The sequence below is a fragment of the Nibribacter koreensis genome, from assembly GCF_039541795.1.
Lineage (GTDB): Bacteria > Bacteroidota > Bacteroidia > Cytophagales > Hymenobacteraceae > Nibribacter > Nibribacter koreensis.
On record NZ_BAABGX010000001.1, the window covers coordinates 1,492,736 to 1,673,133 of the forward strand.

Genomic DNA, 180,398 nt, shown 5'->3' on the forward strand with positions numbered 1-180,398 from the left:
ATGCGCGTGATTTCAGCAACGGGAGCCATGGGTGCGCCTTTGACCGGCTTGCCAGAAGTAGTGGCAGGTGGGCAGGCTGGCTTATTGGATGTGGCGCTTAGTCCTACGTTTGCCACAGACAGAACCATTTACTGGAGCTTTTCAGAACCGCGCGCCAACGGTAACGGCACCGCGGTAGCCCGGGGCGTTTTGTCACAGGACAATAAAAGCCTGAGCCAGGTTAAAGTGATTCTCAGCACCCAGCCCAGCTATACCAACACCATGCACTTCGGGTCAAGGTTAGCCTTTGGGCAGGACGGCATGTTGTATGTGACCATGGGCGAGCGTTCTGATCTTAAAACCCGTCCGCAGGCGCAGGAAATGAACAGCCACTTGGGCAAGATTCTGCGCATTACCAAAGACGGTGCGCCTGCCCCGGGAAATCCGTTCATTGGCCAAGCCGGTGCCTTGCCAGAAATATGGAGCGTAGGCCACAGAAACGTGCAGTCCTCAGCGTTTGACACGCAAGGCAGATTGTGGGTGGTTGAAATGGGACCACAGGGCGGTGATGAGCTGAACCTGATTGAGAAAGGCAAAAATTACGGCTGGCCGTTGGTGACTTTCGGGGAGGAATATTCTGGCCAGCCTGTGCCCAATGCCGTGACCGTTAAAGAAGGATATGAGTCGCCGGTGTATTATTGGGACCCTGTGATTGCCCCGTCTGGCGCGCAGTTTTACACAGGAAGCGCCTTCCCAGAATGGCAGGGCAACCTGTTTGTGGGCAACATGAAAGACAAGCGCCTGGTACGCCTCAAAATTGAAAACGGCAAAGTAACCGGCGAGGAGCACCTTCTCAAAGAACAGAACCAGCGCGTGCGTGACGTGAAACAAGGACCAGACGGTGCTTTGTACATTGTCACCGACCAAAGCAACGGCGAACTTTGGAAAGTCTCTCCAAAGCGGTAAACCGTTTTTGGCCTATTTTACAGATAACTGGCCAAAAACGGCTTTTCAGGAACACTATTGAGCCCTTCAACCTAAATAAACCTACAAGCGCCTCTACCTAGAGGCGCTTGTAGGTTCTACCCATCACATTCACTTATTCTGCTTTGTCTTTCCGGATTTGAAAAACGCGGGAGATGTTAAACCCGAAGTAGATGTCACCCTGGCTCCAGCTGCCCGCGTTTCTGGGAATGAACAAGGGCTCAATCATGCCTTGTGCGTTAGTGGCCATTAATTGAAAGACGTGTCCGCCGGTGTCAATGTCTACGCCCAAAGACAAGGTATTTTTGAATTGGTCTGCGGTTTCGCCGGGCAATAGGTAAAAGTACTCGGCGTTAAAGGTGGTGCGCTTGCTAAGCTTAACCCTGCCGCCTGCGCCAAGGGCGTACACATTGTTTTCATCACTTGCCAGAGGCACCAGATTCCTGTGGATTAGAGTAGGCGCTACTTGTAGTGAAATATGCTCAGAAATTTTTCTGGCCAATAAAGCCTGGTATGTGTAGGTCAATCGGTATTTGAACTGCTCTTCTACGGTTGGCTCAATCCATTTCAAGGTTTTAATGGCGGCGCTGGTAAACAAGGTGAGGGTAAGCGGCATGCCCGTTTCCTTCTGTCTAAGCAGTTTGTATTTCAGGAATCCGTCATAGGTTTTCTCCAGAGAGCTTCGGCCAATGCCCGCGGTGAACCGGTCCGTGAAGCCATACTCCAGCCCCAACCGTATGGTTGCCTGGTCCAAGCCCCACAACTCATAAGCCCCGCTGTTCAAGGTGCCAAACCTGTGCGAAATCAAAAACAGCAACTCTCCCGCCCTATTAGTTTCTATGGTATGCCCATTTAGCAGACGCACCGCTTTAAACGTGGCGCTCGTGTAGTCCGCTTGAGTACTGTCCTGGGTTTCGGCTAGCTTTAATAAATCCTCCTGGGCCAGGCAATTGTAGGTGAACGCCCCCCACAATAAACTAAGAAGTATGATGCGTTTGGCCATGGTCATAGGGGTTTTTCTTGGTAGGGTTTGTACAACATCTGCACGCTTATGTCAATGCGCTTGGCAATGTTCTCCCGCACCAGGGCGGGTATCTCAATGTTGAATTCCTGCGGCGTGACCGAGAAATTGGCCCTTCCCTGAAGTTGATCTCCGTTTACCTGTAAAGTGGCAGTGGTCCTGAGCAGCCTTTCCACTCCATGGATGGTCAAAACGCCTTCCAGTTGCAGATTGTACAGCCTGTCTTGCGTAAAATCTACTTCTGATAGGTTGAGTATCTTGCCTCTAAAAGAGGCTTTTGGGTACTTGTGAGACTCCACGTAATTCTCATTGAAATGCTCCTGCATGAGTGCTTTCTTGAATTGAAACGCCTTCATGGGCACCGAAAAAGCCAGCTCGCCGGTTTTGGCATCCAGAAAGGAAACCACTTGCCGGTTGTGCGCTTCAATGTCCTCTAATGGCGCCTTGGAGTAAAAGGAGATGTAGCCAGTCTTTGTGTAAAACTTGCCCTGTGCCTGTATGACATGGCCCAGACAAAGCAAGCAAACCATAGCAAACAAACCACTCACTAAACGCTTTACAATCAAGTTCATGGCCTTAGTTGTTGGGGGCACCGTCATCTACCCATTTCTTTATTTTGGCAATGTTGCAGTCAGACAGCTTGGCCCCGCCGCTAGGCATAGCCGAAAAACCAGCTGCGTGCGTAATCACGCCCATCAGCTTACCGGTGCTGGCCTGTGCCCTTACGCCAGCGTAGGTATCTAGCACCACACCATCTGTAGCCAGGGACGAGTTGTGACAACTGTTGCAGTTGGCGCTCATCAAGCTCACAATGGTATTGGCATAGGTGACGCCCGCCGTGACGCATTGCTGATCTTGCGGATCTGGCTTGGGCTGCGGGTCTGTGTCTTCTGCACTGTCACTAGAGCAAGAGAAAGCCAATCCAGCAGCTAGTACTGCCAGCAAAAGGAATAAAAGATGGGTAAGATTCTTCATAGTTGTTTAAAGGTTAAGACGAAGTAAGATGCTATCTGAGAGGGAGAGCGTTTGTCTGTCCTCCCCCTCAGGTAGATTAAAAAAGGTTTAGTAGCCAGTAGTGCCGCCGGTGGTAGTACTAGTGGTGGAGCCTGCGTTGCCAGTGGTGGTACCCGTAGAGCCGGCCATTTTAATCTGAGCGCGTATCTCGCCGCCCGGATAAGTGGTGGTGTGCACGTTTACGTACCATAGACCGGCCATCAAATCAGCTGCCTGCGCATCTGTGAGCACTACTTCTTTAGTAATAGGGCTAGAGAAAGTCGTTTCGCTGATGTTGACTACCGGCGGGCCAGAGACACCCACTGCTCCCTTGTGGAAGTGTGCCATGGTGGTGGCCGAGGTTAGCCCGGAGAAAGTAAGCGTGTAAGACAAGACCTTGGTGTCTTTGTTGTAAGAACCCATGATGGTGCCAGTACCCGACGAAGAATTAGCAGGCACTTCCTCAGTTCCGGAGAGAGTGGCCATTTGCATTTCTACTTTGTTCTCTTGGGGCTTGTCCATGTCATCGTCATCATCATCACTGCAACCATTCATGGAAAAGGCGGCCACCACCAGTAGGCTAAACAGCAGATGGAAAAGATATTTTGAGGTTTTCATAGTATTGGGTTTAATTGGTTTTTAGAAATCAGAAGGATTAGTTAACACCGCAACCAACTATCAATCAATCTTATAAATAAAAATAAGAGAAGCGGTAACGATGTAAAGACCCAACATTTAGGGCAACGAAGAGCCGGTCTCCCCTTATGGAGGGAAGCGAAAACAGCGAACAGAAAGTCTTTTTAAGGTTTTAAGTGGAACGTATAACTAGTAGAGAAAAAGACGCCGGCACTGGTCAGGTTTACCTTTCCTTCGCCTATGCCAGACAGCGGAATTTTCACGAATGGCTCCACCCCCAGCGAAATACCTGAGGGAAACGTGCGTGCGTAGCTCACTGAAAGGTTCTGAACCTGAAACCAGTGTCGGTTTTCATTGTCCACCTCCCAGGCCTTGGTGTACTTCTTAGGTGGGTTTCCGTACCCGTAGGTCGCGGTGTAACTGTACGTGTACTTTTCACTCAGCATAATGTAACTGGATAATCCCGCCTGCACCGCCAACCGGTTTTGACCCTTTTGCCACACCTGGTAGCTCAGGTTTACTGGAATATCTATCACGTGGCAGACGGCATCAAGGTAGCTGTCATAGGCCGGCCCGCTTGTACCAGATGGCATGGTGTACTCATCTAGCGGGGCAGCATATATTTTCTTGGCCCAGACGGCCCCTGTCACCAAACTTAACCGCTTGGTAAGGGGCACGGCCACCAATAGCCCGGCGTTGGGAGACACCTTTCCAGCCTCTTTAAATTTAACGGTGGTCAAGTCAGGCGCCACAGCCACACCTACCTGCACATATTTTAAAAACTGGCCACCTTTGGCTACAGGTTCTTCCGCTTCTGGCAGACTGTCAAGGTTACCGGTCTGCACGGGGGCCATAACAGGCTGGTTATTCTGGCTTAAAGAATCAACATTAAGTAAGGATGAAGGCTGCGGTTTATTAGATTCAGTTACTATGTTTTGACTATTGTCACTAGCTACACCTTCTTCAAACTGGGTCTGCTTTTGTTCAGGCAAAGCCACTTGAAAAACCTCATTCTGGGCCTTGCCTTCCTGGCTTGACCTTGTAATTTGCATACTTGGCTTAGGTCGCTTTTTGCCCACCAACACAGAAGCCCTAACTATCAGTTGCTTACTAAGTAACCGTTTTTGGCTTGTTTTGGGGAAATCAGGCAAAAAATGCGACATTTTCTCTTGTCTTATAGGTGCAGGAGGTGGCACATTTTCCATCTCGCTCCGCTTTGCCTGCAATGGTTCTAAGAGTAGGTTGCCATCTACAGGCGTGCTGAGTGCTGCAGATTTTTCTGGTTGATCTTGATCTACCAAAGCTTTGCCTTGTTCACTTGGTTGTAAAGCAACGGGTTGTTGGTTGTATCTAGTATACAGGGTAGGAATGGTGAGCATGCCCAGGAACAGCAATAGAAGCAGGGCCGAAAAATACCACGTGCCTCTTCCCTTGCCAGCCTGGTAGGCATCCAGTTTCTTGTCCATGTCTGCCCAGGCGGACGGGTTAAAGGGAGGTTCATACCCTTCTGCCGACTCCCGGAACAGCTGATCTAGCTCTTCGTCAGACATATTGCTTGTACTCATCTACCCTGTTTTTTTTTAGCATTTCACGCAGATTGGCTCTGGCCTTGAACAGATTGGACTTGGAGGCTCCTGCGGTTATTCCTAAACTATCGGCTATCTCTTCATGGGTGTAGCCGTCAATCACATACATATTAAACACCGTTCTATAGGCCGGCGAAAGTTGTTGTACCAGGCCAATGAGGTATTCATAATTGATTTGTTGCAAGACGTCATAAGCGTCTGCGGTGGGGGCCGCAGACTCAAGGTCCATGGTATGGTAGTGCTTGAGGTTATGGCGGTAATTGTCCAGCGCCGTGTTGATCATGATGCGGCGCACCCACCCTTTAAAGGGCTTGGCCGGGTCATATTGCTTAAGCCTGGTGAACACTTTCATAAAACCGTCATTCAAAACCTCTTTTGCTTCTTCTGCATCTTTAGTGTAGCGCACACAAATACTCATGGCGTAGCCATAGAAGAGCTGGTAAAGCTCTCGCTGTGCCTCTCGGTTTTCAGCCAGGCACCCTTGCAGTACTGCGTCTATCTCCTTGCTTACCGTTTCGCTCACTGTTTCAGATTTAGCGCTCCCATCACGGAAGGAATTTAAAAAGGGTTGCCACCGGTTAAAAAAAAATTTATAGACGGCTTTATGGGGATGTAAATGCTGCCATGAAACGCTAAACCGTTCACAGCCAGAAGAGAGTGTCCTTGTTGATGCCTGGAGCAACATACAAGAATTTATCATTTTTTACGAAATAGCCTGCCTTTTCATCTAGGTTAGCGCTGCACAGCAGTCATTTTTTACTGCGTTGAGGATAAACGGCAGGTCTAGCTCTAAAAAACGTGTCCCTGGAGCACAAAAAAAAGCGGGAAGACCTGCAAAGGCTTCCCGCTCAAAAAATTAATCTGTTCTACTGTCTAGCTTACGTGTTTAATGCACACTTTAAAGGAAGAGCCTTGGCCCACGGTGCTTTCAACGGTGACGTAGCCGCCCAAGGCCTCTGCCTGGGTTTTAACCAGGTACAGCCCCAGACCCTTTCCTGAAACGTGAAAATGGAAGCGCTTGTAAAGACCAAACAGGTTGTTCTGCTCTTTTTGCAGGTTAATGCCCAACCCATTGTCTGTGACCGTGAAACAGAACATATCCTCACATTGCTCTGCGGTGATGGCAATTTTTAAGCTGCGTTCTGGTGACTTGTACTTGACCGCGTTTGACACCAGATTAGACAGGATGCTGCTCACGTAACTGCGCGCCGACCGGATCTCCTCAATGCCATTTAAGTTTACTTGCACATTGGGTTTAGTGGTGTTAGGCAGAACCTGCAACACCTGCTCCACCAGGTCGCGCAGGTTTATGACTTCGCGGGCGTCGTGCACTTCGCCCTGCAGGCTCAATAAATCATTCAAGTCTCTAATGATAGTGTCCAGATTTTGGGCCGTCTGCTTTAAACGGTCCATTAACGCTAGCTGGCTTTCTGGGTCCTGATCATACTTGAACAGCGCTGTAAGCCCAAGGATGTTGGCCACCGGTGAGCGTAGGTTATGCGACACAATGTAGGTGAACTGCTCTAAGTTACGGTTGCGGCGCAACAGCTCTTCTGTTAACTGAATACGTTCTTGCTCAGCCTTCTTTTGGTCTGTGATGACGGTCTCAATCACAATGAATTTCTTGCCGCCCCCCTGCTCGTCCAGTATAGGCGTTACGTCTAGTTTAGACCAGTACAGCTCACCCTGCTTGTTTCTATTTTGCACCTCTTGGACAAACGGCTCCTCAAACTGCAGTTTATCCCGTATCTCACGCACCTGGTCTGGAGCGGTTTCAGGGCCAGCCAACAGGTCTCCGGGGCGTTGGCCTTTCATCTCTTCCAGGGTATAGCCGGTGATGCGGGTAAAGCCGTCGTTCACCCATTCAATGCGGGCCTGTTCATCTGTGATGTAGACAGAGTTCACGGTTTTGCTGGCCACCCAAGACAATTTCTTCAGTTCAGCCTCGGCGTTCTTACGGTCTGTGATTTCCTTAAAGTAAATGGACAAGCCTTCTTCAGAGGGGTAGACGCTCACGTCTAACCAACTCTGCACAGAAGAAGCAAACTGCTCAAAATGCTGCGGCTTTTGCGTGTCTATGGCCTGCTGGAAGTTGTCATAGAAGTTTTTGTTCTCGGGTTCACGTTCATCATACAGATCAATGATGCGGCGCCCAATCCATTTGCGGGTGTCCACGGCCATGATTTTGTCAAACTCTTGGTTGATGTAAGTAAACCGCCAGTCCTTGTCAATGGTGAAAAACGCGTCTTTGATACTCTCTAGGATGGTGTTGAGGCGCTTGGCTGTGGCTTCTTGCAGCAGCTGTTGCTTTTTAGGGGCCGTAATATCCTTGGCAATGCCATGCACACCCACTACCTCGCCGTTAATGATGATTGGAATCTCTGTAAAGCTCAAATACAGATCCTCATTGTCAGCTCCTTTCATAGATGCCTCAGAAGAAACCGGATGACCGCTTAACACCTTGTTGAAATCGGCTTTGGCAGACTCCAGGATGTCTGGGGTGGCAAAATCAAACATATGCTTCTCCAGCAATTCTTTCTGGGTTAACCCAAATAACTTTAGCGCCACCTCATTGGCAGACGTGTAATATCCATGCGCGTCCATGGAATACACGGCGTCTGGGTTGTAGTCAAACAGGGCCTTGTATCGCTGATTGCTTTCCTCTAATTCCAGCTCTGCTTTGCGCCGCTCAGAAATGTCTCTGCTGTTGACGATAATGCCTTGAATGGACGGCATGTCTGCGCAGTTGGTGGCATGCGACTCTAGCCAACGCCATTCACCGTGACCGTCCTTGAACAAGAAAGGCGTAGTGTCTACTATCTCGCCCTGCAGCACTTTTTGCAAGCACTCCATGACCGGTTGGTGGAAATCTGGGTGAATAAACTCAAAGGCGTTTCTGCCAATGAATCCTTCTGGCGTAATCCCTAAGATCCTGGTACTGTTAGAGCTGGCAAAGGTATAATTCCCTTCCAGCGTTAAGACGGCGATCATGTCTGACCCTTGGTGCAACAAAGCCTGCAGACGCTCCTCGCTCTCCTGCTGCACTTTGTTTAACTGCATGACTTCGGTTACGTCACGGGCTATGCAGTACACCCGGCCTGCGGCCTCAGACAAAGAGGATGACCAGGAAAGATGCACCAGACTGCCATCCTTTCTTCGATAGCGGTTTCTAAAGTTGTTGGTGATTTTTTGGCTGGTAACGGCGGCCGTGTCTTTCTGGGTAATCTCAATATCCTCTTCAAAAATGAAGGCCGAATAGTGTTGGTTGATGACCTCTTCCTGGGTATAGCCCAAAATGGTCTCGCAGGCTTTGTTTATCTGTAATATATTGCCATTCAGGTCAAAAGTGCAGATTAAATCCGCAGAGTGGTCCAACACCAGCTGCAGATCCTGGAGAGACGCTTCGGTGGCCAAGGTACGCTCCCGCAGCAGTTGCTGGGCAACATAATACTCAGATTTATCCCGCACATGCACACTTACCAATGTCTGCTGCTGGTCACCTGCAAAGGTTCTGGCATGGATTTCTACTGGTATTCTGGTGCCGTCCTGGTGCATCATAAACAGCTCCCGCTTGGAGAAGCCGCTGGCTTGGCGCTCATGAATGGCAAGCCACCATCTAGGGTCTTCTAAGTCTCTCACCCCTTCCCGGCCAATCTGGAGAAGGGTGTCTTTGTCACGGCCCACCAACTGGCACATGGCTTCATTCACGTACAGGAAATTCCCATGGGTGTCTGCCAGAAGCATAGGTTCAGGGCTAAACTCTACCATGGCGCTCATCAATGACAAGTCTACCATAGACGCCTCCCCTTTTTGCTCCAGCTTGTCTTCAAAATCTGCTACTGCCTTACCCATTCTTCTATTCTATGAAATCTACCAGCCTGCAGGGGAACAAGCCTATGGTTTTTACCAACGCCCATTAATTATACAAATTTAGCATTCAATCAAACAACAAGCATCTAAATGCATTTATAATACAGACATCCAAAAAAAATACTGCAAATACTCTAGTTTAAAAATAATTTAGTGCAATTAACCAGCCAGCAACTTCCTGTGAAAGGTATTTTTGAATAGTTAAGTTCTTTAATAATTACTAAAGGACAGAAATTATCAAGGACCTGCAACTTACCCTACTTAAGAAATGCTTCTTCTTATTCCATTATACAAATATTTCTATTCCAAGCGGTGCGCCTGTAAAAACCATTCCAGCAGTTTCCAGATCCGTTTTTAGCCGCTTTTCTAGAAAACAGGCTAAAAACGGGCCAAAAAAAAGAGAGCCACCTGTTAGGTAGCTCTCTTGGTAGAAGTGGATAGGAGTGACTATTTGCCTACCTCATACTTGTTGTTGAACTTCTCATACAAGTACTGTTGCTTGTCGGTGAGGTTGAGTTTGCGGCCCTGTATGTAAGAGTGGCTTACTTTGTTAGTGCGCATGTCCAGCAAGTCGCCTTCAGAAACCACCAGCGTAGCGTCCTTACCTACCTCCAGGGAACCTACCTGATTGTCTACTCCCAGAATCTTGGCGGCATTCAAGGTCACCGAAGAGAGGGCCGCCTCTTTGTCCAGACCAAAGGCCACGGCCGTACCGGCAATAAACGGAAGGTTACGCGTGCCGTGCAAACTGGCGTCATAGTCCAGGCAGAACAAGATACCGGCCTTCTGCAAGTAACCCGGCATTTTGTAAGGCAGGTACACGTCATCTCCGGCTCTGGCAGGCAGCGCGTGCACGCCTGAGTAGATCACCGGAATGTTGTTCTCCTTTAAGAAGTCAGCTACCATTAGCGCGTCGCCGCCACCTACAATCACCATGTTCTTGATGCCAGCTTTCTGCGCGAAGCGTACGGCCTCAACAATCTCTTTGCCATAATCAGCGTGAATGAACAACTTCTTGCTACCGTCAAACAAACCGGTCATAGATGTCAGGCGCAGGTTCTGCTTGTCATTCTTCTGGTTCTTGTACACAGAGGCCTCAGAAAGCAAAGAAGTCAATTGCTGTAAGCCCGCGTCACGCTGTTGCTTGCGCTGTACCGCCTGCGGCGAGGTGTCCCCCATAGGCACCATACCCGGCCACCGCAAGTGAATGCCACCGTCGGCTTTAATCAAGGCGTCTTCCCAGTTCCAAGCGTCTAGTTGCACTATCGAGGAAGAGCCTGAAATCATGCCGCCCACCGGGGTCACCTGCGCCATCAAAACGCCGTTGGAACGCAAAGTGGGTGTGATGTCAGAATCAGTGTTGTAGGCCACTACAGAGCGCACGTTCGGGTTGAAGATGCCCACTTCCTGCTGGTCTAAGGTGGCGCGCACGGATTCAATCTCTGTCAAGCCCAATTGGGAGTTAGGCAGAATCAAGCCCGGATAAATATGCTTGCCTGCTACGTCTACTTTTTCATAGGCTGTGGCTCCGGCATTGAAACCAGAAGCTGGACCGGCGTACGTGATCTTACCGTTGTCAAAGGCAATGGCGGCTTTCTCTACCACCTGTCCGTTGCCTACGTGCAAGGTAGCACCAGTCAATACCGTGGCTTTGTTCTGCTTAACAGCGGGCACCGGCACTTGAGCCCAGGCCGAACTGCCTATCAAGAGCGATGCAATGAGCAAGGCTGTCTTTTTCATGTTGGTTTTCTTATTGGATACCACAGAGGTTTCTATCAATTGCATGGTTAGGTCCTCCTTAGTTTTTGTGGTATTCAGATTCATACAAAGCTTCCTGGGCACCGTTTTCTACATCCTCACAATGCAACACCTGGGCGCCGCGTCTACCCACGGCTGGGGCCTGGGTTTTCTCACCACGTGCTTTGGCCGCCAGCATTTTCTGGATGATGCGCAGTCTCTCCTTCTCTTGGTTGTCCTGCATGGTCTTATCCTGCTCTAAATCAAAGTAAGCAATGCCGTCTACAAAGGTCTTCTCTGGACGGGCGTAGATAGACAAGGGATGCTCGTTCCACAATACCACATCGGCGTCCTTGCCAGGCTTCAAGCTACCCACTTTGTTGTCAATGTGCAGTAGTTTGGCCGGGTTCAAGGTCACCATTTTCAGGGCATCCTCTTCAGACACGCCACCGTATTTCATGGTCTTGGCGGCTTCCTGGTTTAGGCGACGGGCCATCTCGGCGTCATCTGAGTTGATGGCCGTGGTCACGCCCACGTTGTGCATAATGGCGGCGTTGTACGGAATGGCGTCTTTCACCTCCATCTTGTAAGCCCACCAGTCAGAGAAGGTAGAGGCACCAGCTCCGTGTGCTTTCATTTTATCCGCCACTTTGTAGCCTTCCAAGATGTGCGTGAACGTATTCACGTTAAAGCCCATCTGGTCAGCCACTTTCATCATCATGTTGATTTCTGACTGCACGTAAGAGTGGCAGGTGATAAAGCGCTTGTCGTTCAGGATTTCTACCAGCGCATCCAGCTCTAAATCACGGCGCGGGGCCGATGCTTTCTTCTGAGCCGACTTGGACAGCTTGTTGTAAGCGGTCCAGGACTTCTCATATTCCTTGGCGCGCTGGAAGGCATCTATCATCACCTGCTCCACGCCCATTCTAGTTTGCGGGAAACGAATGTTGTACACCGGCGAGCGGTTAGAGTGTTTCACGTTCTCACCCAAAGCGAACTTGATGAACCCGTCTGCGCCCTGGAACATCAGCTTTTCAGGTGCCTGGCCCCAGCGCAATTTAATGATAGCGCTCTGGCCACCTATGGGGTTAGCCGAGCCGTGCAGTAGTTGAGAAGTAGTCACCCCACCCGCTAATTGGCGATAGATGTTTACTTGCTCATGGTTCACTACATCTGCCATGCGCACTTCTGAGGTCACCGACTGCGTTCCTTCGTTCACGCCGTCCAGGGCAATATGCGAGTGTTCGTCAATGATGCCCGGCGTCACGTGCTTGCCGGTACCGTCTATCACTTTGGCATCCTTGGCCGATAGGTTTTTGCCTACCTGCGCAATCTTACCGCCTCTCAGCAACACATCAGCATTCTCTAGCTTACCTTCTTTCTCATTGGTCCAGACGGTGGCGTTCTTAATCAATACCGCCTCAGAAGTTGGCATGGCCGTGCGTCCAAAATCCGCGAAAGGGTACACTATGGCGCCCATTTCAATCTTTTCAGCGGCTTTGGCGGCTGCTTCTTTCTTGGCCTGAGCCGTAGCGGCCTCAGACAGTTGCGCTGTCCATTTCACTTGCTGGGCATCAATGTTCTGGCCTTCGCCCTGGAAACCTTTGCCGGTGCTCCAGCCGCTCAGTCTAATGCTTTCCTTGCCGTTCTTGGTAGGGGCAAAAGCCAATGTCAGTTGGTCGCCAGACAAGAAGAGCGTGCCTTTGATGGTATCAGTGGCTACAATCTTCACGTCTGGTTTTTCGGCGGTGCCACCAATGATCATTTTACGCTCTGGCTGATTGCCAATGCGCAAGGAGTACACGCCGCGGTAGTCGCCGGGCGTCTCGTTGATTTTGTATGACTCACCCTGCACATAGTTCTCTAAAAGCACGGCGCTGTTGTCAAACAGGCTGGCAGAAGCTATGACAAAATTGGCCTGCATGCCTTCGCGCAGACTACCCACGTATTTCTCAGCTTTGATTAACTGCGCGGGCGTAAGTGTGATGGCCTTTAAAGCCTCCTGCTCTGACAAACCATATTGCACAGCTTTGCGCAGGTTAGGCAAGAACTTAGACTTGTCTCTCAAATCTGATGAGGTGAAGGCAATCACCACGCCTTCTTTGGCTAGCATGGCCGGGTTGGCCGGGGCCATTTCCCAGTGCTTTAGGTCGCTTAAACCTATGCGGCGGGCCTCATACGGGTCTTCCACGTTGTAGGCATCCGGAAAGTTCAGGCTCACAATGAACGGCGCTTTGGTGGCCTTAATCTCTGGCAGCATCTGGTACTCGTCCCCGTTGCCTTTAAAGATGTACTGGTAGCCAAACTCATCGCCCACCTTATCGGCGCGCACGGCGTTGAGCTTGTTGCTTACTTCAAAGATCTGGGGCAGTTTATTGGCATCTGTGAAGGCTTTCAAGGACAGGTTCTGCTCTTTGTCTGGGTTCTTGGCGTTCCATTGCGCGTCTAGATAGGTCTGGCGCAACAAGGCCACCGATCCCATCAAGGAGCCAGGGTACTCCTGCGTTGATGAACCTTTGTCAAAGGATAAGGCAGCAGCGGCTCTGTCCAAGAGAATAACCTGGTTCTCTCTTTTGTTGGCTAAAGAAACCAAAGAGGCGGTTCCGCGGGCAAGTCCGTCCTGATGGATGGTGAGGACCGCGCCATAGCCCATTTTTCTTAGTTCTTCTGCGGCTTTGTCGTCTACCTTGAACAGCTCGGCGGCGTTGGTCTCAGGGCGTATGGCCTGGTTCCAGTTGTAGGCGCCGGTTTTCTTTGATTCTGCCTGTGGAGGGCTGTTCCAGCCGCCACCAGTGCGGGTAACCGCTGGCAAACCATAGCTGGAGAAAGGATCTACAAAGCCCGGGTAGATGGTCTTGCCTTTCATGTCTACCACGTAGGCGCCTTGCGGCACCGTAACTTTGGTGCCCACGGCGGCTACCTTGCCGTCTTTGATGACCAGCGTGGCGTTTTCCAGTTTGGTCTGGTAGTCTACATAGATGGTGGCATTGGTGAAGGCGCGCAGACCGCTGCGCTCATCATACACCCCATTGCGGGGAAACGTCTCCTGGGCCCGGCTCTGTAGCGACAACGCCGCCACGGCCAACGCGGAGAGGATTACTTTTTTCATTGGTTAGAGTTTGTGTAGTAGGTATCTGGATGTGAATCTTTTGTAGCAGGGAATCTACTAAATATAGCAGGGGCAAAAAAGCAATGCCCGCAAGAATCCTTTGTTTTTAGCCTATTTTCCTTAAAAGAAGCCAAAAACGAAAACCGTAAAAACAAAGAAGCCCGCCGGCTGTTAAGCGGCGGGCTTCTTCAAATTCTATACTGTCCTTATTCCAGGTTATTCTCCTGGCGGATTACGCTGTGTTTTTTACCGTACAAGAAGTAGATGGCAATACCAATGGCCATCCAGCCTAACAGTCGGTACCAGGTTTCAATGGGTAGGCCGGCCATCATTCCCAAGCACACCAAAATACCCAAGATAGGCACCAACGGCACAAACGGAGTTCTGAACGGACGTACGCGGTCTGGCTCTTTCACGCGCAGGTACCAAACGCCGGCACACACAATCACGAAGGCCAGCAACGTACCAATAGACACCAAATGACCCAGTTCTGTCACGGAGAAAGCCCCAGCTACCACGGCGCAGATAGTACCAGTCAAGATAGTACTCACGTGCGGCGTCTTGAAACGTGGGTGCAGCTTACCAAAGATTGGAGGCAACAAACCGTCTTTAGACATGGTGTAGAAGATACGCGGCTGCGACATCAACATCACCAGCATTACAGAAGAAAGACCCGCAATGGCACCAATCTTAATCAAGTCACGCAAGAAGGTGTAACCGGTTTTCTCAATACCCACGGCAATAGGCTCAGGCACGTTCAAGAGGCTGTAATGCACCATGGCGGTCAAGATACCAGAAACCAGGATGTAGAGCACCGTACAGATGATCAAAGATCCTAAGATACCAATAGGCATGTCGCGCTGAGGATTTTTGGCTTCTTGAGCGGTGGTAGACACGGCGTCAAAACCAATGTACGCGAAGAAGATTACCCCCGCGGCCCGCACAATACCAGACCAGCCGTACTCACCAAAGCCACCTTTATTTTCTGGGATGAACGGAGTCCAGTTAGCGGCAGCTTCTTCTGGGTGACCAAACAGCCAGTTGGCACCAGCCATGATGAACAAGAGCACCACGCCCACCTTAATGATAACGGCCACGTTGTTGAACTTGGCAGATTCGCTCATACCAATCACCAACAGGATAGTTACCAGGGCAATGGCCGTAGCCGCCACCAGGTTAAAGATACCGGTTGCGTGCGGCAAGGTGGCAATATTAGTGCCCTGTGCGGCCAAAGTAGCGGTCAATTGCTCTGTAATAGGCATCCAAGTACCTGAGCTAGCACCCGCTGGCGTCACGTATGCCAACTCAATGCCCACGGCGTTGCACCATTCTGGCGGCACAATTACACCAAAGTCACGCAAGAAGGAAACCACGTACCCAGACCAACCCACGGCCACGGTGGCGGCACCAAATAAATATTCAAGAATCAAATCCCAGCCAATGATCCAGGCCACAAACTCACCCAGGGTAGCATACCCGTAGGTGTAGGCAGATCCGGCAATAGGAATCATGGACGCAAATTCTGCGTAACAAAGACCGGCAAACGCACAGCCCAAGCCCGCCAAAATAAAGGCCAATACAATAGCAGGGCCGGTGTATTCTGCGGCCGCGCTTCCGGTAAGAACAAAGATACCCGTCCCTATGATGGCCCCTACGCCCAAAGCCACCAGGTTCACTGGCCCTAAGGTGCGTTTTAGACTGTGGGCGCCCTCACTAAAGGCGTCTGCGCTAAGCTTGTCTATTGACTTCCTAGCGAAAAGTTGGTTTGCCATAAAAGCTTAAAAATTAAAGAAGTGTTTGGTTTGGTTAGTTAATACAAGGGGATTGAAGGGGCTAATATAAGGACAATTTAATAGAAGCAACGCAGATAGGCCGGTTTTTGGAGGCTGGCATCCGTATTTTTTCGCGGCGTTTTTGGTCTGGTTTCTGAAAAATAAGCCAAAAACGAAAGCCTGAAGTCCCCATTTTGGCCGAGTGGAATTCAAGGCGCTTTTGTATCTTCGGGCTCTTGCACACCACAGAGATAGACAGAAGCGGCATGATACGGGTACTACACACAGCAGACTGGCATTTAGGACAACGCTTGGCCAACTATGAGCGCCTGGAAGAGCATCGCGCCTTTTTGACCTGGCTCTGCCAGACCATCTGCGATCAGAAGATAGACCTGCTCCTCATTGCCGGCGACGTCTTTGACACCGGCTTTCCCAGCAATGCCGCACTCAAGCTCTACTATGATTTTCTGCGTGAAGTAAAGGACACCTGCTGCAAGGACCTGGTGATCATAGGCGGCAACCATGACTCCGTTTCTACCCTGAACGCCCCGGCAGAACTCCTGCGCCATTACAAGGTGCACGTGGTGGGCGGCGCGCCCTCCAACTGTGAAGACCAGGTGATCGTCTTGACGGACGAGGAATCTCAACCCAAAGCCGTTGTGTGCGCCGTACCGTTCCTGCGGGACAAGGACGTGCGCCTCTCAGTGCCCGGCGAGACGTCAGAGGAGCGTGAGGCCCGCCTCAAGCAAGGCATCTGCGACCATTATCACCAACTAGTACCCCTGGTACAGCACTTTAAGCAGCAGGGCATTCCGGTTTTAGCCACTGGTCATTTATTTGCCGCCGGCGGAAGCGGTTCTGACAGCGAGAAGGAAATCCATGTGGGCAACCTGGGCCAGATTTGCGGCAACCAGTTCCCCAGGGAGTTTGACTACGTGGCCCTGGGCCATTTGCATAGGCCGCAGGTGGTGAACAAAATGCCGCACATCCGGTACAGCGGCTCGCCTATTCCGTTGAGCTTCTCTGAGATCACAGACAAAAAACAGGTGGTCATCCTGGAATTTGAAGGCGCCGAGTTATCCAGCATCAAAGAACTGCTAATTCCCTGCTGGCGCCAACTGGTCCGCTTTAAAGGCACCATTGACGAGGTTTTCCCCAAAATCCTGGCTTTTGACAACAGTGATACAGCTTTGCCTGCCTGGGCCGAGGTACAGTTGCAATACGAGCACAACCTGCACGACCATACTGCCAAACTGCATGAGGCATTTAAGCTACAAGACCAGGTACAGTTGCTCATGCACCGCCCCCTGCGCACCATAGACAGCCAGAGCCTGGACCAGCAACTGCCCTCAGAGCAAGACCTGGCAGACCTAAAACCGAAGGACGTCTTTCTTAAGAGATGCGAGGAAGCCCTGGAACAAGACACCTACCAAGACCTTGTTTCCACCTTTGATGAATTGTTAGAGTTAATGCCGCAGGCTGACCAAATGCTAGAACCCGTGGCTCCCTCCATTGATAAGCCTTGAGGTAAACTCCATACCATCCCCTATTTAGAAGCGTTTTTGGCCTGATTTCTTAGAAACAGGCCAAAAACGCTTTTCTGCTTCTGGTAAGTCCTTAGAAACTCCTCCCTTCAATTTTCTTTAATTACTGCCTAAACAGTAATTGCTCGCTCGCGTGCTTCCTCTTATTAGATAGAACCCTGACCATCAAAGCGCATCTAATCCAACAAGTATCATTATAGCACAAGTCTATAATAGTATCATTTTTATCAATTTGATATATAAAACCAGACTCGGCACCTTTACACTCACATAAAGATAGATTTGATGGATTCAGAGCTTCTGGCCTTTCTTTTTAAGACTGGTTATAGTTAAGCACCTGGAAACGTGACGAATACTCAGAACCTCTCCACAAGGCAATCGTTAATTAACTACTACCAAAAACTCACTCATCCTATGGAAAAAGACCAAAATAAGACCAATGGTCAGTCTGGCAAAGACCAGGAAGGCCGCCCCACCCTTACCACGCGCCAAGGCCACCCGGTAACAGACAACCAGAACCTGCGCACCATCGGCAACCGTGGTCCGGCCACTCTAGAGAACTACCATTTCATTGAGAAGATATCGCACTTTGACCGTGAGCGCGTACCTGAGCGCGTAGTGCATGCCCGCGGCGCCGGGGCGCACGGCGTCTTCACCGCCTACGGAAAAGTGGGTGATGAACCAATCGCCAAATATACCCGTGCCCGTTTGTTCCAGGAGAAAGGCAAGCAGACACCTGTGTTTGTGCGCTTCTCTACCGTGGGCCACGGCGGTCACTCGCCAGAGACCCTGCGTGACCCGCGCGGCTTTGCCGTTAAGTTCTACACCGAGGACGGTAACTGGGACCTGGTAGGCAATAACCTGAAGATCTTCTTCATTAGAGACGCCATGAAGTTCCCGGACCTGATTCACTCGCAGAAGCCAGACCCGGTAACCAACATTCAGAGCGGCGAGCGTATTTTTGACTTCATTGCCAGCACGCCAGAATCCACGCACATGGCCACCTTCCTGTTCTCGCCGTGGGGCATTCCGGCCAACTACCGCCAGATGCAAGGCTCTGGGGTGAACACCTACAAATGGGTGAACGCAGATGGTCAGGCCGTACTGGTGAAATATCATTGGGAGCCCTTGCAGGGCATCAAGAACCTGACCCAGAAAGAAGCTGAAGCCATCCAGGCCAAGAACTTCAACCACGCAACCCAAGACCTGTTTGAAGCCATCAAAGAAGGCAACTACCCAGAGTGGGAACTGTGCGTGCAGATCATGTCTGATGACGACCATCCAGAACTAGATTTTGATCCGTTGGATGACACCAAACTGTGGCCAGTGGACCAATTCCCGTTCCTGCCGGTGGGCAAGATGACCTTGAACCGAAACCCAGAGAACTACTTCGCAGAAGTGGAGCAAGCGGCATTTGGTACCGGGGTCTTGGTAGACGGTCTGGACTTCTCTGATGACAAAATGTTACAGGGCCGTACCTTCTCTTACTCAGACACCCAGCGGTACCGCGTAGGCGCCAACTACCTGCAACTACCCATCAACGCACCCAAGACGCACGTAGCCACCAACCAGCGAGACGGACAAATGGCCTTCAACGTAGATACGCAACAGGGCCAAAACCCGCACGTGAACTATGAGCCGTCTATCCTGGGGGGCGTGAAAGAAGCACCAAAAGCAGGCAAGGACTATACGCCGCGCTATGAGGCCAACTTAGTACGCGCCAAAATTGACCGCACCAATGACTTTAAGCAGGCTGGTGACACCTACCGCAACTTTGAGGACTGGGAGCGCGATGAATTAATCAGCAACCTTGTGTCTACCCTGGCTACGGCAGATAAGCGCATCCAGGACAAGATGATTGAGCACTTCACGCTGGCAGACGCTGACTACGGCAGACGCGTAGCCGAAGGCCTGGCCAAAACCACCAAGTCTCCAGAGGACAAAGGCCCTATTGGCGCTACCTCGCCAGAGGCCGGCGTACAAGAGGCCAAAGACGTCTCTCACTCTGCAAGACCTTACTAAGTTTAATGCGTTTTAAATAGAGCTTGAGAAAAGCCACTCCTTCTGGGAGTGGCTTTTCTATTACGGAGCAGGATGTACAGGATTAATTGGATGTTCAAGATTGGATTATACTAAATTTCACCGTAGAGACCAGGCACTGCCTTGTCTCCCGCCCCTTAGGGCGATGAAGGAATTGCAACCTCTCCATCATCAACTCAATCACCCTCGACTGAGGTAACAGAGGCCGGTCAATTTAGGCCTCTTTTACCGAGAGAGAAAGCAGTGGCTTGTCAATAGGCTGAGGCGTAAGCCAACTATGAAACGAATCACGCCAGCCAGGTGCACCTCTCCGAGCCCCCGCCCTGTTTGAGCGGTCAGCGAGTTCGGGGGCTCTTGATTCTTTTGGTTACTTTTCTCATCAAGGAGAAAAGTAACCAACCTGGGTAGGAAGTAAGAAAGGGAAAGTTTTGTAAGGAAAGATTTGGGAGGCAGAGGCGCTAAGAACCAGATGAAGTGGTCATCCCCTACCCCCTTCAAAGGGGGGACAGAGCAACTTGAGTCGCAGTTTAGGTCATTGGTGAGAACACCAACTACGGCGAGTATGACTTACTGATGTAAACACCCCTATACTGAGCTAAGCTCGGTGCCTTAAACTCTCGTTTAGGCAATCCTCAAGGGGAGAATCTGCCCTACGCCAAGTGGATTGAGGAAGTATACGGTTTTTGGTCTATTTCCCAGAAAACAGGCCAAAAACGAAGGCTCGTTTCTAACAATCACACGTAAAATCCCGGGCGTCGTATTTAGAGGAATTGGTTTGCCCTACCCGTATCAGTTGATCAAATCTGAGTTTTTCGCCAGTGGCCAATTCCAGCACCAAACCACTTTCTTCTTCGTGCAGATCTTTGATGAGCGCCGTGACGGTGAGGTATTCATGAATGTCTGTCACGTATTGGATGCGCACAGACTTGCGCGTGGCTAAAGCGTCTTGCACGGCATCCAGCAAAGGAAGGTCTTTCTCCATGAGGGTATAATCTTGTAATTCCCTTTTATACGAAACTCCTAGCAATCTAGCGCAAGGCCATTTTAACGCCCAAGGCCAGATGGAAGATTTTTCCCAGGCCCAGGTATTTAGGGTTCTGAATATAAGAAATCACGTACTCGCCGGGCGCACCTACTTCATAATAGGCGCTGAACTTCTGCAGTTTGGGTACGCGCATGAAATCCACCTGTCCACCAGCGAAAACGTACACGCTCAAGGCCGTGGAGAAGCGGTAATAAGAATTGGGATACTTGCTCAGGTAGCCTTCCCAGGCAAAGTACTCGTCGCCAAAGGTGTAGCTCACCTGGGCGCCTGCGGTGAGGTAGTACCAATCCAGGGATTTGATCCGTACTGGCTTCAATGGAAGCATGGTAGACTTGAGCGCCACCGTAAAAATGGCATCGCCGCCCACACTTTCGGGTAGGTAGCCTACAGAAACATCAGTGGTTAACTTTCTATTGAAAGACTCTCTGCCAATGCCCACAGACAACAACCCAATGTCACCGGCAAACTGAGCCTTCACGTAATACGGCGAAGGCGCCACATACCCGCTATCTGGCAATGACTGCCCAAACCCTTCAACTGAAAGCAATAAGGCGAAGGCAAAAAGTAGAGAACGCTTCATACTTAAAACGATACCCTTTCCAGGCTGTAGCCGCCCTGCCAGATTTTAAGATAGGTGAACCCGCGGCCTTTGGCGCTGGTGGTTACATGGTACAGCACCTCGCCGTCATACTTTTTCTCCGTATCCCAGCCATGACGATGACCGTGCAAACTCAAAGGCACCCGTTGGCTTTTCACCAGCGTCTGGTGATAGGGTAGTTCTAGTTGTTTGTCAAAGTCGCTGTCAAAGGGCGGGGCGTGCGAAATGACCACGGCTTGCTGCCAGGTTTCGGCGGGGGCCGGCGTGAGTTGGGCAGAAAGCCAATCCAGATCCGGCACGCGTCCTTGAAAACCATCCTCGCGGCCGTTGGTGTCTAAGAAGACGAATTTGGTATGCCCGTACACCAGGGAATAGTTAAGCTCGCCGTACATTCTGCGGTAGAGCTTTCGTCCGTTGCCCAGCATGTCATGGTTGCCAATGACGGTGAGGTACGGCCACTTGAGGTCTTGCATGATGTCATGCACCCACTTGAATTCTTGCGTCATGCCAAAGTCTGAGATATCGCCCAGGTGCACTACAAAATCAATGTCCTGGAACGTGTTGGCCTTGTGCACAAAATCAACGGTGGCATCATAAAAGCGCTGCGTGTCTCCCATCACAATCAACTTGAGGGTGTCGTTTGGTGACTGGGAACTCAGTTTTTGCAGGTTGACGGCGGTGAGGTCTTTTTCATCGTCCTCCAGAATGATCTGGTGCGGATGGTACTCAAAGAGATTCTCACAAGAAGAGAAAAGCAAGAACAGAAAGGGCACTAAAAGGGGCAAGCGTTTCATAGGTGGTTCACGGGTTTGGCGTCAAACGGAAAGAAATCTAGAAGACCGTTTCTTTTCTTTTGGCAAGGTGAAGCCTGCAAAGAAATGTGACGTTTCTTTAAAGGCGATGCATGAAGGATTGTTTGTATGGATTGGTGGCTATATAGGGAAAGACAGGTATTTTCTGTCTTTCCCCTACGCGGCGCTGGAATGAGGGATAAATAAGCGGAGGGTGGGCAGTCTAGCCTGCCTGGCGGTACTGCCGCGCCTCAATGATGTGGGCAAAGTCATGGACCGTGAAAACAGGCAGGTCATCTGTAATCTCTACGCCGTATTTCTTCTCTACTTCTAAGATGATGTCTACCACGTCCAATAGCTCCAGGCCGTGTTGTTCTAGCTGCGGCTGGCGCATTAACTGAAAAGTCTCAATGTTCTTTAAATCGCTGATGAGACACGCTATTTCATAGCGAAGTCTGTTACTGTCGGGGTTCATGGGTAGGTATGAAAAATAAGAAGGATGCAGGTTGTTTTGTGAATTACTCTTAGAGAAATTGCGTTCACGCTTCCTCTTTTGACCCTGCAAAAATACGGCTTTAAAAATTGTAGTCATGCATACTTAATGATACCCTTTAGTATACCAAAAACCATTAAAACATTTTGGCTAACAAAAAGATACTCAGCCATTTTTGGCCTGTTTTCTGGAAAACAAGCCAAAAACGACTGAGCACCCAAAACGAAGTAAAAACGCTTATTTCCTTCCTTGCAGAGCCTGCTCCACCTCCTGGCCCAGCGGCGAAATGGCCGGACCGAAATAATGCGTCAGCACGCCGTTCTCGTCTAGCAGGTACTTGCTGAAATTCCAATCGGGTTGGTGTTGGTTCCAGCCGTTTTTGCCAGGGTCAGACAGCCAGCTGTAGACAGGGTTCTGGCCAGGCGCTTGCACCACCACGCTCTTCTTGGCCAGCGGAAACGTAACGCCGTAGTTGATCTGGCAGAACTGCGAGATGGCCTGGTCATCGTCCTTCTCCTGCTCTCTAAAATCGTTGGCCGGAAACCCGATCACTACCAGCTCATCCTTCTTCTGCTCCTGCAGTTTCTGCAACTCTTCATACTGGCCGGTGTACCCACAGTTAGAGGCCGTGTTCACCAGCAAGACCTTCTTGCCTTTTAGCGCACTGAAGTCCATGGGCTGGCCGTTGCTCAGCACGGTGCCCAGGCTGTAGAACGGCTGCGCCGGGGCTATTTTCTTCTCATTGGTAAGGACTTTCCCGTTTTTAGACCCTTTGCTCAGCTTCATGATGAGCGGGTACAGGAGTTTCATGATTTTCTTTTTCATAGCAAATGGCCTTAAAGCCTTTAGGGGTCATTGAGTTTCACTTTCTCATCGTTTTTGGCCTATTTTACAGAAAACAGGCCAAAAACGATGAGGCACTAATCTGACTATTTGCCTTAGCGTGCACGCTCCTTCCTTTCTTCATAACCCAGGAACCGTCAGCAAAGGTCATAGGGCTAGTACATAACCACAATCAATTTGTTAAATATTTAACCGTTTAGGCAAAAAAAGGGTTTACCCCTTCTTTTGTAGGTTCTGATGGATGTTCTTGAACAACTGCAGCCCCGTCTCCAGCTCTTCCAGGGTTCCGCTTTTGGCCACCAGGTCATACATCTCTTCCACCCACGGCTGAATCATGGCGGCTAGCTCTTTGCCGGCCGGCGTGAGGGTGATGATCTTGTTGCGGCGGTCCTGACTGTCTTCGGTGCGCTGCACCAGGTTGCGGCCTACCAGGTTGTCAATCAAGTAAGTGAGGCTGGCTTTGTCTTTAATGATGGCGTTGGCAATCTCCTGTTGGTTCACACTCTCCTTCTCCCACAAATAGCGCAACACCTGCAACATCTCAAAGGTGATGTTGATGTTGTTCTCTTTGAACTTCTGGCGCATAAACCCCTTCAGTGCGGATGTCACTTTGGTCATCTGCTTTAAGAAAGCTACGGCATTATCACGGTTAGAAGGGCTCATGCTGAACGTTTATTCTAAGACAAGGCAAGCGGGGGCTCCTCGCAATTCTTAAGGTATGTTACTATTTATAGGTTTAACTTAAATCTTCCGGTAGACAAACTTGCTAATTATTCAGGCAAATTGCAAAAGCAGACCAAATCTTGGGCGCACTGCTTAGGCAAAGCATGGTAATAAGCATCTTAACCCTGACACTCAACCAGACAGCCTCCCTTTTGTTTTGAATAGCCAGATGCCACCCCCTTAAACCTAATTCATGCGGGCCATACCCCAGTTAGTGTGCTTACCAAGTATAGGAAACCCTCTGTCAGAGACCTCGTTTTTACCAGTAGTACCAAAACGGATAACGATGAAAAAGCTCAGCAGTTTACTACTAGCAATGGGGTTTGGACTGTGCGTGATAGCCGCTCCCCTTTCTGCCCAGGATACCACGCAGGTCAAGAAGACCAATAAGGAACGTGCCAAGACAGGCACTAAACAAGTAGGGCACGGCACCAAAGAAGTGGGCAAAGGCACTAAAAATGTAGTAGTGTCGGGCGCTAAGGCCACTGGAAAAGGCGCCAAGAAAGCCGGAAAAGCCGTAAAGAAGACCGTTAAAAAAGGGGTAGACAAAGTAGACTAATCACTTACCCCACAACTTTTAGCAAGAATGCCTTCCTCCTCTGGAAGGCATTTTATTTACCCCATCGCATGCATTCTGGCAACAGGTATCTATAGCCATTCAGCATCAAGTAGGCTCTAGCTGTAGCCTTAAACTGAAGGCTGCCTCTTTATCTTAAAGACAAATTCACTTAGTAATATCCAATTCAGGCATATTTATTCCATGGCTGTTTAACTAAAATTAAAGAGGCTGTCTTTTAGTTGACGCTACCGAAGCTTCTATGCATTATCTACGTTTTAAACCCTGTCCTTAAGGTTATTTCCATAATTACTCCTTTACCAAGAAGCGTAAAAAATGGCCTCCTTCAGGCCATCTGAATTAAAAACAGGTATGACAGACCGTTCTTTTAGTTATATTTTAATCTAATTTTAATCCAGTTTTTCCAACTAGCTGGCTTCGGATTCCGTATTTCTAACAGTGCCTATGGAAGGGGTTTATACTAGCCCTTCCTTGGTTCCTCTCCTGCTATTTCACTCAACACCTCTTAAACCTTGAAGATTATGAGTAAAAAGAATATGCCTGCTGGTAACCAGCCCAACAAAACCGACCGCCAAGTTAACCAAGACAGTAAAAACCAGCAACTGGAAACCTTTAGGGAAGACCCGCAGGAGCAGTACCTCACCACAGACCAGGGCGTGCGCATTGCAGATACAGACAATTCCTTGAAAGCAGGTTCCAGAGGACCAACCTTGATAGAAGACTTCCACTTTAGGGAGAAGATGACGCATTTTGACCATGAGAACATCCCGGAACGGGTGGTCCATGCGCGCGGGTCTGGGGCTCACGGCTACTTTCAGCCGTATGACACGTCCATGTCTACGTACACCAAGGCCAAGTTCCTGATAAACCCCGGTCTCATTACGCCGGTCTTTGTGCGCTTTTCTACCGTAGTGGGTTCCAGAGGCTCGGCAGACACGGTGCGCGATGCCCGCGGTTTTGCCGTCAAGTTTTATACCCAAGAAGGCAACTATGACCTGGTAGGCAATAACATTGCGCCCTTCTTTATCCAAGACGGCATCAAGTTCCCGGACCTGGTGCATGCCATCAAACCAGACCCAGACAATGAAATGCCGCAGGCCAGCGCCGCCCATGACACGTTTTGGGACTTTGCGTCATTGGTACCGGAGACCACGCACATGATCATGTGGGTACTGTCTGACCGTGGCATTCCGCGTAGCTTTAGAATGATGGAAGGCTTTGGGGTGCACACGTTTAGGTTCATCAATGAAGAAGGCAAAGGCCGCTTTGTCAAATTCCATTGGCGCCCCTTGCTGGGAACGCATTCCCTGGTCTGGGACGAGGCCCAGAAGATTGCCGGCAAAGACCCAGACTGGCTGCGCCGCGACCTTTGGGACGCCATTGAGAAAGGCAACTACCCAGAATATGAACTGGCGGTGCAGATTGTGGAAGAGGAAGACGAACACGCCTTCGCGTTTGACTTGCTGGATGCCACTAAAATCATCCCAGAAGAACTGGTGCCGCTGCAACCCATTGGCAAGATGACGCTCAACCGTAATCCAGACAACTTCTTCGCAGAGACCGAGCAGGTGGCGTTCCACCCCGGCAACCTGGTGCCCGGCATAGACGTGACCAATGACCCACTTTTGCAAGGCAGACTTTTCTCTTATCTGGACACCCAGTTGAACCGCTTTACCAGCGCTAATTTTGCCGAGGTGCCCATCAACAAACCCGTTTGCCCGGTACACAACCACCAGCAGAATGGCTTCATGCGCCAGACCATTAACAAGGGCAAGGCCAACTACTTCCCTAACTCACTGGGCGGCGGTTGTCCTATGATGGCCCCAGAGGCCATGGGTGGTTACATGCACTACATGGAAAAGGTAGAAGGCCATAAGATACGCGAGCGCAGTGAGAGCTTTAAGGACCACTACACCCAGGCTTCGCTGTTCTACCATTCTATGACCGAGGTGGAGAAAAAGCACATTCTGGAGGCCGCGCACTTTGAGCTAGGCAAGGTGGAGTCTGAAGCCGTGCGCCAGCGCATGATAGAGAACTTCGCCCACGTGGACCTGGAGTTTGCCCAGAAAGTGGCCGAAGGCGTGGGCATTGACCCGCCCACCGGCAACGTAGCCGAAACCATAAAAAACACCGTCAGCGCGCTCAAGGAGAAACTTTCTACCCGTAAAAATGTGACAGATTCGCCGGCGCTCAGCATGGAGAAAAACAAGAAACCGGTATTGAAGGGATTGAAGGTAGCCATTCTGGCGGCCAAAGGCGTGGACGTAGCCCAGGTGAAAGCCATCACAGAAGCCCTGAAAGCCGAAGGTGTAGAATCAGAGGTGGTCGCCAAGTTTCTGGGCATGCTAAAAGGCGCAGACGGGGCTGAACTGAAGGTAGACAAAAGCCACATCACCACCGCCTCTATCATGTATGACGCCGTGCTGGTGCCGGGTGGAAAGGAAAGCGTAGAAGCCATGAAAAAGCAGGGAGATGCCCTCCATTTCCTGAACGAGGCCTTTAAGCATTGCAAAACCATCGCCGCCCTTGCCGAAGGCGTTGAATTGCTGGAGGCTTCTGACATAAAAGGCGTAAAACTGGCCTCTGCTAAGAAAGGCAATCTAACAGCAGACAAAGGCGTAGTCACTTCTGGCTCAGGAGTAGACGTGAATGCTTTCACTACGTCCTTCCTGGAGCAATTGTCTCAGTTCAGGCACTGGAGCCGTGAACAAAAAGATATGGTACCTGCGTAAACTGCCATGGTATAGATGTATAACAAAAAGCCTCCCAGATGTTAACTGGGAGGCTTTTTGTTGTACATCGTTTTTTACCTGTTTCTGCCAAAAGAGGCAAAAAATGACCATAGGCCTGCTACTCTTCCTCTCCTTCTTTATTGACCTTTAACACCGGCGTGATGACAAACTCATGAATGCGCCAACTCAAATCCTCTACTTCTTTCTTTAATTGTTGAATGCGCAGGGGCAGGTTCTCTTCTTCCTGAGAGTGATGAGCCTTTACAAAACCCTCGCCTAAGTAGATGTGTCCTTCTTCGCGCATTCTAAACGTAAAGTCCTCTACCCAGGGCTGTTTTTCAAAAATGTTGTGAACGTCCTTTAGCAGCGGGTCGTCTTCCTGGTCATCTACTTTCTTGGGAGTCTGGTCAATGAGGTCATAAACGGCTTGCTTTAGGTTAGTGAAACCGTCTTTGAGAATGTCTAGTGAAATGATCAAGGCCGCCGTGGCATCTGCCCACCACCAGCCCATGCCTATGCCCCAGATGCCGCCAATGGCTGCGGCCGCCGTCATCCAGTCGGCTTTGTTCATTTGGGCGTCTGTGTACAGGTTTTTCTCATGCAGGGCTTTGGCCAGCGGCAGCTTCATCTTGCCCAGAATAAACGACGGCACCGTTCCCCAGAACATGACCAGCATCATCATATACCCCAGCCAAACCTCACGCCCAAAGATGACCACAATGCCAATGGTGGGATGCTCCTGTTTAATGAGTGTCATAGCCGAGTCTACTAGCAAGAAGCCACCCACCACAAACAAGGCCACCGCGCTCACCAGATACGCAATGCTGGCTACCTTGTGGTAGCCATACGGGAATTCCTTATTAGGCTCTTTCTGTACCAGCCGGGAGGCAATCAAAAACGAAATGGCCGGCGTCAAACTCAAAATATCTTCAAACCAAGCGGTCTTCATGGCCTGTGAACTGCCCATGGTCACAAATACCAGCAAAGAAGTGATGATGAGGTAGACAATGGTCATCCACTCCAGCTTCTTGGCTTTCTTGAAGACAGGCAATAACTCTGGCGGGTATTCAAATTTTTCCAGGGTTTTCATGGCTGTAGACGGGTTTCAATGACAGACTTCTGCGAATGCAGGAATTTTTCCAGGGAAGTGATGAACGCGTTTTCTCCCTTAATGACGCAGAAAACGTGCTTCTTCTTCTCCAGCTCAGTGTAAGGTCTGGTGAAGGAGATGTTCTTCTTCCAAGGGGTGTCATCGGTGATGCCCGCAATGACCATGTGCAATTGGTTCTCTTCCAGCGCGTGCAGCAAATCCTGCTCAGTGTCTTTCTTCCACTCTATCTGCGCGTTGACGGTCTTAGCATACCCACGCACCAAGTCAGCCTCCAAACCCGAAGGTCCATTGGCCCCATCCACTACCCATGGTGCATTCTCTGAGTAACCTACCACTAAGGTACCACCCGTTACTTTGGTCAAGGTGTCTTCGGGGTCTTTGGGGTACTGGGTACAGCCTGCCAACAGCCCGTATAGGCAGAGCGACAGCAGCAGGCGTAGTTGAACAGATTGCTTCATGACATGCACAGGTTAAGAGTAGCCATCCTTCCAGAAATTTTAAGCCAAGCTTTAAACATTTCCCGGAAACCGCTGTTAGTACGCGCCATTACTAGCAATGTTATTTTACCACCAATTGCCCTAAACAGAAAAGCGCCGTTTTTGGCCTGATTTCTAGAAATCAGGCCAAAAACGGCGCTTAGCAGTAGAAAGGTATATGTGCTTATAGACCGGCTCTCTTAGCGGCTACCTTCACAGAAAGCACGGCAAAGGAAATCACGCTCAAGGTACTAACCGGCATGAGGATGGCAGATACGATGGGTGAGAATTCGCCCATGACGGCCAAGGTCAAGCCAATGATGTTGTAGACAAATGACACCCCGAAGGCGGCCAGAATCAAGCGGCGGCTGGTTTTAGAGAATTTCAAAAAGTGCGCCAAACGTGACAAATGGTTGGCCTCCAGAATGCCGTCACAAGACGGCGAGAAGCCGTTCACCTGATCCGTCAAAGCTAGACCCACGTCGCTTTGGCGCAAGGCCCCGGCATCGTTCAAGCCATCCCCCACCATAATAGGCGACTGGCCCTTCTGCTTTAGTTCCTGGATGAACTCCAGCTTCTGCATGGGACTCTGGTTGAACCGCATCTCAGCATTCTCCCCGAAGAAGGCCTGCAAACGCTCGCGTTCGCTGTCATTGTCCCCAGACAACACGGCCAGCTTTTTGGTCTTGCCCAGCTCCTGCACCAACTCCTTCAAGCCCGGACGGTACACGTTCTCAAAGACAAAATAGCCACGCACTTCTTCGTTCAAGGCCACAAACACGCGCGTCTGCTTGGTGGGCGTTTCGGTTTTCAAGGAATTGGCACCCACCCATACGGCAGACCCAACCTCTACTAAATTGTCAGCAATCCTGCCAGAAAGGCCTGCCCCGGTTTTCTCCAGAAAGTCCAGCACGGGCAATGGTGCGCCGGTCAAATGCTGGTACAAGCGCTGGCTCAAAGGGTGCGTGGAATGCTTGAGCAAAGACCGCACCTGGCGTTGCTCATCTTCCGTCAATGCCTCGCCCACGTAAGTGATTTGCGAAGAACTGGGCTCGGTGAGCGTACCGGTTTTGTCAAACACAATGGTGTCTGCTTTGGCCAGGGCCTCTACTACTCCGCTGTTTTTCAAATAGAATTTATGTCGGCCAAAGATGCGCAAGGTGGCACCTAGCGTAAATGGCGTGGCCAAAGACAAAGCACAGGGACAGGCAATCACCAGTACTGAGGTAAACGCTTTAATAGCGATGTCTGTGTCTCTGGGAATCCAATACCACAGCGCACCGGCGGCAATCAAAAGCGTGACGGTCAAGAAGTATTTGCCCACGGCGTTGGCGTAGTTCTCAACGGTGTTCGTTTCTTCTTTCTTGTAATTAGTGTTGTTCCACAGCTGGGTCAGGTAGCCTTGCGAGACTTCTTTGACCACTTCCAGCTCAATGCCTTCGCCCAGCTGCCGACCACCGGCATAGATGACCTCGCCGGCTTTTCTGCCTACCGGCACAGACTCACCGGTCACGAAGCTGTAGTCAATGTTGGCCGTACCGCGCATGAGCACCGCGTCTGCCGGAATCAGCTCCTGGTTGCGCACCAGAATGCGCTGGCCTTTCTGCAGTTCTTTGACAGAGATGGGTTTCTCCTGCCCTTCATCCAGGACCGTGACGGCAATAGGAAAATAAGACGTGTAGTCACGGTCAAAGGCCAGGGAGTCATAGGTGCGGCGCTGGACGTACTTGCCAATCAGCATGAAAAACACCAGACCGGTGAACGAGTCCAGATAGCCCGGCCCGCGGTGCGTGAGGATGTCATACAAGCTCACGCAGAACAAGGACAGCAGGCCAATGGCAATGGGCACGTCTAGGTTGATCATACGCTGTTGCAGACCCTGCCAAGCGCTAGTGAAGAATCCTCTGGCGCTGTAAACAAACACCGGCAAGGCCAAGGCAATGTTAATCAGCCCGAAGAACTCACCGTACTCTTTCTGCAAACCACCAAAGTATTCTGGAAAGCTCAACAGCATCACGTTCCCAAAACAGAAGCCCGCCAAGCCCAACTTGTAATAAATGGAGCGGTCCTTTTTAGGCGCAGGCGCCTCCATGTCTGCCAAGGTGATTTGTGGTTCATAGCCAATGTGGGCCATGAGCTCTACTATCTGTGACAGGGAGGTGACGGCGTGCTCAAAGGTGATGGCCGCTTCTTTGCGCAGGAAGTTCACGTGCACATCGGTGACGCCCGTGTTCAAGCGGTTGAGGTTCTCCAGAAGCCAGATGCAGGAACTGCAGTGCATCTGCGGAATATGAAACGTGATTTTGCTAACCGTGCCGTTCTGAAAATCCAACAATTGTTGCTGCACCTTGGCGTCGTTCAAATAGGCAAAGCGCGCCGACAGCACCGGGTCTTTGACCGAAATGCCGGGACGCTCCTCCAGGCTATAATAAGTGCAAAGGTTGTTTTCGGCTAATAAAGTATATACCACTTTGCATCCTTCGCAACAAAAGTCCTTATCTTCAAAGACAATGGGCGTGCCTTGGCAGTCATCGCCGCAATGGTAGCAGGTGTGGAGGGCGGTCTCTAGATGTGCGGTCTGGAGCATAAGTTTCCTCATTTTAAATTCAACACAAAACTACCGCCCACCAGCCACCACGAACATGATAAATGTCACCTTGCGCTTTGACCTTGCTCATCTGCTTTGCCCGTTGTTTGCCAGACATTTGTCATGTTGAAAGTACAATAAGGAAGTTCTGCACGTCACGCATAGGGTTCTTGCAAAAGCAATTCTTACGCCTACACAGAATAGGAGCGTTTTTGGCCTCATTTGGGGAAATCAGGTCAAAAACGCCCGCCCTTCCTGCCGCCTCCCTGTCTTGCGTCTGACTGGCTTGGTTGTTTTCTATCACCGCTAACGTAAACGGTTATGCGCTCTCACACCAGAACCTTCATCCTCATTGCCGCCTGCTTTTTGTGGGCCGGCCTCATCATAGGCATTTCTTTCATAGAATCGCCCGCCAAGTTCAACGCGCCCGGCATGACGCTGTCTTTGGGTTTGGGCATAGAAAGACTGGTATTTAGTTTGATGAACAAAGTAGAGATTGCCCTCTGCACCATTCTGCTAGTGGCCATGTGTTTTAACGGCACTACAAAAAGGGAATGGATAGTGGCAGGCGTCTTAACGGGCGTACTGTTTTTGCAGACCAACTGGCTGTTGTTGTCCTTAGATGTGCAAGCCTCAGCCGTTGGTACCGGCCAAAACCCACAACCCAACAGCTTGCAATCCTTGTACCAGGCGCTGGAGCTGGTCAAAACGATGTTACTATTCATCCTCGCTTTTCTGGCGCATAAGCTCACCATCATCCACAAACACGCAGACCGCCTGAAAGCCCATCGGCTACAGGACCTGGTTTCTTAATACCACCCACGTAAAAACACTAAAACTATGGCACCTGCGCACCTACAAGCACAATTGCAACTCCCTGACCTGGCGGGTCAACTGGCATATTCTTCAGAGAGATTCCAGAGCAAGATCCTCTCTGACCAGGGATTCCAGAAAGTCATCTTGTTTGCTTTTTCTGAAGGGCAGGAACTGAAGACGCACACCACGCCCATAGATGCGCTGTTGTTGGTGCTGGAGGGTGAATGCTCTTTTACCTTCCCGGAGGAAGGCCTGGAAAAAACGTTGAAGACCGGGCAGATTATTCAGATTCCGGCAAAAGTGCCCCACTCTTTAAAAGCGCTTTCTGATTTTAAGATGGTTTTGATTAAGTAGAGCCTTTGGCCTAAATGCCCGGGGATATTGCATTTCTGTTTTTAGGCTGGATTCTGTAAAACAGGCCAAAAACGCCTATCCCTCCCGCAAGCTTCTAGCTTGTGGTTATTCATAGAGACAAGTTTACCAACTTGCGGTACCGGGGCTTATGACAAACATAAGTTGAAAACTTGCCCCTTGGTAAGCTCCAAGCTATAAGCTTGAAGCAGGAATAGAAGATTGCATTTTTGGCTTTTTTTCCAAGAAATAGGCCAAAAACGGACTACGCGCTTTTTCTTTGGCTTACGCTTGTGCTATCTCAAATTTGTAGCCCCTGCCGTGGATGGTAGTGATCTTGACGCTTGAGTCTGGATGCAGGTACTTGCGCAGCCGCGAGATGAAGACGTCCAAGCTGCGGCCCACAAAATAGCCGTCATCCTGCCAGAGGCGTTGCAGGATCTCCTCGCGCCGCAGCAACTGGTCTGGGTGTTGCACAAAGAGCCTTAGCAGTTCAGCCTCGCGGTCTGTGAGCACATGAGTTTGTCCGGCCACATGCAATAACAGGTTCTTGAATTCCAGCGAAGAGGCGCCAAATAGATGCGTGTCTGTCGTGACAGGGTTTGGAGCAGTTTCCGTGGGTTTGTTGGTTCGGCGCAGAATGGCTTTTACTCTATAGACCAGTTCCTCTAGCCCGAAGGGTTTGGTGAGGTAATCGTCACAACCCAGCTCAAAGCCCTGCAAGCGGTCTGCCTTCAAAGCCTTAGCCGTCAAAAACATAAACGGCACTTCGTTTTTCTGTTGGCGTATTTCTTGGGCCAGGGAAAAACCGTCCATTTTGGGCAACATCACATCAAGCACGCAGAGGTCAAATGTAGTTTGCTGGATGGCTTGTAATCCTGCCTCGCCATCAATACAAAGCGTCACAGCATACCCTGCACTTTCCAGGCTATCCTGTAGCAAAAATCCCAAGTTGGGGTCGTCTTCTACAATGAGGATGTGGGCCATGAGAAATTTTTAGATACAAGGATCAAGATGCAAGACTTTTCGTTTTTGGGCTAATTCTGGTTAAACAGGCAAAAAACGCTAGGCCCTTACAACAACCACCTGTTTCCTATATTTCCAGACCTGGAAAATTACGCCCGCCGCTAAGCCTAACAACCCTCCCAGATAACTAAACCCATGCACAAACCCGACAAGTATATAACTGAAGCCTTCAGTAATCTTGACGTCTGCGGGAACATAATCTGTTGGCTCAAAACTGTACTGTTCATAGGTAGATGAATCCAAATAGTCTCCCAAAAAATAAGCTGGCACGCCAATTATGGGAGTGATAAACGCTATGACCAACGCAATGCCCAATGCCTTTAACGCAACGGACAACATTAACTTAGGCGTTGGAAACAAGAAGGAGACCAGCCCGAAAATGATACCAGCTAGTAAGCCTAAATACCAAGTGGCTAGAAACCCTACCAAGGCTACTCCTACCCTAGGAGAATTTGCAATAAAATGCTCCAAGCCAAATTGGTAAAACTTCAGCTTGGTATAGTATTCTTTAGAAATGAAATAGGTGATTTGGTCATGAAAAATACCGTAGGAACTTACTATCAAGGTAGATAGAAAGATGATGACGTAGAGCATTTTAAACTTCTCAGACATATAATATCCACCTTCAATTAGGCAACACCAGATTAAAACAGGTCCCCTGCTGCTCAGCGCTTTCTACCGTCACGTGGCCGTGGTGGGCGTCCATGATGGCTTTCACGTAGCTCAATCCCAGCCCGAAGCCTTTGACATTGTGCACGTTGCCGGTGGGTACGCGGTAGAACTTGTCAAACAGAAATTTCTGGAACTCCTGCTTGATGCCAATCCCGCTGTCGCGCACGCTGATCAAGATGCCTTGGGCAACGTCTTGGGTGGTAATTTCAATATCAGGGACTTGGGGCGAGTACTTTTCGGCGTTGTCCAGGAGGCTATAGAGGGCGTTGGCCACGTGCAGGCTGTCGGCGTGGACCAATGGTTGGGTGGCTTGGAGGTTGAGCCGTAACTGACCGGCCCGTTGCTGCAGGCGGGGCGCCAGGTTCTGACTAGTCTCCTTCAGAAGCGCGTGTACGTCTACGGTTTCTTTTTTGAGCACCAACTCGCGGCTTTCCATGGTGGCCATTTGCAGGACGCGTTCTACCTGCGCGCGCAGGCGTTCGTTCTCAGAATAGATCAAGTCATGGTACCGGGAGAGACGGTCCGGGGAAAGCGTTTCGGGGCGCTTGCGCAACACCTCGCTGGCCAGGCCAATGTTGGTGATGGGCGTCTGCAACTCATGGGTGAGGTTGTTGATGAAGTCGGTTTTGAGTTCGGCCAGGCGTTTCTCGCGCAGAATCTGGAACATGGTATACGCGAAGAACAGCACCACCAACAGCAAGGCGCCGGTAGAATACCACCAGAATTCCATCTCGCCCAGAATCACCGAGGTCTTATTGGGGAACACCACCGCCATGTTGTACAGCTTGGGCGCCTGCCCCTCTTCATGCCGCACTACCGCAGGTGGCGTCGTAGCCAGTTTCCTCTGCGTGGCCGGTACGTATTTCCCGAACATCAGGGTATCATCCAAGCTATTGTACAACCCAAATTCATAGGCTTCCTGCAGGTTTCGTCGGCCTAGTTCCTGTTGCAACAAGCGCTCTGCTTGGGCTGGGTCAATGGGTGCGTTGAGCTCAGCGAGGTAATAATTAGAGGCAATTTGTTTGATGGGCTTTTGCGCCGACGTGGAACCGCCTACCGTGGCCAGCAATTGGTCAGAGACAGTGGTGAGCGCCACTTGCACGCGGTGATTGAAAGCTTTCTCCTCTACGCTGTAGGCCTTGGTGAGCCAGACCAGCTGGGCACTCAGCAGGGCCACCAACGAAACGCTGGCCAATACCAGAATGATTTGAATTTTGCTTCGGCTCATGGCTTAAAGGTAACCAATTTCTAAATGGGAGGCGCACCGTTAACATCTCATTAACATCATTTTACAATCCATTAACCTAGGTGCATTCCCTGGCGCTCTACCTTTGCCTACAAGGTATTCAGCAGAGTTGGCCAGGACTATAAACACCTGACTCCATTTCACTTACGAACTCGCTAAGCATTTCAGGCACCTTATACGTCCCAACTTTTCAACGCGATTCCGGCTGATATCCTTCTAATACTCCTTTACCAGAATTCCCTATGCTACTGACCAAACCTGACGCTCAAACTAAAACGATTATTGGTAAGACTTACCCTGAAATACTCTTCGGGAGAAGGCAGTTTGTGCCTTTGTTGTTGGGGATGGCAATAATTGCGGTTGGCTTTATGTGCATGGCATTGGACCCAACGCCGCAGGGCTATGGTTTTCTGGGCCTCACGTTGGGACCGTTGTTGGTAGTCATCGGGTTGATGCTTCCGTTTTTCGGCATTTTCCGGGATAACAGGCCAAAAACGGAGGGACAGATTTTACCAAAGCAAACTGAGGAAGAACAGAATGCCTGGAAGTCGTTTCACCGTTGGAACCTGTTGGTTGGCTGGGCCGTGGGCTTGGTAGCGCTAACGGTTTATGTTTTGACCTTGGAGCCTAGCACCAGTTTTTGGGACACGGGTGAGTTTATTGCGGCGGCCTACAAATTGCAGGTACCGCATCCGCCGGGGGCACCCTTGTTTTTGTTGATTGGCAGGTTGTTCACGCTGTTGAGTTTTGGCGATGTCACCCAGGTGGCCTGGTGTATGAACCTGCTGTCTGCCCTGAGCAGCGCAGGCACGGTGCTGTTTCTGTTCTGGAGCATCACCTTGGTCGCCAAGCGGCTGCTTCCCATTTCCCCAGAAGGACCAACCAAGGCCCAGCAAGCTCTGCTATTGGCCAGTGCCACGGTGGGCGCTTTGGGTTTTGCCTTCACGGACTCGTTCTGGTTTTCTGCCGTAGAGGCCGAAGTCTACGCAATGTCCTCCTTCTTCACGGCCATCGTCTTCTGGGCAGCCCTTATGTGGCAAGCCAAAGCCCATACCCCGCAGGCCGACCGCTGGCTTCTATTTCTAGCGTATTTGGTAGGCTTATCCATTGGCGTGCATTTGCTCAACCTAGTTGCAATTCCGGCCATTGCTTTACTGGTTTATCTGCAACGCAACAAACCCACCAAGCGCGGAATTTTTATTTCCCTCCTCATCGGCGGAGCCATTGTGCTGGTAGTGATGGAAGGCGTGATTACGGGCTTGCCTACCTTGGCCGGTAGCTTTGAAGTCTTTTTTGTCAACACCTTCAGCTTGCCGTATGGTAGTGGCGCGGTGTTGTTTCTGGTGCTGCTGGCGATGGCATTGGTGTTAGGCTTGCGTTGGGCCAAGCAACATGGCAAAGCCATTCTGCATACGTCTTTAGTGGCCTTCATCTTGATTCTGACGGGCTACTCTTCTTACCTGATGGTGCCCATCCGGTCTGGCTTTAACACGCCTATTGACGAAAACAACCCTGAGAACCTGCTCAGCTTTGTGAGCTACCTTAAGCGGGAGCAGTACGGGTCCAGGCCGTTGTTGTACGGACCGCAGTTCAATGCCCAAAGCCAGAATTATGACAAGACGGGCGCTGTCTATGCTCCCCAAAACGGCAAATATGAAGTGATAGACACCAAGTTTGAGACTACCTATCTGGCCCAGGACAAAGTTCTCTTACCGCGTTTGTATTCACCAGAGCCGTCCCATCTGCGGGCGTACCAGCAATGGGTAAACGTAGAGGCGGGCCAGAAACCCAACTTCGGGCAGAACCTTACGTTTCTTTGGAACTACCAGTTGGGTCACATGTATTGGCGGTACTTCGGGTGGAATTTTATTGGGCGAGAACATGACACCCAACACGCCGGCGTGCTGTGGCCTTGGGAACAGAAACACGACGTCCCTGCCCCGCTTTCGGTCAGTAAAGCCAGAAACCAATTCTATCTGTTACCCTTGCTCCTAGGCGTTTTTGGCCTGTTTTCCCAGTTTAAGTGCAAAACCGCAGATGCCTGGACGGTGCTCCTGCTTTTCTTCTTCACGGGCGTGGCCATTGTGGTGTACCTGAACCAACCGCCCGTGGAACCTCGGGAACGGGACTATACCTTTGCCGGCTCCTATTACGCGTTCAGCATTTGGATGGGGCTAGGCGTTCTGGCCATCGCCGAAGGCTTGAGAAAAGTAATTCAATCTGATGTTACCAGAGCGGTTGCGGCCACCTTGTTGGCGTTGTCGGTGCCGGCTATTTTGCTAGCCAAAGGTTGGGACGACCATGACCGTTCAGGCCGTTCGCATGCTATGGACAATGCCCGTAATCTGTTAAGTTCTGTAGCGCCAAATGCCATTCTATTCACCAACGGCGACAATGACACCTTCCCGCTATGGTACGCCCAGGAGGTGGAAGGCTTCCGGACGGACGTACGCGTGCTGGTCCTCCCCTACCTCAACACCGACTGGTACATTGAGCAGCTAAAAAAGCAAATGAACGCGTCTAAGCCGTTGGAAACCACCTTGGAGATGCCGCAATACGCGTTTAGCAACAACAACTATTTACCGTTTGTAGCGAACCCTAGCGTACAGGAAAGCGGAATGGACTTGCGTCAGTATCTCACACTCCTACAACAGAATCACCCTGCCTTGCAAGTGCAGACGCAGGACGGCAGAACGCTCAATACCTTGCCTACCAAAAGACTACAACTGGCGGTGAACGTGCAGGCGGTTCTGCAGAATCAAACAGTGTCTGCAGAGCGCATGGCTCAGGTGGCAAACGTCATGCAATGGGAGCTGCAGACCGATGCGCTAGAAAAAAAGCATTTGGTCATTCTGGACATCCTAGCCTCTAACAATTGGGAACGTCCCATTTACTTTTCCACCTCGGGCGGTGAAACGACTGAACTGGGCTTACAACCGTTCTTACAACTGGAAGGCATGGCTTTGCGCGTAGTGCCCGCCCGAAATCCTGATCCGGAGGCAGAAGCCTATGTAGACAGAGACCGCACTTCCCAAAGCCTGCTGCAGAAGTCCCGGTTTACAGGTCTGCAGAATCCAGACAACATATATGAGGATAACTTCACCACGCAGGTAGTGCCCATTTACAGAGGCAATTTCGCGAAGCTGGCTACTGCCTATTTAGAAAACAATGAGCTAGCCAAAGCACGAGCCGTCCTGCAAAAATGTCTCACGGCCTTACCAGATAAAGGCGCGCCGCACAATTTTGAAAGCGCTTCTTTGGTGTTGCCTTTGACGCAGGCCGGGATGCAGAAAGAAGCCAGCGACTTGACCAATTTACTAAGCCGCCGGTTTGACCAGTTGCTTACTTATTACAGCACCCAGCCGCCCTACTATGACCGCGAAAGACAGCTAAATTTGTACGGTCTGCAGTTATTGACTCAGGCTGCTTACAGCGCTAAAATGCCACAGGCCAAACAACTGGAAGCACTGTTCAACAAACACTACGTTTTAATTAAGAATTGAGAATTGAGAATGGAAGGAGTTAGGGAAGATTGGCCATTGTAAGGAAAGCGTTTTTGCCTTGTTTTCCGGTAATCAGCCCAAAAACGCCACTACCCCATACCTCCCTCCCGCAAGCTTATAGCTGGTGGGTAGAATGTTGCAAGTTTACAAACTTGCGCAACCGGGACTGATGATAAACGCAAGTTGAAAACTTGCCTGAATGAGTAGCTCCAAGTTGAAAACTTGAAGCAGGGAAGGGACAAAGTGTTTTTAGCCTAATTTCCGGAATACAAGCCAAAAATGGTTCTTTGCCTCTAGCCAACGCCCATCTAGCTGGCCCCCAAAATCTCTCGAGTTAGGTCTGGAATGTTCATCTTTCAGGATGACAAATGAGTGAGTGAGTGAATTATGGAGAGAATGAATGAGTAAAAAGGCTGACGGCCAAGCTGAGCTTAATTCTTAATTCTTAATTCTTAATTCTTAATTCTTAATTCTAAAAAGGTATTTCCATGGCTTGAAGCAATCGCTCTTCTAGTTCCACTAGTTGGCAGTAGCCTTTGGAGATGAGGCGGGGGCCTTGGGGATGGTCCAGAAAAACGGTGGGCAGGGTGTCTACGCCTATGCTCTGGACGTATTGGAACTCTTGTTCGGTTTGCCTGAAAATTTCTTCGGTTTCAAAGACGGCCAAAAACAGATTCTCAGAAATCCCGAAGAGCCGCATAATGTCCACCAGCACCTGGGTGTTGCTGAGGTCCAGGCCGTCTGCATAAAAACTGGAGTGCAGGGCGCGCAGCACTTCTAAGGTAAGGGCAGGACGTAAGTGTCGCACCGTTAACAGCGCCCGGCAGGCTGGTTCTGTGTCATAGGTCAGCTCGGGTTCCAGAAAGACGCTGTAGTCAAAGGGCAGCTGTGATTTGGATTGCGCCCGGTGCCAGCCCACTGCCAGTTTATCACGCTCCTCTCCCGTTAAAGGTTCATGGGCGTAAGGTCTAAAACCACCCACCAGTACCTTCACCGTCAGTCTGCCAAACCACAAGGCCTGCAGCCTGCGCACTACGGGCGTAAAGCCGTAGCACCAGGCGCACATGGGGTCTGTGACATACAATAAGACGGGGTTTTCTGGTAAAACAGGCATAGAAGGCGAAAAATAGTTGCTTCTCTTTTACCGCGTTAGGTGCTAGAAAGGTTTGCCGAATTTGCCTACTCCCCTCCAGCAGATTTTTGACCAGCTCCGTTTTTGGTCTGTTTTCTGGGTTTCAGTCTAAAAACGGAGCTAGTGATGGTAGATCATTTTTACGGTCATGCCGCCGTCAATGACCAGACACTGGCCCGTGATGAAACCAGCCTTTTCTGAGCAGAGAAACAAGGCCGCCTCGGCAATGTCTTCGGGTTTGCCCACGCGGCCCACCAGGTGTTGTTCTTTGTCTTCTTTGCTATGCGAAGGTACTTCTTTTTTGCTGTCCTTCTCCCAAGGACCCACCTCAATCCAACCGGGGGCAATGGCATTCACTCTAATCCGCTGGGGCGCCAGGCTCACGGCCAGCGAATGCGTCAAGGCTTCCAGCCCGCCTTTAGAAGCAGAGTAGCCAAACGTGTCTGGCTCAGACATGAACGCCCGCGTGGAGCTGATGTTAAGGATAGCCGGATGCTCTGCTTTCTCCAGCAAGGGCAGGGCATACTTGGCGCACAGCAAGGGACCGCGCAGGTTCACACCCAATACCCGGTCAAACTCAGACACCAGCAAGTCTTGCAAGGGGACTCTCTCTGGCGAGGCAATACCCGCATTGTTGATGAGCACGTCTATCTTTCCATGGTCATTCTGCACATGTTCCATTAATTGGACCACGTGCGCCTCTACGCTTACATCACACAACAGAAACTCAGCCTTCAGCTTTTGTTCCTTTAACCATTGAATTGCTTCTTGGCCTGCCTCCTGGTCGCAGTCTGTGATGATAACCTGGGCGCCTTCTCGGGCAAATGCCTGCGCCATGCCTAGTCCAATGCCTTGGGCACCGCCTGTGATGAGGACCGTTTTGTTTGAATAGGTTGTGCCCATGTATGTAGATGTTCGTTTGAGAGGTTATTCGCAGATAGGCAGAGAGAAGTTGTAAAGTCTTTCCCACCCTAAACCAGAAAGGAAGCTTTTTAAGAAAGGCGCAAGAGACAAGGCGGTGCCTGTTTTCTACGTGTCTAAAATGCTTGTTCTGCTATGCTTGCCCCCTCATCCTAGCCTTCTCCCTCAGGGAGAAGGAACGGCGCTGTTGCAGTTTTCTGCCTGATTTCCAGAAAACAGGCAGAAAACGGTTGGAACATTCTCCTACTCCGCGCCAGCGCATGTAAACATTGCAACCGCTCCCACCGCAGTCCGCTAGCCCTTGACCGAGGGCAAAGAGACTGGTCAGTTTAAGTCTCTTTGCCCAAGGGAGAAAGTAGTGGCTTATCACTTGGCAGTGGCGTAAGCCTGCTATGAAACGAATCACGGCTCACGGTGCACCTCTCTGAGCCCCCGCCCTGTCTGAGCGGTCAGCGAGTTCGGGGGCTCTTGATTCTTTTGGTTACTTTTCTCATCAAGGAGAAAAGTGACAAACCCGGGCAGGGAGGAAGATAGAGGGAATTAGGCAGGAAGGGATTGGGAGGCAGAGGCTCATGGTATATCATCGTTAGATCCTTCGGCTACGTTCAGAATGACTAGATAAACAGTATGAGCAGATAAAGTAGTCATCCCCCTACCCCCTTCAAAGGGGGACGAAGCAACTTGGAGGGCAGTCTTGGTCGTTGGTGATAACACCAACAACGGCGATAAGGATCTGCAGATGTAAACACCCCTCTACGCTCCCCTCAAGGGGAGAATCCTCGCTGCCTCAAACCCTCGTTTGGGTAATCTTCAAGGGGTGAATCTGTGGTGAGGAAGGATTGAAGCATTTTGCAAAACAAAAAAACCGTTTTCAGCCTGTTTTCCGGAAAACAAGCCAAAAACGGTTAATAAAGACAAGACACTATTACTTCTTCTTCTTTTTCTTATTGGCGTTAGACACCTTGGGCGCCTTTTTCATAGAATTCAATTTCTCCTCATGCTCGCGCATCAAGGCCATCACGTCTGGTTTGGCTTCTGAGGAAAAGTCAATGGTGGCGGAGTAATCGTCTTTGGGAATCTCCAGCACTTTGATAGCCTTGCCCAGGAACTTCTCAATCTCGTCCAGAATCGGTTTTTCTTCGGGGCTACAGAAAGACACTGACTTCCCTTTGTGGGTACCACGACCGGTACGGCCTACGCGGTGGACGTAGTTTTCGGGCACCTCGGGGAGGTCATAATTGACCACGTATTCTACGCTGGGGATGTCAATGCCGCGGGAGCTCACGTCTGTAGCTACCAGCACTTTCACCTCGCCTTTCTTGAAGCGGGTCAAGGAGGTGAGGCGCTCCTTCTGGTCTTTGTCACCGTGCAGGGTTTCGGTGATGATGCCCACGCGTTTCATGGCTTCGTGCACGCGTTCGGCGCGCACTTTGGTCCGCACGAAGACCAGAATCTTGCTTCCGGCGTTTTCCTGAACTACGCGCTCTAAAAAGAAACGCTTGTCATCCATGCCCACATAGGCCACCGAGTGGTCTACGTTCTTGGCCACCGGATCTTTTGGTGATACTTGAATTCGGATAGGTTTGGACACCAGCGAGTAGGCCAGGTCTTTGATGTATTCATTTATAGTCGCAGAGAAGAAGAGCGTCTGCCGTTTGCGGGGCAAGAACTTCATCAAATCCCGGATGTCTTTGATAAAACCCAGGTCCAGCATGTGGTCGGCCTCGTCCAGGATGAGAATCTCAACGCGCTCCAGTCTAATGTAGCCTTGGCTCACCAGGTCAAACATGCGGCCGGGGGTGGCCACCAGAATATCAATGCCGTCTTCTAGCTTGGCAATCTGCGGTCCTTGCTCCACTCCCCCAAACACAGAAAACGTCTTCACGCGGGTGTGCTTGCCTAAGGTCTGGAACACTTCGGTGATCTGAATGGCCAATTCACGGGTAGGTACCATGACCAGGCACTTGATGCCGTCTTCGCGGGCGTATTGTTTGCGCTCGTGCAGTTTGTGAAGCACGGGTATGGCAAAGGCCGCCGTCTTGCCCGTACCGGTCTGGGCAATGGCCAGCACGTCCTCCCCTTTTAAGATGGGCGGAATGGCTTTGAACTGGATGTCGGTGGGCTTTTTGAAGTCCAGTTTGTCCAGCGCTTTCTTGATGGCGGGATTTATAGAGTAATCGTCAAATTTCATGGTCGCACGGGTTTCGGCGGGAGCCGAGGGTGAAAGCGTTTCTCCTTGTACGAAACACCAGCAGAAACTTCTGCAAAGGTGCGATTTCTTTCTGGCATTTGCAGGGGGAGGCGGGGGATTTGCGGCTTGGGGGTGTTTTGAGGAAAGAGACTTAAAGTAGAGCAGGCTTCTAATAGGTAAACATTTTAGTTCTTCTGGTTATCCACCTCCGTTTATCTATCTAACAGTAGGCAGATAAACGGAAGTTTATTCCATATATTGGGTTGCTAACTAAAATAACTCCGGTTAGTTGCTAGTTATATGCAAGCTAAAAACTAATTAAACTTAAACAGAGCTAAATGTGAATGACCTGCTAGAAGTCCTGTACGCTAATAATCTTAAACTGATAGACCCTCATTTAAAAAACTACAATCAGAGTTGCTCAAAAGAAAACAAAGCAACAAATCCGTTTTTATTGAAAGTCCCTCAAGATCACAATTCAGGTGCAAACCCTATAATGATCTTTGGCCAAGAAACCAATTGCTGGTGTAAGGAATGTGGGAATCAAAGCGAATATTCAAATTCGTTAAAGCCCTCGATGGATCGCTACGAAATATTTTATTTAAATAATGGAATTAAGAGCTATCGTGGACCTTTTTGGAATGAGTTTAAGCGAATCAGAAGAGAAGTAAACAAAACTCATAATTCCTTTTTTATTTGGAATAATATAAATAAGATTGGAAGGATTGGTAAAGGAAATGTACAACAAATTAATAAACTCCAATTTAAATATTTTAATATTGTCAAAGACGAGTTGAAAATACTTAAACCTAGAGTTTTAGTCTTTTTAACTGGCGATGATTACGACCATTTTATTCGTAAAAACATCGAAGATTTCAGTGAATGCAAAATTGACGACTGCCTCTCTGAATTAAAGTTTTCAAACGAGTTTGCTCATTTAAAGGCATACAAGACATTTCATCCAAATGCTTTATACCACAAAGGCAAAAACAGAATCGTAATAAATCAGCTGATTGAACTTATAAAGAAATCCTGCATATAACCACGCCTATAATATAGCTCCGCCACATTATAGGCCAGTCCGTTGCAAGTAATAATGAAAAGCTATTAAACAATATCCAGATAATATGAAAAAAGTATTTCTATCACATGCTACAGAAGATAAACCCTTAGTTGAACACATTTATAGTAGACTAAAAGAGAAGTATCCACATGTTAAATCTTGGCTTGACAAGTATGAAATAGTCGGAGGAGATAGTTTGATAGATAAAATAGCGGAAGGTATTGATTCAAGTGAGAAGTTCATTATTTTTCTATCAGACACTTCGATAAAAAAGCCTTGGGTAAACAAAGAGCTTAAAAAGGCAATAATAGAAGAAATTAGTCGAAATGGTGAGAACTTTATTATTCCTGTTTTAATTAATAATATCATCAAGACCCCTTCATTCCTAGAAGACAAGTTTTACATTGATGTTTCTCAGTATACAGAGGAAGAGTTAATTAAAGCAATTTATAATGCTATTGAAGAAAAACAACCAAACTCTAAAGGTGAAACAATTCAGAATCTCTCGGTTCGACAAGTTCCTTCCCAAAATGGGCTAGAAGTTCAGTTTAAAGCTACATATTGGGCGGAGCAAATCGCTTTTGAAATTCAACTAGATAAGAACTTTAAGGAAAGAGTAATAAAAGGTTTTGCTCAGTCTCCCAATACTTTTAGCGGTTCCTTTGTGGAAGAGAAAGATAATGCTACATATAGAATTTGTATTGCATCTCAAAAAATAACCCCAGACAACCCGTTTTTCCTTTTCTTTCAATTTGATGAAGGCATGGGTAAGGTTGTAGGTTTTAAACTATGGAAAGAGGGATTCAAAAAACCAATGGGATTCATAACAGAGGTAAGAGGATAAACATCTTACAACACCATTTATAAGACCTGAGTTAGTTTTACATAAGCTGAGTTTTCTCATTTAAAATTTTTAATCAATTGTGTTCGGGTTCTGCATCAAAACTCCCTCGGCTCATGTACCAACCATAATCACCCAAATCATTTAAAGTATATCTTATTTCGTCCTCCCTACCAACTCCGGCTTCACCCAACCCCCTCCTTCCGTTTTCGGGCTGTTTTCTAGAAAACAGCCCGAAAACGGAAAACTTTCTCCCCTTTTTAGGCCGTGGTTTAAACCTCTCCCCCGCCCTGGTTGTTTCCCTTACAAGAAGATAAACAACCACATGGAAAACATAGAAAACACTCACATCCCATTAAAAGACACCAGGACCAGAATTCTGGAGGCCTTTGTGCACCATGTACTGGAGACGGGCCAAGAGCCGGTGTCTGTATATAAGTTTGCGCAGAGCCTGGGCATGACCGAGCAGGAGTTCTACACGTTTTACACCTCGTTTCAGGGGGTGAAAGGCGGCGTATGGGATTCCATCTTTACTCAGACTTTGGCTGACATGCACGCGCAGGCAGCGTACGCCCACTACTCACCCAAGGAGAAGCTCCTCTCCTTTTACTTCACCTGGATAGAAGAACTCAAGAAGAACCGAAGCTACCTGCTCGCGCTTTATGAGAAGCAACCTGATTTCAAGAAGGTCACGCCGCAGGAGGTCCAGAGCTTTAAGCGCCATTTTTTGGCCTTCGCCAAAACGCTGGTGCAGGAAGGCAAGGAAACCGAGCAGATTGTAGACCGCAAGTACGTGTCAGACAAATACCCCGAGGCCCTGTGGCTGGAAACCCTGTTCATCTTCCAGTTCTGGCTCAAAGACACCTCGTCGGGCTTTGAACGCACCGATGCCGCCATTGAGAAATCTGTGAGCCTTTTCTTTGACGTGGTAGGCAGAAACGCCGTTGACTCCTTCTTTGACTTCGCCAAATTCCTGTACCAGTCTAAAAAAGCCATATGAGCCAGTCCCCCGAAGAGCAGAACCATATTCCCACCTCCAAAGCACAGCGGGCCACCAAGTTTCTGGGGGCCGGGGCCAAGGTAGGCGGCAATTACATTAAGCACTACGCCAAGAAGATAGTGAACCCTTCGCTCAGCAAAGAGGAACTGCATGAGGACAACGCCCAGGACATCTATACCTCTTTGAGTCAGCTGAAAGGCAGTGCCCTCAAGGTGGCCCAGATGATGTCCATGGATAAGACCATGCTGCCCGGCGCCTACCAGGACAAGTTCACCATGGCCCAGTACAGCGCACCGCCCCTGTCCTACCCGTTGGTGGTGCGCACGTTCCAGAAAGCGTTCGGGCGTACGCCTGAGGCGATGTTTGACACCTTTTCCACCTCGGCGGTCAATGCGGCCTCTATTGGGCAGGTGCACAAGGCCACTAAGGACGGGAAGACGTTTGCCGTGAAGGTGCAGTACCCCGGCGTGGCCGAAAGCGTGAGCTCAGACCTGAAAATGGTGCGCCCCTTTGCCTACCGCCTGCTCAACATGAACGAGAAGGAGATGGACCATTACATGGACGAGGTAGAGGAGAAACTATTGGAAGAGACGGATTATGAGCTGGAGGTGCAACGCTCCCAGGAGATTGCCGCCGCCTGCCGTCATCTGCCTCACCTGCACTTCCCCGACTACTATCCTGAGATGAGCACTTCGCGCATCATCACCATGGACTGGCTGGAGGGCGCGCACCTGAAAGAATGGCTCCAGACCAACCCAACGCAGGAGGAGAGAAACCAAATTGGGCAGGCCCTCTGGGACTTTTACCACCACCAGGTACACAACCTCAAACAGGTGCACGCAGACCCGCACCCCGGCAACTTCATCATTCTACCGGGCGTGACGCTGGGCATCATTGACTTTGGATGCGTGAAGGTGATACCAGAGGATTTCTACCGCGGGTACTTCTCCCTCATCAAGAAGGAGTCCTTGTTGAACGAGGCCGAGCTGAACCAAATCTTCTATGACCTGGATTTCATCAGTGACCGCGACTCTCCCGCAGAGCAAGCCTACTTTAAGGGCGTTTTCAAGGAGATGATTGCCTTATTGGGGCGCCCGTTCCACGCAGAGACCTTTGATTTCGCGCAGAACGACTACTTTCAGCAGATTTATACCCTGGGTGACCGCATCTCCAAAGACAAGATGTTCCGGCAGTCTAGGCAGGCGCGCGGCTCTAAGCACGGGCTGTTCATCAATAGAACCTATTTTGGGCTCTACAGCCTGTTGAATCAGTTGGGGGCTCACATCACCACCACCAAACCAGACTGGCTTAAGTAAATTAAGCCGATCTTAAGTTTCTGCCACCAGCCTTGGGATGTACTTTTCTGTACACCAACAAGCTGGTGGCTTTTTTTTTTACTGCCTGCGTACCCATTGCGCTCGTCCTCAATAATAGGGAGCAGAAGATTCTGTTAGCCTTAAGGCCATTTCGTTTTTGGGCCATTTCCCAGAAAACAGGCTAAAAACGCCTCCCCCTTAGAAACCCTTGGCGGCTGGCTGGGTATATAAGGGCAACCATTATAGACTCATCCGTATAAACACCATTTGTTTGTCAAAAACCTGGCATCCGCTAAAGAGTTTCGGTCATCCTAACCTTACCACATGTCGCCTAACTTAAACCCAGAGGACATCTACTCGCAGTTCATCAACCAGGTGACGGATTACGCCATTTTCGCGACAGACAATGACGGCATCATCACGTTCTGGAACGAGGGTGCGCACAGGTTAAAAGGCTACACAGAAGATGAGATCATTGGCCAGTTCTTTGGGGTTTTGTTCACGGAAGAAGACAGGGAAAGAGGGCTTCCTGAAGAAGAACTGCGCGTGGCCCGGGAAAAAGGCGTCTATGAGGGCGAAGGTCCGCGCCGGAAAAAGGACGGTTCTTTGTTTCATGCCAAGGTGAGCCTGACGGCCATTTACGGACCAGACGGCAAACAACTGGGCTTTACCAAAGTAACCGGTGACATTACCAAGAAAAAGCAGCTGGAGGAAGAAATCACCCGCCGCAACGAGGACTTGATCCAACAAAAGGCAGAGCTGGAGAAGACCAACATTGATCTGGACAACTTCATTTACACGGCCTCGCATGATCTCAAGGCTCCCATTGCCAACATTGAGGGCCTCATAGAAATGCTCAAGCAGGACTTGACCAACAAGAAACTCCTGGATGATTCCTCCACCATCCTTCTGCAACACGTGAGCATCTCAGTAGAACGGTTTAAGAAAACCATCATGGACCTCACAGAAGTGAGCAAACTGCAGAAGGACTTCAAGGAAAGCCAGAAGAAGGAAACCATCCAAGTGGAGGCCGTCTATGAAGAAGTGATGGCCGACAGCGGTTTTATGTTCTATGAAAGTCCTTGTGAGGTTACCACAGATTTTAAAGTAAAGGAGATTGTCTTTTCACGCAAGAACTTCAGGAGCATTCTTTACAACCTGCTCAGCAACTCTTTTAAATACCAGTCGCCTAGCCGGCCCTGCAAGATTGCCGTGAAAACCTATGAAGAAGGTGACCATGTGCTGCTGTGCGTGAAGGACAACGGCCTGGGCTTAAGCGACAAGAACCTGACGCACCTGTACACCATGTTCAAGCGGTTTCATGACCACGTAGAGGGCACCGGCATTGGCCTGTACATTGTCAAGCGCATTGTAGAGAATGAGGGCGGCAGAATAGAGGTAGTCACCAAAGAAAACGACGGCACCGAGTTTAAGATTTACTTTAAGAAAGAAGAAGTGACCTTGCCCGTGTAAATTTTCTCACGTAAAACCTTAGGCTTGTCCTTACCAAGATCTGCTCTTTTCACGTGAATCACCTGGGTTGCTGCACAAGCACTCTGTAAAACAACGGGTGATTTCTGAGGGTGGATGGGTAAATGATTTTGGTCATTTTTCAGGAAAACAGGCCAAAAACGGCTTTGACTGCAATAGGATAATTGGTACCTTGTTCAGAGGTACACTGCTTGGTTTAGCCGATGCAGGCATTTGTACTCACCCGGTTTTTCATCTTCATCTTAACGCTCTTCTCATGAAACGTCTCCTCTTTTCCTTGGCCCTGAGTCTGGCAGGCATGACTGCCATGGCCCAAAGCACCGCGCCGCAAACCACTGCCGGCCTAGACAAGACCAAACCCGTACAAACCGTTGAAGCCGCTTGCGGGCAATGCATGCTGGGGTTAAAAGGCACAGGCTGTGACTTAGCGGTACGCATAGATGGCAAAGCGTATTTTGTGGACGGCTCAGACATTGACCAGCACGGTGACGCCCACGCCACCAACGGTTTCTGCAACGCCATCAGAAAAGCCGAAGCCCAGGGCCAGGTGGTAGACAACCGCTTTAAGGCCACGTATCTCAAACTGGTGGCAGCGCCTGCTAAAAAGTAGGCGTCTTAAAAGGCATCATAGCCCTGTAACTGCCATTCTGCGTTTAAAGTAAGGAACTGCCCAAACCTCTCTACCTATGAAACCAATCCTTTCGCCTACAGACCTGGCCGTCCTTTTAAAAGAGCCCGCACACGTGGTGCTGGTAGACGCGCGCTCTGGTCCTACGGCCATTGAGAGCTACCAAAAAGAGCATTTGAAGGGTGCCCACTACGTGGACCTGGAGAATGACCTGGCACATAAACATGCCTCGGCGGCGCAAGGCGGAAGACACCCGCTGCCCTCTCCCAAGGAGTTCAGCAAGATTATGAACCGCTTGGGCATTACCCCGCAAAGCCGCGTGGTGGTGTATGATGATAAAAACGGAGCCAATGCCGCGGCCCGCTTCTGGTGGATGGTCAAAGCCATGGGACATGACAACGTGCAGGTGGTAGACGGCGGATACCAGGCCGCCAAGGCCGCCGGCGTACCCACCACAGATGAGATTGAGCCAGTGGACTGCACGCATTTTTTCAACAACTCTGAGTGGCAACTCCCCACCGCTACCATGCAAGAGGTGACCCACGCCGCCCAGCACCCAGATTACATGGTGATTGACGTGCGCGAACCCGCCCGCTTTAGAGGCGAAACCGAACCTATTGACCAAGTAGCCGGCCACATACCGGGCGCGGTCAATTACCCCTTTCAGGAAAATCTGGACAGTCAGGGAAATTTCTTAAAAGAGGAAGAACTCAAAGCCAAGTACACCAAAGACCTGCAAGGCAAACCCGCAGACCATGTGATAGTACACTGCGGTTCTGGCGTGACCGCCTGCCACACCTTACTAGCCATGGCCCAAGCCGACCTGGACCTACCAAAGCTGTACGTGGGCTCCTGGAGTGAATGGTCACGCAGTGGCAGACCCATTGCCGGACAGGGTGCCGCCGGGCAGTCTTCTTAAAAATCATTAGAGCGTGTTATGAAAAATCGTTTTCGGCCTGATTTCTGGAAATCAGGCCGAAAACGATTTTTCTTTTTATGTGAGATTCCTTCTACATTCGCTTCGGTAAATTCTACTTCATCCTAACACCTTATAACGCCTCCCTGCTATGCGCAAGCCCTTTGCCTCCTCTCCTGCTTTGGCTGAATGGTTGGTCTTGGGCGCATTGGTGTTGTTTAAGATAGCCTTGCAGTACCTGCTGGTAGATGACAGCTATGACCTGCACCGTGACGAGTACTTGCACCTTGACCAAGCCAATCATCTGGCGGCCGGGTATCTGTCGGTGCCGCCGTTTACGTCTTGGGTGGCCTTTCTTATAAAAGCACTGGGCAATACTAAGTTCTGGGTGCAGTTCTTCCCGGCCTTGTTTGGAGCACTCACGCTGGTGACGGGTTGGTGGACGGTGCATGAGCTGGGAGGCGGCTGGTATGCCAAACTCTTGGCCGTTTTTGGATTGCTCTTTTCCAGCCTCCTGCGGGTAAACATGCTCTTTCAGCCTAACTCTGTAGATGTGCTGGCCTGGACTCTGGTCTTTTATCTTTTGATTAAGTATGTGCACCACCAGCAGTCTAGAGATCTGCTTTGGCTGGGCGCGGTGGTTGGCTTTGGTTTGCTGAACAAGTACAACTTGGCGTTTCTGCTCTTGGGGCTGTTGCCGGCGCTGGCCCTCACCAAACATCGCCCCATGTTCACTAAACCAGCTCTTTACGCGGCAGTCGGCTTGGCCTTTTTGATTGTCTTGCCAAACGTCTGGTGGCAATGGAGTAACGGTTGGCCGGTCATCCACCACATGCAGGAGTTAGACGCTACGCAGTTGGTGAACGTGGACCGGTTTGCTTTCTGGCAGGACCAATTGCTTTTCTTCTTTGGGAGTTTGTTTTTGATTGGGGCGGCGTTTGTGGGCTTTGTTCTCTACGCGCCATTAAAACATTACCGGTTTATTGGCTTGGCCTACCTGTTTACCATGCTGCTGTTCACCTATCTGCGGGCCAAGAACTACTATGCCATAGGCTTGTACCCAGTGCTGCTTTGCGCCGGGGCGGTGTACTGGGAGCATCTGTTCAGCCAAAGCTGGAAACGCTTTACCCGCCCTCTCTGGATGGCTGTGAACCTGCTCTTATTTCTGCCTGTCATTAAAGTGGTGTTTCCGGTGTTGTCTCCACAGGAAATACATGCCAACGCCGCGCCATTCAAAGACCTGAATCTGTTAAAGTGGGAAGACGGTAAAGACCATGACCTGCCCCAAGACTTTGCCGATATGCTAGGCTGGCGTGAACTGACGAGCGACGTAGAAAAGGCATTTGCGCTGGTGCCTGTAAAAGAGAGAGCCAACACCCTCCTTATCTGTGATAATTACGGTCAGGCGGGCGCGGTCAATTTTTACAAAGCCAAACACTTGCCCGCGGCGGTATCCTTTAACGCAGACTATATCTTCTGGTACCCCACTGAGCTGCGGGTGCAGAACATTGTCCTGGTCAAAGAGCTGGGCGAAGCGCCGCTCCGCGAAGAAGAGAAACCCATGGTACAGTCAGTAACGGTTATTGATTCCATCACCACCCCATTTGCGCGCGAACGGGGCGCTACCGTTTATTTACTCAAAGGCATCTCCCCCATTTTAACCCAACAGCTGGTAGCCCACGCGCAGGTAAGAAAAAAAGAGTGGCGACAATGATAAGCCAGAAAAGGATTTCGTTTTTGGCCTACTTTCTGGAAAACTGCGAGAAAATGACTTTTGCGCTTACCTCCTCTAAAAACAGAAAAGGCCAGCAATTGCTGACCTTTTCTGGCACATACAGGGGATACGCAATGTGATTAGCTTTTCTGCAAAGCCTTTTGTCCTCTGCCTTGACGTTGACCTTTTTTAGCGGCTTTTTTTTCCTTCATCTCCTTGCGGTCGGCCTCAAACTGGGCGTATTGCTTTTTGTTCAAGATGCTTTTGATTTCGGCGTTGTACTGCTCGTGCTTGGCTTTTCTGGCCTGGCGCTGGGCCGGGTCTTTCTGCGTGGCTTCCATACGGTTGCTGCGCTGGGCGGCCATCTCATTGGATTGCTTTAAGAACAGGGCCTGCAATTTGGCTTGCTGTGACTTGTTGAGGTCATATTTCTTGGCCATCATCTCGGTACGCTTGGCCGCTCTCTCTTCTGGAGATTTGCGCACTCTTTCTTGACCGTCCTTGCGAACACGCTGCTCAGAGCGTTCTTTTCTTACCTTTTGAGGAGCATCTTGGGCAAACGAGGTTCCGGCAAATAGCACTCCCATGGAGAGCATTAAAATCAACTTCTTCATATGTAGTTTACTTAGGGGGTTAGTTTCTTATTATCTAGATTCAACAAGTGAGAAGACCATCTACCACCTGCTTGACTGTCTATATTCAAAGCCCGTGCCAAAACCGAAATTCATCAGTTAAATAATTGACTATTTTTTAAATTCCCCCTTTCATTAAATTGATAACAGTTTAGTTTAAATTTCACAACTACTTGAAAATCAATTTCAAACTTTGAATCTGTTTAGAGTTTTCTAAAATTCTATGGCGCAAGCGTCCGCTTGTGTCCGCACGCATTATTGATCTGGCATGCGTGCGGACACAAGCGGACGCTTGCGCCATGGAACCCACTTGTATATCGACTTTTCATAAACTCTAAACAGATTCTTTGATATCATTGAAAGATGCAAGCATAAAAAAAGCACACCCTCTTTATAAGAAGATGTGCCTTTTGAATTTATGATCTAGTAGCATCATGCTCTGCACGAGAGCCACACTGGTAGTATTTACCCAGAAACGGTGGCTGGCTCTAATTGGAACAGAGCGCTCAAGCCCTCTAGCAAAGCTTCAGACTCGCCGCGTTGGCAGGCAGCCTTTAGCTCCAAAGCGGGCATTTTCACAATCTTGTTTAAGATGTTCTTGGTGATGGTTTCTACCATTTCCTTCTCATTGGCGCTTAAGTTCTTGACGTAACGCGCCAATTCACGCTGTCTTATTTCTTCCAGGCGGTTCTTGAACTGTTGCAAAGCTGGGGACATGGCCATTTCTTTGGTCCAGGTTTTAAACTCGTCCATGCTCTCTGCTACAATGGCTTCTACCGCCGGAATTGCCGCTAATCTAATTTCCAGGGCCTCTGTTGCGCGGTTCTTGATGGTGTCAATGTTGTAGACTTCCACGCCGTTCAATTCTTCTAAAGCGGCGTCAATGCTACGCGGCATAGACAAATCCACGAAGAACTTCTGGTTCAAAACGCCTTGTTGTTCTACCACTTCCTTACTGATAAAAAAGCAATCGCCGGGTACTGATGAGATGACCACGTCTGCCAGGGCAATCTCTTGCCAAACGTTTTCCCAGTACACCGCGTTGGCGTTGCATTTAGTGGCCAGGTCTACTGCTTTTCTGTGGGTACGGTTGGCAATGATGATGTTGTTTAAATCAGACTTCTGGAAGTTGTCGCATACATTGGCGCCAATGTCGCCTACCCCAATCATGAGCACCCTTGGGTTTACCAGATCTTTGGTTAGTTCTTCTACCAGTTCTACCGTGGCATAGGATACTGAGGCGGCACCGTCTCTAAACGCTGTCTCATTGCACACGCGCTTGTTGGTGAAGAAGATGGTGTGCAACAACCGGTGCAGGAAAGGACCGGCCATATTGGCGTCTGCCGCCCACTGGTAAGCGTTCTTCACCTGGTTCATGATCTGCATGTCGCCTACCACCTGTGACTCCAAGCCCAGGCCCACGTTGAACAAGTGCTTAACGGCATCGTCATGATTGGTGATGGAAATGAAATACGGCGCTACTTCTTTGGTGGCAATGAAGCCGCGCTCTAGGGCAATCAATTTGATAAGTTCTGTAGAGTAGTCCTGGTCTGCGGTGTAATACACCTCGGTGCGGTTGCAGGTAGAAAGCACCATGGCTTCTTGGATGGCCGTGAAGTCTTTGATTTTGTCCAACAGGTTCTTGCCGGCAATCTCATTTAAAGACACAGCTTCTCTTACCGCTATGGGAGCTTGCTTATAAGATAACGTCAGGACTTTGAAGGTGCTTTGCATTGCTTTCTCTCAGATTACATTACAAAAGTACAGTGGTACCTTACATCAAAACATGACATTGGTCACTTGTTTAGTAAGAATGCCTCAGTTTTAGGAATTATGAGGAAATGCGTTTTAAGCTTGTTTTCTGGTAATTAGGCTAAAAACGGAAGAATGAGATTAAGCAAATTTGCTTGCATTGGTTCATGGTGCAGACGCTCTCAGGTCCTTCAGACACTACGAGGTCTTTTGAGCTAGCGCAGGTTTAAGCTTGACCTACTTAGAGGATGCAATATAAAAGAGCCATGGCGCAAGCGTCCGCTTGTGTCCGCACGCATTTTTGATCTGGCATGCGTGCGGACACAAGCGGACGCTTGCGCCATGGAGTGTTGATTAGAAGAAGGAAATACGTTTTTAGCTTACTTTCTGGAAAACAGACCAAAAATGCAGGAAGGGTTGCTGAAAGAAGTGATTAGGGTTAGGCAGGTTGACTTATTGGTGATAACACCAACAAGGGCAGCGGTTCTAGCCAGAGAGGCCATCACATAGTATAGGTACCCTCTACAGAAAACTTGTCTTGGAATGTTTCAGAAAGCCATTCTTCATATAAATGGCTCTTCCCTCTTTCTAAGATTCCGAAATTATACTGTTTCCCTTTTGCAGTAAAATATAGTTTGTTCTTGTTCCACCATGAATGCTTTAACTCAACCTTCTCGGCATCTTCATAATTGAAAATCACTGATTCATGCAGGTCCAAGAATGGATGTAAGTTTTCCTCCTTAAGTTTTTCTACTGGATTAGAGAATAAGAATGGCTCTTGGCTATGAACGCTATATTTAAAGGAAGCAACCTTACTTAACTTCACTATATACCAGCAAGTTGGTAAAAGCAAAACGACTCCATACTGCCAGTTGGAATATTGAAGAGGACCCAGAATTTTCATTTGCTTGTTTTAGATGATTTCTAAAAAACAAAGACACAAGCCGCAAGGCTTCTTAAGTCTTACATCTTGTGTCCTATGTCTTGTGTCTGGCAAACTCTAATTCCGCATGCGGCTCAACTTCTCAAGGTTCAAGAGGATGATTTTACTGCCGCGGGTGTCTATGAGCTTTTCGTCTTTGAAGTCTGCCAGGGTGCGGATGACGGTTTCTTTGGAGGCACCCACAATACTGGCCAAGTCCTCTCTTGAGATGATGATTTCAGTTTTGCCGTCTACTTCCTGCTGGTATTGTTTTTCTACCAAAAGCAAAGCCTCTGCTACGCGTTTGCGCACGGAGTTGTAAGCTAGTTTTAGGAGACGGTCCTCGCGGTCTGCCAGGTTATCTGACAGGATTTTGATGAACTTGTTGGCTACGTCGCGGTTCTGGTGCAGGAGCGCAAAGAAGTCTTCCTTGGGAATCACGTATACTTCAGAATCCTCCAGCGCCATGGCTGACTCACGGTAGGTGCTGTCTTCCAGCAAATCCAGGTAGCCTATGAAATCGCCGTCTTTGTAGAGATTAGTGATGTACTCACGTCCTTCTTCATTGGACTTGTAGCCCTTCACTTTGCCCTTGTTCAAAAAGAACAAGGAGTTGGGGTAACTGCCTTCCAGAAACAGGTTGTTCTTCTTTTTGAAGAGCGTAACGCGGCGCTTGTCTGAGATGAGGTTGTTGAGTTCTTCAAAACCCTTGGCCTCTTCTACAAATTGCTCCAGGCCCTGGGCGGTCTTCTGGAAATCCTGGCGCAGGATCTCACTTTTCTTGAGGCGCATCTCTACGGCATCCAACAGTTCCAGGTCGTCAAAAGGCTTGGTCAGGTAATCATCGGCGCCCAGGTTCATGCCTTTCCTGAAGTCCTCTTTCTCAGACTTGGCCGTCAAGAAGACAAACGGAATGCTGGAGGTCTCTGGGTTCTTGCCCAGCATGTGCAACACGCCGTAGCCGTCCAACTGCGGCATCATGATGTCACAGATGATCAGGTCTGGCTTCTCTTGGCGGGCCAGCTCTACGCCTATTTTTCCGTTTTCTGCCTCAAACACCTGGTAGTTGGCCAAAGTAAGAATCTCGGCGGTGTTTTCTCTGATTTCCTGATTGTCTTCTATGAGCAGTATCTTTTTCATTTTTAAGCTGATTTGGGGAAAATAAGCGAAAAACGGGAGCCTTTGTTCAATTCACTTTCATAGTGCATGGTACCTTCCATTACTTCTACGTAGCGCTTGACAATGTTCAGGCCCAGGCCCGTACCCTGTATGTTGGTGGCGTTCTGCGCCCTGAAGAACGGCGTAAACAAATGCACCTGGTCAGCTTTGGGAATGCCAATGCCTTGGTCTTGCACGGTGATGGTCACGGCTGAACTGGTCACTTCAGTAGAGAACAGAATGGGTTTGCCCTCGCCAGAATATTTACTGCCGTTAGACAGCAGGTTGAGCAAAATGTTCTTGAGCAGTTGCTTGTCCAGGTGAACCAGCGTCTGGTCACCGGTATGCTGGTATTGAATCTGCTGGCCTTCCTTCAAAAGCCCCTGCATGTCCTCCACAGCTTCCTGCGAGAAGTCAACTAAATCAAACGTGCTGGGCAGGTTATGTACTTTGCCTTCCTCAATGCGGCTCATGGACAAGAAGTCGTTGAGGATGGTAGTGAGGTTTTCTACGGCAGACTTTATGCGCGCCACGTGTTTCTGGCGCTTGTCATCATCCTCAGTAGACTTATATTTTCCAATGAGCGAGGCTGAGGAAAGCACTGTGCTCAAAGGCGTCCTAAACTCATGCGAGGCCGTGGTCACGAACCTTGACTTCAATTCGTTTAACTCTTTTTCTTTTTGCAGGGCCTTCTGGATGTCTGCCTGCGCCTCATGCAAGATCCGGTTGGTGTTCTCCAGTTTTTGGATGGCCTCGGCTAATTCTTGGGTGCGTTCTTCTACCCGTTGCTCCAACTCAGAATTGAGCTTGTGTATTTCTTCCAGGCTTTTGGCATGCTCCAGGCTGTACCGGATGGAGCGCTCCAGGTCAAAGGGGTTAAACGTGCCTTTGACCAGATAATCTGAGGCACCTGCGCGCATGGCCTTCTCATCGGTTTCGCGGTCTGTCTGGCCGGTGAGCAAGATAAAAGGCGCTGTGCAACCGGCCTCTACCGCCTTGGTGATGAGTTCCAGCCCGTCATGCGCCCCCAGAAAGAAGTCCACCAGGTACACGTCATACTTGTTCTGCTTGACCAGTTCCAGGGCTTCTTTAAAAGACGCGGTCCAGTCCAGGGTGTATTGTCTGCCTGGTATGTCTTCTATGATGTCACGGGTTATGATGTAGTCATCCTCATCATCATCTACCAGCAGAATTCTGATTTTGTCTTGCATGCAGAAAACGGTGGCTTAGGCTTTGGGCAGTTCTACAATCTGGAACCAGTATTTGCTAAGGGTCTGCATCACGTCCACCAGTCCGGCAAAAGTCACGGGCTTGGTAATGAAAGAACTCACGCCCAGGTCATAGGTGCGCAGTACGTCTTCCTCGGCCTTGGAGGTAGTCAAGACCACTACCGGAATCACGCGCAGATGGTCGTCAGACTTGATTTCTTTAAGCGCCTCGCGGCCGTCTTTTTTGGGCATGTTAAGATCCAGCAGGATGAGGCCGGGGGTTGGGTACTCATTTTTATCTGAGAATTTACCGCGGTTGTGCAGGTAATCCATCAGTTCTTCGCCGTTCTCTACAAACTGGATGTTGTTCATGAGCCTACTCTCATCTAACGCTTCTTTGACCAGCATGCGGTCTTCGGCGTCATCTTCAGCGATGAGAATAATGATAGGTCTTTTACTATGCGGCATACTATGCGAGTTTATTCCTGTAAGTTCTTTTTGGCCAGCGTGATGATGAACTGGGTGCCTTTGCCGGGCTGGCTTTTGGCAGTGATGTTACCGCCGTGCCGGATGGCAATCTTGCGGCAGATGGCCAGGCCTACGCCAGAGCCTTCATATTTCTGGCCTTCCAGCCGCTGAAAGATATTAAAAATTCTATCAAGGTACTTTTCTTCAAAGCCGATGCCGTTGTCTTCTACCAGAATCTCTACTACCTCATCACCGGGTGTAGAGGTTAAATGCGCAGTGCGCTGGTGGTTGGAAGAGGAGATCCTGATGACTGGTTTCTCATTGTCCTTCCTGAATTTGATGGCGTTGCTGATGAGGTTCTGGAACAGCTGGCGCATCTGGGTGGGTTCTGCCTCAATGACTGGCAAAGGAAAACGTTCTATCTCGGTGCCGGTCTGCTCAATGGTAATTTCCAGGTCAGAGAGCACCTCGGTCAGGATGCCGTCCAGGCTTACTTTCTCAAAACCTTTAGACGTGGTAGTGACCCTTGAGAAGGTGAGCAGGTCATTGATGAGGTTCTGCATGCGCACCGCCGCGTTGAGCATGCGGTCCACGTAGTCTTTGCCCTGAGCGCTCAGGTTGCTGGTCTCCTTGGACTTGAGCCTATCTCCAAACGCCTGAATCTTGCGCAAAGGCTCCTGCAGGTCATGTGAAGACACATAGGCAAAGTCTTGCAGCTCGCGGTTACTGCGTTCTAGTTCTGCCGCGTAGCGGCGCAGTCTTTCTTCGCTTATCTTTTGCTGGGTGATGTCATGGATAAAACCGGTGTACACCTTGCGGTCTGCCAGCTGCACCTCGCTTATGCTCAAAAACAGCGGGAACACCGTGCCGTCTTTCTTTAAGCCAGACACCTCGCGCCCAATGCCAATGATCTTGCGCTTGCCGGTTTGGTGGTAGTTCTCCATGTAACCGTCATGGGCGCTGTGGTCTGGCTCGGGCATGAGCATGCTGATGTTCTTGCCCAGAATCTCCTCTTCTTGGTAGCCAAACAAGCGGGCCGCCGCCGGGTTCACCATTTCCATGATGCCGCGGGTGTCTATGGTGATGATGCCGTCTACCGCCGTCTGGATGATTGACTGGATCTTGTTTTCGCTCTCCAGCTGGGCTACTTCGGCTTTTTTCTGCTGGGAGATGTCATGGATGATGCCCGTGAAGATGATTCTGTCCTGCAGTTTTACCTCACTGATGCTGAGCAAGAACGGGAAGACCGTTCCGTCCTTCTTCAGGCCTTTCACCTCGCGGCCTATGCCTATGATCTTGCGCTGGCCTGTGCGCTTGTAGTTCTCAATGTACTGGTCATGCGCGCTGTGGTCTGGTTCGGGCATGAGCATACTAATGTTGTTGCCGATCATCTCCTCTGGCTGGTACCCGAATATGGTAGAGACCGCCGGGTTCACCGTTTCTATGATGCCGCGGGTGTCTATGGTGATGATGCCGTCAATAGCAGCGTCAATGATGGCCTGCAACCGAGCCTGGTCATCTGGATTATGAGAGGGAGATAAATGCGGTTCTTCCAAAGCGATCAATTTCTATAAAAGTAGAAACATTTTGGCAAGGTATCAATAAGAGTTTACCTGCGCCGCCCGCTTTGGTTACATGGGTTTTGGGAGGCAACGCCTGGTACGCCGCCTCCCTGTCAGTCCAATTAAGCTTTGTAAAAGTTTACTTAACGCCGCAACTTTCATCACAGGCAGACGCCGCTACCGGCTCTGGCACCAAGGCGACAAGGCCGTCGTTCCCGTCCCACTGCTGCATTACCTCTGGCGCTGGCCTGGCAGTGATGCCCTCGCCGTATACGGTGGCAGTGCCATGCGTGTAGAAGGCTTCCCAGTCCACTCCCTGCGGATCTGTGATCCAGGACTTCTGGCTCTTGGAATAGCAGCAGGTGCATTCCCCTTCTTCTGTCACGGTGCCCTTTGCGTTCTGCATGTTCTCATACACGCCCTGCAACTCCTGCTCAGTGTCTACCTGCAGGCCCAGGTGCTCTATGCCTGTTTGGGTATGACCTGTTGAGATGGCAAAATTCACCCGCGGGTTTTCCAGCATCCATTTGGCGTAGTCAGCTTTAATCACGGTGGCGCTTGTGCCAAACATGGCGTTGTAGAAGGCGATGCTCTCGGCTAAATTCTTTACTCTCAGGTGTACGTGAAATCTTTTCATGGCTGTGTTCGTCTTGGTTTTACAACTTGTTTGTAAGGAAGACTGACCCGCCCCTGAAAAGACGCAAAAATTATTCTATTTTTTTTCTGTGCTCTTGCAAGGGCGCACAGCTGTCTTTCACAGAGATGCCAATCAAGGTACCGCACGCATCTGTTTCAAGGCGGCAACAGGTTTGGATCTCTTTCTGCAACATTTCCCTTGCCCGCTGAATGCGGCTTTTGATGGCGCTCAGGCCCAGGTTTAACTGCTCAGCAATGTCAGCCTGCTTGATTCCTTCAATGTCTGAGAGGTAGAGCGGCCGGGCATACTTTTCTGGCAATAGGTTGATCAGGGGCTCCACATACTCCGCTAATTCACGCCAGACCAAGTTTTCTTCTTCAAGGCTGGCTTCAGGTAGGTCATCTGTAAACTTCTTTTGTTTGCCCCAGTAGTCTACAATAGCGTGGTGGGCAATCTGAAACAGCCAGGCCTCTATTTTCTGGATTTCTTTGTCTGAGCAACAGGCATTGTACATCTTCATGAGTACCTCCTGCATGATCTCTTGTGAGGCGTCCTGATCCTTTACCTTACTGAAAACATAACTAGCCAGAGCCTTTTGGTAGTCAAGCCATAAAGCAGAGGCCTGCGCATATTTTGAGATCTTCATACCGTTTAGAAATTGGAACGAAGTCTAAGTTAAAAACTACTTTGGAAGAAAAACAACGTTTACCGGGTAGACTTGCCACGTAAGGGAGCATCTTTAATTGGAGGAGAAATGCCACTTACATGCGTTACAGGTTACAGAAGGCAAATGGCTTGAACCAGAAGTAAACCAAATGAAAACAAAAAAGCCTCTCCACGTTTCCGTGAAGAGGCTTTTTCAAACTAACCGTGATCCCGCTGGGATTCGAACCCAGGACCCATACATTAAAAGTGTATTGCTCTACCAGCTGAGCTACAGAATCAGAAATTTAAAGGTGGTAAAAAAGCCTTTCCGGGGTTGAAGCCGGAAAGGCTTTGTGTAATCAAGTGATCCCGCTGGGATTCGAACCCAGGACCCATACATTAAAAGTGTATTGCTCTACCAGCTGAGCTACAGAATCTTTTACTACCTTTGCTTACCAGGGCGTTCCCCCGTATTGCGATGCAAAAGTAAAAGCCCTTTCTCTAAATGCCAAACTTTTCCCGTAAATTCTCTAGTGTTTTTTGTCTGCTGTGGCTAGGCCTTGTCCAATTGGTTATGGGTCAATCTACTACGGCGCAACTACAACGGGCAGATTCTTTGTACGCCAAGCACCAATACACCCAAGCCTTCACTATTTACGAGCAATTACTCACCCAGCAGAAGGTCTACACGCCCCAAATGCTCCTGAAAATGGCGCACGTGCAGGAAGGATTACAGAACTACACGCAGTCTATGTACTACCTGCAACTCTATTATAGCAAACACCCCAGCCGCTCCATTCTGCGCAAGATGGAAGAGGTGGGCCTGCAACAACATCTGCAAGGCTATGCCTACACGGATTGGGACTTCTTTAAAACCCAGTTCCATAAATACTATGACAATATACTAGAGCTACTACTCATTGGTGCAGTCATTTTCTTAACCATCATGGTCCGCAACTGGGTAAAGAAAAAGACGATCCCTAAGCAGACCCAGGGCACGTTTCTGGTCTACCTGGCCTTTATCTTCTTTTACGCCAACTTCCTGACTCTGGGCCAGCAAGGCTTGATCCTGAACCCCAACGTGCCCATCATGACGGCCCCCTCGGCGGGCGCTGGCTTAGTGACCACGGCCGGCGTGGGCCACCGCGTAAACATTGTCGGCGAGCAGGACATCTGGTACCGCATTGAATGGAAAGACCAGACCGCCTATATCAGAAAGAACAACCTGCTCCTGCTGCCACAGCCCTTGAGCGTGCAGAAGTTGTTTTAATACCCACTCTTCAAGATGGGCTAACCGTTTTCGGGCTATTTCCTGGAAATGAGGCTAAAAACGGCCCTCATTGAGTGAGTGAGTGAGTGAGTGAGCTTCTCACACTTTGTCAAATACTCCCCACTATTGTCATCCTGAAAGGACCTTGTGGGCGAACTAGACAGTCCCTAGCTATAGAAAAACCATCCACCACACCTTTCATCCTAGTTAAACCCAAGGTTGCTTGTATCGACAGCTATTACAGCTTGCCACCAAGATCCTTTCAGGATGACAAAAGAGAAGAAGGCCGTGCAGAGGGTTGATGGTTGTGCTAAAGGAAGGTTGAGTGTAAAGGGTAAGAGGGTGTTAATGGAAAATGCAGTTTGAAATGTGAATGTGCTATTACCTGAAAATCCGTTTTTGAGCTGTTTCCTTGAAAACAGCCCAAAAACGGATTAACATCACTTATCTTGTTTCTACTTAAAAGGCGAGTTAGGCTCTTTCTTCATTTGGTTGTATACCAGCTTATCTGTCAATCCCGGGAAGAATTTGCCTAGGAGCACGGCTAACTTACCCTGCGTGGTCATGACAATGTCACGTTGGCGTTTGCGGGTGGCATACAGGATGCGGTCGCCTACTTCCTCCGAGGTCATCATCTTTCCTTCATCCCTGGGTGATTCTCCCTGTTGGCTACCATCGGCGGCCAGGGCGGTGTTTCTGATGTTTGACGCCGTGAAGCCCGGACACGCTACCATCACGTGAATACCCTGGTGCAAAGTCTCGGTGCGCAAAGCGCCCAGGAAGCCTTGCATGGCAAACTTTGACGCCGAATAGCCCGTGCGGCCCGGAAGTCCCTGGTAGCCCGCAATGGAAGAAACGCCGATGATGGAGCCCTTGCTTTCCAGAATGTAGGGCAAGGCAAACTTGGTGCAGTAGACGGTCCCCCAGAAGTTAATGTCCATGAGCTGCCGAATCACGTCCAATTCCACATCCTGGAACAAGGCACGCATACTAATACCTGCGTTGTTCAGCATCACGTCAATCCGACCAAACTTGGCCACCGTCTGCTCAATCAAAGTACGGCAGTCTGCTTCGCTACTCACATCGCCGGGCACGGCCAGGTACTCAATATTGGCCGCGGCCAGCTCCTGCCCTACCTCGTCTAGTTTCTGGGCGTTTCTGCCGTTGATGACTATTTTTCCGCCGGCCCGTCCGAAGGCCAGTGCGCAAGCCCGTCCAATGCCCGAAGAGCCGCCGGTGATGATGATGACTTTGTTTTTCATGCTTCTGAGATGTAGGCGATTAAGCGCCTCTACAAAACTACAAGAACTTTTGGCAATGGCAGAAGGCAGGATTTGTCTGAAAGAACCGTTTTTCGCCTGATTTCTAGAAAATAGCCTAAAAACGCATTTTGCCTACTTAAAAGTCATTGTGCTAAAGGCATCTCTAATTGCAGATTCTCCCCTTGAGGGGAGTGAAGAGGGGTGTTTACATTAGCTAATTACTTTTGCAAAAGAAGGCAATGCGGTGGAGACAAGGCGGTGCCTGGTCTCTACAAATCTCCAACGCCCCCTCATTTACCTTCTCCCTGAGGGAGAAGGAACTGCTCTTGTTCGTTTTTGGCCTGATTTCCAGAAAACAGCCCAAAAACGGCTTATAGAAATTGAGAGGGCCATCCTCACATTTCTTCGTATTTTTGCGCCATCGTGAGAAAATTCAAGAAGAAAAAACATAAGTATAACATCATTCCTGAGCTGCGCGTGGAAGAGATGGCTGCCGAGGGCAAGTGCCTGGCCCGGCATGACAACATGGTGGTGTTCATCGCGGGCGTGGCGCCGGGTGATGTGGTGGACGTGCGCGTGACCAAGGAACGCAAGAATTACCTGGAGGCCACGCCTATCCATTTCCATGCTTACTCAGAACAGCGCATTGAGCCGTTCTGCGAGCATTTTGGCGTGTGCGGCGGCTGTAAATGGCAACACATTGCCTATGACACCCAGCTGTTCTACAAGCAGAAGCAGGTGAATGACAACATTGAGCGCATAGGTAAGATTACGGGCTATGAGATGTTGCCTATCCTGCCATCGGACCGTGTGAGCTTCTACCGGAACAAGCTGGAATACACCTTCTCCGGCAATTCCTGGCTGACCCAGGAGCAGATTAACAGCGGCCAGGAGTTTGAACGCCGGGCGCTGGGTTTCCACGTGCCGTTGCGTTTTGACAAGATTGTAGACATTCAGCACTGCTATCTGCAACCGGCACCGTCTAATGAGATTAGGCTGGCCGTGAAGCAGTTCGCGCTGGAGAACGATCTTCCGTTCTTTGACTTAGTCAAACAGGAAGGCTTCTTGCGCAACCTCATCATTAGGACGGCCAACACCGGTGATTTGATGGTGATTGTGCAGGTCTTCCAGGATAAAATGGAATGGTTGCAACCGCTGTTGGACTTCCTGTTACAGGCCTTCCCGCAGATTACCTCTTTGCAGTACGTGGTCAACAGCAAGGGCAATGAGACGTTCCATGACCTGGACGTAATTTGCTACCACGGCGACCCGTACATCCATGAGCAGATGGAAGGCTTGCGCTTTAGAGTCGGGCCGAAGTCTTTTTACCAGACCAACTCTGAGCAGGCCTACAACCTGTACAAACTAACCCGCGAGTTTGCGCTTTTGATCGGCACCGAGACGGTGTATGACCTGTACACGGGAGCTGGCACCATTGCGAACTTCGTGGCCCGCTCAGCGGCGCAGGTGATAGGCATTGAGTATGTGGCCAGCGCCATTGAAGACGCCAAAATCAATTCGCAGATAAACGACATCACCAACACGCACTTCTATGCCGGTGACATGAAGGACGTCTTGAACCATGACCTGTTCGCTAAACACGGCCGTCCGGATGTAATTATCACCGACCCGCCGCGCGCCGGTATGCACCCAGACGTGGTGGCCAAGTTGATAGAAGTGAAAGCCAACCGCATCGTTTATGTGAGTTGTAACCCTTCTACCCAGGCCCGCGACCTGGAGATGCTGTCAGAGGCTTATGACGTGGTGAAGGTGCAACCCGTGGACATGTTCCCGCAGACCTACCACGTAGAAAGTGTGGCTTTGCTTTCTTTGAAGAGTTAAATACCTATTATCTTTTTTTGGCTTAGTTTGACCAAAACAGGCCGAAAACGGAAATACATTGTAAACCATTTGGCACATACATCGTGCTACTTGATATACGTTATTACTACTATCATGCAGAACGACCCAGAATTAAACGGCAAATACCTAGGCACCATCACCACAGATTTTGTGCAGGTGTCAGATACCTTGAAAGAAGCCTCTTACCAGATTAGAAAGCGCGACATCTCCAAGTACCCTATTTTTGTGTTCTCCAGAGAAGTGACTAAGATTGGCGGTTTGTTGATTGAAGCTTCTGAGCGCAACCTGCAATGGAACGTGAATGCCTCTTTCTTGGAGGACTTCGTGAACCGCCAATTGGTAGCCGCTGACAAGATTGAGGAATTCCAGCAAGCCTACCGCGATGCAGATGAATATTGCTGTCTGTTTGTGGTGGACCGTGAGTTCATGAACTTCGTGTTTGTGCCGTATCCAGAGGATTAAGGCTTATCATAAGCTCAATTAATTCAAGATGATTAAGACTATTCAGGTTCTAATTGCTATTTCATTTTTAGCATTTCCTTCATTTGCCCAATCCATACAGCAAATGAAAGGTATTCCTCAACTAGAATGGCAACTAGAGAAGCGCTACTCAGAATATAAAGGTCAAGATTATCTACAATATTCATTTTCAAAGGCAAATCTAAAAGAAGAAAAAAACATTAGAGGTGTTCTTGATTTTTGTACTTGCAAAGAGGTTAATGATTCGATAATCGTACGACTAGTTACAAGACAAATGGAAGGAGGAATAGCTATTATCCTTAAGATACACCAGAATAGTTTTAATTCTTACATTGAGCATTACTCCGACATAATGGAATTTGAAGGAGACAAATATTCGGTAGAGTATCCAACAGAATCTCAAAGTTTACAGTTAGATAGAACAATCGTCAATGGCCAAGAAGCTCTTGTTGGAATTTTAGAAATCAAATCTGTTCCAATGAGTACGATTGAAGGAAAGGCTGTTAGTTATAAAGGTCAATTCCAATGTATAGTAGCTAAGAAATAACGTAGGCGGATTGACTTATCCATATCGTTTATCCCTCGTTTGCTTCAATAAAACAAGAAGGGCGAATCTTAACAGATTCGCCCTTCTTGTTTTTAGCGCATATACAATTTAAAGTTGGTCCCAGTAATCTTTAATTACTGGAATGCCACTGGAAGTTTTTGTCATGGAAACGTCTGCGTACACACCATTTCCAAAACCACATTCCATGTCACTTCCTGCCTGCTTCATACTTACTTGAGAATCAGTGAAAGTAAAAGTGACTGAACACTTTGGCTCGCCTTCTTCCTGATAAGAATAGACTATCTTTCCTTCTTGATAAGTCAAAGTATCTACAAAAGAACCAGAGTTATAGCTTGGATAACCCACCGTAAGGAAGAAGCTTATTGCTGCGGTATTCTTATCTAACAGTTTTACCTGCAGCTCTCCATGTGGTCCTTTTTCTCCGCCCTCTAATTCTTTAGCCTTTAACACATAGGAGCCTGTGGGATTAATTGTATCATTAGATGAGCAAGCCCAAAGGCAGCTCAGTAGCAGGAAAGCATTCAATGACTTTCTCATTTTATTGAAGTGTTAAATAAGTTATCACGCCCATAAACAAGAGAAACGAAGCCACGCCGCCCCATCTAATTCCCCAGCCCAGCGCCTTCATATTCTCACTAGCGGCTCGCTTTTGCAACAGCTTACCTAGCACATACGCACTCACCACCAAAGCAATAAGCACCCAGGAAGAGTTAATCAACTGAAACAGCAATGTGGCCAAGCCCAGCAAAATGACTGTGCCTACCAAGCCTAAGAGTTGAAAAAGCAGTTTCACTGATTAAGCAAAATGATTCCAGCCTTGGGCTTTGATGGCGTGGGCGTTTCCGCTTGGCGTAACCAAGTTCACTCCTTCAGAAGCGTCTGTGATTTTCCCGATGATGGTGATGTCTGGATTATTTTTGAGTTTGTCGTAGTCAGAGAGTTTGGCTGTGAAGAGCAGTTCATAATCCTCACCACCGTTCATAATACAGGTTACTGGGTCAATTTTGAATTCCTCGGCGGTGTCCAAGGTCTGCTGGTCTACGGGCAGTTTGTCCTGGAAAACGGCCGCTCCTACCCTGCTCTGCGAACAGATGTGCAACAGCTCAGAACCCAATCCATCTGAGATATCAATCATAGACGTAGGATGCACGCCCAGTTCCTTCAGCTCATGAATCACGTCCATGCGTGCCTCAGGGCGGAGTTGACGGCCCACCACATAGTCTTTGCCTTCCAGTTCTGGTTGGGTTTCTGGGTCGGCTAAGAAGGCTTGTTTCTCGCGCTCCAATAGTTGAAGTCCTAAGTATGCGCCACCTAAGTCGCCGGTCACGCAGATAAGGTCATTCACCTGGGCGGTACTGCGCAGGACGGCTTTGCCTTTTTCTACTTCGCCCAGAGCAGTTACGCTAATAACCAAGCCAGAGCGCGAGGAGGTGGTATCGCCGCCAACCAGGTCTACTTTGTAGTTTTCGCAGGCTAGGCGCATGCCTTCATACAATTCTTCCATGGCCTCTACCGTGTAGCGCGCGCTAATGGCCAGGCTTACCACAATCTGGGTAGGGATGGCGTTCATGGCGGCGATGTCAGAGACGTTCACGGCCACGGCTTTGTAACCCAGATGCTTGAGCGGGCAGAAGGTCAAGTCAAAGTGCACGTTCTCAATGAGCATGTCCGTGGAGATAACAATCTGCTTCTGGCCGGGCTCAATGATGGCGGCATCATCGCCAATGCCTAGGACGGTGGATGGATTTTGCAACTCCACGTGCTCTTGCAATCTTCTAATGAGGCCAAACTCGCCGAGGCTATCTAAGGAGGTATATTCAGACATAGTGTGTATTTTCTAGGTATTTATACGATTCGCGCCCACTCGCCAAATCTGGCTTTGAGGCGTTTTTGGGCTATTTTCTGGAAACCAGCCCGAAAACGCAAAGATAGCTTTTTTGTTGGGGCTTGCCATTTCACAGGTAAAGGCTGTATATTAAACTTTTATTTGCTAACGAGCGTTAGCTTTTATAGATTTGATGCTCAACACCACCAATACTATGTCGCGTAAAGAACAAATAGACCAAGTTGCCACCTCGCTTTTCAGGAGCAGAGGTTTTGCCGCCACCACCATGCGTGACCTGGCGTTGGAACTGGGCATTGAGGCCGGTAGTTTGTATTCGCACATCAAGTCCAAAGAAGATATCCTGCAACGCGTGTGCTTTAGAATGGCAGATGCGTTTGTAGCGGCTTTTGAGCAGGTACAGAACCAGGCAGTGCCGGCCTCTGAGAAATTACAACTGGCTGTGGCGGCCCACGTGCGGGTCCTGACCCAAAACCCAGAGGCGGCGGGAGTGTTCTTGAATGAATGGAAACACCTGAGTGAGCCCACCTTGAGCAAGTTCAGCCAGATGCGTCACCGGTATGAAGAAGGCTTCCGGGAGATTGTGAGAGAGGGCATCGCCAATGGCGAGTTCAGGGTCACCGATGAGAAATTTGTGGTACTGACTTTGCTCTCTAGCTTGAACTGGCTCCACACCTGGTACAAACCAGAAGGAAAAATGAACCCCGACCAGATAGCCGATTACCTGTCTAATCTGCTTTTGAACGGATTACTGAACACAGAATTACACGCGCAAAACGCATAAGGCATTACTCTTAATTATAAAGTTATGTACGGAGGAGGAAACGTTTTTGAGGCCACCAAGTTTGATGACCTTCAGCAGGAAGACCCGGTGTTGTTGGCTGAGTTTGAGGCCCGCATAGCCCGTGGTGAGAAAATTGAGCCCAATGACTGGATGCCCCAATTATACCGCAAGCAATTGGTGCGTATGATTGAACAGCACGCCCACTCTGAGATTATTGGCGCCTTGCCAGAAGGCACCTGGATTACCCGTGCCCCGGGCTTCCGGCGTAAGCTGGCCCAGATGGCCAAGGTGCAGGATGAAGTAGGCCACGCCCAGTTGCTGTACAGCGCCGCCGAAACCCTTGGCAAGACCCGTGAGCAAATGCTAACCGACCTCATCAACGGTAAAAGCAAATATTCCAACGTATTCAACTACCCAGCCTTTACCTGGGCAGACTCTAATATCATTTCCTGGCTCATTGACGCCGGCGCCATTGTGAACCAGATGGCCAACGCCAAAGGAAGCTACGGACCGTATTGCCGCGCCCTGGACAGAATCTGCGCCGAGGAAGCCTTCCACTTGAAGTACGGTCATGACGCCGTAGTACACATGGCTACAGGCTCGCCAGTACAGCGCCAGATGATTCAGGAAGCCTTGAACCGTTGGTGGCCGCCTATTATGACGTTCTTCGGGCCGAGTGACAAGATGAGCACGCACACCGAGACCTTGATGCGCTGGAAAGTGAAGATGGCCTCTAATGATGCTTGTCGTCAGCAATTCCTGGACATGTACGTGCCTAAGATTTGGGAACTGGGCTTAACCGTTCCGGATGCCAAATTGCGTAAAAACGAAGAAGGCGTTTGGGAATACACAGAGCCAGATTGGGACGAATTCAAACGCGTCATCAATGGGGACGGCCCTTGCAACGCAGAGCGCCTGGCCGTACGCCGTACCGCCGAAGAGCGTGGTGCCTGGGTAAGACGCGCGCTGTTATCACCGAAGGCTTCTTACGTGAGACCTCTGGCATAGCCACTTAGTTAAGAGTTAAAAGTTAAGAGTTGGAATCCGTTTCCACCCTTGATTTCACCTTAGGTAAAACTTCGTTTTTGGCCTATTTCTGAGAAATCAGGCCAAAAACAGACCTTAAAACCTAATCAACTTCTAACTCTTAACTCATAACTTTTAACTCATCAAAATGTCCATAGAATCTTTAGACCCCCGCGTAACGCGCCTTCACATTGAGGCCGAGGCTGAACAAGAGCAGAAACCACAATTGGACCAGCTGGAAACCTATGAGGTTTTCCATCAGCAGAAAGAAGGCAAAGCCTTTACCTACGCTGGTCCGGTGCACGGTGCCAATGAAGAGATTGCCTTCTTGTTCGGGAAAGAGCAGTACAGCCGTAGAGCGGCCTGCACGGGCATGTGGATTGTGAAAACTCAGCGCGTGTTTGTAACGCCGTACGTAGATGACAACACGTCTTTCTATGACACCTTAAAGGAACTGACCGTTACGCCAGAAGACGCCGAGCAGACGTATGAACTCTTCCATTTGAAGAAGCGTGGCAAAGCGCACGTGCACGCCGGCACCGTGACCGCCCGTTCTTATGAGCATGCACTGCAAATAGCCAAAGAGACCTTGAATACGCCACCTGTGGTAAACGTATGGGTAGTAGCCAGCCAGGACGTATTGCGCGAAGAGCAAGAGAAAGACATCTGGCTGACCACGCCAGAGAAGAAGTACCGCGAGGCCACCGCTTACCGCGTGCAAGACAAGATAGACCGTTTCAAAGCCGAAAGACAAGCCCAATAAGCCATGCAGGACCTAGCCATCAAAGACCTTTTATACAAGCTAGCCGATGACCAGTTGATTCTGGGACACCGCAATTCTGAGTGGACCGGCATGGGGCCCATGCTGGAAGAAGACATCGCGTTCTCCTCCATGGCCCAGGACAAACTAGGCCACAGCCTAGCATTCTACACCCTATTGCATGAACTGGGTGAAGGCGAACCTGACACCGTGGCCTTCATGCGCAACGCCGACCAATTCCACAACTGCCAGCTCACCGAACTACCCATCGGCGAATATGACTTCAGCTTGATTAGACACTTCTTGTTTGACAATGCAGAGTCTTTGCGCTTTGAGTCCTTGAGCCAGTCCAGCCATGAGGGCATTGCCAGAATTGCCACCAAATTGAAAGGCGAAGTAAAATACCACGTGTTACACGGCAATACCATGGTCAAGCAGCTAGGCTCCGCTACTGAGGAAAGCATCACGCGCATGCAAGAGGCCTTAGACTATGCTTTGCCGTTTGCCCTAGGCATCTTTGAACCGTCCAAGTACGAGCAGGAACTGATTGACGCAGGCATTTACGTGGGTGAAGCCGCTATCCAAAAGGAATGGGAAAACCGAATTTCGGCTGTTTTGGCGAAAACAAGCCTAAAACTACCTGACTTTTCTACCATTACGCCGGTCTACGGTGGCCGTTACGGACAGCACACAGAGCACTTACAACCGCTTCTAGATGAAATGGCCGAAGTCTTCAAGCTGGACCCAACCGCTGAGTGGTAAACTTAATTGTTGGTTGCTGATTGTTGATTGTTAAAACAGTTTGCTTCATGAAATATTGAGAAGTCGTTTTTGGCCTACTTTTGTGAAAACAAGCCAAAAACGACTTTTTCATGTTTAGTGAAGTATGCTTACTAAATTCAATAAACTGTTGTAGCACATTAATAAAATGAATTGGTTCAAGCCAAAAAAAGAGAAGAAACTATTCTCAAAAAAGATTGCTGTTTATCTGAGCACCGAATACAAGAAGATACTTGTTGCTCCTTTCTTTGTTGATGAATCGTGGCTTTATTATGAGCAAGAGGAGGTCGAGGTTTTGAATTTTGACGTTCCTGATGAGCTAATAGGTGAATCTATAAAGCGAAATTTGCAAAAATTTGCTGAAAAAAATCAAGACCTGACAAAACGAAATTTAACCGATTGGCCAGCCTTTAAAGCGAGTAAACTCAAAACGGTAAAAGAATTTGAAAAGAAGTACTCAAGAATCTCTATAAGTGGATTAAATGAAGCAAACATCTCTCTTTCGATGGATGCTGAAACAAAATCAGAGCATGAGATTAATTTAAGAACGACCTTGTCGGCATATGCTGATAACAAACTACTTGGCATTCGATTGAAAAAAATATATCAAGCTCAGATTGACAAGAAAATAGAATAAATCCGAACAACTTCAGCTAAAAGTCAGTCTTCGACAGACTCACTTGCCGTTAAGTCAAACTGATTTCTTAAATGCATCATTTTACTGCATTCGTTGTTATCATTTCGTACTGATAATCAAGAACAACAATCAACAATTAACAACCAGCAATTCATATGACCGTTGAGCAAATCCGTGAGTTTTTAGAGGAGGTGAAAGACCCAGAGATTCCTGTGTTGTCCTTGAACGACCTAGGCGTGATTACTGGGATTGAGCTTAACCCAGACGGTTTTGTAACGGTACGCATGACTCCTACGTTTGCAGGGTGTCCGGCCATGGACTACATGCGGGCAGAAGTAGAGCAGTCCTTGCGAAAGCATGGCATTGAGGCATTTGAAGTGGTGATGAGTTTTGACGAGCCCTGGAATTCCAACAATCTCTCAGAGAAAGGACGGCAGGCGTTGAAAGACTTCGGGTTGGCACCGCCGCAGCCGTACCAGGGAATTCTGGATTTGGAGATTCTGGAATACGCCACCTGCCCCAATTGCCAAAGCGAAAACACCGAGATGCGCACACCATTTGGCCCTACTCTTTGCCGGTCTATGCATTACTGTAATGATTGCCGACAGATGTTTGAGCAGTTTAAGCCCTTGTAACCCCCAACTATGAAAAAATACTTACACCTGTGTGCCTTCGGTTTGTTGCTAGGTGCCGCCAGTTGTTCTAAGGATGCTGGCAAAAGTGGCCCCTTGGCCCGTCCTATCTCAGATGAGGACCTAAGAACGCAGTTGATTACCTTGTCAGACACGCTTACTGGTAAATGGGAAGTGATGTACACCAGCGACAGCACCAAAATAGCGGAGATGGAAGAAATGCTGGCAGCCCTTCCGCCGGCCGTGCTCCCTGCCCAACAACGCGCCGATTTACAGAAAGCCATCAACCGCCTGCCAACGTTGCGCTATGACCGCAAGACCATGCGTAGCTCAGACATGATTGATGCCTATGATTTAGCGCATGATTCTGTCTACAAGGCAATTTTTGCGTTTCTCCCAGAGACCGGCTCTACCGGAATTCCAAGGGTTGATTCTCTTAAAAACCAGATACAGGCCCACCACAATGAAGTGGTTATGTACCGTAGCCGCTATGATGTGACGGCCAAGGAAATGAACACATTGATTAGGAGGTACCGCAAGCGTTTACCACGTTTGGGCAAGCCGTATGACACACTGCAACCAGCACCTTTGTTCCAATGGGTGGACAACAGCAAGCCTAAAGAGGAAGTAGCAGAAGAAGAGTAGAAAGAAAAAATCACTCCTTCATCCACTTTGAAAAGAGTAGGATAACGATTTGATAGTTCTGTTTTTGTTCCCCACTTTTTGTCATCTTGGAAAGATCTTGTGGGCAAGCGGTAGAGGCGTTAACTTAAGTGCTTATCTAGTTTGCTACCAGGCTCCTTTCATGATCACATACATGGAAGAAGGGGAGGAAATTATCAAGTGTAAATCATCCCCCTACCCCCTTCAAAGGGGACAGATAAATCCTTAATTATAAACGAAGCGGCCTCCCAAATTAGGAGGCCGCTTCGTTTATGGGCTATTTTCTGAAAATCAGGCTAAAAATGCTTATCCCAGTTTTTTCATTTCGTCTTTCACGAAGTCTACCAACGTCTGAATGTACTCACTAGAAAAGTCAAACCGGATGCCAGCGGCGGCGTAGATTTCGCCAATGGTGGCAGTATATCCTAAACTGAGGGCTTTTTTGTAACCTTCCAGCGCGGCGGCAGGTTCTTCTTTGTAGCGCTTCCAGACGGCAATGGCACCTAGCTGGGCCATGGCGTACTCAATGTAGTAGAACGGCACCTCATAGAGGTGCAACTGCTTCTGCCAGATGTACGGCTTCAAATGCTCCAAACCAGACCAGTCTACTTCATGCAGGTTAAACTGCTCAAAAATGCGCACCCAGTTGTCATGGCGCTCTTCTACAGTATGGTCAGGGTTCTCGTAAATCCAGTGCTGGAACTTGTCAATGGTAGCCACCCACGGAAAGGTCTCCAACACGCCTTCTAAATGCTGACGCTTGGCACGCACCAAATCCTCCTGGTTAGGGAAGAAGATATCCCAGTGGTCCAGCGTAATCAACTCCATGGACATAGACGCCAGCTCCGCTACCTCAGAAGGTGGGTGCTTGGCACTGTTCAAAGGCAAATCACGGGTCAGGAAAGAATGCACCGCGTGTCCGCCTTCGTGTAACAAGGTGACCACATCGCGCAGCGACGAGGTAGCGTTCATGAAGATGAACGGTACGCCAATCTCATCTAGCGGGTAGTTGTAGCCGCCCGGTGCTTTGCCTTTGCGTGATTCCAAGTCCAAATGGCCCATTTCGCGCATGGTCACCAAGCAATCACCTAAGAAGGTATCTAAGCGGTAGAAACAGTCAATGGTTTTCTCCAGCAATTCCTCGCCGGTTTTGAATGGCTCTAAAGGAGGCAATAGGCTCGGGTCCACGTCCATGTCCCAAGGGCGCAAAGTGTCCAGCTTCAACTTCTCTTTGTGCTCTTTGTCAATCAGGCGCGTGACCGGAACTACCTGCTCTTGAATAGCTTTATGGAACGCGTAAGTGTCTTCAGGACGATAGTCAAATCGGCCGAGGGCCGCGAACATATAATCTCTGAAATTGTCAAAGCCCGCGTTCTTAGCCACTTGGTTGCGCAAGCCCACCAGTTCGGTGAAAAGGTCATCCAGCTTGTCTTTGTCTTGCAGACGGCGTTCCTGAATGGCTTTGTAGGCTTCCTCACGTACGGCACGGTCAGTTTGCTTAAGGCGGTCAGAGGCGCGTTGCAGGGTCATTTCCTCGCCGTCAAGCGTCACCATCATGGCGCCGGCAATGGCACCGTACTGCTGTGACTTGGTGCTGATTTCGGTCTGTAATGGAATATTCTCCTCCCTGAACAGCTCAATGGCCCGACGCACGCCCCGCAGGTAGATGAAGTACTGCTTCTGGTCCAGCTGGTCTGCATACGGAGACGCCACCAACTTGCGGTTGAAGGCATCATCATACGGTGAGGCCTTGGGCTCAATCTCCGTCACGAAGAACTGAAACGCCTCGGTGAGGGCCTCATCTTGGGTATTGCAGGTCATCTTGATGTAGCGCCACGCCAGGTTCTCTGACAGCACGCTTTCCAGCTCACTGCGGTCCGAAATCCACTTTTCCAGCTCGGCCAGAGAGTTGACGGGACGGTTCTTCAGCTCTTCAAAGATAGGTTCCAGTGAAGCCCAATCAGAAACCTCAAACTCTGCCGGCATGCAAACGCGGGGCTTACGTTTTGGCAAAGCGAGCGTTTTGGGGGTATTTTCCATAAAACAGGTCAAAAACGATTATCCTATCTCAATCACCACGTCTGAGGTGAGCGGATGGCCTACACAGTTTAGTACATACCCTTGGGCAATCTCAGAATCAGAGAGGCCTTCGCGCTCATCTAAATGCACGCGTCCGGTTAGGCATTTGCCACGGCAGGCGGTACACAGACCAGCCTGGCAAGAATACGGTAAATCAATATCATCCCGCAGACCGGCTTCCAAGATGGTCTCGTTCGGTTCTACTTCTACTTTATACTCTTTGCCTTCATAGATGATGGTCACCGTCTGGGTCACAATCTCATCTGTCTCATTGGCGCCGGTCACGTTCTTGTCTTCTGGCGTGGTTGGGGCCACAAAGCTTTCTTTGAACACGCGGTCTGCCGGCACTTTCATGAACTGAAGGGCGTCACGCACCTCGTTCATCATGCCTTCTGGCCCGCACATGTAGAAGCTTTCGTCTGAATAACCCGGGGCTTTGCACTTGTCCATCAGCTTGATGACCATCATGCGGTCCAGTAGGCCAATGTTCTCTTCTTGTTGCTCAGTGGCGTCTTTCAAGGACTCATTGTACACGTAGACCACTTTAAGGCGCTCAGGATTCTCGGCCTCCAGACGGTCAAACTCGCTCTTGAAGATAACCGAGTTCTCATTGCGGTTTCCGTAAATCAAGGTCACTCGGCTCTGAGGCTCGTCTTTCAAGATGGTTCTGGTCATGGACATGAGAGGCGTGATGCCGCTACCACCGCCAAACAGGTAGATGTGGCGCTTCTTGGAGGCATCGGCTTTCAGGTTGAAGTTCCCAAGCGGGGCCATCACTTCAATCTCCTGCCCTACCTTTACGTTGTCCAGGATGTAATTAGACATGAGGCCGCCTTCTACGCGCTTGATGGTCACCGACAATCTTGGGTCGTCTGGGGTGCTGCACAGTGAATACGACCGTCTTATCTTGGAGCCATTTACGGGTATGATCAAGGTCAGAAACTGACCAGGGATGAACGAAATGCTGTTTCTTTCTGGGTGCTCAAAATGAAGGGTAACAGCATCTGCGGTTTCTTGGGTGATTTCCGCCACCTTCATGTGGTAGTGAGTATTGCTCATAGTTCTAAGAATGGAAAACAAACGCTTACGTTTGCTAAACTGGTTTACAGCCCGAAAGTTACGATATTTCAGCATCCTGCCCGAACGCTCGCGCAAAAATCTGAGGCAAACTATATTTGCGGGAAATCAGGCAATTTTTACACAAGACAGTAGCACGAATGAGCTGGCAAGACTAAGTTTACATTTCATACGTGTCCTTAATATGGCACGGTTTGCAAGCACAATGAAAAACCCTTCTCTGTTAATACAAGCGTTGCAGTCCCGCGTGGGCACGTTTGCGCCCATCATGGACCATGACCTAAGCGCCCCAGATGTGACGCCGTTAGATTTCACCTCATCTAACCAATTGCTCCTTTCTTCTAATCTACGGGACACGGCAGAGTTTGAACAACTGGTCCAGCAGATGCTACAGGAGAAAAACGCCACCGTGGGCGTAGGCGGCTATTTTGAGAACCGCGACATTTACCGGCGCAGTGAACATTTCTCCGGAGAGGAAGAATCCAGGAACATTCACCTGGGCGTGGACATCTGGGCGCCGGTGCACATTCCGCTGTATGCCACCGTGGCTGGCAAAGTGCACAGCTTCCAGGACAACAATAATTTCGGGGATTACGGGCCCACCATCATTCTGGAGCATGAATTGGAGGGCCATACCTTTTATACCTTGTACGGTCATCTAAGTCGAGGCAGTTTACAAGGCAAAGTGGTAGGCCAGGAAGTGAAAGCGGGTGAGCAGGTGGCTACCATGGGTCCGTACCCGGAGAACGGAGATTGGCCGCCGCACGTGCATTTTCAGTTGATGACAGATATGTTGGGCAAGTCAGGTGATTTCCCCGGAGTATGCGCCCCTTCAGAAGTGGCCTATTACCGGAACATCTGCCTTAACCCTAACCTGCTCCTGAACTCAAAACATTTACAGTAACCCATTTTCAACCTAAATTACTGGAAGGGCATCTGACTCTCCTACTGCATATACTATGTTTGATATTGACAGATTAGTACTCAGCATTCAAGACTTCGCCGTGCTGTACGGCATCAAGTTACTGATTGCCATTTTCATCTTAATCATTGGGCTTTGGCTTATTGGGCGCATCACCACCTTTGCGTACAATGTCATGAAGCAACGGAACGTAGACCCGTCACTGCGTCCCTTCCTCCGGAACGTCCTTAGAATTGCCTTGTTGGTGATGCTCTTCATGGTAGTGGTGGCACAGGTGGGTTTGGAGATTACGTCCTTTGTGGCAGTCTTAGGCTCTGCAGGTTTGGCGGTGGGTCTAGCTTTGCAGGGAAGCTTGTCTAATTTTGCCGGTGGCGTTTTGCTTTTGACCGTGAAGCCTTTTAGGGTAGGCGATTTCATTGAAGCCCAGGGCCAAAAAGGCCGGGTGTGCATCATCAACATCTTCAATACCGTCATCCTCACCGAAGACAACAAAACCGTCTTCCTGCCAAACGGCCCCTTAGCCTCTGCGGTGATTGTGAACTATGACGTAGAGAAAAACCGCCGGCTGGAGATTCAATTGGTAGTGGATTCTGCGGTTCCTCTATCCAAAGTAAAAACCGTCCTGCAACGCGTGATTGACTCAGAACCATTGGTGCTGGCAGAACCCGCTCCAAACGTTGGAGTGGAGAAACTGTCGGCCCAAACCGTCACCTTATTTGTGCATGCGTGGGTTTTAGGCGAACGCGGGCGGTCACGCTCTAACGTGTACGACACTCTCACAGAGCAAATCAAAGAAGCTTTTGCACAAGAAGAAATTCCATTGAAATAAGCGCGACTCGTTTTTGGCCAGTTTTCAAGAAAACAGGCCAAAAACGAAGTTCTTTTAAACAAAGAAGCCTGTTCATGTGAGCAGGCTTCTTTGTTTAAAATATCAGTCAAACTTGATGGCTTTTACCGGATGGATTCTGGCTATCATGAGCGTTGGCAATAAGATAGACAGCATAGTTAATAAGAAGGTGATGCCATTGATTCCTACCCAGATGCGCCAGTCCCAGTAGATGGGAACGGTATCCATGTAATAGTTTTCGGGGTCTAGCGGAATGACATGGAAATAGTCTTGGATGAGGCAAAATGCCAAGGCCAGCAGGTTTCCGCCAATCAAACCGGAGATAGTGAGCTTGAGTCCCCGGTGCAGGAAGATGCCCCGTATCTGGCCATTGGTGGCGCCCATAGCTTTTAAGGCGCCTATCATGTTGGTGCGCTCCAGAATCATGATGAACAGCGTAGAGACCATGTTGAACGTGGCCACAAAAATGATGAGCACCAAAAAGATAATGACGTTACGCTTGAGCAGTTCCAGCCAGTCAAACAACTGGGCATAAGTGTCCGTGATTTTCTCCAGTTGCAGGTCGTAGTTCATCTTGTCAAAGACCTGACTAGCCACGGTGTCAATCTGCGTAAAATCGGTCAGCAGTATTTCATATCCGCCTACCAGAGAGTCTGGCCATTGGTTCAGTTCGCGTATTTGCCGAAGGTCTCCAATCACGTAGACGTTGTCAAACTCCTCCAGACCGGTTTTAAAGATGCCTTTCACTTCTAGCTTCCGCACCCGCGGTGGGTTCTGGATGAAGTAGAATAACAGTCGGTCTCCTACCTTCAGCCGGAGTTTGTCGGCCATGATTTGGCTCATCATCACGTGCTCAGAAGCTGCCGTGTCATTGAACTCCATCACCGAGCCAGACACCAGGTTCTGTTTCATGCTCCGGAAGTCATAGGTAGAGTCCACGCCTTTTAAAACCACCCCTAGCACCTCGTCCTCGGTCTTGATGATGGCCGTTTTGCGCGCGAAGGGCTGCAGTTTTTCTACCCCGGGTATGTTCTTATAATCCTCCAAGCCCGTACTAGTCCCCATGGGGTAGCCCTCAAACGAGTTATTGGTGTCAAATTTGCTTACTTGCAGGTGACCGCCAAAGCTGAAGATTTTGGCCTGAATCTCGTGCCGGAAGCCCTGCAGGATGGCAAATGAAACAATCATGATGGCAATGCCCAGCCCTACGCTGAACTTTGCTATTTTTGTGACAGACGCGGTAAAAGAGTCAGAACGGGCTCCGGACAAACGACCGGCTATGTAGCGGGAGAGATTCACTGTTTCTAATTTGAGCTTAAAGATAGCTATCTGTATTTGTTAAACTAATGATGATGACATACTCCATTTTGCGCACCGCTGTTTTTGGCTTGGTTCTGGCCAGTTGCCAGCCCACGGCCAGCACTTCTGCCTCCAGTGACAATTCTGCTTCTGCAGGCACGGCCACCCAAGAAACGCAAGGCGCGGCGCCCACGGTCATAGAGCAGTTGCAGGCTCCCCTCCTAACGGGTGCCGAGCAGACAGAGTTATACCTGCCCTACCTGCAAGGCAAGCGCGTGGCCATGGTCGTGAACCAGACCTCCATCATCGGCAAGAAACATTTAGTAGACACGCTTCTGAGCCGAGGTGTGAAAATTTCCGTGATTTTTGCGCCGGAGCACGGTTTTAGAGGCGACGCCGACGCCGGGGCTCACATCAGCAACAACAAAGACGCCAAGACCGGCCTGCCTATTCTGTCACTCTATGGCAACAACAAAAAGCCTACCGCAGAGCAGTTGAAGGACGTAGACGTGGTGCTGTTTGACATCCAGGACGTGGGCGTGCGGTTCTACACCTACAGCAGTACTATGCATTACGTTATGGAAGCCTGCGCCGAGCTGAACAAACCCATGCTCCTACTTGACCGCCCCAACCCGATTGGCTACCTGATTGACGGCCCGGTGCTGGTACCAGAGCGTAAATCCTTTGTGGGCATGAACACCATTCCCATTGCGCACGGCTTGACCTTAGGCGAATACGCCCAGATGATCAATGGCCAGAAATGGCTGAAGAACGGCGTGCAGGCGCAGGTGAAGATTATCCCTGTGAAAAATTATGACCGCAAGCAGTTCTATTCGCTGCCGGTGAAGCCCTCGCCTAACCTGCCCAATGACCAGTCCATCAAGCTGTACCCGTTCCTGTGTCTGTTTGAAGGCACCACGGTGAGCATGGGCCGCGGCACGCAGATGCCCTTCCAAGTGATTGGCGCACCCTACTATCCTGATAAATCGTTCTCATTCACGCCAGTTCCCATCCAAGGCATGTCCATGGACCCGCCCTACAAAAACCAGGTGTGCTACGGCAAGGATTTGAGGAACATGCGCCTGACGGAGAATTTCACCTTACAATACCTGTTGGATTTCTACAAAGCCTCTGGCCAGAAAGAGAAGTTCTTTAACAACTTCTTCAAAAACCTGGCTGGTACTGAGGAGCTACAACAACAGATACTAGCCGGGAAAACCGAAGCCGAGATTAGAGCCAGCTGGCAACCCGGACTAGACCAATACAAGAAGATGCGCCAGCAGTACCTTCTTTACCCAGACGCCCAATAAAAACATGCAGAAAGAAGATTTGCGGATTGTGTTCATGGGTACGCCAGACTTTGCCGTACCCGGTTTACAAGCCTTGCTAGACAACGGTTGGAACGTGGTGGCCGTCATCACCGCTCCAGACAAACCCGCCGGACGCGGCCTTAAACTGACCTACTCCCCAGTAAAACAAGTAGCCGTGGAAAGAGGCATTCCAGTCTTACAGCCCACTAATTTAAAAGACCCTGCCTTTCAAGAGGAGCTCAGAAGCTATAACGCCAGCTTGCAGGTGATTGTGGCCTTCAGGATGCTACCCGAAGCCGTTTGGAACATGCCGCCGTTGGGCTCCCTGAACATACATGCATCTTTGTTACCGCACTACCGCGGAGCCGCGCCTATCAACTGGGCCATCATCAACGGCGACCAAGAGACAGGTGTAACCTCCTTCTTCTTGCGCCATGAGATTGACACCGGAGACATCATCCTACAGGAGAAAGTAGCCATTGAACCGGAGGATGACTTCGGTTCTTTGTATGAAAAGCTCAAACACGCCGGGGCCAAATTGCTGTTGGACACGGTGACCGCCATTGTGGAAGAGCGCACCCAGCCCTACCCGCAGCCGCAGTTAGACGAGCCGCGCATGGCGCCCAAGATTTTCAAGGAAACCTGCCAAATTAATTGGAACCAGCCCGCTGAGAAGGTGCATAACTTCATTAGAGGCTTGTCACCTTACCCGGCCGCTTGGACGGTGTTGGAAGGCAAGCAGTTCAAGGTGTTGAAAGGCGAAGTTACTTCTGCCGAATCAGCTCTTGAGCTGAGCACCATCCAAACCGACAACAAGACCTTCCTGCATATTCAATGCGCCAACGGCACCGCCTATTCCATTCTGGAACTGCAGATGGAAGGCAAAAAACGCATGTCCATCCAGGATTTCCTTAGAGGCTATACCTTTCAAACCACCGCATGATTCACATAGTAGTCGCCATCGCCGAGAACCGCGTCATTGGCAAAAACAACCAGCTTATCTGGCACCTCCCAGAAGATTTAAAGCACTTCAAATTGCTCACCATGGGGCATCCCATGATTATGGGCCGCAAAACCTTTGAGGCCATCGGCAAACCACTCCCGGGGCGTACCACCATCATCATTACCCGTCAGGCTGACTACCAGGCTCCCGAAGGCTGTATTGTCACCACCTCTTTAGAGGAGGCCTTGCAAGAGGCGATGGCGCTAGACGAGCAGGTGATGGTAGTGGGCGGCGCAGAAATTTATAAGCAGGCCCTTCCGCTAGCCGAAGTCGTGCATCTAACTTTGGTACATGAGTCTTTTGATGGTGATGTCTTTTTCCCAGAACTAAGCCCAGCCGAATGGGACATCACGACCCAGCAAGAGCATGAAGCAGATGACAAGCACGCCTATCCTTTTTCCTTCTTCACCTTTAGAAGGATCGCCAATTTCAGTGCTAATTAAGGTTGCGTCACCCTTAAAAACCATATCTGGCTGATTAATTCAGTAGATTTTAATTAACCGTTTTTGGCCTATTTCTTAGAAAATAGGCCAAAAACGGTTTTTTCATTTCAACGGAAGTTTCTCTCTTGTGTAAGAACAACGGGAATCACATACTCACTTAAAAAAGAGAGGCCCTTGCTAAGTAAGCAAGGGCCTCTCTTTTTCATCTTCGTTTTTGGCTTGATTCCTAGAAAACAGCCCGAAAACGGATTAGCGTAAAATGTAGATCTTACCGTAGCCGTTCTTAAAGGCTTTGTCACCGTTTACGTAGCGCCGCTTCATCTCTTCTGGACCTTGGTCTACAATTACCCGGTACAAATACACGCCATTGGCTAAGCGGTCACCATACTCATCGGTTCCATCCCAGGCGTACTCTGTCATGTTGTTCCCAATCTTTAAAGGCCCTAGCTCATCGCGCTGAATCTCTTTGACCACTTTTCCGGTAACGGTCATGATTTGGATTTTCATGCGCTCTGGAATGTAGCTGCCCGTCAACGTGAACACGAAGCGCGTTTTAGAGGAGAACGGGTTAGGGTACGGGAAGAAGTTAGAGATAGAAGACTCGTTCACTACCTGGAAATTAATCCGGTACCTCTCGGCGGCTGCCTTTTGGCCAGAAGCATCTTTGCCTTGCACCTCCAGCGTATACATTCCGTCTGACAGATCCTTCGGGTTGTACTCAACTCTAAAGTCATTCTTCTCATCAGCAGGGTACCATTTTACCTCTGCATTAGTATTGATGTCAATCTCCTCAAAGTCTTTGGCGTCTGGACGCTTCAAGAAAATCTCCATGGAACTAGGATCAGTGATCAGGACCTTGCGGTTATTATCCTTCAGCATCACATTGATCACAGGGCTAGGCGAAACAATGTCCTGGTCTAAAATATGCGCTCCGTCAAATACCACGTCTAACACCGGCGGCATACCTGCCACCTGGTTAACTGTGAAAGGAATCTCCAGGATATTGTTGTTATAATTCTGCTCTGGCAACAACTTAGGATTCCAGTTAAAACGTAACCGGTTGGTGCCTTTCATTGTGGCCGTTGGTAAAGAGTAGTTAAAATAGATGGTGTCATTCTTAACCAACGGACCAACTTTTGTCAAGGTAGTGGTGCTGGTACCATCCTCCTTCAGCAAAGTAGTTTCAATGGACACGTCACCAGCAAAGTCTGTGTCTGTCACGTTATGGAAAGCTAAGCGTAAGTCTATTTTGCCGTTAGTAGCCTGCTCTGACAGCTTGTTGTACTTGTCTAGTCCCACAATATCTGGCCTAATGATTCCTTCTGGTGCCGCATTATAAAGTACAGTCCATTCTTTAAAGGCGGGCGCGGTGCGCTGCTCCGCGTCTTTCATGTTCAGGCGCAGCTTCAAATACGGAAACACGCTCGCGCTTATACCAGAAATGTCATAGCTTTTAGCCGTGATGTCACTATACAACTCTTCTTCTTCCCCTTCTGCGGTTACACCAATAATATCAACTCCATAAATATCTGCGCCGCTGGTTGTTACCTGGTGTTGCAAGGTTTTCCATTGGGTGGATGGCCCTATCAAGTTAGACATAATAGATCCTTGACGGCCGTTCACCTGCAACTGCTTTTCTAGGCGCACCATCTGCAAATCTCTAGGCGTGGTTGTATCATCTGGATTCACGCTGGATTCTAGGGCAGTACCAGAGGCAGTGCCTTTTCTTCCTAACATGGCAAAGGGATCACCGGTCTGAAGTCCATCAATTAATTTAGACCCTACTCCTTTGAATGCCTCTTTTAATGAAGGACTAAAAGACGAATACGGCACATTGTTAATACCTACCATGGCCACATAATAGCCTTCCGGAATGGTTCTCAAGAAAGCTTGTAGCCTGTCTCTGTAGGTGATGTTGTTAAGGTTAGTGAACTGGTAGATGACGTTTGTGTCAAACCCACATAAAGCGCCCGTACCGGCTGGCATTTTGGTGAACGGATCTAACGTGACATCATTAAAGACTATAGCATAAATGTTAGGGTTATTGAACCCGCAATTGTCCCAGATAAAACTATTCCCATCGATAAATATACCATACGGCGCGGTAAATGACATCTTATGCTGCCCGCCGCCGCTTCGCATTTCAATGCGTTTAAACAATGGCGCGAAGTCAAACTTTTTATTCTTCTCAGATATCACCAGACCAGAAGGCTCGCCTGTGGCTACTTGGGCAAATCTAGCCTGAGACCAACCTTGAGAACCATTAGGAATATAACGGAAAGAGCTATTCGCCCAAATGATTTCTTCATCGGGACCTAATGTATTGTATTTGAATCTCCAGAAATACACCACACTATCTTCACCGTTAGTTTCTGGCAGAGACACCTCCCAAGTAGGCAAAGAAGTTGAACTCACCACCTGAGATTTTTTCCAAGGGCTATCAAAGGTATTTGTGGTGTCAATCTCAAAGTAATAGTCCCTAGGAGCACTCAGCAAATTGGTTGACTGACCTATCAACTTGACGGCACCATTAGTGACAATAGAGAATTCTTGTGGAGCCACCGCCATAACGCCACTTTGAGACATAAAAAACTCATAAGTAGCAGCATTGTTAGTCTCATCCAACTCAGGGATTTTTTGCTGATGATCTAAGACCACCTCAAACTTATTAATCCCCGCAGAATTAGGCACATTGCCCGTAAGCTCAATAGAAACGGTATCCCGGTAATATACTGGCCCCACTTTCATAGAATCCTTCAAGACTACCCCGTTGGTCAGGGTTCTGTTTATCAACACATAGAAGGAGTCAACGTTAACTTTTGCTATATTCTTAATGTCTACTGCCATCAAGAACTTCTCAGAGTTAGCAGTCACCGTACCGCCAGTAATTGGCTTGATAGATACTCCACCTTCGGCAATGGTATAGTCAGCTTTTTCTGGTCCTACAACAACAATAGCCGGGTCTGATTGCAGTACCATTTGCATAAACATGGCTATTCCTGCACCGTTATTCAAAGAAGCAGAAGTGTTCTTAATGGTTAATGCATGTTGCTCACCAATTGTCTTGCCAAAGCTTGCCTCATCTGCAAAAACGGCTTTGTAAAAATTAGTGCTGAACACATTCAACAAGGGAGGCAAACCGGCATGCACGTGTGCCAAGAAGCCAATCGCTCCTTTTTCTGGTGTAAGGAGCCAATCCTCACCAAACGATTTGGCTTGAATGAAGCTATTACCTGCCTCACACCCATTCATTAAAATGAAAGGGTACTTGTCTTTGTTTTTATACCCGTTCAAAACATTAGACACCAGGCCAATCTCTAAGTCTGAGAAACTGGTGGAGCTGTGACCAAAGAAAGTCACCATGGACAAGCCATTATTCAGCTCTTCGGCAATATTGATGTTATCTACCCCAGCAATTGAGCTTTTCAATTTAGTGGTTACGTTTGCCCCCAGCCATTTGCCTTCGGCTATACGCTCAAATCCCCTCAGATAATTAGCCAAAATTGCACGTTCTGGACCATCTATCCCCCCACCTAAGTGTAGGATATTCTTACGCCATTCCAGGTTCTGAGGCAATGCTTCATGGGACTTCACTTTGTTTAAGTAATCTAATACTTGGTGTGGCTGGCTAGCCGCAATTCTTCCTGTGCCCAATAACGGTGTATACTCACTCTGTTCCCAATTGGCCGTGTAAAAGATATCAGAACCTGGTACGCCACCAGTGGGCACCAAGTCTTGTACCGGAAGTGAAAGAGGTGAGTTCCTTACTCTTTTATCTGTATACTCTACTCCTTTGCCAATCAAGAACAAAAACTTAGGCTGGCCTGTGTTCTGCATGTATTTGACAAACCTTCTGATAGCTGCCGGAGATTTCTCACCATAAAAGAATTGATCATACAACTGCCCTACTTCCATTACAAGGGTATCATATTTACCACCAGCAGCAGAGGCTCTATAAGCCGCATAATCTTTTACAGGGTTAATAGACTCCGCAAACGAAAGCATTAAGCTTTTATGGGATACAATCAGGTAGTTTGCTTTATTGCCCACCACAGATTTAAAGTTCACTTCTTTGGCAGGCAAAGGCACTAATTGAGACCCTGACCAAAGTATGCCTTTTTTGAAGGTAGTAGGAAATACAAAACCCTTTTGGGATCCTACCATCACACCCTCTACTCGTGTTATGTTGTCCTGAGAAGTAATATCATATCCTATAGATGCTGCAGCAGATGAGCCGTCAAACAAATAATATAATGGGTTAACAGTGCTTCCTTCATAGGCAATCGGAATAGACTTGGTTGCAATTGTGTTTTTTCTAGGGTAATAGGTCTTAAAATAGCTGGTTCTATATCTTGAGGCAGAACTCTTAGCGGTTATTCTAATAACAAGCTTTCCATCTGCAGCAAAGTCTGTAACTCTTAATGGAAATTTCTTTTTGAAAGATTGGTACCCAATAAGCCGCTCAGAGCCAATCAAACGCTCACTTCCCCCCGGCGGGGTTACAAACAAATCAATATCATGGATATTGTCATTGTCTCCAGCTAAGGCAATTTCTATACTTGGTGCACCTGCGCCCACACCTGTATAAACATTGTTAGCCATATTAGTAAGTGTGAATTTATAGCCAGATGTAGACCCACCCAAAAAGCCTTCGGCAGCATCCATCCAAGAATGATAACCACCCGAATAGCGCTTTCCACGGGCAAATTGAAAGTCATCCAATAAATATCCTTCACTCCAATGCCAAGGTTCTGGCGTAAGGTTAGTAGAAGGTTGAGCATAGGGAACCATACGCTTACCATCTACCGCAGACCAGGTAAGAAAGTAAGTGGCCGTGTCTGTGTAAAAGCTATGATACGGGTTTAAGTGATTGGCATCAGGGTTTTGATAAAGCTCTCTATCTAAGACCCCATCATTCTTCTCGCCATAGAACTCTATAAAATCCCCATCATCAAAGGAGCCATCATTCTCACCGGCAATATGGATGGCAACTTCTTGCCCTCTTCTAAAAAGTTGTAGTTTGCGTGGGTCAACGCCTGTGATGCCAGCGGTTTGTAGGTAGCTTTTGTCCAGACGGTAAATACCCGTGGCGGGTACCTGTATCTTGTAGTACTTCTGGCTGTAATTAATCCATTCATTGCCATAGACTACCTGCTGCGCAGAAGCCGATTCTGCAGCTCCCAGCAAGAGACCTGCCATCAAAAAGAAAGCCAGTAAGAAGGCTTTGAAAGAGTAAATCTTAGTTAACATATAGGCTAGAACTATAAAATCAATCAAAACTGTAAGCAAGCGACACAATCACCGAAGAAGTTTTGCTATCAGCGGCTACTTTGGAGAGGGCCAAGTCTAAGGAGAGTCCATAAGAGGCCACGCCTATCCCGAAGTTAGGCTGCATCTTCCAGCTACTCTTGCCGTCCAAGTCCTCTATCTGTTGCACGTTGTTCAAGCCACCGCGCAAAAATACCGAATTAGCATAGCCTAGTTCTACACCCACTCTTGGGTCTACAGAAACTCTATTGGTAGCCAGAAGGGTATTGCGTTTACCATCAAAGGTCACATCCAGGTCTGTGGCTACCAAGGCAGAAAACTTTTCACCTACATTGAATGAACGGCCCACGCCCAGAATCAACCTGGGCAAGGTAATTTCAATGCTGTTGGCATTAAAGGACTCATCATCTTTCAGGTAAGCGGCCTCCAGTTCCTCAGCGTTTAACTTCCAGGCGGTAAAGGTGGTGGTGATGTCCTTGGCCATGACGCCAAACTGCCAGTCGCCGCGCTGTAATTGCGCCCCTAAGTCTATCCCAAAACCCCAGGCACTGGCAAAATCACCCACGTTGCGGTAAATGATTTTAGCATTAGCGCCCAGCATCAAACCAGGCAGCCAGTTACTACGACGGGCATATGAGGCAATAAAGGCGTAGTCGGCTACTGAGAAGTACTCAATGCTGTCATACTGGATGGCGCCGTACTCATTCTGCAAACGGCGGGTGTCTGCAATGTCATCTACGCCTAGTCTAATTACAGAAATGGCTAGAGCACTGGAAGAGTCCAAGGTGGTGGCATAGGCCCCAAAGTCATTCTTAATGATCCCGGCAAATAGCTCTGAGTGCATGTAACCCACGTTGTGCCGGTTTTTCAAGCCTACTAGGCCGGCCGGGTTCCAAACCCCAGAGGTGACGTCACGCACAATAGCAGATTGAACGCCGCCCATGCCCAAGGCTCTGGCCCCTACCCCTATGTTCAGGAATTCATTGCTGTATTTGGGTGCAGAAACATCCTGAGCCAATAATGTGTCTGGCAAGACAAAGGATGAGAAAAGGAGAAAGAAGAGTAATAGTCGTTTTGGCATATAAATAACCTAGTAACGTGACTTCTATGGAAGTAAGATGTAAAGATAGTCCATCTAAGCGGTTAACGCACATTCCATTCTTGCCCTAATACAATGATTACCCCCGCTATGTTCCACTCTGGGTGGGTTTTCTTTTATCTCCTTATATAGAAGTTCTTCTATCTCCTGTTTTTGCTCAGATTTTGAAAAAATACCCCGAAATCGGAAACAAAAAATAATTTTTGACAGTACCTTGTTTTACATAGTACCTTATATTATCTTTGTTTCAATAATTTCAGACTCACAGACCATGAAAGTAGAAAACACACAAGTGCAGATGCGGAAAGGGATTCTGGAGTACTGCATTCTGGAAATCATCGCCCGCGGCGAAGTCTACGCCTCCGACATGCTGGAGGAGCTCACCTCGGCCAAGATGATAGTAGTGGAGGGGACGCTCTACCCACTGCTGACCAGATTGAAGAACGCCGGACTCCTTGACTACTCCTGGGTGGAGTCCACCTCAGGACCGCCCCGCAAGTATTACACCCTCACCCCTACCGGCCTCCAGTTTTTAGACCAACTGAGACTCACCTGGCAGGAACTGGTAGACTCCACCACCTACATCATCAACCACAAGAAATCCAAGTAACCATGAAAAAGAACATAAGTGTCAACCTGCAAGGCATGATCTTCCACGTGGAGGAAGACGGCTATGAGATGCTGAGCCAGTACCTGGCCGCCATCAAACGATACTTCTCCACCTATGAGGGACACGAGGAGATTGTAGCCGACATAGAATCCCGCATTGCGGAGATTTTCTTCTCCCGCCTTAACCCTGGCAAACAGGTCATCACCCAAGAAGACGTGAAAGACCTGATTCTGCAGATGGGAACGGTGACGGACTTCCAGATGGAAGAGCGTGAAGAGACAGAATCTGCCTATTCTCACAGCTCTACCACCGGCAACACCTACCAGCAAGCCCCTGGTGAGCAGAAGCGCCTGTACCGCGACGTAAACCGCAAGGTGCTGGCCGGGGTAGCTGCCGGTATTGCCAACTACCTACAGACAGACCCGCTTTGGGTACGCCTGGCCTTTGTATTCCTGGTGATTGGTATTCCTTTCTCAGGTGGTATCACGCTGTTTGGTGTGATTTTATACATCATCTGCTGGATAGCCTTGCCAGAGAATGCGGCTTTGCCAGAAACCCAGGTACGCAAATTATTTAGAGACCCAGTAGACAAGAAACTGGGCGGCGTGGCCAGCGGTATTGCCATCTACTTTGGGGCAGACGTAGCCATCATTCGGTTGCTGTTTGTCATCTTCGCGATTTTTGGTATTGGCCTTTTGATTTACATAGTCCTCTGGATAGCGGTTCCAGAGGCAAAATCCATCACGGAGCGCGTGCAGATGCAAGGCAACCCCGTGACCTTGTCCAGCATTGAAGAGTCTGTCAAGAACAACTTAAACATGCGTGACGCCAACGGCGAAGAAAGCACCCTGGCCAAAATCCTATTGTTCCCGGTACGTCTGGTCTCTCAGGTTATTTCTGTGCTTTCCAGACTGCTGCACCCGGTATTAGGCTTTCTAATCACCATGATAAGAGTAGTTGCCGGCTTGTTCATGATTTTTCTAGGCGGAACGCTTGCCTTCGCCTTATTTATAGGATTGGCCACTGCTCTTGGCAGCATGACTAATTCAAGTCTATTTGAAATGGGCGACATCCCGGCTACAGCTTTCTTTAACGGTGTGCCCACCTGGGTGACGGTAGCTGGTTTCTTTGCCGGCATCATCCCTGCAATTGCCCTTATCTTGATTGGCGTTGGCTTATTGGCCAGACGCTTCTTCATACGGCCAACCGTGGGCTGGTCCATGCTGGGTATCTGGTTACTGTCCGTTGTGATGTTGATTTCAGGCATTGCCATGACTAGCCGCGAGTTCCAGGAGTATGGCGAGTTCACCAAAGAAACTACGTTCCCGGCCGCCACCTTAAAGACCATCAACTTAAACCTGCGCGAGTCAAACTATGACTATGGTGACCTGGACATTGAAATTGAGGGCTACAACGGCACCGATATCAAAGTAATCCAAACGTTCCAGGCCCAAGGCTTTAACGAAGAGAATGCCATTGCCAACGCCCGCATGATCTCTTACAAGTTGGTACAGCAGAACGACTCTACCATTCGGTTTGATGATGCTTTTACCTTTAACAACAATGCCATCTTCCGGGCCCAGGATTTGGACATTAAAATATTAGTGCCAGAAGGCAAGCAGATCAGGTTCTCTGAAGGCTTTGCCAGTCAATTCGGGTATGAAATCACAGACGGTGATTATTACGGAGAAGATGTAGCCGAAAACCTTTGGCAGATGAAAAACGGCCGTCTGGTGTGCGTGTCTTGCAGCGTCATAGACAACAGCCCAGTCAACGCATCAGATTCGCTAGGGGTAGCAAGAAGAAATGACATGGCCCTGGGTGATGACCTTGAAATCCTGAACGGAGACTATGACGGCACCCGCAAGGTGTACAAAGTAGGCGACTTCAATGAGGTAGTGGCCGCCGGCGCTTACCACATCAGAATCAAGCAATCCTACCGCCACTTTGTGCGCGTGCAGGGCAATGATGAGGAGCTGGACAAACTAAGAATACGCGAACAGAATGGCGTTCTTAAAATCAGCCGCGAGGGTGGTTCTTTCTTCAAACTATGGGATGGCAACAAAAGACCAATCCTCATTGAGATTGAAACCCCAGACCTGCAGTCAGTAGACTTGAGCGGGGCTATTAAATCAGAAATCTTTGGCTTTGCCCCCGAAGACTTTACGCTAAACATGTCTGGCGCCACTGAGGTAGCCATGAATATTAACACTTCTAATTTAAAGTTAGACTTGAGCGGCGCCTCTCAGCTACGCATCAAAGGCAGTGCAGACTATATGGAACTGGATGCCAGCGGTGCCTGCGGCATTCAAGCCCCAGATTTGGTAACTGACCGTGCAGACGTGGACTTGAGCGGTGCCAGCCAGGCGTTGGTAAATGTGCAGCGAGTGCTTAACGCAGACGCCAGCGGGGCCAGCAACATTGAGTACGTAGGCAATGCCGAACTAGTGAACAGAGACCAATCGGGCGGGTCACAAGTAAGACGACGCCGTTAGAAAGAAAAACCGTTTTTGGCCTGTTTTACAGGAAACAGTCCAAAAACGGACCTCATGACAGTCGCCTCCTCTTTTGGATTTCAGGGGGTGGGCTGTTTAAAGGAGGGCGCGCTTCTGGCAAAGCCTTCCTTTTCCTTGAATTTGGTTGTTTGTGTTCTATACCCAAGGCGAGCCACTGGCTTTTGAGTGGCTCGCCTTACACAACCAGCACCCCTCCTCTTTTGTGTTTCCGCCTTCGCCGGAAATCCTTCTTCAGACCTTATTCCTACTCAGCTTTTTTGTCCGGAAATTTTATGGATGCTGGCTGACTGTACCTCATACTTTTCCAATCTAAAACTATGAAACCCATCTCCATCCTTTTATCCTTTTTGTTAAGCTCTCTGCTGTTGGCCTCTTGTCACTCATCAGATTATTATCCGCTGGCCTCTACCTATAATCCCAATGACACATACATTCCTTTTCAGGAATACCCAAAATACGCTCAGCACCCCAGACCTTATGTAGTAGAAGCACCGCAGTTCGTCATCTTCGGGGCCTCGCATACCAAAGACCCTAAAGACGCGCAAATCACCCAGATTGAAGCGAAATGGAATGCTTTAAAGCCTACGGTGGCCTTGATTGAAGGCAAGCCTGGCTTCACCCCACCCAGCTTTATTGACCCCGTAAAAGAGCTAGGCGAGAATGGAAAAGTGCAGGACCTGGCTAGAACCCATGACGTACCCGTGTACAGCTGGGACTTGTCTAAAGAAGAGTTGGCCCAGCAACTGGCTACCAAATTCTCTGCCGAGCAGGTAGCCTTGTCGCTCATTTTGAATCCCTATTTCAGTAACCTGCGCTTCGGGAAGCCAGAGTCTCCGGAGAAATATATTGAAGAGTTTTTAGAGCGCGCTGAATACGTGAACCAGCAGGACAACTTCAAGACCGTGGCCGACGTGGACCGCGTCTGGAAAAAACACTTCTCCACCGGCAAAGACTGGCGCGAAACCTCAGATGAATATGGGTTGCCGGGTTATCTGGCAGACATGATGGCGGTGAGCAATGACCTGCGTAACCAGAAGATGATTGCCGTCATGAAAGAGCTACTAGCCAAGAAGGAGAAGGTGTTTGCCATTAGTGGTTCCAGCCACGCGGTGTGCGTGGAACCGGCCTTCCGCAAAAAATAACATTGTAGGCACGCCCAAGGCTTCAATTTGGAGGAAATTTTAAAAGTGATTTGCCTCCCAACCGCCAGAAGCAGTTCTTATTTCACCTTGAAAGAAGTAAGCTTTCCTGTGATAGATTCCTTAAAGATTTTAGTACCTACCCATGAAAACTATCTGCCTTCTTACATATTTACTGTCGGGTGTTCTTTTGTTGGCCCCTGGTAAACCTTCCCCGAAAACGCTTCCCTTTTTGAACATCAACTTACTGGAAGCTGATCCATTTCTTCCCGCCTTGCCAACCAACTTAAAATGGACTAACCACGAGGAAAATCAGGGCCAACTACTTGCCCTAGAAAGCAGACCAAAAACCGTTCTTCAAAACATCATTGAATGGTTTGACTGTAAAACCAGTTGCCAATCTATGCCTGAAATCAAGGAAAGCAGCCCTAGCATCCAAGGCAGGGATCCGAAACAGAAAAGAATGCTCCCAATGCCGCTTTACACCAGCGAACTGCCCAGCTAAAAGACTCATTTCAAAGGCACCCTCTCTTTCAAAGACCGCCCAAAGCTTATAAAAAAGAAGGCCGTTTTTGGCCTGGTTTCCGGAAACCAGGCCAAAAACGGCCTTCTTTTACTATTCTGCGGAGGTGACCGGCGTTAAGCCCATCTTCTTTCCTCTCATCAATAGGTATGGGAACGCGTCCTCGTATTCATTTCGGATTTCGCCTTCCAGAATGGCCTCGGTAATGGCGCTTTTCAAGATGCCCACTTCCTTGGACGGCGCAATCCCGAAGGTCTGCATAATCACCTCGCCGGTAATGACCGGTTGGAAGTTGCGCAGGCTGTCCTTCTCCTCTACCTCTTTGAGTTTCTGCTCCACCTTTTCAAAGTTTTGCAGGTAGCGCTTCACCTTGTCGTTGTTCTTGGAGGTGATGTCTGCCTTGCAGAGCTGCATAAGCAGGTCAATGTCCTCGCCGGCCTCAAACAGCAGTCTTCTAATGGCAGAATCGGTGACGGTGTCTTTGACCAGCGCAATAGGCCGCAAATGAAGCAGCACCAGTTTCTGCACCTGCTTCATGTGTTCATTGAGCGGCAGTTTCAAGTCAGCGAAGATTTTGGGTACCTGGCGGGCACCGCGGTCCTCGTGGCCATGGAACGTCCAGCCTACTTTCTCGTTGTAGCGCTTGGTCTCGGGTTTGGCGATATCATGTAAGATGGCGGCCCAGCGGAGCCATAGGTCATCTGAGACTTCGGCCACGTTGTCCAGCACTTGCAGGGTATGGTAGAAATTGTCTTTATGACTGTTCTTGTTAATGGTCTCTACGCCGTGCAACTTCACCATCTTCGGGAAGATGAGGTGCAAAAGCCCCGTCTGGAACAACAGCTTAAACCCGTAGGACGGCTTCTTGGACAGGATGATTTTGTTCAGCTCATCAGTGATGCGCTCCTGAGAGACTATCTTGATGCGCTCCTTGTTCTCAGAGATGGCGTCAAAGGTGTCTGGGTCAATGTCAAAGTTGAGTTGGCTGGCAAACCGGATGGCGCGCATCATGCGCAGGGGGTCATCTGAAAATGTGATGCTAGGCTCAAGCGGGGTTTTAATGTTCTTGCGCTTCAGGTCCATCAAGCCTTCAAACCGGTCAATCACCTGCCCATAGGTGCCTTCGTTCAAGCTGATGCCCAAGGCGTTGATGGTAAAATCCCTTCTATTCAAGTCGTCCTCCAATGTGCCTTGCTCTACCTCGGGCTTGCGCGAATGGGATTGGTACGACTCTTTTCTAGCACCCACAAACTCCACTTCCCAGCCGTCATCGGTGCGCAACATGGCCGTCCCGAAGTTCTTGAACACCACCACCTTGGGCTTGTGCGGAAACTTCTCGGCCACGCGGTGCGCCAACTCAATGCCATTGCCCAAGCATACCACATCAATGTCTTTGGAGGGGCGCTCCAGGGCCAGGTCCCGCACAAAACCGCCAATCACGTACGCTTCGGTGTTGAGTTCGCGGGCGGCCTCTGCCACCAGGGCGAAGACTTTATGGTCAGGAAGGGTAATGTCAGTGGTCATAAGCTACAGGGCATCAATGGTTTCTATACGCAAGCGCCTCTGTAAAAGAAGTTCTGGTGAAACCGGGGTGCAAAGGTAGCCTAACGCCCGCCCTTTGCCAAACCTGCATCGTTTTCCGTTTTTGGCTTATTTCCTGGAAAAGAAGCTAAAAACGGAAATCTCCTATGAATGAAGTGGTTGGATTACTCCCCTTAACAGCACCTCTTCGTTTTGTCATCCTGAAAGGACCTTGTGGGAAAGTTAGACAAGCTCTTTAGAAACGTCATTACAATTTGCCCACAAGGTCCTTTCAGGATGACAAAACTGGTTATTAATGGTATTGGGTCTTCTACCATTAGCAGAAGCTAAGCGGAAATTCTCCCCTTGAGGATTGCCCAAACGAGAGTTTGAGGCACCTAGCGCAGCTATGTAGAGGGGGGTTCACATCAGCAAATAAAATTAGCAATCGAAAGCAATGCATCAGAGGCAAGGCAGTGCCTGGTCTCTACAAATGCGCCTTTTCCAACAGATAACACCCACCTCACTTGGTATCATTAGGTATAGCGCGCACCCGAAGCGCCGCATTTCCAAAATCAGCCAACTCCCGCTAACCTCAAAAGCCACACAACCTCAGCAAACATCTACAAGCATATACTACCAAACAATCCAATTTCGTTTTCGGCCTGATTTCTGGAAAACAGGCCGAAAACGGTTGGTTATTTTATCTCCTGGCACAGTTCCACCAGCACGCCGTTGGCCGACTTGGGATGGATGAAACACACCAATTTATTGTCTGCGCCGCGTTTTGGGGCTTCGTTGAGTAGTTGAAAGCCTTCGCCTCTTAGGCGTTCCATCTCGGCGTGGATGTCTTCTACCTCAAAGGCGATGTGGTGGATTCCCTCTCCTTTTCGTTCAATAAATTTAGCGATGGCCGAGTGCTCAGCGGTGGCTTCCAGCAGTTCAATCTTGGTGTTGCCCACGCTGAAAAACGAGGTGTTCACGGCTTCGCTTTCCACGGTTTCGGCTTTGTAGGGCTCGGCGCCTAAGAGCTTCGTAAACAGTTTATTGGCCTCTTCACAGCTTTTTACCGCTATGCCTATGTGTTCTACATGCATACAATAAGTTTATAATCAGTCTAAGTAAGGAATTTTGTTGTAATTTTGTCCCGGAAATCAAACTAACAGCGCCATAATTCTGTTTTTTTGATAACCGCTACAAAGGAAAACTATTGACGAAGATGCTGAAATTTCCGATTTATTTAGATAACAATGCCACCACGCCCATGGACCCGCGCGTGCTGGAGGCCATGTTGCCATACTTTACCAACCACTTCGGGAACGCCGCGTCCCGTAACCACCCTTTCGGTTGGGCCGCCGAAGAAGCCGTTGACTACGCCCGCGAGCAGATTGCCACGCTTATCAACTGCGACCCTAAAGAACTAATCTTCACCTCTGGCGCTACGGAGTCTGACAACCTTGCCATTAAAGGAGTGTTTGAGATGTACGCCTCTAAAGGTAACCATATCATCACGGCCACCACTGAGCACAAAGCGGTGTTGGACACGTGCAAGCACATAGAGAAAATTGGCGGACAGGTAACCTATCTGCAAGTGAACTCTGAAGGCCTGATCGACCTGCAAGAACTGGAAGCCGCCATAACCGACAAGACCATCCTGATTTCCATCATGTATGGTAACAACGAGGTAGGCGTGGTACAACCCATCAGAGAGATTGGCGCCATTGCCAAGAAACACGGTGTGTTATTCTTCTCAGATGCTACCCAGGCGGTAGGAAAGATTCCGGTAGACGTGAAAGCCGACGGCATTGACCTGATGGCCTTCTCTGGTCACAAAATGTACGGCCCTAAAGGCGTTGGAGCTCTTTATGTGCGCAGAAAGAATCCAAGAGTGAAAGTGACTGCCCAGATGGACGGTGGCGGACATGAGCGCGGCATGCGTTCTGGTACCTTGAACGTACCAGGCATTGTAGGTTTAGGAAAAGCTTGTGAAATCTGCCGTACAGACATGGCCTCTGACACTGCCCGCATCATAAAAATGCGTGACCGTTTGGAGTCTGAGTTGTTGCAGATGGAAGAGTCTTACCTGAACGGCAACAAAGAAAGCCGTCTGCCGCACGTGAGCAATATATCTTTCAAATATGTAGAGGGTGAAGGCCTGATGATGGGCGTGAAAGACATTGCCGTTTCTTCTGGCTCAGCCTGTACGTCTGCCTCCCTGGAGCCTTCTTATGTATTGAAGGCCATGGGCATGAGCGATGACCTGGCACACTCTTCCCTTCGTTTCGGCTTGAGCCGTTTCACTACTGAGGAGGAAGTAGACTTCGCCATCAACCACGTGAAAGAAGCTGTGACTAAACTTCGTGAACTAAGCCCGCTATGGGAAATGTTTAAAGAAGGAATTGACCTTGACTCTATTGAGTGGGCAGAACACTAGGACGAAGTCCTCAATTAGAAATTAGGAATTAAAAATTAGAAATTGTCGCATCTTACATAGAAGCATAAAATCTAGTTAGTTAACCTAATTTCTAATTCATAATTTTTAATTTCTAATTAACAAAAAGGCTATGGCTTATTCAGATAAAGTAATTGACCATTACAGCAACCCGCGCAACGTGGGTACGCTGGACAAAGCAAAAAACAACGTTGGTACCGGTTTAGTGGGTGCCCCTGAGTGTGGTGACGTAATGCGTCTTCAGATTGAGGTAGATGAGAACCAGGTTATCACAGACGCCAAGTTCAAGACATTTGGTTGTGGTTCTGCTATCGCTTCTTCTTCTTTGGCTACTGAGTGGTTGAAGGGCAAGAGCGTAGATGAGGCCTTGGCCATTGACAACATGGAGATTGTGGAAGAATTGGCATTACCGCCAGTGAAGATTCACTGCTCTGTATTGGCTGAGGATGCTATTAAGGCGGCCATCAATGACTACCGCGTGAAAAACGGTATGGAGCCTTTAGAAGTAGCTAAGTCTCATCATTAATCAACCCAAGACGCACTCCAAGCATGGATGTTTCCACTAACGCGCACGTAGAAAGTGCCCGTATACAGAAGCAAATAGAAGACCATTTGGGCCTAGACAGTAGTCAGCTTTTGTTTGACTTCAGGCCCATGGAAGACCGGATGCGTTTGGACTTGATTACCGTGAACCCGCGCCACCACCAGTCGTTTCTGTTACATACAGTGACGGGCTATGACCGCGTGGACGCCTTACGGAAGATGTTGGACTATGTGCGTCAGTCACGTGACCAGGAGAACTCTTTTACCATCCAATGGATGGCGCGGGGCGAGCGCGAGCTCAACACCTCGTACTTTAGAGCCTCTAACATGTATGACGCCTTAGATAAACTGTACTATGGCCGGGACATGAATACCATCACGGTGTTTAGTGTGGTCTTAAACCCGGTCTCTTAGAAAAAGAAAGGAGGATACGCGTATGATTACCGTTTCTGATAAAGCAAAAGAGAAAGTAGAAAAGCTGAAGAAGGATTCTAACATAGATGACAGCTTCAGGTTACGTGCTTCTGTGGCCGGCGGCGGATGCTCCGGTCTGTCCTACAAGCTTGACTTTGATGACGAAGTGAAGCCCATGGACCAGGAGTTTGAAGACAAGGGCGTGAAGGTGGTGGTAGACATGAAAAGCTTCCTCTACCTGGCAGGCACTGAGTTGGATTTCTCTGACGGCCTCAACGGCAAAGGTTTCTACTTTAACAACCCCAACGCCAGCCGTACCTGCGGCTGCGGCGACAGTTTCTCTGTGTAAGCAACGTATTTTAATAAATAAGAAAAGCCACCCATTGAGGTGGCTTTTCTTATTTATGGGCTTTAGGTTTTCATTAATCGTTTTTGGCTTATTTTTTTGAAAACAAGCCAAAAACAGTTCTGCGGTTCTGTTTTTGATTTAGCCTTCATTTCTGGTTTATCTGTTACCTCATTTTATTTCCTTTGCGAAGTAAAATCGTCATCACTCGTACTCAGATTTCCCGGTCCCTGCTCTTCCCGCTCTTCCGGATTTATAATCCGGAAGGACTCTGTTGGGGATTTCCAATCCCTGCGCCGGGCACGGCGCAAATTGCATTCATAATAACAAGCTTCCAATTTTACACCAATTCTAGTTTTTGGCGTGTTTCTTGGAAATCAGGCTTAAAACGCCTTCAAGAAAGCAAATGACCAGGTTATGCGTCATTGCGCCCTACCCGGCGCGGGGATTGGAAATCCCCGACAGAATGCTTTCGGATTATAAATCCGGAAGAGCAAAGAAGACCAAAGTGGATTACAAATCCCCAACAAAGTTCTTTCGGATTTCTAATCCGGAAGAACTGATTTACTGTTAAGTGTTTACTGTTACTATTCCCCGATATACCTGTTCTTACTTTTTACTTCCTTTGCGAAGTAAAATCACTCCTTAACCTTCCTCCCAATCCATGACCAGAGAAGACTTACTTGCCACACAGACCAGAATTGCGTCTCACATCCATCGTACGCCGGTGCTCACGTCTAGGCTATTGGATGAAATGGCGGGCGCTAGGTTGTTCTTTAAATGCGAAAACTTCCAGCGGATGGGAGCCTTTAAGATGCGCGGGGCGGTGAATGCCATTTTGCAGTTGTCTGATGAGCAAAGAGCCAAAGGCGTGGTCACGCACTCCTCTGGGAATTTTGCGCAGGCACTGGCCCTAGCGGCGCAGAGCATTGGCGTGAAGGCGTACATTGTCATGCCCGAGAATGCACCGCAGGTAAAGAAAGATGCCGTAGTAGGGTATGGAGGTCAGATTATAGAATGCGCCTCTACTGCCATTGCCCGCGAAGAAGTGGCGGCGCAAGTGCAAAAAGAAACCGGCGCGTACTTTATTCATCCGTCCAATGACCTGGACGTGATTCTAGGACAAGGCACGGCGGCGCTAGAGATGCTACAAGACTACCCAGACCTGGGTTACATCTTCTCACCCGTGGGTGGTGGCGGATTGATTGGCGGTACGGCGTTAGCGGCACATTTCTTTGGGCGGGATTGCAAAGTAGTGGGCGGCGAGCCGTTTGGGGCAGATGACGCCTATCGTTCTCTGCAAAGCGGCCAGATTGAATCTAATGACACCACCAACACCATCGCAGATGGACTAAGAACTCAGTTAGGAGATATTAACTTCCCCATCATTAAAGAGCATGTGGAGAAGATAATTCGGGTAGAAGAGACAGAGATTATTGCCGCCATGCGCTTGGTCTGGGAACGCCTGAAAATCATCATTGAGCCGTCCAGCGCCGTGGCGTTTGCAGCGTTGCTCAAAGAGAAGCAAGACTATATAGGCAAGAAGATAGGCATCATCCTCTCAGGAGGAAACGTGGATGTAACCAAGCTTCCGTTTTAGGCCTGTTTTCCGGAAATCAGGCCTAAAACGCTTGGCGTCTTTGTAGCTAAAAAGCCCTAGTGGTTTCCTGTAGTACAGCAGTTGAGCAGCAAGTCTTTAGTAGCTCTCATAAAAAAGAAGGATATCTTACTCTCCTGCTTCCCGTATCTTTAGGATTACCCTTTTCATCTGCACACCTAATCGTATAAAAATGCTTGCTACTAAAGGATATGCCGCTTTTGACCCCAACACTCCGTTGGCCCCATTTAATTTCCAGCGTCGGGATGTAGGTCCGCATGACGTATTGTTAGAAATCCAGTTCTGTGGCGTGTGCCACTCAGATTTACATACCGCCAAAGGCGAATGGGCCGGCACCAATTTCCCCGTAGTGCCGGGTCATGAGATTGTGGGCCGCGTAATGCGCGTGGGTAACCACGTCCAAAACTTTAAGGAAGGTGATTTGGCCGGCGTGGGCTGTATGGTAGACTCCTGCCAGTCTTGCCCTAGCTGTAGTGACGGGTATGAGCAGTACTGTGAGAACGGGTTCACCGGCACCTACAACAGCCCCGAAAAAGGCATGGACACGCCCACCTACGGCGGTTACTCCAACCAGATTGTGGTGAATGAGAAATTCGTTCTCAAGATTAGAGAAGACCAGGAGCTAGCCCGCGTGGCGCCTTTGCTTTGCGCCGGTATTACTACCTACTCGCCTTTGAGACACTGGAAAGTAGGCCAAGGACATAAAGTGGGCGTGGTAGGCTTAGGCGGTTTAGGCCACATGGCCGTGAAACTGGCTGCCTCTATGGGCGCCGAAGTGACCGTATTAAGTACCTCCCCTAGCAAAGAAGCCGATGCCCAGTCTCTGGGTGCGCACAAGTTTGTGGTGACCAAAGACGAGAACGCCTTGAAGCAGGTGCGTGGCTATTTTGACTTCATCATCAACACCGTTTCTGCCAAGGTGAGCCTGGACATGTATGCTGGTTTGTTGAGACGTGACGGCACCATGATTCTGTTAGGTGTTCCCCCAGAAGCGCCAGAGCTGCATGCGGGTACCTTGATTTTTGGGCGCCGTAGCATTGCCGGTTCTTTGATTGGCGGCATCGCTGAAACCCAGGAAATGCTGGATTATTGCGCAGAGCACAATATTCTGTCAGACATTGAGGTGATTAACATGTCGCAAATTAACACCGCCTATGACCGCATGCTGGCCGGTGACGTGAAATACCGTTTTGTGATTGACATGTCTACCCTGGAGAACGGGCATTCTTAATTTTATCTGATTGCCAACGCAGTACATAAAAAGCGCCAGTTCCTGAAAAGGAGCTGGCGCTTTCCGTTTTTGGGCTGTTTTCTGGAAATAAGGCCAAAAACGCCCTTTGGCAAGTCCACGTAAACCTGTTTTTTTACAAGGTCCATGCTTGTGTGGTCCAGATGGAACTGCTTACCTTTAAAGCTACTCACACAAGGCCTAATGCTATGACAATTCTGGAAACCAACCGACTGACCCTGCATCATCTCAGCCTTGACGATGCGCCGTTCATGGTGGAACTATTGAACGACCCAGCGTGGCTCCAGTACATTGGTGACAGGAATGTGAAGACGCTAGACCAGGCCCGTTTCTATCTGGAAAACGGCCCCCTGAAAAGTTACCGCGATCTTGGGTTTGGTCCCTACCTGGTTAGGCTGAAGGAAAATAACATGCCTATTGGTACCTGTGGTTTATTGAAACGAGACGTGCTTCCAGCGCCAGATATTGGGTACGCCTTCATGCCTGACCACCGTGGAAAAGGATATGCGTTGGAGGCGGCACAGGGCACGCTCCTATACGGGAGAGAAACGTTGGGCATGCACACCGTCTATGCCTATACCACGCCAAACAATGAGAAATCAGGCAAGTTATTAGAGAAACTAGGCTTTACCTTTGAACGCATTTTCCATTGGCCAGAAACCGCCGAAGCCTTGAAACTCTATAAATCCACAACTAGCGCATAAACACAAAAGGCCGATACAGAAATCTGTATCGGCCTTTTGTTATTCTATCATTGAAGAAGGGTACTTAGCGCTTCACTTCTACCGGATGGTCTTCTAACTGGGCGTAATGCAGTTTCCAGGCGCCTTTGTCATTCTTCTTCCAGATGAGCATGTAGTTGCCCTCGCCTTGGCCTCTTGGCAACTCGCGGCTTTCTGGGATGACGTCTACCGTGAAGGTACCGCCCTCAAAAGCTATGTTCTCATCTGCGCCAGAGCTTACGGCAAAGGTCTTCAGGTTTTCAATGGTGCCCATGGTCTCGCGCACCCATTTCTGAGAAACTTCGCTTTTACCGTTAAAATGGACTTCGCCTTGTACAAAGTGGGCATCTTCTGCCAACAAAGTATCTAACTGGCTGGAGTTTCTGCTGTTCCAGGCGCCAATGAACTGTTGGCTGAGCGTAGACACGTTCATGGGCTCTTTCTTTTCTTCCATCTTAGAGCAAGAAGAAAGCCCTACCAGAAGCACTGCCAAGAACATTAGGATATTAGATTTCATAGAATGGGGATTTAGTTTTAATGAATGTTATGACTCATACTCCCTTTGAATATTAGGAGTTTCAAATATTTTAATTTTTGATAATAAAAAAGCCCAAGCGCAGGGCCTGGGCTTTTTTATTTGAAGCACTCCTGCTTACCAGCTCTTTCTTCTGTACTCTGTGTTAGAGTAAGGCTTAGAGTAGTCGCCGTAATCCTCGTTTGGCAAGAAGGCCATGTTGTCCATGCTCATGATTTGCGGCTGACCGGCAGTATAACCAGTATAGGCCATAGTAGCGGCTGGGGCAGCAACGGCAGCTTTAGTAGCTGTAGACTTTTTGCTAGACCCGGCAGATCTGTTAGATGAGCTATACGCGTAGACTCTGTTAGCGGCAACGTTTCTGTTGAATTCAGCTACACGCTCAGCCTCTCTTTTCTTTTGTTTGTTGTCAATGATCTTACCAACGCCGTACCCTGCGGCAGCACCGGCAACACCACCCACTACGCCACCCACGGCGCGGTTTCTTTTGTGAATGATAGCACCTGCGGCGGCTCCACCAACACCGCCAATCACGGCACCTTTAGCTTGTGGGCTCCACTTTTTATCTTGTGCTTGAACAGATGAGCTTAACATCAAAGCAATCATCAACACCAGGCTTAACATTACATTTACCTTTTTCATAACGGTTTCTTTTATAGTGGGAGAAGTTTTTTTTTAATACTCTGTTTGGCTGACCTTATTTCAAGTTCCATGCCAAGTTTTTCAGAGTAGTGCAAAATCGTTTATTTCGTTCTGACAGACATTATGCAAGGTCCGTGCCAAAAATCCTAAACGCGCTCGCTAACTGCTTCAGGGCTTATACTGTTTCTTTCTGCATTTAGATGCTCTCTTAAAGGATTTTCAACAACCAAAAGAACTATTTTTTGACTAACACCTTGTTAAATAAAAAGCTAAATACTTGATTTATAATACACTTACCTTCATAAATAAACCATAAGATTATATTTAAACTATATATGAAGTAATATATTCTAGTACCTTAGATGGCGGTGAGCCTGCTCCTTTACCTCACCTGCTCAAATATTCTACCTGAAAGAATTTACCAGTACCATTTATGGAAGACACTCAAAAATACGCCCTGTTGGGGAAGATGACGGCCCAGCCAGACCAGCGCGAAGCCTTGCTTTCTATCCTGTTGCAAGCCTCACATCTGGTCTCTACCGCCAAAGGATGCCACCAATACCTAGTCTATAAAGACTTGCAAACCCAAGACTGCATCTGGATTAGTGAGCTTTGGGACTCTGTAGAAGACCATGACAACTCCCTGCACCTACCCGGCTGCAGAGATTTAATCATGCAAGCCATGCCGCTGCTGGCCGGCAAACCAGAAAAAATTGAGTTATCCTTAGCAGGTGGCAAGCAATAGTCTCTACCTCCTTAAACCCTTTATCTAGCTATTTTATGGATATGTCCACTGCTTTTCAGAACCTAAATTGGCTGGCGATTGCGGCGGCCGCCCTGTCTACCTTCTTACTAGGCGGACTCTGGTACTCTCCCCTGCTGTTTGCCAATGCCTGGATGCACGCCAACAAGTTTGACCCGGAGAACATGGGCAAACCCAACATGGCCCTCATCTTCGGGTTGGCCTTTGTGCTGTCCTTCTTCATGGCTTTGAACCTGGCTCTGTTTATTGGCGCCGGTGACACGGCCTTCGGCGCGACGGCCGGGTTTATGGCGGGCTTTGGCTGGGTAGCATTGGGTATTGGCGTAATCTCGCTTTTTGAGAGGAAACCACTAGCCTATGTTCTTATCAACGGCGGGTACATGACGGTAGCCTTTACGGTGATGGGCGCTATCCTGGGCGCCTGGAAATAAAACGAAAAATCGCTTTTGGCCTCCTTTCTGGAAAAGAGTTTAAAAACGAATGCCATATATACTGTTGCTAGCCGTGTTGTACACGTGTACACTTGGGTAACTCGCGTTATAACGCGGCTACATGATTTTATGACTCCAAAGAATACTGCTAATTTGCATTACCGCGACTACCTTGCCTTTTTTTGCTAAAGGAGCAGAACACCGTTTCTTCCCAGTAAACGGAAAAATACCTATACCCTCCGCACATAGTGCAGATAAGCCGTGTAAATCGGTTTACACGATAGTTAGCGTCAACAGGTAATTACGAATTCACGAAATGGATGAAAAGAAAGAATCTATTCTAACCCTTAGGAGAATTACTTCTGAATTTCTTAAAGGAGACCTCGACTTTATAAAATATTACGAAGAGCTCTCCTTTGAATTAGGATCTACCTTTGACCCTTTTGATTGGACAACGGAAGATTTGGAAAGTGAATTAGTTGAAGAGCTTAAGCTATACTTGAAGTTTTCTGGTGGCGAGTTTGGAGAGCATGAAGACTTCATTCCAAAGAATAAAGACTGGAAATATGGAGAATCAGATGTAAAATATGCATGGATTGATTCTACAGAATATAAAGAGCTTCTAAAAAGAGAATATTCTCTAATTAAACTGAAAGAGCTGTAAAACTGCATACGCTAACCCAGTACATAAACCATGCTTCGGCTAAACCTTACTCGTTTTATGTACAAAACGTTAGCTGATTTAATACAATATTGTGCTAAAAGAAACATTCAAAGAACTCGTTACCAATTACACAGACAATGCCAGTTTGCCAAATGAGCTATGGGTAGAAATTGAGAAAAACTATTCAGGCAAAAAAAGGCATTATCACACTTTATACCATCTTCAGAATTTACTAGAACAGCTTACAACTATAAAAGACCAAATCCAAAATTGGGACACTCTCTTATTCACGCTGTATTATCATGACATAATATACAATCCCTTAAAATCAGACAACGAGGAAAAAAGTGCGCAACTTGCCGAAACTCGAATGAGGCAGCTTACCGTCTCTGATGAAGAGATAGCCCGTTGCAAACAACAAATCTTAGCCACCAAGGCGCACCTTACAACACTTGACCACGACACAAACCTTTTTACAGACGCAGACCTTTCCATATTAGGCCAACCCTGGGAAACATATGCGCTCTATTACAAGAACGTAAGAAAAGAATACTCTCTCTATCCAGACATCATTTACAACCCAGGACGCAAAAAGGTCTTGAATCATTTTCTGACAATGGACAGGATATTCAAAACAGACTACTTTTATAACAAGTTTGAAAGACAAGCCAGACAGAACCTAAAAACTGAAATGGACTTGCTCTAACACTTCTTCTGAACCACTAATAGCATAAGCCAGGGTATGGTACATCCGGCACCTCAGGCACCAGCGAACTTGTAGGTAAAGTAAGAAGGCGAACTGTCTACTTAACAACCAAACATCCCGTTTTCAGCCTGTTTTGGTCAAACTAAGCCAAAAACGAAAATCGCCTTCCGCGGGCATCTCAAAACCTATTATCTTTAGGAACTCGCTTAGTTTCCTGTCCCGTGAAGATAACTTCTGTTCGTTTCCTTAACCTCAACTCCTTGCAGGGAGAGCATCTTATCAGCTTTGACGAGGCTCCTTTGAGTGAGAGTGGGCTCTTTGCCATTACCGGGCCTACGGGCGCAGGCAAGACCACCATCCTGGACGCCATCACGGTAGCGCTCTACGGCGAGGTGCCCCGCCACAACTCGGGCAAGCCCATCCGGGAGATCATGACGCGCCACACTGGCGAATGTAAGTCTGAGGTGGAGTTCATCGCCCACAATAAGCAATACCGCTCCACCTGGTCCCTACGCCGCAGCCGCGGAAAAGCCACTGGCGAGTTCCAATCTGTGCACATGGAGCTGTGCCTGGTAGAAGACGGTGTGCCCTTTGATTTAAAACCCAGCGAGGTGCCCAAACGCGTAGCCGACATCATTGGGCTGGATTTCCAGCAGTTCCTGCGGTCGGTGATGCTTTCACAGGGAGACTTTACCCGTTTCTTAAAAGCCAGCGAAAGCGAGCGCAGCGAACTCCTTGAGAAACTAACGGACACGCGCATCTATTCCCAGATTTCCATGGCCGCCTATGAGAAGGCCAAAGCCGAGAAGCAGAAACTGCTGGATATAGAAATGCGCCTGCAACTTGACCAGCTATTACCTGAGGAAACCCGCGAAGCCCTCACGCAGGAAGTTGCCAACCTAAAGGCTAGCGCCCAACTGGCGCACCAACATGCTCAACACCATTTGCAGGAAAAAGCCTGGTTAGAGAACCTACACAAACTGCAAGGCAAAGAAAATCAGTTCACGGCGCAGTTAGCCGTCGCCAAATCCCAACAGGAAGCCTGGTGGCCCAAGCAGCAAAAGCTACAAAAGCATGAACAGACCCAGCCCTTCCAGCGGGATTTGGCGCGTTATGCAGAGATAAGCAGCCAAGGTGAGCAGATCAGCGCCGCGGTCAAACACCTGCAAGAACAGATTCCTGAACAGGAGCAGAAAGTAGCGTCGCAGATTACGGCTACAGAGGCGGCCCGTGCCGCGCATGCGCAAGCCCAGCAGCTAGTATCAGAAGCTGAGCCGCGTCTGGACAAAGTTTTGCAACAAGACTCGTTTATAGCTGCGCAACAAGCCCAGCTCACTAAAGACGAAGAATCCAGTGCCCATCTGCAGCAACAGGTACAGGCACTTTCTAAACAAGTAAGCGCGCAGCAAGAAGAACTAAACACATTAACCGCTCAAGAGCAAAGCGTTGCCCAGTGGCTTTCCAAGCACAGGCAGGATGAAGAACTCACTGAGAGTTTGTCTGAGGTTAGGGCAGAGGCAAAGAGCCTGCGCGACGTGCGCACCCAGCAAGCCAAATACCAGAAGGAGCACGCTGATTTTAGCCTGTTTTCTGAAAACGAGGCCAAAAACGAAGCCCAGTTCAAAACCCAATTACAAGAAGTTGAACGCCGTTTGCAGGACCAGCAAACCCAATTGACGCAACTGCAAGAACAGACCAGCACCGCATTGCAAGGCCAGAAGCCCGAAGCACTGGAGCAACTCTGCCAGCGCCTGCCTTCTGTATGCAGCCACTTGGAAAAACAACTGGACCTGAGCAAGAATTACCTGCAGCAAGAAACCCGTAGACAAGAGTTGCAGGCAGCCTTGGCGCAAACCACCCAAGACCTGCACCAGCAACGCACGGCCTTAGCCCAAACCAAAACCGAACGTGACCAGGCGCTTGACAAACTAAAAGACGTGCAGCAGATTCTGGATTTGCAGCGGCAGATTCAGCAATATGAAGACGCCCGCGCCCAACTGCAACCAGAGCAACCGTGTCCGCTCTGTGGTTCTACACACCATCCATTGGTAGAAGAACACCAGCCGCACACCCTAAGCCAGGCCGAGCAAAACCTGCAAACCCAGCAACAGCGCGTGCAGCAATTGGACCAGCAAGAGCGCCAATCAACGGCGGCCGTGCACCGTCTGGAAATTGCCGAGCAGCATACCCAGGAGCAACTCACGGCGCTTGCCACGCAGAATAAAGCCTTGCAAGCGCAGTTTTCAGAACTGAACGCCGCGTTGGAACTGGCGCATGAGATTGCCGGCTCTGAGGTCATTCACCGGCTCTGGAACTCCCGCAAAACCGAACTACAACAAGCCACGGCCACTCTAGAAGGTTTACGCGGTTTAAGAACGCAACTAGAAAAAGCCCGCCAGGCAGAACAGCAATTGCTTTCTGAGCAACAGCGTTTTCGGTATGAAATTGAGAAAACAGCCCAAAAACGCGCCCACGCCCAATCCCGCTTAGAGCAACTGCAAGAAGAGTTGGCAGACTGCGCAGAGCAGGAAATGGTGATATCTGAGACCATCAAAGGATTCTTCGGCACGTACGGTCTCTCCTACTCCGGCACCAACGGCGCCGAGTTATTGGCCCAACTGGAAGCCCGCCGGAAAGATTTTGAACAGCAAAAGCAACAGTTGCCCGAGCTACGCGAGAAGCTAGTGCAGGCGCAAGCCGCGGCAGACAACGGAACCGCTCTTCTCAAAGAGAAAACCGCTGAGGCACAACAGAAAGCTGAACAGCTACAGGCCTCTAAGGAGCGCCTGCAGGAACTTCGCGCCCAGCGCCACGCCCTCTTACCAGAAGGCCAGCACCCGCAAACCGAGAAACAGCGCCTGCAGCAAGCTGTACAACAAGCCGTGCAAGCGTTACAGGCTTCAGAAGCCGCCTTGCAACAAGCCCAGGAGCAGCTCAACCTCTTAACGCACCAACTCACTACCAAGCAGAAAGACCAGACGGCCAACCAAGAAACCTTGGCTCTTCTGGAACGCACGCTGCTTGGCAAGATTCAGCCGCTGGGCTTTGCTTCTCTGGCAGAGATCCAAGCCCTTCTCTTATCAGAGGAAGAGGCCACCGCCCTGCGCCAGGAACAGGAGCAACTGCGCAAAACCCTCACCGAGGCAGAGCACAGCCTACAGCAGGTACGCCAAGAAATAGCCATTGAAAAGGAGCGCCATCTCACCGAGCTGACCCTAGAAGAGATAGCCCCGCTGGTGCAGGCCCTGGAAGAAGAAAAAAATCAGCACCTGGCCCATAGCGCCCGCCTGGAGATGCAGTTGCAGCAAGACGAAGCCCTGCGCGCCAAGCACCAATCGCTTACCCAGCAACTGGAGGTGCAAAAAGGCGAAGCCAACCGCTGGGACAAACTGGCCCGCCTCATAGGATCAGCAGACGGCAAGAAGTTCAGCAAGTACGCCCAAAGCCTCACCCTGGCCCGTCTGGTGGAATTAGGCAACCGGCATTTACTTAGATTAAACGACCGCTACCGCATCCTCAAAAGCCAGGACAACGAGCTGGAGTTGCAGATAGTAGACACCTATCAAGGCGATGCCGTCCGCTCGGTTAATTCTTTGTCTGGGGGCGAGAGCTTCCTGGTGAGTCTGGCCCTGGCCTTGGGCTTGTCAGACTTGGCCAGCCACAAGGCCCAGATTCACTCGCTGTTCATTGACGAAGGCTTCGGGACGCTGGACGCCGAGACCCTGGACATTGCCATGGACGCCTTGGAGAGCCTGCAGGCCAGCGGCAAGATGATCGGCATCATCTCTCACGTAGAAGCCTTGAAAGAGCGCATCAGTACGCAGATTGTGGTTGAAAAGCACGCCGGCGGCCGAAGCGAGATTAAAGTGGTAGGTGGCGGGGTCTTGGTTTAAGACAAGTGGGTGAATAAGTGAATACTACCTCAAACACTAAAACGCGTATTATATCTATGAAGCCTAAAATCCAGTTTACTACGTTTGCGGAACAAGATGACCAGCGGGCCTATTGGCAGAGCAAGAGCTATGCAGAGCGCTTGGCTGAGGCTTTTAGGCTAACCAAAAAGGCATATTGGCAATACTACTCCCAGCCCAATCCCACCATGTCTAAACGCACTCAATTATTCATTAAGCGAGCAGAAGAAACTTTAGAGGAGTTCTTTCAGCGTAAAAACGCATCTAAATAAGGTTTATGCAATTGTTTGATGCTCATTTTCTCCAGTTCTTGGCGCTTCTTTCTAAACACAAAGTCCATTTTCTATTAGTAGGGGGTCATGCAGTGAATCTTCATGGCTACCCAAGGACAACCGGAGATATGGACATCTGGGTAGAACCCTCCAATGAAAACGCCCAAAAATTAGTCGCCTCCATTGATGAGTATGGGTTTGATGCCTCTCCAATTTTAGAAATGGATTTTACTCAAATGGTGGTGTTTAACATTGGAGAACCCCCAGCTCATATTGAGATTATGAATCACATCTCAGGGGTGAAATTTTCTGAAGCATTTCCTAAAAGGCAACAAGTTGAAGTAGAAGGAGTTTCCTTTTCACTTATCCATCTCCAAGATTTAAAGAACAACAAACGAGCATCCGCCCGTCACAAAGACCTGAATGATTTGGAGCATTTACCCGATTCTAAAAGCTAAACATTAGCAACGCACCGTCTTCCGTTTTTGGCCTATTCTTCCCATGTCCGTCACTTTTTGAATGTAGGGCACGGCGTCTGGCACTTTGCAGGCGGTGTCGCCCATAAAAACCTCTACCTTTCCTATGGCTTGTCCTACCTCTTTTGCTTTTTCATGCAGGGGTACTACGTAACATCCCACAGAAATGACAAAGTTGTTCATGGTGTAGCGCACGCGGTTGGGCGCGGCATGGATAGTAGCTGCCACTCTTTCTAATAATTCTTCAAGTTTAGGTATAGGCAACTGGGCGTCTGGCTGCAGGGCCACCAGACTGGCCAGCGTGCTCCAGCCGGCACTGGCTATGAGGGGTTGGTCAGACTCAATCCAGGCTAGCCCCATTTCCCAGCCATGAGCGCTTTCGGCGGCTACCCAGGGCACGGCGTATTCACTGAGCATGGACCAGTTGGCTTGTTGAGCCCATTTCTGTAAATCGGCGGGGTTCATCTGTTTGGGGTCTGCCATGAGACCCGCCAGGTACATGGCGTCTGAGTTGCCGGTGGCGTACAAGTCTAAAGCCAGCGCGTGGTTCTGCTTGGTCTGCTTCAGAATCTTTTTGAGGTCCTGCACCTTAACGCCATACATGTTCTCGGGACCGCCGTGGCGCAAGAACGTCTTTCTGGTTTGTTCATGGCCGTAGGCGGCCAGTTGCTCTAAGACAGCTTGTAGCGTCATGGTTGCTCAGTTAGAAGAGTACTTGGGTAAAGCTAAAAAAACTGAGGTAAAAAGAGGCCCAGTCGCTTTATCGTTTTTAGCTTCTTTTCCAGAAAAAAGGCTAAAAACGAAGTTTGTTAATAGACCTTGGATGGATTTATTTGCTTCGGGCACCCCCTCCCTTTTTTACAATAGTTTCTTTTGGCATTAGATGGTAAAAGCCGCAAATAAGAAATTGTGGCATAAACTACCCGATGTGGGTTACCTTCGTAAAAGACAAGCGACTGCGCCATTTCAATCTAACAGAACCTATGAAACAAAATCTCCGATTTCCTGCTACATGGGCGCCCCTCTTCTGGGTTTTGCTACTATTGGGTTGCCAACAGACCGCAGAAAAAAAGGAAGAGGTCATTACGGTCTCCCCTGCCGGCTACCACCGCGTCATTGCCATCAAAGACGGTGACACCATAGAGCTTCTGAAAGACGGCAAACCGTTGCGGGTACGGCTGTACGGGATTGACGCCCCAGAGAAAAACCAGGATTTTGGAACGCGCGCGCGCCAGTTCATCTCTGAGATGTGCTTTGGGAAAGACGTTCGCCTTGAGGTGAAAGACATTGACCGCTATGGCCGCACAGTGGGCATCATCTACCTGCCAGACGGACGCAACCTCAACTATGAAATGGTGAAGAACGGATTTGCCTGGCATTACAAAGCCTATTCCAAAGACCCAGAGCTGGGCAGATTGGAAGAAGAGGCCCGCTTAGACAAGAGAGGATTGTGGGACTGGCCTTCGCCGGTGGCACCCTGGGAGTTTAGGAGCAACAGAAAAGCACAGTCTGCCGCCAACAAACAACTAAAAGAGGTACACTCCAATGACGCAGAACGCTCTGCCAGTGCCGGCGCCAACGTCTACCTCTGTGACAGCCCAAGCGCCACTACTTATCACCTGGACCGAGGCTGCCGCGCCCTATCCTCCTGCAAAAGCAACATCTTAAGAACCACCTATGCCGTAGCCGGCCAAAGAAACCGGAAAGCCTGCCGCGTCTGTGCCATTTAATTGCTGATTGTCAATTGTTGATTGTTGAAATAAAACAACCAGCAATCGACAATCAGCAGTAAAGTTAATGCTTTGATGTAAGGGTAATGATGACCACGGCGGTAACCAACAGCGCAGCAGCCAGTAGGGTTTGCCACGTAATCTGCTCATTGGCCAGCGCCCAGCCTAGAAAAACGGCAATGACGGGGTTTACATACGCGTAGGTAGAAACCTGGGCGGGCGGTGCCACCCTGGTCAGCCAGCTGTAGGCGGTAAAGGCAATCAAGGAGCCAAACACCAACAAATACCCAAACGCCAGCCAGGACTTACTGCTCACCTCAGACCAAACTGTGGTCTGCCACTCGCCGGCCACGGTGCCAGCGGTTAACAACAAGGCTCCGCCGCATAGCATTTGCATGCCCGTAGTCAGTACTTGTGAACTGGGCAAAGCGGCCTTATTAGAATACAGGGAACCCAAGGCCCAGGCACCGGCCGCTATAAAGATGATGAGCGACGGCCACAGTTCTACGCTTTGGGCATTCTCCCAGGGATTCACCAGCACCAGCATGCCCACCATGCCAATGAGCATACCCAGCAGCACTACCTTGTTGGGCTTGGCTTTCTCTTTGCCCGCCCACTGCAAGGCCACTACCCACAAAGGCTCTGTGGTCACCAAAAGGGCGGCAATGCCAGAAGCCACGTACTGCTCTGCCCACACCACCGCACCGTTGCCTATTAACAACAATAGACCGCCAATGATAAAGGTACTGCGCCAGTGGATTTTTGAAGGAGCCTTCGCTCCATTAAACCGGGCAAACGTGTACAATAGCGCCCCAGCGAGCAGAAACCGCAGGCCAGCCATCAAAAAAGGCGGCAGGGTTTCTATCGCGAAGACAATGGCCAGGTAGGTAGAGCCCCATATAATGTAAATCGCGGCAAAAGCCGCGATTTTAAGCCAGCTGACCGGCGTCTTTGCCGTAGCTGTTGAAGAAGTAGGCATGGTTGAAATTTATGCGTCTGCGTGCAGTACCAGCAGGGGCAGCTTGGTTTGATACGTCATTTTCTCGGCCAGGCTCATGCCAAAAAGGTTTTTAAAAAAGCTTCTACGCTTCTTCAAGATGGCCAGCATGTTGCTATTGGTGGTGCTTAAGTACTGCTTTAAGCCGGTGTCTTCTTCTTTATGGATGATTTCATGGAACTGGATAGGGTACTGCCCCAGTTGCCCACGCAGTCCCTCCATAAACGCACGGCCTTTCTGGCTGGCCGCCTCATTGGCTTCTTCGCTTACGTGCACCACTTCTACCTCTGCCTCAAACAGCGAGGCCACAGAGAGTACCTGCTGTAAGGCTTTGGCGTCTTCGGGCTGGTAATCTGAGGCGTATACAATGCGGTGAATCTCTGGGAAGCTGGCGTTGGCCGGGATGGCCAGCACCGGGCATTTTACCTGGCTCATCACGCTCTCGGTGTTGCTGCCTATCAGTATCTCTTCCAGGGTGTTGCCGCCACCGGTAGTGCCCATCACCACAAAGTCATAGTCGTCTTCTTGGGTAAGGCGCTCAACGGCATCGGCTAAGAATGCCTCTTGCACTTTAAAGTCAATCTGCATGCCACTGGCATTGGGCAAGGTCTGCAGGTGCAGGGCCATGGCGTGCAGTTTGTCTGCGGCGTAGCGGCGCTGCTCATCCAATAGCTGACTGGCGGCCATGGCAGATTCTGTGGTATCTAGCATGGGCAAATGCAGTACGTGCAGCAGCGTAAGGGCCGCATTGGTGCGCTGGGCTATTTGCACGGCATATTCGGCGGCTTTGGTAGACGGCTTGGAGAAATCTACCGGACAAAGAATCTTTTTCATAGTATAGGGAGCGTAGGGTTTACTCAAACATTACAGGTCTTCTTCTTTGCCAAACGGGAAAACAGGCTGTATGTTAATAGACTGGCCAAATATTATCTTTTATAGATGTTTTTCTTCCATCACTTCATCCAACCAGCGCTCGGCATCCTGGGTGTTGTCAAAGATGTTGAGTGGGTAGTCAGACAACTTTGAGATCTGGGTCAGCCTTAGCTCCACCTCCTCTTTGGTAAAGACCTCGGCGGCCTGGTAGATGCCTGCCGCCACCATGGCTTTCTGGGCTTGCACGGTCATGGCCTCCAGGTTATGCGGAAACGCGTCTACCTTGCTCAGGTCTGCCAGAAAGGTGAAGCCTCTGTCTACCTCCTGCAGGGCCCGTTGCCAATCCTGGAAAAGATCTGGCACTTGGGAAGGCGCGCTTAGCGTGGTTTGGGCACAGAAGTAGATCCTGTTCTTCTGCTTATTGACACTTAATTCATAAAAGGGGACGTTGGCAATAACCATCATATTCTACATGATATATGCATAAAACTGCCTTCAACAAGTAGCAACAACACCTGCAATGCCCTGCTTCTTGTTTAACGTACATATATAGAAAAAAAAACCGCACCTGCTCCTCATCCACTCCTCTATTCTTTTTACACGCACATAACGGCCAGCGGTGGTGCTTACTAGCTATTCCTGAGACTGGTGTCTCCGTTTGACGATCAGGATGCTTGGTCCGTTTTTCACCTCTTTTCTCCAAAACAGGCCAAAAATGAAAGCTTTATCTTTTTCTAGTACGGCGGCTCCGCCGATTGGTGATTGTGTCCAGCCGTTTGTTCTTCACCCAGGTCAGATACTTTTGCAAGCCTTCTGCGGCACGCAGGGTAGGCACGCTGTTGTAGAGCACCGCCAGTTCTTTGTTAGTGTAGGTGAGGTGGAGGGTGCTGTGGCAGGGCTGGCACAAAGGTACCGTGGGCCCATGCTTGCCGCCCTCTTCTCTGGGAATGAGGTGGTGCAAAGTGGTAAAGCCTACCTCGCGCTCGCATAATCCGCACACGGGGCCGGCACTCTCCAGGTATTTCTTTCTTTGCTTAGCCACGCTGCCTTGTTTTTGAACGGAAACTTAAAATCTACAACAATATGCACGCCGTCTGGTTTACCCTTACCTTAGTAGCCGTAGTCCTTAGCTGTTAAACCAGCAGTGACGGCCTGCGTACTTGACTTGGTTGCCGGTGGTGACCATTTTTTATTTGACCATGTTACAGAATTCCCCACCTCCTGCGGTAGTACCCCTGCGCGAAAGCTGGCTGCTCTTTATTTTGGCGGCCATCCAGTTTACGCACATCATGGACTTTGTGATTATGATGCCGCTAGGCCCCCAACTGATGCGGGTTTTCCAGATAAGTCCGCGCGAGTTTGGGTTTCTGGTGTCTGCCTATACGTTCAGCGCCGCCATCTCTGGGTTTCTGAGCGCCTTCTTCATTGACCGTTTTGACCGCAAATACGCGCTGCTGGCCCTTTATCTGGGTTTCACGCTAGGCACCCTGGCCTGCGCCTTGGCCCCTACGTTTGGCTTTTTACTCATTGCCCGTGTATTGGCTGGTGCCTTTGGCGGCGTGTTGGGTGCGCTAGTGCTGGCTATCATTGGCGACTCCATTCCTGAGGAACGGCGCGGGGCGGCCACGGGCAAAGTGATGGCTGCTTTCTCCATCGCGTCTATTGGGGGCATTCCCATTGGCTTGTACCTGGCCAGCCATGCCAGCTGGCATGCGCCGTTTTATCTATTGACGGGTTTGTGCGTGTTGGTGTTGTTTATGGCCTGGCGCATGCTGCCCAACATGCGCGAGCATTTGGTCCACCATTTTCCGCAACACCCGGGCAAGGTCATTTTAACCATCTTCACCAGCGCCAACTGCCTTTGGGCTTTTGCCTTGATGGTGACCCTGTCCCTGGCAGGCTTTACCGTAGTACCGTTTCTGAGTCCCTACATGGTGGCCAACGTGGGGTTTGAAGAGGCCGAGCTCAGCTACATTTACCTGTTTGGCGGTCTGGCCACGGTAGTCACCTCCCAACTGGCCGGCAAGCTAGCTGATAAGTTTGGCAAGAAGCGAGTCTTCATGATGGCGGCCTTGTTCTCAGTCATTCCTATTCTTATTGTCACCAACCTTCCCCAGGTGCCGCACTGGCAAGCCTTTGTGGTCACCACGTTGTTCTTCATTGTATTTGGGGCGAGGTTTGTGCCGGCCATGTCCTTGATCACCTCCAGCGTGGAACCCAGGCTGCGGGGAAGTTTCATGAGCGTGAACTCTTCGGTGCAGCAGCTGGCCTCTGGCCTGGCGGCCTTCCTGGCCGGCTTGATCATTACCAACGCTCCGGGCCAAGATGACTTGATTGGCTTCGGGAAGGTTGGTTTAATTGCTACCTTCTTCACGCTGGTGTCTATGTGGGTGGTGACCAAACTGAAAAAGGTGAGCTAGGCCGTTTTTGGCTTATTTCATAGAAAACAGCCCAAAAACGGAAGCGCCCGATGCAGAACATCGGGCGCTTCCGTTTTATAAATTCCTCTCTTCTATTGCTGCGTGTGGAATCCTTCAATCCAGGGAATCAAGTCTCTGATCATGGGTTCCAGGCTAGTGAAATGCGTTCCGCCTTTAATGGGCACTAGTTTTAGGTTGGTGGCACCAGCGGCGTTCATGGCCGCATAGGTTTTCTCTGAGTTGTCAAAGGGCACCATGTTGTCTGCCGTGCCGTGGTAGAGGCGTGTAGGGCTCTTGGGCACGAAGTACTTGAGGCTGTTCCGCTTAAGAGCAGTTTTTAAGGTTTGTTCGCCATCGCCTTTCAATCCTGCCAGAAACTTTGGGTTGAACAGTTTAGCCGGATCAGTGGCCAGGGCTGGATTGATGGAACTGCTGCTTCGGGTGCCGTTCAACAACTCCTGCAAGCGGCCGGCAAACGGCTCCTGAAAGAAATCAGTCATGGGGCGGTTCCAGTCATAGGTCACGTTGTACGCATGCAAGATAAACGCCAGGTTAGCCGGGTATTGGTATGACTCACCCGAGATCACCCGTGCCAGCATTCCCTCCAGATCATACCCACCGGCACCCGCACCAGAGGCAGTCACCGTTAATCCATGGCGGGGGTTCTCCTCTATTTCCTTCTGAGCCGCCAAGGTCACGTACCCGCCTTCAGAGTAGCCCGCCAGAAACAAATCCTGAGAAGCGTTGATGTTATTCTTCTTGAAGAAACTCTTGGCGGCCTTGATCATGTCCACCACCGCCAAACCCGAGTGTTGCACATCATAGTAAGGATGGAAAATTTGCTTAGACACCATGTAGCCCAGGTAGTCTGGCACCAAGGTTAGGTAGCCCGCCGCCGCAAAGACCTCAAACCCCGTCAAGGAGTTCAGGGAGAAGTTGCTAGGCGCGTACTGCTGGTCAAAGGTGGTACCGTGGTGGGCACTCAGAATGGGCGCCGCTTTGGTTATCTTCAAGGGCACCGTCACCAAGCCAGATGCTTTCACCTCCTGGCCTTTGTAGGTGGTCAAATAGGTAAGGCGGTACACGTCCACATCATACTTGACCAAAGCGGCCAGTTCTTTTTGGCCATTGTTGAGGGCTATCTGTTTAAGGCCCGCGGCGGTGACGGTGGTCAATTTCTCTGAAGAGACCAGCAGTTCTTTCTCGGGTGCAGGCGCAGCCGGTGCCTCGGGCATATCTGGCTCTTTGCAGGAGGCGGTGAAGCCAAACAAAGATGCCGCCAGCCACAGCGCATATATAGATTTAAGAATCATGAAGTCTTTTGATTTGTCTTTTTAAAAGGCGTTTGCCCTTTGGATAGTTCCTTTGCTTGCCCCCCGTTTTTAGCCTATTTTACCAGAATCAAGCCAAAAACGAGGCTCAAAATACACCTTATTGACAAGCTAAATAGACGCAACTCACGTATAGAGAATTTTACATCTGAGGAAGAAAACATGGCTAAGAAATCCTTCACTGAACTCATTAACAGCCCCGGCATGCCCGTCCTGGTAGACTTTTACGCCGACTGGTGCGGACCCTGCAAAACCATGGCTCCCATCCTGCAACAGGTGGCTCAGCAGTACCAGGGTAAAATCAAGGTGATTAAAATAGACGTAGACAAAAACCAGGCAGTAGCCCAACAATACAGCGTACAGGGCATCCCTACGCTCATCCTGTTCCATCAAGGCAAGTCGCTCTGGCGTCAATCCGGCGTGGTTCCAGCCCCGCAACTCAGCCAGATTGTGCAACAGCATTTGCCTTGAGAAAAGTGATTCAGTTAGCAGTGAACAGTAATCAGTCTGGGGTAGATTTAGTCTTTCAGAATGAAATGCGTGTTGGGATGAGGCTGGTGCCTAAGGAATTGTTAATCCCGGACATCGTAGTCCTTGGCGCAGACGCTCGTAGGTCCATTAGGACGCTACGAGGTCTATTGAGCGACGGCATTGCGTTTTCAGGCTGTTTTCTGGAAAAGACGCCGAAAACGGCACTTATAATTGTAGCGTCGTTCCGCAGAACAAAGGGCTCCCATGCAACGGGAACGCCTCTATAAATACAGGCTCTTCTCTTGGACATGAATAGATATAATTTAAGTTTCTGAGAACGGGGCTATCAGAGCTGGGTGGTTGATTGCTGCGTAGGACCACGTCGTGTCGGTGCCACGACGCTACAATCGGCAGACGGCCGCAGGCCTACGCCGGACCCGTGCCAGCAGATAAACAGAACCGTGCCTTGGCACGAATGACTATGCAGCGACAGGGACGGACTTTACCTACAACTAACCCATATAACCAATAAGCCTACACAGCATTGGGACCAGAACCAGTCTTGGTCCTGAGCGCCTCTGTTGTTTCGTCGCCTGAAAGGCGGGGCCAAAGGCCCAGAGTACAACAGCAGTGCGAAGGGCCAAAACGAGGCCCCGCGGCCGTGAGCGCTTGGCGGAGGAAATGCAACAAGCAAGGTGGTGAGCACCGGAACAAACGGCATTACCGAGGGAACAGCCAAATGCGTGCACTTAAGCAGTAGCAAGGGTATTTGTAGCTGGAGAAGCAGTCTTGATCGTTGGTGATAACACCAACAACGGCGGAGAGAACATCCTTGCTATAGAAAGAAAGATCAGCTATGCGAGCGGACACAAGCGGACGCTTGCGCCATGGAAACCGCCACAAATAAAACCCGCTAGTCTGGAGACTCGCCGCACCCCACGTCACGGGTCTTAAGACTAGCGCCAGAGGTTAATTCAAAAAAACTCCTCCTGCAAAAGCAATCAACAATTATCAATCAGCCATCAAAATCATTTTCCGCCTTATTCCCAGAAAACAAGCCAAAAACGAAAAACCTATTCTTTCCCCTTCTCCACCAACAAAGGCAAGGTCAAAAAGAAAGTAGTCTGCGGGTGCGGCTTAGACGTGAAATGCAGGTTGCCGCCATGCTGACGTACCATCTGCCGGGACAAGCTCAAGCCAATGCCAGACCCCTGCGGCTTGGTGGTATAGAACGGAATAAAAACATGGTCCTGGGCATCTGGCGCAATCCCTACGCCATTATCCACCACCTCTACCCGCACCAGATGCTCGGCTTTGGGGTCTTTCACGGCTCTCAGTAAAATACGGGGATCTTCCATCTGAGCGCAGGAGTCCATGGCGTTCTTGAGGAGGTTCAAGAGCACTTGTTCCAGTTGCTCGGCATCGGCGTTGAGCCACAGAACCTCTTCTGGCAGCTGCATCAAGAACTGGATGTGCTGGTCTTTCATCTGGGCTTCTACCAACCTGGACACATGGTCGCAAAGCGCCTGGATGTTCAGCGGCGCCCGGCGCGGCGGCGGCACGCGGGTAAGGCGGCGGTAGTTTTCCACGAAGTGCTGAATGCCCCGGGTACGTTTCTCAATGGTGCGCAAGCCCAGTTGCAGGTCTTCCATGGTGTCTACATCTAAGTGGCCCGCCTCTGCCACGGGGGTTAACTCTGACTGTACCAAGTCACTGATGGAAGACGTGAGCGAAATGATGGGCGTCACGGAGTTCATGATCTCATGTGTAAGCACATTGATGAGCTTCTTCCAGGCGTCCAGTTCCTGCGCCTCCATCTCTGAGCGGATGTTCTGGAAGGACATGATCCTGATCTCTTGGCCCTGCAAACGCAGGCTGGAGACTTGTACGGTGAGCAAGACCTCCTCGGTGAGTTGCTTGAGTTTGATGAGCTTGCCTTCCTGGGTAGGTTCGCCAAACGCAACTTCGGTCAGGTTAGGGTACAGCTTGGTGGCGGCGTTCAGGTTCTGGAGAAAAGGCAAATCCAGCAGCCGGTGGGCAGCCTTGTTCATCAATTGAATTTGGCCCGTCTTGTCATAGGTGATGAGGCCAATGCGAAGGTGCTCCACTACTCCTTGCAGGTATTGGTGGTGCACTTCTTTCTCGGCCTTTATCTGCCTGAAGGACTCGGTGATGTCATTGAACATGCGGTGCAGCTCGCGGTACTGGGGCGGCGCGCCCTCCACGGCAAACCGCAGGGTAAAGTCAGAGTGCTTGATGGCCCCCAGAAACTTGAGCATGTCCTGGTGGGTGCGCTTAACGTACTGAATGAGCTCCAGGGCCATGGCTCCGGCAATGAAAAAAAGACAGCACATGGAGATGTACCACTCATACCGCACGCCAATGTAAATAGCCAGAAACAGGGTAAAGGCCAGGCCGGCCACCCTAACCACCACCCGTACGTTAAATGGATTAAAGTCCATGCTTCTCTATTCTCCGGTACAAGGCGGTGCGCGTAATGCCTAGTTCTTTAGAAGCGTGGGTGATGTTACCATTGTTTTTAAGCAGGGCCTGTTGTACTAAGGTCTTCTCAACGTTGCCCAAAGTCTGGTCTTTGCTCAAGCCCACTTCCTCTAGTTCACTGGCGCTTTCTGAGAGGTAAATGTCTGAGGGTTGCAGGTTGCCGGTTTCGCACATGATCATGGCCCGCTCCATGGTGTGCTCCAGCTCACGTATGTTGCCGGGCCAGCTGTAGGCCATGAGTTTATGTAGCACCACTTTAGACAAGTGCACTTCGGGCTTTTGGTACTTTTTAGCGAAAACAGCCAAAAAACGCTCGGCTAACGGCTGAATGTCTTCTTTGCGCTCCCGCAAGGGTGGCAGTTGAATCTCAACGGTATTGATGCGGTAGAGCAGATCCTGCCGGAACTTACCCTGTTTCACCATCTCATAGAGCGGCATGTTGGTAGCCGAGATCAGCCTGACGTTCACTGCCTTGGGTTTATTGGAACCCACCGGCGTCACTACCCGGTTTTGTAAAACGGTCAGTAACTTGGCCTGCAAGGGCAAGGAGACGTTGCCTATCTCATCCAGAAACAGGGTTCCGCCAGAGGCTACCTCAAATCTACCAATACGGTCTTCTTTGGCGTCTGTGAACGCGCCTTTCACGTGCCCGAACAACTCACTTTCAAACAAGGTCTCCGTGACGGCGCCCAAATCTACTGGTATGAAGACTTCTCTGGCTCTTTTGGAAAGGCGATGCAAGAGCCGTGCGGCCACTTCCTTGCCCGTTCCGTTTTCGCCTAAGATTAGGACATTGGCGTCTGTGGCGGCTACTTTCTCCAGGGTCTGGTACACCTTCTGCATGGCCGGCGAGTTACCCACCAGCTCCACGCCTACTTGGTTCATGGCCTCATTGAGGTGCTGTTGTTTGCTGCGCAGGTGCGCCACCTCAGAGGTAGACTGGCTAAGTTTGCAGGCGGCGGTCAAGGTGGCCAGCAGCTTTTCATTGTGCCAGGGCTTGACCACAAAATCTGAGGCGCCCAGCTTTAGGGCCTGCACCGCCAGATCTATGTCGCCGTAGGCGGTCATCATGACCACAATGGCCTGAGGGTCAATCTCCAGAATCTTTTGGAGCAGGTCCAGGCCTTCGCGGCTAGAGGTGGCCCCGGCAGTATAGTTCATGTCCAACAAGATGACGTCAAAAGACTCTTTCTTCAAAAGCTCTGGCAACCGCTCTGGGTGAATTTCTGTGCGCACCAGGGAAAAGTGCTGCTTTAAAAAGATGCGCCCGGCGGTGAGGATGTCTTCCTGGTCATCCACTATCAAGATACGGCAGTTGGTTTTGCTCATACTAAGGTCAAAATGGAACTCACTTGGGGGAACACAAGACAAAGAAGGTGCCATACCAAGGCCAGGGTGCACAAAACAAGGCTATAGGCTGTTACTCAAGAGGTTACCAAACCTCACTGTACGGTGGCTGTCTCTACTGTGTACGTTTTTAGACGAATAAATGTACGTTTTCGGACAGTTGATTGCAAAATACGCCTACCTCTATGGCAGATAATCCTTAAAACCAGCTCTTTACAAAGTTGGCATCTAGTTTGGGTATAGGTTTGCCAGAACCCACGTTTATGTCTTTCTTACAATTGCTTTTAGAACAACCCTTGCATCTTACGTTTGCACAATTGAGGCAGCGTCCCCTGGAAATCAATGAATCTCCTTGTTTGCCATCTTGGGTACATACTGCCTCAGGCTCAAGGGTTTCGTTTAATAAAAGTACCATGCCCGGCAGCGAAGAAGCTTCTGGAGAACGGACCTATGGTGCCACCTGATCTGCGTTTTTGGGTTATTTTACCCAAAACAGGTCAAAAACGGAAAAGCTGTCTTTGATGACAGACCATCCACAGCACGGACCACTAGCCATAAGCCTTGATTTTAGGCTATTTTTGAGAAATCAGCGCAAAAACACTTGTTGCCTATAGCAGTATTCTACTAACCCATGCTCAAGAACTACTTAAAGATAGCCTGGCGCAATCTGCTCAGAAACCCTGTCTACTCAGCCATCAACGTTGTGGGCTTGGCCACGGGTATTTCTGCGTGTTTGCTCATTTTCTTGTTTGTGCAACATGAGCTCACCTATGACCGCGAGATTCCCAATTCACAGAACATCTACCGCATTGTCAGCAACATCAACTTTCAAGGCAAGAATGATCGTTTTGGGCTCTCTCCACTTCCGCTCGCCGAACACATAAAGCGAGAAATCCCGGAGGTAAAACAAGCCACCCGCTTGGCAACCATAGACAAGCAAACCATCTGGGTGGGCCAGCAGCCATTCATGGAAGACCATCTGGTGTTTGTGGACAGTACTTTTTTTGAGGTGGTGCCGCACACCTTTCTGGCTGGCAACCCCGCCACCGCCTTAAACGGACCCAGAAAGATAGTACTCTCTGAGGACCTGGCGCTTAAGTTCTTTGGCAGCGTAGAGGACGCCATGGGGCAGTTGCTTTCCTTTACCCGGTACACCTACACGGTGACGGGCGTGGTCAAACCCTACCAGCATTCCCATCTGCAGGTGAATGCGTTTTTATCACAGGCTACTCGGGACGAGGCCATCCGTCTAGGCAAAGACCCAGCGGGCGCAGCTTTTGCTGAAAGCAAGTGGCTGGCCATGGCCTTCTACACGTATTTTACGCTGCATACCCCAGAAAGCCTTCCCAATTTTGAGGAGAAACTGGCCGGCATGGTCAAAAACACCATTGAGCCCTGGATACGGGAACAGCAGCTGAGCGCCACTGTCAACTTTGAGGTACAGCCCATCCAGGAGATTCACCTGGACAACTCGCTGGAGCGTGACATCTCCCCTTCTGGCAACAAAGCCTACGTGTACATCTTTAGCATGGTGGCGCTTTTCTTGTTGCTGATTGCCTGCATCAATTACATGAACCTGGCCACCGCCCGCTCTGCCAAACGCGCCCGCGAGGTGGGCTTGCGCAAAGTGGTGGGCGCCGACCGCTACCATATCATTAAACAGTTCCTGGGCGAGTCCATTTTAATCACGCTGGTTTCCTTGATTCTGGCCCTGGCCATGACTGAGCTGTCCATCCCGCTGTTCAATCAACTAACAGATAAGCAGTTTACCCTCTCCTCTTTCCTCAACCTGGAGTTCATTCTCACGCTGCTGGGCATTCTGTTGTTTGTGGGACTGGCGGCGGGGAGTTATCCAGCCTTCTTCCTGTCAGGGTTTAGGCCGGTAGAGGTGCTTAAGTCTGATAAAAGCCCCAGAAGCGGCAATTCTTGGCTGAGGAGGACGCTGGTGGTGTTGCAGTTTACCATCTCGCTGGTCTTGATTATTGGCACCGCCGTAGTGTACAGCCAGTTGCAGTTCATCAAAAACAAGAACCTGGGTTTTGACAAAGAGCAGGTGTTGGCCATTGACCTGCCCGTGGGAGACACCACCGTGGCCCGGCATCTGTCTGTGGTCATGGAACAACTAAAACAGCATCCTAACATCACGGCGGTGGCACAGACGGGCAATATTCCCGGCGAGGACCTGGGCCGGATCTTGGTGCTGGCGGAAGACAAAGACGGCAGAGAGCTGGACAAAACCATGAACGTGATGTTTGTAGAACCAGGGTTTCTGAGACTATTGGGCATTGATTTTGTAGAAGGCCGAGGTTTTGATAAAAGTATTCCTTCAGATGAAAAAGGCGCCGTGATTATCAACCAAGCCGCCGCCAAGTGGCTTGAATATGATAAACCGTTGGGTAAGCGCATCAAGCTCATTGACTATGACGCCAAGGTGATTGGCGTCACTGAAGATTTCAACTACGCCACCCTGCACAGCCCTATAGAGCCGCTCATTATAGTGCCGGTCAAACATTCCAATGGCTACCTGCTCACTAAGATACAGGGAAAGGACATGGCCAAAACCGTTGCTTTTATAGAGCGGCAATGGAAAGCCTTCGCGCCCAAGCACCCGGTAGAGTCTTTCTTTTTAGACGATTTCTTTGACCAGCAATACAAAGCCGAAGAGAAGATGCTGGCCATCTTCGGGTATTTTGCCATTCTCACCATTTTGATTGCCTGTCTGGGTCTGTTTGGATTGGCCTCCTTCACAGCTGAGCAGCGCACCAAAGAGATTGGCATACGTAAGGTGCTGGGCTCAACCGTCTGGGAGATTGTGCTCTTGCTGTCCAAAGACTTTGCCCTGCTGGTATTGGTGGCCATTGCCCTAGCCTTGCCCTTGGCCTGGCTGGGCATGCAGTACTGGTTGCAGGATTTTGCCTATCAGGTGCAGTTGAGTGTCTGGCTGTTTGTTCTGGCGTCTTTGGGCGCACTGGTGATTGCCCTTACCACCGTGGGCATTCAGGCCGCGCGCGCCGCGTTGCTTAATCCCATTCAAGCGCTCAGAAGCGAGTAAGGTCTTCGTTTTTGGCCTGTTTTCTGTAAAACAGACCAAAAACGACGCTGCTTTGTCTTCTCGCCAAAGAAATGGGCAGGGAAATTGCAGGCGGCTATATCTAAATGCGCTATTATTTCGTTGTTCTCTTATTCCCTATCTCATAGCAACCTATGGTTAAATCATTCCTTGCGGCCTTAGGCCTTGCCGTTCTGGTGCAGATGCCCACGCTGGCGCAGTCTTCCAAAAAACCTACGTACAACTTCTCCATTGACCTGACCAAGGTGAGCAATGACAAACTGCCCGTTACCTTGCTGGTTGATGACCTGGATGAGGATGAAGTGCTTTATAAACTGCCCAAGATGGTGCCCGGCACCTACGCCGTCTATGACTTTGGCAAGTTCATCTCAGACTTTAAAGCCCTTGATAAGAAAGGCAGAAAGCTGCCCGTAGAGAAGGTGGACGTGAACACCTGGCGCATCAAGAACGCCAAGAAGCTCACCAAGATTACCTACCTGGCAGATGACACCTGGGACACGCCCAAGAAAGAGGACATCGTGTTTGAGCCCGCTGCCACAGACATTGAGGCTGGCAAAGTGTTCCTTATCAATACGCACGGGTTCTTCGGGTATTTTGAGGGCATGACCAAGACGCCGTACCAGATTACCGTGACCAAGCCGCAAGAATTTTACGGAGCCACGCCTTTGCGCGCCACGGCCACTACGGCTACCTCAGACACGTATCTGTTGGACAACTACAATGACTTGGTAGACGCACCCATGCTCTACAGCAAGCCAGATACGGCCATGCTCAAAGTAGGGACGGCAGACGTGCTCATTGCCACCTATGCGGCCGGCGGCGGACAGCGCTCCAAGAACCTGGCCAACAACATCAAAACCATTCTGGAGGCACAGCGCAACTATTTGGGAGGCACGTTGCCGGTAGACAAATATGCGTTCCTGATTTACATTGACAACAAGGAAAACCGCACGGGCGCCTACGGGGCCCTGGAGCATTCGTATTCGTCTGTGTACTACTTCCCGGAAATGCCGCCCAACATGCTGGCGGAGCAGGTACGCAGTATTTCGGCGCATGAGTTCTTCCATATTGTCACGCCTTTGAACATCCATTCAGAAGAAATTGGCAATTTTAACTTCTCGCAGCCCAAGATGTCCAAGCACCTGTGGTTGTATGAAGGCGTCACCGAGTATTTTGCCCACCACGTGCAGGTAAATCAGAAATTGGTGGATGAGGGCACGTTCATGGACGAGGTCAGAAACAAGATCATTGCCTCTAAACAAGAGTACAATGACACCCTGCCGTTCACGGAGCTAAGCCTGGGTGCCCTGGACAAGTATGAGAAGCAGTACGGCAACGTGTACCAGAAAGGCGCGCTCATTGGCATGGCCCTGGACATTAGACTACGTGAGCTTTCCGGCGGAAAATACGGCCTGCGCAACCTCATGAAGGATCTGAGCCAGACCTACGGCAAAGACAAATCCTTTAAGGACGAAGAGCTGTTTGATAAAATCACGGCCCTCACCTTCCCTGAAATCAGAGACTTCTTTAGACAATACGTTGAAGGCGCCCAGCCCCTGCCCTACACCGAGCTATTCCAGAAGGTAGGCATCCAGTACAAGCCTTCTGGCGTGGTCAAGCGCATCTCTTTGGGTAAGCCCACTTTGAGCTATGACCAAAAGGCCAGTCGCATAACTGTGGCCAGCGTGGAGAGCCTGTCCAGCTTCGGGAAGACCCTGGGATGGCAAGCGGGCGACCAGATATTGGCCATCAACGGCGAAGACCTTACCTTAAACAATGCCACGGATCTGTTTACCAAGCACGTGGCCAACGGCAAAGTAGGCAGCATGCTCACCATCACCGTGGGCAGAAAAGACGCCAGCGGCAAAGTGAAACCCATGGAGCTAAAAGCCAAGTTAGAGCCCTCAGAGGAAATGGTGTCGCATTGGTTGGCTCCGGCCCCAGAGGCTACCCCGGCGCAGATTAATTTACGCAACGCTTGGTTGTACTCTAACCTGTAAATTATCAATTAGTTAGCCACTCCCGTTTTTGGCTTGTTTTCTGGAAAACAAGCCAAAAACGGGAGTGGCTTTTTTAGATATATTTGTAGCATGACTCCAGAGATCCGCCAGAAGCTTTTAGCCTTTATAGACACCGCCCATACGGCCGTAGAAGTGGCCTATCCTACTGCTGCTGTGTATCCCGGCACGCCTGAATTCACAGAGAAACGCAGGCTGCTATTAACTGACCTTTCATTGCACCTGGCGCAGGATGCCTTGCAGGGAGCCCTTCCAAAGCCTGAGAAGGTACGCCAGCATCTTTTTGCCATTGCCAAGCTGTACGCAGAGCTGTTTCCAGAAGAAGGCTTTGACGCAGTGGCTCAGGTACTTTCTCCTGGCTCGCTTGAAAACATATCAGTTAGTTAGGCGTTATGCTTTCGGGAATTTCCAGTAAATAGACCCTCGTTTTTACCTCATTCTATGCCTGTTGCTTTGCGCTTTCTGCTCTCCCTCCTACTGCTTGTCTGCCTAGGCACTTCCTTATCTGCACAAGACAAAGTAACCTTGAGCGGCACCCTGCGCGACGCGGGCACCGGCGAGCCCTTGATTGGCGCCAACGTGGGCATCATAGGCACCACCGCCGGGGTCATCACCAACACCAACGGCTTTTACAGCCTCACCACCGCACCAGGTTTTTACCGCATCCAGTTCTCCTACCTGGGCTACCAAAGTCAAATAAAAGAACTCACCCTATCTAGTGATGTAAAATTAAACCTGGAGTTAACCACCCTGGACACCGAATTGAAAGAAGTAGTGGTGGAAGGTGAGCGCAATACCTTCCAAGACCGCTTAACCCGTCCGCAGATGAGCGTGGAGACCCTTTCTAGTAGAGAAGCCAAGTTGCTGCCTGCCCTGTTTGGCGAGGTAGACATCATTAAAACCCTGCAATTGAAACCCGGCATCCAGTCAGGCGGTGAAGGGACCAGCGGACTCTTTGTGCGCGGCGGAAGCAATGACCAGAACCTGGTTTTGCTGGATGATGCCTTGGTCTACAACCCCAGCCACTTGTTCGGGTTTTTCTCGGTGTTCAACCCAGATGCGGTGCGCAACGTGGAACTGTACAAAGGTGGTTTTCCGGCGCAGTTTGGAGGCAGACTTTCTAGTGTGCTGGATGTGAAGATGCGTGACGGCAATAGAAAAGAGTATGACGTATCTGGCGGTTTGGGCTTGATTGCCTCCCGGTTGACCGTTGAAGGTCCCATTCAAAAGGAGAAGTCCTCGTTTCTGGTGTCTGGCCGCCGTACCTACGTGGACGTGTTCACGCGCATGATCAACAAGTCACAAGAAGACGACCCTGACTGGAGCCCCATCCCAGATTATTACTTCTATGATTTCAACGCCAAGGCCACCTTTGAGCTGGGCCCCAATGACCGCTTGTTTGTGAATGGGTATTACGGCAAGGACTTCTTCAAATTCAACGACGCAGATTTTGACTTCAACTTTAACTGGGGCAACAAAGTAGCCAGCGCGCGGTGGGCACACCAATTTTCGCCGCGGTTCTTTGTAAATACCACGCTCTCTGCCTCTAACTATGAATATGAGATAGCCAACAAACTGGACATCTTCAGCTTTAACCTCACCTCAAACATTACGGACTATACACTCAAAACGGACTTTGAGTACCTGCCCAATGACCATCACCATGTGCGTTTTGGCGCTTCAGCCACCGAGCATAAGTTCACCGTAGGCCGCTTGCAGGCCAGCGCAGATGACGGGTCTATCAACGTGCAGGCGGGCAATAACTACAACGGGCAGGAGTTTGGCGTGTACGCCTCTGATGATTGGGGCCTGACGCCGCTCTTAACGCTCAGCTACGGGCTGCGGGTTTCTGGTTTTAGAAACGACAAGACGTTTGTGGGCCTGGAGCCGCGTGCCTCTGTCAATTACCGCTTCACTGAAACACTTTCGCTCAAGGCCAATTACACCCGCATGTACCAGTACGTGCACCTGGTGTCCAACTCGGGCGCGTCTCTGCCCACAGACATCTGGTACCCTTCTAGCCCCGGCGTAAAACCGCAGCGCTCTGACCAGGTGGCCCTGGGAGTGACTAAAATCTACAAAGACAAATACCTGCTCAGCACCGAGGCCTACTACAAAGACATGAAACGCCAGCTGGATTTACGGGACGGCGCCCAAATCTTCGGGAACCCAGAGTTGGAAGAGGAGTTTGTCTTTGGAACCGGCGAGAGCTACGGCCAGGAGTTTTACGTGGAAAAGAAAGAAGGCAAAACCACCGGCTGGATTGGCTATACCCTCTCCTGGACCAACCGCACCTTTCCAGACATTAACAACGGCAAGAAATTCCCTACGCGGTTTGACCGCCGCCATGACTTGTCTGTAGTAGCCATCCAAGAATTGACCAGCCGCATAAGTGCCACGGCTACGTTTGTGTACGGCACAGGCAACGCCTATTCTTTACCTGTGCAGCGCTTTGTCTTCCAGGACGTGAACGGCGAGGATTACACCGTCATCCCCGTGTACGCAGAGCGTAACTCCTTCAGGCTGGCTCCTTACCATAGGCTGGATCTGGGCGTGGTCTACAAGCTAAGGCCTAAGCGCGGCACCTCAGACCTGACCTTTAGCGTGTACAATGCCTACAACCGCCGCAACCCGTATTTTGTGTACTTTGAGACGATTAAAGACGAAGAGACCGAGCAAATAACCGGCTTTGTGGCCAAGCAGGTGTCTTTGTTCCCGGTCATTCCGTCCATTACCTATAACTTCAAGTTCTAATGAAGATGAAATTCTATACGTTGAGACTGCTTGGTTTTCTGCTGATGGTGGCGGGCTTGGCAGCCTGTGACATGGAGCAGGAGATTGAAGTGAAACTGCCCGTTCTGCCCACGCAGTTGGTGGTGGAATGCTATCTGGAGGAAGGCAAACCCATTAGGCTGGCCTTGTCAGAATCTGCGGGGTATTTTGAGGGTGCACAACCAGTCATCATCCACAACGCCACCGTTACCATCACCAAGAACGGCTCACAGGTTATTCCTTTGCGCTTTAGCGTAGATGTAGACAATGAAAACGAAAAAATAACCAATTACTCCAGCCGGCACGTCATCCAAAGCCAGCCGGGCGATGTCTACACCTTGACCATCACAGATCCAACCGGAAGACGGGTAACGGGTTCTACCACCGTCCTCCCTCCTGCTCCCTTAGACAGCGTGGGCTATAAATTCAATGACAAGCCCAAAGAAAGCCAGGAGGCCTACCTCTACATTAGATGGCAGGATGACCCATCGCGTGAAAACTTCTACCGCCTGCTCACCCACAAGAATGACTCTACCGGCGGCGTAGACAGTGAAATGGACGCCGAGATCAACGACCGCCTGCGCAACGGCCAGAAAATCATCTACACCACCACCTACCGCTTTGACCGCGGTGACACGCTCAACATCAAGCTCTTTCATTTGGACAGACCTTATTATGAGTTTATAAGTAGCGTAGAAGATGCCCGGCGCTCCAACGGCAATCCCTTCGCGCAACCGGTCACCATTAAGTCTACCGTGGCTGGTGGCTATGGCGTCTTCACTCACTTAAACTACAACACCAGAGAACTCATCATCAAGTAAATACATACAGTTTGCAAAAACGAAAGCCTCACCGTTTCTAAAACAGTGAGGCTTTCATTTTTAGGCTATTTTCCAGAAAACAGGGCAAAAACGCCAGGTTATTAAAAGATAATCAAACAGCCACTAACTTTCTAGAGAATTTGAACCTCAATATGGTAACAGCACCAGTTTTTAATTCAATTTGAGTTTTTCCAAATTATATATAACTCCTCCTTCTCTGATGATGAAAAGTATTTATCAAATAGGCCACAACTCTCAAAGTAAGCTACGCATTCGCCAAATTTTAAATACTGGTATCCAGGGACTGATTTTTTAGCTAAACACTTTTGCAAAATCTGCAATCTGGCCCTTTCATCATTGTCAATAATCCCTTTAATTTTATCTCTGTCAGACGCAGAAAACCTTATTTGAATAGACTCCATACTCATAAGCAAATCCCAATAGTTTCTGCTTGCAATGGACTGTTCAACCCTTCTAAACCTTCCCTTTGTAAGGGCAAAAATTAACTCGTCCTTTCTTTCTATACAAATTCCCTCATTCTGCAGTCTTGTCCAAAATTTCTCTACATCCACCCCAATACTTTCTTGCCAATAGATGAAAAGATCTTTAGAAAAAGACTTTAATTGTGAGAGTGAGAACTCATGAGCAGCAATAGAATCAAGAAATATGGCCGTAGATTGAATAAGCGCTTTCTTAGTTAAAGGGTCAATATAAATAGATGCTGCTACAATCTCATTTTGGATGTCAACGGCTTGTTGAATTTGGCTTTTGAATAAGTTTTTGGCGTCCATCCTAAATCTTCAACTATAAAATATGGTTCAATAAGAAAGCCTCGCAAGTTCTACTCACGAGGCTTTCGTTTTTAGGCTATTTTCTGGAAATCAGGTCAAAAACGCTTGAACAACCCTGCTAAAGGTTAATCCTGAATTTTGACCAGTTCTCTAATAAGCAAGGTCATCTTAGGCTCTGCTTTGGCGGCGGCGTCCAGAATGTCTTGCAGGATTACTTTCTTAATCTTACCCGGCACGCATAGGTCTGTGATGACTGATACGGCGAAGCACGGCAGGCCCATGTGCACGGCGGCAATTACCTCGGGCACGGTGCTCATGCCCACGGCATCGGCGCCAATGGTGCTCAGGTATTTGTATTCGGCTTTGGTTTCTAGCATGGGACCCGGCACGCTTACATACACTCCGGTTCTCACGTCCAGGCGGTGCTCCTCAGATATATTGAGCGCCTGCTGGATCATAGTCTCTTCATACGGCTCGCTCATGTCTGGGAAACGCGGCCCCAGTTCATTGATGTTCTTCCCAATTAAGGGGTTGGTGGGCTGTAGGTTGATATGGTCTGTGATGACCATCAGGTCTGAGGTATTAAAGTCAGGGTGCAGACCACCGGCGGCATTGCTCACAAACAGGCGCTTGATGCCCAAGAGCTTCATAACGCGCACAGGAAACACCACTTGCTCCATGTTGTAGCCTTCATAGTAATGGAAACGCCCCTGCATGACCATGACGCGGCGCCCGCCCAAGTCCCCGAAGATGAGTTTACCCGAGTGGCTTTCTACCGTAGACACCGGAAAATGCGGAATGTCTGAGTAGTTGAGGCTGTGCCGTATCTCCAGGTCTTCTACCAAGGCTCCCAGACCCGTGCCCAGAATAATCCCGAACTCGGGCTCATACTGGTGGTTCATCTGTTCTCTTATGTAGTCTGCGGCTTCCTGTAAGGCGTTTATCATAGGTGTGGTGGTGGCTTTTGGCTTATTTTCTGGAAAACAGACCAAAAACGCATTTTGTTTGCGGGCGCAAGGTCTTAATTTTTCCTGAAATGTGCAGTCCTCGCGGTGGTTTCTTTATAACAAAAAAGGCCACCAATGGCGGCCTTTTTTGTGGGGAAAGCTCTATGTTTAAATATTATTGGATGGCAATGTCATACGGCATTCTGGCCTGTACCCCTTGCATCATTTCTATTTGTTTGTACTGCTGGTAGTAAGGCAGCATGGCGCCTAGTTCTTTCTGCAAATAATACGTTTTCACCTGAGACTCTGCGTCATCAAAGAAGGTAGACATAAACGACTTCTGCTCTGGGTAAGAGCGCAGTCTGTACTCGTCTTTCTTGAGCTTGGCTTTTTTAGCGGCTATGGCAATGGCTTCATCCAGTCCGCCAAACACGTCTACCAATCCGCGGGCCTTGGCCTCAGATCCAGACCAAACCCTGCCCGAAGCTACTTTCCGCAAGTCTGCTACAGACATGTTTCTGGATTTGGCGGCTTTGGTGGTGAAGTCTGTATAGATGCGTTCCACCTCACGTTGAATGTGCATTTTCTCATACTCGGTCATTTGGCGCGTCACCGAAGGCACGTCTGAAAACTTGCCGGTCTTAACGCGGTCTACGGTTACGCCTAGCTTGTTTTTCAAGAAATTTTCGGCGTTGAACAACATCCCAAATACGCCAATGCTACCCGTGATGGTGTTAGGGTGTGCCACAATGGTATCACAGGCCATGGCAATGTAATACCCGCCAGAAGCGGCCACGTCAGACATGGAGGCGATGACCGGCTTTACTTTTTTGGTAAGCATCACCTCGCGCCAGATCACGTCAGAGGCCAGGGAGCTTCCGCCCGGCGAATTGATGCGCAAAACCACGGCTTTCACGTTCTTGTCCAGACGCGCTTTTCTGATGGCCTCAGACATGCCTTCGCCGCCAATGGTATTATCATCTCCTTTGCCGCCCACAATCTCGCCAGAAGCATAAATGACGGCAATCTTGTTTTTAGATGAGCCAGATTTCTTGTTATCATCGGCTACCTTGCGGTACTTGCCCAGGTTCACCAAGTTCACTTCTTCGTTTTTCTCAGTGCCGGTCTTTTGCTTCATGTAAGCCAGGGCCTCATCATAATACCCCAGGTGCGTCACCAAGCCATATTTAAGGGCGTCCTCGGCGTTGTGCACCAGCATAGAGTCAGAGATGTTCTTCACTTCTTTAAAGCTCTTGTTGCGGGCCTTGGCTAGGTTCTGCAGCATAAAGTCGTTCAATGAATTCAGGAACGAAGCGGTCTGTGCCTTGCTAGGCTCGCTCATCTTGTCCAGAATGAACGGTTCTACGGCACTCTTGAACTCGCCTACCTTAAAGATGTACGGCTGAATGTCCAGCTTCTCAAAGGTGCCTTTGTAAAACATCACCTCAGAGCTTAAACCATTCAGTTCCAGCGTCCCAGACGGGTTCAGGTAGATGCGGTCTGCCACCGAGGACAGGTAGTACGCCTTCTCCGTGGCAATCTCGCTATAGGCCACAATGAACTTCTTGGACTTCTTGAATTCAAGGAGCTCGTCTCTGATCTCTTCTAGAGAGGCCATGCCCACTTGCATGAACTCTAAGTTGAGCATGATGCCCTCAATGTTGTCGTCTTTGGCGGCTTTTCTGATGGACGCCTTGATGTCATCCAGCCCTATGCCGCTTTCCCCCAGAAGGTCTCCAAACCCCAGGTCTGCAAAAGGACTGCGCGGACTGCGCTCTGTAATGGGCTGGCTTAGTTTTAGCTCTAGCACAGAGTCTTTCTCAATGCTGACGGTGTCATCTGTAGAGGCCGCGGCAATGCCCGCCAACAGGATAAAACCCAGCACCATGAACAGCATAAGGCCTACAATGGTGGCCAATACGTATTTAAAAAATTGTAACATGTCTTTAAAGTAAAAGGTATCTGTACCGCATTTGGTCCAGCACCCATGTTTCTACATTAGTCGAATATAGTTCTAAAGACTTACATCCCGGCTCTCATAAAAATGCATATTTCTTGGCAAGCTTTTACAATGGGGTCCTTTAAGCCTAAACAGACGCGGTAACTATTTGATTCGCAATCAATTCAACAACACCCGTTAAAACCACAGAAAAGCAAAAATCAGTATTTCGCGTATATCTTTTGAGATGCGCATCTGTCTACTTTTCATATGGCTGCTGTTCTTAGTTCTGCCCGACCAAGGATTGGGACAGGCGCGCCGAAACCTCAACTTCAAGTACTTTGGTCTTACCCTGCACCCCCGGGGAGATGACAACGCCGAGCTCATGCCGCTCAACCCAGACGGCAAAGGCTACCTGGTCTTTAACCTGGGCGCCAGCGTGGGGTATGAGCATTTTATCAAAGGAGACAAGTTTTCCATCAAGGCCATCCAAGCTCTCTACGCCGACTGCGCCCTGCAACTGGCGGGCTTTACGCATTTGGGCGTACGGGCGGTGATTTTTGAGGCTGGCCGGCATTCTTTGAACGGCGGCTTGGGGCCTACCTTGGTCTACCGCCGCAACTGGTCCACGCTAGACGGCTACAACGTCTCTACCTCCTTTTTTGGTGGTGATCCAGAGGATGCCTGGCAGTACAAGATGATCTGGTACGCCGGCGAGCTAGAATACAACTACCGCCTCACAGACCGCACCGACTTCTCCACCTCCTTTGTGCCCGGCTACCCCAACATCATGAGCCTGTCTTTTGGCGTGCGGGTGTGGTTGGAATAATGTGCTAATTGTTGAAAGTGCTGATGTGCTATTTTATGATTTGAAAATGACACCCCGTTTTTAGGCTGTTTCCTAGTAAACAGGCCAAAAACGGCAATTTGTATCTTAACGCGGATTCTCTCCTTGAGGGGAGAATGAGAATCCGTGCGTAGCTCCGGTCTGTCTAACTCGCCCACAATGTCCTTTCAGGATGACAAAATAGGGAGAAGTCCTGAATCTTACGTCTTGTGTCTTGAGTCCTATATTAGCACATTAATACCCGTACCACTCGCCCCACTGGTTCCGCAGGTTCTTGCGCATCTCGTTCTCGCGGGCGTTGTTGCCGGGATGGAAGAAAACGGTGCCTTTCAGTTCTTCGGGCAAAAAGTTCTGGGCTTTAAAGTTGCCTTCATAGTCATGCGAGTATTTGTACTCATTGCCGTAGCCTATCTCTTTCATGAGCTTGGTGGGCGCGTTGCGCAGGTTTAATGGCACCGGAGGGCTCCCCTGCTCTTTGACCATGGCGCGGGCCGTCCTGATGGCTTTATAGGCCGCATTGCTCTTAGGTGAGGTGGCCAGGTAAATAGCGCACTGCGACAGGATGATGTCACATTCTGGATAGCCAATCACGTTCACCGCCTGGAAGCACTCATTCGCCATGATGATGGCTGTGGGGTTGGCGTTCCCGATGTCCTCAGAGGCCATGATGAGCATGCGGCGGGCAATGAATTTGGGGTCTTCACCGCCTTCAATCATGCGGGCCAGCCAGTACACCGTGGCATTGGGGTCTGAACCGCGCATGGACTTGATGAACGCCGAGATGATGTCATAATGCGCCTCGCCGCCTTTGTCATAGAGCGCCAGGTTCTGCTGGGCAATCTGCTTGACCATCTCATTGGTGATGACCAGTTTCTCCTGCGGATTAGTGGTGCTCCCGTCAATGACAATCTCCAGAAGGTTGAGCAGTTTGCGCGCATCACCGCCAGATATAGTCAATAGCGCCTCATACTCCTGCACTTCTATCTCCCGCTTCCTCAGAATCTCATCCTCGGTGAGGGCCTTCTGCACCAAGTCAATGAGCTCTTTCTTTTCCAGCGACTTAAGAATGTACACCTGGCACCGGGATAGCAAGGCGGGAATCACTTCAAACGAAGGGTTCTCCGTAGTGGCCCCAATCAAGGTGACGGTGCCTTTCTCTACGGCCCCCAACAGCGCGTCCTGCTGAGACTTGTTGAACCGGTGAATCTCGTCAATGAACAAGACGGTGCCTTGGCGCTTGCGGGCCTGGTCAATTACGTCCCGGATATCTTTCACGCCCGCGTTGATGGCGCTCATGGCTACAAACGGCACTTTCAACTGACCGGCAATGATGTTGGCCAAAGTAGTCTTTCCCACGCCCGGCGGTCCCCAGAAAATCATGGACGGCACCATGCCCGCCTCTATGTACCTTCTAAGCACGCCTTTTGGGCCCACCAGGTGTTGCTGGCCGGCGTATTGGTCTAGGTTAGCGGGGCGCATGCGCTCCGGCAGTGGCGCTTTGGTGGTTTGGAACATGACTAGGTTTTGCTCAGATGAAAACAATGATGCCTTATACGCACCAACATCCAAACACGAAGGTACTTCTTTTCCCACTTCCGATTTTGGCCTCTTTTCTGCAAATCAGGGTAAAAACGCAGACAACTTAAGAGAAACTTTGAAAAGGAATTATAGGTAAATCAATGATAAAAAAGACAGGAGAATTCAATCAAAAGGTGCCACGGATATTATCTTGAAAGCATCGCCCTCCTTGATAATTTGCACCGTGATGCCCGAGGCCGCGTAGACGTCCTTCCACTGTACAAAGCCCTGCACCTTATTATCATAAGTTAAGACTTTGGCCCAGACAGGGTCTTCATGGTCTCCGTCCTCGGCAAGCTGCAGAATGGGGTACGCAAGCACCGCACTTTTGGGCGCTTTGAGTGAGGGCTTACTGAATACGCCCAAGAAGGGCTTCAGCCCGATGACCGTGGTATACAAGTCTACTTCATAGTTGTCTAGCTGCGGGCTGTAAAATCTATGCGATTGCACGTACGGGAACTGGTAGACGTCATGGCCTTCTTCCTTCTCGATGGTCCCGCCCAAAACGAGCGCTTCTTTCAGTCTACTAAACCCGTCCATCTTTTGTATGAAGTCCTCCAGAAAGTCTGTCTTGCCATAAGACTCTCCCCCATGCGAAATGGCAACGCTATCACTTACTATATTCAATAGAAACGCAGTATCCTTATTGGTGCAGGCGGTGATGACTTGTTGAACAAAAGCGGCAAGTTCTGGCAAGGCCTTGGTCTCATTCAAGGGCTTCACCGAAAACGTTTTATGCGTCACCTTCTGCTGGGCAAATCCAACAGAGGCAGAGAAGAATAGCAGAAGACTGAAGAAAAAGGAAAGTACGCGCGCCATGCAACAATTTACCAAAAACTAAGAACGATTGGAAGAGTTGGAAAGTGTTTTACTGCTTGAAAGAATGAAAACTCATTTTTGAGCTCTTTTCTGGAAAACAGGCTAAAAACGATTACTCGCACTCTTTTGCCTAGTAATCTTCAAAAGTTGGTTAAAAGTCGGTTTGAGGCATAGGCGAAAGTGAGTTCTCTAAAAAATACTCCTTGCCTTCAATCTTAACAGTTTTAGGTATTCTGCTGTAGTTGATCCCTTCCATTAAACTAAATTGGAATAAAGCATCACGTCCGAATAAATTCAAATCAACAGTTCTAAACCTTCTAAAATGCAGAGACTCGTCTTTCACTAAGATGGCACGCCAATTTGGGTTACCAGTTACGCCAGTTTCATAGTGCTGAAGGATTAGCTTCTCATGGCTACTGTTCCTTGATGCGTAAACTATTCTATCTTCCTTGAGTTGAGGAGGAGGGCTTATTACTTCCCAAAAAAGGGAAAACCCAAAAATGATTAAGCAAAAACCGGCTCCCAACAGCTGTCCGATTGCTACCCTGGATTCACCTTTTGATAAACGGCTACAACCAGTCACAAAGGCAAATAAAGCTAATAGCCATAAAACAGAAAGAATAAGTCCTCCTTCTAAGAAAAAGTTGGCAAACGGAGACCTTGGTTCATAAAAAGTACTTGCCACTACTTGAATCAGAAAAAGCAAAGCACCGCCTAGTAAGGCTGTTGAGAATTTGATGACTCTAATTTTCACTTACTCCCCTTTCTGCTGTTGGCGGGCTTTCATGGCCTCGGCTTTGGCCAGGGCTATGGCTTCCTGCTGGTCTGCCCAGAGGCGCTTCTTTTCTTCGGCCTGTTCTGGCGTGAGGTCCGTGAAATGGTAAATCATGTTCTTGATGTCTACCTCTGCAAAGTCATAGACCTTGGTCATGGTGAGGCAGTCAGTGGGGCACACGGTGGTGCAGAGGCCGCAGTAACAGCATTTAGCCAAGTCAATGTCAAACACGGGCGCGTAGAGGCGCTTCTTGGTGCCGTCAGAAGTTTCGCCTATCTCCTCGGTGGCTTTGACTGACTCGATGGTGATGCAGTCCACGGGGCAGATTTTGGCGCAAAGATCGCAGACAATACAGTCGTCAATCTCGTTGTGCAAGCGGTAACGGCCGTTCTCAGGCACCGGCAAGGACTCATACGGATAGGTGAGCGTGACCAGGCCGGTATCCTGCTTGAAGTAGTTGGGATCTGCAATGTGCAAGGGCGAGCGCCGCTGTTTGGCCTGGACCAGATGTTTGAACGTCAAGCCCATGCCCTGCCACAAGGACTGAAGGTCCCGCCAAAAGCCGCGGCGTTGCAGACTGCCTAATTTTTCCTGAGGGTTCTCCATGGGTTTAAATCATCAACAAACGCCAGACGGCGGCTACTAACACTAACGCTAACGCGGCGGGCGTGAGTATTTTCCAGCACAAGTGCATGAGTTGGTCTACGCGCATTCTGGGGAACGTCCAACGCAACCACACCTGCACCAGCATCAAGACTAAGGCTTTACCTATCAACCAGAAGAAGGCCCACAGGTTTCCGGACCAGGCGCCCAACGTGCCGGTGGTCCAATCGGCTAGTTTCACAGGACCCATGTTGGGGAAAGGCGTATTCCAGCTTCCTAAAAACAGAATCACGGCCACCAGACTCACCAACAGCATCATGGCATACTCGGCTAAGAACAAAGTGGCAAACCTGAACCCGCTGTATTCTATGTGAAAACCGGCCACCAACTCAGACTCGGCCTCTGGAATATCAAAAGGTGCACGGTTACACTCAGCCAAAGAGGCGATAAAATAAATGATAAACCCGAAGCTAAGTAACGGCATGCGCACGATGTTCCAACTTAAAATGCCGCCCACATGGGTCACGTCTATGCCCAGCGCCCTAAGTCCGAACAGGTAGTTTACCTCCTGCGCATACCCCGGAAACTGTTGCATTTGCACGCCCTGCTGAAAACTGATTTCCTGCAAGTCCAGGCTCTGGCTGATGATGACCACACTCAGAATGGCAAGTCCCGCCGGAATCTCATACGACACAATCTGCGCCACCGACCGCATGGCCCCTAGCAGGGCATATTTGTTATTGGAGCCCCACCCTGCCATGAGCAAACCAATCACATCCAGAGACACAATAGCCAGCAAGAAGAACAACCCGATAGAAGTGCCAGACGGAACCAGCTCAGGCGTTAAGGGAATGACGGCGAAGCCCGCCAGCACTGAGGCAAAAATGACCAACGGGGCAAACTTAAACAGCATTTTATCTGCCGCGGCTGGCACGATGTCTTCCTTCTGGAGGAGTTTTAGTAAGTCGGCGGCGAATTGGAGGGTGCCGTACGGACCGGCCTCCATGGGCCCCAGGCGGTCTTGCATAAAGGCAGACAGCTTCCGTTCGGCGTAGAAGATGACTACCACCACGCCTAAAATGAGAAGAAGTACCAACGGCAGTGCCCACATGTGCTCAAGGAGTTGACCAGTTCAAAGGTACATGTATTCAGGATTGATTGGTAATGGATGGGCTGGTGTTTTTGCTGATGTCGTTTTTGGCTTGTTTTCTGGGAATTAGGCGGAAAAGGATTTTGATAACTGATTGATAATTGTGAGTGGCCAAGCTGAACCTACCCTGCCCGCCGTTGTTGGTGTTATCACCAACAACCCAGACTGCTTCTCCAGCTGTAGTACAAGTTGTGCATGCATTTGGCTGTTCCTGAGAAATACTGCCTTTACCGGTGCGAAGTCACAGCCTTGTTTCATTTCTCCTGCTAAGCGCTCATGGCCGCGGGGCCCAGTCTTGGCCCTTCGCACTGCTGTTGTACTCTGGGCCTTTGGCCCCGCCCTGCCGGGCGACGAAACAACAGAGGCGCTCAGGACCAAGACTGGTTCTGGTCCCAATCCTGTAAGGACTTGATGGTTGGTTCTGGTAGTTGCAGGCAATGGCTGTCCCTGTCGCTGCAGAGTCATGCGTGCCAAGGCACGGTCTGCTTTATCTTGGCTCACGTGGGGCGGCGGGTTTAACACTCGCCTCCTAATTTAGAAGGGGTTTTAGATGCCTAATCGAAGAAAAATCGCTTGGGTGGCCTAATTCAAATAAACTCTCTATTTTAGTCCTTCAATTAGTGTGACTCTTATATGTTGTTGAACCTGCTATTGCCCTTCTTCATGTCCTTGACTCAACCCTTCACTCCTGGATTTTCTGAGGCGCCGGCGCTAACCGGTCAGGAGGTGATAGCGAAAATGCATAAAGAGTACGCCGGCAAGTTTGACCCGTATTTCACGTTTGACCAGACGGCTATCTTCTACAATGCCGCTGGTGAAGTTACCAAAAAAGAGGTTTGGCATGAGGCTATTGCGTTCCCCGGGAAGTTGGTGATCAAGTTCAATGAGTTTGAGGCGGGTAACGGCGTGCTTTTTAAAGAAGACAGTCAGTTTGTATTCAAGAACAATGCGCTGCAGAACCAAATGAGACGCGTGCATGACGTGCTGGTGCTAGGCTTTGACGTGTACCACCAACCGGCAGACCGCACTGTGGCCCAGATGCAGGAAGCGGGCTTTGACTTGAGCAAAGTATTCAAGACTACCTGGCAAGGCAAAAAAGTGTACGTGGTGGGCGTAACGTCCTTAGACCAGAAAGCCAGCCATTTCATCATTGATGAGCAGAAACTGTGGCTTTTGAAGACGGTGCGCCAAACCGGCGAAAACCAGACGGCGGTAGAGTTAAAAGGCTACCAGAAATTAAAAGGGAACTGGATTGCCACCGACCTCACCTTCAGCGCAAATGGCAAAACAACCTTGCATGAACTGTACTACAACATGAAATTCCCGAAATCCTTACCCACTGAGATGTTCACGGTAGAAGGCTTCAAAAACGCCCGCTGGTAAATTCGATTTTGGCTTATTTTCTAGAAAATAAGCAAAATCGGATTTTAAAGTCAATTAACAATCAACAATTAGCAACCAATCAATGGCCACTACCATAAAACTGACGCCTGCCCAGCAAGAAGAGAAAATCAATGCATTCTTCACCAGCGCGCCTGCATACGCCCAGCCTATTTGTGAGAAATTGCGAGAAGCCATTGCCGCCGCAGACCCAGAATTGCAACCGTCCTGGAAATGGGGCTCACCGGTTTATGAAAAAGCAGGCGCGGGTATGGTCTGCTCCATTGGCGTGCACAAACAACATGTGAACTTGGTCTTCTTCCAGGGAGCGTTACTGCCTGACACCCATGGCATTTTCACCACCGGCCTGGACGCCAAAACCATGCGTACCATCAAGTTCACAGAGGCTTTACAGATTAATGTGCCGTACGTAGTGGAATATCTGCAAGCAGCCGCCCAACTGAAACCCGCAAAAGCCGCTGTATCCACAGAGCGGAGCGAGATTGAAATCCCGGAAGATTTGAAAAAAGCCTTAGCCGATGCCCAACAGCTAGAGGCTTTTGAGAAGATGGCCTATACGCACCGCAAAGAATACGTGCGCTGGGTTATGGAAGCCAAACGACCAGAAACCCGCAATACGCGCATTACTAAGACGGTAGAGCGTATTACTGAGGGTAAGAAATTCAGCTAAGCTGCTGTAGGGCGTCTTGGATTTCGCGCAGGAATTCGCGGTGGTTGCCTATGTGGTAGATGTCTGTTTCCAGTTCCTCAGTGGAGGCGTACAGACTACTCCCGTAGTGCATGTTCAGGTATTTGGCAGTGAGCTTGAACGGCACTTCAAAGCCGTCGGGTAAGGAATCATCTGCGCCAACGGCTATTAAGAAAACAGATTTGCCTTTCAATTGTCGGCCTAGGTGCTTTTGCACCGTCACCAAGTCTGTGAGTCGATCAAAGAAGATTTTAAGTTGCCCGCTCATGGCATACCAGTACACTGGCGTAGCAAAGACAATTACCTGATGCTGTAACAGCTGGTCTACAATCTTCAGAAAGTCATCCTGCGTAGGATAGTCATTCTCATAGCGGTACGGCCCTACTTGGTAATCCAGCAAATCTATGATTTGGTGCGGCGTCTCTTGAAACACCTTCTGCACGAACGCCGCCGTGTCACTTTCCTTTCTGGCGCTGGCTAACAGAATGAGGGGAACTTCTTTATGCATAAGGGCTATTAGGAAGCAGAATGGTTTTTCAGATATACTTTAGCAAAAGGTATCAGAAGAAGGACAAGTTTATGCATGCTTTATCCTCAAAGGAGAAATGATGATTCTAAAACCGTCTGGGTCAAGGATCATTCTTCCATTTATTTTCCAATAAGGATTTTTGGGAGCCATTAATGTGAATCCCATCTGATGAATCTTGTCCAGAATGCGCTCGTGTTCAGCATGTGATATTGGGTAAAAAACCAAGACGTCATCTTCATCAAAAGTGTGAACCGCCTTCTCACTGGATTGAGTAAACTCTAAATGCCAGTCACTCTCCTTCTTCCCTAAGAATATGCCATCATACCCGTTGTGACCTATAAAGTTCCCAAGCACCTCAAGCTCGAGCACTTCCGTGTAAAATTCCCTCATTTCAGGAAGGCGGCTGGTGTGCCGGGCCACTCTAAACAACATATAGAATTACCAATTGATTACTTAAAGGATTACTCCACCACGTGGGCTACAAACTGGGACAGGTTGGTGATGATGCCTCGCTCACGCCTAAAGCCGATGGCACAGCCTTCGCCGGCCCAGAAAACCCCGGCCTGGTAAAGGTAGCGGTTAGTGTCCTGGGGCATGTCGGCCCAGGATTGGTAGATGTGCTGCTGGTTGCCGTACTGGCCCGAGGTAGAGCTTACGTCTGAATTCTCACGCACCTGTATGTTCTGGCCTTCGCGCCCGAAAATGGGTTTCTGAACCGTCTTGCCGGAAAAGGATTTGAACTCGGTACGCAACAAGAGCGGGTGATATGGGAACTGTTGCCACAAGACGGCCAGCATGGCTTTGCTCTGGAAAATAAGGGAGTAGGCCGGGTTAGCAATAATGATGTTTCTGGAAGACTGCAAGGCCACCAAGTCCTCACACAAATCTGGTTCTTCTTGCGCCAGCATCTCCCAAGGCACCAGCTTAAAAAGAAACGTGAATTTCTGCCACTGCTCGGCGCCGGTCTGGGCCCAGATGCCGCGCTCCACGCCCACCAAAGAAACTTCCATTTCATGTACCGGACAGACGTGGGCCGTGAACCCGGCTTCGCGGGCGGCTTCTGCCAGCACCTCGCAGTTGGTGCGGTCTTCACTGCTTTCGCCTAGGTAAACTAACAAAAGAGACGGGTCTAAATCTGGGTTCAGGCCTTTCCAGGTCTGGAACTGCTCTAGCAACGCCTCGTACAAGCCGTTGGCCTGTTGGGCGTCTTGTTTGCCGGCGGCCGCTAAACTGGCCCACTGCACCACAGAAGTCTCTGGGATGGACGTGGCCGTGTCTGCATTGAACTCCAACAGCTTCACGCCGTCTGGCGTCTGCGCGAAGTCAAACCTGCCATATAAATGCCAGTGGCGGTCATCGTTCCAGGAATGACGCACGGCCCGCCACAGTTTCTCGGGGATGCCCACTTTGCGCAGGAAATCGTCTGGCAATTCATCGGGCACCGCCTCTACCATCATCTGGTATACTGTAGTGGCCGCGTCCAGCAGTTCATCGGCGCTGGCTTGCGTTAAAACTACGGCCTCACCACTCAAATACGTCTGGCACTCTTCCTCCACTACCCACTGCCAACCCATCTGATTGACCATTGACGTAACATTGCCATGATGCGGCATCAGTTTTACAGGCAGAGAAGACATGTTTTTAATTAATAATTAAGAATGAATAATTAATAATGACCAGTGATGAATGACCAATTATAATGAATGAAGAAGACTTTAAAGCTTAGTTAGGGCAACACGTTCACAAGTCGTTTTTGGCCTGTTTTCTGTAAAACAGGCCAAAAACGATAATGCATCAGTCTTACATCTTGTGTCTTATATCTAGCGTCTCTTTAAAGCTTATCCGCCAAAACCGCCTGACCGGCCAGAGGATCTTCCGCCAAACCAGCCAGAGCGGCTGGAGCTAGGACGGGTAGAACGGGTGGTGGTAGTGGTGGGGCGGCTGTAGGGACCGGCGGTTCCTTTAAAGGCTTGGGCGCCTCTGGAGCGTTCTGCTGCGGTCTGCTGACGCCAGGCGTCGTTGCGTTGAATGGTATTTGGGTTAGCGTAATACCGTGGGTTAGGCGACATCATGCGGCCGGCCATGTAGCCAATGCTACTCCACATGAGCACGTTCATCATGCTAAAGCCAGAGCCGTTCTGCGGGTTCACCTGTGCGTACTCCTTCATTCTATCCTCCAGCTCCAGACCTTGCAGCGTGTCTACTTTGCCGTCTTGGTGTTTGAGAATGGCCATCACCTGACCAGCACCCGCGGGGCGTTCATCGGTAATCTTCCAGTTGTCAGGGCCAACTTCGGTCATTTCTGTGATAACACCCTGGGTGTAGGAAGCTGCTTCCTGGCCAGAATTCCATTCAGTAGAGGTTTCCTGGGCAGAGCGGTTGTCTGAGCAGGACACTGTCGTTAATCCCAAGCAGGCGGCGGCGCTTACCAACAGCATGTTACGGGACAGATCTCCAATTTTAAAATATCGCTTCTTCATGGCTGTGGCGTTTTTGGCTTGTTTCTATAAAAATAGGCCAAAAACGGCAAGAGCGCAAGTACTATGGGTTTGTAATTACTCCCAGAGCGGGTAATGCTCTAGCCGTACGGCCTTCTGGAAGAACAAACGCGTGGAGGCCTCAAAAGATGCGGTATAGTCAGAAACGTAGAAATGGGGCTCTCCTTTCAGCTGGGCTGAGGCCAGGTTCAAGCGATGCAACACCTCTTGTACGTGCCGGGCTACCAACTCAGAAGTGTCCAGCACGGTCACGCGGCCTTCATAGAAGCGGTCAATCTGTTCTTTAATGAGCGGATAATGCGTACAGCCCAAAATCAGGGCTTCAATGTCTTGCAGGCTGGGGTCTGAGAGATAGGTTTGGATGACGCTCTCAGAAATGGTGTTGTTAAAGAAGCCTTCCTCAATCATGGGCGCCAGCAGGGGCGTTGCCAGGGAATGCAGCTCTATGCCTTTGTCCAGGTTGTCAATCTTCTTTTTGTAGACGTTGGAGTTGACGGTCTGCTTGGTGCCAATGAGACCGATGGATTTACCTGCATACTCCTGCCCTACGTATGCTACTACCGGGTCAATCACGTTGAGGACGTGCGCCTTGCTCCCCACGTATTCTTTGACCAGTTCATACGCTGCCGCCGAGGCCGAATTACAAGCAATCAGGATTATTTTACACTGCTGGCGCAAGAGCAAATCACAGATTTTTACCGCGTAGGCCTGTATGGCGGCCGTAGACTTGTCGCCGTACGGCAGGTGCGCCGTATCCCCGAAATAGATGAGCTGTTCTTGCGGCAAAAGGGCCTTAATGGCTTTGGCGACGGTTAATCCGCCAATGCCGCTGTCAAAGATGCCAATGGGCCGGTCGCGTGGTTCTGTCTGCATGATGGCGCAATTTACGAAACAATATCCGGGTTTCACGCAAAGCCATCATCTTGCTTTAATACAAAGCAAAATCAACCCAAATAAAAACAAACAAGATTTAAAATCGTAAAATACCATACAACACAAACCTAAAACAGGAGAAACATTATGAAATTACTTTCAACCCGTGCCCACGGGATAATGGATTATCTAGTGGGTGCTCTATTGATTGCCGCTCCATTCATCTTTGATTTTGACCGCGGCGGTGCTGAGACGTGGGTGCCTATGGTTGTAGGTGCTGTGATTATTTTGCAAGCCTTGATGACCAATTTTGAGGTGGGCATGTTTAGAGTGATGTCTATGCGCATGCACTTGACCATGGACTACCTGATTGGTATTTTTCTAGCCGCCTCACCATGGCTTTTCAACTTCAGTGATTATGTGTACTTGCCGCATTTAGTGGTAGGTATCATGATTGTGTTAGAAGCCATGATGACCAGAGTGACTCCAGAACATGGAGCCGCTACGCATAACCCGCTAGGACGGGGAATGCACCATGGCCATTCTCATTAAGGGAAGGGTCTTATTTAAGTTAAAGAAAAAGCAAAGAAAAGGCCGGGCCACGCATCCCGGCCTTTTTTATGTCCATTGAATTTGGCTGGCAGTGGTTTCCCCTATCCCATTTGCGTACCTTTGCGGTTATGAATTACCTATCAGCAGATTCCATCTCTAAAAGCTTCGGGGACCGGTGGCTTTTCCAGAACCTGACCTTTGGCATTAACCGCGGACAGCGCATTGCCTTGATTGGGGCCAACGGAGCCGGTAAAACCACGCTTCTTAAAATATTAGCCGGCACCATGCCCACAGACAACGGATCTGTGAGCGTGCGCAAAGGCATACGGGTGGGCTACCTATGGCAACAACCAGAATTCCCGGCCGGCGCTACCGTGCAAGAAGCCATTTTCTCTGGCCAGACCGCCGTGTTGGACGCCATCAGAGACTACGAGGCCTGTTTAGAAGACCCCAACACCTCTGATGACCGCATGCAGAAGGTCATGGAGCGGATGGAAGAACTGCACGCCTGGGAATACGAGGTGCGCACCAAGCAGATCTTGGGCAAACTGGGCATACAGAACCTGGACGTACTGGTAGACCATTTATCTGGCGGTCAGAAAAAGCGCGTAGCCATGGCCCGCGTCTTGATTGAGGAGCCAGATCTTTTAATTTTGGATGAGCCTACCAACCATTTGGACCTGGAGACCATTGAGTGGTTTGAGAACCTTTTAACCACAGAGCAAACAACGCTCTTAATGGTGACCCACGACCGTTACTTCCTGGACCAGGTAGCTAATGAAATTGCCGAACTTGACCGCGGTCAGGTGTATAATTACAAAGGCAACTACAGCTATTACGTAGAAAAGAAAGCCGAGCAAGAAGAAGCCAACTCTGCGGAGATGGGCAAGGCGAAGCAACTCCTCAAAAAAGAACTGGATTGGATGCGCAAGCAACCACGCGCCCGCGGCACCAAGTCCAAGTCCAGGGTAGATGCTTTCTATGACCTCAAAGACAAAACTTCTCTAAAAGACACCAGAACAGCGCTAGAGCTTTCCGTTAAGACCTCAAGGCAAGGCAACCAGATTCTGGAGATTGACCACTTGAGCAAGCGCTTCGGGGAGAAGGTAGTGTTGGATGACTTCAGCTATGTGTTCAGAAAGAAAGACCGCGTGGGCATTGTGGGCCCTAACGGTGCCGGCAAGACCACCTTCCTGAACATGCTCACGGGCAAAATGGCGCCAGACAGCGGGCAGATCATTCCGGGCCAGACCACCGTTTTTGGTTATTATACCCAAACGGAGCTTACGTTCAATGAGGACCAACGCGTGATTGACGTGGTGAAAGAGGTAGCCGAAGTGGTGGAAACCGGCAACGGCGAAGTTATCACCGCCAGCCAATTCTTACAGCACTTCCAGTTCCCGCCGGCCCAGCAGTACACGTTTGTGCGCAAGCTGAGCGGCGGTGAGAAACGCAGACTGCAGTTGTTGCGCGTACTCATTAAGAACCCAAACTTCTTGATTCTGGATGAGCCTACCAATGACCTGGACATTCAGACGCTTAACATCTTAGAGGACTTCTTGCTACAGTTTGGCGGTTCTTTGCTGATTGTGAGTCACGATAGATACTTCATGGACCGTTTGGTGGAGCACTTGTTTGTGTTTGAGGAGAACGGCCACCTGCGCGACTTCCCGGGTAACTACACAGACTACCGGGAGTGGGCCAAAGAGCGTGAAGCCTTGAAAGCCAACGAGCCAGAAAGCAAACCTTCCCCTAAACCAACGCCTGCAGAAGCCCCGTCGGCGGCAAAACCGGCGGCAGTTGCTCCAGATGCAGCTCCTAAACGCAAGGCCTCTTTTAAAGAGAAGCAAGAGTATGAGAAGCTTGAGCAAGAGATAGATCAGTTGGAGACCGAGAAGGAAACTCTAATAGAGGAAATGAACAGCGGCTCTGCAGACCATACCCGCCTGGCTGACATTGCCCAGCGCGTGCAGGAAATCACGGACCAGTTGGAGGCGAAAACCGAGCGCTGGTTAGAATTAGCTGAGTTTATTTAATCTGTCACCCTAACCCGTTTTTAGCCTGTTTTCTAGAAAACAGGCCAAAAACGAAGAAAGGCACCCGCTCTCTGTGGGTGCCTTTCTTCGTTTATAAACACTAAATGATGCCCTTTTAGTAGATGGTAGCTTTCTTTTGCTGAGCGCTAAAGGAGAAGCCCACTTTCTGCGGTGTGCTCACCATTTGTTCCTCTAGCTTCTGTTTGACGGTGATTTTCCTGATCTCATCTACGTCTGGGGCTACCAGGTCATTATTGACAGAAGCAATCATAGCACTCTCTGTGAACAGGCGCAGGGTCTCTTCCGTGATCTTGTTTTTGGACATGTCACTGTAGTTCAGGTCCAGCTGCTTTACCCCTTCCAGGTAAAAGTGGTTGTCTATGTTGATGAGCACGCGGCCTAGCAGATAGCCAGGATCATTCAAGCGGTTGTACTTGATGGAGTCTGCCATGAAGTTGTAGGCCATGATGTGCCCGAAGAATCTTCTTCTAAAGTCTTCCTCTACGTAGCGGCTGCGCATTAACTCATGCTCATCTGGCAGCGTGATGACGTTGGAGTGCATCACAAACACCAGCAAGTCACCAGAGAACTTTACATGAAACTCAAAGTCATTGATGCTTCTATACTCTATCACTACGGTGGTATCTACAGTGGCCAGCCGCTCTGTGAGCTTACCTACCAGTTCAATGGACACCTCGCGCAGTTGATCAAACACGGTTTTAGTGTTTCTGAAGATAGCCTGCTTAGAAGATGACTTCTGATGCAGGCCCTCAAATATTGCTTCCAATCTATCTTCCATATTCTGCAAATTATCAGCTTAGATGCAAGGCACTTGACGCGCCAGAACATCTGTTATAGTACCCTTAGCACCGCAAATTAGTTATCTATTTCGCAATCTGAGCATTATTGGGCAATTCCCTGGTCTTTTAATTTTTGCACCTGCGCTGCCGTGAAACCGGCCATGGCTTCAAGCACTTGATGGGTGTGCTGCCCAAAGGCCGGCGGCGGCATCAATTGGCTTTCTTGTTGGTTCTCAGAGGAAAAGGCCACTTGCCGTAGTCCCTTCAGGCCAGAGCCTGCATCCTGAACCAATTGTGCCTGCGCTGCCGGGATGGCCAATGCTTCTGGAATGGTATGAATGGCTCCGGCCGGCACTTGCCTGGCAATAAGTGAGGCTAACAATTCCTCGCGGTTCTGCTTTTTGATTTCGGCTTTTAGGAAGGCGTTCACTTCTTGCCGGTGCTGGACTCGGGCCTTGTTGGTGGCAAAAGCAGGGTCCTGGACTTTGTTGGGGATGCCTAGCACGGCACATAGGTGGGCAAACTGGCGGTCATCGCCTATGGCCAGCACCAGGTCCTTCTGGTCTGCGGTTTGGAAGACGGTTCCATAGGGCACAATGTTAGGGTGCTCTGAACCCATGCGCTGCGGGGTGACACCGGCTACCAAGTAATTGGTGGCCTGGTTAGCCAAAGAGGCGATGGCCGCCCGCAGCAAAGATACTTCTACGTAACTCCCTTTGCCGCTGCGCTCCCGTTTTAGCAGCGCCGTGAGGAGGCCTTCTTTTAACTGGTGCGCTGCCAATAAGTCAATAAGTGCCACGGGCATTTTAACGGGCGGGCCGCCAGGTTTACCGTTCAGGTACATGAATCCTGCCTCGGCTTGCAGCACGGCATCATAGCCCGCGCGAGGCTCCTGGCTCCCGTACCCCGTAATGGCGCCGTAGAGGAGTTTTGGGTTTCTGGTAGTTAGAGTTTTATAGTCTAACTGCAGCTTCTCAGCATCGCCGGGTTTAAAGCTGGTGATGACCATGTCTGCCTTATCTAGCAACTTGTACGCTACCTCTCTTCCTTCTGGCTGAGACAAGTCTAAGGCAATGGACTGCTTCCCCCAGTTAGCCGAAGCAAAGTACGCCGACACGTCTTGCGCGCTAGATTCCGTAGCCAGCCTCCAGCGGCGGGTGACGTCTCCCTGGGTCTTCAGGTTCTCTACCTTAATAACGCTGGCGCCCAGCTCGGCAAAGAACTGCCCTACGCTGGGTCCTGCCAATACGCTGGCTAGTTCTATCACCATCATTCCTGAGAAAACGTCCTGATCTGGTTGCATATCCGTTTTTTGGCAATTTTCCCTAAAATAGGCCAAAAACGCCTATTTAGAAAAGTGATAGCTAACCAGAAGCGCATAAAAAAAAGCACTAGCTGTGCGCCAGTGCCTTTTTTATCTGTTATACTACCTGTTTCTATTGAATCACTATGCGTTGGGTATGTAGCACTTCTTCTGTAGCCACAGACACCAGATAGATGCCTTTTCTAAGGTTGTAGCCTGCCAACTCCACCCGCGTTTCTTGCAGGCTGGCATCTAGAGGTTGTGTAGCTACTATTTTACCGTTCAGGTCTGTGAGCTTAAATAGTACGGGGCCTTGGGTACTTGTGTAGTTCTTGAGCCTAACCGTCAAGTAATTCTCTGTAACCGGGTTTGGGTAAATGCTTGGCTCCAGGCTCTTGGCAGAAAGCGCGCTTTTTACCGAAATTACTTTAGAGTATTCAAAGGCCTGGTCAAAATCTACCTGTTTTAAGCGGTAATAGGCTACTCCGGCTAAGGGGGCGGTGTCTAAGAATTTATACTGACGCAAGAGGCTGCTGTTACCTGCTCCTTTTACTGTGCTTATCTTATAAAAGTCTTTACCGTTGCTGCTACGCTCTACCTCAAACTGGTCATTGTTGATTTCGGTGGCGGTGCTCCAAGACAGTTCAACTGAGCCGCTTCTGGCTAACCCAATAAAGTTGACCAGTTCTACGGGTAAAGGGTTAGGATAAGGTGCAACGGCCAATGTCTTGATGATATATGCCCCAGTTTTTTGACCAATAGCGTCTACCTCTTCTATCATTACCCACATAGTCCCTGCTGTTGTGCCTGCTTTCGCAGACATTGGATTCACAGTTTTATTAACAATCGTCCAATCTTCAGGAGCTGACCAAGTATAAACAAATGAGTTGGAACTAGTCACTGAATAATTAGAAGTGGAGCCTGACATTGGGTTAGCATTACCATCAATGCCATCAATGCCAATGGCTGTAAAACTAGGGCTAGTAGGTTGACAATACAATGCCTCTCCTCCCTCATTCCTTAATGGAAAAGTAATTTTAACTGGATCTGTGATTTTCCCATGTTTTGTTGAGACCGTAAGTGATTCCATCTGAGAGAACTCATATGCACTCATTTCATAAGAAAATTCATCATATCCTTGGCTCTTAAATGTGCCATGGGCAGAGGTGATTGTATATTTGATTGCATACTCTGGAAGAGTGGTGGGATTTTCTACAGCGTACATTATTTTATTGCCCACCGTTTCAGATGGGACTGATTGAGTTGCTAGACCTGGAGTTATTGCAGCATTCTTATCTGGTAGTTGAAAGGCGACGAACTCAAAGTTGCCATTCTTATTGCCATTGACTACTCTAAACGTAAGTTTAGCTCTGCCATTGAGAATGGAAACACTTTTAAATGTTACCGTAACATCTTGATTTGAAATTGTAGTGGGTGTACCTAGGCATTGAGCATGAACATTTAGAGAGAGTGCAATGGTAATTAGAAATGCACTTACGCAGGCAAGTAAAGTTGTTCTCATATTTGTTTTCTTGGATACAATAGGATGTTATAGTGTAGTATGGGGCGTAGATTACCTAAGATATAGGTAGTTGAGTGGCAAAACTGTACGGGAAGACTCAAGGCATTTCACCTTAAAATACATAACACATTGAAATTCATATGCTTGCAATTGAAATAAGAGCACGTAGCTTAACTCAGCTTTATTGTAAACCTGCCAGGGGTTGCAGATAGCGCCTTCATGATTTAATAGTTAATCATATAAAAGTTACATAGAGCATTTTCGCTTAACAAGCTACCTAACTGCTTAAAACCTAAATTTTTATATGATTACTTCTAATGATCGGTTTGTAATACTAACAAAGTCTTCGCTAAAAGCCAAGAATAGCTACATAAAAAATTCATTTTATTATTCGGATATCCATATTATCATCCAAAAAACGTAGTTATGCCAATATTTTATTTAAACTTTCTAATCAAATTTAATTTAGGACTGCTTCAAATCTGTTGAAATAAGAAGATTCAGGTTGGCTGATGCCAGAATATGGAGACTACTGCCCTTCTAATTACTACTCTAAGCAACAGTTTTGAGCACAAGAGACTATGCCTTATAGAATGGGAATTGTTAAATGCAAGGTGTGTAAGCGATTTGAGCATAAAAAGATGGCGGCCAAAAGCCGCCATCTTTCCCTATAGCATCCTATTGCTACTTGCTATTGAATGACAATGCGCTGCATTTTGGACTCTGCCCCAGATGAAACAGAAACCACATACAACCCCTGTCGCAATCCTAAATTTCTTAGGCCCAGACTTGTCTCCCTCCTACTGCCTAACATGGTGTTACTGTATAGCAGCTTACCGTTCATATCCAGTAATTGCAAAGTAAACTCACTCTGTCCCTCTGGCATGCTCTCCACTTGAACAGATAGCTGACCGTCTGTAATGGGATTAGGAAACAGTTTGACTTTTAACCCTTGGGCAGAGGAGCCTGAGGTATGCTGGACGGCAATCACTTTTGAGTATTCATGAGCTTTGTCCCAGTCAATCTGGTTAAGCCGGTAATAGATGGTACCGGCGGGGGCTTGCCTATCCATGTATTTATAGCTTAACAGGATGCTACTGTTCCCAGCACCTTTTACCTCTCCTATGGTAGTAAATTCTTTTCCGTTTAGGCTACGCTGTACCTCAAAGCGGTCATTTTCTATCTCTGTGGCGGTAGACCAGGCCAATTCTATGCCGCTTCTTCTAGAAATGCCTTCAAACATGACCAGTTCTACGGGTAGTGGTTCTGCCGGCTCACAATTCTCATCCTGCAGGGTGACAAACAGACTACTCATATCTGAGACGCAGGCCCGGTCTGGATAGGAAGAAACCACTGTGATGACCTGTTGCACACCCGGCATGCTAGGGTTGGCGTCTTCGGTGGACAGGTCAAAGGCAGAGAGCACCTCTATAAAGGGCTCACCTTCCCCACCACCTACTGGAATAAAGCCTTCAGGTAAAATGAAATCATATACGGCCCCCTCTACTGGGTTGGTGACAGAGTAGACATAGGGAATAAACGGCTCACCTTCCAGGCCGCCTTCATAGATGTAACAGATCACCTCAGGCCCTTGTAGGTCGGCATCAGGCAAGGTGCAAGAACTTACGCAGCCGTTTTTAGGAGTGACAGGCGTTGTCTGGACTTTGGTGCCGCATTTATTGTGCTTCACGGTTAATTTAATAGTCCCGTTTTTCTCGCCGGTTCTTACTCTAATGGAATTGGTCCCCTGCCCCGAAATGATAACCCAGTCTTTGGTAATATCACCGGTGGTGGACCTGGGCATTTCCCATACATAACTATTAAACTCTGGGTTAGCGACGACGCTGTATGTGAGCACTTGGCCGTGGCAGGGATCTACAAAAGAACCCACAATTTCTGTTGGCTTAGATTCATCACAGCCGTTCTGTTGGGTCATGCTGGCTGTAGACGGTGAAGCAGCGGGGCTCTTTTTAAATGGTTTACCCAACATAGGTGCCTCACTGAGGGTGTGTGCACTATTGGCATAAGAGGGTATTTTAGATTGACTTGCCAAAGTGTAGGTGAAAGTTCCGTTTACCAAAAAGTTTTGGGCCTGATTTCTGACGGGACCTATAAATAGTAAGGTACACACTAGTATGACCCATATGAGTATGAGCTTTTTCATGATGTTAGTAGGATAGCGTGGAATAGGGCGGTAAGGCATGGTAGAAATCCTTGCCTGAATAGCAGACAGGGACTTACTTAGGGACGGGATGTTCTGCCAAGAAAAACTGCATGGTTGTTACACAGATTAATCTTAGCAAGCAGTGTAGCAATAAAGGCCAGCATGTACCTTATTTCTAAAATTTATGAGCTGCAATCACTATGCCTGACATGATTGTCAAGGAAGAAAGCGTGCCCTGCTCAATACCTTCTTACAGGTACATAAATGACTAAGCAGTAACTGAGTAATTCAAATCCTGGGGACGCATGCGTCTATCACCCTATTTATAACGCCAACACTTTCAACGTGTTACGATTTTATAACATCTCATAATGAGGATACTATGCTATTCTTTAATTAATACCAATAAGACGGTAAATATGATGGATATCATGTCTCTTGCTCACCAGTTTAAGTTGCCTAGTTTAATTTTGTTATAGCTAGAAATCCATTCATGGGCTATGATTCTAATTGTTGGATAATAGACTACTGTTGTTTTCATTACGCGTAAACCACCCTAATACAAAAAAAAGCAACGGCCAATGACCGTTGCTTTTCCAGTAGCATCCTATTGCTAACCTTTTATTGAATTACGACTCTTTGGACCTGGGTAGTTTGCCCTACAGTTAAAGAGAGAATATACATACCCTTCCTGAGGCCCAAGGTGTTGACTTCAAGCCTTACCTCGCCAGAACTATCCTTTAACTCCCTGCTATGAACGGTTTTGCCGTGTATGTCTCGTAGACGAAGGGTGATAGCCCCCCCCTGCCCATCAGCATGGGCGTACTGCACTACCATGGCGCCATCCATTACTGGGTTTGGATGGATGGTCATGCGCTGAGTAGATTCTACTTTAGCGCTCCTAACCGCAATTACCTTAGAGTACTCCTGGGTATTGTCAAAATCTACCTGATTGAGCCGGTAGTAAATAGTACCGGCAGGGGTTTCTCTATCTGTAAAGGTGTAGTGTAGAAGCAAGCTGCTGTTGCCGGCGCCTTTTACCTGGCCTATCTTTATGAAGGTTTTACCGTCCAGACTCCGTTCCACGTCAAAACGGTCATTGTTTATTTCTGTGGCAGTAGACCAATTTAGGTGAATGGCACCTTTGCCAGAAGCAGCCGTGAAGGTGACAAGCTCTACAGGTAAAGGATTAGCCGGTTCACAATTCTCATCTGCCAGGTTCACCACAAAGGTGCTTACCGTAGAGCCACAGTCATTAGAAGAGATCAACGTAATGGTTTGCTGTTCACCCACTTCATTTGGATCTAGCGCTGTCAATACTTCTACCATTCCGTTGGAGATGGGCGTTACTATAAATCCTTCATTAGGAAAGACAAAATCATAGGTAACTCCTGCCTGTGGATTCTGTACACTAAAGAGGTAAGGGTTTTCTGTGTCTTCATAGATATAGCACAAGGTAGAAGGGCCGGTGATGGTGCCACTTGGTGTTACACACCCAATAGGGCAATTTTTACCCATGGATACGGGCTTGGTCCTTACTTTGGTGCCGCAGGTAGAATGGGTTACTTTGACCTTCATGGTACCAGGTCTTTCACCTACCCGCACCTTAACGCAGTTGGTCCCCTGGCCAGAGATAATTACCCATCCCACCGGTGATACTCCGTCAAAGGCCCTAGGCACATCCCATTCATAATTAGTGTATTCAGGGTTTGCTTCTATACAGTAAGTGACAATCTGGCCTGGGCAAGGGTCTGAGGGCCCACTCATGACAGATGGTTGAGAACTGTTACAGTTAGCATTTTGCATAGCCTCTCTGGCGGCGGCGGCACAGGCAGAAAAATCAAAGATAACGGCGCCACTAAAATTAGACGCTTTGGCCTGCACCCACAGTTTATCCATCAAAGAAAACTCATAGGCACTAAGCTCATACATGAATAAATCTTCATTGGTGGTAGAGTTGCCACTTCTGTTTTGGCAATACCCTACAGAGTTAGGTCCATCAAATTTAGCCGCGTAAACACTACTGCCTTTAGCCTGATTAATTGGGGTTAGATTGGACCCGTTCTCAATACTAAACCTGTACTTGTTAGTGGGGCAGATGAAAGTAGGAAGGGCTGAGGTAAGTCCTGCTCCATTGGGCATTTGAAAAGACACATCGCTTAGGTCTTTTGTCTTGTCGTTTCTTATTTTGAAGGTTAACCTAACGTAATTATCGTTATCAAATTTTTCGGCGCTTATAAAGGTAAAGGTGAAATCATTGTCAGTGAGTCTGGGGGTAGCTGGACCGCATTGGCCAAAAACAAACTGAGGATAGGAAGTAAATAGAATGGTAAATAGGGTAATTACCCATGAAAGTAAAAATCTTTTCATGATGATACTTGGTAAGCGGTAAGTAGTAGGATGGGTAAGCAAAAACGACTGTCTGGGAGACAGGTAAGAGGGACGGCGTAACTTACACAGCAGGGTAAGTGAAGGATGCGGGATGCCTATAGCAAGTCTGGAACCTGGCTAGCAGGAAGAGGAAGCTTCTAGACCTAAACCTAGAATTGACTCGGCAACAAACACCTGCCAGAAGGGGGATGTGGGCAGTAAAAGGAGGTAAATATGAAAATCTGCCTAAGAAATAAGGGCAATTTTCTAATAACAATAGAAACTCTGGAAGGACCCTTTGTTCTTCTAATTGTTCTATACAAATCTTAACGTATTACTATTGAAGCAGTTACGTTAAATAGCTAATTTATGAATAATTTATATCTCTTATAAACATAATCATAATTACAAGCATAAAGCCTTCATTAATTGTTACTTTTTAAGATAATATTTAATAAATATGATATTTAGCAACGACCTCATTGTATCTCATATCAAAAATTATTCAAACAAAAACGGTCTACAATTTTATCTATGCGCACTCTTGGTACAACCATAAATGGGTATAAAATAAAAGCAGCGATCAATGACCGCTGCCTTTCCCTATAGCATCCTACTGCTATTTTTAAAAGTAATTTGTTTTCTCTCTTAGCGTTTCACAATCCTTAAGTGGGTATTTACTTCTTTGCCTATCACTTTTAAAAGGTAGCTACCACCTGTTAAGGTAGACAGATCCAAGGTCTGGAGCTTACCTCCCTGTAATTCCCTGGCTTGTAAAACGTGACCGTTCAAGTCCATTACCTGTACCTGTATTGGAGCATCACTTAAATGCGCCAAGTCTAAGATTAGAACATCTGAGGTTGGGTTCGGATAGGCTTTTACCGCAATGGCAGCGCTAGTTGAGGCTTTCATCTGAGTAGAAACCACTTTGCTGTACTCAAACTTGCCGTCAAAGTCTACTTGTTTCAAGCGATAATAGGCGGTACCAGTCAGAGGGCTCAGATCCTGGTAGGTGTAATTCAACAGCATATTGCTGTTACCGTTTCCTTTCACTTTGCCAAGGGTAGTGAAGTTTCTGCCGTCTTCGCTTCTTTCTATTTGAAAATACTCATTGTTAATTTCTGTGGCAGTAGTCCAGGACAATAGCACCTTCCCTTTTTGAGCTTTAGCGGTAAAGCTTACCATGGTTACCGGCAATGGATTGACAATGTTTGCCGCGGCGTTGTTGATGGAGACTAAGATGTAATTAGCTCTTTGCAAGCCTATGAGCTTAGCGGTGGTCATATCAAAGACCACGGGCTTTTGCACTCCCATATCTGCGTCTAAGAATCTAGCCACGCCTTCAAAACTAACGTCATCTCCGGTTATCCTATCATTGATGGTGACAGAAGAGATGGTAGCCGCCGTGGTGCCATCCCATAGCTTGTCTTCGGCTACAAAAGAACCTATAACAGATTTAGGGTTAATTTTCATTCTCATGCCCATGGGCAGGGAGAATAAGTAATTACCAGCGTCTGCTCCCGCATGCGTTAACCCAGACAAGGTTACTATCCTGTCACCGGCATCCTTGCTGTCACACATACCGCTAGGCTGTCCTACCAAGGCCACCGCATCATTGGGTATCATTCCATCTAAGGTGGCCGTTCCTGTAAAGCCTAATACATTGGCCACACCATCATAAGGCTTCTCATTGGCAGTGATTCCAGTAATAGTCAATGGCCTTTTGGTTATGTTAGCTGAGGCTGAAACTACTGGGTTTGACAAGACATAGTTTGCGGCCTTGGTACCAGAAATTGCCAAACCAGCAATGGATATTGGCTTGTTTACACCCACATGCTTGTCATTGAATTTAGCCGACGTATAGGTAACCGTTAGATCATCTCCTGCTACTCTGTTATCTGATAAATTGATGAATGCCAAATCTGAACCGTCATATACTTTATTTACCCCGGCCGCACTTATTACTAGTGGTCTAGCTGTCACCTTAACTCCAGCATAAGCAATATTAGGAACAAGGTCATAATTATTTTTGTCGGTTGAGCCAATTGATAGAAGCAGTTTCACGTCTTCGTAACTTCCAACATTAACATTTGATAAATCAAAAGTGATATAAAGACTTACAAAGTCAGGTGAGATTACGCCAGTTAAACTTTGGTTTGAAATGGTAAGATTGATGGTGCTACCGTACTCAATTGTATAAAATGCTTCAATAATTGGAGTAACTACTTTAGGCAATATTTTAGCACTAAGGCCTGGAGGAGTGAAGCTAAAGGTATAGTTACCGGCCTGTGCTCCTTTGAGAGAAGCATTGTTATAAGACACAGCAATTGGGTCTACAGGGTCATTGTGATTATTCCGGTTCACTCTGGCAGAAGCAAATGTTCCTGCTCCACTCCAAGTAACCTCATCACCTGCAAGAACTCCATTCAAGGTCCCTTCAATTATAGCAGCAGTAGTTCTATCATAAATTTTATCCAATGCTTTAGCATTTGAGACGGTTAAGGCTTTAGGGTTGATGGTTGCTCTTAACCCAGTGGGATTGGTAAGCGTGTAGTTTAGTGCTTTTGCTCCCGCCAAAGACCCTGTAAAGGTAACATCCCAGGTACCCGCATTCACTGAGGCAAACGTTCCTGTTGGCGTAAAGCTCACCTGATCCGTGCCTACTATCCCTGACAAGGTTCCTGATATGGTAGCGGCATTTGTCTTATCATAGACTTTGCTCTGAGCCAAGGCATTGCTGATGGTTAAGCCTTTTGGCAAAATATTAGCCGTTATTCCAGTTGGCTGCGTCAAGGCGTAATTAAGTGCATCAGCTCCCGTCAAGGTACTAGTAGAAGACACGCTAATACCGTTTCCTGCATTGGCGGTGGCAAAGTTGGCTACTCTGGTCAAGGACACAACGTCATCAGTGATAACGCCATTTAGGTTTCCTAAAAGCGTAGCCGATGTTAAACCGTCATAGGTCTTGTTGCTGGCCCCGGCCCCGGCAATAGTGACCGGTTTGGCAGTGATGGTAGCTTTTAAGCCTGTGATGGCCGCAAAGGTATAATTACCGGCGTCAGTACCTGTGAGGGCATTGCCGGTAACAGTCACTGCTTTATCAACTCCTACCGTCTTAGTATCAAATGTGGCTGTTAGTAAGGCCGGATTAAAGTTTACAACATCATTCTGCACCACGCCAGACAGCGAAGGTGTTCCTTGCAAGCTAGCTGAAGTAGTTCTGTCATACACTCTGCTTACTGCCGTAACCCCAGAAACAGTTAGGCCTTTTGGGGTGATGTTGGCTGTAAGCCCCCCAGGCTGCGTGACGGAATAATTGATGGCTTTTGCGCCGGTCAAGGTGGCATTAGGCGTGATGGGTTTGCTTGTCCCTACATTTTTATCATTAAAAGTAGCAGCCAACTGTAACGTCACATTCCCCGCATCCTCAGATTCAACTCCACTTAAGCTACCTGTTACGGTGGCTGCTACACTTCCATCATAGACCTTACTTTGTGCTATAGCGCTAGAAACAGTAATTGGTTTGGGTGTAATGGTGGCTGTCAAGCCAGTAGGTTGTTGCAATAGATAGTTGCCAGCGCTGGTTCCTCCTAAGGTGATCTCAGAAGTAACATCCCGTAATCCCACCTCAGAAGACTGAAAAACTCCTTTGCCAACAAACGTTACATTATCTGGAGAAATGACTCCGGCTAAAGTACCTGTTATGGTGGTGGCTCGGCTAGCGTTGTATACTTTACCCAGAGCCACAGCATTTTGGATAGTAATTGCCTTAGGCGTGATATTGGCATTTAACCCTGCCGGTTGGGCAATGGTATAATTACCTGCGTCTGCGCCGCCCAATGTGCTGACCACACTCACGGCAATGCCAGTCCCCACATTGATTGAAGCAAATACGCCGGCATGGTTCACGGTCACCTCGTCACCCCCTACAATACCTTCCAAGTCACCTGAGATGACTGCGGCGTTTGTTCTGTCATATACTTTATTATTGGCAGAGGCATTGGCAAGCGTCAATGGCTTTTTGGTGATGGTAGCACTACCCGTGGCAGTGCCACCAGTTGGGATGGCGTAGTTATCCTGATCTGTGCCTACAAACGTAATGCCTGAGACCGTTACTTGATGGGTATTGGCCGATTTGTCTGCAAAGTCTGCACTTGTATGCGCTACACTCAGATTATCACCAGGAATGATATTGGTGGTGAAGGTGACTGTAGCATTTGTATTGCCATCATATACTTTGTTTTGAGCATTGACCGTTAAGACAATCGCCCTTTTAGTAATGTCTGCCGTAGCGGTGGCCGTGGTGTTCACTGTATAGTTACCGGCGTCTGCTCCAGAAAGGCCAAGGCCTGTCACTGTAACCGTTTTGCCAGTGCCCACATTCTCATCAGAGAAAGTAGCCGTGCCACCAGTGTAAAAGACGGCATCTCCGTTTAAATTTCCAACCAATGATCTATCTATAATAGATGCAGCGGTAGTTTTGTCATAGACTTTGTTGCCTATGGTTACCTCACCCACAATGACTAATGGCGTAATAGCCCCTCTCACGTTTGTGGACAAGGTATAATTTATTTTATCAGCACCTGTTAATGATGCTGTTGGGTTGGCAATTGAGACTGGCTTATTAGTACCAACAGCTTTCGTATCAAAGGTGGCCGTCATCCCGGCGATGTTAACAGATACATCATCTGTACCTATGATGCCGTTTAAAGAAGGTGATCCAGTTAAACTAGCACTAGTTGAGCCATCATACACTCTAGTGCTGGCAGAAACGCCTTCTAACGTGATGGCTTTGGCAGTAATGTTGGCGGTAGAAGACGCCGTAGAATTTGAAAGAATATAGTTGCCTGCCCCACTTCCACTTATTGTGATACCTGTAACGTTTACTGTCTTTCCTGTACCCACGTTTTTATCTGAGAACAATGCTTGTCCCGCGTTAGCACCTATTCCATCTATTGCCAAGGCATCTGTTGCCAAAGAAACTATGGCTACCTCACTACCATCATAGATTCTGTTCTGAGCAGTTGCGCTTACCGTAAGTGCTTTGGGAGTGATAGTCGCTGTAGTAGTAGCAGTTGTGTTACTGAGAGAATAATTACCTGCATGAGTACCACCAATGGATATTCCGCTTACGGTGACTGTTCTAGCCCCTGCATTTCTAAAATCAAAGACGGCATTGGTATACCCCAGTGTAACATTGTCTGACTCTATTTTATCTGATGATAAAGAGGCAGTTGCGGAGGTATTGCCGTCGTAAACCTTATTAGGAGCCGTGGCAGTAATTGTAATTGGTCTTTTAGTGATTGACAATGTAACCGGCACCCTAGTACTAACTAAATTACAGGAGTTGCGTGCCTCTGCGTAATAAGTATATGTTCCGAAAGCAGTTTGTGAGGGCGTAAAAGTAGAGGATGTTGCTGTTGAAGAAATACCCGTTGCAATTTTTGTCCCTCCTGTTGCCACTGAATACCAATCTATGGACACCCCAGAAGGCATAGTCACAGTAAGGCCTGGTGTAGCCGTACCATAAACAATGCTCTTATTGCCACTACTTACAGGAGCAGATGGTGCTCCTGTGACATTGAAGGATGAAGAGAAAAATAAGTTGTTCCCATTTTTTATTCTTACATAACGTCCGTTCCCGGCAGCAGAATTTTCAAATATAAAAGAAGCAGAGCCTCGGCCTGGATTGGAACTTCCATTTCCGGTGGTAATTGTTGCCGCGACAGTCTGAACTACTATAGAATTTGTTGCATTTCCGTTGGTAACTTCTATTGAATAGGTATTATTATTACCTCCAGCGGTAACAGTGACAGTGACTTCATTCCCCACACAATAAGGCCCTGCTGGAGAAAGAGTCACCGTCTGCGCCTTAGCACCATAGGCCGTGAATAGAAATAAGAAAAGAAGAAGTAGTGCTTTGCCGTACTTGAGAAGTGTTTTTTGAGAATAGGCAAATAGTAACGGCAGACGGGTGTCCACCCATGAAAGTAGAAGTTTTTCCATGATCAAACTCAGAAAAGAATAATAGCTGTTGTAGGAAGCAGTAAAGCAGTCACCTGTGGTCAGGCGGAGGAGGTGCAATAGGATATCGTACTAAAAAAGGGCGAGAGAAGGCCATTAAAGCCAACAATTACCTGTAATAAAGTTTGTTGAGACCTTGAGAAAGGCCTTTTAGAACGCAGTCATCATAAATACCTGGTGGGGAGGCAGGCTAAGGGCGGATCCATCTACACGTGTGCACACAACACAACGACCAAGGCTCTATCTGGAGACAATACTTGTACTAAAACCGTAATTGATTGTTTATTCTAATCTAGAAGCAAACCCGTGCAGTTTGTTCTATAGACTACCTAACGACCATCTTGCTAGACGGTTACAATAATTCTAAATATTATTTAAAAATTTATATGGTTTATCTAAAATGTATAAATCTATTCAAGTTTATATTGAATTATGACTAGACAAATACAGTAAAAGACTTAGATTTTATTCAAAATTTAATAATCCAAATTTTTATTCTTCAATTTGCCACACATAGCATATTGAAGAATATGTAAAACCTGTTTTTAGCTACAGAATTGCTCGGTTTTAAACCTTACCAAGAAGACATTCATGCAGACATAAGCAGGTGTAGCCAGAATCTGCTATCTTTACTAAAATTGCCTTCATGGTGTTGACCATAGGCACATGTCAATTGATAAAAAATAAATGAGCGTAACATTCAATGATTTCAACCTACAGACAGACCTGCTAGAAGGCATCAAGTCTATGGGTTACAAACAAGCTACCCCAATTCAGGCGCAAGCCATCCCGCATATTTTAGAGTCTAAGGACCTAATTGCCTGCGCCCAGACGGGTACCGGCAAAACAGCCGCCTTTTTAGTACCTACTTTAAGTAGAATAGCTGAAGGCAGATTTGACTTCACTAGCACGCTAATATTAGTGCCCACCCGTGAGCTGGCCAAACAGATTGATGACCAGGTAGAAGGCTTGAGCTATTTTACCGGTGCTACCTCTATTGCCATTTACGGCGGCAACAACGCCCAGAACTGGGACCAGCAGAAGCATGCCCTTACTAGTGGTGCAGACATCATCGTGGCTACGCCAGGCCGCCTTATTGCCCACATGCAGATGGGCTACGTAAAGCTGGACCAGCTCAAGTATCTTATCCTAGATGAGGCCGACAAGATGCTGGACATGGGTTTCATGGATGATTTGATGAAAATCATCAACCAACTGCCCAAGGAGCGCCAGACCTTACTGTTCTCGGCTACCATGCCGCCTAAGATCAGAGAGTTTGCCCGCAAGATTTTGCAGCAGCCAGAAGAGATTAGTCTTTCCATCTCTAAGCCGGCCGCTAACATTGACCAACAAATCTATCTGGTTTACGACCAGCAGAAGCTTAAATTACTCCAGCACATCTTAAAAGATGTTGAAGTACAGACCATGATTCTGTTCACCTCACGCAAGTCTGCCGTGAATGAGATTGTGCGGGCTTTGCAGAAAATGGGTTTTGAAGCAGATGGCATTAGCTCAGACAGAACGCAAGATGAGCGTGAATCTATTCTACAGCGCTTCCGGAACAAGCAATTACAAGTATTGGTAGCCACCGACGTAATGTCAAGAGGCATTGACGTGGACAACATCAGCCATGTTCTTAACTTTGACGTGCCACAGGACGCCGAGGACTACGTGCACCGCATTGGTCGTACGGCGCGCGCCGGCACCAAAGGCATGGCCATCACGTTTGTGAATGAGCGCGACCAGGAGCGTCTAGTGAAAATTGAGAAACTGATTGAGCGCGAACTGCCTAAAATCACCCTGCCAGAAGCCATCGGCGAAAGCCCAGTTTATGACCCGGCCGGCAACCGCGCCAAGTTCAGCCGTGACAAAGGCGGCTCTGGCGGCGGAAGAGGCGGTAACCGTAGTGGTGGACCAAGAAGAGAAGGCGGCAGCGGTTCTGGAGACCGTAATCGCAGTAGCAAATCAAGAGGCGAGCGCCCGGCCCATGTAACGGCTGGCGCTCCTGCTACAGAGCAGGCACCCCGCGTAGCAGGTGCACCAAGCACTGCCACCGGCGAGGCTCAGAAAAAGAAGAAGCGCCGCAAGAAGCCTTTCAAGCCTAAAAATGCGGAAGGCGCCGGAAACTCAACTCCTCCAGCACCTGCTCCTGCCGCAGAATAAACGCTACCCAATTTACAGAAGCGTCCGTTTTGGGTCTGTTTTCTAGAAAACAGGCCAAAAACGGACGCTTCTGTTTTATCAAGAGTTTACTGCCACTTAGTTAAAGCATGAGAGACCCTGCAACTTTGCCAGCTTTATCATGAATAATAGGTAAATGCCAAAGTATACTTCTTCTTGGCAAGCACATACAGAACGGCGAAAAACGTATTCTGCAGGTTGCAGAAGCCTACACTGTAACTCAGGGGCCATTTTCAGGTTATAGATTACCCACCAACAAGAGCATAATAGAAACGCCCGTTTTTGGCCTATTTTCTGGAAAATAGGCCAAAAACGGGCGTGACGTTTATATAAGCTAAACTATCTGGCTAACAACAAGCCTATCCCAAACAGCAACACAAACGCTAAGGTAGACATGGCCATTTGCTTGAGCAATGGGTCTAATTCTACCGCAGTCTGCCTGCGCTGTACTTCGCGGCCGTTAAATAAGAGCAAAGGAATGGCGGCTACAAACAACCACTTCCAAAGAGAAGCCTCCTCGCGTTGCAGTATAAAAATGACCGAACAAACAATTCCGCCTAGTAACAAGAACCAATGATAGCGTCTGGCTCTGGCAGGCCCCAAACGCACCGGCAAAGATCGCTTGCCTGCCAGTTCATCTGAAACAATGTCCCGGATGTTGTTCACGTTCAAGACCGCCGCCGAAAAGAAGCCCAAGGTAGAAGCCGGCAAGAGCATCTCAGAGAAGAATCGCTGGGTCTGCAGAAAGTAAGTACCCATCACCCCTACCCAGCCAAAGAAGAAGAATACCGAGATATCACCCAAGCCGGCATAGCCGTAGGGCTTTTTGCCATTGGTGTAACTGATGGCCGCCCAAATGGATGCCAATCCTAATAATAAAAAGAAAAGGAAAAGGTAAATGCCGTCGGTACCCAAGGCAATCCAGAGTAAGGCAATGCCTGAGACCAAAGACAATAGGCTGAACACACCAATGGCGGCCTTCATCTGGGAGGCAGAGATATGACCAGCCTGTACGGCGCGCTTCGGGCCTTGGCGGTCTACGCTGTCGGCGCCGTGCTGGCTGTCGCCGTAGTCATTGGCCAGATTAGACAGGATTTGTAGGAAAAGCGTGGTGAGCACACACAACAACAAAACAGGCCACCTGGAGAGATGGTCTGCCGCCGCTAAGAACCCGCCCATGCCAATGCAGGAAAGGGAAAGGGGCAGCGTCCGTAACCTGAACGCCGACACCCATGTACCCACCGCAGGCCGATTTTGGCCTGTTTTTTCAGAATTCACTCAAAAACGAGAATTAGCCGTTGATGTCTCTGAGCAGTTCTTCGCTCAACGGAGACACTTTAGAAGGGTAGAATTTAACCAAGTTGCCTTTCTCGTCAATCAGGTACTTGCAGAAGTTCCAGCTTGGGGCTTGGTCGTTGGTGCCGTTCAGGCTCTTGTCAGACAACCACTTGTACAGGGGCTGCATGTCATCGCCTTTCACAGAAGCTTTAGAAAACATAGGGAACGTCACCCCGAAGTTTTTTTGGCAGAACTGGGCAATCTCCTCATTGGTGCCTGACTCCTGCCCACCGAAGTTATTAGCCGGGAAACCCAACACCACCACTTTGTCGCCGTGCAGTTTGTGAAGTTTCTCCAGATCTGCGTACTGCGGCGTGTACCCACACTCAGAGGCCACGTTGACAATCAGCAGTTTCTTGCCTTTGTATTTATCTAAAGAGGTGGCTTTGCCGTCAATGGTGGTCAACGGAATGTCATAAATAGATTTGGCGGCAGTTGCTTGTTCCATAGTCGTTTTTTCAGAAGTGGAAGTTCCTGCAACCTGAGTGCTTGGCGTGGCACAGGCTCCTAAGAACAAAAAGGACAGAATGTACAATAGGTTGAGCATAATAGTGGTTGTTTCTTGTGTAACCTTCATTCTAATATTTTGTTTTGGTCGCTCTCAAGAGTGATTAGGACCTTACATTCTATCCGGCACGGCAATGCCTAACAGTCCCATGGTTTGACGCAAGGTCTGCGCCACCTGACGGGAGAACGCAATCCTGAAGCTTAACACCTGGGCGTTGCTCTCCTGGAAGATGGGCACCTCGGTGTAGAATCTGTTATACGCTTTAGCCAGATCAAAGGCATACTGGGCCACAATAGAAGGCGCATAATTACGCGCGGCATCTTCTACCACCTGACCGGCGGTGTTCAATAAAATCAAGGCATCGCGCTCGGTCTCATGCAACACTTCAATTTCTTGGAAGTCCTGGCTCTCAGAGGCAATGCCTAGTTCATTGGCTTTGCGCAGAATAGCGGCAATACGGGCGTGGGTGTATTGAATGAATGGACCAGTGTGTCCTTTAAAGTCAATAGACTCCTCTGGGTTAAAGAGCATCCGCTTCTTAGGATCTACTTTCAGTAAGAAGTACTTTAAGGCGCCCATGGCCAGCGTGTGGTACAGTTGCTCGGCCTCTTCTTTTGAGAAGCCGTCAATCTTACCCAATTCGTTGGTTTTCTGACGCGCGGTTTCAATCATTTCTGCTACCAACTCATCTGCGTCTACCACCGTTCCCTCTCTGGACTTCATCTTCCCGCTAGGCAAGTCTACCATGCCGTAAGACAAGTGGAAGATACCGTCTGCATACGGCTTGCCCAGTTTCTTCAACGTGGCCTTCAGCACCTGGAAATGGTAGTTCTGCTCATCTGCCACCACGTAGATGGACTGGTCATAGTGGAAGTCTTCGTATTTCAATTCAGCCGTGCCCAGGTCTTGGGTGATGTACACAGAGGTTCCGTCCGCACGTAGCAACAGTTTCTCGTCTAGGCCTTGGTCCGTCAGGTCTACCCAGACAGAGCCGTCTTCTTTCTTGAAGAACACGCCCTTGGCTAGTCCTTCCTCTACCCGGTCCTTGCCCAGCATGTAGGTTCCAGACTCATAATAGAACTTGTCAAAGTCCACGCCAATGGTGCGGTAGGTAGAATCAAAACCGTCATACACCCAGCCGTTCATCTGCTTCCAGAGGGCAATGGTGTCTGCATCGCCTTGCTCCCATTTCTGGAGCATCTCCTGGGCCTGTAGCATCAAAGGCGCCTGCTTTTTAGCCAGCTCCTTGTCTTTGCCCTGGGCTACTAGTTCGTCAATCTGTTTCTTGTATTCCTGGTCAAACTTGACGTAGTACTTGCCCACCAGGTGGTCACCCTTCATGTCGGCACTTTCTGGCGTCTCTCCGTTGCCTAATAATTGATAGGCAATCATGGACTTGCAGATGTGAATGCCGCGGTCGTTTACCAGGTTGGCTTTGACCACCTCATGGCCCGCGCCTTTCATAATCTCGGCTACGGAGTAACCCAAAAAGTTATTCCGCAAGTGACCCAGGTGCAAGGGCTTGTTGGTGTTGGGCGAAGAGTACTCCACCACCACTTTCTGTTTTTGGCCTATTTCCGGGAAAACAGCCGATTTTCCAGCCACCTGCGCAGAGAATAGCTCTAACCACACGGCATCATGAATTTCCAGATTCAGAAATCCTTTGACCACGTTGTAGCCAGAAACCTGCGGCGCGTTTTCTTTTAAGTAATCTCCCAGCGCCTGCCCAATCTGCTCGGGTCCTTTACCCAAGGCTTTGGTTAAGGGAAAGGTGACAAACGTAAAAGTACCGGCAAACTCCTTACGGGTGGGCTGCAACGCTATCTGCTCTGCCGGCAATACGTGGGAGTAAGTATATTGAAGTGCCTGGCTTAGCGCCTGGGCTATCTGTGATTCAAGGTTTTTCATACTATAAATAAAGCGGTACAGAGATTAGGCTTCCTTAGACAAACGCTCCAGGATGCCCTCTGTGGTGTACTCTAAAATTTCAAAGGCATTGTTGGCCATGGTGTTCTCAGCGTCAAGGGTAGGATTGATTTCTACCATCTCAAAGCACACCACGCGAGGGTCGCTTACCAAGGCCCTGCATAGTTCCTTGGCCTGGGTCACGTTCAAGCCTACCTCTACCGGGGTGCCGGTGCCTTTGGAGAACTTAGAGTCCAGACTGTCTACGTCAAATGAGACATAAATAATATCACAGTCCTTGAGGCGATGCAAGGCTTCTTCGGCTACCTGCTCAATGCCTTTGGCCAACACCTCTGGGTAGGTGAAGTTTTTAATGTTGTGCTTGTCAAACAGATAGACTTCTGGCTTCTCATAGCTGCGGGTCACAATATAAACTATGTGCTCGTGCTTTATCTTTGGTTGATCTGTGCCTACGCGCTTGAGGGCCTCCCAGAAGAAGATAGTCTCCGGCTCTGGGTCGTTCACCTTGCAGTCTAAGTTGTCTTCGTGCAAGGACACCGCCAAGGGCATACCGTGCATATTACCAGAAGGCGTGGTGTATGGTGAGTGGATGTCTGCGTGCGCATCTACCCAGATCACTCCTAAGGTCTTATCTGGGTAGGTGGCTTTTATACCAGCAATGGTACCGCCTGCGTTAGAGTGGTCACCGGCCAGTACCAACGGGAACATGCCCAGCTCAAAGGTCTGCTCTACGGTGGCGCTAATACGTTTGTAGGTATGAAGGATGCTGTCAATGTATTTCGCCTTCGGGAAAAGGTTCTTTTCAAAAAGTACATCATTGAGGTTGGGAACCTCTACCGTGGTAAACCGTTGAAAATAATCTGACTTCTGGTTGAGGCAGGCAATCCTGAGCGCATCTACCCCTAAACTGGCCCCGCGGGTACCAGCCCCTAGCTCAGATTTCACCTCAATCAGTCGTATTTTTTTCATAGCAAAAGCAAACCTAGTTTTTGCAAAGATGGTAAAATACAGTCAATTTTGCACAATTTCCCGGTTGGGGAAGCAACAACTAAAGAATGGATAAATATACCGACCTCATACATCAAACCTTTGATTTCCCTACTGAGGAATTTACTGTACATAACAACGAGCTGTCCTTCAATGGCATCCCCATGATGGAGCTAGTAAAGCAGTACGGCACGCCACTCAGACTTACTTATTTACCCAAGATCAGTTCCCAGATTCAGAAGGCCAAAAAGCTGTTCAAAGAATCTATGGAGAAGCTGAACTATCAGGGCACGTATACTTATTGCTACTGCACCAAGTCCTCCCACTTCTCTTTTGTGCTGGAAGAAGCGCTTAAAAATGACATCCATATTGAGACGTCTTCTTCTTTTGACATGCCTATTATCAGGGCTTTGTATGAGAAGGGGAAAGTGAGCAAAGACATTTTTGTAGTCTGCAACGGCTACAAGCGTGACCTGTACCGCAACTACATTACGGGCATGATTAATGACGGCTTCAAGAACGTGACGCCCGTCTTGGATGACTTGAACGAGATTGACCATTACCAGGGTCATGTGGAGGGCACTTGCCAGGTAGGCATTAGACTGGCCTCTGACGAGGAGCCAAAGTTCCAGTTTTATACCTCGCGGTTGGGCATCAACTACAATGACGTGGTGGGCTTGTATGAGCAGAAGATAAAGGACAACCCCAAGTTCAAGCTCAAGATGCTCCATTACTTCATCAACACAGGCATCAAGGACACGTCTTACTATTGGTCAGAGCTGAGCCGCTTTGTGCACAAGTACTGTGAGATGAAGAAGATTTGTCCAGACCTGGACACCATTGACATTGGCGGTGGCTTCCCCATTAAGACCTCTATCCAGTTTGACTACAACTACCGCTACATGATTGAGGAGATCCTCAGGACCATTCAGCGGATTTGTAAGGAAGAAGGCGTGGCCGAACCCAACATTTTCACCGAGTTTGGGATTTACACCGTGGGTGAAAGCGGCGCGCACATCTACTCCATCCTGGACATCAAACTACAGAACGACAAGGAGCTTTGGTACATGATTGACGGTTCTTTCATTACCAACCTGCCAGACACCTGGGCCTTGAACCAGCGCTACATTCTAATGGCCCTCAACAACTGGGACAAGGATTACCAGCGCTTGAACCTGGGCGGCTTGACCTGTGACAGCCAGGATTACTACAACTCGGAGATGCACTCGTTCCAGGTGTTCCTCCCTAAGGTACAAAAAGAGCAGGCAGAGCCGCAGTACATTGGTTTCTTCCATACGGGGGCCTATCAGGAGAGTTTAAGCGGGTACGGTGGCATCAAGCACTGCCTCATTCCAAGCCCTAAACACGTGTTGATCAATAGAGAAGCAGACGGCACGCTCAAGTCTTGGGTCTTCGCCGAAGAGCAGAACGAGGAGTCCATGCTCAAGATTCTTGGGTACAAGGATTAAAAATAAATTCATATTTTCTACTCCAAAGCTGAACCAAAAAGTGTAGCTTTGGAGTAGAATACCCAAGACTTTGTTTTTTAACGCATTTTATGAAGAAGTTATTCCTTTTAGCCGCCTTTGGAATGTTTGCTTTTGCTTCTTGCAAATCTACTTGCCCTGCGTACTCACAGAAAAGTGACCGTGCCGCAGACCAGAAGGTATTGGTAAAATCTAACCACCAAGAAGCCGCTTCTGCCCAGATCAACGGCTAGTCAATGTAATTGACGCAAAGAATTCAAAGGACCGGAAGCGATTTCGGTCCTTTACTTTTGCCCCTTGCCTAGGATAAGGTTGGTGGCCTCTGCTAAATTCTTGGCCTGCATAGCGTACGTGCCCGCAGGATGTTGCCCGCCTACCAATATCCCCTTCACTCCTACTTTTTGAGCGGCCTGCATGTCTCTTAGCTGGTCTCCCACCATCCAGCACTGGTCAGGGGTAAGATTATACTTAGCTATGGCTTTTTCTAGCATCAGGCTATCCGGCTTTCTGGCAATGGACGATGATACCGACTCATGGGCCGGCGCCATGTACAGGGCGTCCAGGGCATGACCACAGGCGTGCTGCAATTTCTCATGGCAGGCCAGCACGTGTTCTTTGGTGTACAGCCCTTTGGCAATGCCGCCTTGATTGGTCACTACTATCAGGTAATAGCCGTGTTCCTTTAATAGCGCCAAGGCGTGAGGTACGCCAGTGCACACCTCAAAATCCTCCACTAGAAAGGTATAGGCGCCGCGTTCTACGTTCAAGACGCCGTCTCTGTCTAAGAAAATCGCTTTGGCCATTTGTTTAAAGGTAGGTCAATGTGGCTCAAAAATAGCGCTTTTGTACAAATTCGTCTTGCCTGAAATCGTTTTTGGCTTATTTTCTCTAAAATAGCTCCAAAACGGCGGCCGGCTTCTTGCGTAAACAGGCACACTTATCCTTTACTTTTTTCTGCATGCGAGTTGCCATTATTGGAGCGGGTATTTCTGGGTTGGCTTTGGCGTACTACCTACAAAAGCTGGGGGTACGCTATGACCTGTTTGAAGCCAGCGACCAAGTGGGCGGTATGCTGAAGAGCTGCAAACAAGGCTCCTATCAATTTGAGCTGGGCCCTAACTCCCTGCAAGACACCCCAGAACTGGAAGAGCTTTTACAGGAATTAAAGCTGCAGGAGGAAAAAGTGAAACCATCTTCTGTTGCCTCCAACCGCTTTATCTTAAAAGACGGCAAATACCAGAAATTACCAGTTTCTCCGCTGGGTATGCTGTTTCATCCTTTCTTTGACTGGCGCACCAAGCTCAGGATTGCCAGAGAGACTCAATGTACCAAAAGAGAGGTGGCAGAAGAAACCATTACCCATTTCTTTGCCAGGCGGTTTGGGACCGAGGTGGTGGAATATCTGGTAAAGCCCATGGTGGCCGGCATTTACGGCGGAGACCCAGACCAGCTGTTACTGGAGAAGACCATGCCCTTCTTGCAAAAACTGGAGCGCAAGCATGGCTCTGTTTTAAAAGGCCTGGTGCAAGCCCCCGAAATACGACGCAGGCCCATCTTTACCTTAAAAAGCGGACTAGAGACTCTGGCAAACGCCATCTCTTCCAAGCTCGTTTCCCTGCACACGGGTCAGCGCATTGAGATGGTGCACAAGCTGCATGGCAAGTACTTGTTGAGCATCCAGAATGACGTTGAAGGCTTAAGTGATGAAGAATATGACGCCGTGGTCATCGCCCTGCCTGCCTACGCCGCCGCAGATCTGCTCAACTACGTGGCTCCCGGGCTGTCAGCCTCCTTGTTCAATGTCAACTACGCACCCATGGCCGTGGTACACACCGCCTACCACCGTGAGCAGGTAAAGTTTCCATTGAACGGGTATGGTGCTTTAAATCCTAAGAAAGAGGGTACGTTTACGGCAGGCTCTGTCTGGACCAGCGCGCTCTTCCCGCATTGCGCGCCCAGCAAGGAAGTCTTCTTCACCACTTTTGTAGGAGGCACGCAGTGGCAACAGCATTTGGATTTACCGCGCCAGGAAATCATGGAGAAAGTACACCAAGAACTGAAGACTTTGTATGGCATCTCGGCGAAGGAGCCTACGTTTCAGCACTATCATAGATGGGCAAAAGCCCTGCCGCAGCCAGATGTCTTTATTTTAGATGTGCACCTTATGGCGCAGGCCTTGGAAGAGGAGCACCTGTATTGCTGTGCCAACTGGATGGCTGGCCCCAGCGTACCAGACTGTATTGCCTACGCTAAAAGCTTAGCCCACAAAATTAATTCCCAGCGCCCCTCCTTCTAATATATTCTCATCGGCTATATTTGAAGGATGAAAGAGTCTGTGGTGGTGATCCCTACCTACAATGAGATAGAGAATATAGTAGCAATCATCAGGAAAGTATTCTCGCTCCCCCTTCCTTTCCATGTGTTAGTGGTAGATGACGGCTCACCGGACGGTACGGCAGAGGCGGTCATGCATTTGCAGGCCGAATACCCAGACAGGTTATTCTTAGAGCAACGCAAGGGAAAACTGGGCTTGGGAACGGCTTATATCCATGGGTTTAAGTATGCCTTAAAGGCAGGCTATCAATACATTTTTGAAATGGACGCTGACTTCTCTCATAATCCAGAGGATTTGGTGGCCTTACATGATGCCTGCGCGGTAGACGGTTTTGACATGGCCATTGGTAGTAGGTACAGCAGCGGGGTAAACGTAGTAAACTGGCCCATGAGCCGGGTGTTGCTTTCTTACTTTGCCAGCCGCTACGTGCGCCTGGTGACGGGCATGCCCATTCATGACGCTACCGCTGGTTTCAAGTGCTATTCCAGAAAAGTACTGGAGACTATTAACCTGGACCGCATTCGGTTTATTGGCTATGCGTTCCAGATTGAAATGAAGTTTTTGACCTACAAGTTTGGGTTCAAGATTAAAGAAGTGCCCATTATTTTTACAGACAGGGCTAGAGGACAGTCAAAGATGAGCAAAGGCATTATCAAGGAGGCATTCTTAGGCGTGATTCAAATGAAACTGGACAGCTACTTCAGGCATTTTACCAGGTAATTTGGCAAACTTCGTTTTTGGGCTGTTTTCTGGAAATTAGGCCAAAAACAGTCCTCTACCCTACCTCAAGTGCTGGTTTTTGAATTCTTAACCGCTTATCTTCACCTCTTGCAAACAACTGTTAGGCTTTGACGGCGGGTGATATCCAACACTCTATAGCAAAGCATTACAGCCTTAACATACTTTAATGGTAAAGACTGATATTCTTTTTTGGATAGGTTTTAACGTAGTGGTCTTGATACTGCTAGCCTTGGACCTGTTTGTATTCCACCGCAAAAGCCATGTGGTGAAGATGAAGGAAGCCTTGGGCTGGAGCGTTTTCTGGGTGGCGCTTTCCCTTGCCTTTAATATTTTGATTTACTATTGGAAAGGCTCTGGCCCTGCCCTTGAATTCCTGACCGCCTATCTCATTGAGAAGTCTTTGAGCGTAGACAACCTGTTTGTGTTCATCCTCATCTTCGGATATTTTAAGGTAGAGCAGCAATACCAGCATAAAATCCTTTTCTGGGGGGTGTTAGGCGCACTTTTCTTTAGAGCCATCTTCATCTTGGTGGGCGTGGCCCTGCTCAACAAATTCCATTTCATTGTCTACATTCTGGGTGCCTTCTTGATGTACACGGGCTTTAAGATGGCTACCTCTGGTAACCAGGAAGACATTGACCCAGAAGCAAATCCCGTGGTTAAGTTTGTGAGCCGCTACATGCCCGTGACCAACCGGCACTACGGCTCTAAGTTCTTCGTGAAGATTGACAAGACGGTGTTTGCCACGCCTTTGTTTCTGGTGCTTATCATGGTTGAGACCACAGACATTGTCTTCGCCGCAGATTCTATCCCTGCTATTCTGGCCATCTCTAAAGATCCGTTCATTGTCTACACCTCTAACGTGTTTGCCTTGCTAGGTTTGCGGGCGCTGTACTTCGCGTTGGCGGGCATTATGCAGTTGTTCCATTACCTGCACTATGGTTTGTCGCTTATTCTAATCTTTATTGGAGGCAAGCTCATCCTCTCTAACTGGTTTGAGATTAACATGGTCATTGCCTTGGGCGTGGTAGCCTTTATCTTGGTTGGCTCAGTGGTGCTATCCCTCATGTTCCCTAAAAAGGACCAGCCACTTCCAGAAGTACCCAGCCAAGAGAAACCTTAGAACTTTTTACATCTATTAAACAGCAAGGCCGCCTCTATTTACAGAGGCGGCCTTGCTGTTTAATAAGCCTTGGTTAAGCATTCAGTAGAGGATCAAGGACAGAGAGAGAATTGCTTTACCCATTAATATATAAAATCTAATAGCCCCGTTTTTGGCCTGTTTTCTGGAAAACAGGCCAAAAACGGGGCTATTAGATTAATGCTTGTTCTACTAGGGTTAATCTAACAGATCAATTGGAGCTAACTGTAGCGTGTCCATGATCATGGTGGTATCTGGCTTAATCTTTATGATAAAGTCTGCGGCACGCCCCTTTAAATCAACGTGAGTAGAGACGCTGTTGTAATCATTGTAAGAAATTAGCCCCTTCTTGAGCATGTTGCCGCTAATCAACTTGAAGAAATACCTTGGATAGGATCTTAGATTCCCGTAGGCATCAAAGTAAGACCTGTATTGCTTGGGTTTAGGGACAATGCTGGCTAAGAACATGCTTTCCTCTAAGGTCAACTGGCTAGGCAGCTTCTGGAAATAAAACTGCGCCGCTTCCTTAACGCCATACACGCCGGGCCCCCATTCTATTACATTCAGGTAGACCTCATACATGCGCTGCTTATTGCTTATTTTAAGGTTCTCAATCAACCAAACAATCAAAGCTTCTTCTACTTTGCGCGTAATGGTCTTCTTACGGGTCAAGAACACGTTTTTCACCAGCTGCATAGACACAGTACTACCTCCGCGCACAAAAGACCCTTCCTTTATATTAGTGATAAGCGAATGCCGGAACGCGCCTTCATGAAAACCCTTATGCGTCATAAACTTTGGGTCTTCGGCTGTAAGGATAGAGTTCTTTAGGTAAGGAGAAATCTGTGCATATGGAGTGAACTTAGGGTAGGATGGTCCCACTGGAAAGCTTCTCAGCTCTTTTCCGTTTTCATACACGGTATGCACAAACTCCTGGTTCAGCTTGCGTAAGTCCTGAACTCCAAATTGCGTTATTGTAAGGTTTTGAGCGTCCAGGTCTGAGTTAAAAGTAAGGCTGTCTACCTTGGCCATGTCCACATAAAAATCCATGTGGTACTTAAAGCTGCCGGTGGCCTTCATCCCCTGGAACGTATCAAACAAACCTGGTGGCATAGACTCAAACAAGTCGTTGGCCGGAATGTTAGGAGAGTCAATCTTTATCCCAATCTTTCTATTGGGCCGGGTTTCATATGTAAGCTGTGGGTAGAAGACGGCTTTGTTGATCCGCACTTCAGACAAGGTGTCTAATGAATAATAGTGATCTCCTAGCGTGATGACATATTTTAAGGCTCCATCCTTCACAAACACATCTTCATCAGCTATTTTAGGATGGTTCAACACCAAGCTGTGGCCACTGGATTCGCCAGTTACCGTTAACTGCCCGTTCTTGAACTTCTTACCAGTTATACTTAGGCTAAGCGTGTCAAACCGCATGGTAGCGCCCCACTTTCGTTCAATATAAGGTACTTCAATGCCTCCTGGCTTGTCTCCATACATCTTAGCCGAAAGCAGGTATTCATCTGGGTCAACCAATCCTTTTACATTCATGGTATTGGTCACAGAGTCAGTAGAAATGACCATTTTGGAAAGAATGACTCCGTCTTCTACCGTCAAGGATGGAATCTTAACTCCAATGAAAAGACTATCATTTTTTAACGATACTCCCAACCGCTGGAAATTGACGCCATCAGGTACGTTTTCAAACACAGTCTCTATGAGCCTATTCAATAAAACTCCATAATTAGACTGCTTGACCGTATCTGCACTTGCTTGCTGGGCCCCTTTCTTCTTAAGTAAGAAAGAGAAATTATCCACCTTTCCTTCTTTAACAGCATCAATAATACCATTAGATACATTGAACTGTTTAAACACCATCCTACCCAAAAACAGCGACCTAAAACTTACGGTAGCCTCTACACTGTCTATCTGCAGGAGCTTAGGCTGATCAATGGGCAGAAACTGGATGTGTTGCACCATTACAGTATTCAGGTCTACAAACTTAGCAGACCCTATATGGAGTTTTGCAGGGTACTTGGCCTCTACTTTTTGAATGACCTTTGAAACGGCATACTGCAGTAATCGCTCTCGGTTTAACAGGAAAACCCCGAAGGCCACAACCAGGAGAGTGAGAATACTTCCAAGCCAGATAAAAAGCTTTTTCTTGTTGAATGGTTTTTGCTTAATAGTATCAGACAAGGCTATAGAGATTATAAATGAAAACATTCCCTACCGGGAGGTTACAAAAGTAACAGATTACAGCTGGTATGAAAAGCAGACTGCGCAGGTGCGTACATACGTTTTTGGGTAATTTTAGTTTGAATGCTAATTTTTACCCCAGAACTGGCAGAGGTCATAAGACTTTGCTCCAAACAATCTACTTTCAAAGAACATAGTTATCTTTGGCAAACACTACACCTATGAATTTTTCTCCATTAACAGCTATTTCACCCATAGATGGCAGATACCGTGCCCAAGTTTCTGAACTAGCCCCTTACTTTTCAGAATTTGGTTTAATACGCTACAGAGTATTAGTAGAAATTGAGTATTTCATTGCCTTATGTGAATTGCCGCTTCCTCAACTAACCCAGATTGACGCCTCTTTATTTGAACAAATGCGCTCCATCTACCAAAATTTTACGGAGGAAGATGCTTTAGAGATAAAAAACACAGAGAAAACCACTAACCATGATGTAAAGGCGGTGGAGTATTTCCTGAAAGACAGGCTAGCTAAACTAGGCTTGGATGAGAGCATTGAATTCGTTCATTTTGGGTTAACTTCTCAAGACATTAACAATACAGCCATACCCATGTCTTTAAAAGAGGCAATGGAAGAACAAATCTTGCCAGGCTACACCAATCTTTTAAACACTTTATGGGATTTAGCTAAAACGTGGAAAGACATACCCATGTTGGCACATACTCATGGGCAACCTGCGTCACCTACAAGATTGGGTAAGGAGATCCACGTCTTTGTTAATAGGATGGAGCAGCAGATGGAGCTACTGTCCAGCATTCCATTTGCAGGTAAGTTTGGTGGTGCTACAGGTAATTTTAACGCTCACTATGTAGCCTATCCAGAAATTAACTGGGTAGGTTTTGGAAACAACTTTCTGGAAAGCAAGCTGCATTTGACCAGAAGCCAGGTGACAACGCAGATAGAGCATTATGATCACTTAGCCGCCTTGCTAGACAATATCAAGCGGATAAACACCATCTTGATTGATTTCTCAAGAGATATTTGGCAATACATCTCTATGGGATATTTTAAGCAAAAGATAAAAGCTGGAGAAATTGGCTCTTCAGCCATGCCGCATAAAGTGAATCCAATTGACTTTGAAAATGCAGAGGGCAACCTAGGAATGGCGAACGGTATTTTCTCTTTCCTTTCAGAAAAACTTCCAGTCTCTAGACTACAGAGAGATTTAACAGACTCAACCGTGCTTAGAAACTTAGGTGTCCCCTTTGCTCATTCCTTAATAGCTTTAAAGTCGCTTACCAAGGGGCTCCAAAAACTAGAATTGAATGAACAGGCACTACATCAAGATTTAGAAGACAATTGGGCAGTAGTGGCCGAGGCAATCCAAACAGTACTTAGAAGAGAAGGATACCCTGCTCCTTATGAAGCTTTAAAGGACTTGACTAGGAAAAACGAGAAGATTACGCAGGAAGCTATTGCCACCTTTATAAAGACGCTTAATATTACAGAAGAGGTAAAAAATGAGTTGCTTAAGATTTCCCCACAGACATATACTGGGGTAATTCTCTATTAGACGATTTAATCATCTAAAATGCTATAACAGAAAAGGCGCAGATAGATTCTGCGCCTTTTCTGTTATAGCATTTTAGCTTTAATTCTTTCCAACAAAGCTTAGATGCTTGAAGACATACACAAATTTACTCAGACATAAATTAATGATGAAGTAAGAATTGGAGACTAATAGAGTACCCTTCTTCAACTTCCAAACATCTAGGCGTACTAGTCTAATCAAAAAGCCATGAAATTATCGAATATATAACTTTATGCCCCATCCCGAATAGGTAGCTTTGATTCTCTAACAATAACTTATAAACATATTTAAACTATACCTATTCTTCCCTCTGGGCATGGTTAAAAAGCAAGAGCCCCCTGCCGGGTTACCGGAGGGGGCTCGTTGGGATGGGGTTGGC

At 49.0% G+C, this 180,398-nt stretch carries 150 protein-coding genes and 2 tRNA genes (1 of these 152 cut by a window edge); 70 read left to right on the forward strand and 82 right to left on the reverse strand.

From position 1 onward, the window contains the following. Positions 1-945, forward strand: partial view of a PQQ-dependent sugar dehydrogenase gene (locus tag ABD880_RS06455; protein ID WP_345163808.1) — the 3' portion only. The gene continues 333 nt to the left of window position 1, outside the view; 945 of the gene's 1,278 nt are visible here — the last part of the coding sequence; the start codon falls outside the window, past its left edge; its stop codon occupies positions 943-945. A gap of 133 nt (positions 946-1,078) precedes the next feature. Here ABD880_RS06455 and ABD880_RS06460 read toward each other — a convergent pair whose 3' ends face one another. From ABD880_RS06460 to ABD880_RS06505, 10 genes are all read right to left on the reverse strand, one after another. Next, entirely contained in the window at positions 1,079-1,966 is an 888-nt protein-coding gene (locus ABD880_RS06460) for a DUF5777 family beta-barrel protein (protein ID WP_345163811.1), read from the reverse strand. Positions 1,967-1,968: 2 nt separating this feature from the next. Further along, a complete protein-coding gene (locus ABD880_RS06465; protein WP_345163813.1) occupies positions 1,969-2,556 on the reverse strand; it encodes a YceI family protein in 588 nt (195 codons plus the stop codon). Between the two features lie 4 nt (positions 2,557-2,560). Beyond that, positions 2,561-2,959, reverse strand: coding sequence for a cytochrome c (locus ABD880_RS06470; protein ID WP_345163815.1), 399 nt, complete (start codon positions 2,957-2,959; stop codon positions 2,561-2,563). 87 nt (positions 2,960-3,046) lie between these two features. Next, complete coding sequence (locus tag ABD880_RS06475; RefSeq protein ID WP_345163818.1) at positions 3,047-3,595, reverse strand: CHRD domain-containing protein; 549 nt, start codon at positions 3,593-3,595, stop codon at positions 3,047-3,049. 182 nt (positions 3,596-3,777) lie between these two features. Then, positions 3,778-5,178, reverse strand: a complete 1,401-nt coding sequence (locus tag ABD880_RS06480; protein ID WP_345163821.1) for a porin family protein — start codon at positions 5,176-5,178, stop codon at positions 3,778-3,780. After that, positions 5,156-5,722 (reverse strand): RNA polymerase sigma factor, encoded by a 567-nt coding sequence (locus ABD880_RS06485; protein WP_345163824.1) that lies wholly within the window; start codon positions 5,720-5,722, stop codon positions 5,156-5,158. Before ABD880_RS06485 ends, ABD880_RS06480 begins: the two co-directional genes overlap by 23 nt. Positions 5,723-6,072: 350 nt before the next feature. Further along, a complete protein-coding gene (locus ABD880_RS06490) occupies positions 6,073-9,051 on the reverse strand; it encodes a PAS domain S-box protein (RefSeq protein WP_345163827.1) in 2,979 nt (992 codons plus the stop codon). Positions 9,052-9,516: 465 nt separating this feature from the next. Then, the gene (locus tag ABD880_RS06495) at positions 9,517-10,854 is read right to left on the reverse strand and encodes an amidohydrolase family protein (protein ID WP_345163830.1); all 1,338 of its coding nucleotides are present in this window, start codon (positions 10,852-10,854) and stop codon (positions 9,517-9,519) included. 13 nt (positions 10,855-10,867) lie between these two features. Further along, positions 10,868-13,915, reverse strand: coding sequence for an amidohydrolase family protein (locus ABD880_RS06500; RefSeq protein WP_345163832.1), 3,048 nt, complete (start codon positions 13,913-13,915; stop codon positions 10,868-10,870). Between the two features lie 206 nt (positions 13,916-14,121). After that, positions 14,122-15,687 carry an amino acid permease gene (locus ABD880_RS06505; protein ID WP_345163835.1) on the reverse strand — a complete coding sequence of 522 codons (1,566 nt, stop codon included), beginning with the start codon at positions 15,685-15,687 and terminating at the stop codon, positions 14,122-14,124. Positions 15,688-15,953: 266 nt separating this feature from the next. On the opposite strand from ABD880_RS06505, the gene ABD880_RS06510 reads away from it, so the two are divergent. Together ABD880_RS06510 and ABD880_RS06515 are read left to right on the forward strand one after the other, a co-directional pair. Continuing rightward, positions 15,954-17,213, forward strand: a complete 1,260-nt coding sequence (locus ABD880_RS06510; RefSeq protein WP_345163837.1) for an exonuclease SbcCD subunit D C-terminal domain-containing protein — start codon at positions 15,954-15,956, stop codon at positions 17,211-17,213. A gap of 432 nt (positions 17,214-17,645) precedes the next feature. After that, positions 17,646-19,253 (forward strand): catalase, encoded by a 1,608-nt coding sequence (locus tag ABD880_RS06515; protein ID WP_345163839.1) that lies wholly within the window; start codon positions 17,646-17,648, stop codon positions 19,251-19,253. A gap of 745 nt (positions 19,254-19,998) precedes the next feature. Here the strand turns inward: ABD880_RS06515 and ABD880_RS06520 are convergent. From ABD880_RS06520 to ABD880_RS06545, 6 genes are all read right to left on the reverse strand, one after another. Beyond that, positions 19,999-20,253 (reverse strand): hypothetical protein, encoded by a 255-nt coding sequence (locus tag ABD880_RS06520; protein WP_345163841.1) that lies wholly within the window; start codon positions 20,251-20,253, stop codon positions 19,999-20,001. Between the two features lie 46 nt (positions 20,254-20,299). After that, a complete protein-coding gene (locus ABD880_RS06525) occupies positions 20,300-20,896 on the reverse strand; it encodes a hypothetical protein (protein ID WP_345163843.1) in 597 nt (198 codons plus the stop codon). Positions 20,897-20,898: 2 nt separating this feature from the next. Next, entirely contained in the window at positions 20,899-21,708 is an 810-nt protein-coding gene (locus tag ABD880_RS06530) for a metallophosphoesterase family protein (RefSeq protein WP_345163845.1), read from the reverse strand. A 220-nt stretch (positions 21,709-21,928) separates the two neighbouring features. Next, positions 21,929-22,180 (reverse strand): acyl carrier protein, encoded by a 252-nt coding sequence (locus ABD880_RS06535; protein WP_345163848.1) that lies wholly within the window; start codon positions 22,178-22,180, stop codon positions 21,929-21,931. Between the two features lie 255 nt (positions 22,181-22,435). Further along, positions 22,436-23,023 (reverse strand): glutathione peroxidase, encoded by a 588-nt coding sequence (locus tag ABD880_RS06540; protein WP_345163851.1) that lies wholly within the window; start codon positions 23,021-23,023, stop codon positions 22,436-22,438. A 231-nt stretch (positions 23,024-23,254) separates the two neighbouring features. Then, positions 23,255-23,704: a MarR family winged helix-turn-helix transcriptional regulator gene (locus ABD880_RS06545; RefSeq protein ID WP_345163854.1), complete on the reverse strand. Its 450-nt coding sequence runs from the start codon at positions 23,702-23,704 to the stop codon at positions 23,255-23,257. A 346-nt stretch (positions 23,705-24,050) separates the two neighbouring features. Between ABD880_RS06545 and ABD880_RS06550 the strand changes: the two genes are divergently transcribed. Together ABD880_RS06550 and ABD880_RS06555 are read left to right on the forward strand one after the other, a co-directional pair. After that, positions 24,051-24,323, forward strand: coding sequence for a hypothetical protein (locus tag ABD880_RS06550; RefSeq protein WP_345163856.1), 273 nt, complete (start codon positions 24,051-24,053; stop codon positions 24,321-24,323). Positions 24,324-24,862: 539 nt separating this feature from the next. Further along, positions 24,863-27,073, forward strand: a complete 2,211-nt coding sequence (locus ABD880_RS06555) for a catalase (protein WP_345163859.1) — start codon at positions 24,863-24,865, stop codon at positions 27,071-27,073. A gap of 118 nt (positions 27,074-27,191) precedes the next feature. On the opposite strand, the gene ABD880_RS06560 is transcribed toward ABD880_RS06555, so the two are convergent. From ABD880_RS06560 to ABD880_RS06570, 3 genes are all read right to left on the reverse strand, one after another. Further along, positions 27,192-28,163 (reverse strand): cation diffusion facilitator family transporter, encoded by a 972-nt coding sequence (locus ABD880_RS06560; protein WP_345163862.1) that lies wholly within the window; start codon positions 28,161-28,163, stop codon positions 27,192-27,194. After that, positions 28,160-28,642 carry a transporter substrate-binding domain-containing protein gene (locus ABD880_RS06565; protein ID WP_345163864.1) on the reverse strand — a complete coding sequence of 161 codons (483 nt, stop codon included), beginning with the start codon at positions 28,640-28,642 and terminating at the stop codon, positions 28,160-28,162. The genes ABD880_RS06560 and ABD880_RS06565 overlap by 4 nt, the downstream gene beginning before the upstream one ends. Positions 28,643-28,844: 202 nt before the next feature. Continuing rightward, positions 28,845-31,247 (reverse strand): heavy metal translocating P-type ATPase, encoded by a 2,403-nt coding sequence (locus tag ABD880_RS06570; protein ID WP_345163867.1) that lies wholly within the window; start codon positions 31,245-31,247, stop codon positions 28,845-28,847. A 321-nt stretch (positions 31,248-31,568) separates the two neighbouring features. Here ABD880_RS06570 and ABD880_RS06575 point away from each other — a divergent pair, with 321 nt between their 5' ends. Continuing rightward, positions 31,569-32,060 (forward strand): hypothetical protein, encoded by a 492-nt coding sequence (locus tag ABD880_RS06575; RefSeq protein WP_345163870.1) that lies wholly within the window; start codon positions 31,569-31,571, stop codon positions 32,058-32,060. A 27-nt stretch (positions 32,061-32,087) separates the two neighbouring features. Next, positions 32,088-32,417 carry a cupin domain-containing protein gene (locus tag ABD880_RS06580; protein WP_345163872.1) on the forward strand — a complete coding sequence of 110 codons (330 nt, stop codon included), beginning with the start codon at positions 32,088-32,090 and terminating at the stop codon, positions 32,415-32,417. Positions 32,418-32,699: 282 nt separating this feature from the next. Here the strand turns inward: ABD880_RS06580 and ABD880_RS06585 are convergent, their stop codons facing one another. The 3 genes from ABD880_RS06585 to ABD880_RS06595 form a co-directional block, all read right to left on the reverse strand. Next, positions 32,700-33,401 (reverse strand): response regulator transcription factor, encoded by a 702-nt coding sequence (locus tag ABD880_RS06585; RefSeq protein WP_345163875.1) that lies wholly within the window; start codon positions 33,399-33,401, stop codon positions 32,700-32,702. Between the two features lie 78 nt (positions 33,402-33,479). Further along, positions 33,480-34,052: a hypothetical protein gene (locus ABD880_RS06590; protein WP_345163878.1), complete on the reverse strand. Its 573-nt coding sequence runs from the start codon at positions 34,050-34,052 to the stop codon at positions 33,480-33,482. Between the two features lie 13 nt (positions 34,053-34,065). Beyond that, on the reverse strand, positions 34,066-35,340 hold the full coding sequence (locus ABD880_RS06595; protein ID WP_345163881.1) for a sensor histidine kinase: 1,275 nt from the start codon (positions 35,338-35,340) through the stop codon (positions 34,066-34,068). A 260-nt stretch (positions 35,341-35,600) separates the two neighbouring features. On the opposite strand from ABD880_RS06595, the gene ABD880_RS06600 reads away from it, so the two are divergent. Continuing rightward, positions 35,601-38,861, forward strand: a complete 3,261-nt coding sequence (locus tag ABD880_RS06600; protein WP_345163882.1) for a protein O-mannosyl-transferase family — start codon at positions 35,601-35,603, stop codon at positions 38,859-38,861. A 472-nt stretch (positions 38,862-39,333) separates the two neighbouring features. Here ABD880_RS06600 and ABD880_RS06605 read toward each other — a convergent pair whose 3' ends face one another. The 3 genes from ABD880_RS06605 to ABD880_RS06615 form a co-directional block, all read right to left on the reverse strand. Then, complete coding sequence (locus tag ABD880_RS06605) at positions 39,334-39,975, reverse strand: DsbA family protein (RefSeq protein WP_345163883.1); 642 nt, start codon at positions 39,973-39,975, stop codon at positions 39,334-39,336. A gap of 138 nt (positions 39,976-40,113) precedes the next feature. Next, complete coding sequence (locus ABD880_RS06610; protein WP_345163885.1) at positions 40,114-40,896, reverse strand: SDR family NAD(P)-dependent oxidoreductase; 783 nt, start codon at positions 40,894-40,896, stop codon at positions 40,114-40,116. Positions 40,897-41,839: 943 nt separating this feature from the next. Then, a complete protein-coding gene (locus tag ABD880_RS06615) occupies positions 41,840-43,105 on the reverse strand; it encodes a DEAD/DEAH box helicase (RefSeq protein ID WP_345163887.1) in 1,266 nt (421 codons plus the stop codon). 340 nt (positions 43,106-43,445) lie between these two features. Here ABD880_RS06615 and ABD880_RS06620 point away from each other — a divergent pair, with 340 nt between their 5' ends. The 8 genes from ABD880_RS06620 to ABD880_RS06655 all read left to right on the forward strand — a co-directional run bounded on the left by ABD880_RS06620 (position 43,446) and on the right by ABD880_RS06655 (position 52,074). After that, the gene (locus tag ABD880_RS06620; protein ID WP_345163889.1) at positions 43,446-44,147 is read left to right on the forward strand and encodes a hypothetical protein; all 702 of its coding nucleotides are present in this window, start codon (positions 43,446-43,448) and stop codon (positions 44,145-44,147) included. An 85-nt stretch (positions 44,148-44,232) separates the two neighbouring features. Beyond that, positions 44,233-45,012 (forward strand): toll/interleukin-1 receptor domain-containing protein, encoded by a 780-nt coding sequence (locus tag ABD880_RS06625; protein ID WP_345163890.1) that lies wholly within the window; start codon positions 44,233-44,235, stop codon positions 45,010-45,012. 322 nt (positions 45,013-45,334) lie between these two features. Next, on the forward strand, positions 45,335-46,009 hold the full coding sequence (locus tag ABD880_RS06630; protein WP_345163892.1) for a TetR/AcrR family transcriptional regulator: 675 nt from the start codon (positions 45,335-45,337) through the stop codon (positions 46,007-46,009). Continuing rightward, entirely contained in the window at positions 46,006-47,325 is a 1,320-nt protein-coding gene (locus ABD880_RS06635; protein WP_345163893.1) for an ABC1 kinase family protein, read from the forward strand. The genes ABD880_RS06630 and ABD880_RS06635 overlap by 4 nt, the downstream gene beginning before the upstream one ends. 324 nt (positions 47,326-47,649) lie before the next feature. Beyond that, positions 47,650-48,798 carry a sensor histidine kinase gene (locus ABD880_RS06640; RefSeq protein ID WP_345163895.1) on the forward strand — a complete coding sequence of 383 codons (1,149 nt, stop codon included), beginning with the start codon at positions 47,650-47,652 and terminating at the stop codon, positions 48,796-48,798. A 274-nt stretch (positions 48,799-49,072) separates the two neighbouring features. Further along, positions 49,073-49,426 carry a DUF6370 family protein gene (locus tag ABD880_RS06645; RefSeq protein WP_345163897.1) on the forward strand — a complete coding sequence of 118 codons (354 nt, stop codon included), beginning with the start codon at positions 49,073-49,075 and terminating at the stop codon, positions 49,424-49,426. A 76-nt stretch (positions 49,427-49,502) separates the two neighbouring features. Then, a complete protein-coding gene (locus tag ABD880_RS06650) occupies positions 49,503-50,363 on the forward strand; it encodes a sulfurtransferase (protein WP_345163898.1) in 861 nt (286 codons plus the stop codon). Between the two features lie 148 nt (positions 50,364-50,511). Beyond that, positions 50,512-52,074: a glycosyltransferase family 39 protein gene (locus ABD880_RS06655; RefSeq protein ID WP_345163900.1), complete on the forward strand. Its 1,563-nt coding sequence runs from the start codon at positions 50,512-50,514 to the stop codon at positions 52,072-52,074. A 140-nt stretch (positions 52,075-52,214) separates the two neighbouring features. Here the strand turns inward: ABD880_RS06655 and ABD880_RS06660 are convergent, their stop codons facing one another. The 11 genes from ABD880_RS06660 to ABD880_RS06710 form a co-directional block, all read right to left on the reverse strand. Beyond that, on the reverse strand, positions 52,215-52,688 hold the full coding sequence (locus tag ABD880_RS06660; RefSeq protein ID WP_345163901.1) for a DUF4890 domain-containing protein: 474 nt from the start codon (positions 52,686-52,688) through the stop codon (positions 52,215-52,217). A gap of 483 nt (positions 52,689-53,171) precedes the next feature. Beyond that, on the reverse strand, positions 53,172-54,440 hold the full coding sequence (gene hemA, locus ABD880_RS06665) for a glutamyl-tRNA reductase (RefSeq protein ID WP_345163903.1): 1,269 nt from the start codon (positions 54,438-54,440) through the stop codon (positions 53,172-53,174). 520 nt (positions 54,441-54,960) lie between these two features. Continuing rightward, the gene (locus ABD880_RS06670) at positions 54,961-55,362 is read right to left on the reverse strand and encodes a hypothetical protein (protein WP_345163905.1); all 402 of its coding nucleotides are present in this window, start codon (positions 55,360-55,362) and stop codon (positions 54,961-54,963) included. A 96-nt stretch (positions 55,363-55,458) separates the two neighbouring features. Beyond that, on the reverse strand, positions 55,459-56,520 hold the full coding sequence (locus ABD880_RS06675; protein WP_345163906.1) for a response regulator: 1,062 nt from the start codon (positions 56,518-56,520) through the stop codon (positions 55,459-55,461). Between the two features lie 2 nt (positions 56,521-56,522). Further along, a complete protein-coding gene (locus tag ABD880_RS06680) occupies positions 56,523-57,749 on the reverse strand; it encodes a hybrid sensor histidine kinase/response regulator (RefSeq protein ID WP_345163908.1) in 1,227 nt (408 codons plus the stop codon). Positions 57,750-57,764: 15 nt separating this feature from the next. Next, positions 57,765-58,214: a response regulator gene (locus ABD880_RS06685; protein ID WP_345163910.1), complete on the reverse strand. Its 450-nt coding sequence runs from the start codon at positions 58,212-58,214 to the stop codon at positions 57,765-57,767. An 11-nt stretch (positions 58,215-58,225) separates the two neighbouring features. After that, a complete protein-coding gene (locus ABD880_RS06690; RefSeq protein WP_345163912.1) occupies positions 58,226-59,770 on the reverse strand; it encodes a sensor histidine kinase in 1,545 nt (514 codons plus the stop codon). Positions 59,771-59,915: 145 nt separating this feature from the next. Further along, entirely contained in the window at positions 59,916-60,413 is a 498-nt protein-coding gene (locus ABD880_RS06695) for an ArsI/CadI family heavy metal resistance metalloenzyme (RefSeq protein WP_345163914.1), read from the reverse strand. Positions 60,414-60,483: 70 nt separating this feature from the next. Next, positions 60,484-61,059, reverse strand: a complete 576-nt coding sequence (locus ABD880_RS06700) for a sigma-70 family RNA polymerase sigma factor (protein ID WP_345163916.1) — start codon at positions 61,057-61,059, stop codon at positions 60,484-60,486. A gap of 225 nt (positions 61,060-61,284) precedes the next feature. Then, positions 61,285-61,357, reverse strand: a tRNA-Lys gene (locus ABD880_RS06705). 65 nt (positions 61,358-61,422) lie between these two features. After that, positions 61,423-61,495: transfer RNA gene (locus tag ABD880_RS06710), tRNA-Lys, on the reverse strand. Positions 61,496-61,632: 137 nt separating this feature from the next. Between ABD880_RS06710 and ABD880_RS06715 the strand changes: the two genes are divergently transcribed. Beyond that, positions 61,633-62,328: an SH3 domain-containing protein gene (locus ABD880_RS06715; protein ID WP_345163918.1), complete on the forward strand. Its 696-nt coding sequence runs from the start codon at positions 61,633-61,635 to the stop codon at positions 62,326-62,328. 455 nt (positions 62,329-62,783) lie between these two features. Here the strand turns inward: ABD880_RS06715 and ABD880_RS06720 are convergent, their stop codons facing one another. Next, positions 62,784-63,590 carry an SDR family oxidoreductase gene (locus tag ABD880_RS06720; RefSeq protein WP_345163919.1) on the reverse strand — a complete coding sequence of 269 codons (807 nt, stop codon included), beginning with the start codon at positions 63,588-63,590 and terminating at the stop codon, positions 62,784-62,786. Between the two features lie 423 nt (positions 63,591-64,013). Between ABD880_RS06720 and rlmD the strand changes: the two genes are divergently transcribed. The 3 genes from rlmD to ABD880_RS06735 all read left to right on the forward strand — a co-directional run bounded on the left by rlmD (position 64,014) and on the right by ABD880_RS06735 (position 66,480). After that, a complete protein-coding gene (rlmD, locus tag ABD880_RS06725) occupies positions 64,014-65,432 on the forward strand; it encodes a 23S rRNA (uracil(1939)-C(5))-methyltransferase RlmD (RefSeq protein ID WP_345163921.1) in 1,419 nt (472 codons plus the stop codon). A 114-nt stretch (positions 65,433-65,546) separates the two neighbouring features. Then, positions 65,547-65,915 (forward strand): hypothetical protein, encoded by a 369-nt coding sequence (locus tag ABD880_RS06730; protein WP_345164128.1) that lies wholly within the window; start codon positions 65,547-65,549, stop codon positions 65,913-65,915. Positions 65,916-65,943: 28 nt separating this feature from the next. Next, positions 65,944-66,480 carry a hypothetical protein gene (locus ABD880_RS06735; RefSeq protein WP_345163923.1) on the forward strand — a complete coding sequence of 179 codons (537 nt, stop codon included), beginning with the start codon at positions 65,944-65,946 and terminating at the stop codon, positions 66,478-66,480. 108 nt (positions 66,481-66,588) lie between these two features. Here ABD880_RS06735 and ABD880_RS06740 read toward each other — a convergent pair whose 3' ends face one another. From ABD880_RS06740 to thiL, 3 genes are read right to left on the reverse strand one after another with little or no spacing between them, the layout of a single operon-like run. Continuing rightward, positions 66,589-67,038 (reverse strand): hypothetical protein, encoded by a 450-nt coding sequence (locus ABD880_RS06740; protein ID WP_345163925.1) that lies wholly within the window; start codon positions 67,036-67,038, stop codon positions 66,589-66,591. A gap of 1 nt (position 67,039) precedes the next feature. Beyond that, positions 67,040-67,294 carry a hypothetical protein gene (locus ABD880_RS06745; protein ID WP_345163926.1) on the reverse strand — a complete coding sequence of 85 codons (255 nt, stop codon included), beginning with the start codon at positions 67,292-67,294 and terminating at the stop codon, positions 67,040-67,042. A 3-nt stretch (positions 67,295-67,297) separates the two neighbouring features. Continuing rightward, entirely contained in the window at positions 67,298-68,326 is a 1,029-nt protein-coding gene (thiL, locus tag ABD880_RS06750; protein ID WP_345163928.1) for a thiamine-phosphate kinase, read from the reverse strand. A 214-nt stretch (positions 68,327-68,540) separates the two neighbouring features. Between thiL and ABD880_RS06755 the strand changes: the two genes are divergently transcribed. The 7 genes from ABD880_RS06755 to ABD880_RS06785 all read left to right on the forward strand — a co-directional run bounded on the left by ABD880_RS06755 (position 68,541) and on the right by ABD880_RS06785 (position 73,608). Continuing rightward, positions 68,541-69,128, forward strand: a complete 588-nt coding sequence (locus ABD880_RS06755; RefSeq protein WP_066512378.1) for a TetR/AcrR family transcriptional regulator — start codon at positions 68,541-68,543, stop codon at positions 69,126-69,128. 24 nt (positions 69,129-69,152) lie between these two features. Then, positions 69,153-70,136, forward strand: coding sequence for a 1,2-phenylacetyl-CoA epoxidase subunit PaaA (gene paaA / locus ABD880_RS06760; RefSeq protein ID WP_066504541.1), 984 nt, complete (start codon positions 69,153-69,155; stop codon positions 70,134-70,136). Positions 70,137-70,302: 166 nt separating this feature from the next. Next, entirely contained in the window at positions 70,303-70,917 is a 615-nt protein-coding gene (locus tag ABD880_RS06765; RefSeq protein WP_345163933.1) for a phenylacetic acid degradation b, read from the forward strand. A 3-nt stretch (positions 70,918-70,920) separates the two neighbouring features. Beyond that, positions 70,921-71,676, forward strand: a complete 756-nt coding sequence (paaC, locus tag ABD880_RS06770; protein WP_345163935.1) for a 1,2-phenylacetyl-CoA epoxidase subunit PaaC — start codon at positions 70,921-70,923, stop codon at positions 71,674-71,676. Between the two features lie 166 nt (positions 71,677-71,842). Beyond that, positions 71,843-72,331, forward strand: a complete 489-nt coding sequence (locus ABD880_RS06775; RefSeq protein ID WP_345163937.1) for a hypothetical protein — start codon at positions 71,843-71,845, stop codon at positions 72,329-72,331. Positions 72,332-72,486: 155 nt separating this feature from the next. Continuing rightward, a complete protein-coding gene (gene paaD, locus ABD880_RS06780; protein WP_345163939.1) occupies positions 72,487-72,966 on the forward strand; it encodes a 1,2-phenylacetyl-CoA epoxidase subunit PaaD in 480 nt (159 codons plus the stop codon). 9 nt (positions 72,967-72,975) lie between these two features. Continuing rightward, a complete protein-coding gene (locus ABD880_RS06785; RefSeq protein ID WP_345163941.1) occupies positions 72,976-73,608 on the forward strand; it encodes a hypothetical protein in 633 nt (210 codons plus the stop codon). Positions 73,609-73,932: 324 nt separating this feature from the next. On the opposite strand, the gene ABD880_RS06790 is transcribed toward ABD880_RS06785, so the two are convergent. Both ABD880_RS06790 and ABD880_RS06795 read right to left on the reverse strand, forming a co-directional pair. Then, positions 73,933-75,666: a M3 family oligoendopeptidase gene (locus ABD880_RS06790; protein ID WP_345163943.1), complete on the reverse strand. Its 1,734-nt coding sequence runs from the start codon at positions 75,664-75,666 to the stop codon at positions 73,933-73,935. A gap of 18 nt (positions 75,667-75,684) precedes the next feature. After that, entirely contained in the window at positions 75,685-76,764 is a 1,080-nt protein-coding gene (locus ABD880_RS06795; protein ID WP_345163944.1) for an FAD-binding oxidoreductase, read from the reverse strand. A gap of 223 nt (positions 76,765-76,987) precedes the next feature. Between ABD880_RS06795 and ABD880_RS06800 the strand changes: the two genes are divergently transcribed. Together ABD880_RS06800 and ABD880_RS06805 are read left to right on the forward strand one after the other, a co-directional pair. After that, positions 76,988-77,686, forward strand: a complete 699-nt coding sequence (locus ABD880_RS06800; RefSeq protein WP_345163946.1) for a peptidoglycan DD-metalloendopeptidase family protein — start codon at positions 76,988-76,990, stop codon at positions 77,684-77,686. A 55-nt stretch (positions 77,687-77,741) separates the two neighbouring features. Continuing rightward, positions 77,742-78,533 carry a mechanosensitive ion channel family protein gene (locus ABD880_RS06805; protein ID WP_345163948.1) on the forward strand — a complete coding sequence of 264 codons (792 nt, stop codon included), beginning with the start codon at positions 77,742-77,744 and terminating at the stop codon, positions 78,531-78,533. Positions 78,534-78,635: 102 nt separating this feature from the next. Here the strand turns inward: ABD880_RS06805 and ABD880_RS06810 are convergent, their stop codons facing one another. Then, a complete protein-coding gene (locus tag ABD880_RS06810) occupies positions 78,636-79,850 on the reverse strand; it encodes an ABC transporter permease (protein WP_345163950.1) in 1,215 nt (404 codons plus the stop codon). 47 nt (positions 79,851-79,897) lie between these two features. Between ABD880_RS06810 and ABD880_RS06815 the strand changes: the two genes are divergently transcribed. The 3 genes from ABD880_RS06815 to ABD880_RS06825 are packed head-to-tail and all read left to right on the forward strand — an operon-like array spanning position 79,898 to position 82,606. Then, on the forward strand, positions 79,898-81,160 hold the full coding sequence (locus ABD880_RS06815) for an exo-beta-N-acetylmuramidase NamZ family protein (RefSeq protein WP_345163952.1): 1,263 nt from the start codon (positions 79,898-79,900) through the stop codon (positions 81,158-81,160). A gap of 4 nt (positions 81,161-81,164) precedes the next feature. Beyond that, entirely contained in the window at positions 81,165-82,103 is a 939-nt protein-coding gene (gene fmt / locus ABD880_RS06820) for a methionyl-tRNA formyltransferase (protein WP_345163954.1), read from the forward strand. Then, complete coding sequence (locus tag ABD880_RS06825) at positions 82,100-82,606, forward strand: dihydrofolate reductase (protein WP_345163956.1); 507 nt, start codon at positions 82,100-82,102, stop codon at positions 82,604-82,606. Before fmt ends, ABD880_RS06825 begins: the two co-directional genes overlap by 4 nt. Before the next feature lie 249 nt (positions 82,607-82,855). On the opposite strand, the gene porU2 is transcribed toward ABD880_RS06825, so the two are convergent. Both porU2 and ABD880_RS06835 read right to left on the reverse strand, forming a co-directional pair. Continuing rightward, a complete protein-coding gene (porU2, locus tag ABD880_RS06830; RefSeq protein ID WP_345163958.1) occupies positions 82,856-87,856 on the reverse strand; it encodes a putative type IX secretion system sortase PorU2 in 5,001 nt (1,666 codons plus the stop codon). A 19-nt stretch (positions 87,857-87,875) separates the two neighbouring features. Beyond that, complete coding sequence (locus tag ABD880_RS06835; protein ID WP_345163960.1) at positions 87,876-88,955, reverse strand: putative type IX sorting system protein PorV2; 1,080 nt, start codon at positions 88,953-88,955, stop codon at positions 87,876-87,878. 289 nt (positions 88,956-89,244) lie between these two features. Between ABD880_RS06835 and ABD880_RS06840 the strand changes: the two genes are divergently transcribed. The 4 genes from ABD880_RS06840 (at position 89,245) to ABD880_RS06855 (ending at position 93,743) form a co-directional block, all read left to right on the forward strand. Next, positions 89,245-89,583 (forward strand): PadR family transcriptional regulator, encoded by a 339-nt coding sequence (locus ABD880_RS06840; protein ID WP_160689974.1) that lies wholly within the window; start codon positions 89,245-89,247, stop codon positions 89,581-89,583. 2 nt (positions 89,584-89,585) lie between these two features. Beyond that, complete coding sequence (locus tag ABD880_RS06845; protein WP_345163964.1) at positions 89,586-92,078, forward strand: PspC domain-containing protein; 2,493 nt, start codon at positions 89,586-89,588, stop codon at positions 92,076-92,078. A gap of 338 nt (positions 92,079-92,416) precedes the next feature. After that, the gene (locus tag ABD880_RS06850; protein ID WP_345163966.1) at positions 92,417-93,241 is read left to right on the forward strand and encodes a TraB/GumN family protein; all 825 of its coding nucleotides are present in this window, start codon (positions 92,417-92,419) and stop codon (positions 93,239-93,241) included. Between the two features lie 142 nt (positions 93,242-93,383). Continuing rightward, positions 93,384-93,743, forward strand: coding sequence for a hypothetical protein (locus ABD880_RS06855; protein ID WP_345163968.1), 360 nt, complete (start codon positions 93,384-93,386; stop codon positions 93,741-93,743). Between the two features lie 111 nt (positions 93,744-93,854). Here the strand turns inward: ABD880_RS06855 and ABD880_RS06860 are convergent, their stop codons facing one another. Together ABD880_RS06860 and mce are read right to left on the reverse strand one after the other, a co-directional pair. After that, positions 93,855-95,285, reverse strand: coding sequence for a CCA tRNA nucleotidyltransferase (locus tag ABD880_RS06860; RefSeq protein ID WP_345163970.1), 1,431 nt, complete (start codon positions 95,283-95,285; stop codon positions 93,855-93,857). 695 nt (positions 95,286-95,980) lie between these two features. Then, positions 95,981-96,379, reverse strand: coding sequence for a methylmalonyl-CoA epimerase (gene mce, locus ABD880_RS06865; RefSeq protein WP_345163972.1), 399 nt, complete (start codon positions 96,377-96,379; stop codon positions 95,981-95,983). Between the two features lie 122 nt (positions 96,380-96,501). Between mce and ABD880_RS06870 the strand changes: the two genes are divergently transcribed. From ABD880_RS06870 to ABD880_RS06900, 7 genes are all read left to right on the forward strand, one after another. Beyond that, positions 96,502-97,716: an IscS subfamily cysteine desulfurase gene (locus tag ABD880_RS06870; RefSeq protein ID WP_425575824.1), complete on the forward strand. Its 1,215-nt coding sequence runs from the start codon at positions 96,502-96,504 to the stop codon at positions 97,714-97,716. A gap of 130 nt (positions 97,717-97,846) precedes the next feature. Next, entirely contained in the window at positions 97,847-98,260 is a 414-nt protein-coding gene (iscU, locus tag ABD880_RS06875) for a Fe-S cluster assembly scaffold IscU (RefSeq protein WP_066504592.1), read from the forward strand. Positions 98,261-98,283: 23 nt separating this feature from the next. Then, positions 98,284-98,691, forward strand: a complete 408-nt coding sequence (locus ABD880_RS06880) for a hypothetical protein (RefSeq protein ID WP_345163975.1) — start codon at positions 98,284-98,286, stop codon at positions 98,689-98,691. A gap of 22 nt (positions 98,692-98,713) precedes the next feature. Next, positions 98,714-99,040 carry a HesB/IscA family protein gene (locus tag ABD880_RS06885; RefSeq protein WP_066504595.1) on the forward strand — a complete coding sequence of 109 codons (327 nt, stop codon included), beginning with the start codon at positions 98,714-98,716 and terminating at the stop codon, positions 99,038-99,040. Between the two features lie 661 nt (positions 99,041-99,701). Beyond that, complete coding sequence (locus tag ABD880_RS06890) at positions 99,702-100,637, forward strand: pyridoxal-phosphate dependent enzyme (RefSeq protein ID WP_345163978.1); 936 nt, start codon at positions 99,702-99,704, stop codon at positions 100,635-100,637. A 190-nt stretch (positions 100,638-100,827) separates the two neighbouring features. Beyond that, positions 100,828-101,886, forward strand: a complete 1,059-nt coding sequence (locus ABD880_RS06895) for an NAD(P)-dependent alcohol dehydrogenase (RefSeq protein WP_345163980.1) — start codon at positions 100,828-100,830, stop codon at positions 101,884-101,886. Between the two features lie 206 nt (positions 101,887-102,092). Continuing rightward, positions 102,093-102,608, forward strand: coding sequence for a GNAT family N-acetyltransferase (locus tag ABD880_RS06900; protein WP_345163982.1), 516 nt, complete (start codon positions 102,093-102,095; stop codon positions 102,606-102,608). 64 nt (positions 102,609-102,672) lie between these two features. Here ABD880_RS06900 and ABD880_RS06905 read toward each other — a convergent pair whose 3' ends face one another. Together ABD880_RS06905 and ABD880_RS06910 are read right to left on the reverse strand one after the other, a co-directional pair. Continuing rightward, complete coding sequence (locus ABD880_RS06905; protein ID WP_345163984.1) at positions 102,673-103,143, reverse strand: YybH family protein; 471 nt, start codon at positions 103,141-103,143, stop codon at positions 102,673-102,675. Between the two features lie 135 nt (positions 103,144-103,278). Next, entirely contained in the window at positions 103,279-103,803 is a 525-nt protein-coding gene (locus ABD880_RS06910) for a hypothetical protein (protein WP_345163986.1), read from the reverse strand. A gap of 433 nt (positions 103,804-104,236) precedes the next feature. On the opposite strand from ABD880_RS06910, the gene ABD880_RS06915 reads away from it, so the two are divergent. The 7 genes from ABD880_RS06915 to ABD880_RS06945 all read left to right on the forward strand — a co-directional run bounded on the left by ABD880_RS06915 (position 104,237) and on the right by ABD880_RS06945 (position 111,008). Further along, positions 104,237-104,548, forward strand: coding sequence for a putative quinol monooxygenase (locus tag ABD880_RS06915; RefSeq protein ID WP_345163988.1), 312 nt, complete (start codon positions 104,237-104,239; stop codon positions 104,546-104,548). A 41-nt stretch (positions 104,549-104,589) separates the two neighbouring features. Beyond that, positions 104,590-104,997 carry a DUF1761 domain-containing protein gene (locus ABD880_RS06920; RefSeq protein WP_345163990.1) on the forward strand — a complete coding sequence of 136 codons (408 nt, stop codon included), beginning with the start codon at positions 104,590-104,592 and terminating at the stop codon, positions 104,995-104,997. A 316-nt stretch (positions 104,998-105,313) separates the two neighbouring features. Next, positions 105,314-105,661 carry a hypothetical protein gene (locus ABD880_RS06925; RefSeq protein ID WP_345163992.1) on the forward strand — a complete coding sequence of 116 codons (348 nt, stop codon included), beginning with the start codon at positions 105,314-105,316 and terminating at the stop codon, positions 105,659-105,661. Between the two features lie 91 nt (positions 105,662-105,752). Continuing rightward, complete coding sequence (locus tag ABD880_RS06930; RefSeq protein ID WP_345163994.1) at positions 105,753-106,367, forward strand: HD domain-containing protein; 615 nt, start codon at positions 105,753-105,755, stop codon at positions 106,365-106,367. A 221-nt stretch (positions 106,368-106,588) separates the two neighbouring features. Beyond that, a complete protein-coding gene (locus ABD880_RS06935; protein WP_345163996.1) occupies positions 106,589-110,260 on the forward strand; it encodes an SbcC/MukB-like Walker B domain-containing protein in 3,672 nt (1,223 codons plus the stop codon). A gap of 56 nt (positions 110,261-110,316) precedes the next feature. After that, on the forward strand, positions 110,317-110,550 hold the full coding sequence (locus tag ABD880_RS06940; RefSeq protein WP_345163998.1) for a hypothetical protein: 234 nt from the start codon (positions 110,317-110,319) through the stop codon (positions 110,548-110,550). Between the two features lie 5 nt (positions 110,551-110,555). Next, the gene (locus tag ABD880_RS06945) at positions 110,556-111,008 is read left to right on the forward strand and encodes a nucleotidyltransferase (protein ID WP_345164000.1); all 453 of its coding nucleotides are present in this window, start codon (positions 110,556-110,558) and stop codon (positions 111,006-111,008) included. 3 nt (positions 111,009-111,011) lie between these two features. Here ABD880_RS06945 and ABD880_RS06950 read toward each other — a convergent pair whose 3' ends face one another. Continuing rightward, positions 111,012-111,719 (reverse strand): DNA alkylation repair protein, encoded by a 708-nt coding sequence (locus tag ABD880_RS06950; RefSeq protein ID WP_345164002.1) that lies wholly within the window; start codon positions 111,717-111,719, stop codon positions 111,012-111,014. A 290-nt stretch (positions 111,720-112,009) separates the two neighbouring features. On the opposite strand from ABD880_RS06950, the gene ABD880_RS06955 reads away from it, so the two are divergent. Next, entirely contained in the window at positions 112,010-112,756 is a 747-nt protein-coding gene (locus tag ABD880_RS06955; RefSeq protein ID WP_345164004.1) for a thermonuclease family protein, read from the forward strand. A gap of 64 nt (positions 112,757-112,820) precedes the next feature. On the opposite strand, the gene ABD880_RS06960 is transcribed toward ABD880_RS06955, so the two are convergent. From ABD880_RS06960 to ABD880_RS06975, 4 genes are all read right to left on the reverse strand, one after another. Next, positions 112,821-113,735: an EamA family transporter gene (locus tag ABD880_RS06960; RefSeq protein ID WP_345164006.1), complete on the reverse strand. Its 915-nt coding sequence runs from the start codon at positions 113,733-113,735 to the stop codon at positions 112,821-112,823. Between the two features lie 9 nt (positions 113,736-113,744). Continuing rightward, a complete protein-coding gene (locus ABD880_RS06965; RefSeq protein ID WP_345164008.1) occupies positions 113,745-114,587 on the reverse strand; it encodes a universal stress protein in 843 nt (280 codons plus the stop codon). Between the two features lie 99 nt (positions 114,588-114,686). Then, on the reverse strand, positions 114,687-115,091 hold the full coding sequence (locus ABD880_RS06970; RefSeq protein WP_345164010.1) for a hypothetical protein: 405 nt from the start codon (positions 115,089-115,091) through the stop codon (positions 114,687-114,689). A gap of 259 nt (positions 115,092-115,350) precedes the next feature. Further along, entirely contained in the window at positions 115,351-115,668 is a 318-nt protein-coding gene (locus ABD880_RS06975; RefSeq protein WP_345164012.1) for an HNH endonuclease, read from the reverse strand. Positions 115,669-115,825: 157 nt separating this feature from the next. On the opposite strand from ABD880_RS06975, the gene ABD880_RS06980 reads away from it, so the two are divergent. Continuing rightward, the gene (locus ABD880_RS06980) at positions 115,826-117,046 is read left to right on the forward strand and encodes an MFS transporter (protein WP_345164014.1); all 1,221 of its coding nucleotides are present in this window, start codon (positions 115,826-115,828) and stop codon (positions 117,044-117,046) included. Positions 117,047-117,138: 92 nt separating this feature from the next. On the opposite strand, the gene ABD880_RS06985 is transcribed toward ABD880_RS06980, so the two are convergent. Continuing rightward, entirely contained in the window at positions 117,139-118,359 is a 1,221-nt protein-coding gene (locus ABD880_RS06985) for a lipase family protein (RefSeq protein WP_345164016.1), read from the reverse strand. A gap of 120 nt (positions 118,360-118,479) precedes the next feature. Between ABD880_RS06985 and trxA the strand changes: the two genes are divergently transcribed. Then, entirely contained in the window at positions 118,480-118,848 is a 369-nt protein-coding gene (gene trxA, locus ABD880_RS06990; protein ID WP_345164132.1) for a thioredoxin, read from the forward strand. 1,073 nt (positions 118,849-119,921) lie between these two features. Here the strand turns inward: trxA and ABD880_RS06995 are convergent. Continuing rightward, complete coding sequence (locus ABD880_RS06995) at positions 119,922-121,310, reverse strand: sensor histidine kinase (RefSeq protein ID WP_345164018.1); 1,389 nt, start codon at positions 121,308-121,310, stop codon at positions 119,922-119,924. After that, positions 121,300-122,679 carry a sigma-54-dependent transcriptional regulator gene (locus ABD880_RS07000; RefSeq protein WP_345164020.1) on the reverse strand — a complete coding sequence of 460 codons (1,380 nt, stop codon included), beginning with the start codon at positions 122,677-122,679 and terminating at the stop codon, positions 121,300-121,302. Before ABD880_RS07000 ends, ABD880_RS06995 begins: the two co-directional genes overlap by 11 nt. A 649-nt stretch (positions 122,680-123,328) precedes the next feature. Here ABD880_RS07000 and ABD880_RS07005 point away from each other — a divergent pair. From ABD880_RS07005 to ABD880_RS07025, 5 genes are all read left to right on the forward strand, one after another. Beyond that, entirely contained in the window at positions 123,329-125,749 is a 2,421-nt protein-coding gene (locus ABD880_RS07005) for an ABC transporter permease (protein ID WP_345164022.1), read from the forward strand. A 152-nt stretch (positions 125,750-125,901) separates the two neighbouring features. Next, positions 125,902-127,767, forward strand: a complete 1,866-nt coding sequence (locus ABD880_RS07010) for a M61 family metallopeptidase (RefSeq protein ID WP_345164024.1) — start codon at positions 125,902-125,904, stop codon at positions 127,765-127,767. Between the two features lie 90 nt (positions 127,768-127,857). Beyond that, a complete protein-coding gene (locus tag ABD880_RS07015; RefSeq protein WP_345164026.1) occupies positions 127,858-128,172 on the forward strand; it encodes a hypothetical protein in 315 nt (104 codons plus the stop codon). Between the two features lie 54 nt (positions 128,173-128,226). Beyond that, positions 128,227-130,539 carry a TonB-dependent receptor gene (locus tag ABD880_RS07020; RefSeq protein WP_345164028.1) on the forward strand — a complete coding sequence of 771 codons (2,313 nt, stop codon included), beginning with the start codon at positions 128,227-128,229 and terminating at the stop codon, positions 130,537-130,539. 5 nt (positions 130,540-130,544) lie between these two features. Continuing rightward, positions 130,545-131,378, forward strand: a complete 834-nt coding sequence (locus ABD880_RS07025; RefSeq protein ID WP_345164030.1) for a DUF4249 domain-containing protein — start codon at positions 130,545-130,547, stop codon at positions 131,376-131,378. A gap of 176 nt (positions 131,379-131,554) precedes the next feature. On the opposite strand, the gene ABD880_RS07030 is transcribed toward ABD880_RS07025, so the two are convergent. The 3 genes from ABD880_RS07030 to sppA all read right to left on the reverse strand — a co-directional run bounded on the left by ABD880_RS07030 (position 131,555) and on the right by sppA (position 135,058). Further along, positions 131,555-132,169, reverse strand: a complete 615-nt coding sequence (locus tag ABD880_RS07030; RefSeq protein WP_345164032.1) for a hypothetical protein — start codon at positions 132,167-132,169, stop codon at positions 131,555-131,557. A gap of 125 nt (positions 132,170-132,294) precedes the next feature. Next, complete coding sequence (locus ABD880_RS07035; RefSeq protein ID WP_345164034.1) at positions 132,295-133,116, reverse strand: purine-nucleoside phosphorylase; 822 nt, start codon at positions 133,114-133,116, stop codon at positions 132,295-132,297. A gap of 175 nt (positions 133,117-133,291) precedes the next feature. Further along, positions 133,292-135,058, reverse strand: coding sequence for a signal peptide peptidase SppA (gene sppA, locus ABD880_RS07040; RefSeq protein WP_345164036.1), 1,767 nt, complete (start codon positions 135,056-135,058; stop codon positions 133,292-133,294). 244 nt (positions 135,059-135,302) lie between these two features. Between sppA and ABD880_RS07045 the strand changes: the two genes are divergently transcribed. Continuing rightward, the gene (locus tag ABD880_RS07045) at positions 135,303-135,884 is read left to right on the forward strand and encodes a hypothetical protein (RefSeq protein WP_345164038.1); all 582 of its coding nucleotides are present in this window, start codon (positions 135,303-135,305) and stop codon (positions 135,882-135,884) included. Positions 135,885-136,136: 252 nt separating this feature from the next. On the opposite strand, the gene ABD880_RS07050 is transcribed toward ABD880_RS07045, so the two are convergent. The 5 genes from ABD880_RS07050 to ABD880_RS07070 form a co-directional block, all read right to left on the reverse strand. Next, positions 136,137-137,417, reverse strand: a complete 1,281-nt coding sequence (locus ABD880_RS07050; protein ID WP_345164040.1) for a replication-associated recombination protein A — start codon at positions 137,415-137,417, stop codon at positions 136,137-136,139. A 186-nt stretch (positions 137,418-137,603) separates the two neighbouring features. Continuing rightward, a complete protein-coding gene (locus ABD880_RS07055; RefSeq protein WP_345164042.1) occupies positions 137,604-138,299 on the reverse strand; it encodes a hypothetical protein in 696 nt (231 codons plus the stop codon). A gap of 151 nt (positions 138,300-138,450) precedes the next feature. Continuing rightward, positions 138,451-139,053, reverse strand: coding sequence for a hypothetical protein (locus ABD880_RS07060; protein WP_345164044.1), 603 nt, complete (start codon positions 139,051-139,053; stop codon positions 138,451-138,453). Continuing rightward, positions 139,054-139,680 carry a NuoI/complex I 23 kDa subunit family protein gene (locus ABD880_RS07065; protein WP_345164045.1) on the reverse strand — a complete coding sequence of 209 codons (627 nt, stop codon included), beginning with the start codon at positions 139,678-139,680 and terminating at the stop codon, positions 139,054-139,056. It lies immediately after the preceding gene. Between the two features lie 4 nt (positions 139,681-139,684). After that, the gene (locus ABD880_RS07070; RefSeq protein ID WP_345164046.1) at positions 139,685-140,788 is read right to left on the reverse strand and encodes a complex I subunit 1/NuoH family protein; all 1,104 of its coding nucleotides are present in this window, start codon (positions 140,786-140,788) and stop codon (positions 139,685-139,687) included. Between the two features lie 702 nt (positions 140,789-141,490). Here ABD880_RS07070 and ABD880_RS07075 point away from each other — a divergent pair. Both ABD880_RS07075 and ABD880_RS07080 read left to right on the forward strand, forming a co-directional pair. Further along, on the forward strand, positions 141,491-142,210 hold the full coding sequence (locus ABD880_RS07075; protein WP_345164048.1) for a hypothetical protein: 720 nt from the start codon (positions 141,491-141,493) through the stop codon (positions 142,208-142,210). Between the two features lie 82 nt (positions 142,211-142,292). Further along, complete coding sequence (locus ABD880_RS07080; RefSeq protein ID WP_345164050.1) at positions 142,293-142,898, forward strand: DUF1801 domain-containing protein; 606 nt, start codon at positions 142,293-142,295, stop codon at positions 142,896-142,898. Here the strand turns inward: ABD880_RS07080 and ABD880_RS07085 are convergent. The 5 genes from ABD880_RS07085 to murI all read right to left on the reverse strand — a co-directional run bounded on the left by ABD880_RS07085 (position 142,891) and on the right by murI (position 146,816). After that, positions 142,891-143,424, reverse strand: coding sequence for a flavodoxin family protein (locus tag ABD880_RS07085; RefSeq protein ID WP_345164052.1), 534 nt, complete (start codon positions 143,422-143,424; stop codon positions 142,891-142,893). The genes ABD880_RS07080 and ABD880_RS07085 overlap by 8 nt on opposite strands. 69 nt (positions 143,425-143,493) lie before the next feature. Further along, positions 143,494-143,865 (reverse strand): VOC family protein, encoded by a 372-nt coding sequence (locus ABD880_RS07090; protein ID WP_345164053.1) that lies wholly within the window; start codon positions 143,863-143,865, stop codon positions 143,494-143,496. Positions 143,866-143,906: 41 nt separating this feature from the next. After that, on the reverse strand, positions 143,907-145,082 hold the full coding sequence (locus ABD880_RS07095) for a glutathionylspermidine synthase family protein (protein WP_345164055.1): 1,176 nt from the start codon (positions 145,080-145,082) through the stop codon (positions 143,907-143,909). A 201-nt stretch (positions 145,083-145,283) separates the two neighbouring features. Beyond that, entirely contained in the window at positions 145,284-145,925 is a 642-nt protein-coding gene (locus ABD880_RS07100; protein ID WP_345164057.1) for a Cj0371 family chemotaxis-regulating polar lipoprotein, read from the reverse strand. A 75-nt stretch (positions 145,926-146,000) separates the two neighbouring features. Beyond that, positions 146,001-146,816, reverse strand: a complete 816-nt coding sequence (gene murI / locus ABD880_RS07105; protein ID WP_345164058.1) for a glutamate racemase — start codon at positions 146,814-146,816, stop codon at positions 146,001-146,003. A gap of 147 nt (positions 146,817-146,963) precedes the next feature. Between murI and ABD880_RS07110 the strand changes: the two genes are divergently transcribed. Next, a complete protein-coding gene (locus ABD880_RS07110; RefSeq protein ID WP_345164059.1) occupies positions 146,964-147,368 on the forward strand; it encodes an SPW repeat domain-containing protein in 405 nt (134 codons plus the stop codon). A 128-nt stretch (positions 147,369-147,496) separates the two neighbouring features. Then, a complete protein-coding gene (locus tag ABD880_RS07115; RefSeq protein WP_345164060.1) occupies positions 147,497-149,404 on the forward strand; it encodes an ABC-F family ATP-binding cassette domain-containing protein in 1,908 nt (635 codons plus the stop codon). A gap of 115 nt (positions 149,405-149,519) precedes the next feature. Here ABD880_RS07115 and ABD880_RS07120 read toward each other — a convergent pair whose 3' ends face one another. The 6 genes from ABD880_RS07120 to ABD880_RS07145 all read right to left on the reverse strand — a co-directional run bounded on the left by ABD880_RS07120 (position 149,520) and on the right by ABD880_RS07145 (position 163,569). Then, a complete protein-coding gene (locus ABD880_RS07120) occupies positions 149,520-150,203 on the reverse strand; it encodes a hypothetical protein (protein WP_345164061.1) in 684 nt (227 codons plus the stop codon). A 104-nt stretch (positions 150,204-150,307) separates the two neighbouring features. Further along, positions 150,308-151,507 carry a CaiB/BaiF CoA transferase family protein gene (locus ABD880_RS07125; RefSeq protein WP_345164062.1) on the reverse strand — a complete coding sequence of 400 codons (1,200 nt, stop codon included), beginning with the start codon at positions 151,505-151,507 and terminating at the stop codon, positions 150,308-150,310. A gap of 133 nt (positions 151,508-151,640) precedes the next feature. Beyond that, a complete protein-coding gene (locus ABD880_RS07130) occupies positions 151,641-153,029 on the reverse strand; it encodes a T9SS type A sorting domain-containing protein (RefSeq protein WP_345164064.1) in 1,389 nt (462 codons plus the stop codon). Positions 153,030-153,720: 691 nt separating this feature from the next. Next, a complete protein-coding gene (locus ABD880_RS07135; protein ID WP_345164066.1) occupies positions 153,721-154,965 on the reverse strand; it encodes a T9SS type A sorting domain-containing protein in 1,245 nt (414 codons plus the stop codon). An 849-nt stretch (positions 154,966-155,814) separates the two neighbouring features. Further along, complete coding sequence (locus ABD880_RS07140) at positions 155,815-157,563, reverse strand: T9SS type A sorting domain-containing protein (RefSeq protein WP_345164068.1); 1,749 nt, start codon at positions 157,561-157,563, stop codon at positions 155,815-155,817. 648 nt (positions 157,564-158,211) lie between these two features. Continuing rightward, positions 158,212-163,569: a YDG domain-containing protein gene (locus tag ABD880_RS07145; protein ID WP_345164070.1), complete on the reverse strand. Its 5,358-nt coding sequence runs from the start codon at positions 163,567-163,569 to the stop codon at positions 158,212-158,214. A 705-nt stretch (positions 163,570-164,274) separates the two neighbouring features. Here ABD880_RS07145 and ABD880_RS07150 point away from each other — a divergent pair. Next, on the forward strand, positions 164,275-165,750 hold the full coding sequence (locus tag ABD880_RS07150) for a DEAD/DEAH box helicase (RefSeq protein WP_345164072.1): 1,476 nt from the start codon (positions 164,275-164,277) through the stop codon (positions 165,748-165,750). Between the two features lie 357 nt (positions 165,751-166,107). Here ABD880_RS07150 and ABD880_RS07155 read toward each other — a convergent pair whose 3' ends face one another. From ABD880_RS07155 to ABD880_RS07170, 4 genes are all read right to left on the reverse strand, one after another. Further along, positions 166,108-167,046 carry a 1,4-dihydroxy-2-naphthoate polyprenyltransferase gene (locus tag ABD880_RS07155; protein ID WP_345164074.1) on the reverse strand — a complete coding sequence of 313 codons (939 nt, stop codon included), beginning with the start codon at positions 167,044-167,046 and terminating at the stop codon, positions 166,108-166,110. A 13-nt stretch (positions 167,047-167,059) separates the two neighbouring features. After that, positions 167,060-167,554 (reverse strand): glutathione peroxidase, encoded by a 495-nt coding sequence (locus ABD880_RS07160; protein ID WP_345164076.1) that lies wholly within the window; start codon positions 167,552-167,554, stop codon positions 167,060-167,062. A gap of 171 nt (positions 167,555-167,725) precedes the next feature. After that, positions 167,726-169,522: an arginine--tRNA ligase gene (gene argS / locus ABD880_RS07165; protein WP_345164078.1), complete on the reverse strand. Its 1,797-nt coding sequence runs from the start codon at positions 169,520-169,522 to the stop codon at positions 167,726-167,728. A 24-nt stretch (positions 169,523-169,546) separates the two neighbouring features. After that, positions 169,547-170,509, reverse strand: a complete 963-nt coding sequence (locus ABD880_RS07170; RefSeq protein ID WP_345164080.1) for an arginase — start codon at positions 170,507-170,509, stop codon at positions 169,547-169,549. An 86-nt stretch (positions 170,510-170,595) separates the two neighbouring features. Here ABD880_RS07170 and ABD880_RS07175 point away from each other — a divergent pair, with 86 nt between their 5' ends. Next, a complete protein-coding gene (locus tag ABD880_RS07175) occupies positions 170,596-171,996 on the forward strand; it encodes a type III PLP-dependent enzyme domain-containing protein (protein WP_345164082.1) in 1,401 nt (466 codons plus the stop codon). Between the two features lie 89 nt (positions 171,997-172,085). Next, positions 172,086-172,247: a hypothetical protein gene (locus tag ABD880_RS07180; protein WP_345164084.1), complete on the forward strand. Its 162-nt coding sequence runs from the start codon at positions 172,086-172,088 to the stop codon at positions 172,245-172,247. A gap of 51 nt (positions 172,248-172,298) precedes the next feature. Here the strand turns inward: ABD880_RS07180 and ABD880_RS07185 are convergent, their stop codons facing one another. Beyond that, complete coding sequence (locus ABD880_RS07185) at positions 172,299-172,817, reverse strand: D-glycero-alpha-D-manno-heptose-1,7-bisphosphate 7-phosphatase (protein ID WP_345164086.1); 519 nt, start codon at positions 172,815-172,817, stop codon at positions 172,299-172,301. Between the two features lie 155 nt (positions 172,818-172,972). Here ABD880_RS07185 and hemG point away from each other — a divergent pair, with 155 nt between their 5' ends. The 3 genes from hemG (at position 172,973) to ABD880_RS07200 (ending at position 176,213) form a co-directional block, all read left to right on the forward strand. Next, positions 172,973-174,310, forward strand: a complete 1,338-nt coding sequence (gene hemG / locus ABD880_RS07190) for a protoporphyrinogen oxidase (RefSeq protein WP_345164088.1) — start codon at positions 172,973-172,975, stop codon at positions 174,308-174,310. Between the two features lie 27 nt (positions 174,311-174,337). Further along, the gene (locus ABD880_RS07195; protein WP_345164090.1) at positions 174,338-175,069 is read left to right on the forward strand and encodes a polyprenol monophosphomannose synthase; all 732 of its coding nucleotides are present in this window, start codon (positions 174,338-174,340) and stop codon (positions 175,067-175,069) included. Positions 175,070-175,256: 187 nt separating this feature from the next. Then, the gene (locus ABD880_RS07200; RefSeq protein ID WP_345164092.1) at positions 175,257-176,213 is read left to right on the forward strand and encodes a TerC family protein; all 957 of its coding nucleotides are present in this window, start codon (positions 175,257-175,259) and stop codon (positions 176,211-176,213) included. Positions 176,214-176,429: 216 nt separating this feature from the next. Here the strand turns inward: ABD880_RS07200 and ABD880_RS07205 are convergent, their stop codons facing one another. Further along, positions 176,430-178,427, reverse strand: a complete 1,998-nt coding sequence (locus ABD880_RS07205) for a transglycosylase domain-containing protein (RefSeq protein WP_345164094.1) — start codon at positions 178,425-178,427, stop codon at positions 176,430-176,432. Between the two features lie 221 nt (positions 178,428-178,648). On the opposite strand from ABD880_RS07205, the gene purB reads away from it, so the two are divergent. Then, complete coding sequence (purB, locus tag ABD880_RS07210; RefSeq protein ID WP_345164096.1) at positions 178,649-180,001, forward strand: adenylosuccinate lyase; 1,353 nt, start codon at positions 178,649-178,651, stop codon at positions 179,999-180,001. The last annotated feature ends 397 nt before the right edge of the window (positions 180,002-180,398 follow it).

Excerpts from the sequence above, each read along its gene's own strand:
- ABD880_RS06460 (WP_345163811.1), bottom strand. The coding sequence starts at position 1,966 with ATGGCCAAACGCATCATACTTCTTAGTTTATTGTGGGGGGCGTTCACC.
- ABD880_RS06465 (WP_345163813.1), bottom strand. The coding sequence starts at position 2,556 with ATGAACTTGATTGTAAAGCGTTTAGTGAGTGGTTTGTTTGCTATGGTT.
- ABD880_RS06470 (WP_345163815.1), bottom strand. The coding sequence starts at position 2,959 with ATGAAGAATCTTACCCATCTTTTATTCCTTTTGCTGGCAGTACTAGCT.
- ABD880_RS06475 (WP_345163818.1), bottom strand. The coding sequence starts at position 3,595 with ATGAAAACCTCAAAATATCTTTTCCATCTGCTGTTTAGCCTACTGGTG.
- ABD880_RS06480 (WP_345163821.1), bottom strand. The coding sequence starts at position 5,178 with ATGAGTACAAGCAATATGTCTGACGAAGAGCTAGATCAGCTGTTCCGG.
- ABD880_RS06490 (WP_345163827.1), bottom strand. The coding sequence starts at position 9,051 with ATGGGTAAGGCAGTAGCAGATTTTGAAGACAAGCTGGAGCAAAAAGGG.
- ABD880_RS06495 (WP_345163830.1), bottom strand. The coding sequence starts at position 10,854 with ATGCAATTGATAGAAACCTCTGTGGTATCCAATAAGAAAACCAACATG.
- ABD880_RS06500 (WP_345163832.1), bottom strand. The coding sequence starts at position 13,915 with ATGAAAAAAGTAATCCTCTCCGCGTTGGCCGTGGCGGCGTTGTCGCTA.
- ABD880_RS06505 (WP_345163835.1), bottom strand. The coding sequence starts at position 15,687 with ATGGCAAACCAACTTTTCGCTAGGAAGTCAATAGACAAGCTTAGCGCA.
- ABD880_RS06510 (WP_345163837.1), top strand. The coding sequence starts at position 15,954 with ATGATACGGGTACTACACACAGCAGACTGGCATTTAGGACAACGCTTG.
- ABD880_RS06515 (WP_345163839.1), top strand. The coding sequence starts at position 17,646 with ATGGAAAAAGACCAAAATAAGACCAATGGTCAGTCTGGCAAAGACCAG.
- ABD880_RS06520 (WP_345163841.1), bottom strand. The coding sequence starts at position 20,253 with ATGGAGAAAGACCTTCCTTTGCTGGATGCCGTGCAAGACGCTTTAGCC.
- ABD880_RS06525 (WP_345163843.1), bottom strand. The coding sequence starts at position 20,896 with ATGAAGCGTTCTCTACTTTTTGCCTTCGCCTTATTGCTTTCAGTTGAA.
- ABD880_RS06530 (WP_345163845.1), bottom strand. The coding sequence starts at position 21,708 with ATGAAACGCTTGCCCCTTTTAGTGCCCTTTCTGTTCTTGCTTTTCTCT.
- ABD880_RS06535 (WP_345163848.1), bottom strand. The coding sequence starts at position 22,180 with ATGAACCCCGACAGTAACAGACTTCGCTATGAAATAGCGTGTCTCATC.
- ABD880_RS06540 (WP_345163851.1), bottom strand. The coding sequence starts at position 23,023 with ATGAAAAAGAAAATCATGAAACTCCTGTACCCGCTCATCATGAAGCTG.
- ABD880_RS06545 (WP_345163854.1), bottom strand. The coding sequence starts at position 23,704 with ATGAGCCCTTCTAACCGTGATAATGCCGTAGCTTTCTTAAAGCAGATG.
- ABD880_RS06550 (WP_345163856.1), top strand. The coding sequence starts at position 24,051 with ATGAAAAAGCTCAGCAGTTTACTACTAGCAATGGGGTTTGGACTGTGC.
- ABD880_RS06555 (WP_345163859.1), top strand. The coding sequence starts at position 24,863 with ATGAGTAAAAAGAATATGCCTGCTGGTAACCAGCCCAACAAAACCGAC.
- ABD880_RS06560 (WP_345163862.1), bottom strand. The coding sequence starts at position 28,163 with ATGAAAACCCTGGAAAAATTTGAATACCCGCCAGAGTTATTGCCTGTC.
- ABD880_RS06565 (WP_345163864.1), bottom strand. The coding sequence starts at position 28,642 with ATGAAGCAATCTGTTCAACTACGCCTGCTGCTGTCGCTCTGCCTATAC.
- ABD880_RS06570 (WP_345163867.1), bottom strand. The coding sequence starts at position 31,247 with ATGCTCCAGACCGCACATCTAGAGACCGCCCTCCACACCTGCTACCAT.
- ABD880_RS06575 (WP_345163870.1), top strand. The coding sequence starts at position 31,569 with ATGCGCTCTCACACCAGAACCTTCATCCTCATTGCCGCCTGCTTTTTG.
- ABD880_RS06580 (WP_345163872.1), top strand. The coding sequence starts at position 32,088 with ATGGCACCTGCGCACCTACAAGCACAATTGCAACTCCCTGACCTGGCG.
- ABD880_RS06585 (WP_345163875.1), bottom strand. The coding sequence starts at position 33,401 with ATGGCCCACATCCTCATTGTAGAAGACGACCCCAACTTGGGATTTTTG.
- ABD880_RS06590 (WP_345163878.1), bottom strand. The coding sequence starts at position 34,052 with ATGTCTGAGAAGTTTAAAATGCTCTACGTCATCATCTTTCTATCTACC.
- ABD880_RS06595 (WP_345163881.1), bottom strand. The coding sequence starts at position 35,340 with ATGAGCCGAAGCAAAATTCAAATCATTCTGGTATTGGCCAGCGTTTCG.
- ABD880_RS06600 (WP_345163882.1), top strand. The coding sequence starts at position 35,601 with ATGCTACTGACCAAACCTGACGCTCAAACTAAAACGATTATTGGTAAG.
- ABD880_RS06605 (WP_345163883.1), bottom strand. The coding sequence starts at position 39,975 with ATGCCTGTTTTACCAGAAAACCCCGTCTTATTGTATGTCACAGACCCC.
- ABD880_RS06610 (WP_345163885.1), bottom strand. The coding sequence starts at position 40,896 with ATGGGCACAACCTATTCAAACAAAACGGTCCTCATCACAGGCGGTGCC.
- ABD880_RS06615 (WP_345163887.1), bottom strand. The coding sequence starts at position 43,105 with ATGAAATTTGACGATTACTCTATAAATCCCGCCATCAAGAAAGCGCTG.
- ABD880_RS06625 (WP_345163890.1), top strand. The coding sequence starts at position 44,233 with ATGAAAAAAGTATTTCTATCACATGCTACAGAAGATAAACCCTTAGTT.
- ABD880_RS06630 (WP_345163892.1), top strand. The coding sequence starts at position 45,335 with ATGGAAAACATAGAAAACACTCACATCCCATTAAAAGACACCAGGACC.
- ABD880_RS06635 (WP_345163893.1), top strand. The coding sequence starts at position 46,006 with ATGAGCCAGTCCCCCGAAGAGCAGAACCATATTCCCACCTCCAAAGCA.
- ABD880_RS06640 (WP_345163895.1), top strand. The coding sequence starts at position 47,650 with ATGTCGCCTAACTTAAACCCAGAGGACATCTACTCGCAGTTCATCAAC.
- ABD880_RS06645 (WP_345163897.1), top strand. The coding sequence starts at position 49,073 with ATGAAACGTCTCCTCTTTTCCTTGGCCCTGAGTCTGGCAGGCATGACT.
- ABD880_RS06650 (WP_345163898.1), top strand. The coding sequence starts at position 49,503 with ATGAAACCAATCCTTTCGCCTACAGACCTGGCCGTCCTTTTAAAAGAG.
- ABD880_RS06655 (WP_345163900.1), top strand. The coding sequence starts at position 50,512 with ATGCGCAAGCCCTTTGCCTCCTCTCCTGCTTTGGCTGAATGGTTGGTC.
- ABD880_RS06660 (WP_345163901.1), bottom strand. The coding sequence starts at position 52,688 with ATGAAGAAGTTGATTTTAATGCTCTCCATGGGAGTGCTATTTGCCGGA.
- hemA (WP_345163903.1), bottom strand. The coding sequence starts at position 54,440 with ATGCAAAGCACCTTCAAAGTCCTGACGTTATCTTATAAGCAAGCTCCC.
- ABD880_RS06670 (WP_345163905.1), bottom strand. The coding sequence starts at position 55,362 with ATGAAAATTCTGGGTCCTCTTCAATATTCCAACTGGCAGTATGGAGTC.
- ABD880_RS06675 (WP_345163906.1), bottom strand. The coding sequence starts at position 56,520 with ATGAAAAAGATACTGCTCATAGAAGACAATCAGGAAATCAGAGAAAAC.
- ABD880_RS06680 (WP_345163908.1), bottom strand. The coding sequence starts at position 57,749 with ATGCAAGACAAAATCAGAATTCTGCTGGTAGATGATGATGAGGATGAC.
- ABD880_RS06685 (WP_345163910.1), bottom strand. The coding sequence starts at position 58,214 with ATGCCGCATAGTAAAAGACCTATCATTATTCTCATCGCTGAAGATGAC.
- ABD880_RS06695 (WP_345163914.1), bottom strand. The coding sequence starts at position 60,413 with ATGAAAAGATTTCACGTACACCTGAGAGTAAAGAATTTAGCCGAGAGC.
- ABD880_RS06700 (WP_345163916.1), bottom strand. The coding sequence starts at position 61,059 with ATGAAGATCTCAAAATATGCGCAGGCCTCTGCTTTATGGCTTGACTAC.
- ABD880_RS06715 (WP_345163918.1), top strand. The coding sequence starts at position 61,633 with ATGGGTCAATCTACTACGGCGCAACTACAACGGGCAGATTCTTTGTAC.
- ABD880_RS06720 (WP_345163919.1), bottom strand. The coding sequence starts at position 63,590 with ATGAAAAACAAAGTCATCATCATCACCGGCGGCTCTTCGGGCATTGGA.
- ABD880_RS06730 (WP_345164128.1), top strand. The coding sequence starts at position 65,547 with ATGCAGAACGACCCAGAATTAAACGGCAAATACCTAGGCACCATCACC.
- ABD880_RS06735 (WP_345163923.1), top strand. The coding sequence starts at position 65,944 with ATGATTAAGACTATTCAGGTTCTAATTGCTATTTCATTTTTAGCATTT.
- ABD880_RS06740 (WP_345163925.1), bottom strand. The coding sequence starts at position 67,038 with ATGAGAAAGTCATTGAATGCTTTCCTGCTACTGAGCTGCCTTTGGGCT.
- thiL (WP_345163928.1), bottom strand. The coding sequence starts at position 68,326 with ATGTCTGAATATACCTCCTTAGATAGCCTCGGCGAGTTTGGCCTCATT.
- ABD880_RS06755 (WP_066512378.1), top strand. The coding sequence starts at position 68,541 with ATGTCGCGTAAAGAACAAATAGACCAAGTTGCCACCTCGCTTTTCAGG.
- paaA (WP_066504541.1), top strand. The coding sequence starts at position 69,153 with ATGTACGGAGGAGGAAACGTTTTTGAGGCCACCAAGTTTGATGACCTT.
- ABD880_RS06765 (WP_345163933.1), top strand. The coding sequence starts at position 70,303 with ATGTCCATAGAATCTTTAGACCCCCGCGTAACGCGCCTTCACATTGAG.
- paaC (WP_345163935.1), top strand. The coding sequence starts at position 70,921 with ATGCAGGACCTAGCCATCAAAGACCTTTTATACAAGCTAGCCGATGAC.
- ABD880_RS06775 (WP_345163937.1), top strand. The coding sequence starts at position 71,843 with ATGAATTGGTTCAAGCCAAAAAAAGAGAAGAAACTATTCTCAAAAAAG.
- paaD (WP_345163939.1), top strand. The coding sequence starts at position 72,487 with ATGACCGTTGAGCAAATCCGTGAGTTTTTAGAGGAGGTGAAAGACCCA.
- ABD880_RS06785 (WP_345163941.1), top strand. The coding sequence starts at position 72,976 with ATGAAAAAATACTTACACCTGTGTGCCTTCGGTTTGTTGCTAGGTGCC.
- ABD880_RS06790 (WP_345163943.1), bottom strand. The coding sequence starts at position 75,666 with ATGGAAAATACCCCCAAAACGCTCGCTTTGCCAAAACGTAAGCCCCGC.
- ABD880_RS06795 (WP_345163944.1), bottom strand. The coding sequence starts at position 76,764 with ATGAGCAATACTCACTACCACATGAAGGTGGCGGAAATCACCCAAGAA.
- ABD880_RS06800 (WP_345163946.1), top strand. The coding sequence starts at position 76,988 with ATGAAAAACCCTTCTCTGTTAATACAAGCGTTGCAGTCCCGCGTGGGC.
- ABD880_RS06805 (WP_345163948.1), top strand. The coding sequence starts at position 77,742 with ATGTTTGATATTGACAGATTAGTACTCAGCATTCAAGACTTCGCCGTG.
- ABD880_RS06815 (WP_345163952.1), top strand. The coding sequence starts at position 79,898 with ATGATGATGACATACTCCATTTTGCGCACCGCTGTTTTTGGCTTGGTT.
- fmt (WP_345163954.1), top strand. The coding sequence starts at position 81,165 with ATGCAGAAAGAAGATTTGCGGATTGTGTTCATGGGTACGCCAGACTTT.
- ABD880_RS06825 (WP_345163956.1), top strand. The coding sequence starts at position 82,100 with ATGATTCACATAGTAGTCGCCATCGCCGAGAACCGCGTCATTGGCAAA.
- porU2 (WP_345163958.1), bottom strand. The coding sequence starts at position 87,856 with ATGTTAACTAAGATTTACTCTTTCAAAGCCTTCTTACTGGCTTTCTTT.
- ABD880_RS06835 (WP_345163960.1), bottom strand. The coding sequence starts at position 88,955 with ATGCCAAAACGACTATTACTCTTCTTTCTCCTTTTCTCATCCTTTGTC.
- ABD880_RS06840 (WP_160689974.1), top strand. The coding sequence starts at position 89,245 with ATGAAAGTAGAAAACACACAAGTGCAGATGCGGAAAGGGATTCTGGAG.
- ABD880_RS06845 (WP_345163964.1), top strand. The coding sequence starts at position 89,586 with ATGAAAAAGAACATAAGTGTCAACCTGCAAGGCATGATCTTCCACGTG.
- ABD880_RS06850 (WP_345163966.1), top strand. The coding sequence starts at position 92,417 with ATGAAACCCATCTCCATCCTTTTATCCTTTTTGTTAAGCTCTCTGCTG.
- ABD880_RS06855 (WP_345163968.1), top strand. The coding sequence starts at position 93,384 with ATGAAAACTATCTGCCTTCTTACATATTTACTGTCGGGTGTTCTTTTG.
- ABD880_RS06860 (WP_345163970.1), bottom strand. The coding sequence starts at position 95,285 with ATGACCACTGACATTACCCTTCCTGACCATAAAGTCTTCGCCCTGGTG.
- mce (WP_345163972.1), bottom strand. The coding sequence starts at position 96,379 with ATGCATGTAGAACACATAGGCATAGCGGTAAAAAGCTGTGAAGAGGCC.
- ABD880_RS06870 (WP_425575824.1), top strand. The coding sequence starts at position 96,502 with ATGCTGAAATTTCCGATTTATTTAGATAACAATGCCACCACGCCCATG.
- iscU (WP_066504592.1), top strand. The coding sequence starts at position 97,847 with ATGGCTTATTCAGATAAAGTAATTGACCATTACAGCAACCCGCGCAAC.
- ABD880_RS06880 (WP_345163975.1), top strand. The coding sequence starts at position 98,284 with ATGGATGTTTCCACTAACGCGCACGTAGAAAGTGCCCGTATACAGAAG.
- ABD880_RS06885 (WP_066504595.1), top strand. The coding sequence starts at position 98,714 with ATGATTACCGTTTCTGATAAAGCAAAAGAGAAAGTAGAAAAGCTGAAG.
- ABD880_RS06890 (WP_345163978.1), top strand. The coding sequence starts at position 99,702 with ATGACCAGAGAAGACTTACTTGCCACACAGACCAGAATTGCGTCTCAC.
- ABD880_RS06895 (WP_345163980.1), top strand. The coding sequence starts at position 100,828 with ATGCTTGCTACTAAAGGATATGCCGCTTTTGACCCCAACACTCCGTTG.
- ABD880_RS06900 (WP_345163982.1), top strand. The coding sequence starts at position 102,093 with ATGACAATTCTGGAAACCAACCGACTGACCCTGCATCATCTCAGCCTT.
- ABD880_RS06905 (WP_345163984.1), bottom strand. The coding sequence starts at position 103,143 with ATGAAATCTAATATCCTAATGTTCTTGGCAGTGCTTCTGGTAGGGCTT.
- ABD880_RS06910 (WP_345163986.1), bottom strand. The coding sequence starts at position 103,803 with ATGAAAAAGGTAAATGTAATGTTAAGCCTGGTGTTGATGATTGCTTTG.
- ABD880_RS06915 (WP_345163988.1), top strand. The coding sequence starts at position 104,237 with ATGGAAGACACTCAAAAATACGCCCTGTTGGGGAAGATGACGGCCCAG.
- ABD880_RS06920 (WP_345163990.1), top strand. The coding sequence starts at position 104,590 with ATGTCCACTGCTTTTCAGAACCTAAATTGGCTGGCGATTGCGGCGGCC.
- ABD880_RS06925 (WP_345163992.1), top strand. The coding sequence starts at position 105,314 with ATGGATGAAAAGAAAGAATCTATTCTAACCCTTAGGAGAATTACTTCT.
- ABD880_RS06940 (WP_345163998.1), top strand. The coding sequence starts at position 110,317 with ATGAAGCCTAAAATCCAGTTTACTACGTTTGCGGAACAAGATGACCAG.
- ABD880_RS06945 (WP_345164000.1), top strand. The coding sequence starts at position 110,556 with ATGCAATTGTTTGATGCTCATTTTCTCCAGTTCTTGGCGCTTCTTTCT.
- ABD880_RS06950 (WP_345164002.1), bottom strand. The coding sequence starts at position 111,719 with ATGACGCTACAAGCTGTCTTAGAGCAACTGGCCGCCTACGGCCATGAA.
- ABD880_RS06955 (WP_345164004.1), top strand. The coding sequence starts at position 112,010 with ATGAAACAAAATCTCCGATTTCCTGCTACATGGGCGCCCCTCTTCTGG.
- ABD880_RS06960 (WP_345164006.1), bottom strand. The coding sequence starts at position 113,735 with ATGCCTACTTCTTCAACAGCTACGGCAAAGACGCCGGTCAGCTGGCTT.
- ABD880_RS06965 (WP_345164008.1), bottom strand. The coding sequence starts at position 114,587 with ATGAAAAAGATTCTTTGTCCGGTAGATTTCTCCAAGCCGTCTACCAAA.
- ABD880_RS06970 (WP_345164010.1), bottom strand. The coding sequence starts at position 115,091 with ATGATGGTTATTGCCAACGTCCCCTTTTATGAATTAAGTGTCAATAAG.
- ABD880_RS06980 (WP_345164014.1), top strand. The coding sequence starts at position 115,826 with ATGTTACAGAATTCCCCACCTCCTGCGGTAGTACCCCTGCGCGAAAGC.
- ABD880_RS06985 (WP_345164016.1), bottom strand. The coding sequence starts at position 118,359 with ATGATTCTTAAATCTATATATGCGCTGTGGCTGGCGGCATCTTTGTTT.
- ABD880_RS06995 (WP_345164018.1), bottom strand. The coding sequence starts at position 121,310 with ATGGACTTTAATCCATTTAACGTACGGGTGGTGGTTAGGGTGGCCGGC.
- ABD880_RS07000 (WP_345164020.1), bottom strand. The coding sequence starts at position 122,679 with ATGAGCAAAACCAACTGCCGTATCTTGATAGTGGATGACCAGGAAGAC.
- ABD880_RS07005 (WP_345164022.1), top strand. The coding sequence starts at position 123,329 with ATGCTCAAGAACTACTTAAAGATAGCCTGGCGCAATCTGCTCAGAAAC.
- ABD880_RS07010 (WP_345164024.1), top strand. The coding sequence starts at position 125,902 with ATGGTTAAATCATTCCTTGCGGCCTTAGGCCTTGCCGTTCTGGTGCAG.
- ABD880_RS07015 (WP_345164026.1), top strand. The coding sequence starts at position 127,858 with ATGACTCCAGAGATCCGCCAGAAGCTTTTAGCCTTTATAGACACCGCC.
- ABD880_RS07020 (WP_345164028.1), top strand. The coding sequence starts at position 128,227 with ATGCCTGTTGCTTTGCGCTTTCTGCTCTCCCTCCTACTGCTTGTCTGC.
- ABD880_RS07025 (WP_345164030.1), top strand. The coding sequence starts at position 130,545 with ATGAAATTCTATACGTTGAGACTGCTTGGTTTTCTGCTGATGGTGGCG.
- ABD880_RS07030 (WP_345164032.1), bottom strand. The coding sequence starts at position 132,169 with ATGGACGCCAAAAACTTATTCAAAAGCCAAATTCAACAAGCCGTTGAC.
- ABD880_RS07035 (WP_345164034.1), bottom strand. The coding sequence starts at position 133,116 with ATGATAAACGCCTTACAGGAAGCCGCAGACTACATAAGAGAACAGATG.
- sppA (WP_345164036.1), bottom strand. The coding sequence starts at position 135,058 with ATGTTACAATTTTTTAAATACGTATTGGCCACCATTGTAGGCCTTATG.
- ABD880_RS07045 (WP_345164038.1), top strand. The coding sequence starts at position 135,303 with ATGCGCATCTGTCTACTTTTCATATGGCTGCTGTTCTTAGTTCTGCCC.
- ABD880_RS07050 (WP_345164040.1), bottom strand. The coding sequence starts at position 137,417 with ATGTTCCAAACCACCAAAGCGCCACTGCCGGAGCGCATGCGCCCCGCT.
- ABD880_RS07055 (WP_345164042.1), bottom strand. The coding sequence starts at position 138,299 with ATGGCGCGCGTACTTTCCTTTTTCTTCAGTCTTCTGCTATTCTTCTCT.
- ABD880_RS07065 (WP_345164045.1), bottom strand. The coding sequence starts at position 139,680 with ATGGAGAACCCTCAGGAAAAATTAGGCAGTCTGCAACGCCGCGGCTTT.
- ABD880_RS07070 (WP_345164046.1), bottom strand. The coding sequence starts at position 140,788 with ATGTGGGCACTGCCGTTGGTACTTCTTCTCATTTTAGGCGTGGTGGTA.
- ABD880_RS07075 (WP_345164048.1), top strand. The coding sequence starts at position 141,491 with ATGTCCTTGACTCAACCCTTCACTCCTGGATTTTCTGAGGCGCCGGCG.
- ABD880_RS07080 (WP_345164050.1), top strand. The coding sequence starts at position 142,293 with ATGGCCACTACCATAAAACTGACGCCTGCCCAGCAAGAAGAGAAAATC.
- ABD880_RS07085 (WP_345164052.1), bottom strand. The coding sequence starts at position 143,424 with ATGCATAAAGAAGTTCCCCTCATTCTGTTAGCCAGCGCCAGAAAGGAA.
- ABD880_RS07095 (WP_345164055.1), bottom strand. The coding sequence starts at position 145,082 with ATGTCTTCTCTGCCTGTAAAACTGATGCCGCATCATGGCAATGTTACG.
- ABD880_RS07100 (WP_345164057.1), bottom strand. The coding sequence starts at position 145,925 with ATGAAGAAGCGATATTTTAAAATTGGAGATCTGTCCCGTAACATGCTG.
- murI (WP_345164058.1), bottom strand. The coding sequence starts at position 146,816 with ATGCAGACAGAACCACGCGACCGGCCCATTGGCATCTTTGACAGCGGC.
- ABD880_RS07110 (WP_345164059.1), top strand. The coding sequence starts at position 146,964 with ATGAAATTACTTTCAACCCGTGCCCACGGGATAATGGATTATCTAGTG.
- ABD880_RS07115 (WP_345164060.1), top strand. The coding sequence starts at position 147,497 with ATGAATTACCTATCAGCAGATTCCATCTCTAAAAGCTTCGGGGACCGG.
- ABD880_RS07120 (WP_345164061.1), bottom strand. The coding sequence starts at position 150,203 with ATGGAAGATAGATTGGAAGCAATATTTGAGGGCCTGCATCAGAAGTCA.
- ABD880_RS07125 (WP_345164062.1), bottom strand. The coding sequence starts at position 151,507 with ATGCAACCAGATCAGGACGTTTTCTCAGGAATGATGGTGATAGAACTA.
- ABD880_RS07130 (WP_345164064.1), bottom strand. The coding sequence starts at position 153,029 with ATGAGAACAACTTTACTTGCCTGCGTAAGTGCATTTCTAATTACCATT.
- ABD880_RS07135 (WP_345164066.1), bottom strand. The coding sequence starts at position 154,965 with ATGACCCAACAGAACGGCTGTGATGAATCTAAGCCAACAGAAATTGTG.
- ABD880_RS07140 (WP_345164068.1), bottom strand. The coding sequence starts at position 157,563 with ATGAAAAGATTTTTACTTTCATGGGTAATTACCCTATTTACCATTCTA.
- ABD880_RS07145 (WP_345164070.1), bottom strand. The coding sequence starts at position 163,569 with ATGGAAAAACTTCTACTTTCATGGGTGGACACCCGTCTGCCGTTACTA.
- ABD880_RS07150 (WP_345164072.1), top strand. The coding sequence starts at position 164,275 with ATGAGCGTAACATTCAATGATTTCAACCTACAGACAGACCTGCTAGAA.
- ABD880_RS07160 (WP_345164076.1), bottom strand. The coding sequence starts at position 167,554 with ATGGAACAAGCAACTGCCGCCAAATCTATTTATGACATTCCGTTGACC.
- argS (WP_345164078.1), bottom strand. The coding sequence starts at position 169,522 with ATGAAAAACCTTGAATCACAGATAGCCCAGGCGCTAAGCCAGGCACTT.
- ABD880_RS07170 (WP_345164080.1), bottom strand. The coding sequence starts at position 170,509 with ATGAAAAAAATACGACTGATTGAGGTGAAATCTGAGCTAGGGGCTGGT.
- ABD880_RS07175 (WP_345164082.1), top strand. The coding sequence starts at position 170,596 with ATGGATAAATATACCGACCTCATACATCAAACCTTTGATTTCCCTACT.
- ABD880_RS07180 (WP_345164084.1), top strand. The coding sequence starts at position 172,086 with ATGAAGAAGTTATTCCTTTTAGCCGCCTTTGGAATGTTTGCTTTTGCT.
- ABD880_RS07185 (WP_345164086.1), bottom strand. The coding sequence starts at position 172,817 with ATGGCCAAAGCGATTTTCTTAGACAGAGACGGCGTCTTGAACGTAGAA.
- hemG (WP_345164088.1), top strand. The coding sequence starts at position 172,973 with ATGCGAGTTGCCATTATTGGAGCGGGTATTTCTGGGTTGGCTTTGGCG.
- ABD880_RS07195 (WP_345164090.1), top strand. The coding sequence starts at position 174,338 with ATGAAAGAGTCTGTGGTGGTGATCCCTACCTACAATGAGATAGAGAAT.
- ABD880_RS07200 (WP_345164092.1), top strand. The coding sequence starts at position 175,257 with ATGGTAAAGACTGATATTCTTTTTTGGATAGGTTTTAACGTAGTGGTC.
- purB (WP_345164096.1), top strand. The coding sequence starts at position 178,649 with ATGAATTTTTCTCCATTAACAGCTATTTCACCCATAGATGGCAGATAC.